The sequence below is a fragment of the Cellulophaga algicola DSM 14237 genome (genome assembly GCF_000186265.1).
GTDB classification, from domain to species: Bacteria; Bacteroidota; Bacteroidia; order Flavobacteriales; family Flavobacteriaceae; genus Cellulophaga; species Cellulophaga algicola.
On sequence record NC_014934.1, the window covers coordinates 2,132,495 to 2,363,180 of the forward strand.

Below are 230,686 nucleotides of genomic sequence, written 5' to 3' on the forward strand. Positions count from 1 at the left end.
TCCCAATCTTTTCCTTCTCTGGCTGCCCATTCTTTGGTAGAAGAAATATAGCCAATAGGAGCATCAAACCAAACATATAATACTTTGCCTTCACCGCCTGGTACGGGAACAGGAATTCCCCAATCCAAATCGCGTGTTACCGCTCTAGGTTTAAGTCCGTCATCAATCCAAGATTTACATTGTCCGTATACATTTGGTTTCCAATCATTTTTATGGCCCTCTAAGATCCATTCTTTTAAAAATGCTTCATGACGATCTAAAGGTAAAAACCAGTGTTTGGTTTCTTTTACGGTGGGTGCAGCACCGGAAATAGTTGATTTAGGATTAATTAAATCGGTTGCATTTAGCGTAGAACCGCAGTTTTCACATTGGTCACCATAAGCTTCCTCATATCCACATTTAGGACATGTGCCTACCACAAAGCGGTCTGCTAAAAATTGTTTTGCTTCTGGATCATATAATTGTTCTGTTGTTTCTTCAATGAAATCGCCTTGATCATACATCGTTTTAAAAAACTCAGATGCGGTTTCATGATGTATTTCTGCTGATGTTCTAGAATAATTGTCAAAAGTAATTCCGAAGTCAGCGAAAGATTTTTTAATAATTGCATGGTATTTATCAATCACTTCTTTAGGGGTAATACCTTCTTTCTTTGCCTTCATGGAAATTGCAACACCATGTTCATCACTTCCAGATATAAAAGCAACATCTTTACCTATAAGGCGTAAATATCTACTATAAATATCTGCAGGAACATACACTCCTGCCAAATGTCCAATATGTATTGGGCCATTGGTATAAGGTAAGGCTGCGGTAATTGTATATCTAGAAGGATTTTTCTGATTCTCGGACATTATTTCTGTAATTAGCTCACAAAAATAAAGATTTTAAATGGAGAGGTATGCCTTGTTTTTAAAAACTACTAGAGTTTATAGCTACAAATAGACTTATCATCACAATTATAGGTTTTTTCTTACGTTACTTTACTAAAGACATTCTTATGAGTAATCAAAAACCTTTAAAAAAAATGACATTAGACACTTCTAATGTTGAAAAACCAAAAGCAACGACAACAGATGAAGTTACTCGCGTTTACAAAGACCAAAACTATGAAACCAAAAAAGCTTTGGCTTTTAAAACAGATGCGGATAAGCCTAAACTTGCTTAATTAAAATAAAAAAATCCATTTCACCTGTTATAAACGGATGAAATGGATGCCATAGTAAGTAGGTGTTAATGGGGTGTGTAATATGACATTAAGCAACCATTACGGATTTGCTCATTTTTTTATTTTGCACTCTAATTCTGTAGATGTATTTTCCGGAGGCAATGAAATTACTCATACGCTCACGTATATTAATTTCTAAAGAACCTTGGGTCATAATTTCATTGTAAACGGTACCTACATTTTGTCCCATAATATTATATAATTGAATATCTACGTGGGCAGTAAATGGCATCTCTAAATAGATGTGTGGTGTTTTATCTGTTGGATAATATGGTTTATGTATAATAGCGTCTAATAATTCTGGGGTAGGAGCTTCTGCAACAGGATCTTCAGGTCTCGGATCAAGTGGCGTTGGTGGTATTGGTTCTCCATCATTATAGACAATATCTTCAAAAACTTCGCCACTACAGTTAAAGCCTAAATTAATGGCTTTGTAAGGGTGTCCTAATAAGTGTTGTTCTACCAATGTTCTATCTACACACAGCCATTCTGCCAGAACAGTACCGTATAGATCTCTAAAGTCCATGGTGTACTCTAAGTTACCTCTTTCGTTAGGATCTTCTAATGAAGGGTGTTCACCAACAAAAGCACTACCATTTAAACCAGAACCAAAGAATAAGGTTGGAGCTGCCTTACCATGATCTGTACCATTAGAACCATTTTCAAAAATACGTCTACCAAATTCTGAGTAGGTCATACTCAAAACTTTATCATCTTGATTGGTACACTTTAAATCTTCGTAAAAATCATTAATAGCTACAGATAAATTAGACATTAGACGTTCATGAACTAAAGGCTGATTTCCGTGTGTGTCAAAACCACCCATGGAGATCATGTATACTTTCGTGCCTAAATTTCCTTTGATTAATCGTGCTAATATCTCTAATTGTTTGGCAAAACTATTGTCTTGGTATTCTACGCATTGTAAATCTTTTCCACGTTCGTGTGCTTCGTGAATAGCACCTGAATATTCATAGGTAGTATTGGCAACACCTCTTAAAAAACGCAATTGATCTCCATACATACAATCACCAAAAATGGTGTTCGTAGGATCTGCTATAGCATATTGTTCTCCTGTTTCTGCAATTTCTTCTAACTGATTTATATTGCTGGTTACAAAAGCATAGTTTGTCTCATTACCTTGAAAAACTAAACTACCATATTGTCCAATCTGAATGGCAGCAGGAGATGCAGGGGGACTTATTAAATAATCTTCATAAATTTCTTCAAAATGTCTTCCCATCCAACCCGTACGTTCACCTGAAAATCCAGAAGTGGTTAAATCGGTATTAGAAAAAATATCATCTCCGGTAAAATGAGATAAACTTTGGTTTCCGTAGCCTACACCATGTACCGCTTTAAACTGGCCTTCTCCCCACATAGGTTCTAAGGACTTCATGTAAGTAGGTACACCAAAATCATCTGTTAAACGTAAAATTTTACTTTCGGGAATATATATATTTGGTCTTGCATTAGCATACAAATCATATTGCTCTATGGGAATAACAGTACTTAAACCATCGTTACCACCAGCCAATCGTATTAAAATTACAATTTTATCAGTCTCCGTGTCGGCTATAGCATTGGCTAATGGCGAAGGAGCCGAGGCACTTACAAGATTACTTCCTAGTAAGATAGAACCAGAACCAGCTAATCCCATAGCTTGTAAAAATGAACGTCTGCTCCAAGCTTTATGCTCTAGATCATGACCTTCATGCTCTAGTCCTTTATGGGGAGTTTTATTATGAGTATCACACATAGTGGTAGGTTTTTATTTTAATTGAAATTCTGGTTGTCTAATGATGTGGAGTAATAAAAAGTACAATTGTTGTTTTGCGGAGTCTGCGTAGTTGTAAATCGTCCAGCTTCCATCTCCATCAGGAGCATAATACTGTTCTAGTGATGCATCTCTAAATACATCCAACGCATTTTGTAATTGATCATCTGCAATACCTTTTGGGAAAAATTTTTCTAAAAGAGCATTTGTAATATCATCTGGATTATTTACTGTGGCTGCATTTGGCACCAGTGAATTTGCTAAATCAAAAAACTGCTCTGTGTTAGCGGTATAAAACAGCTCTAAAAACATTTCACAAGATAGCCAACGGCCAATCATGAAGTTGTTATTTATCCATTGTCTATTTCTATACCAACCTTCTACGCCTGGTTGGTTAAAAACCTCTTGTCCTAATAGCTTGCTGGTACTATACATGTTCGCTATAATACTATCCGTATAAGCAAAACCAGTTTCGTTTAATAAGTTTAAGTATAGATCAAAAGGGCTTTTGATAATTACACCAATGGCTTCATCATCAAAAAAGTGCTGACTTTTAAATAACTGTGATAGTACCGGAGCAATTTCAAAGTCATTAGCTCTAAAAGTGGTCGCCATTCCTAATATAATAGCTTCTGCATTTCCAGCATCGTCTGTAGAATCTGGATGTACAAAAAACTCATACAATTTTTTACAGATAAAGTAACTTATTTCATTTGGTCGCTGTGTAAATAGGTTGTCTATGACACCATCATAATCAAAGTTAGCCGTCTGTCCAAATATCGTTTTGGGAGTATCATCAAATTTTGTAGGATCAAAATTTACTGGAGACCATCCTATATCAGGTCTATCTACGTAACCCGTAAGTGCACGGGCTGTTTCTATAATATCATCTTCCGTATAGTTATTGCCTTCTCCTAAGGTAAATAACTCATAAAGTTCACGACCATAATTTTCATTAGGGTTGTTTCCATTATTATACACACCATCTAAATAATACAACATGGCATTATCAATTCCAATTTCACTTGTAAATGTTCTAAAGTTACCAATAGAATTACGTTGTAAACAGTTGGTGTAATGGTATAAATAGGTAGGAGCATCGTATTTTCTTAATTCGGTAACAAAATGATTGCTCCAAAAAAAGCTTAATCGATCTCTTAAATTATTAGATAAAATAGCAGTAGTATACGTTAATCGCCATTCCTCATACTGTGCATTAACAATAGGACTACGGGTTTCACTATCTTCTGGATAATCTGCTCGTGTCCAATCTGCCCAAACGGGAGCGGCACTTGCAGGCTTAGCAATAGCTTCATTAATAATGCTATTTACTAAAGATTCTGCTGTTTGTCCTACTGCACTTTCAATAGTTGCTACAGAGGCACTAAGGCCTATTCTTCGGTAAAAATGTTCTGCTCTTTGCTTATCCAATGGCGTTGTGTAAGGAGTAAGCGGGGAGGTATTACAATTTATAAAGTATTCCATACTGAAGTTCTAAAATTGGTTATTTTGGGGGAATTCATATATGTAAAATGTTATGTATATTACATATAACTCAACATTAGCAATAAAATTACGTAGCAGTAGTGGTTTTGGACGCCGAAGTACCCATATTTTCGATGAAGTGCGTATTTAATAAGAAAAATTTATAAAATTTATGGCAGATCATAATGATTTTGGAAAATTAGGAGAGCAATATGCGATAAATTACCTAAAAAAAAGGGGGTATGAGATTCGTGAAAAAAACTACCGGTATTTAAAAGCTGAAGTTGATATTATTGCTCAGTTAAAAGATACATTGGTAATTGTAGAGGTTAAATCAAGAAGTTCAGGTTTTATTGCGGATTTATCAGATTTAATACATCAAAAAAAAATTAATCTTCTTGTAGCTGCAGCACATCAATATGTGACTGTAAATAATCTAGATGTTGAGGTTCGTTTTGATATTATAACAATTATAAAATTAAAAGAAGGCTTCAAAATCAACCACATAGAGGATGCTTTTTATCATTTCTAAATATTTGTTTTATTTATAACAAATTGTTATATTTGCATTTCACAACCGGAATTATGAAAACAATATCGTCTGTCGTAGAACATTACATTAAGAAAAAGCCTTTTTTACAAAGCGCATTAGCACAGGGAATTATTAATCTTACATCTCTGTCTAGAATTGTTAAACCAGAAATCGAAGCCGAGCTAGGCAAAGACATTCGCAATGGTGCAATTGTAATGGCATTAAAAAGATTATCTGATGATTTAGAGTTTAGGGCGACTCACAAAATTATTAAAGTGCTTAAAAATATTGGAGAGATTACTGTACGTTCTTCATTAACAGATTTTACTTTTTTACTTTCTGATAGTCTTTTAGAAAATCAACGCCTGTTATTAAAAGAAGTAAATAAAGACAAAGATGTTTTTTATACCTCTTCTAGAGGCGTAAATGAGTCTAACATTGTAGTAAGCAACAGCTTAGATAAAACTGTTGAGACATTATTTGAAGGGGAGCGTTGCACTCAAAAAGCAGAAAATTTATCTTCTATTACCGTTAAATTACCTTCGGAAAATGTAACAGTACCTGGGATCTATTATTTTATATTTCAGCGTTTAGCATGGGAAGGTATTGTACTTTATGAAGTTATTTCTACAACCAACGAGTTCACCATCTTAGTAGATGATGAACATGTAGATATAGCTTTTAAAACTATTAAAGATTTAAAAACACTTTAAAATATATTTTTATAGAAAGCAGTTAGTAGATTTTATTTAAAAATTCTACAGCTGCTTTATCACCTTCTGGTTTAGCAATAATTCTTTTTTCGCTATCTAAAATATAATAGGTAGGTGTAGCGTGAATGTCATATAATTTTGAATATTCACTATCCCACTTTCCTAAAGAGATAGCATGTTGGAAATTAGGTAACTTTGCCGATTCTATTTCCCAATTTTCTACTTCGTCTTCTAACCCTACTGCTATAACGGTAATATCAGACTTATCTCTAAGCTCTTTGTGTAAAGCAGGTAATTCATTTAAACAATGTCCACATGTACTACTCCAGAAAATTAACAAATAATTTTTTGCAGGCGCTAATTCACTAAGCTTTTTTACATCTTTCTCTACCTTCCAAGTAATTTCTGGTGCTATTTCGCCTAAACGCAATCTATTATGAGCCTCAATTGTTTTTATAATTTCTAGGTTTTCTGTTGCAGTAGCTAGGTTTTTAAGGTAGCTACTGTATATATAATCAGCTACTTTATTATAGTTGTAGGCTACCGCCGTATTCCACAACTCATTGTATAGGTTAAATCTAAAATCTGGACCTAAATCACTAATTTGAGCAGAAACATCATCAACATTTTTTATAACTTCTTTTTCTAATGCTTCGGTACCTGAAAGGTTTAACGGTACTGCAGTAAAAACATAGTTTGCTACTTTATCCGTTAGAAAAACAGAGCTTTGTAGAATAGGATCTTTAAAATCAATAGCTTTAAAGTAATTTTCTTTTTTACAAGCAACATATTGTGCTACTGTCTTGTAACTTTTTGGAATATATGGCGCATTTCCCAAAATAAAATGATAGGCAAGCAATCCTTCTGATTTAGCTTCATAGGTTTTTTGAATATCTGAAAGAATTTTTGTTAATGCTTTGAATTTTTTTTGATTTGTACTTTGTTCTGTATAAAAGTTTATTAGTTCTTTTTCTGCAGCATTAATTTCGTGCAAATAGGAATTTAAAATACTGTTTTCTTCTGATGTCTTGTACTTTACACCTTCATCTGTATTAAAGTCTAAAACAATATCTTCTTTACCATTGTAGATAACGTCAAAATTATACTCGTCTTGTGGTACAGCATATACCAACCGATACATTCCTGGTGCCGCATTTTTAGGCATATTTAGCGTGAATTTGCCAAATTTAATTGCAGTATCTGCAGTGTAAGCTTGGGTGCCAGGTTTTAAACGGTAGGCTATAAGGTAGGTATAATCTTTGGCAGGCGTAAAGGTGCCTGATATGGTGTGTTGCGCGTTAACACTTAATGCAAATAACGCGAGTATTGACAAGAGTATTTTTTTCATATTTCTAAATTTACAAAAACCACTCCAAAAATTAATTTGTAGCTAGTTTCTTTTCTTTTTCAAAGTGTTGTATGGCTAGATAAGCTTTATCTAGAGAATTAATAGTTTCAAAAACTAAGAGTAATCGCAATCCGTTTCTCGTTTGTTTCTCTTTAATCTTACACAATTTAGGATGCGCTTGTACAAACTGTAATACTTTTGTAAAGTTAGCACTCTGGTAAAAAGCAGATTGTTGATCAGCGATAAAATATCCTATCATTTTACCTTGTTTCATCACTATTTTTTCTAAACCAATAGCATTAGCGATCCATTTTATACGAACAGAATTTAATAGATCTTCTGCTTCTATAGGTAGTTCTCCAAAACGATCGATTAGGTCTAATTCAAATTTCTTTAAACCTTCTTCATCCGTAATTAGATTTAGTGCAGTATACAGATTTAATCGTTCTGTAATATTATTGATATAATCATCAGGGAAAAGCAACTCAAAATCGGCATCAATCTGGGTTTCTTTTACAAACACTTTCTCATGTGTATGCCCTTCAATTTCTTCGTAAAGGTCTTTAAATTCATTTTCTTTAAGCTCCTCAACAGCTTCCGCTAAGATTTTTTGATAGGCATCAAAACCAATATCATTTATAAATCCGCTTTGTTCGCCACCAAGAATATCACCAGCGCCACGAATTTCTAAATCTTTCATGGCAATATTAAATCCACTACCTAATTCTGTAAATTGCTCTAAAGCTTCAATTCGTTTGCGAGCATCAGAGGTCATTACTTCATATGGCGGTGTAATAAAATAACAAAATGCCTTTTTGTTACTTCGTCCTACACGTCCACGCATCTGGTGCAAATCACTCAAACCAAAATTATTGGCATTATTGATGAATATGGTATTTGCATTAGAAACATCTAGTCCGCTTTCAATAATGGTCGTAGAGACCAATACATCAAACTCTCCATTGATAAAAGCGAGCATTAAAATTTCTAGCTTTTTGCCTTCCATTTGTCCGTGTCCAATTCCAATTTTAGCATCGGGTACTAAGCGTTGTATTAAACCCGCAACTTCTTTGATGTTTTCTACACGATTATGGATAAAAAATACTTGTCCGCCTCGTTGAATTTCATAACTCACCGCATCACGGATGGTTTCTTCTGAAAAGCGAATGACATCACTCTGAATAGGATACCTGTTTGGTGGTGCTGTATTTATTACCGATAAATCACGAGCAGCCATCAAACTAAATTGTAATGTTCTCGGGATAGGAGTTGCTGTTAATGTCAAGACATCTACATTCTCTTTAATAGATTTTAATTTGTCTTTTACGGCTACACCAAATTTCTGTTCTTCATCAACAATTAATAATCCTAAGTCTTTAAATTTTACATTTTTGTTTACTAATTGGTGTGTGCCAATAATAATATCAACTTTACCTGCTTCTAAGCGTTCTAAGGTGTCTTTTTTCTCCTTAGTAGTTCTAAATCTATTTAAATAATCTACCGTAACCGGCATATCTTTTAGTCGCTCTTTAAATGTTCTGTTATGCTGAAAAGCTAAAATTGTAGTGGGTACTAAAACAGCCACTTGTTTTCCGTTAGCAACCGCTTTAAATGCAGCACGGATCGCAACTTCAGTTTTTCCAAAACCTACATCACCACAAATTAAACGATCCATTGGTCGCTCACTTTCCATATCGCGTTTAATATCTTCTGTAGCTTTACTTTGGTCTGGCGTATCTTCATAGATAAAAGAGGCCTCTAGTTCGTGTTGCAAATACCCATCAGGAGCATATTGAAATCCTTTTAGCGTTCTTCTTTTTGCATAGATTTGAATAAGATCAAAGGCAATTTTCTTAACTCTAGATTTCGCTTTTTCTTTTACTTTTTTCCAAGCACCAGAGCCAAGCTTGTATATTTTTGGAGGCGTACCATCTTTGCCAGTGAATTTAGAAATTTTATGAAGGGAATGGATGCTTACATATAGGATATCGCGCTCGCCATACACTAATTTAATAGCTTCTTGCTTCTTGCCTTCCACATCAATTTTTTGTAAACCACCAAATTTTCCAACACCGTGGTCCATATGGGTCACATAATCGCCAATATCTAAACGGGTTAATTCCTTTAGCGTAATGGCTTGTTTCTTAGAATACCCGTTTTTTAAATGGAATTTATGGTATCGTTCAAAAATTTGATGATCTGTAAAACAGGTTATTTTTAAATCGATATCTATAAAGCCTTGAAAAAGTGGAAATACTACTGTTTTGTAATGTACTTTTTTTCCAACTTCATCAAAAATATCATGAAAGCGTTGTGCTTGTTGTTCTGATGAACAAAAGATATAATTGGTGAACCCAGCCTTTTCTTGTTCGTTTAAGCTATCAATTAATAAATCGAATTTTTTATTGAAAGAAGGTTGAGGTCTTGTATTAAACTGAATTTCGTGCGCTATTTCCTTTAAGTTAGGATTTCCGCCTACAATTAGACTAAATGCATCAAGCTCTTTTTTGAATAATTCAGAATCTACAAATAGCGCTTTGGGTTCTGCATGCTTTATATCACTAGAAAGTTTGCTAAAAGCTTCCTTTGCCTTCTCAAAAAAAGAATCTAAACGATCTAAAAGAACTTCTAGATCACTGTTAAAAATTAGGGTGTTTGATGCAATGTATTGAAGAAAACTCTCTCTAGACTCATCTAAAAATTTGTTTTCTACGTTAGGGATAATCGTAATCTTATTTAATTTCTCAAGGGATAGTTGGGTTTCTACATCAAAAGTTCTGATACTTTCTACCTCATCACCAAAAAATTCTAAACGGTAGGGCTCATCATTTGAGAAAGAGAAAACATCTACAATACCACCGCGAACAGAAAACTCTCCAGGTTCTGTAACAAAATCTACCCGTTTAAATTTGTATTCAAAGAGTACTTCGTTTAAAAAATCTAGCGATAAAGAATCTTCAATCTTTATTTTTAATGTGTTTTTATCCAGTTCTTTTCGGGTCACTACTTTCTCAAAAAGAGCATCAGGATAGGTAACAATTACAGCAGGTTTTTTACGCGAATTAATCCGGTTTAAAACTTCTGCACGCAATAGTACATTAGCATTGTCTGTTTCTTCAATTTGATACGGTCTACGGTAACTTCCAGGATAAAAGAGCACGTCTTTTTCCCCTATCATTTGTTCTAAATCATTCAAATGATAAGCGGCTTCTTCTTTATCATTAAAGATTAGGAGAAAAGGTGTATTAGCGTTCTTAAAAGCATCTGTCAATACAAAAGATAAAGACGATCCTATAAGACCTTTTATGTTAATAATACCTTTCTCTTTTTCAAAATTGGAAATGGCAGTGTGCAGTTTCTGCAATTGCGGAGACTGTTCGTAGAGTTGTTGAATGATTTTTTGGCTCAACTTAAAACTTTTGTGCAAATATAAACATACCTCGTAAATGCATTGCGTTCATTTTTAATCAATATGAATCACTTTTTGTCTTAAAAAGTAAAGAACTTAGTGTTTCAATAAAAAATAAGAAGATGGCGAACAAAAAATTTGATGTATTTGTAATAGGAGGTGGTAGTGCAGGGCAAGCTGTAGCGAAAACGTGTGCAAAAGCAGGTTTACATGTTGCAATTACGGAACGTAGAGATTATGGAGGTACTTGCCCCTTAAGAGGTTGTGATCCTAAAAAAGCACTTTTAGCAGCTACAGAAGTTTTAGAATTCGCTAAAAATATGAATGGAAACGGAATTGTAAAATTACCCAGACTGCTTTGGAGCGATATGCAAAAATTTAAAAAGAAGTTTACCAAACCAATTCCGAAAGCAGCAGAAGAAAGTTTAGTAGCGTTGGGGGTTGTTACTTTTTCTGGCGAGGCTTCTTTCTTATCAGAAGATACCATGGTTGTCGGCGATGAAATCATTGAAGCCGATAAATTTGTGATTGCTACAGGCCTTATGCCTTTAGAATTGCCTATTGAAGGCGCTGAATACTTAAAAATGAGTGATGATTTTCTAAACTTAAAAAAACTCCCAGAGCAGTTGGTTTTTGTTGGTGGTGGGTATATAGGAATGGAGTTTGCGCATATGGCGGCAAGAGCTGGCGCTAAGGTAACGGTTATACATTCTCATGAAAGACCTTTAAATGAATTTGATCCTGACTTAGTAGACGTACTAACCGATTATTCGAAAAAAATCGGTATTAAGTTCATACTAAATGCGAAAGTAAATAAAGTTAAAAAAGGGAAAAAGAAGTTTAAAGTACATTTTGAACAAAATGGCCATACCAACCATATTAAAGCGAATATGGTTTTTAATACTGCAGGTCGTGTGCCAGCAATAGCTATGCTTGAACTTGAGAAAGCCAATGTTGCTTATAGTGCAAAAGGAATTGAAGTAAATGAATACCTTCAGAACACGAAAAACAAAAATGTTTATGCTTGTGGTGATGTTTCCGAGCATGGATTGCCATTAACGTCAATGACAGGTCCAGAGGCTAATACGGTTTCAGCTAATATTTTAGAAGGTAATAAAGCCAAGATTAATACGCCTGTGATTCCATCGGTTGTTTATACGCTACCCAACATTGCTTCTGTAGGTTATAGTGAGGAAGAAGCTAAAAAGAGGTATAAAAATGTTACTGTCAACCATGAGTCGGCAACCGATTGGTTTAATGCTAGGCGCATAAATGCTCCAGTATATGCTTATAAGGTTTTAGTAAATGAACGTACGAAAGCAATTGTTGGTGCGCATATTATTGGGCCACATGCGGGAGAAACAATTAATCTATTCTCAATGGCTATTCGTAAAGAAATGACTATTGACGATATGAAAGAAATTATATTTGCCTACCCATCTTGGGGTTATGATGTAAATAGGATGCTATAAATAACAAGCCATTCTATTTTGCCAATCGTTCTTTTAATTTAATAGCAGGGCCGGTGGCTCTATTTTTATAGGCGTGATAAAAAGTGGATGTAAATAATAGAGCACTTGCTGCCGCTGCTGCGTAGGCAATTACTGGAAACGTATCTATCTGACGGAAATAAATAGCCACAAAAGCCCAAACGGCAACTAAAGCAAATTCCCGCATGTTCCGTTTATAGGTAATCAAAAGGTTGATGATAGTTGCAATACCAATCATAAGTATGGTCCACGTAGTTTCAGATAGAAAACCACCTGTCCAACCAAGTTTTGCTAAATAAGCGGTGACATTTGCAATGGTAGCTACCGTAATCCATCCGCTATACAAACAGACTGGCCACCAAACGAAGCCAATAATTTCTATGGGAGCATCCCAACGTTCCATATTAGTATTTAGAATTATTTTAATCAAAGAACATAAGATTCCAAACATAATGAGCACGGATAATCCCGTATAGTCGTAAACAAAGGCCAGTACCCAAAGACCGTTTAAAAAATTTGCTATGGCAAACCAATAACCAGTTTGAAGGATGAAATCGGTGGTTTTAGTGCTAAAAAAAGCTCTTCGGACCTGAAAAACAGCATAACCAACTAATGAAAGAAAGATAAGCCCCCATATAGCGAAGGCATAGCCTGCTGGTGTAAACAGGTTGTCATATTGTTTACTGATTTCTCCAATAGTAGTATTGTTAAATTTAAGTGCTTGAGATATATAATTTATGACAATCACAAAGAGAACAGAGGCTGCGTTTAAAAGTGCTAATTTCTTTTCCATAAGATAAAATTAAGTGCCTTTTTATATTGTTATTAATGGTATCACTTTAAAGATGAACTTAGATCAATTATGATTCTATTTTAATCTTAAATATTTCTTCTTTAGCAATTGCATATACTTCATTTTCTTTGGTAGGCTGCAGTACAAATGTACCCGTAAATTCTCCAAAGGCAGGTAATATCATTTGGTTATTCGATTTAAAAAAGCAAGCCAGTTTTAAAAACTGTTTTCCAATACCTTTTAATTTAATAGCGGGATGAATATGTCCTGCGAAATTAAAAAGTCCTTCGCGTTCTTCGGGATGATGCGTCAATAGAAACCCTTGAGTTACTATTTCAGATACTACCTGAATATTTAATGCTTCATATCTTAAGGGAGAAATAATATCGTGATTTCCTGCCACCAGGTATAACTGAGCATTGGTTGTAGCTACCCAATTTTCAAATAAAATCCACTCTGCGTTTAGAGAGGAGTGAAACAAATCTCCTAAAAAACAAATATTTTTTGGAGTGAATTGGGTGACGATAGTCTCTAAAAGTGTAAAATTTTTCTGAATAGCCTTTTGGGGAACCGCAGCACCATGTTTTCTAAAATGTGATATTTTTCCGAAATGAATATCACTAACAATAAGAGTGCTTTTTTCTTCCCAAAAAAGAGCACCTGAACAATGTAGGGTAAATGTTTGACCATTTAAAACTATAGATTCTGTCATTCGTGACAAAAATAAGAAAAAGCCATGTGTTAACTACTTTTTAGTAAGTAGGGCGGTCATACGTTTGATGCGATCTGCTAATTTTTCGCTAGATAATTTCTCACGTAAGCGATCGGTAATTATAGGGAACGAAAATGGTGTTGGTTTCTGGCATGCTTTCCAAACAATCTCTTGTTGTGCAATACGCTCTAGGGCCAACCGTAAACGCCCTTCTTCTAGTTGGTGTTCAAAAGTCTCTGTAAATGCTTGTTGGAAAAGTAAATTATCAGCTTCGTAATCTCTAAAAACGTCAAAAAGAAGTTGAGAACTACTTTGTAGGTGTTTCATTTTTACTCCTTTATTAGGGTAGCCAGTAAATACCATGCCACTAATTACCGCAATATCACGGAATTTTCTGCGTGCCATCTCGGTAGCATTTAAACTTTTTTGTAAATCACTCAACATAAAATCTGTGGAAAACAAATTATTATCTAAAACCTGTTGTAGGTCTATCTCTTGGTCAGAAAGTAATTCAAAACCATAGTCATTAAAGGCTAAAGAAAATGTAATTGGTGAAAGTAAACTTATGCGATAGCCAAGTAAACTACCCATTGCTTCATGAACAAACCTACCCTCAAACGGATAAAAGATATGATGATATCCATCACGTGTTTTAAAAGTTTCAATCAAAAATTCACTTGGTTTTGGAACTATACTCTCTTCCTTCTGCTTATCAAAAATGTGTTTTAAAGAAATGAGTTCAGCGCTAAGCTTCCCTTTTTTGGAGGAGTTAGGGGAGGAGGCTTTATATAATTCTTCACGCAGTAATTCTGACATTTGTGCGGAAAAAGTGAGGCGCCCACCCATCCAACTAGGGATTTTATTGGTTTTTTTACTGGAATTACGCACATGAACTTGCATTTCTTTTATTCTGATGAATTCTAAATTTCTACCTGCAAAAGTAAAAATGTCTCCAGGAGATAATTTAGAAACAAAAAACTCTTCAATAGATCCAATATAACCTCCTTTTTGGTAGCGTACAGTTAAATTAGCATCGCTAACTATAGTACCAATTTGAAAACGGTGTCGCATGGCAATACCACGATTATTGACTTTAAATTTGCCATCTTCTTCTATCTCTATCTTTTTATACTCATCATAGGTTTGTAAACTCTGGCTTCCCAGTACTAAAAAGTTGAGTAACCATTGCCACTGCTCCTTAGAGAGTGCTTGGTAGCAAAAGGTGTTAATTACTTCAGCATAAATTTCATCAGGATAAAAACCATCTGAAATAGCGAGTGTGGTTAAGTATTGTAGCAGCACATCATAGCTATTAAGGTACGGTATTCTATCTTCTACAACGGTATGTTTAACAGCTTCTTGCAGTGCAGAAGCTTCTATGAGTTCCATAGCATGCGTAGGTAAAAAATAAATAACACTTTCTTTTCCAGGTTGATGACCGCTTCGTCCTGCACGTTGTAAAAACCGAGCTACACCTTTTGGCCCGCCAATTTGAATGACCGTTTCTACAGGGGCAAAATCTACCCCTAAATCCAAACTAGACGTGCAGACTACCGCTTTAAGATTGGCATTGCGGATAGCCTGTTCTACCCATGCGCGAGTTTCTTTATTAATACTTCCATGATGCATGGCAATCTCACCCGCAAATTCGGGGTGATTCTCTAATATTTTCTGAAACCAAATTTCACACTGACTACGGGTATTTGTAAATAATAGGGTTGTTTTACTAGCGCTTAGTATCGGGATGATATCTTCTAATAAATGTAATCCTAAATGCCCACGCCAAGGAAAGGTTTCCATTTTTTTTGGGATGATACTTTTTACGGTAATTTTCTTATTTAGTTTAGCTTTTATCAAGACGGAATTCTCTAGTACTTCCGGATCCGTACCTAGTAAGACTTCTCTTGCTTGCTCTAAATTTCCTATGGTTGCTGATATTCCCCAAATTCGGAGTGCTGTAGAAATTGTTTTTAATCGAGAGAGTGCAAGCTCCATTTGTACGCCTCTTTTTGTTCCTAAAAGTTCGTGCCATTCATCTACTACAATGGCGGTGCAGTCTTTAAATATTTTTTCATAGCCTTTTGATGCTAAAAGTAATTGCAAACTTTCGGGTGTCGTAATTAAGAGATCGGGCATTTGTTTTTTCTGAGATGTACGCTCTTTTGTAGTGGTGTCTCCCGTTCTAATGCCCACCGTCATCTGAGTGCCTAAATCTGCAGCTACCCGTTCAGCAGATTGTCTAATTTCTTCAGACAATGCACGTAATGGCGTAATCCATACCGCTTTTAACCCTTTTTTATGGTTGGTTTTATACCTTGGGTTGGCCTTTATATAATTCAGAATTATAGGAAACCATAGTGCATAGGTTTTACCGCTACCTGTGGGAGCGTTTAATAACCCATTTTTACCTTGTAAGAAAGCCTTCCAGGTATCTTTTTGAAATGTAAAAGGTTTCCAATTATTCTCTTGAAACCAATTTTCGGCAATGGTATATAATTCGTCTCTATTCATGATGCAAGCATAGCGCAGTAGTCTGTGTATTTCTAATTTTTCGTTTCTTGGATTGCGACAGGAATTAATCCCTTTAAATCTTCTAGCGTATTGGCATCTTCAATTTTTTTGTCATGTCGCCAGCGTATAATTCTAGGAAACCGCGTAGCGATACCACTCTTGTGTCTTTTAGATATTGCAATACCTTCAAAAGCAATTTCAAAAACATGGTGGGGAGTTACACTCCTCACAGGGCCAAAACGTTCAAGAGTATTCTTTTTGATCCAAGCATCTACTTTGCGGAACTCGGCATCAGTAAGTCCGGAGTACGCTTTCGCAAACGTGACCAATTCCTTTTCTCCATCCTCTTTAGTGTTCCATAAGGCAAAGGTATAATCTGTAAATAAATTACTTCTTCTTCCATGTCCGCGCATGGCATAGGTTAATACCGCATCAATAGTTAAGGGGGCTACCTTCCATTTCCACCAATCGCCTTTTTTTCTTCCAACGAGGTACGGAGAGTCTTTTCTCTTGAGCATTAAACCCTCGCTACGCATTTCGCGAGCACGTGTTCTTTCTTTAGTTACTTCTTCCCAAGAATTAAAATGTATGGTTGCTGAAAGTTGAAGTGGTACATCTAGACCTGAAGAAGAAATAGTAGTAATTAACTTTTCTAGTATCTCTCTTCGCTCGATAAATGGAAGCTGCCGAATATCTTTACCTCGCCATTCTAAAATATCGTAAGCTTTGAGTATTACGGGAGTTTTATTTAAAAGGCTTTTTGTTATATTTTTTCTTCCAATTCTGGTTTGCAAATCGTTAAAAGTGCCTATGGTGTTATTTGCATACGGAAGAATCTCCGCATCAATCACAGTGCCATTTGGGATATTACCCACAAGAGCTTCAAACTCTGGGTATTTGTCCGTAACTAATTCTTCACCACGACTCCAAACAAAAAGTTCATCATTTCTAAAAATGGTTTGTGAACGTATACCATCCCATTTATGTTCTGCAGACCACTGCTGAACATCGCCTAAATCGCTTACGTCATTTTCAATAGCATAGGCTAAATAAAAAGGATACGGTTTGGAGAGGTAGTCATTTTCATTTTCCTCTAAAATTAACTCTTGAAAAGTAATGCTGTTCGGGTCCCAGTTCCCCATTAATTTATAGGCTAAAATATCTTCATTAATCTCCGTGGCCTTTGATAAGGCTTTCGTCATTAATTTCTGACTTACGCCAATTCTGAACCCTCCTGTAATTAATTTGGTAAAAACAAACCGTTCGTAATAGTCTAGAACTTTCCAGTTTTCATAGAGGTATGCTTTTTTATCTTCCTCTGTCTTCTTTTTTAAGAGAATCATTTCTTCTAAAAACTGTGTAAGTGTCTTATCGGTTTGCTTGGGAGGTTCTGGCAATACTAAAGCAATAGTTTCTGCTAGATCACCTACAATGTGGTAACTCTCTTCAAAAAGCCATAGGGGAATATTAGAGAGCTCTGAGGCCCAGAGTCTAAGTAATGTCGTGTTCACAGGTCTTGGTGGTCTTCTATGGGATAGAATAGCAATAGTCCATACTTTATCTGTATCGCTCGCTTTTGCAAAATACGCGGCTAAAGCAGCAACCTTAGTGTTTGTTTTGGTTGTGCTGTCTAGCGTTTTTATAAGTGATGCAAAATTCTTCATAAAGTCTAGTTCTATCTTTTCTATTAACGAATGGTTATTTTCTCTTCTGATTCTGTGGTTTCCTCCTCCCCATATTGTGTTTCTTCTGTACGCGCATCATACCCTTGTTCTCTCAAGTATTTTGAGAAAATATCAGAATAGCCATGGGTACAAATTACTTTTTCTGCTCCCGTAGCATTTATGCTTTCCAGCAGTCCGTCCCAGTCACAATGGTCGCTTAAAACAAAACCTTTATCAATAGCACGTCTTCGTCTAGCACCTCTAAAAGTCATCCATCCACTGGCAGAACCTGTAACATAAGGCACCATTTTCTTAATCCAACTGCTGCCGTGCGCACTAGGTGGGGCAAGTACCATATTACCTAGTAATTCTAGCTTTTTAGTTTCTTTAGTGATTAGGTTAGTTTCAGGAAAATCTACTAGAGGTCGTAGTACTTGCGTCATATTCTCGATAGCTCCATGCGTGTATATTTTTCCAATCTCGGGATTTAAGTATTTAAGTAAACGTTGCGCTTTTCCTAGGCTATACCCAAATAAAATTGATGTTTTTCCTTCTGCTTGGTTTTCTAGCCACCAGTTATTAATGGAATCCATCACTTCATTCTGTGGGGTCCATTTAAATGCGGGTAGCCCAAAGGTACATTCTGTAATAAACGTATCACATTTTACAACGTCATAAGGCGTAGAAATACCATCATTTTCGGTTTTATAGTCGCCAGTAAATACCCATACTTCTCCTTTATGCTCCACTCTTATTTGTGAAGATCCAATAATATGTCCTGCGGGATGCAAGCTAAATTTTACATTGTTAATTGTAAAATTTTCATTCCAATTTACTCCTGTTACATTGATGTCACCAAGGCGGTGTTTAATGATAGGGACATTTCTATGATGGGTAATATAATTTTTATGGCCGTAACGGCTATGGTCGGCATGACCATGAGTAATAATAGCTTTGTCAACAGGTTTCCATGGGTCAAGGTATACTTTAGCAACACTGCAATAAATACCTTTATCCGTAAATTCTAGTAGTGGATTTTTCATGGTCTTGTTAAATTACAAAATTATTTTAAGATCAATTTAATTGTTAAACGTACATAGGGTTTGTAATTGCCGTTTTTTGAAACAATTTGCCTTGTAGCGTATTAACAGCCAAAATAATCAGTTTAATTGTAAAAAATGACTCCTAAAAAATTATATTTGTGCTCAAATAAAAAATAGATTATGTCTTTTGTAGATTTATACAGCAGTGGCGAGCATAGAAGAAATTTAGCTCATTTTTCCTCAATTGCCTCTTTAGCAGCAATCGATGGTGAAGTTAATCCTCAGGAAAAAGTTTTATTAGATCGTTTTGCTCGAAAATTAGATATTACCGATACAGAATATGCTGAGGTTTTAAGTTCTGATAATAAATACCCAATTAACCCTCCAACGACTTCAGAAGAGCGTTTAGAGCGTTTGTATGATTTGTTTAGAATTGTTTTTGCAGATCATGGAATTGATGAAGAAGAAATGATATTAATTAATAAATATGCTATTGGATTAGGTTATTCTTCGGAGACTGCAGCTAAATTAATTAAGCGTTCTGTGGAAATTTTTGGCGGACGATTGGATTTTGAAGATTATCTTTATTTAGTCAAGAAATAAAAAAGTTAGAAAAAAAAAAGGGGCTTTTAGCCCCTTTTTTTTATACCATTTTTAAATTAAGCATTTGCTTTTTTTATAAACTCCTCCGCTTTTTCCACCATTTTTCGGCTGCCACAAAAGAAAGGTACGCGTTGGTGCAATTCTTTTGGATCTATTTCCATAATTCTATTTTTTCCATCGCTAGCTAAGCCGTTTGCTTGTTCTGCAACAAAAGCCATAGGGTTACATTCATATAACAAACGTAATTTACCCTCAGTCGCAACACTACTCTTTGGGTACATATAAATACCTCCTTTTATCATGTTTCTATGGAAGTCAGATACTAAAGATCCAATGTAACGTGAAGTGTAAGGTCTATCGTCCTCTTCTTTCTGACAGTATTTTATATAATCTTTTACGCCTTGCGAAAAATGAACATAATTACCTTCATTTATAGAATAAATATTTCCTGTGTCAGGGTATCTCATATTTGGGTGTGATAGATAGAATGTACCTAAAGCTGGGTTTAAGGTAAACCCGTTTACCCCATCACCAGTTGTATATACTAACATGGTTGATGTTCCATAGATAATATATCCTGCAGCAATTTGGTTAACACCTGGTTGAAGAAAATCATCAATAGTAACTGGGGTGCCTACTGGAGTAACACGTCTGTAGATAGAAAATATAGTTCCAACAGAAACATTTACATCAATATTAGAAGAACCATCAAGTGGATCTATTAAAACCACATATTTATTTTGATGCTGATTGTCAAAACTATTGATACTTATAAAGTCATCTTCTTCTTCAGAGGCTATTCCACAAACAATTTCTCTTTTTTTTAAGGTTTGTATAAACTTCTCATTTGCAAGCACGTCTAATTTTTGTTGGTTTTCACCTTGGATGTTTTGATCTCCAGCTTCTCCAAGAATATCTACTAATCCGGCTTTGTTAACTTCATGATTTACAACTTTTGCTGCTAGCCGTAATCCGTTTAATAATCTAGATAATTCTCCAGAAGAATATTTAAAAGAGTCTTGATTTTCAATAATAAACTCTCCCAGAGTTTTGTATTGTTTAGTCATGATTATAGTGTTTATTTACGTACAAATATCGTCTTTTTTGTGATACTATAACGTTTTCGTTAAATTAATGTTTTTTAAATTTGTAACTTCATGTTATATTTGTAACAATAAAAAACGAGTTAGGCTTCATATTGAGAATTGATAAAAAAACCTAACTAATGATTATTAAAATCTAAAAAAAAGAGTGATGAAATTTTCAATAAGAGAAGCAAAAAAAGAAGACATGAGTCAAGTTTTATCCTTGATTAAAGAACTTGCCATCTTTGAAAAGGAGGAAAATGCCGTTGAAGTGACCTTAGAAGATTTAATTCGGGATGGTTTTGGGACAAAAATACTGTTTCATTGTTTTGTTGCAGAGGTTGGTGCTAAAATTAAAGGAATGGCTTTAGTCTATAATAGATATTCTACATGGAAAGGACCTATTATTCATTTAGAAGATTTAATAGTTACGGAGGAGATGCGTGGAACAGGAATGGGTACTGCCTTATTAAATGAGGTAGTTAAGTATGGCCATGGTTTAGGTGTTAAAAGAATAAACTGGGAAGTTATAGATTGGAATGAACCTGCGGTAAAATTTTATGAAAGTAAAGGTGCAAATGTTATGCGCGATTGGGACGTGGTTCAATTAGATGAAAATGGTATTAAAAATTATATTGCTAATATATGAGAATTTTTAAGTTTGGAGGCGCATCTGTTAAAGATGCAGATGGAGTAAAAAATTTAGTGAGTGTTTTAGAGCAAGTAGGGTATGACCATACTTTAGTTGTAGTTTCTGCAATGGGGAAAACAACCAATGCAATGGAAACTGTTGTGACTAATTACTTTAAAGATAAATCAGAAGTTGCTTCTGCAATACAAGATGTCCTTAAGTATCATAATGATATTTTAATGGACTTGTTTGAAAATGATAAGCATCCAATATTTAAACAAATAAAAGATTTGTTTGATGAAGTTCAAGGTTTTTTAGCTTGGAATAAATCTCCAAAACATAGCTTTGTATACGATCAAGTAATCGGATATGGAGAATTAGTTTCTACTACTATTTTAAGTGCTTATTTAAATGAAGTAGGTATTATAAATACATGGTTAGATGTTCGTGATTATATTAAAACGAATGATAATTATAGAGATGCAGCCATTAATTGGGAGAAGACGCAAGAAAATATTACAAAAGGAATAGATAAAAGTAAATTATACATTACACAAGGGTTTATAGGTAGTGATGATAATAATTTTACGACAACATTAGGGAGAGAAGGGTCCGATTATTCTGCTGCAATTTTAGCCTATTGTTTAAACGCTACTGCAGTAACTATTTGGAAAGATGTTCCTGGGGTGCTAAATGCAGATCCAAGGTATTTTGATAATGCTCAATTGTTAAATCAAATTTCATATAGAGAAGCTATTGAGTTGGCTTTTTATGGAGCGTCTGTAATTCACCCTAAAACATTACAGCCTTTACAGCGCAAAGAAATTCCATTACTTGTAAAGTCGTTTTTAGAACCTAAGAATGCTGGAACTACAGTTGGTAAAGGCGTAGGTATAGAACCTAAAGTGCCTTGTTTTATCGTGAAAAAGAATCAAGTTTTAATGAAATTATCTTCCTTAGATTTTTCATTTATTGTAGAAGATAGTATTAGTGAACTTTTTAAACTTTTACACGATCATAAAATGAAGGTTGATCTAATTCAAAATTCTGCAATTAGTTTTTCAGTTTGCGTAGAAAATAAATACGGTAGATTGAATGAATTACTTGAAATTTTGAAAAGAAAGTTTAAAGTAAATCATCAAGAAGATGTTTCCCTGTATACGATTCGCCATTTTGATACAGAAGCAATAACATCACTGCAAAATGGAAAAGAAATTTTATTAGAACAGCGTGGTAAAGAAACAGTACAGTTAGTTGTTAAGTAATCTTTTGATAGTCCTTACTAAACTTCAGTAAAAGGGTTCTTTTTTTTAAAAAAGAAATTAAAAGGTAAAAGCCAAGTAACGATTTTCCTATATTAGCATGCAGGAAAAATGGGTAAGACAATATGGGTTTAGTAACCGCGAAGGAAGTTGCGAAAGCAATAAAGATTGATAAATATGGATTTTTAGGTACTTTTATAGGATGGGTTCTTATGAAAGTCACTAGAATATCAAGTATTAATCGTGTTTATGATAGTATTAAGCATTTAGAAGGCAAAGCTTATGCAGAGGCTATTATAAAACATTTTGAAATAGATTTTCAAATTCCTGAGGAGGACTTTAAAAGGTTGCCAAAAGAGGGAGCCTTTGTAACGGTATCTAATCATCCGCTTGGAGCTATAGATGGCATTATATTAATAAAACTGATGGCAGAATACCGTCCTGATTTTAAAATCATGACTAATTTTCTGTTACAACGTATGGAGCCAATTGTTCCATTTATAATTCCTGTAAATCCTTTTGAAACTAGGAAAGATGTTAAAAGTAGCTTGTCTGGATTTAAAACTGCATTGCAACATTTAAAAGACGGGCATCCGCTAAGTATCTTTCCTGCTGGAGAGGTATCAACTTTAAAAGATGACAAACTTCTTGTTGATAAACCCTGGGAAGGGGCAGCTTTAAAACTTATTCGCAAAGCAGAAGTGCCTGTTGTTCCCATATATTTCCATGCAAGAAATAGCCGCTTGTTTTATCGTTTAGCGAAGTTAAACGGTGTATTTAGAACTGCAAAAATACCTTCGGAAGTTTTTACTCAAAGAAACCGACCTATAAAAATTAGAATAGGACAGCCCATATCTGTCAAAACTCAGAAAGAACAAATTACCCTAGAAGAGTATACGGATTTGCTTCGTAGAAAAACATATATGCTTTCAAATGCCTATGAAAAAGAAGGGTTTACAGAACGAATTAGAGAGCAAATACCAACTTCTTTAAAATTACCAAAAGCACCTCGTAAAATTGCTTCAGCGATTAGTCCTGAAATAATAGAAGAAGAGATCTTAAAACTTAGAGAAAAGGGCTGTAGATTATTGCAGAGTAAAAATTATGAAGTTTTCTTGGCAGTGGAAAATGATATGCCAAATATCTTACAAGAAATTGGAAGACAGCGAGAAGTTACTTTTAGAGCCATAGGAGAGGGGACAAACAATTCTATTGACCTTGATCAATTTGATGCGTATTATCATCATTTATTTTTATGGGATGAACAAGAGAAAGCTATAGTTGGTGCCTATAGAATGGGCTTAGGGTCTGAGATTTTTAAAGCGTATGGTATTGATGGGTTTTACCTTCAGGATTTGTTTAGGGTAGAGCCAGAGCTTTATCCTATGATGAGTGAATCTATTGAAATGGGTAGGGCATATATCGTAAAAGAATACCAGCAAAAACCTATGCCATTATTTTTACTTTGGAAAGGTATTGTTCATACGACATTACGTTTTCCAGAACATAAGTATTTAATAGGAGGTGTAAGTATAAGCAATCAGTTCTCTAACTTTTCAAAATCCTTGATGATTGAGTTCATGAAGTCTAATTATTGGGATCCGTATGTAGCGCAATATATTAGGCCTAAAAAAGAATTTAAAGTAAAACTTAAAGATGCAGATAAAGAGTTTGTTTTTGATGAAACTCAAGCAGATTTAAATAAGTTCGATAAATTAATTGATGAGGTAGAGCCAGGAAGTTTACGTCTCCCCGTTTTGATAAAAAAATACATAAAGCAGAATGCTAAAGTGGTTGCTTTTAATGTAGACCCACTGTTTAATAATTCAGTAGATGGGTTAATGTATATAAAAATAGCGGACTTGCCAGAAGATACGGTTAAACCAGTAATGGAAGAGTTTCAGGCAGAATTAGAGCGTAAAATGGCTGCAGGACAGGATGCTACTGCTACAGATTCAGAATAATAAAACCTTACTATTTGTAAATAAAAAAAGCCAAATATTATGATTTGGCTTTTTGCTTTTTAATTATCAATGGTTGCTTAGAACCAAGGCTTTCTACCTACTTGGTATGTATTGTAAAATTCTTCATCAGATTTTGTTAAGTAGATGATTCCTTCAACAAAACCAACAAGACCTGCAAATCCGCAAGTTACTATGGTTGCGATAATTTGAATGATACCTTCTTTTTGGTATCCCAATATAAATTTATGTACGCCTAAGTATCCTAATAATAAGGCCAATACTCCGGCAAGTACCTTTTTGTTCTCTTCTCCTGCAGAAACTCCAGATAGCGCTTCTTGTGCTCCATTGGCAAATTCATTTGCAGTTTTGTTTGCATTATCTGCAAAGTCATTTGTATTGTCTCCTAAATCTTTTTGTTCTTCTGACATTGGTTGAATTGTTATTTGTTGTTAAACTGGTCTAAATGTAGCAATAATTTCTAAATCAAAGAAATGCAGCGTCTATTGGTTCCCAGAGTTCTATTTTATTTCCGTCTGGATCAAGAATCCATCCAAATTTTCCATACTCAAATTCTTGAATTTCACCTACAATTGTTACGCCTTCTTCTTTCAAAACTGCAATCAATTCTACTAAATTTTCTACCCTGAAATTCATCATGAAAGATGATTTACTAGGTTCGTAATAGTCCGTGTCTTGATTCATTGGGCTCCATTGCGTACTGCAATCTTTGCCTTCTTTATCTTTCCACCAAAAAGTGCAGCCGTATTGATCTGTGTTTAATCCCAAATGGTTGTTGTACCATTTTTTAATGGCATCTGGGTTTTTTGTTTTGAAAAAAAATCCACCTAAACCTGTAACTCTATTTTTCATTCTTGATTGTTTTTTAGAGCTTCACTCTAGAATGCTCTTTTGCTAATAGTATATATAGGTCTAGAAATTTTGTTTCTAAAACAATCTAAACGCTAAATTTGGCCTTAATTTTATCTACTACCGTTTGTGCTAGTTTTATTTTGCTTTCTACTGTCCACCCACCAACATGTGGTGTTAAAATAACATTCTGTGCTTCGATTAAGTATTTAAAAGCTTCAGGTAATTCTTTTTCTGTAAACATATTTTCAAAAGATGTTTTTTCATATTCTAAAACATCGAGTCCAGCACCTAAAATTTTACCGCTTTTTAATCCATCAACCAAATCTTGTGTTACTATACATTTGCCTCTTGCGGTGTTCAATATCCAAATGTTTTTACTAAAGCCATCGATAAATTCTTTGTTTATCATATTTATGGTACTTGGTGTTTGGGGTACGTGAAGACTAATGACATCACATTTTTGTTTAATTTCCATAATACCAACTTGGCGTGCGTTTTCATCATCGATACCGCCTTTAATATCGTAGCAAAGTACTTCTACATCAAAACCTCTGAGTTTTTTAGCAAAAGCTTTTCCCATATTTCCGTACCCAATAATGCCAACAGTTTTACCGTCTAGTTCTATTCCACGGTTTCCTTCTCTATCCCATTTACCGTGTCTTACCTCTTGGTCTGCTTTATTTAAATTGTTGAAAAGAGATAAAAGCATTCCTAGAGTATGTTCTCCTACAGCATTCCTATTGCCTTCTGGAGCTGCAGCTAAGAAGATTCCCCTATCCTTTGCATAATCGGTGTCTATATTTTCTAATCCAGCACCTAGTCTTCCTATAAATTTTAAATTGGTAGCTTTTTCTAAAAATTTGTGATCAAGACTAAATCTACTTCGGATAATAATACCGTCATAGGTATGAATCTTAGCTTCTATTTGCTCTTTGCTTGAGGTGTAATCTTCATCATTTATAAAACCTAATTCATTAAACTGTTCAATAATTAAAGGATGATTCACATCTAAATGTAATACGCGCATTTTTAATTTGGTTATAATTTTTAGTAATCAGTTTGGAATATTGTCTCTAGCTATATTTGGCAATTGCTGTCTCACTAGAATTTTATGACCTCAAAGTTGTATCATTTAAAATTGAGTATACTTTTATCTAACGATAATTTAGTACATTTTATTTGGATTTGCAGATGTTTTAGGAATTTGCTGAATAGCATCCCAATGTTCGCAGATTTTACCTTGTTTGTCAAATCTAAAAAAATCCATGGTAACATATTCGTCATTATCAGGCCAAACCTGATGAGAATGTAGTGCTACTAAATCGTCTTGAGCAATCGCTCTAACAAATTCTATAGACTTTTCGGGGTATTCATTTTGCATTCTTTCAAAATAGCTTATGAAACCATTTAATCCGTTTGCTACCGCAGGGTTGTGTTGTGTGTATTCTTTCCCTACATATTTTTCTATAGCAGCCTTGGGGTTTCCTTCATAAGCCATTTTGTAAAAGGCGATAGCATTTTTTTTATTATCCTCTATTGTGGTCATTGCTCCTCTGGATTTATTGCTATTAAAAATAGCACATAGCGTTACAATATACGATAGTTTTAGCGTTGTTAAAAGTCTTGTTTACTAGTTGTTTATAATACTAATAGCCGAATCAAATCTGAATGGACAGACCTAATTCGGCTATTTATGCTATTAATTTTAAGAGACTTCTATTGATCTCTTTAAGGTGTCTTAATTAATGCTTTTATAAGATGATTTAAAAATTTATTTTTTCTTCAACTCAAATAAATCTTTTCTGCGGTCTTTTAAGTTCTTTACACTACCAAATTGGTTAAGCTCTCTCAATAAATCAATATCTACATCACAGATCAATATCATTTCTGTATTAGGTGTAGCCTCTGCCTTTATACCGTTCGCAGGAAAAGAAAAATCGCAAGGTGTAAACACCATAGATTGTGCATATTGAATATCCATATTATTTACACGTGGTAAATTCCCAACACTACCGGCTATAGCTACATAACATTCATTTTCTATGGCTCTCGCTTGTGCGCAATGACGGACTCTAGAATATCCATTTTGTGTATCGGTTAAAAATGGAACGAACAAAATATCCATACCGTCATCTGCAAGCAATCTACTTAGCTCAGGAAATTCAGAGTCATAGCAAATCAATATTCCTATTTTACCACAATCTGTATCAAATGTGCGTAATTCAGAGCCACCTTGCATACCCCATACTTTTGCTTCATCTGGAGTAACATGTAATTTTTCATAGCGTTCTGTAGTTCCATCTCTTTTACATAAATAACCCACATTATACAAGCGGTCATCTTTAATTTCAGGCATACTACCTGTAATGATATTGATGTTGTAGGAGATGGCCAATTCTGAGAATTTCTTAACTATTTCTGACGTATGTTTTGCCAGCTCTCTAATGGCATCAGATTCCTTTAGGTGGTTATTCTCCGCCATTAAAGGCGCATTGAAAAACTCGGGAAATAAAGCAAAATCTGAACGGTAACCGGAAACAGAATCAATAAAAAATTCTGCCTGTTGCATTAAATCTTCTAGGTTTTTATAGCTCCGCATTTGCCATTGAATAAGGCCTAAACGCACTACTTTTTTCTTAGTAGCTGCTTTTGTATTCGTTTTTTGGTAATAGATATTGTCCCATTCTAAAAGAACAGCATATTCATTAGACTGCGCATCTCCTTCAAGATAACCCTTCATGATTTTTGAGGGGTGAAAATCATTAGAAATTTGAAAGTTTAAAACCGGATCATGAATTTCTTTACGCCTAACGCTTTCTATGTATTGTTTAGGAGATAAATCATCTGAATATTTGTGGTAATTAGGAATACGACCTCCAAAGATTATACCTCTTAAATTTTCTCTTTCGCAAAGTTCTTTACGATAGTCATATAAACGTCTTCCTAAACGTAAACCTCTAAATTCAGACTTAATAAATACTTCAATGCCATATAGCACATCACCATCTTTTTTTAAGGTGTTGAAGGTATAGTTACCAGTGACTTCTCTATACGTGTGTGGTCTATCAAATTCTGCATAGTCTACTCGTAATGATAACGCGCAACCAGCTAAATTTCCATTAACTTTTATAACGACTTGACCTTGTGGGAAATCGTTTATTAATTTTTGAATTAATTCTTCTTTCCAATATGCATTCTCCATATTAGGATATGTTTCAATCATTGCAGATTTCAAGGCTTGATAATCGTCAATGGTTAAAAACTCTAATTCAATATTTTCTATATTTCTTATCATAAGGCAAGCAATTATTGCGCAAAGATTACAACTTTTTTTAATAGTAATTATTAAAGATCTAAAAAATAATTTTATTTAAATAATTTCACTATAAAATTAGTTGATGGTCTGACGCTTAAAGAGTTAATTGGTGTTAAAACCCTAGAAAAACTTTGGCTATAGAAAAGTAGATGAGAATACCTAGGACATCATTACTTGTAGTTATAAATGGACCTGTGGCAATGGCAGGATCTATTCCTCGTTTGTTTAAGAAAATAGGGATAAATGTTCCGATTACTGCAGCGTTTACAACCACAGTGACAAGAGCTATACCAATGGCAATAGATTCTAGGTATGTAGTTTTAAAACCAAAATGACTTATTATTAAAAATACAAAAGCTAGGGCTAAACCATTTACAAGACCTAAAAGTAATTCTTTACCAAGCCTGCCCCAAATAGCTCCTTTTATGGTGTCGTTGGCTAGACCTTGCACTACAATAGCTGATGATTGGACACCAACATTACCTGCAGTAGCTTGCATTAAAGGAATAAAGATTAATAAAACAGGAAACTTAGTTAATGCTTCTTGAAAGCCACTAATGATACTTGCGGCTCCAAGTCCGCCCATCATACCAATTAATAACCAAGGCCAACGTGCTTTAGTTAATTCCCAAATACTATCATCTGCTTCTACATCTTTAGAAATACCCGCAGCCATTTGGTAATCTTTCTCTGCTTCTTCTCTTATAACATCTACAATATCATCAATAGTAATACGGCCAACTAAACGGCCTATTTCATCGATAACTGGAATAGCTTCTAAATCATACTTAGACATTATTCTAGCTACTTCTTCGGGCTTTTCATTGACATTAACATGGTCTACTTTTGAGATGTAAACGTCTTTAATGTGCGTTTTTGTAGAGGTAGTTAATAAATCTTTTAAAGATAACCTGCCTTTTAATTTACCTTCATCATCCACTACGTAAATAGAATGAACACGGGTAACATTTTCTGCTTGTACACGCATTTCTTTAACGCAGGTAAGTACATTCCAGTTTTCATTTACTTTTACCAACTCTTTTGCCATTAAACCCCCAGCAGAATTTTCATCGAAACGGAGAAGGTCTACAATGTCTTTAGCATGCTCTCTATCTTCTAACTTAGAGATAACTTGCTGAACCATCTCTTTTGGAAGCTCGCCAACAATATCTGCAGCATCATCGGTATCTAACTCATCTAATTCTTTAGCAATTTCTTTGGCAGATAAATTTCCTAAAATACTTTCACGGACATCATCGTCTAATTCCGTAAGAATATCTGAAGTCTTATCACTATTTAGAAGCTTAATAATATATGTTGCTTCATCTTCATTTAACTCATTAATGATCTCAGCAATATCTGCATAGTGAATGTCTTCTAAAAGCGATAGTAATGCACTATTGTTCTTAGTTTCGATAAAGTTCTCTATGTCGGTGATTAGCTCTTCAGTGAGTTTAAACGGTATCATTGTCAATCTTGTTTGTAAGTGAAATAAAGTCAGTAACAGATAGCTGTTCTGGTCTCTTGTCAAAGATAGTATCTTCTCTAAGACTATCAGAAAGGTTAAATGTTTTTAAACTGTTACGAATTGTTTTTCTACGCTGGCCAAAAGCCGCTTTTACGACTCTGTAGAGTGATTTTTCATTACAATCTAGCGTTTGGTTTTCTTTTCTCGTTAATCGTAAGACACCAGATTCTACTTTTGGTGGAGGATTAAAAACAGTAGGAGGAACCGTAAATAAATATTCAGCATCAAAAAATGCCTGTACTAAAACAGATAAGATTCCGTAGGTTTTACTGCCTTCTTTTTCACAAATACGCTGTGCTACTTCTTTCTGAAACATCCCTGAAAATTCTGGGACTAAATTTCGTATTTCTAGTAGTTTAAATACAATTTGGGTAGAAATATTGTAAGGAAAATTACCCGTTATCGCAAATTGTTCATCACCGAACAAAGTGCTAACATCATATTTTAAAAAATCGGCTTCAATGACTTTAAACTCTTTTTTTCTGCCGATAAATTTTGGGTGTTCTAAAAGAAAGCTATCATTAAGATATACGATGGATTCTGAATCTAGATCCATGGCTACCAAGTTGATATCTTGCTCTAGTATATATTTGGTTAATACCCCAGTTCCAGGACCTATTTCAATAGCATTTTCATACCCTTTAAAAGTTAGTGTTTCTGCAATTTGTTTTGCAATGTCTTCGTCTTTTAAAAAGTGTTGTCCTAAATGTTTTTTGGCTTTTACCGGACTATTCTGTTTAGACCCTTTTTGGGCATTAAACATTGCTTTGTTTTTCTTATATTCTTTCTGAGCCATTTTTTAGACTTTTATTTGGGCTTTACCTAGCATCAAGCTTATTTGCGAGAGCTTAGTGTTACCCATATTCTTTGGTGTTTATAACCTTTGTAGTCATCAGATTGGGATAATTCTTCAGTTGTAGTTTCGAAAAGAATTCCTTCAACCAGAGTTTTTTTTAAAACTACTTTTTCTTCAGATAGGATATACCCGTTTAAACAATCTGTACTCCCTTTTAATTTTCGTCCGTATATAGAATATTAAATTTTCTTAACACTTCCAATGGGGAAAATATAGATTTTAGTGTTCACTTATAACTTCTAGTTCCGTTCTGAAGGCTAATATTTTATCAGCAAAAAGCTTCATTGCTTCTTGCCTTAATCGTGGAGCATCTTCTTTGTAATACTTTTCAAGTTCATCCTTGGAGGTGGTGGTGTATTGAACGGAATAGGTAACGCCTCCCATTTCTTCTTCGATTAAAACACGGCATAACTTTGCTGCACTAAATTTTCCGGTAGCTAGCATATCAGGAATATGACTTTCTTTCATCCAACTTAACCATTGTTCGTGGATGGATTCGTCTATGTTTGAAGTAACGTTGTATATGTACATTAGGATTTAAATATTAAGTGTAAAGTATAGGGAACAAAGGTAGAAGTTAAATAGTACACCCACAAATACAAGTAGAGGGGCATTTTTAATTTATACTTGCTTTTAATAGCGTTAAAAATTATTAGCGCTTTTAACTTGATGAAAAGTTAGTTTTAGCCATTTTTTCAACCATTAAACATCATTCAATAGCATCGCCGCGTAAACGCCTAAAGTTTTTTCGAGCTTGCGGAAAGTAGTAACTGTCTTGATAGTTGTAAATGATTTTTTCGTAGCTTTCTTTGGCTTTCTCTATGTTGTTAAATTGATTTTCATACAATTGTGCAATAGCAAAATAGGCGTCATCGGCTAAAATATCATTCCCGTAAAACTCAATTATTTTTTGGTAGTTGAATTTTGCTCTATCAAAATCATTTAGTTTTTCTAAAAGTTGCCCTTGTTTTAATAAGGCTTCATCTTCAATCTTTTCTCCTTTATGATCTTTTAATATAAGTTCTAGCGTGGCTATAGCCTCTTTATTTTTTTTCTGATACGCTAATAAATCTGCCTTTGCATAAATTTTTAAAGCCGTTTGCGTTGAGTCTTCCAAAGAGTTATCAGAAATTAATAAACTCAGTTGCATGGCGTCGTTAGCGATAAGTTGTGATGTAGAACTCCGGAGCACTTTTAGTTGCGTTAGTGCCCATTCAAAATCTCCTTTATAAAAACTAGTTTGAGCAACTTTAAAACGTGCATTTTGTGCTACTACATCATTCTTTAATTCTTGCTGAATTTGAGAAAAATAGATTAGTGCTTGGTTAAATTTTTGATCATACACTAAAATATCTCCTAAAGCCATTTTTAAATAGGCTTTACCATAAGTATTCAAGGGTAATTCTAAACTTTTTTTAAGAATAACGATAGCCTTTTCAGGATTGTTTTTCTGAAAGGTTAGAAAGTTAGCATAAGCAATTTGTAATTGGAGGGTAGTGTTTTTATACCCATATTCCTCTAGCATACTTTCAAATAATGACTCCAATTGCGTTAGCTTCTGTTCGTTAGCATCTAGAAGCTGAATATCAATTCTGTTTAGTTCTGCATTTAATTTATATGCATCATTAGTACTATTAGAAATAATAAATTCAAAAATGGCATCTGCAGTTTCATAATCTTTATGTGTCAATGCAAGTTTTCCTAAATCTTGGATTCTAGTTAATGAACTTGCTTCTGATCGTTTATAAATAGCTTTTTCTTGTGTAAAGGCACTTTTGTATTGTAGTTGCCGAACAAAAAGCCAGCTCAATAGCTCATTCCATAAAGTGTCAGGATCTCTTTGTGCATTTTTTAATAGAAGTTTCTTAAAAATGATATTATTTTCGGCCTGTGCATCTTCGGTTACAAAATCATCGATACTTCTAAGCACACTAGCCATAGAAGTACTTCCGTTCTTTAATAAATTGATGAATGCCAAGTACATTTCTTCTATTTTCCCTTGTTCGCCATAAATTTTAGCTAAAGGAAAATTAAAATCTAATTCGGGATTAGTTTCCATTCCGCTTAAAAAAGCTTTCTCGGAATAGTCTAGCAGGGTGTATTTCTGAAACCTAGAGCCAATGCTAAAGGCAAAGTTTGGATTTTTAGGAATTACTGCTAGTGCTTGTTCGTACATTTCTGTGGCCTTACTATCTTCCTTTTGTAGAGTATAATTGTATCCTAGATCTACAATTAAAACAGGGTGTGATTTTTTGCTTTCTAATTTGCTGATAAGAATCTTTTCTGCATCCTCATAACGTTCTAACTGTTGGTAGCAGGCAATTAAATCTTCAGAATAATCACTTCTGTAGGGGTTCTGTTTGACAAGCTTTTCAAAGTAAACTACTGCTTTTTCAAATTCGCCATCATTTAGGTACTGCTTCGCTAAGTTATACTCTTGTGCGTGAGATAGCTGTAGGCAAAGAAAAATAAATAAGGATAGAAAAATTTTCAAGACTGCTTTTTACTCAAAGATACGCAGAAACTTATTTCTTTTAATGAGGATAAAAATTAAGAATAAAGCACAAAAAAAACGCTATAGGAAAACTATAGCGCTTAAATAGGAATGTTAATCTATTTTATCAAACCCACAATAAGGGATAAGTACTTCTGGAATAGTAATGCCATCTGGTGTTTGGTAATTTTCTAATATCCCTGCCAATACCCGTGGCAAGGCTAAAGCACTTCCGTTTAAGGTATGTGCCAATTGGCTTTTGCCATCTTCATCTTTAAAACGAAGCTTTAATCTGTTTGCTTGGTACGTTTCAAAATTAGAAACAGAGCTTATTTCTAACCAACGGTCTTGTGCGGTAGAGAACACTTCAAAGTCAAACGTTAGTGCAGAAGTGAAGCCTAAATCCCCAGCACAAAGTCGCAATATTCTATACGGTAATTTTAATTCACGTAAAATGCCTTTTACGTGCTCAACCATGCCGTCTAATGCCTCGTATGATTTACTCGGGTGTTCTACACGAACAATTTCTACTTTATCAAACTGATGTAATCTATTTAGGCCGCGAACATGCGCTCCATAACTACCTGCTTCCCTTCTAAAGCATGGCGTATAGGCGGTATGTGTAATTGGAAAATCTTTTTCAGTAACAATTACATCACGGAACACATTAGTAACAGGGATTTCTGCAGTAGGAATTAGGTATAAATCATCTGCAGGCATATAATACATTTGCCCTTCTTTATCTGGCAATTGCCCGGTTCCGTAGCCAGAAGCTTCGTTTACTACATGGGGAACCTGAATTTCATTATACCCAGCTGCTGTATTTTTATCTAAAAAGTAATTGATAAGTGCACGTTGTAAGCGCGCTCCTTTACCTTTATACACAGGGAAACCTGCTCCAGCAATTTTAACACCCAATTCAAAATCTATAATATCATATTTTTTGGCTAGCTCCCAATGCGGTAACGCACCATCTGCTAATACAGGAATAGCACCTTCTTTAAATATTTCTTCATTGTCTTCTTCAGACTTACCTGTAGGAACAGAGTCATGAGGAACATTCGGAATTAGATACAATGCATTTTGAAGCTCTGTAGCAATCGTATTTAATTCTTCTGATAATTCTTTAGAGGTCTCTTTTAAGTTGGCGGTTTCTTCTTTTAAAGCATTAGCTTCTGGAGCTTTTCCGCTTTTATAAAGGATACCAATCTCTTTAGAGAGTTTGTTTGAGTCTGCTAAAGTGTTATCTAATTGAGTTTGTGTAGCTCTTCTTTTTTCATCAAGATCTAATACAGAATTAATAAGGGAAGCTGCATCAGAATTCCGCTTTTTTAAAGCTTCAATAATAGCATCCTTATTTTCTCTAATAACATTTAACTGTAGCATCTACTTAAATTTTGATTTCAAATTTAATGGTAATTAAGGATAGCGCAAAAGAGAAAGTGTAAAACTTGTTGCGTTCAGGCAATACTTCTATTTAGAGCTGGGTAGAATAAAGGCATTGTGTTTAAAATGATGCCATTTTTCTTGTGCTAAATCTACCTTGGGATCTATTAGTTGCTGTTTAGGCTTTCCGTTAATGCTGACTCTAGCATTGGCAAAAACTGCAATTTCTTTATTATTCTTTTTAGCTTCTTTTTTCAAATGTTGAGCAAATTGCCAAATAAAATCGGGGTAAGCGCCAATTTTCCTGATTTGCTTTTTAGTTAAATAATGAGTTAGATTTACTCTTGTAGTGGTGTTGGTCTGTTTATCAACAATATTGAAATGAACAGTGCCACTTCGTTTGCGTAGCATCATTCTCCAACTTAATCTATGGCCTTCTTCTGTCCAAAGAACATCATCTTTAAAAAAATGATGACGTAGTGGCAAACCAATTTGGAAAATGAAATAGAGCATCCAAATTCCTAGTATTAGGGTTTTAAATTTAGGGGTTATGATTTTGGCAGGGGTATAGGCCAATGTGTTTTTAAAAAATAAGGCTCTAATTTTTTTTGGATCAAAAAAGAATACCGTAAACGCCAATGCTAAATAGGGGAAAATTCCTATTTGAAAGATTATAGAGTTAGCTAAATGAAAGAAAACAGCAAAAATAAAAGCATATTTTCTACTTGGTTTCCAGAGTAGGGCAGGAATAATAAGTAAATCAAATAAAATTCCGAAAATGGCAATGATTTGATGAACCCATGGAAGTTGCAAGAGATCGCCTATTAAAAAATAGTTTGCTTTGCCTTGCATGAGTACCTGTATATATTCAAAATTTAACCAATCAGCATATACTTTTGCAATAGCAGCATACGTATAAACAATAAATAACTGAAGTATAATTATGTACTTAAAATACGCATGCATTTTATTAGTGCGAATCTCTGGGTTTAACTTAGCATCTATGGAGTAATCTTTATGGGCAGGGAAGAAGACCATGATGCTAGAGATTAACATCAACAAATAGTAATGGTTGTTGTACGATGTTTTTTGCATAAGATATACACCAGACCACATAAGTGCAAATGCAAGCATACTGTAGGTGTATTTGTAGCCAATAGAAATTAAAATTCCTAGGGAGCCCATAACTATAAAGTAGACATACATTCCTGGTCCGGCTATAGTGGTAAGCCATTCAAAGCCTATAAAAGAGAAATTAAATTTTGGTGCTACAAGATTACTTTTGACCCAACCCGTGAGGATGGCGCCGTAGCATTCTAAGCTTATTAAAATACCAAAAAACATTCTAAAAAGAATTAAACCTGTGTTGTCTATCTTTTTAAGAAGAAAAGAATTCATGGTTTAGCAATTAGGCTTAGCGAAGTTTTTTTATCTTGCTCTAGCTGCTTTTTTAATTCTTCTACAGAGTTAAATTTATGTTCATCACGAAGACGCTCTAAAATATCAATCTGTATTTTTTTGCCATATAAGTCTTGGTCAAAATCAAAAAAGTGGACTTCTATGCTTTTTTCTTTTCCAGAAACTGTTGGGTTAAAGCCAATATTCATCATGCCATAAACAGTAGCATTATCAATTTCACTTTTAACTACATACACCCCGTTTAGTGGAATTAGTTTAAAATTTTCTTCAATATGAATGTTTGCCGTAGGGAAACTTAACTGTTTTCCTAAGCCTTTACCGTGAATAACGGTACCGGTTAACATGTAATTATAGCCTAAGTATGCATTTGCAGTAGTAATATCACCTTCTTCTAAAGCTTTTCTAATTTTGGTAGAGCTTACAGAAACTTCATCTATTTCTTGTGCTGGAATTTCTTCTACTTCAAAACTGTAGATTTTACCAAATGAAATTAAATCTTTAATATCTGCATTTCTATTTCTTCCAAACCTATGATCGTAACCAATAATAATTTTTTTACTAGCTAGGCCTTTTACCAAAATAGATTCTACAAAATCGGTAGCAGAAAGTCTTGAAAATTCTTTTGAAAAAGGATAGATCATGAGATAATCTAATCCTATGTTTTCTAGAATTTTTATTTTTTCATCAATAGTATTTAATAGCTTAATGTTTGCATCTTGCTGTAAAATCATTCTAGGATGAGGAAAAAAAGTAAGTACAGTGGCTTTTAAATTTAAAAGCTTGGCATCATTTATGAGTCTATCTAATAACTTTCGATGACCTATATGAACACCGTCAAAAGTGCCTATAGTTACAGCCGTAGGTTGTTGGTTGTCGAATTTACTTATGTTTTGAATAGTTATCACAAAAATTAAATAATAAAAAGCCTTACTTTTATACTCTGTTAATTCGTTTTAATGAAAGCAAACTTACGTCTACTTTTTGCAATTTCCATATTTTTTCTCTCGTTTTCTGGGTTTGGTCAAGATGTTTTTTGGCAAGAAACAGCTGCCAATACCTCAGATGTTTCTGGTAAATTAAAAAAACTGTCTATTCTGAAGGCTAAAACGTTTAGATTAAACGATGCGGACTTTAAAGCAAATCTTGAAAATAAAATTAGTTCTAAAGGAAGTCATGTTCTTTATTTTCCTGATGAAAATGGAGTTTTGATCCCATTTAATGTTCAGGAATCTTCCGTAATGGCACCTGAGTTAGCTAAGAAGTATCCTGATATTAAATCGTATAGAGGCGTAGGTAGTTCTGATACATCTAAAAATATTAGGTTTAGTGTGTCTCCAAAAGGCGTGCAAAGTATGATGGTGGATAAAAAATCTTCCGAAGCTACTTTTATGCAAAAAACAGACGGCGATGATTATATTTTATATACAAGAAAGTCTGATGATGTAGTAGATGCTAATTTTATTTGTGAGACCAAAGAGCTTAGTTTAAGTAGTAAAAATATTTCTACAGCTCGTTTGGTAGATGATCAAGTGTTGCGAAAATATAGAGTTGCTATTTCTGCAACAGGAGAATATACCGCATACCATGGGGGTACAAAGGCAGATGCATTAGCGGCCATAAATGCTACATTGACCCGAATAAACATGGTGTTTGAAACAGATTTAGGAGTTACTCTTGAGTTAATAGCAACTACAGATTTGGTAATTTATACCTCGGCAACTACGGACCCTTACAATGGAAATTTAAATACGCAAACTCAAAGTACTTTAACGAGTGTTATTGGTGCCGCAAACTATGATATAGGGCATTTGTTAAATGAAGACTCTAATGGAGGTGATGCTGGTTTTATAGGATCTGTCTGTAAAGATGCTCAAAAAGGAAGTGCTTATTCTTCAGGAACTACACCAGAAGGAGATATGTTCGATTTAGATTTTGTTGCTCATGAAATGGGACATCAACTAGGTGCTAATCACACCTGGTCTTTTGAATCTGAAGGAACCCAAGTACAAGCAGAACCTGGTAGTGGTACTACAATTATGGGGTATGCAGGTATTTCTGGGGTGAACAATGTTGCTTCTAACGGACAAGACTATTTTCATTATTATAGTATCAAACAAATTTCAGAAAATTTAGCAACGACAAGTTGCGCTACAGAAATCCCTATTGTTAACGTTCCGCCTGTACTTGTTGCGCTTCCAGATTACACTATTCCGAAAGGGACCCCCTTTGTTCTTACTGGTAATGCTTCAGATTCAGATGCTTCAGATGTATTAACCTATGCGTGGGAACAAGTAGACGACGGGGTAGTCACTAGTGCTACTTTTGGACCTACGAATCCTTCTGGTGCTTTATTTAGGTCACAGAAACCATCGACAGATTCAAGTCGTTATTTCCCAAAATTATCGAGTGTAATTAGTGGTAACCTTACGCAAACTAATCCAGTAGTTAATTCCGCTTGGGAAACATTACCAACAATAGAAAGAGATTTAAATTTTGCATTAACTGTTCGTGATAATGCCTCTGGAGGAGGGCAAGTAGTTTCAGATTTAATGAAAGTAAACGTTGTTGAAAATGCGGGTCCTTTTCAAGTGCTTTCACAAAATGCCTCGTTAAGCTATGAAGCAGGGAGTTCTCAAGAAGTTTTGTGGGACGTTGCTCAAACAACTAATTCAAGTGTAAATGCACAATATGTAGATATATTTTTGTCTACGGATGGTGGAGTTACTTTTTCGACAACCTTAGCTGACGATGTGGCTAATGACGGCGCTTATACTGTTTTGTTACCCAATGTGGTAACTGCGCAAGCCAGGATAATGGTTAAAGCAAGTGATAACGTTTTCTTTGCAGTAAACAACACTAATTTTTCAATTACGAGCAGTACGATCGTTTTAAGCTTCCCTGCTTTAGATTATTTCATTTGTCAGCCTCTGGACTTAATGATTCCTTTTGTATACGAAGCGAATACTGGATTTACAGAAACAGCTACTTTTAGTGTGTCTGGATTGCCTACTGGCTTAGCGGCAAGCTTTTCTCCAACCACAGCAACAACAGATGGTACTTTAGTAGATTTAACTTTTACGAATAGTGGTGCTGTAGCTGCTGGAGAATATCAAATAGACGTTATAGCAACTACCGCAAGTGTTACAAAACAGGTTACTTTAACTATTTCTATAGAGGATACGAGTTTTACGCCTGTGGTATTAACGTTACCGACAGATGGGCAGGTAGGTGCGGGTATTAATCAAGTTTTTGAATGGTTAGAAGAGCCTTCTAGTAGTTCTTATGCTATTGAAATTGCTACAGATAATGCATTTGCAAGTGTGGTAGAATCAGCTAGTGTATTAACGACTACCTATACTTCTTTAGGATTAGCTCCGAATACAACATATTACTGGCGTATAAAACCAAAGAATAATTGTGGAGAAGGGGTTTTTGGATCGGCATTTAGTTTTACTACTACAAATATTGATTGTAAAGTTATTTCAGCAAAAAGTTTGCCTATCACCATATCATCATCTGGTTCTCCTACGATATTTTCGACTATTTCATTTATTGAAGATTTACCACTTTCTGATGTGAATGTTATTTTAGATATTACACATACCTATTTAGCAGACCTTACAGTTAAACTGACTTCTCCAGAAGGAACAACGGTTATTTTAATGGCAAATTCTTGTGGAGAAAATAGAAATGTAAATGCCACATTTGATCAAAGTGCGGGTAGTTTTGTTTGTGGTACTAATCCTGCTATAAACGGGCTGGTAAAACCTTTAGGTTCTTTAAATTCTTTTAATGGAGAATCTTCTAAAGGCGATTGGATTTTAGAAATTAGTGATGGTGCAGGAGGTGATGGAGGGTCATTGAATGGTTTCTCTTTAGAATTATGTGTTGAAGGAGAATTGAGGCCAGATGCAGATAATGATGGGGTTTTTGATGATGGTGATGATATGTGTTTGGGGACGCCGGAAGGTCAGGAAGTAGATACACAAGGATGTCCGCTGTATTATTTTGATGCTTCTAATTTTGAAGTTAGTTTGAGAAGTGAGTCTTGTAGGGCAAATAATGATGGTGCAATTTCAATCTCTGCGAGTACATCATTAGCATATTCGGTTAGTATTTCTGGAAATGGGATTAATGAGGTTGCTAATTTTACAACAACGTATAGGTTGGATAGTTTACAATCAGGGAGCTATCAAGTCTGTATATCGGGAACAGACGGTTCTATAACGTATGAACAATATTGTTTTGATGCGGTTATTACACAACCCGACGAACTAGATGTTTCTGCTGTGGTTTCTAGTGATGGGAGTACGGTTGATTTAGGCTTAAATGGTGCAGACGAATATGTCGTTAGCCTTAATGGTGTGGAGTTAATCGTGACTGATTCTACTTATAAATTATCTTTAGAGAATGGTATTAATACGTTAAAAGTAATCACCAATTTACCATGTCAAGGGTCTTTTGAGATGGAATACATTCTGCTTGATAAACCATTTATTTACCCAAATCCTGCACGTGAAGAAGTGCGCATTTTTACAGGAGTAGAAACGAATAATAATGTGATTCAAATCTTTGCCCTAAATGGCAGATTAGTTAAAACGGTAACAATAGACCGTGGTACAACAGAATTAATAATTTTAGTAACAGACATTCCATCAGGAGTATATGTTTTAAAATTACAGAGTGATCGTTTAAAAGAGACCTTTAAATTAATTAAGCAATGAGAAGAATAATTGGACTGGGTGTTTTTCTATTCATATTTGGGTGCTCAAAAGATGAGGTTAAGGTGCCTAGCAGTGCTTTGCTTGTTTTTCCGCTTCAGGATTCAGAGTGTACTACTGGGGTTGATATTAATGAAACGACAAGATTGATCACTTTTGAATGGGAGGCATCAAATAACACGCAAAGTTATAAATTAACCGTAGAGAATTTGTTGACTGCTTCTCCGCAAGTGGTAAGTACAAACCAGACGTCTGCACAGGTGCAGGTAACTAAAGGAACTCCTTATTCGTGGCATGTTGTCTCTGAAAGTTCAACCGTAGCTTCTTCGGCTACAAGTAAAACTTGGAATTTTTACAATGCAGGCACTATATTGTCGCATATTCCTTTTCCTGCAAGGCTTACATCACCTCTATCAGGAGAAACGGTGTTAAGAGATGTAAATAATGAGGTGGCATTAGCTTGGTCTGGATCTGATTTAGATTCAGATATAGAAACATACGAAGTGTACTTTTCTACGAGTAATCCTCCAACGGAATTAGTTGGTACGGTGGGAAATAATGTAAGTGAATTAGAAGTTTCTGTATTAGAAAATACAGTATATTATTGGCGTGTAAAAACTATTGATTCTGCTAGTAACACTTCAATTACTGGAATATATAGCTTTAAAATTTTATAATATATTAGGAATTATTGTATTGATTCATAGTAATAGTAATACCTGCAAGCACAAAAGATTTTATTAATTCGGCAGATCGCTCTAAGCGTTCAGGCATTGCTGCTTTTTCATCATCATTCCATTTTCCAAGAACATAATCTACTTGTTTTCCTTTTCCAAAATCTGCTCCAACTCCGAATCTAAATCGGTTGTAATTAGCAGAGTTTAATACATTTTGAATGTCTTTTAATCCATTATGACCCCCATTGCTGCCTTTGGTTTTTACTCTTATTACACCGTAATCTAAGTTGATGTCATCTGTAATAACAAGCACGTTCTCAAGAGGAATGTTCTCTTTCTCCATCCAGTACTGAAGTGCCTTGCCACTTAAATTCATATAGGTTGATGGTTTTAAGAGTAAAACGCTTCTCCCTTTTAATTTTAAGGTAGTAACAGCACCAAGTTTAGCTGTTTCAAAGTTTAGATCTTCTAGTTCAGCAAGTTTGTCAAGTACTTTAAATCCTATATTATGTCTTGTTTGGGCATATTCTGGGCCTATATTTCCTAAGCCAATGATCAAATATTTTTTCATAGTATTTTGCTCTTCTAGATAGCTTTTAGGTTTATTAGAAAGGAACTTTATAAAATTAAACATCTAAGATAGAATAGATTGTTAATGGGTATAAATATAAAAGCATCTCAACAATTACGCTGAGATGCTTTTTAAGATTATTGGTCAAAAGTTTATTCAGCAGCAGCTTCTGTTGCTCCTTCTTCGCCTTCAGCACCTTCTTCACCTTCTTCTTCGTCAGTAAGAACTGCATTACGAGCAGATTTAACTTGAACAACAACAGTGTTTTCTGGGTGTAAAATTGTGAATTCGTCTTTTAACAACGTTTCAACAGTAATGTTATTACCAATTTTTAATTTAGAAATATCAATATCAAAGAAATCTGGCAATTTAGCTGGTAATGCTTTGATAGTTAATTTACGTTTTCTAAATAATAAACGACCACCGTTCATTACCCCTGGAGAATTACCTTTTAATTGTACAGGAATATCCATAGTAACTTCTTTATCAGCAAATAACTGATAGAAATCAATATGTAAGATCGCATCTGTAACTGGGTGAAATTGAATGTCTTGTAAAACAGCGTCAAACTTATCGCCACCTTCGATTTCAATCACTGCGGTGTGAGCGTTCGGGGTGTACACTAAGGTTTTGAATGCTGGTTCATCCGCTGAAAAGTGTAATGGTGTTTCCCCTCCGTACAGTACGCAAGGAACCTTTCCAGCATTACGTAAGGCTTTTGTTGCTTTCTTGCCTACGCTTTCTCTTTTAGATCCTGAGATTGTAATTGACTTCATTATATATATTTAACTATTAATTATTCTACTTTAATTTGTGACCCTAGCTTTCTTTAGTCAAGATGCTTTATTGTTATAAGCTATTGCCTTAGGCGCTTAGCGGAAGCTACATTAAAAATTTAGAGCTAATTGAGGTGTTGTTATGAACTCTCTCCATAACATCAGCAAATAATTCTGCACAACTTAATACACGTACTTTATTGCTATCCTTTCTTGAAGGAATAGAATCAGTAATGATTAATTCAGATAGTTGTGATTTTTCTATTTTCTCATAAGCGTCTCCAGATAAAAGACCGTGAGTGGTAATTGCACGTACGCTAAGTGCACCGCGTTCTATCATTAAGTCAGCTGCTTTTGTTAATGTTCCGGCAGTATCTACCATATCATCAACTAAAACAACATTTTTACCTTTTACATCTCCAATCAATTCCATATGAGAAATTATATTGGCTTTCTCTCTTTGCTTATAGCAAATAACAACATCACATTGCAATGCTTTAGAATACGCATAAGCTCTTTTAGATCCTCCCATATCAGGAGAAGCTATTGTAAGATTGTCTAAGTTTAAATTCTTTAAATAAGGTAAAAATAAGGTAGATGCAAATAAGTGATCAACAGGTTTTTCAAAAAATCCTTGAATTTGATCTGCATGCAAATCCATCGTGATAATACGAGTTGCACCAGCTGCCTCGAGCATCTTTGCTACTAATTTTGCGGCAATGGGCACTCTAGGTTTGTCTTTTCTGTCTTGTCTTGCCCAACCAAAATAAGGCATAACTGCGGTAATATGTCTGGCAGATGCGCGTTTTGCAGCATCAAGCATTAACAACATTTCCATTAAATTTTCAGAACTAGGGTTGGTAGAGCCAATAATAAAAACTCGCGTGCCTCTAACTGATTCTTCAAAGGAAGGTTGGAACTCTCCATCACTATATCTGGAAAAGATAACTTTTCCTAACTCCGTACCGTAAGATTTAGCAATTTTCTCTGCTAATGCAGTACTTTGAGTACATGCAAAAATTTTAGGTTCTGGTACTTGATAAGACATTGTTAATCTCTTGTTTTTAAGTTTATTGGACTTCAAATTCTTTAAGGAGTGCAAATTTAAAGATTTATTTGTCGTGATAAAGGATTATTATCAGATTTTTTGTCAAAAACAGAAATATATTTTATAGTTTTGCACTCCTTAAGAGCTCGAGTGGCGGAATTGGTAGACGCGCTGGATTCAAAATCCAGTTCCTCTGGAGTGCGGGTTCGATTCCCGCCTCGAGTACGAAAGTAAAAAACCCCTGTATGTACAGGGGTTTTTTGTGTTTATAATGTTTTTAGATTACTTTAATTTCCCGAAGATTCTAATTTTTATTTTAAAGTTTTTTAGTCGATTTATATTATTTTTAAAGGTGTAACTCTTAATCAACTGATTGAATTACTTGGGAACACTATTCTTTTTCATCTTGTTAATCCTTATAATTCTACCTATTATCGATAATGCTATTGCAATAAGGCAGCTTAAAAAGTCTACAATCATAGTTGATACTCCTGTAAATGACATCAAACTAGCGAATAATTATTTTTAGATTTATTTTTTAATACGTATTCTTTTTGCTCAGAAGATGAACGAAACCACGCTTGCTAAAACTTTTTTGAAAAATAGAGTCCGACGTTTCCTTCGGAATATCTTGGAATAAGGGACATATCCTTTGAGTTGATGAAGGGATTCCATTTAAATAAGTAGTCAAAATGATAGACTAATTTGGTGACTAGAATACCTAAACCGGCACCAGCCAAGACATCGGAAATCCAATGTTTATTATTTGCCAATCGTAACCCACCCGTAAGCGTAGCAAAACCGTATCCCGAATACGCTAAGAGCGGACTGGCATCTTTAAATTCTTCATAAACGACAGCGCCAGAGGCGAAAGTGATAGAAGTGTGCCCAGAAGGGAAAGCATTTTCATTAGCGCCATCAGGTCTAAGTTTGTAAATGTTTTTTTTTAGCGCTCGCGTCAATACATCTGTCAAAATCATGGAAAGGGCAAGATTTTTAGTCTGATCAAACCAATGGTTTTTTGCTTTAATGCCTGCTATGTCAGCAATATATAGGGTGGCCACAGGTGCATATCGTGTATAATCATCTAAACTTGTTTCAAAATCGTTTCCTATCCAATGTCTAGAGCTTGTATTAAATGATTTCTCAAAGCCACTATCAGATAATAAGATACCTGTACCAATAAGCGATAGCGGTACTATAGTTTTCTTTAATAGATTAGTCTTTGGTGCGACGGTAGTGCTGTCTACTTGTGCAGCAGCCTTGCCCAATATAAAAATAACTAGAATGGTAAGTATTTTTCTTTTCATAAAAAGCGGGGTTCTATTGTTTCTTTGCTATTGCATTTCTTTTAAATTAAAGTATGGTCTTTCTAGCACCAAACAATGAATTTAGAATAGTGAACACTCTTTTGGTTGTTATGCTTAGTCTGTTGAACATTCAAAATATAAAGAAAATACCAGTTAAAGGAATTTCATGCACACTATTGTTGTGACAAAGAGTATTTAGGTGGTTTTAAGCTAGCGTAATTTTGTGTTTTAAAGGATTGATTTTCAAATGTAAAATGAAATTCTAAAGAGAAATTAAAGTTATTTCAGTTTTATGAAAAGTCTATAGATTTTGCCTAATAGTCTAAAAAAAACGGATACTATATCGCAAAAAAAAGAGCTCAGAGTCAATTAAGACCGAGCTCTTTTACGAGAACACTATATGAAAATGAAAATTTACTAACTAACTCGTGTCAAATATAGTATGTTTACTCACTTTTGTAAAACTATTGATGTGTAAGTAGCAAAACATGTGGTTTATCTGTTACATTTTGTTGTAAGACCTATTTAAAACTTTGATTTATACTTTTAAATTTCATGAAGCTTCCGGTAACACAATAGTAAATGTGCTACCACTCCCAATCTCACTTTCAATTTTAAGGCGCCCATTATTTTTTTTCAAATAATAAAAACAGCTGCGTAATCCAAAACCAGAACCATTTTCTTCAGAAGTTCCTTTTGTAGTGTACCAGTTGGTGCCATTTAATATTTTATGTGTTTCTTTTTCAGAGATACCAACACCATTGTCTTTAATGGTAATGTGTATTTCTCCGTTAAGTGAACTTGTTTCTACATGTATTTTTCCTTCTTTACCCGTGAACTTTATAGCATTATGCAATACATTTCTAAAGACGAAAGAGAAACTTTCTTTATCGGCATAGAGCTGTGTTCCTCTACTTTTTAATGTAGTAACAATGTCTTTGTTTTCAATGGCATGCTCTAGTAATTTAAGTGTAGGCTTAATTACTTCTAATGCATCAAAATTTGTAAAATCTAAGGGTTTGTTTTGTGTTTGTTTTTGTGACCATTCTAAAAGTCCATTTAAAAAAACATCCAAATGTTCCAATTTATCAGAGAGTTGGTTAAGATACATTTTACTTTCCTGTTCCTCTAGTTGGTTATTGACTATCAAATTTAGAATCCCTTTTAAACTGGCTAGAGGAGACCTAACATCATGCGAAATTAATAGGAATAATTTTTTATTAATAGCGTCTAGTCGTTCTAGTTCAATATTTTGAGATCTTATTTTTTTAAAATAACGATCTATAATTATAGCAATAGGCGTAGCTATAAATATAGGAAGGAATATACTTAAATAGAGGCCTTCCCAGAATTTACCCCAGTTAGCAATAAAATCTGTGATAAGGTATCCAAGGATTGATAAACTAACACACATCAATACGATGATAATAGGGTGGTGTAACTTATTTTTTAAGGGAAACATGATTTGGGTTTTTAAATAAATTTAATATAGGTTAAGCTGATTTTATTCATTTATGAAGTACAAAATTACACCAATAAAGAAAGAAAAAACCTACAATAAAGTTGAATTGTTACAAGGGCTCGATGAATGTCTTTTTTGTAACGATGAACTGTAACCCAGTCATTTCATGGCTATAAATAGGATATTTTACTTAAGTTTCTAAACAAAAAAAGAGCCCGAATCTACTAAGATTGGGCTCTTTTACGAGAACACTATATGAAAATGAAAATTTTACTAGTAACTAACTAACTAACTAACTCATTTCAAATATATAACCGTTAGGTATTTTTTTAAAATTATTGATGTGTACTAAGAGAAAATTGTTGTGAAATGAATTAAAAGTGTAATCATAGCTTTAAAAATCATGAAACCACCAATGGTTTTTCAAATAAATTTATAAATCAACCCTGCGGTAGAACAATTATCATTTTTGTTCCTGCATTTAATTTACTCTCTATTAAAAGTGTTCCATTATTTTTTTTCAGGTAGTAAAGACATGTTCTTAATCCAAATCCGGATCCATTTTCGTTTGAGGTACCTTTGGTAGTATGCCAATTTTCACCGTCTAGTATTTTTATTATCTCCTTGTTCGTGATGCCAATGCCAGAATCTTGGATTGTGGTATAGATCTGTTTATTTTTTACAAAAGTTTTAATGATAATCTCTCCATCAATAGGCGTAAATTTAATGGCATTGTGTAAAATATTTCTTAGTACAAAAGAGTAGCTCTCTTTATCAGAATATATTTTATAAGCTCCAATATCCATCGTAATTCTAATTTTTTTAAGCTTGGCAGTAGGCTCCAGTAAATCATGAGTAAGCTTTATGATATCACTACTGTCATACAATGCAAATTCTAAAGGTTTGTTTTGGGTTTGTCTTCTGGCCCAATTAAGCAAACCATCTAAAAAGGAATTTACATTTTTAATTTTGCTAGAAAGCTCTGAAAAGTAATGTCTAGCTTCTTCAGGGTCTAAATCGTTATCCGCTACTAAATCAATAGTGCCGATCAAACTCGCTAGAGGAGATCTAACATCATGTGAAATTAACAGGAATAGCTTCTTATTGATCGTGTCTAAATGCTCTAATTCTTTTTGTTGAGACTGAAATTTTTTGAAATAGCGATCCATGATTAAAGCAAGGGGCAATGATATTATAATAGGTAGCAGTACCGCTAAATACATGCCGAGCCAGAATTTCTGCCAGTGTACAAATAAATCACTCATTACATATCCAGACACCGATAAAAAAAGTGACAATGGAACCACAAATATGGGATGATGTATTCTTTTCTTTAGCGGGAGCATGATCTGTTGGTAAAGGTGATTAATTCAAATTACATCGATAAATTGAAATAATAACGGTAAAAATAGCAGTATTATTGGGTGTAAGAAACAGAACCGTCGTTTATTTTTTATAAGTTAAAAAATAGATAATCTAGATAGCTTTGAATAGAAAAGAGCCCAAATCTATAAAGATTGGGCTCTTTTACGAGAACACTATATGAAAATGAAAAATTATTATTACTAAATAATTAACTAACTAACTCGTGTCAAATGTATAACTGTTCATTGCTTTTTTAAAACAATTGATGCGTAAGTAGTAAAACTTGTGGTGAACTGCTTAAAATTTGTTTTAATCTTTTTCGTACTGATTTTTTAAGGCTAGATAAACACCATTACTCCAGCCAAATCCGTCTTGAACTGGATACTCTCCGCCACCAGCATCTAAGGTCATGTCTTCTACATTGTATTTCTCTACAAACTTGCCGGTGTTTGCATATACCTTTTCATTTAAGGCTATCCACCGCGTAGCTATAATTTTTGCTAACTCATGATGTCCGTAGTTTTCTAGCCCTACAATAGTCATCCACTGCAAGGGTGCCCAGCCATTTGGCGCATCCCATTGTTGACCCGTGTTGTTATTGGAAGTAACAACGCCTCCTGGTTTTAATAAATTATGGGTTATATAGGTGGCTACTCTATCTGCCTGTTCTTGGGTTGTCATTTTAAAAAATAAAGGATAAACGGTTGCTAAAGAAATTACACCAGTAGGCTCACTAGTAACCCAATTATAATCCTCAAAGACCCCCAAGGTTTCATTATAGCTATACCTATTTAAAAATTCTTTACGGTTTTCCATGCTCTTTTTTAACGTTGTGGTGAACTCAGAATCATCCTTAAAGGCAGTAAGAAGAACATCTTCTAGACCGTACATAAGTGCATTTAAATCTACGGGAAGAATATCGGTGGTTTCAATAGTCTCTATTGTTTTTCCGTCAGCAAACCATCTAGAAGAATAATCCCATCCAGATTCTGCTCCAGAACGTAAATCGCGATACATTTTTGTTCCTCCAGATGTTTTTTCTACTTGAGTATAATCTTCTCTGTATGATTCTTGTCTAGGAGTATCTCCTTTGTCATAATACCTATTCAAAACTCCAACAGGTGTGAGTACAACATGATTAATAGCATAGGAGGTAGATTCAGCACCATCCATCCAGAATTCATATTCTTTTTTAAGAGGTTCTTTATATTTTTGATAAACACTATCGCCTTTAAACGCTGCTAATAATTTCACCATTTGAGAAAAGAACGGAGGCTGAGACCTAGTGATGTAATACGTTCTATTTCCATTTGGGATATGACCAACGGTATTGATAAGGTGGGTAAAATTATCTAACATATTTTCAACCAGTTCAAATTCACCACTTTCTACTAAACCTAACATGGTAAAATAGCTATCCCAATAGTACACTTCTCTAAAACGCCCACCAGGAACTATGTAAGATTTTGGTAAAGGAATTAAAGAGCTTAGTTCATTTTCTTGATCAGAATCTCTTTTTAAAACGGGCCATAGTGCAGTTACATGTTCCGCTGCGGTTTTAGTAGCATCCGATTTAAAATCGGAAGATATAGCTTTTGGGATTTCAAAATTAGTATAGACAAACGTTTTCAAATTGAAAGTAGAATCCTTTTTTTGTTGCTCGTAGTTGCGTTTAATTTCATCGTAAGGAAATTTTGGGATACAATCCACAAATGTTTTTCCATCATCAAAAACCTGTTCTAATTGAATTTTAGCAAATAATTCTCCCAATAACTCATCTGGAGTAGTAATTATATTAAGTTCGGTAGGCGGGGTTTCTATAATAGGTTTTTCGGGAACTTTCTTAACCTCATTTTTGCAGCCTAGAATAAGGAGCGCAAGCAGCAATACATAATATTTCATAAACGTAACATTAAATCAATAGGGATAAAATTACTATAATTTTTAATGGAGTCAATTTTTTGGATGGTATATCCTGCACAAATAGTTGATAAAACCTTAAATTTAACTACTTGTTTAGAAGTATAAGTATTCTGGATAAACTAATTGGTCAAAATAGGGAAACATGGGTGAGGTTAAGGTGCAAAGAAAAGTATCGCTAACAGGAAGTTTAAAATTTAATAACATAAAAGTAGAGGCTCCAGTTACTGTTGCAGCAGGGGCATTAGGGGTAAAAGAAGCGTTGAAGCATACGTTTAAAGAAATGGGTGTAGTGCGCGCTATGGGCACTTTGCTGAAAATGAATCAGGTAGACGGATTTGAATGTCCAAGCTGTGCTTGGCCTGACCCAGAAAAATCCTCGAAGTTTGCAGAATACTGTGAGAATGGCGCAAAAGCACTAGCAGATGAGGCAACAACGAATAAGATTGATGCTTCTTTTTTTGCAAAAAATTCTATAGTAGCGTTATCACAACTTACAGATTATGAATTAAATAAATTTGGCCGACTCACAGAACCGCTATTGTTGGAACCTGGAAGCTTGCATTACCAGCCTATCTCTTGGGAGAATGCATATCAATTAGTGGCAGAAGAACTTGCTGCGATGAAAGATCCTAATGAAGCTATTTTTTATACCTCAGGTCGTTCTAGTAATGAAGCGGCTTTTTTATACGGTATGTTTGCTAGGGCTTTAGGAACTAATAATATGCCAGATTGTTCTAATATGTGCCATGAGTCTAGTGGTGTTGCTTTAGGAGAAACTTTAGGTATTGGTAAGGGGTCTATTAAATTAGAAGATTTGTATGAAGCAGAGGTCGTTATTGTTGCAGGGCAAAACCCAGGAACAAACCATCCTAGAATGCTTTCTGCTTTAGAAAAATGTAAAGCAAATGGTGGTAAAATTATCAGTATAAATCCATTGGAAGAGTCTGGACTTGTTAATTTTAAAAATCCACAACATATAGAAGGGTGGATTGGTAAGCCTATAGATATTGCAGATTTACATTTGCCGGTACGCATTAACCAAGATATTCCTTTACTAAAAGCAATAATCAAAAAATTAGCCGCTTTAGATCAACTTGATGCAGCTGTCTTTGATCATGATTTTATCAATCAATATACAGATGGGTACGAAGCTTTACTTGCAGATATTCAAAATTTTGATCTTGAAGATTTAATACAACAAACCGGAGTTAATGAAAAACTAATAGATGTAGCGGTAGAATTTCTTGCTAAGAAATCTAAAATTGTAGTTTGCTGGGCAATGGGGCTTACCCAACATAAAAATGGGGTAGAAACCATACGAGAATTTATAAATTTATTATTATTGAAAGGGGCAATTGGGAAACCAAATGCAGGTACTTGTCCGGTTCGCGGGCACTCTAATGTGCAAGGTGATAGGAGTGTAGGGATTATGCATTTTGTAGATGAAGGACTTAATCAGCGTATTCAAGAACATTTAGGCTTTACGGCCCCTGATCAACCAGGTTATGATGTGGTTAAAGCAATGAAAGCCATGCATGATGGTAAGGCTAAAGTATTTATGTGTCTTGGTGGTAATTTTTTAATGGCGGCTTCAGATACAACATATACAGCAGAAGCCATTGAAGCTTGTAGTCTAACAGTGCAGGTGAGTACTAAATTAAACAGAAGTCATTTAGTCACAGGTAAAACAGCATTAATTTTACCAACATACGGCCGTTCTGAAAAGGATGTTAAAGATGGGAAAGAACGCTTTATAACGGTTGAAAATAGTATGGGACGTGTGCGCCAATCTAAAGGTGTGCTAAAACCAACTTCGGGGAATTTACAAAGTGAGCCAGATATAATAGCAGGTATTGCGAATGCTTATTTTAAAGGGAATCATGCGGTTGATTGGTTAGCATTAGGAACCGATTATGATTTGATGCGTGAAACTATGGATAAAGTAGTGAAAGGTTTTAGTAATACTAATGAGCAATCTAAGGGCGTGGGGTACTATTTACCTAATAATGTACGTAATTTAGACTTTAGCATGCTTCCTAATGGCAAAGCACAAATTACCCTGAATAAATTACCAGAGCATCAGTTAACATCAGACGAATTTATGTTGATGACCATCCGCTCTCATGATCAATTTAATACCACAATTTATGGTTTAGACGATCGGTACAGAGGAGTGTATAATGAGCGCCGCGTGGTTTTTATGAATGCGGAAGACATGAAAGAAAAAGGTTTACAAAAGCTAGATGTTGTTAACTTAAAAAGTAATTATGACGCTACAGCTCGTATCGCTTTTAATTTTAAAGTTTTGCCGTATGCTATTCCTAAAGGAGATATTGCAGCCTATTATCCAGAAACAAATGTATTGGTGCCTTACAATCATTTTGCAGATAGGAGTTTCACTCCCATTAGTAAATCAGTAGTGGTCACGGTAGAAAAAGTAAAAAAATAAAAAAGGGAGCCAAATGGCTCCCTTTTTTATTTACTATTTTTTGACGATTTATTCAAAAGAAGTAAACTTAAATTTTTGTCCGCCTACAGAGGCATCAGCCATTAATCCTGCTTTTGGTAAAGCAAACACGGCTACACCGTCTTTGTATTTCGCATTAAAAGCAATTCCTGAACGTACTGCTACAGCAGAAGCTTCGGCAGCGAAAGAAAATTTGCCTTCTTTAAAGTCATTCAAAGCTTCTTTAGTTTCAAAAAAGATAACCTCAATAATGGATTGGCCACCTGCTTGAAATCCGATGTTTAATTTTTTAAGATCGGCCATTCCTACTAATCTACCATCCTCATATACCGCACCATTCCCAGAAGCAGCACCAATAATAAATCCGCCTTTACCTACATTAGGGAAAAGAACATATCCTGCAGAATCTTTAAAGAAATCTGCTAAACCATCATCAGCATTAATTAAAAGCCCTTGAGCTTCTTTTGCATCATCAATTATTCTTTGATCTTTTACCGTTTGTGCTTGTCCAGCAAAAACAAAAAGAAGTGAAAAAAGTATACTGTATTTTAAAGTTTTCATTTTCTAAGTTTTTAGTTAACCTATATACGCACAAAGTTAGTTTACTTGCTTTTTCAAGTGTACTAAGTTTTTGTTAAAGATATGCGGGTCTATTGAAAAGCAGAGAGGCCTGTTATATCTGCTCCGGTAATTAAAAGATGAATATCATGGGTGCCTTCATAGGTAATTACGCTCTCTAAATTCATCATATGACGCATAATGCTATATTCTCCTGAGATTCCCATAGCGCCTAAAACTTGTCTAGCTTCTCTAGCAATTTTCAGTGCCATTTCTACATTATTACGTTTTGCCATAGAAATCTGAGCAGTGGTCGCTTTTCCTTCATTTTTAAGTTGCCCTAAGCGTAGTGCCATTAATTGCGCTTTAGTAATTTCGGTAATCATTTCTGCTAATTTTTTCTGTTGTAATTGTGTTGCAGCAATTGGCTTCCCGAACTGTATGCGCTCTTTGGCATACCGCAAGGCGGTATCGTAACAATCCATAGCAGCTCCAATAGCACCCCAAGCTATGCCATATCGGGCAGAATCTAGGCATCCAAGTGGAGCACCTAATCCTGTTTTTCCTAAAAGAATATTCTCTTTAGGAACCTTAACATTATCAAATATGAGTTCGCCAGTAGCACTTGCCCGTAAAGACCATTTATTATGGGTTTCTGGCGTAGAAAACCCTTCCATACCGCGTTCTACAATTAGTCCGTGAATACGTCCTTCTTCATTTTTTGCCCATACGACAGCAATATCCGCGAAGGGGGAATTTGAAATCCAAAGCTTTGCACCGTTTAGGAGGTAATGATCTCCCATATCTTTGTATTTGGTTTCCATGCCACTTGGGTTAGAACCATGATTGGGTTCTGTTAACCCAAAGCAACCCATAAATTCTCCGGAAGCTAATTTTGGTAAATATTTTTTACGTTGTGCTTCATTCCCATAGGCGTAAATAGGATACATTACTAATGAAGATTGTACCGAAGCTGTAGAACGCACACCACTATCGCCGCGTTCTATCTCTTGCATAATAAGGCCGTAACTAATTTGGTCTAATCCTGCGCCACCATATTCTTGCGGAATATAAGGGCCAAAAGCACCAATTTCTGCCAGACCGCCAATAATTTCTTTAGGGAATTCTGCTTTCTGAGCATATTCTTCTATAATAGGAGAAACAGAACGTTTTACCCATTGTCTGGCAGCATCACGAACCAGTTTGTGTTCTTCTGATAAAAGATCATCAATGTTGTAGTAATCAGGAGCTTCAAATAAATCTGGTCGCATAGCTATGGGTTTTTACCAAAGATAATTAAAGATTTATAACATGACAATGCTTAAAAGTTACATTTTTAAATAAAAATCCTTAGTAAGGGCTATGTATTCTTGGGTGTATATATTTCGTTCTAATTCTATGACAAGTTCATTTGGTGTATATGTACATTCTGTAAATGAAAACTCTAATAGACTTCTTTTAATTTCGGTATTTTTTGTTCCTCTAACCTGTGTAATTCTGTTGGGGAATAAATTATTTTGTGCAGCTAAAGCAATAAAATTTTCTTCTTCTTTATAAGGGATAATCGTAGCAAATATCCCTTTGGGAGAAAGTAGTTTGGAAACTCCGGAAACTAACTCATCAAAAGGTAAGGAAGAGTTTTGACGTGCTTGATCACGAGCGTCATCACCACTAGAAACTTCTTCACTATAAAAAGGTGGGTTAGACACTATTACATCATACAACTCTGCTTCCTCAGGGTCTTCCTCGGTATATTCATCTACAAACTCATCAAAACCAGCATGAAAGCAAAATAGGCGATCTCCCCACTCTGAAGCTTCAAAGTTTTCGGTACACTGTTCAAAGGCATCACCGTCAAGTTCTATAGCTTCAATGTTTTCGGCGTAGCTTCGTTGCGCTAGCATTAAGGAGATGACACCAGTTCCTGCGCCAATATCTAGTATACTGTAACTTGTATCCTTTACGGTAGTCCATGCCCCTAAAAGCACCCCGTCTGTGCCTATTTTCATAGCGCATTTATCTTGATTAACGGTAAACTGTTTGAAGCGGAAAGGTTTCATAAAAGGAATTTAATTTCAAAATTAAGACTTATTTGTTGAGCATAAAAAAATCCCTTAACAATTACGCTAAGGGATCTAAAATTATAATACACTAATTTTAGGACATCTGGATGTCTATTGAAGTAGGCTATAAATAAATTCAGGGTTACCTCTTTCGCCTGCCTCATTGGTAAGCGCTAAAAATTTTATTTTATAGTAATTGTCATCCGTATCTCTAAGAACAAAAAATACGTCTTCTTTTAAAGAGGGTAATGTGCTTGGTCCTCCACCATTTCTCCAAGTGCTACCTATTCCACGTTGGTCATTTAAAAAATTAGCAGGATTAATAGCTGTCAATGTAAAATTATCATAGGTCAAAGTACCTTCTGTTGTATCTACGATATATGCGCTAACGTTTGCTTTTATATTGTTCGTCACATAATCAGCATAACCATAAGAACCAAAACCTTCTATAATGTCGGTAAATACAGTAAAGTTTAAATCCCACTTTGTTGCCTCTGGTTCAACGGATACTATCGTTTCTGTGGTAAAACTAAAGTAGGAGAAATTATATGCAGAATCTTTAGTAATGGTAACTTCTTGGTGTGTGGTATCTTCTAAATTGGCGAATTGTAAAATATAATCCGCCCCTGATTTTAAAATTCTTATTTTTTTCCAACCCCTATTATCTCCAGATACATTTGCACTACCCGTAGTGGCAGGCGTAGTGCCTATTTCTTTTCCTAAGTTAAGTAAGTATACTGGGTTATTTTCATCCGTATCTTCTATCGTGGCTATTGCAGTACTGGTAATTTGCCCGTTTGGGTTGTCTATAAAGACGGCGTTTGAAGCCTCATACGTGCCAACGGCAACTTGTGGTTGTAAATTTACTACCTCTTCGGTAGTGCTATTTACGGCATCAATATCCGTCGTAGTTAAAGCAGCTACTGCCATGTAAAGAGCGCCGTTAATAATAACTTGAAATTCTGATCCGGCATAAAAGCCTAAGTCCCAAGAATCTCTCTTTGCGGTAGTGGTAGTTTCTGTACTTAAGTCTATGTAGACTTGGTTAGGTTCATTAGATCCTCCAACCTCTGGGGAAATTGCGGCACCCTCTATGACAATTTCTATAGGAGCTGCTGGAGTATCATCATCAGAGCAACTAGAAAATAGTAATACGGCTAATGCGGCAATAAAAGGAAGTGCATGGTGTTTCATAAGTGTAATTGTTAAAAGTTTAGATTGTATAATAGTTTTAAATAAAAAGACCTACCGTAACCAAGTAAAAGTCCGTTGTTATTCGTAGAATGCGTGCCCCCAGAAGTGGTACTACTGATGGCTACGCTGGTTACATCTAATAAGTTTCTAGCGCCTATGGTTGCTTGAATTTTTTTCTCCAAAAAAGATTTCTTGATGGAAGCATCCATCCAGCTATAGGCATTGGTTTTAGATTTTGAGAAAATAGAATTGCCTTCTTCGTCTGCATCAGAAGCGGTGTAATCATATTGTGCACCGTTGTATTTAAATAGGAGACTAAAAGCGGTGTCCCATTTTTTAGAAATATAGGTGCTGCTTGTATTTATTTGAAAAGAGTATAAGAAATCATTGGAAGCATTTGCTTCGTTTGCTGCTATTCTAGAGATGCCTTGTATGGTGGCTCCAAAATTAAAATTCCACTGTTCTTTTTTCAAGCTGTTATCGGTGGTCAATCCCCAAAGTTTATAAGCATTTATATTGATGTACTCATACTGCAAAGGGGTGCTGTTGATAATGGCAAGATCTATTTTATCATTAATGTCTATATAACTTGCTTTTAGCGTGCTTGTCACTATTCCATTAGGTATTGTAGCTGTTTTTTTTAGGTTGATAAAGGCGGTGTATCCTTTTTCTGGATTTAAATTTTCATTCCCCTGCACATCATGGTTAGAATCTACAAAATAGTAATAGAGTTCTTGAAAGTTTGGTGTGCGGTATGAGGTGCCTATATTTCCTCTTAGCTCAACGCCATTTTTTAATTGTTGCCTAAGACTCAGGGAAGCTAAAAGTTTCGTGTTAAATTTTGAATTGTACTCGTATCTAAATCCAGGTCTTGCAGATAAGGCATCTGTTATTTTCCATTCAGAAGAGGTAAATAGTGCAAAGTTGCTTTGGGTGTATTCTTTGTCTTCTTGAGTGACGTCGCCAGAGGCTTGCGTATCAAATCCTTTATTATATCGTGCTTCATAGCCTAATTGAAAATTATAAAGATCGTTCTGAAGAAGATTATTTATAGTTCCTTTAGAGAACAATACTTTGCTAGATTGATAGGTCTCGTTTGTCACATCACTTTTTTGCTGCGTGACGATGTAATAGTTAAATTGATTTAAGTCTCTTTTCTGTTCTTGATACGAAAGAGAAGCATCATACCTAGCACCAGAATTAAAAGTTCCATTAATGCTTAAATTATTTACAAGCCTATTTGTTTTGAAGATTTTGTCTGTAGAGGAGGGGTTGCTTGTTTGGTTTTCAACATTTATATTGGACCGTACCGTTTCATCATAATAGTTCAAAATCTCATTAAAGTATTCGAACTTATAAAGTAGCGTAAATTTATCTCCTTTGTAATTAAGAAATGCATTGGTATTGTATTGTGTTTTAGGAAGCCATTCATAGCCTCTTAAGCCATCATTTTGATAATAACTCTGCCCTTGTTTGTTATCAAAAAAACCAGCAAAGTCATTTCTATTAAAACCTATCCGTGCGTATAGTTGATCACTTAAGTTATGTGATATGTTTAGACCCTGAATATGTCTTCCTTTATCAAACCAAGCATATTCATTACTTACTGTTTCTTCCTGCGTAAGAAATTGGATCTTCCAAGGTTCCTCGGAAGATTTTTTGGTAATAATATTGATAACTCCAGAAACCGCATTGGCTCCATATTCTACCCCCATGGCACCTTCTACAATTTCTATTCGTTCAATATCATCAAGATTTATTTGGGTGAGATCTATGTTGTTTCCCATTCCACTATCACTTACTAAAGGAATGTTGTCTATTAGTATATTAAAATACTGACCATCTAGGCCAAAGAAAGAAATGGTAGATTTTCCAGTCTGCGAACTTGGTAAAATGGTAAGGTTTAAATTAAAGTTTAGAACGTCTGCAAGGGTATTAGCTGCTTGGTTTTCTATTTGTGTTTTAGTAATGACAATTACATTATTTATAGCTTTATTTATCGTCGTTGGGTTGTATTGTCCTGTAATGACAACCTCGTTTAAGGTTTCTATATGCGTAGTATCAGTCGCTGTAGTTTGAGAAAAAAGAAATCCGGTCAAAACTAGGGTAAAAAAAAGGCAGTAATAATTTTTATTTAGACTCATTCTTGATTAGATTTGTGGCAAATATAATATCTTATTTTAATTGAGTCTAAATAAGGTTAATGTTTTTTAAAAGAAATCAATTTAAATTTTAATGAAATGAAAAAATCTATCTCTTTTGTCTTATTAAGTTTCGTCTTTGCTGGGGTGTTACATGCTCAGTCTAAAAAAAAACAAGACCAGAAGGCTATCAAAAGTATGTGTGGGTGTTATGAAGTGGCTTTTAATTTTGCAGAAACCTTTGAATATTCAAACGATTCTACCTATGTGCCTTCGAAGACAAAACATGATAAAGGCTTAGAATGGGTTCAGTTAGTAGAAGATTCTGATGATAAGATTATGTTACAACATTTGCTTATCGTGGGTTCTCCAGAGCAACCTTATATTGTAAAACACTGGAGACAAGATTGGGAATATCAGAACACTAATTTGTATGAGTTTGATCATGATAATAAATGGAAATTTATTAGTTTGCCAAAAAAGGTAGTAGAAGGGCAGTGGTCTCAAAAAGTATTTCAAGTAGATGATAGTCCGCGGTATGAAGGTACGGCAACCTGGATTCATGCAGACGGTAAAAGCTATTGGGAAAATACAACAGATGCACCCTTACCTAGAAGAGAATATACAACACGTAGTGACTATAATGTAACGACCAGAACAAACAGACAGGAAATTGTTGCTCAAGGTTGGATTCATGACCAAGATAATAATAAAGTAATTCGTGAGGAGGGTAAAGAAGATGTCTTATTAGCGCAAGAGAAAGGACATAATGATTATGTTAAAGTAGCTGATAGTAACTGTAAAGCGGCACAGGAGTACTGGGCGAGTCATGAAGCGAAGTGGCAAATAGTGCGTTTAAAATGGGATGAGGTTTTTGCACGAAATAAAGATTTGTCTTTAGAAGAAAAAGTGGACAATAAAGTGTTATTTAAATATTTGTTTGACGACGAAAATTATAACTCAGCAGAACAAATAAATCCAGTTATAGAATCATTTGTAAAATAAAATAAAGATGAAAAAACAATTACTACTAAGTTTAGTGCTTTTAGTTGGACTTCAATTAAGTGCGCAAGAGAATGTTTTTCTAGAGCGAGATTTTTGGAATAGTAAGCCTACTGTTGAAAGTATCGATTTAAAAATTAAAGAAGGGAATGATATTACAGCAAAAACATCAAATAATTTTGATGCTGTTGTGTATGCTATTTTACAAGAAAATGATAACGCTGTTATCAAATACGTGCAGTCTAAAGACGGCAATGATGTAAATAAACTAACTCATGATGGTAGAACTTATATGTTCTGGGCAGCTTATAAAGGCAATACAGAAATTATGGAGTATCTAATCGCTAAAGGGGCAAAAACTACCATTACCGATGATAAAGGAAGTACCATTTTAAATTTTGCAGCAGCATCAGGACAGCAAAATACGAAGGTGTATGATATTTGTTTGGCTAATGGAGCAGATCTAAAAAAAGACCTTAATCCTCACGGTGCAAATGCATTATTACTTTCAGCAGCAAATGATCCAGAATTTAAGTTAATGGATTATTTTACGAGTAAAGGTTTGGCGCTAACTAGTGTAGATCGTGATGGTAATGACGCTTTTAATTATGTGGCTAAAACAGGCGATATAGCCCATTTAAAAAAATTACATCAGAAAGGTATAAAAGGAAACGATATTGCTTTTATTTTTGCGACCCAAGCGGGGCGTAACGCTAAAGCTAAGCCATTGAGTTTTTACAAGTTTTTAGAATCCTTAGATTTAAACCCTAAAGTCATAGATTCTGAAGGTAATACGCCTTTGCATAATCTTGCATCTTACGAACAGAACAAGGAGGTGCTAGACTATTTTATGGCAAAAGGGCTGGCTATGAACCTAGAGGATGCTGATGGGAATACAGCCTTTTTAAATGCTGCAGGGAGAAATAAATTGGAGGTTATATCTTATTTGTTGCCTATGGTGGACGATGTAAATCACGTAAATAAAAAAGGGGAATCTGCATTAGCAATTGCAGTTGCATACAATTCTCCTGAGGTTGTTTCTTATTTACTTAAAAATAAAGCAGCTATATCTAGTATTGATAAGGACGGAAATACCTTGGCGTATTACCTTTTAAAAGCTCATAAGAAACCAGATTTTGAAGAAAAATTAAAGGTGTTGAAAGCGGCAGGTTTTGATCTTGCTAAAACACAAGAAAATGGAAATACCTTGTTTCATATAGCTTTGGAATATGATGATATTGCTCTGTTAAAACGTATAAATGAATATGGTATTGATGTAAACGCGAAAAACAAAGAAGGTATAGCTCCTTTGCATTTAGCAGCTATGAAGGCTAAAGATGATACGGTTTTAAAATATTTATTAAGTATAGGAGCAAAGAAAGCTGCGGTAACAGATTTTGATGAATCTGTCTATGATTTAGCTGCTGAGAACGAATTGTTACAAGAAAATAATATATCAATTGAATTTTTAAAATAATATGAAAAACGTATTTAAAATAACGGGAGCGGCATTTGTAATGCTAGTAGTCTTTTCCATTTATTCTTTTAGTGCTAAACCTGCTGCCACAAAATACAAGTGTATGATGCAGATGGTAAATTATACAGGTGAAGGCGCTTATGTGGTAGTATCATTAATTAACCCAAAAGGAGATTATGAGAAGACGCTTTATGTGCAGGGAGATGATAGTGAATGGTACCATGACCTAACGGAATGGTGGAAATTTTACGGAAAAAAACGCTCTGGGATAGACGCGATTACTGGAGCTACTATAGCAGGTGGAGGACGAATTGTAAGTGTTATTGAAATTGAGGATTCAAAAATAAATAGTGGTTATAGTATTCGGTTTGAAACTGCTGTAGAAGATCAAGAATACTATACAAAAGATGTGCAGTTTGAATTGACAACGGCATCTGTAAAAAGTAAAGTAGAAGGCACGGGTTTTTTACGTTATGTGCGTTTATTGCCTAATTAAATAGTTTCTATGACAATTTCGATCTGGAGATATAGCCACCTTACCTTGGCTATATCTTCTTTTGTTTTTATATTATTAGCATCGGTTACCGGAATTATACTGGCATTTGAACCTATCTTGGAGCAAATACAGCCTTATAAAATGGCCGACCTTGATACTCTCTCTCTTTCAGAAACCATCACCGTATTTAAGGATACCTATCCAGAAGTTATAGCACTAGAGGTAGATGCGAATGAGTTTGTGTTGGCAAGTGTTATTACAGAGGAAGGCGAATCTTTGTCGGGTTATTTTAATCCCCAAACAGCAGTTTTCTTAGGAGAAAAGCCCGAGGCTTCAACCTTTTTTCAATTTGTAACCAATTTGCATCGTTCCCTTTTTTTGAAAAGTACAGGGCGATTTTTAGTAGGTTTCTGTTCTTTTTTATTATTCTTAATTTCTATTTCAGGAGCTGTTCTGGTGCTGCAAAGGCAACGTGGATTTAAAAAGTTCTTTGCTAAAATAGTAAACGAAAATTTCTCTCAATACTGGCATGTGGTTTTAGGAAGGTGGTCTTTAATACCCATTATAATCATTACCGTTACAGGGGTTTATTTGTCTTTAGAAAAGTTTGATGTATTCCCGAATATTAAGAGTTCTCATGAAGTAGCTTATGAGACTATTGCTGCTACGCCAGTGGTATTAATAAATAATTTTCCTGCTCTTCAAGAGGTTAAGCTTTCTGAACTCAGCTCCGTAGAATTTCCTTTTTCTGACGATGTAGAAGATTATTATACCGTAGAATTAGAAGATAGAGCGCTTCTTGTTAATCAGTTTACTGGAGAAATTCTTAGCGAGGTTCAGAGTCCGCTTACCAGCGTATTGTCACGCCTTAGTATTCAATTGCATACCGGTAAAGGCAGTATTGTATGGTCCTTAATTTTGGCGGTCGCTACTATTAATATTTTGTTTTTTATCTATTCAGGATTTGTCATGACTTTTAAAAGAAGACAATCACGGATTAAAAATAAATTCACTAAAAATTCTAGTACGTTTGTAATCTTGGTAGGTTCTGAAAATGGAAGCACTTTGGTTTTTGCTAATGCGCTAAAAGAACAGCTTATGGCATCTGGTCATAGTGTGTTTTTATCGGAACTTAATGCGTATGCAACGTATAAAAATGTGGAGCATGTAATTGTCATGACTTCTACGTATGGAGAAGGAGAAGCGCCTGTAAATGCTACTAATTTTTTAAACCTATTAAACACAGTTCCGCAAGATAAGAGTTATAGTTTTTCTGTAGTTGGTTTTGGATCTTTAGCATATCCTGAGTTCTGTAAATTTGCATTTGATATTGATGTGAGTTTACAACAACAAGGAAAACAGCAGTTGTTACCTGTATGTACTATCAATGACAAATCTTTTAGCAGTTTTGAACAATGGGTAGGGCTGTGGTCTAAAGCAGTAGGATTAACAATTGTAGTTCCTTCCAGTAGTCTAGATGTAAAACCGAAACATTTAAAAGAATTTAAAGTTATTTCTGTTACCGCCTCAAAGGATAATCCTGATGATACTTTCAAAATTGTTTTAAAGCCAAATAAGAGGCTACAATTTACGTCGGGTGATTTGTTAGCTATTTACCCTAAAAACGATTACCATGAGCGTTTGTATTCTATAGGGAAGCTTCATGGTGCGCTTCATTTAAGTGTGAAACTCCATGCTCAAGGTTTAGGATCTGGTTATTTAAATGCTTTGAAAAAGGATGCTATTTTTTCTGCTCGAATTATAGAAAACAAAAATTTTCATTTCCCTAAAAAATCAAGTCGTGTGGTCTTGATTGGTAATGGTACGGGGGTACTCCCATTTCTAGGAATGTTGGATCAGAACACAAAAAATATTCCAACGTATTTGTATTGTGGCTTACGCAACCAGCAATCCTATGCCTTATATGAGAACGAGTTGAATGCTAGTTTGGCTAATGGACATTTAGCAAAACTACATCTAGCGCTCTCGCAAGAACAAGGAAAGGTATATGTTCAGGATCTTTTGTTGCGTGATGTTGTATTTATTTTTGAAACCTTATCGATGGGTGGAACCCTTATGATATGTGGGTCTTTAGCCATGTATCAAGGAGTACAAAGTGTTTTAAGGCAATTGTGTGAAGCTAATAAAACTGATTTTGAATCGTTTAGGCACTTAATTAAATCAGATTGCTATTAATTCTTATTATTCTGAAAATAATAGGGAATACATTTTTTATTTAGAATGATTCTACATAATTTAGTTATTTAGAATGTATATAAATAAAAACGACCCCATGAACGATATCGATACTATTTATTATAATGATTTTGGAATAGCTTTTCAATGGAAGAAAAACCTAGGAAAGGATTTCAAAAAAGTACAGTTAGTATTTAAAGATACTGGAATGTATTTGACTCCGAATGAACTGGTGTGTTTTTCTTCAAAAGTAAATGACACTTTAGATGATTTGTGTGTTTGCTATGATTGTCAGAATAAGGAAAACTGCAGATCTTACTTATTGCAAACACCTTTAGGACAATTGAGTTTTGCGATGACGTATCCTGAATTAGAGAAAATCAAGGATTTAATCAGTGGCACAATTTTTCAATTGCGATTGGATAATTTCTTGGAAAATGAGGCTATAGATCTAAGCTAAGCAAATAGTTATTTAGCGTAACGGATTATTCTAAATACAAGTCAACCAAACCAATGGGTGTGGTTACGTGAATTGTTTTATTTTCACGGTCTACTTTAGTAATAATTTCATCATTGATAGGTATCAACAATTGTTTACCATCTTTTAAAGCTTCGAAAAGTGCTTGAGAAGTACTGTCGTTGATACTTTCAATGATTCCGATGTCACCATGAACACTGTCTAAAAGGGTAAAACCAATGACTTCATGGAAATAAAATTTGTCACCCGTAAGTTTTGGTAACATGGTCAAAGGAAGGTAAATTTCTGAGCCCATGACGCGGTCTGCATCAGATTCGTCAGCTATTTCTTCAAAACGAACACGTAGAAGTGTCGATTTATGAAGTCTAGATTTTTTAATAAAAAATGGAACCAGGTTATTTCCTAAAGAAATAAACACTGATTCCAAGTTTTCGTATTCTTCGGGTTCGTCGGTATCTAATTTAATAAGTACCTCGCCCTTAAAGCTATATTTTGAAACGATTTTACCTAAGTAGAAACAATCTGACTTTTGCATATCGTTTGTAAATAATTACTCTTTTGTTTCTGTATCAGCAGCAGGAGCTTCTTCTGTTGCAGCTTCAGCAACAACCTCTTCAGGTAATGCAGCAGCGGCAGCTTCAGCAGCACGTTTTTCGTTAACTACTTTTTCAGCTTCTAAAGCTTTAGCTCTAGCTTCTGCTTTCGCTTTGTCTAAACCATCTAATTTAGTTCCAACGATTTTTCCTTTTTCTTCTAACCAAGTATTGAATTTTTCTTCAGCTTGCTCTTCAGTTAAAGCACCTTTACGAACACCACCTAATAAATGGTGCTTCATTAAAATACCTTTGTATGATAATAAACGCTTTGCAGTTTCAGTAGGTTGTGCACCATTCTGTAACCAAGTTACTGCGTTATCAATGTTAATATCAATTGTTGCAGGGTTTGTGTTAGGATTGTAGATACCTAATTTTTCTAAGAATTTACCATCTCTTTTAGCTCTTGCATCTGCTGCAACTACCCAATAGAATGGTTTTCCTTTTTTACCGTGTCTTTGTAATCTAATTTTTACTGGCATATCACATTAATTTGTAGGGTGCCCGACCCTTGATTATTAATTCTTTAGTTTGCTTATACTTAAGCGGGTGCAAATATACCTTTTTTTGGTAAATGTGCAATAGTTTTTTTTGATTTTGAATTTTGTTGCACTACGTTAATAACTCTTCTTTATTTAAGGTCTACAAAACGCCTCTTTTTTGTATTTTTACAAACTGCTTTTTTAGAAAGAAAAACTCCTATTTATGTACCTAATTTTTGACACTGAAACTACTGGATTACCGAAACGTTGGGATGTTCCTTTTACGGACACCGATAATTGGCCTCGATGTATACAGATTGCTTGGCAGTTGCATGATGACATGGGGAACCTTATAGAACATCAAGATTATTTGGTGCAACCAGACGGGTTTAATATCCCTTATGATGCAGAACAAATCCATGGTATTTCTACTGCATTAGCGGAGCAAAAAGGGGTGCCTCTTGCTGTAGTTTTAGAGAAATTTAATGAAGCCATGGCAAAGACAAAGTTCGTTGTTGGGCAGAATGTTGGGTTTGATTTAAATATTATGGGAGCGGAGTTTCATAGAATGGGGGTAGAAAACCCATTACAAGAACTTCCTGTTTTAGATACGTGTACAGAGCATACCGCAACATTATGCCAGATTCCTGGTGGGCGTGGGGGTAAATTTAAGCTTCCTACATTAACAGAATTACATCACTATCTATTCGGGGTTGGCTTTGGAGAAGCGCATAATGCAACAGCCGATGTTGAGGCAACTACGCGTTGTTTCTTAGAACTTGTTCGTAAACAGCAATACACGATTGAGAAATTAGATGTTCAGCCAGATTATTTTAAGAATTTCTCGGAGGCCAACCCTCAAGAAATCCAATTAATTGGTTTAAAACATATCAACCTTAAAAAAGCATCTAAAAAAATAGCAGATGCACTTTGGGATAAAGATACAGGTGGTGTTTCTCAAGAAGAAATAAAAGAAAACTTAGCAACCTTAGAAACTGCTAATTTCTCACACCTTCATAACCATACGCAATTTTCAATATTGCAATCTACAATTAGTATTCCTGCCTTAATTTCGGCAGCAGCTAAAGCAAAAATGCCTGCTGTAGCAATGACAGATCATGCCAATATGATGGGGGCATTCCATTTTGTAAGTGGTGTTATCAATCATAATAAAGGGGTGGTTTCTCGTAATGAAGAAAACCTTATCCGTTTTGAAGCTACTAAAAATGGCACTTTAAAAGAAGGAGAAGAGGCTTTAGAAGAATTACCAGAACCAGAAATAGAAATTACGCCAATCATCGGTTGTGAGTTTCAGGTTTGTGAGGATCATACCAATAAGTCTCAGAAAGATAATGGCTATCAAATAGTCATGCTTGCAAAAACTAAAAAAGGGTATTTAAATTTGGCAAAAATGTCCTCTATCGCCTTTGTGAGCGGTAAGTATTATGTGCCTAGAATTGATAGAAAAGTAGTTGAGCAATACAAAGAAGATATTATTGTTTTAACTGGGAATTTATATGGAGAGGTGCCAAGTAAGGTGTTAAATGTGGGAGAGAACCAAGCGGAGGAAGCTTTACTTTGGTGGAAAGAAACTTTTGGTGCGGACTTGTATATAGAGATTATGCGTCACGGTCAAGAAGATGAAGATCGTGCAAATCAGGTGTTGATCCAGTTTGCAAAGAAACATGATGTAAAATTGTTAGCAACCAACAATACCTATTATGTAGATAAAGAAAACGCACATGCGCATGATATTCTTTTATGTGTAAAAGATGGTGAAAAACAAGCGACGCCAATAGGTCGTGGTCGTGGCTATAGATACGGATTACCGAACCAAGAATACTACTTTAAGTCTTCAGACCAGATGAAGGAGCTATTCAAGGACATTCCTGAGGCGATCATTAATATTCAGGAAGTTGTTGATAAGGTGGAGACCTTTACATTGGCACGTGATGTATTATTGCCTGCTTTTGATATTCCTGAAGAATTTCAGTTTGCAGAAGATAAATTGGATAAAGGCAAACGTGGGGAAAACAAGTTCCTACGTCACATTACCTATGAAGGTGCTAAGAAAAGATATGGTGAAATAACACCCGCAATTGATGAGCGATTAGATTTTGAGCTTAAAGTAATTGAGAAAACGGGATATCCAGGGTATTTCTTAATTGTAGAAGATTTTATAAGGGCCGCAAGAGCAATGGATGTTTCCGTAGGCCCTGGTCGTGGATCTGCAGCAGGATCTGCTGTTGCGTACTGTTTGTGGATTACAAATTTAGATCCTATTAAGTACGATTTACTTTTTGAGCGTTTCCTAAATCCGGATCGTGTAAGTATGCCCGATATTGATATTGACTTTGATGATGAAGGTCGGGGCCGTGTAATGGATTATGTAATTAATAAGTACGGGGCAAACCAAGTGGCTCAGATTATTACGTATGGTACCATGGCGGCCAAATCTGCGATTCGAGATACGGCTCGTGCTTTAGATTTGCCGTTGCAAGATTCAGATCGCATGGCGAAGCTGATACCTGATATGTCTAAGCTGAAAAAGATTATAGGGGTTGATGAAAAAATCTTAAAGTCAAAATTTAGGGCAGAAGATTTAATCAAGATAAATGAGCTTTTAGCGATTTCTGAAGGCGATGGTCTTGAAGCAGAAACCTTAAACCAAGCTTATATTCTCGAAGGATCTGTTCGTAATACAGGTATACATGCCTGTGGAGTTATTATTACTCCTGATGATATTACAAAGTTCGTTCCCGTGGCACTTGCCAAGGATTCCGAAATGTACTGTACTCAGTTTGATAACTCGGTCGTAGAAGATGCCGGTCTACTAAAAATGGATTTCTTGGGGTTAAAGACGCTAACCTTAATTAAAGATACCGTAAAAATTGTAAAAGCAAAACACGGAGTTACATTAGACCCAGAGAATTTTCCCTTAGATGATGTAAAAACATACGAGCTCTTTCAGCGAGGAGAGACTGTTGGGGTGTTTCAATATGAATCTCCAGGTATGCAGAAACACATGAGGGCATTAAAACCCACCGTTTTTGCAGATTTAATTGCCATGAACGCCTTGTATCGTCCTGGCCCAATGGAATACATACCAAGTTTTATTGCGCGTAAACACGGTACCGAAGAAATTGTATATGACCTTGATGCTAACGAAGAATACTTAGCGGAAACTTATGGTATTACCGTATACCAAGAGCAAGTGATGTTGTTATCGCAGAAGTTGGCGGACTTTACAAAAGGTGAAGCCGATGTCTTGCGTAAGGCAATGGGTAAAAAACAAAAGTATGTTCTTGATAAAATGAAGCCTAAGTTCATTGAACAGGCTTCGGCAAAAGGGCATGCAGCAGATAAGTTAGAAAAGATTTGGAAGGATTGGGAAGCATTTGCAGCCTATGCCTTTAATAAATCCCACTCTACTTGCTACGCTTGGATAGCCTACCAAACTGCTTATTGCAAAGCGCATTACCCTGCAGAATATATGGCTGCCGTTCTATCTAATAATATGAATGATATTAAGCAGGTAACCTTCTTTATGGAGGAATGTAAGCGTATGGGGTTAGATGTGCTTGGGCCAGATGTAAACGAATCTTATTACAAATTTGCAGTAAATGATGCCGGAGCTGTCCGTTTTGGGATGGGTGCGGTTAAAGGTGTAGGGCGTGGTGCTGTAGAAACCATAGTTGAACATAGAAAAGATGAAGAAGGCCCTTTTAAATCTGTTTTTGATTTCGCAAAGCGAATAGATTTACGCGCCGCCAATAAAAAAGCATTTGAAAGTTTAGCCGTTGCTGGCGGATTCGATTCTTTTGGAGATACACACAGAGCACAATACTTTCATGCCGAGGGAGATGGTGTTACTTTTTTAGAAAAAACCATAAAATACGGTGCCAAATTCCAAGAAAGCGAAAATTCTAGTCAAGTAAGTCTTTTTGGCGAAGCTAGTGATGTACAGATACCAGAGCCCGAAGTGCCACCTTGCGAAGAATGGGGTACCATGGAAAAACTACGTCGTGAAAAAGAAGTGGTGGGTATTTATATTTCAGGGCATCCTTTAGATGATTTTAAGTCAGAAGTAAAATCTTTCTGCAATGCTAGTCTTTCTAATTTAAATGATTTGGAAAGTATTGTAAATAGGGAAGTTTCGTTTGCTGGGGTAATTGCAGATGTGCAACATCGAGTTTCTAAGAATGGAAAAGGTTGGGCAATGTTTACCATGGAAGATTATACAGATACTTTTGAGTTTAGAATATTTGGAGAAGAGTATTTAAAATTTCGCCATTTCTTAATGATTAACTCTTTTGCTTACGTAAAATTATTTATTAGAGAAGGATGGGTCAATAGGGATACCGGTAAAAAAGGAGATCCGCGTATGCAATTCAACAGTTTTATGTTATTGCAAGAGGTGATGGAGACGTATGCGAAAAAACTGACGATCAATTTAAATATAGATTTATTAAAAGAAGAAACAATTCGCGAGCTTAAGCAAACTATAGATGCCCATAGAGGAGAACATTCTTTGAATTTTATGGTGTATGAAATGCAAGAAGAGATTAAGGTGAGTCTGGTGAGTAGAAAACAAAAGGTGCAGATTTCTAGTGAATTGCTGTTGCATCTTGAAAAACAGGATATTTTATTTAAATTAAATTAATAAAGTTTATCGATAGGGCAATAGCTAAAACGAATGTAACGTTAGTAAGGAAAAAGAATAATATTTGACTAAATTTGCATAACAATAAAAAGAAACAAAATGGCATTAGAAATAACAGACGCAACTTTTGACGAAGTAGTCTTAAAAAGTGATAAACCAGTAGTAGTTGATTTTTGGGCAGCATGGTGTGGACCATGTAGAATGGTAGGTCCAATCATTGACGAAGTAAGTACTGAATATGATGGTAAAGCTGTAGTTGGTAAAGTAGATGTTGATGCGAATCAAGAATTTGCGGCTAAATACGGTGTACGTAACATCCCTACAGTATTGGTTTTTAAAAATGGTGAAATTGTAAGTAGACAAGTAGGAGTTTCTCCTAAGAAAGTGTACACAGATGCAATTGATGCTGCATTATAGTAGATAATATAATGTCCATTATTGGGCATAAAGAATAAAAAATCCTGCTCATAGCAGGATTTTTTTTTGCCTATACGTAAGTATATTTTAGCTAGCTAAACTGTTTTAATTATCTTTAGTGGTATGAATGTACAATCTGAATTACATAAATCTTTATTGTTTCAAAATCTTGAGCTTTTAGCCAATCAAGTGGTAGAAGGGTTTATTAGTGGAATTCATAAAAGTCCGTTTCATGGCTTCTCTGCGGAATTTGCAGAGCATAAAATTTATAATAACGGGGAAAGTACAAAGCATATTGATTGGAAGTTATTCGCGAAAACAGATAAATTATATACCAAGCGCTACGAAGAAGAGACCAATCTGCGTTGCCATATGGTGTTAGATAACTCAGCCTCTATGTTTTACCCTAAAGTTAAAAATTTGGCACTAGATAATCTTAATAAAATTGGTTTTAGTGTTTTGGCTATTGCGGCATTGATGGCTATTTTAAAGAAGCAAAGAGACGCTGTTGGTTTAAGTGTGTATTCGGACCAGTACGAGTATTACGCTTCGGAAAAAGGCAGTGAGCGGCACCATCAGATGTTATTGGCGAAGCTAAATGAGATTAGCGCTACTTCAGCTCCGGAGAACAGGACAGAAACCTATACCTATTTGCATCTGATTGCAGAAAAAATGAAGCGTAGGAGTTTAATTTTTCTATTTACAGATATGTTTCAGAGCGAAACAGAAGATGAGAAATTGTTTGATGCTTTGCGTCATTTAAAATATAATAAACATGAAGTAGTTTTATTTCATGTGCTAGATGCAGAACATGAAGTCGATTTTAATTTTGACAATACCCCTAAACGTTTTATTGATGTAGAGACAGGGGAAAAAATAGACCTCTATGCAGATACAGTTAAAGAAGGCTACCAGAGAAGCGTTAATTTGTATAAAGAAGATTTAAAACTGAAATGCGCACAGTATAAAATTAAATATATTCCGGTTGATGTAAGGGAGGATTTTTCTAAAATATTAAATACCTACATGACCGAGCGACAAAAATTTCTATAATCAAAATGGATACTCCGTTGTTTTTAGCAGATCGTCATGCGCTCCCTCAGGTTTTAGCGTTAAAACAAAAGATAGAAAGGCTTTCTGAAAAGGGATATGCTTTTGGACATCAAGACACCACATCTTATGGCGTAGGGTGGAGGCATGATCAGGATAAATATACTAGTGATGTTTTTAAAGTGGTTGGAGATTTTCCTTTGGTCTATGGTTTTGATATTGGCCAAATAGAGCATCAAAAAGATAAAAATTTAGATAATGTGCCTTTTAATGATATGCGTGCTTTAATACAAAAAGCGCATGCTGATGGCGGAATTATTACGATAAGTTGGCATGCAGATAATCCAGTTTCTAAAGGAGATAGTTGGGAAGTGACTCCTGCAGTACAACATATTTTAAAAGGAGGAAGTCATTTCAGAATTTATAAAGAGTGGTTAAAAAGAGTAGCCAATTTTTTGTTGAGTCTAAAAGATAAAAACGGAGTATTAATCCCAGTAGCCTTTCGTCCGTTTCATGAAATGAATGGCGCTTGGTTTTGGTGGGGCAATCCACATTGCAGTTCAGCGGCTTATAAAGCTTTATGGGGGCAGACGTTATTAATATTGACAGATGAGTTTGGAGTTCATAACTTATTGTATGTATACGCTCCTAATTTGGTTTTTACAGAAGCAGAATATCTTATGAATTATCCTGGAGATCATGGTGTAGATATGTTGGGGTTAGATTTGTATCAGCATGGAACAGCTAAAGCATTTAAAAAAATATTGAAAACAAATGTTGAGGTGTTAAAAGCGATAGCTGAAAATTTAAATAAACCTTATGCGTTAACCGAAATTGGCTTAGATAAGCTTAATGAAGCACAATGGTGGAGTGAAATTTTGGACCATACTGTGGTGGGAACAGGTATAGCTTGGGTGTTATTATGGAGAAATGACTCCGAAAAACATTTTTTTGTGCCGTATCCTGATCAATTAAGTGCTAGAGATTTTAAGATATTTAGCCAAATGCCCCATATTTTGTTTTTAAGTGATAAAAAAGTTTAAAATTTAATTTCTTGTAAGTGTCTGATAATTAAGTTCAATGAAATTTTTTGTAATTTATTTTAAAATAAAGTGAATTTTTTAGTCAAAAAAGTTTGCATAATTAAATATGCGGCGTATATTTGCAACCGCTAAAAGCAACGGTTCGGTAGTTCAGTTGGTTAGAATACCTGCCTGTCACGCAGGGGGTCGCGGGTTCGAGTCCCGTCCGGACCGCCAACAAATCCTCAACGAAAGTTGAGGATTTTTTTTTGTTTTATAGTTATGTGATTCGGCTGAGATTTTAACAAGTTTAGCTCTAATACTAATTGTTAATAGCAAAAATTTTTAACCTAGTTGATACCTCAAATTTTTAAAAGGGAATATTTTATTCTGCTTTTGGAAGTGTAAAATAAAAAATGGTGCCCACATTGATGGTGCTTTCTGGGATCAAGGAATATTCTTGGGGAGTGAGATAAATTAGGCATATAATTTTGTTAGTCTAAACAAGAAAAACTTAACATCTCTTACGCCTCTAAACATCGTCCTGAACTCTTTAATTTTAGCATTAAAGGATTCCGCGGAAGCATTGGTGCTCCTGTTATTAAAATAGTTCAAAATTGGTTTGTAATGCATTTGTATAGACCTTGCAATGGTGTTGAACGACTTAAAATTTGAGTTTTCTACTTCGTTATACCACTGTGCCAATTTTAGTCTTGCTACATCCTTATTCGTATTATTTTCATAGATATAGCTTAATGCTTGGGCCAACTTATAGGCTTTTTCAATAGTTGGGTAAAGTCGAAACAATATTTCCGCTCTTTCTATTTGTCCTGCAGTCCATTTGGTCTTTGGTTTAAATAATACATATCGACTTCTGGCCAGCAACTGTCTATGGGTATCTCCGTTAGCGAGAATTTCTGGTCTATGTGTTTTTTCTGTTTTTCGAGCTTCTTCAATGGCTTTGTTTTCTATTTCTATAACTTCCCATCTTAATCGGATACGTTCTTCTTGGACTGCTTCTGAGGCTAATTTTTGAACATGGAATCTATCGGTCACGATCTCTGTTCTGGGGAAACATTTTTTAGCGATCAAATTCATATTTCCAGCCATATCGACAGTAACTTCTTTGACTATATTTCGTCTTTCCACAGGGATTTTATTAAGCACACTGATGACGTCATCCGCTTTGGTTCCCTTGACAATGGCCACTATGCTACCTTTCTTTCCGTTAGCGCCTTTATTGGTTAGAATCGTGTAGAGTTCACCGTTGGACAAAGAGGTTTCATCTAAACTTAAATAGTAACCTAAATTTTTTCCAAAGAGCAACCACTTTTGTGAATGTTCCTTTTGGGGCCAATCCTTGAAGTCGCTAAGATGGTTTTTGTAGTGATACTGTAGGGCTTTGCCATTAATTTTATAATAGTCGCCAAACCGTTTAGCGCTTACGGCATGATTGTCAAGCGATACCTTTTAAAAAAGAGGCAAATTCGCTGGTTATCCGAGTGCCTTTAGCTATTAAACCCCAATCTCTTTTTATAATTTTTCCCGTATCCATAAGAGTCCAGCGCCTACGCTTTATATGGAGCAGTACCGATTTACCTCTTAGAGGGAAGTCCTCAACTGTTATCTCCGGTAAGAAGCCTTTGGAATGGGCTAATTCTGTTTGGTGCTCTTTGGGTAGCACGTTCTTTTCTTCTAAGTAAAAATGAACCTTACCTTCTGATGATTGATGGCTTACAATTTCAAAGTAATCCAATACGCCTTCCGGCAACAAATACCGCACTAATTCTATATCCAAAATCTAAACACTTTTTTGTCAAAGATAAAGTTTCTCCCCAAGTTTTACGTTTGACCCGCTTTCTGCCCAAATGCTTCCATTATTTTTTTCTATCATTTCTTTACATAATACAAGTCCTAAGCCTGTTCCTTTTTCATTATTTGTGCCGTAGGTAGAAAATGTCTCTTTGGTGCTGAAAATCTTATGTAAAGCCTCTTCAGTTAGTCCTACGCCGGTATCTTTTATGTAGAACTCCCAGTGATTTTGTTTGTCTGTGGCGCCAAATGTAATTTTCCCATGCTCTGGCGTAAATTTTAAGGCATTACTCGTTAAGTTTCGAATCACGATACTGATTTGGTTTTTCCCAGACCAAGTCAATGTACTTTCGGTAACGTTGTTTTCAAATGAAATCGATTTTTTTTCTGCCATTTTTGATAATAGCGCATTATTTTGATTGACTAAATCGCTTATGTTCGTATGCTCTGGCTCCGTAATAATGTCATTCATTTGAGTTTGACCCCAGGAGAGCAAATTATTTAACGTAAAAGCAATACTATCTATGCTCTCTCCCATAGTAGGGGCGAGTTCAATAAATTCTGCATCGTTAATTTGCTTGTTGGTAAACAAATCAAACATAGATTTGAAAGAATTTATAGGACCTCGTAAATCATGAGCGATTATGGCAAATAATTTTGTTTTTGTGTGATTAGAGTTCACTAAATGTTTTTCCTTATCTTGAAGTTGCCTTGTCTTTACCGTTAACTTTTTATTTAAAATATTTTGAGTCCTGTTGTTTCTTTTTAGAATATAAATAATGATAGAAAAAGTGATGATGATTAAAAGTGCTCCATAAAAATACAAACGTTGTTTTGCCGCTTCTTTTTCATTTTCTAGGATATAGCGCTCTTTTTCTTGATCAAAGGCAAGATTGGATTTTAAGATATTCAATTCTTTTTGATTGTTCTTTTTATTTATGGTGTCAGAAATGGCTTTAAACGCTTCTAAATACCCAAGTGCTGCCGCAGCTTGGTTCGTTTCTTTTTTTAATTCATAGAGTGTATTTAGAATATCATCGCGCTCATCTAGCAAATTTAATTCGTCACTCAAGGCTAATGCTTTTAAACCGTAGACTTCGGTATGATCATAATCCTTGAGCTTCAAATAAGTTTCTGCCATACCGCTGTATAATGATATTTTATACCTTTTCTGTTCAATATTCTCATGTATTTTTTCACTCTTTTTGTACCAAAGTAAGGCTTCAGAAGCATTCTCCTGTTTGTAAAAAATAGTAGCTTTTAGTTCATAGGCATAGGTGATCCAATCTTGTAATTCTAATTTTTCTAAAATGGGTAGCCCTGCGTCTACCTTTTCTGTAGCTTTATCTAATTTGTTATAACCAATATAGCTCGAGGCCATGTTAATTTGGGTGACTGCAGTTAATCTTTCATTACCCGTCTTTTTATTATACTCCATCGCTTTGCTCAGAAAATAGATGCATTCCTCATAGTCATTCTGTAGGCTGTATATAACGGAGATGTTTATATTTAAAATAGCTAAGGAATCATTGTCCTTATTTTGTGTCGCAATTTCTATAGCACTTAAATATTCTTGAAGCGCTTTGGTGTATTCTTCCTTATAAATATATGCTGTAGCCAGACTACTTTTAGAGAGTAAGATCACATCAATGTACGTATTTGCCTCAGCAATATTTTTTGCTTTACTGTAGTTTTCTATTGCAAGTTCTTTTTCACCTGTTTCAGAATAATAATTACCTAAGATAATATGCCCTTTCGCCTCTCCTATGGTAAAGTTAATTGCTTTACTAAGTTCAATAGTTTCATTTGCTAGAAAATTTAAACTATCTAAATTGTAAAAACCATATGCCTTGCCGTAGGTATACAACGAATTGATATAAAGGGTGTCTTTTTGGTAGTCAGGTCTTAATTTGAAAGATTCTATTTTTTGATATAGACTGTCTTTTATGGTTTTTTGACCATAAGCGGTATATAGGTTAAAAAATAGAACAAAGCATAGAGCAAGAACACTATCCCGTATTTTTATAGGTTTTATTTTTAGCATAAAAGTAGGTCTTTAGGCGAGTTGGGCTCACATTAAAGGACAAAGGTATCATAGGCTTTATTAGTATCTAAAGACTTGTAGCTCAATGATACGTAACAAACGTTGAGTGCACTATTAGTATCGATGGACAAGCTGATTTTTTGATGCTTTCATCGATGACGGCATCAAGTATGGATGTTTTTGTGTCTGATTATTAGGTGCTTATGTTTTTTTTGCGGTCATGTTTAAAGTAAAGGTGTTTTTAGGTTTTACCTATGAGCTATGTAAGTACTAGAGAACTAGAACGCCCATTGTAGGATGTGGTGCTGTACATTTAGAATAGGAGTGATGCATTCTTAATTCTTTTCATTTTTTTGCTAACTGTAATAAAGGCCGCTATGTAAATTATGGTGGGAATACATTAAATTTATACAGCACTAGTAATTAACTAATTAACAACAATTGCAATGAAGGAGTATAGCTTAGCATATTTTTTAACAAGAATAGCAGTAGGAGTTAGTATGTTTGGTCATGGTTTGGTTCGTTTGCCTAAACTAGAAGGCTTTAAAAATCATATAGTACAAAGTTTTGAAAAATCTATGATTCCAGAGGTTTTAGTGACGCCTTTTGCATATACATTACCAATCTTAGAATTTGTGGTAGGAGTATTACTTATCATTGGATTATTTACAAAACAGGCTTTGGTGTTAGGTTGCGCTTTAATGATCACTTTAGTGTTTGGGAGTACAATGATAGAGAATTGGGGAATAATTGATTCTCAGCTTATACACGCTCTTATATTCACCGGTTTATTGGTTACCTTAAAATACAATTACCTTGCTGTAGATGCTAAAATGAAAAAATAAAGGCCATACTTAAGAATGTAGAAAGTTCCCCCCGGATCCTCATATAAATAAGTAGGCCAATATTAGTTGTCCTATTTTAGTCTCTTCTGTACATAGAAAGAGATGCTATTATAGTTCAAGAGCAAAGTTAATTCTATAGAAATTTCTTTCCTTGCGGAAAACCGCAGTGGGGTAAGTTTTTTTTAGTTTAGGCTCTAATCATCGCCTATTTTGTCGCTAAAGAATTCATATTTAATATATTCTTATTCGTTTTTTGAAGCTATTTAATTCTTCTACAACCAATTTACAGGGTTTTACAACATAAATAATAGATAATGGCATATCAGGATTAGTTTTGTGTGAATAATCAACCATACTAAATTAAGATGAAAAATTTATTTTTATTAGCAGCCTTTGTGTGCTTTGGAACAATGTACAGTCAACAAGGTTTAAAATTCGGAATACAAGGAGGTTTGGCAGTTAATGAATTTGCAGATGCTACTAGCGTAATTCTTGGAGCAGATTTTGGCCATATGTGGGCCGTGAATGAAACTATTGATTTAGGGGTAATGACGGGTTATATTCATGGTTTTGCCGAAAAATATGGCACGGAAGATGTTTTAATTGATTTACCTACTATTCAATTTTTACCAATTGCAGCATCCTTACGTATTTGGGGGTCTAATTCTTTTTCTTTTGGCGCCGATATAGGAACTGCTTTAGGATTAAATGAAGGAAATGATGGTGGGTTTTATTACAGACCTCAAATAGGTTTTCTCATGGGGCCGTATACAGAGTTTAATATATCGTATACGGGTATACAATTAGATGATGCTTCTTGGAATACAGTAACTATTGGTATCGTTTATACCTTAGAATTAAAACAACCTTATTAATCAATAAGTTCTAAAACTTAATTAAAGGGACTGAAAAACTTAAATCAGCATTGCTAACGGCATTAGATGCTAAATTCTTACTTTTAAAAGCTTATTATAGGTATTCTAACTTGTAACACTTAAATTTACTTTGTAAGAGTATTCTTTAGTGCGATTGTCGCACGATCTTATTGGTATGATAACGAAATACGTGCGCCATTTTTAAAACTTTAATACGGTTAAAAATACGTGCTATTTTTATTTTAAATTAAAATCAGTAACCGTGAGCTTTAATTTTCAGAATCCTGATACAGAATTGCTAGATTTTGCACTAATTGCAGCGTCGCTGTCAAACTGTTCTGCTGCGGTAATTACTCTTACTGATGGTAAAATTATTTATGTAAAATCAAACCATGGTAAAGCAGGTTTTGATACTTCCTTCTATTATAATATCCTATTAAATACTACAGATGAAGTCCTTTTAAAATCAAATTTAAGAATAGCAGATACTGCGAATGTTTTCGATTTCTATTTGGGAATTTCACTAAAAACAAAAGACCAAAATTCTTTCGGAGTGTTGAGTTTGTGGAATGAGACGAATGTAGAAATTAAAGAATCGCAACTAACTGCGCTAAAGGCTTTAGCGCGGCAAATTGAACAGAAGTTAATTCCAGAAAACCAATTGCAATCTTTAATAGTTACGGATCATATCTTCTATGAAAGTTGTTTAAAGAAGAGTAAAGTAGGCCTCTGGGAGCTAAATGTGAATACTTCTGAGTTTAAACTAAATGACGTAGCCATGACTATTTTAGGGTACGGTAAGAACGATTTTAAGGATTTTAGCTTTAAGACATTTCTAAAAATCATCTATAAAGATTACGTTCAAGAATCTATTTCCTTCCTAAGTCAAATTAAAAATAAAGAAATAGACGCGTATTCACATGATTTGCGCGTACGCCATAAAAAAGGATATTGGAGTTGGACGACAATTACTGGGCAAGTTACCAAGTGGAGTGCTAATGGCGCTCCAGAGATTGTTGCGGGTACTATGTTAGATATCCATGACCTTAAAACAATGGAGTTTCAACTTAACTCAATTATTGATAATATTAGTTGTGTAGCTTTCCGACATATATTTTTCTCAGATGGGACTCAAGAAATTGTTCATATAACCAAAGGAACCGAGAAATTATGGGGTTTAACAACTCAAGAAGTGTATGCTGATTTTGATTCAGTTTGGAATTTACTGCTGGAAGAAGAGAAAGCACGTATGAAAGCTATTTTGGATAATTCTATTGCAACTCTGGAAAAATGGGAGGGCGAATGGAGAATTCAACATCCTGACGGTAGTATCCGTTGGCATAAAGGCCAAGGTATACCTGTCAAAAATAAAAATGGAAGTGTTAGTATTGATACGGTAATTATAGATATTACGGATCAAGTAGCTAAAAAAGAGGAGCTTAAAGTCTTAAATAAAAAATTAAATCAGGCCCAAGAAATTGCTGGACTTGGATATTGGGAATTTGACTTAATTAAAGGAACTTCTTATTGGTCAGACAAGGTATATGATATTTTGGGCTTAGGTAAAGATTCCATACTGGAATCTTTTGAGTCTTTAAAAACTTTATTGTTTGAGGAAGATATTCCTTTATTAGAAGGAAAAAGAAAAAATTCTATTGCTACAGGGGAGGAATATATATTAGAAAATAGAGTAAAAAAACCAGATGGATCTATTATTTGGATACGACAAAAAGGACATTATATTAAGGATACTCTAGGTACACCTATTTTTTATGAAGGGACAATTCAGGATATTACAGCTACTAAATTAATTTCTTTAAGCTTAGAGGATACTTTAAATCGGTATCATTTAGTGACAGAAGCAACGTCTGATGCTATTTGGGATTTAGACTTTGTAAAGGGTGAAATTTATTTGGGAGAGAATTATAAAAAAATGTTTGGGTATCCAACTATTGGAAATTCAAAGGACGATTTAGCTTTTTGGGAATCTAAGATACACCCAGATGACCGCAAAAGAGTAGTACAAAGTTTTGACTCTTCTGTAAAACTGGGGGCGATAAATTGGCAGGAAGATTATAAGTTTCTAAATTCTAATAAAGAATATAGTGATGTTTCAGATAAGGCTTTTATTGTAAGGGATGAGAAAGGTATGGCATTGAGAATGGTAGGTGCTATGCAAGATGTTACAGATAGTAAGAAAGCAAAATTGGATCTTGAAGATACCATTCAGCGGTATGATTTGGTAACCAAGGCAACTTCTGATGCTATTTGGGATTTAGATTTTGTTACAGGAGAAATTTTTCGAGGAGAAAATTACAAGAAACTCTTTGGTTATTCTTCTTTTGATATGATAAATAATAGCCTCGATTATTGGAAATCTAAGATACACCCGGAGGATCATAAACGTGTTTTAGAAAGTTTTAATTTATGTATTGAAAGTGGTGACGATAACTGGTATGAAGAATATCGTTTTGGGAATAAAGATAATAAGTATTTATCTATAATAGATAAAGCTTTTATTGTAAGAAATAGCAGTGGTAATGCCTTGAGAATGGTTGGTGCTATACAAGATGTTACTGAAAAGTTACAAGCCATTGAAGATATTAAAAGAGCCAATGAACGTTTTGAAAAAGTAGCGGAAGCTACTAATGATGGTATTTGGGATTGGGATTTAAAAAATAATGTGGTTTTTCATGGAGCGGGCTATTTTGAATTATTTGGTTATTCTAAAAGTGAGGAGAATAGCAATCCAGAAATTTGGATAGGCCGTATTCATCCAGAAGATAAGCCTAAGATTTTAGAATTAATAACTGGATTAATAGAATTAAAAACGCAAGAATATTTTAATTGTGAATACCGCTATTTAAAAAGTAATGGCGATTATGCTTTTGTTATAGATAGAGGTAGTGTAATGAAGAATGATCGTGGAGAAGTTATTCGTATTGTTGGTGCAGTACAAGATATTACAGATCAAAAAGACTATGAAGCTTCACTGCAAAAATTAAACAACCATTTAGAAAACCAAGCCGTAGAGCTTCTACGGTATAATGAAGAGTTAGAACAATTTGCGTATGTAGTATCTCATGACCTACAAGAGCCTTTACGTATGATCTCTAGCTTTTTAATATTGCTCGAGAAAAAATACAATCATGTTATTGAAGAGGAAGGGCAGAAATACATTCATTTTGCGGTAGATGGTGCGAAAAGAATGCGTCAAATAATTTTAGATCTATTAGATTTCTCAAGAGTAGGGAAATCTGAAGAAGAATTGATACCAGTAGATTTAAATGTGCTGCTAGAAGAGGTCTCTCAAATTTTTCAGCAAGAAACCCTAGAAAAAGAAGCTACCATAATTATTCCTACGCTTCCTACAATTAATAGTTATAGTTTACTTGTACAGCAACTTTTTCAAAATCTAATAGGAAATGCTTTAAAATACCAAAAAGAAGGTGCTAAACCTGTTGTTGAAGTTACTTATGAGGAGTTAGCTAGCCATCATAAATTTTCCGTATCAGATAACGGAATAGGGATAGATTCTGAGTATTTTGATAAAATATTCGTTATATTTCAGCGTTTACATGGTAGGAACCAATACAATGGTACTGGTATTGGTTTGGCATTAGTAAAAAAAATTATTGAAAACTTAAAAGGTAAAATTTGGTTGGAGAGTGAAAAAGGCACTGGGACAACATTTTATTTTACTATTAGTAAAGAAGAAAATTAACCAAACCTCTATATGAAAAGTATTACCATATTGTTAGTAGAAGATAATGAAGGCGACGTTTTATTAACTACGGAAGCACTAGAGAGTTGTAAAATAACCAACACCTTAAAAGTAGTTAACGACGGGGAAGAGGCCATAAATTTTGTTTTCAAAAAAGGAAATTTTGTAAATGAAAAAACACCAGACCTGATTTTATTAGATGTAAATCTTCCTAAGAAAAATGGACATGAAGTACTTCAAATTTTAAAATCAGATAGTACCTATAAGCATATTCCTATTATAATGTTGACGACATCATCTTCAGCATTAGATATTAAAAAGGCGTATTCACATTATGTAAACTGTTACATTACTAAGCCAGTAGAGCCAACAGATTTTATGTCTGCAGTTTCGCAAATAGAAAATTTTTGGATCAATATTGTAAAATTGCCTTAATAGTTTTTCATGATTAAAGATAAATTTACATACTCCATACTAATTATTGAGGATAACCCTGGGGATCTTTATATTTTTCAAGAATATTTAAGAGACCAGATTTTAAATCCTAACATTATCTCCGCTACCAGTTTTAAAGAGGCAGCTGAGGTTTTGCTAGATGATACTCAAAAATTAGACATTATATTTTTAGATTTATCATTGCCAGATAAAAATGGGATAGCGCTAATTCATGAAATAGTTAAAATAGGAAAAAAGAGGCCCATTGTAGTGCTTACAGGATATTCAGATATCCAATTTAGTATAGATTCATTACACTTAGGGGTATCAGATTATTTAATTAAAGATGAGCTTACAGCGCTGACTCTTTATAAAAGTGTGCGATATAATATTGAGCGGGGTAAATACCTGCTGCAGTTAGAACAATCAGAAAAAAGGTATATAGATTTATTTCATTTAAGTCCGCAACCTATGTGGATTTATGATTTAGATACGTTACTGTTTTTAGATGTGAACGATGCTGCAACAGATCATTATGGCTATTCTTATGAGGAGTTTTTAAAAATGACGATTAAAGATATTAGGCCAAAGGAAGAAGTTTCTAATCTCATGAAGATTTTAAATGATAATCCAGGAGATAAAGAAGGTAAGATAAAAGGTTTTTTTAGACACCAGAAAAAGGATGGAACTGTAATAGAAGTTGAAATCACGAGTAATCTTATCTCGCGAATTGGCAAAACAGTTCGTATTATTCTAGCGAATGATGTTACAGATCGTGTAAATTATATAAAAGCGATTATAGACCAAAATGATAAGTTAAAAGAAATTGCATGGGTACAGTCTCATGTGGTTAGAGCGCCATTAGCTAGATTAATGGGGTTAATTAAGATTTTGGAGCGAGACACTAAGCTGGCGGATGAGGATAAAAGTTTTATTTACAAAGAGCTGCTAAATTCTGCAGATGAATTAGATGAAATTATTAGAGATATCTCTGATAAAGCTTCTAAAATAGAAATTAATAATACTAGTTATGATTTTGGAGATATTACTCGTTGATGATGATCCTATAGGACAGTATCTACATAACAACATACTAACTAAGTGTAACTTTCCAGAACAACTAATGTTCGAAAATGGCGCTTTAGCATTAGATTATATTCTTGAAAAGAAAGATGAAGACATCTTATTCTTAATTTTTCTAGATATAAATATGCCTGTAATGAATGGGTGGGAGCTTCTAGAAGCATTGAGTGAAAATTGTATTAAACCAGCAATTAAAGTTGTCATTCTTACGTCATCAATTGATTCTTCTGATCGTGAAAAAGCTAATGGATACCCGCAGGTAGTTAAGTTTCTAGAAAAACCTTTAACCGAATCATGCGTAAGTCAAATTAAATCAAATACAGATTTATCATCCTACTTTTAATAGTATTAAAAGTAGACTCAAAAATTAGTTTAGAATGACCGAAGCAATAAAGAAAAAAATAATAGCAGTTTGTGATGATAAGATTGAAAAAAAGGGTTCAAATGTCGGACTTTCTTTTTACGCCTTTTTTGCAAATAAAAACGACAATCCAAAACTTTTACTAGAGGTCGCTCAATGGTGGATCATGGAGCATAAATTAGATCATTTTGAAAAAGCCTTGAAAATTAAAGCATTGGCGCAAGAAATAGATTCTTTAGGCTAAGCGTGGATCATTTTATTTTGCATCCTTTTTGTTTACGAGACCTTTTGTAAACTCATTTAAAGTTTCTACTTTCTCTTCAAAATCTCCTTTTATAGTTTTCCTAAATTCATTCAAGTTTTTAACTAAGTCATCAATATTATCAGGAATAACATCCTCAAAAAATTGACGTAATCGCTTTGCTGTGGTTGGCGATTTTCCGTTGGTAGAGATGGCAACTTTTACATTACCCTTGGTGACGATACCTCCCATATAAAAATCGCAAAAGGGTGGGTTATCAGCAACATTAACAAGTATGTTTTGTGCTCTACAATCGTGGTACACTTGCTCGTTTACTGGAATATTATCCGTCGTAGCTACCACCATATGCTTGTTTTCTAGGAAGCTCTTATCATACGGGGTAACATTCATTTTAATTGCAAACTTCTCTGCTAAGGCTATAGTTTCTTCTCTAAACATAGGAGAAACCATTTCTACATTCGCATCAGGACTAGACTTTAATAAAAAAGTGAGTTTTTCTAAGGCTACATTTCCTCCACCTACAATAAGGATCTCTAAATTAGAGACTTTTAAAAAAATGGGATATAGGTTGTTGCGTTCCATGATGGTCTACTGTTTGTAAAGTGGTTAAGGATAATGTTCTGGTAAAGGTAAAGCTTAAATTTATTTTGTAGCGACCAGATTGAATTCTATAACATCAATATTGCAATTGTTGATAATTATTTTATTTGCGTTCTAATTTTTACTGCTGTGAGCTTTTAAGTACTGAAAATGAGCTGGGGTCTTTAAAACTAGGTAATACTATAAAGTTTAACCTGACAATTATCATATTTTTTCTTTTAATACAACAGTAGGTTTGTATTAAATACAATACCAATGTGCACATTAGTTCAAAAATATAACGTTCCAGGTCCTAGATATACAAGTTACCCAACGGTTCCATATTGGGATATTTATGAATTTTCAGGAAAAAAATGGCAATCCACTTTAATTCAAAGTTTTGAAGAGAGTAACAGCTCTGAGGGGATTAGCTTGTATATTCATTTGCCTTTTTGCGAAAGTATGTGTACTTTTTGTGGGTGTCATAAACGTATTACTAAGCGTCATGAAGTAGAAGTGCCTTACTTACAAACGGTGCTTAAGGAATGGCAATTGTATTGCAATTTGTTTTCTGAAAAACCTAAGATAAAAGAACTTCACTTAGGAGGCGGTACGCCAACTTTTTTTTCTGCGGAGAATTTAGAATACTTGATTAAAGGAATTTTTAAAATAGCAGATAAAGCCGCTAATTATGAATTTAGTTTTGAAGGTCATCCTAATAATACCACAAGAGAACATTTGCAAGCTTTATATAATGTAGGCTTTAGACGAGTAAGTTTTGGTGTTCAGGATTATAATGAAAAAGTACAAAAGGCTATCCATAGAGAGCAACCTTTTATAAACGTAAAGAATGTTACAGATGCAGCTCGCGATATAGGGTATACTTCTATAGGTCATGACATTATTTTTGGTCTTCCGCACCAAACCATTGCAGATGTAGAACAAACCATTTTAAAAACAAAAGAGTTAATGCCAGATCGTTTGGCATTCTACAGCTATGCCCATGTGCCGTGGTTAAAAGGGAATGGTCAGCGAGGTTATAATGATCATGATTTGCCTACGGCAGAAGAAAAACGTATGCAGTATGAATCGGGAAAAAAACTATTGGCCCAAGTGGGGTATGAAGAAATAGGAATGGATCATTTTGCGTTAAAAACTGACACGTTGTTTAAAGCGATGGAAAATGGAGCATTACACCGGAATTTTATGGGATATACGAGTTCTAAAACACAATTAATGATAGGTTTGGGAGCTTCTAGTATTAGTGATAGCTGGTATAGTTTTGCTCAAAATGTTAAAGGCTTAGAAGAATATGAGCATCTTGTCGGGAATGCTATCATTCCTATTTATAGAGGTCATATTTTAACGGATGAAGACTCTATAATTAGAAAACATATTCTAAATTTAATGTGCAGATTCGAAACCGAATTTACTACAGAAGAAATTGGGCTTTTAGATTTAAATTCTTCTTTTGATAAATTAATGGAGATGCAAGCTGATGATTTGCTTCAGATTGATTCTTATAAGATTAAGGTATTAGAAAAGGGAAGGCCATTTATTAGGAATATCTGTATGGCTTTTGATATGCATTTACAACGGAAAGCACCTGAAACTAGGTTGTTTTCTATGACCATATAAATTTAACCTCTTAATTATAAACTATGAAAAACATTATTGTACCAATAGATTTTTCGATACAATCGGAGAATGCTTTAAAAGTTGCGGCTTCATTAGCAAAAAAGCACAACTCTAAAATTTTTGCGCTGCATATGCTAGAATTAAATCAAGCATATATTACATCTACAGAAGGTGCACATCCAGAACAAACTGTTTTTTTAATAAAAATGGCAGAAAAACGTTTTGCAGAATTTTTAAACAAACCTTTTTTGAAAGGTGTTGAAGTAAAACCAATTATTAAACATTTTAAAGTTTTTAGTGAGGTAAATGAAGTTGCTGAGGCAAACAATGCAGACATGATTGTTATGGGCTCTCATGGTACGGATGGAGTAATGGAAATTTTTGTAGGTTCTAATACGGAGAAAGTTGTTCGTAATTCAGACATACCAGTTCTAGTAATTAAGCATAGGTTAGATGAGTTTACACCTAAAACTATGGTTTTCGCATGCGATTTAAAGGAAGAAAATGTAAATGCATATCAACGTGCTAAGTATATCGCAGATCAGTTTTCTGTAGACCTTCATATTGTATATATCAATACTCCAGGAGATAATTTCTTGAGTACAGAAGATATCACAGTTAAAATAGAGAAATTTTCAGCAGTTATTGGTAAAGAAACTATAGACGTAAAAATATATAATGATTACACTGTTGAAATGGGCGTGATTAATTATGCAGAAACTCAAGGAGTAGATTTAATAGGGATTCCCACTCACGGTAGAAAAGGAATAGCTCACTTCTTTATGGGAAGCATAGGAGAAGATGTAGCAAACCACTCAACAATACCAGTGGTAACGTTTAAAATTTAATACAGTTGATTTGTTTGTCAATTCTAAAAGGAGCACTTTAAGTAGTGCTCCTTTTTATTTAGGTCTATTCTCAAACATTTTCATATAAAGCATGGTATTCATTTGTCTAGCTCTATTTTTGGCAATGAAAGCCGTGTCTCCTGTAAATAATTCGTCAATAGTTTCAAACCATAGATTAAGCCATAAACCAAAATGTTCAGGAGTAACTCCATAGTTCATTTTTTTGTCAACCTCATTATGTGCCTTTATCGGATTACCGTGGTACTTGCGTTTTAGAAACAACTGTGTCTCCCAGAAATCTGTTAATAGCTCTAGATGGGTTTCCCAGTCGGTAATAATGCCATTAAATATGGGGCCAAGTACTTTGTCTACTCGTACTTTTGCGTAAAAGCTTCGGACCAATACGCTAACATCAGCTCTATTTTCTATTTCTTTCTGTAGCATTATTTTTATTCTTTAAGTAAGATGGTGTTTAATTGTGGCATTCAAGATTGGAAGATACTACCTCGGTTACTGGCTTTGGTGATACGTAAGGAATACCGAGCCCTAATCCTCTTAAAATGAATAAAGCGCCTATTAGAACCACAAAAACAGGAATTAATTTTTGTACTTTTTGCTTTGCAGCCCCTTTTAAAAGACTACTAAAATAGATGGCCGTAGTCATCAAAGGGATAGTGCCAGCCCCAAACAATACCATGTATAGTGCCCCTTTTAAAGGACTTCCCATGGCAATGGCCCCAAAAAGACCCATATAAACTAAGCCACAAGGAAGAAAACCATTGAGAAAACCAATAGTGATAAATGTATCAGCTGTTTTTTTCTGTAGCTCTTTACCTAACCTACTTTTCACCTTTCCGATAAGCTTATACATAGGCTTAGAGAAATTGTATGTACTAATGAATTTGTGAGGCAATAGTACTACAATAATCATGAGTACACCAATAGCAATAGATAGTTTTTGTTGCATTCCAAAGACAAATAAGCCTTTGCCTAGTAAGCCAAAAACTAATCCTAAAGTTCCATACGCTAATAGCCGCCCAAGGTGATAGATGAATATTTGTGAGAATTTTTTAATGTTGCTTGTTCTATCAACAGGGAGCATAAAAGCAATGGGTCCGCACATGCCTACGCAGTGAAAACTACCCATAAGGCCTAATATGATTGCTGATATAAACATTTAATAGGTTATTTTTTCTTTATGTAGGTATGCTTTGTCTTGGTATTTCCAAGAAATTTTAATGTCCCAGCGACCTTCTAACAAACGTTTGTCAGGTACGAGCAAATGTGAGTCGGATAGACTTATTGGAAAGTCAAAATCCAGGTGTTTATTAGAAGGTCTGTATAGGGACACTATGCCTTTAACGGCTTTATTATCTATATTTTTAGGAAAGGTAATGACTAAGCCTTCTGGTGTTTTTTTAACTTCAATATTTTTAGCATCATCGTTCGCATTGTTTTCAGCATCAATTTCTTTTTGAAAGCCAAGTTCTGCTTGGTAATATTCTTCCGTCACTAAATCATGACCAGCTTTATGATCTATATTCATGCGAATTACAAAAAAAAGAATAAAGCTTATAAAGCAAGCAAAAGCAATTACGATACCTGTTCCCCAATTTATTTTCATGATATTTTTTATTTGCGTTACGTACTACTTAGTTTTTAGTATTAGTTCTTGAGGCTATTTATGTTTTGTTGCAGGCCATAAAAGAACTTGTAATTTATTTTTTAATTCTTGTTTTTTAAGGTCGATTTTTTGAAATTACCATCAACCATCAACCATCAACCATCAACCATCAACCATCAACCATCAACCATCAACCATCAACCATCAACCATCAACCATCAACCATCAACCATCAACCATCAACCATCAACCATCAACCATCAACCCCTTACTTATAACTCCTAGGAGCTAAGAAAGCAGTCGTTGTTGTTTCAATTAATTCATCACCGCTATACACGCCAATTTTTAATTTTTCTTTATCGGTTTTTACGGCACTATTATTAATCTCTATAAACAAGGTTCCTTCCGCTAATTTCTGTGCATAAACGGCAAAATCTTCATGACGCACTAATTTAATAGTACCTTTATGAGATAGCAATTCAAAATGCACATCATTAATATCTTCATTGGTTTTGTTTAGTAACTTATAGGTATACACATTACTAATGATATTTCCTTCTTTATGTTCATAGAGTTGCCCTGGTAATCTAAAAATATTGGCTTCTAAATCGTTTCTTAAAAATAACATCCCGATTAAAACTCCAGTAAGGATTACAAGGATTGCGGAATATCCTTTTAGTCTAGGGGTAAATTTAAATTTTTCTTTTTTAACAATTTCATCTTCACTGGCATACCGTATTAATCCTTTTGGTAGGTCTACTTTTTCCATTATGGAATCACACTCGTCAATACAAGCGGTACAGTTTACACATTCTAACTGCGTACCATTTCTAATATCAATTCCTGTTGGGCACACATTTACACATTGAAAACAATCAATACAATCGCCATTTCCTAAGGCTTCTCGATCTTCATTTTTACGCCATTTTTTACGTCCATTTTCACTTTCACCTCTTTTATGGTCGTAGGCTACAACAATAGATTTGTTGTCTAATAAAACACCTTGCATTCTACCATAAGGACAAGCAATGATACATACTTGCTCTCTAAACCAAGCAAAAATAAAATAAAACACAGCCGTGAATATCAATAAAGAAATCATGGTACTTATGTGTTGGCTAGGACCATCAGTAACATATTCTATTAAGCGGTCGCTACCAATTAAATAAGCTAAGAATACATTAGCGATTAAGAATGAAATAATAAAAAAGATGATCCATTTTAACACCCGTTTTTTTATTTTGTCAGCATTCCATTCTTGGCGTTCTAATTTTATTTGTGCTCCACGATCTCCATCAATCCAAAATTCAATTCTACGGAAAACCATTTCTAAAAAAATGGTTTGAGGACACATCCATCCGCAGAAAATACGACCAAAAGCAACAGTGAACAAAGCAATAAAGATGACACCAATAATCATTGAAACAACGAAGAGATGAAAATCTTGTGGCCAGAACGGAAATCCGAAAATATTAAAGCGTCTTTCCAGAACGTTAAACATTAAAAACTGATTTCCATTTATTTTCACAAATGGAGCAGCAACTAGAAATATCAAAAGGATATAACTTACATATTTACGATACTGATAAAATTTACCGCTTGGTTTTTTAGGAAAAATCCAAGCTCTTTTACCGTCTTCGTTAATAGTACCTATTGAATCTCTAAAATTTTCAGTGTCTTGAGCCATTTTTTAGTATTTAAACTGTTTTAACCAATAAATTAATTCATTACTACGCTGGTTGAATCAGTAACTTGCTCTTGAATTTCTGTAGCAGGAGCAGCTGCATTTGGGTCTACCCAAATATCTCCATCGGGAGCTTTTGGGTTAGCAGGCGTTTTCCCATTTATTTCTTGTAAAACATAACTGGCTACCTGTGCAATTTCGGCTGGTTTCAGCGTTTGCTTCCAAGCAATCATTCCTTTACCATCTCTACCACCTTCAGATATGGTGTGGAAAACATTTTTAATACCACCCCCTAGAATCCAGTACTGATCTGTTAGATTGGGGCCAATACCACCACCACCATCTGCCATATGGCAAGCAACACAGTTAGATTCAAATATTTTCTTACCAGCACTAAGATCTCCAGCATCTGCTAATAATACTACGGTACTCTCGTCTACAAGATCTTTAGCCGTTTTTTTGTATTCTTCAATTGCCATATTTGCTTCAGCTACTTCCTGTTCATATTCTGTGATTTGGTTATAATCATTAAAAACGTGAAAACGAAGCATATAAATAATTGCGAAAACAATACTTGCATAGAACATATACACCCACCATGGTGGTAATTTGTTATCTAGTTCTCTAATTCCGTCATAATTATGATCTAGAACAATTTCGCTTTCTGCTTCCATTGGTTTAGAACCTAACATTTTCTTATAGACTTTTTTACCCCATTGCCATTCCCATTTCTCAGTTTTCGTAACTAAGTAACGCTCTTTTGCTTCTTCTGATAAGGTTTGAAACATAACGTTTTCAATAGCACTTAAAATGAGCTCTATCGCAATTAGAATAATTAGCACCATTGCCATAAAAAACTGCGTAATAGGGTAGGCTATAATTGCGGGTTGTTTTCCAGAATCAATAAAATATTCCATTAACCCGAAGATGAGGAAGAATAGCACTGGGACTCTTATCCACCAAAGTGATTTATTTTTCATAATACGTAATTTTATTGGTTGTCATTTTCAATTGGTAATTCACTAACTTCACTTATGTATTCCTTTGAGGCGGTAAAAACCCACGCAAAAAGCACTACAAAAAAGATAAAGAAAATCAATAAGGATATGATAGGATAGATAGCTACACCATCAATAGTTTCCATGTAACCTTTTACAAATTTAAACATGATTTCTTGTGATTTAGAAGAATATTAAGAGGTGTTTATTAGCGTAAACGACCTCTTCATATTCAGTTTTTTAGTTATTTTTCCGGAATTAATTCTCCTGTTTCTTTTATTTTAATATCGGTACCTAAGCGTTGTAAATAGGCGATCATAGCAACAATTTCACGATCTTTCATTTCAGTGAAATCCGCTCCGTTTTCTTTTGCATATTTCTTATCCGCTTCATACGTTTTTGCAAAGTCAGGATCAGCATATAAATTCTGTTCTATTTTGCTTGCTTGCTCGTCCATATTCTTTTCGGCATTCGCAATTTCATCTTCGGTATAAGGAACCCCTAGGGTGACCATAGTTTCCATTTTACCTTGAATATTACTTCGGTCATGTTTATCTCTTATTAACCAAGAATAGGATGGCATAATAGAACCTGATGAGGTGCTTTGTGGATCATACATATGGTTTAAGTGCCAGTTATCTGAGTACTTGCCACCTACACGTAATAAATCTGGACCCGTACGTTTACTCCCCCATAAGAATGGATGATCATAGACAAACTCTCCTGCTTTAGCATATTCGCCATAACGTTCTACCTCACTTCTAAAGGGTCTTACCATTTGTGAGTGACACCCAACACAACCTTCTCTAATGTATAAATCGCGACCCTCTAATTCTAGAGGCGTATATGGTTTTACACTTGTTATTGTTGGTATGTTAGATTTTACTAAAATGGTCGGAATAATTTGTACAGCCCCTCCAATTAAGATAGCTACTGTTGCTAAAATGGTTAATTGTATAGGCTTACGTTCTAACCAAGTGTGGAAACCTTCGCCAGATGTTCTTTTCTTAGAAACTTTAGTTAATGCAGGAGCTTCGGCTAATTCATCCTCAACTTTAGTACCTGCTTTTATGGTAAGCACCACGTTGTAAATCATAACACATGCACCAATAATATACATGGTACCACCAATAGCACGCATCCAATACATGGGCATTATCTCTGTTACCGTTTCTAGGAAATTACCGTATACTAATGTGCCGTCTGGATTAAATTCTTTCCACATTAAAGCTTGTGTAAAACCAGCTACATACATTGGTAAGGTGTAAAGAATAATACCTAGTGTACCTATCCAAAAGTGAAAATTAGCTAAACTAATAGAGGCTAATTTTGTTTTGAACATTTTAGGAACCATCCAATAGATCATACCAAATGTTAAGAACCCATTCCAAGCTAATGCACCAACATGCACGTGGGCAATAATCCAATCACTAAAGTGAGCAATAGCATTTACATTTTTTAGAGAAAGTAGTGGTCCTTCAAAAGTAGCCATACCGTAACCGGTAATTGCAACCACCATAAATTTAAGGGTAGGATCTGTTCTAACTTTATCCCAAGCTCCTCTTAAAGTTAATAGACCGTTGATCATACCACCCCAAGATGGTGCTAATAACATAATAGAAAAGGCTACTCCTAAATTTTGTGCCCATTCTGGCAATGCGGTATATAATAAATGGTGTGGTCCTGCCCAGATATATATAAATATTAAAGACCAAAAGTGAACTATAGAAAGTTTATAAGAATATATAGGTCTGTTCGCAGCTTTAGGAACAAAATAATACATCAATCCTAAAAACGGTGTTGTCAAGAAAAACGCTACGGCATTGTGTCCGTACCACCATTGTACCAAAGCATCTTGTACACCTGCATAAACAGAGTAACTTTTAAATGCACTTACGGGTAAGGCTAAACTATTAAAAATATGAAGTACGGCAACCGTTACAAAGGTTGCTAAATAAAACCAGATAGCAACATACAAGTGACGTTGTCTTCTTTTAATCATGGTTCCGATGAGGTTAGCTCCAAAAGCAACCCAAACTACAGCAATAGCAATATCTATAGGCCATTCTAATTCTGCGTATTCTTTTGATGAGCTATACCCTAAAGGTAATGTTATGGCTGCAGCGACAATAATTAGTTGCCACCCCCAGAAATTAAAATTACTCAAAAAATCACTATACATACGCGCTTTCAGCAATCGTTGCGTAGAGTAGTAAACCCCCGCAAAAATGGCGTTTCCTACGAAAGCAAAAATTACGGCATTGGTGTGTAGTGGTCTTAAACGGCCAAAACTTAACCATGAAATACCATCCGTTAAATTTGGAAATAGAAACATGAGCGCCAAGAGTAGCCCTACTGACATACCTACAATTCCCCAGAACATGGTTGCGTAGAGGAATTTTTTAACGACTTTATTGTCGTAATAAAACTGCTGTAATTCCATAATTAATTGTTTAAACTTTTATTTAGTTGGATTGATTCTTCGGTTTCTTTAGGAGTCTTTTTAACTAACTCATCTTCAAAAAGCATACGTACTGATGGCGTATAGGAATCGTCATACTGACCGCTTTTTACCGAAACGATAAAAGCGATAAAAAAGACAACAGCAATACTGATACTAATTGCTAATAAAATATAAATAACACTCATACCTACCTGAATTCTTATGCAAAACTACGGGGATGACAAAATCTAAAATATGACTTTTGTCAGGTTATTGACTTTATTTTAATTTTTTGCCTAAAATATTGGTGGCAATTGTTGTAAAGGCTACGATGCTAATAGAACTTAAGGGCATTAATATGGCCGCAATGACGGGTTCTAATTGTCCTGTAATCGCAAAATAAAGTCCTACGGCATTGTAGGCTAATGAGAGTACAAAACTCCATTTTATAATTTTCATCGCTTTTTTAGAAGCGAGTATATAGCTGTATAATTCTTCAAATTTTGTGGCATCTAAAATACCATCACAAGCAGGAGAAAATATCGTTACATTTTCAGAGATCGCAATACCTACATTACTTTGTGCTAAGGCACCAGCATCATTTAGACCATCGCCTACCATCATTACTTTTTTACCCTGCTCTTGTAATGATTTTATGAATTGTAATTTATGTTCGGGTTTTTGATTAAAGTATAATGGCGTTAATTTAGGAAGTAAGGCTTCCAATCGCTTTTTCTCTCCTTCATTATCACCAGAAAGGATAGCCACTTGTATGGTTTCACTCATGGCTTTAAAGAGTTCTGAAATACCTGCTCTATATTGATTTTTAAAAATATAGCAGCCCTTGTAGGCTGAATTGCTGCTGATATGTACAGCGGTATGTTCTATTTTATTTTGGTTCTCTTTACCTACAAAACTAGCGGAGCCCACCTTTATTTCACTATTATTGCTTGCACCAAAAATTCCTTTACCTACATGTTCCTCAAATTCGTCCAGAGTAACGATATTTTGAGCAGAAAGCAGGTCATATAAACTACGGCTCAAAGGATGGTTAGATGCTCTTAAGGTATTTTTTAATAAGGATTCTTCTTCTTCCGTAAGTTCTAGGCCTTCATAGGTTGCCGTGCTTTTTTTCGCAGTTGTAATGGTTCCTGTTTTATCAAAAATAGCCGTATCAATTTGTGCTAACTGTTCAATAGTTTGCGTATCCTTTAAGTAAAATTTATTTCGGCCAAAAATGCGTAGCATGTTTCCTAGGGTAAAAGGTGATGCTAGAGCAATAGCGCATGGGCAGGCAATTATAAGCACAGCCGTAAATACATTTAGCGCTTTGCTGCTATCATAAAATAACCAAAAAGCAGTAGCGGTAAATGCAATGCTTAGCACAAAAATGGTAAAGCGCTTTCCAATGCTATCTGTAATGGTTTGAAATTTACTGGTTTTGTCTTCTTGAAAAACAGCATTACTCCATAATTGTGTAAGGTAACTTTGTGAAACAGTTTTTAAGGCTTCCATTTCAATAGCGCCATGTAATTGTTTTCCGCCTGCAAAAATCTTATCTCCAGAATTCTTATAGACAGGTTCAGATTCACCAGTAACAAAACTATAGTCAATCTTACCATTTCCAGTAATGAGAATACCATCTACCGGAATTAGTTCTTCATTTCTAAGCAGCAAGCGATCTCCTTTTTTAATGGTATGGATCTGGGTAGTTTCTTCTGTACCATTAGGCAAAATTTTAGTGACCGCAATGGGAAAATAAGATTTATAATCGCGTTCAAAAGAAAGAAAAGAATAGGTTTTTTGCTGAAAAAATTTACCCAGAAGTAAGAAGAAAACGAGGCCTGTTAAGCTATCAAAAAATCCAGGTCCCCAATCAAAAATAATTTCTAGGGTACTGCGTATAAATAGCACCAAAATACCCAGAGCAATGGGAACGTCAATATTTAATAATTTAGAACGTAAGCCTTTATAAGCAGAGATAAAATAATCTCTTCCAGCATAAAATACTACAGGTAACGAAAAGCTAAACATCAGCCATCTAAAAAGGCCTTCATATTGGTTCAACCAAAAATCGCCGCCGTTAGTTTTATTACTCGATAAATCAAAATATTCTGGAAAGGATAAAAACATAACGTTTCCAAAGGCAAAACCTGCAATGCCTAGCTTGTAAAGTAAACTCCGGTCTATAGATTTCTTTTTATTGTCATAATCATCTAAGGAAATATAAGGTTCATATCCAATATGTGCTAAGAGTAAAACAATAGCTTTTAAGGACGACTTTTCTGTGGAATAGGTAATCCGAAGCATTTTTTTAGGAAAATCTACTTGAGAACTGCTAATGTTAGGGTTTAGTTTGTTTAAATTTTCTAGGATCCAAATACACGAACTACAATGAATATTCGGGATGTATAAGTTTACAATTTGAAGGTGATTATCGGTAAATTCGGCGAGTCTTTCTACAATACTCTCTGTATCTAGAAAATCATATTTTCCTTCAATTACTTTTGGCGTACTACCGGCAGCAGACTGTAAGTCATAATAATAGGATAGATCATTACTAGAGAAAATTTCATAAACAGTTTTGCACCCATTACAGCAAAATGTTTTTTCGTCAAAAAACAGTGGCGTTGCAGTGCAATCATCACCACAGTGATAGCAATCATTTGTACTCATAATCATTTGCTTTATACCCAATGCAAAGATGAATTATAAGGGGTATTAAATATATGACTTTTGTCATGTTTAAAAATCTTGTTTAGCGCTAATTTTGTAGCATCAGGTAATTTTATAATTATGGTTGAGGAAATAGAAGTACGGTGTGAACAATGTGCTATTAGGAAGTTTAATGCCTTAAGAGCAATGAGTAAAGAAGAATTGAAACGAGTTTCTGATTCTAAAAGCACTAAGATTGTTAAAAAAGGAGAATCTATTTTTAAAGAGGGCGAAAAGCTAAACGGAGTTTTTTGTATTCGTGATGGTGTTGCTAAATTATCGAAGCTTAGTTCAAACGGAAAAGATCAAATTGTAAAATTAGCAACCAAAGGACACCTCCTTGGACAACGTTCTGTCATATCAGAAGAGTCTGCCAATTTAAGTGCTACGGCAGTAAGTACTACTCAGGTGTGTTTTATTCCAAAAGAAGGAATTATGAATACCTTACATACAAATCCTAATTTTGCGGTAGAGGTACTTCGGCATATGGCGCATGATTTAAAAGAAGCCGATGACGTTATTATCAACATGTCTCATAAATCTGTAAAACAACGTGTAGCAGAAGCTTTTTTATACATGAAAAATAGTTTTGGAGTAGATAATGAAGGTTTCCTCAACGTATCACTTTCTCGCGAAGAAATTGCAAATATTGTAGGAACAGCTACGGAGTCTTGCATCAGAATCATATCAGAATTTAAAAAGGAGAAGTTCATTAAAACAGCGGGCAAGAAAATTGCGATTATTGATGAAATAGCACTCTTAGATTTAATGAATAAGTAAATAGTTCCTGCTCAATTGCTTAGGAAATTAACCTGATAATTATCATAGTTTTACTTTTCTTCTTCTTCTATTTTTACCTCAAGATTAAAACCAATCAAATGAAAAATATTCTTCTTCCTACAGATTTTTCCAGCAATGCGTGGAATGCTATAACGTATGCTATTGAGTTGTATAAAGAGGAAGCTTGTACTTTTTATTTGTTGAATACGTATACACCAGCTATTTCTAATAGTCGGTTTATGGCAAGTACTTTACAAGGAGAAAGTTTTCTTGCAGAAAGTTATTCTAAGGAAGGGTTAACTGTTGTTTTAAATAAAATCCATACGAATTACACAAATTCGTTACATAAGTTTGTAACGGTTTCCTCGTTTAGTTTGTTAACCGACCAAGTTAAACAGATGGTAGACGAATATGATATGGATGTTGTTATTCTTGGTACTAAAGGTACTTCTAGGGTGTCAGAAGTATTTATGGGAAGTAGTGCGGTAAAAGTAATTAAAACTGTTAGAAATTGTCCTGTATTGGCTATTCCTGAATATTTTGAATTTGAAACGCCAACGGAGATTGCTTTTGCAACAGATTTTAATAGATTCTACTCACAGTCAGAATTAGAACCCATCATAAGTCTTGCTAAAACATTCAATTCTGTATTAAGAATCGTACATGTGCAACATGAGATAAAAGCGCTTACAGAGTTACAGCAATTTAACCTAAATATGCTGCGTAAATACTTTCATGAAGTAGCGCATTATGTACATACCGTATCAGAAGTAAACTCAGTATCAAAAACCTTAGAAATATTTGCTAATGAACTAGATATTCATCTACTAGCAATGTTGAATTATCAACATAGTTATATGGAGAAATTAACAAGAGAATCTGTAGTGAAACAATTAGCTTTTCATGCACAAATTCCGCTTTTAGTTATTCCAGAATTAGGGATGAGTGCCCCATCTAGGCATAAACAACAAAGTAAAAAAAACGATTTTTCTTTAACATAATCTGTTTTTTAGTTAAAGAACATCCTAAAAAGGAAATGAGCCTTAATGCAAAAAAAAAGGTTTTTTAGTGTCGTCATAAAATTATGTTACAGGAACTCAATTAACGCATCAAACAAATAGGAATCCTTAATTTTGATAAAAATTAAGATTATGAATCTTCCGAATACCAATCAGAAAAGAATTGTTGTTATTGGTGGTGGCTTTGCAGGAATTTCTTTGGTAAAAAAACTTAAAGATTTAGACGCACAAATTGTAATGATAGACCGTCATAATTACCATACATTTCAGCCTTTATTATATCAAGTTTCTACAAGTGGACTAGAGCCCGATTCTATAGCGTACCCCATTCGAAAAATTTTAAAAGAATTAAATAATTTTTATTTCCGTTTGGCAGAAGTACAGCATATAGACCCTGTCAAAAAGGAAATTACAACAGCTATAGGTATTTTATCTTTTGATTATCTTGTGATCGCTACAGGGACAAAAACTAATTACTTTAATAATGAAAATATAGCTAAAAATGCGATGCCGATGAAAACGGTACCTCAAGCTTTGAATATTCGGAGTTTAATCTTGCAGAATTTTGAAAAAGCAGATGATACTTTAGAGGTGTCGGAGCGTAAAGCTTTGCTTAATTTTTGTATTGTAGGAGCCGGTCCAACAGGAGTAGAATTGGCAGGCGCTTTAGCAGAATTAAAGCAGAATGTATTCCCTAAAGATTATAAGCATTTAGATATTCAAGAAATGCAAATTCATCTGTTCGAAGGTGGCCCAAGAGTACTCCCGCCGATGAGTGAAACTGCATCTAAAAAAGCAACTGAATTTTTAGATAAATTAGGGGTTCAAATACACTTAAATACTATTGTGTCAGATTTTGATGGTAAAACAGTAACCTTGAAGGATGGGAAGACCTTAGAAACTAAAAATTTTATTTGGAGTGCAGGCGTAACAGGAGCGTCTATAAAAGGGTTGACTGAAGATAGTTTGGTGGCACGTTTAAATAGGTACAAAGTAAATACTTTTAACCAAGTAGCAGGTTTTGAAGATATATTTGCTATTGGAGATATTGCGTATATGGAGACAGTAGATTTTCCTAAAGGGCATCCTCAAGTAGCACAACCCGCTATTCAGCAAGGAGAAAATTTAGCTAAAAACTTAAAGAATCTCTTAGCAAACAAACCCTTAAAGGCTTTTATATATAGTGATAAAGGCACTATGGCTACGGTAGGCAGAAATAAAGCAGTCGTAGATTTAAAAAAGCTGAAATTTGGAGGCTTTCTAGCTTGGTTTATTTGGATGTTTGTACACCTTATGGCATTAGTAGGTTTTAGAAACCGAGTGATTGTCTTTTTTAATTGGGCTTACAATTATATAAACTATGATAAAGCGGCTCGTTTAATCGTACGCCCGTATACCACTAAGGACTAAAAAAGGAAAACAAGTTACAATATTTAGAAAACCTTTTCTATATTTGCATTGTTGTGTTGTGCTTTGTGAAAAGCACAAGTTGTGGTTAATTATTCTTTGCAAAAAGAATATGAAAACCGATGAAAGGCTTTCCTAATTTGGGAGGCTTTTTTTGTTTCTACTCTTAAAGGTTGCCTTAATTTTCTTTCCTTTTGATACTCTAACTTAAGCTGTATAGAAAATTTACGTGTATTTCAACGTAAAAGACAAATAAAATACAGAAGGTATGTTAAATTATTTTATTTTTAGCTTGCTGCATAATTTTGTACGCAACAAATAGTTCTATTTGTGGGTGCACAGCAAAATTCTAAGAAATAGATTATGGCTTTTCTAGCAAAACTTTTTATCAATGGAGAACAGCGTAATGTTCTCAATAGTAATTATGTATACCACCAACTTCTTGATGCTAGGGGAATGCCTAAAGCAAAGGTAGAAGGCGGTCAAATAAGCTTTGTAATAGAAGCTACCGGTGACGATGCCTTATTTCATTTATGGATGTTGAATGATTATCAAATCTATGACGGGTATATCCGTTTCTTTAAAAGAGATGGGTTGAGTAAATTGTTCGATTTTGAATTCGCCAATTGCTATTGTGTAGGATTACGAGAACAATTTAGCGCTACGGGTCACGATCCGCTTAAAATGGAACTCACGATTACTCCAGGGATACAACGTGTACGCGATGTAATTTTTGAGAAAGTTTGGAACCCTAGTAATCCGTTTGCAGAGGCTCCGGTTCCAGAAGTGCAAGAAGGAAATCCAATTATTGAAGATTTATTTTTTACAGATTTGGATGGAGAAAGAATACCAAATAATGAATTAGAATTTGGCGAGTCCGTGTACCTTGTGTTGAAAAGTATAAATGGAGTAGGCAAAACCGTTGATATTGAATTAGATGATAATGCTAATGATTTTAAATATAAAGGAGGAGTATTACCTGATGATGTTCTGAAAAATTTTAGAATTACATCCAATACTCAAAAAATAGAACTTGAAATAGTATCCCAAAAGAAATAGATTATGCCTACAATTACTTTTAACGATTATTCAAGTGTTACTAAAACGACTAATTCATTAACCATTATTCGTCCAGAGGTAACCAAAGCATACTTTGCAGAAGCAAAGATTGAAGAAGTGGAGGTGGAAAACACTTCAGGAGTACAAGAAAATGAAATATATACTGTAATATCGGGAGACACCTTAAGTAAAATAGCCAATAAAAAAGGCACAACCGTTTCTGCAATTATTGAAAGTGATGCTTCACTTACTGATGATAATAAGGGAGACCTTACCGTAGGGCAAAAAATAACATTGCCAAATACTGTGGCAACAACTGAAAAAAAGAAGAAAATTACTTTTGAAAAAATCAGTAAAGGTACTATTGGAAAAGATATTTATGTTGTTGTAGAAACTAAGAGATTAAATGGCTACATGATGTCGCTTAATATAAGGCAAGGGGTTTCAAAATGTGTTGGTGAGCTTGATGAAAATGTTATGTTGAAGGATGATCAAGATGATTATCATACGTTACTAAAAACAAAAATAGGCGGTATGTGCGAAACTGATTTTGTTAATAAAGATGATTATGTAGATCACGCCATATTTAAACTTGCTATTGATACTAATGACACTAAGAGAAAAGAGGATTGGATTAAAGCCCTTGAAAAGGAAACAGACAAAAAAACGTTTTTATATATACTTACAGACGCACATACGATAAATGGTCAAGAAAAACTGAATATAACATATTTAGGAGACACAGAAGAAGGAGAAATCAGAGGTGAAAAAGTGACCAACAGGTGGTTGGATGTTGATGGGCAGTGGTTTGAATTGAAAAATGGATGTAAATTTCCTATCACCCCAGAACAGCTTCTAGAAATATTTCCAAAATCTATAAAAGACAGAAGAGAAGAAGTTTCTAAAGCAATTAATAGTTACAGTGATGAATTTGAGATTCATAATTTAAATCGGATGTCTCATTTCTTGGGACAGATAGGTACGGAAACAGGACAATTAAAAGATTTAAAAGAGAGTTATAATTACTCTGCAAAAAATATTTATAATACCTTTCTTAGAAAAGTATTAATTGAACACCCTACTATTGAAGATAAGTTTACCTTTAAATATCATGACCTGATAGATGGTTACAATGCTACATTGGAATGTGAATACAGTAACCCTTCAACTAATTCTCAAAAAGGGTATGGTCATAAACGTGATGTTGAAAATCCTATTGAGGTTACAAGAGTTTTGTTAAATGGTAAATATGTTGCCTCTTGGGACTATACCGCTTTTAAAGAATTATACACAGTAAAGTCATCGTATACGCAAAGTAAAACTCTATTTGATTATGTATATGGGTGTAGAATGGAGAATGGTAAAAAATCAACAGAAGATGGCTCTGATTATTTTGGTGTAGGTTTTATTCATTTAACAGGGAAAAATAAATATAAAGCCTTAGACAAAAAATGGAAAGAGCTATATCCTGATGACCCTAAGGATTTTATGGGCGATGATATTTCATTATTGAAAACCAATGTCGATGTAGCAATAAAAGCCTCTATGATTATTTGGACTCACGTGCAGAATGGAACAAATATGGAAGCCGATAATGGCAATAATAATGCAACAATAAAAGCAGTTACTAAAGATGTAAATGGAGGTGACAATGGTTTAGAAATGCGAAAAGGATTTACTAAAAAAGCTTTTGAGGTTTTATCATAAAAAATAAGATGAAAAAAATCATATATTTAAATACAATCTATTTCTTGCTGATGGGAATATTATTCTCCTGTAAACAGAATAATACTGTTGAAGAGAAAAATAGCCAACTAATTACGGAATCTGTAAAAAACACAGTTAACCAGCCAGAAGAAAACCAAGAAGAAGGCAATATTAAGGACTTTCAAGGTATTTGGGAAAGTTTTTCTTATTATTTGGAGCATGAATCTGAATTCAAAGATTTTAATAAAAACAAGTATTATAAAGTAATTAATGGAAAAAGAACTTTGGATATTATTCTCATTAATCACAAAGAAGATAGTATAAATATTAATTTAGGGTATTTGGGCTTTTTAAATTCATTTGAACCGCATTCAATATCAAGTGAGGAGAAATTAAAAAATAGTTTAAATGATTCAGGATCGCTATTAGTTCGGTATATTAATACTTCAAAAAAATACACCACTGATGATGTAGAGGTAAGTGCTAATTTTAGTAGATATTTTGAAATTACTGAATTATTCGATGACAATTTTCATTACCAAGGTGAACCCGAAAAATTTAGTTTTATGGTCGATTTTGCATTACCTGAAAGTGTATTTAAAACTTTAAAATCATTAGCGATAGTTAATAAATTTGATTATATAGAACAATTTAATATCAGGAATTTATCAAAAAAAATTAAAGTTAAAGAGTCAAAAACTTTTTTTTATTCAGAGATGTTTGAAGCAACAAAAAGGAAGGCGTTTTTAGTTAAAGGAGATATTGCATACTTAGAAAGTATTAGTGACAATTGGGTTAAAGTTTATTATGACGGTAAAATGGTGACTGGCGGTTATTTAAAACGTTCTGATGTGGAATTTTTATAATAAGCAATTAGCAAAAAGCGTGTTTTTTAATTCTATTAGTGATTACAGCCTGCAATTGGTTAAAGTTAGTTTATACAAAGGCTAATTGGAAGTAGTAACTAGGCTTTACAATTTCATTTTATGAATTACATTAGCTACAAATATTTAATGTTGGGAAAGATTATTTTGATACTTCTTTTTCTTGGCTGTAAGGATGTCAAATCGACAAATTCTAGTAATGGTATAGTATCCTCAAAAACAGTTAAGAAGGAAGGCGAAATTAGCTTCGAAAAGCAATTTTTTAAGTATGATTCGTGCAACATTTCCGAGGGAAAGTTCCAAGTGTTTTTGTTTAAAAAAAAGGATGAAATTAATGAAGTAATAGTTGAAATATTTAATAAAAACAATTCCTTAATTGATAGTACTCGTCTGAGCTTAGTTGATAATCCTTCAATTAAATTGCATTGTGAAGAAGGTAATTTTGCACTAGAATATGAAAATAATATTGGCAATAATTATAATTCCGTCATTCATAAATTTGATTGGAACAATGTTACAGAAAGTTTTGTAGCTACCAAAGTAAGAGTTATTAAAGATACTAGTACTTTGGCAGGAATTAATGCTGTTAAAAAACAAATATTTTATGAGCAAATAGATTTAAGTACGAACAAGTCTAAAGTTTTAAAGTATGAAGTTGTTGAGTCTACCAATTTTAAAGTTAAAAGTGATATTAGGTATATAGATTGGAGTGAAGGAGTAGCTAAAAATAAAAAAGCATTTTCTCAATATTTTAACTCTAGAGATATTGGCAATATTTTAAAACAAGGAGTTACAGTTGCTCGTTCTTTATTGAAAATTTTAGACTTTGTAAATATGACTGAAACCATATTTAGTGTGATGCCTAAAGATGGTGATTCTAAATTATCTATACCAAACCCCAATAGTGTAATTGGCGCTGTTTCTTCATTTGCTATGCCTGCTGCGTTTCCTTTGTCGGCAGTTTTTTTGCTGCAGATATAGTTGTGAAATCGATAGCCAAAAAATTAGCGAAAGATATTAAAGAAGATGGAAAGCTTTTTTTAGCACAAGCAAAACTAAAAGGGTTGAATGCGGTTAGAGCCTATGTAAATAGCCCTAGTGGTGGAGCATGTGGATATCAATTGTCGAGTCCAATACTGCCCTCAATTCATTGTAAAGTAATGAGTGGTGAAATAAAAACGGTTTATGATTTAGAAAATTTGGACCCAGATTATTCTGATCTCGATGATGGAGTTTACTTCACATATATTTTTCAGATAATCAAGCATAATGGCCGAAATATAACTATAATTGATTCAATTATTTCAGAATAAACTTTTTTATGAAAAATATATTCCTAGTATTAAGTGTATTAACACTACTCTGCTGTAAAGCACAAACAGAAAACGTAGAATTAAGTTTTGAGAAAACCGATGCGCCCCTTAAAGTTATGGAGTCTTTTACCATGGCTGATAGTGTATATGTAACTTTATTAAAACCTTATAGAATTAAGGTGAAAAGTAATTATTCTAACACTATAGAAACAAACTGGATTGGTATGAATTCCGGAGGTGGTTCTGGATCTCATAATCCCAGTAAGTATTTGATTTATACAGATAAGCATAAATTAGCACCTCCTCCGAGAGGTGTAAAATTCTCGAGTTATGAAACAAAGATTTTCGATATTTACATTGGATATAGAATGTTTATTAAAAGTAAAGAAAAAAATAGCCTCTTAGAAAATGCCGTGTATTTAGAAGAAAATAGAGAGCGGAAAGTCTATGATCTTAGTAAAAGCGAAATAGCACCTCTTTTTTTTGAACATAAGATTACTGATGATATAAGAGGGTATCTCTCCTTTGGTTTTTATAATTATGAAAATGAATTAGGTTTAAGAGAAACTATCGCCATAGATTAATGGTGTACAATAGTGTTTACTATTATATAACTAAATTTAAAATTTGAGTTTTGCACACTTTATTTATGACAATTCTTATTTCTATTTTTTTATCTATTTGGTATAAAATAGTTGAGAATAAAAGGGGAAAAGAAAATTTAAGAAACGATAGAAGGTTGTTTGGGTTATTGAAGGAGTCTTTTTCATTTGCAATACCTATTAAAAATAAGTATTGATGGCTTCAAAAACGTTGAATATGTTGATACACATTTGACTTCTAATTCTGAAATTTTAGAGCAACGCAGAGTAAAAGAAAGTAGTAGGCTAAAAGGGAAAAGTTTTATAGAACGCTTTTTTTGAAGAAGATACTAATGACCGTGACTCAGTGATGCGGAACGTTACATTTTTTAGCACTCAGTTAACATTATCCTTTAGCCATAAAAATATAGCTTATAAATTTTATCCACGTCTTCCCATTAACGAGACAAAGATTAGTTATTTATTATCTAAACGAGAAAATTTAGTAGTTTACGTAGTAAAATTTGACCCCAATAAAAAAAGTGATATTCCGGATGTTAATTTATTAAAACAATATTTCTTTTTTTTAGATGTTAGATTTTTAAATATTGTCGGGGAGAAATTTATATATTTAGGGAGAGAGATTTTGGAGAAAAAGACTTGCTAGCGAGAGTATCACGTCCGGTCCTGCATTACTTTCCTGTTTTGCGCTCAGTGTAGCTTTTTTGACTTTGTTCGTTGTGCTAAGTCGGTAGATTTTGCGGAGCGCTACAATATTTACTCATACAATTCAAAAATTTTGTCCCCTAAAAAGGGCTTATTTCTAATTGTAAAAACTGATTTATTTTTATGACTGGTATCGGAATTATTTTTAGTGTAGTATTATTTATTTGTGTCTACTTTTTTAGAAAACACAAAACTAATACTATAAAAAGTGGAGGTCAATTAAAATCTATACGATTAGAAGAGCTTTCAACAATTCAGTTAGATAATTTAGTGGTAGATGGTTTTAATAGAAAAGAGGAGCAATTTGTAGACGAGTATGGTGCCGTTTATACTCCTAAAAGTACCAAGAACATTTGCAATCGGAAAATATTTTTACCATGGGAAAGGAGTTTAGACAGGAGTCTGTTGAAAACTTTTTTTCAGTAGTTAATATTCCATTGTCCTATAATGGAAAAGAGTATGAATTTAAGATGAAAATCCCTTTAGATGAAATTACATTACGGATGAGGTTTTATAATAAAAAGAGTACAAAAATTTATTTAAGTGAAAAGCAATATCCAGATGGTAGCATTCCACAAATGTCGGTTGAAGGTGTTATTCATAACTCCTTCAAAGAGAATAAAGATAAAGAAGGCTATTTTATTATTGATTTGAGCTTTTTAGGATTACCTACAATAGGTTTAGAGTGTTTGGGTGCTATTGCTATGGATTAAATTTGAAAATTACTTCGCGTTGATAGCGCGATCATCATGCTTCTGTCTGTGTTATTCTCTAGTTATCTAATAACTTGTGCTTATTTAATGCTTTTGAGTTGAGTTTAGGATTCGATTTTATTTATTTTGCTAAAACGACTAATTCATTAACCATTATTCGTCCAGAGGTAACCAAAGTATACTTTGCAGAAGCAAAGATTGAAGAAGTGGAGATGGAAAACACTTCAGGAGTACAAGGAAATGAAATATATACGGTAATTTCAGGAGATAATATTAGTAAAATAGCAAATAAGAAAGGTACTACAGTTTCCGCAATTATAGAAAGTGATACTGCACTTACAGATGCTAATAAGGGAGACCTTATCATAGGGCAAAAAATAACATTACCAAATACTGTGGCTACAGCCGGAAAAAAGAAGAAAATAACATTTGAAAAAATCAATAAAGGTACTATTGGAAAAGCGATTTATGTTATTGTAGAAACTAAGCGATTAAATGGCTATATGATGTCAATTAGTGTAAGACAAGGTATAGAGGACTGTATTGTAGAAAAGGATGCAGAAATAATGTTGAAGGATGATCAAGAAAAATATCATACTTGGATTAAAACAAAAGTTGGAGGAATATGCGATACAGATTATATTAATAAAGATGATTTCATTGATAAGGCTATATTTAAAATAGCCATTGACACCTATGATAAAGATATAAAAGCAAAATGGATAAAGGCAATTGGGGATACTCAAGATAAAAAAACTTCACTTTATATAATTGCTGATGCTACTTTTATTAATGATCAGGAAAAATTGAATATAAATTACTTAGGAGATACAGAAGAAGGAGAAGTTCGAGGTGAAAAAATCAAAAATAGATGGTTAGATGTTGATGGACAGTGGTTTGAATTGAAAAAGTTAGAAAAGAAAATTTGTCCTATTGACCCTAAAAATAGAAGTCATTTTGTTATTCATTGTACCGCAGGAGCTATGACGGAAAGTTCAATAAAATTTAAAACAAAGTTTGATATTCCTGGAAAAAAGAAAAGAAGTGCAGCTCATATCTACGTTAATCTAGATGGAACGAAGTTTGAAGTTTGGCCTTTAACTGAAAAGAATGTTTGGGCTACAAAAATAGAAAGTAAGAAAGGATTAAATGGTCAAATGTTTCATATTGAATTAAATTATGGCTCACCAACTAAACCAAGTGAAGCTCAATATATTACTTTAGCTGATTTATATATTGAATCAAGTGAGATAGAAAAATGTTGGCCGATTATAGTTCCTCATATTGAAGTGGATCGAGGAATTGCTGATGGTCATCAAGACCCTACGGATTTCGATTATAATCATTTTTATTCAATATTAAAACTAAAAGGTGTGCCAATTGATGAAATCTCTAAATTTGATCATGATAGATATTGGGGCGATAAAACATACAAAGTACCTTGGGGTTCGGATAAAACAGAATGGCCTCCAATATTAAGCGGAAACCCACATAAATAATTAAAAAAATGAAATATAAAATCTCAATATTATTATTATTAACTATAAATTTAATTAGTTGTCAAGAACGTTACAAAAATGAGTCCATTTTTTTAGGAGAATATAATGAAAACGAAGCTAAAATATTTAAGATTGATACTGATTCCATTGTTTTTTTAGATAAGCAATCACTTACACAAGAAAATCAACTTAACCCCGTAGATTTTTTTAAATTTTTAACTGATAAAAATCTTTACTTTATTGCAGAAGGAGATGAGCCTTTCTGGAAGTTTAAGTTAAATTCCTCAAATCTATATTTTGTAAAGTTTGACTCTATAAAGGAAGAGCACATTTCCTGTGAAATCTACTATGACAACCAATCGGGGTTTAACATTATGTTTAAATCAATTGATAATAGAGTTTTTGGGTTAATTAGAAGGGTTGATTCTAGATTAGAACCTAATAGAGCTTGCTCAATTGCAGTTACAGAGAATTATTTAGTTTATGAAGCTTTTATCACCATCGAAAATGTACTTTACAAAGGATGCGCAACTATTGATAAAGAATGAAGTATTAAATGAACTTAGTTAACAGCGGAAGTTTAAATTTTATGAAATATATAATACTGACGATTTTTTTTTAATTTTTTGCTCGTGCAATCTTCAAGAGAAAAATAATCAAACTAAAAATCAATTGAATAACAGGGTATTAGATTCTGTTCAATTTGAAAATAATACAAGCGTAATCTTTTTAAAGAAATTCACTAATGATAAATTAAAAGATATTTTAATACGTGAATTAAAGTTAGCTGTAAAAAATTATAAATATCCCCATTCAAACATTTTTTCTACAGATATTAAATCTAAACTTATTGAAGATCAAAATGCAAATAGTAAACCTTTAGATGGCGGAGTAATATCAGGCACATTTCCAAACTTGGTTTCCAAAGTTTCAGATCAACGACTTATAGAGACGTATTTTAAGCACACTAAAAACTTTATTTTTGGTGAAGTTCCTGGTATTAGTGAAAAAGACTTTAAAATATTTTATATAGATACTCTTGTAAACCCTATTTTAAGCGATGGAGAAGGTAATTTAAATGTTCAAAAAGAGGGTAGAGTTGTAGCTAACCGAACTGTAGGCTTAAATGTATATGAAAGTGTAAAGAAAAGGGAACCCCAAGATGTTACTATTAAGTTGGGGCATGGGCGTTTTCATGTAGAAGGTAGTGTGAGTGGTTTTGTAGGTGCCTCACTTAATTTATCAGGTGGTTTTGAAGTCAACACCTATAAAGGAGTTGCGCAATTAACAGGTAAAAAAGATCCTACAGAAGAAAAAGCTACGGCTTATAAGGGTAAATTATTAGCAGCTACCGAAAAAGGAAAAAATAATCCATCGGCAGATGTAAGCCTTTTTGGTGCTGATGCTGGTGGTAAGGCTTCTGCTTTTGCAGGGGCTAAAGCGGAAGCTTCTTTAAGTATAGCACTAGAGTGGACAAACCCTGACAAAATCACTAAAGGCTGGGGAATTTTAGCTAGTGTGGGCGGTGCAGTAACAGGTACAGCGGGTGCAGGGCTAGAGGGAGAATTTAAAATAGGCTTTGATCAAAAAACGGGAACTTTTCAAATAAAAGTAAAAGCAAATGCCACTTGGGGCTTAGGCGGTGGTGGTGCCATGAGTTTTAGCGTTGGTATTGAGCAGTTATATGATTTTGTAGTATTAGTGTACCATAAACTAGAAGAAAATGACTTTAATATTCTTAAAGTTTTTGAACAAAAATTATATTCTGATAATTTGACAGAGTCCGAGTCGGATATTGATGTTTTTGAAGTATATACAGGTTGGATACTAAAACTTTGGCAACAAAAAGATTATTTTAAAGCTGCGGGAGCTTTAATGGGAAGCTCTGCTGTTTTTGGTTTTTCAATTTTACAAGATTTTAATGACTTTGTTGATGAATTTAAAAACTACGAAGAGAATAGAACTGAAACTGAATATATGGCTGCAAATGTTATAGCGAATTCGAATATGCTTACCTACGTACCACCTAAAGTTAAAGGTCGTATGTTGTACCAATTGGCGGAATATAAATACATTCAAATTATTAGAAAAGATAGGCAAAAAGAAATTGATGTCATAGCTAATTTAGTTTCTGGTGATTTATATGCTGATTTTGAAGAGGCTGCGTTGATAATTATCGAATCTATTACTCATGGGCGCGAATGGCAAGAAACTATGGAGCATATGGCTGTTAAAGCCTTAGATGGCACATACCAAGTACATGATGAGACTACCAAAGGAACCTCTGGGCGGTTTATAGCTGTACAAGAAAGTAAACAGTTTTTGCAAAACGAATTATTAACGGACACTGATGATTGGAAACGTTTTGAAAACCATATAAATACTATTAAAAATTTGGATAAAGCATGGATAAAAGAATTTTAAAATTTCATAAACTATTATTACTTTTTTTTTTACTGGTTCAAAGCTGTAATTCACAAAAAAAAGCAACCCCAGAACAGGAACAAATTTTAGAAGCGGCAAAAACTAATTTTGTTTTTGTAGAAGGGGGCACATTTATGATGGGTAAAAATGGTATTAGATTTGCGAATGAACATGAGGTTACATTAGACAGTTACTCGATAAGTAAGTACGAAACAACTTGGGAGGAATTTGATGTATATTCGGAATTAAATGATTTAGAACTTGTTTATCCTAATTACCGAAATCAAGATGATATGGGACCAAATTTTGGAGCTATTGGTATGAATTGGTACCAAGCTAAATCGTATTGTGAATGGTTAGGAGAACAACTTAATTTACCGATAGATTTGCGAACAGAAGCCCAATGGGAATATGCAGCACGTAGCCGTGGGTTAAATGTTGAGCATGCTACAGATAGTGGAAAAATAGAAGGGAGTTTTACTGAAAAAAGAAATTACGATGGGTCAAAAGTAGCAGTAGGAACTTTTCCACCCAATCCTTTAGGAATATATGATATGTCTGGTGGAAGACCTGAATGGACAAATGATTGGAGTGTAATGTATCCAGAAGAACCTATTACTAACCCTAGGTATGATACTATCGTTAATAGAAAAGACAAAGTAATCCGTGGTTTTCATAAATTAAGTAATTCAGTATATGTGCGTAGCTCTAGAGAACCTGAGCAAGATGGTTTTGGCGGAGGTTTCCGTTGTGTTTGTAATCAGAAAACTAAAATAGAGTAATGTGTGTAAAATTATCTTTAATCTTATTTTGTGTACTGGTTCAAAGTTGTAATTCACAAAAATGCGCAACATCAGAACAGGAACAAATTTTAGAAACTGCAAAAATTAATTTTGTGTTTGTAGAAGGGGGTGCGTTTACGATGGGTAAAAATGGAGTTTCAATTGCTTATGAGCACGAGGTTACGTTAGATAGTTATGCTATAAGTAAATACGAAACAACTTGGGAAGAGTTTGATTTGTATTTTTTATTAAATGAAAAAGAAATAATCAATCCACAATACCGAAATGGTATAAAAGATTATGGGCCTAAATATGCAGCTAAAAAAAACACATGGTTCTTAGCAAAATCATATTGTCAATGGTTAGGGGAACAACTTAATTTACCGATAGATTTGCCAACAGAAGCCCAATGGGAATATGCAGCACGTAGTCGTGGGTTAAATGTAGAGCATGCCACGGATAGTGGTATTATTGAAGTAGGTGAAGATGATAATTACGGGACGGATACACCTGTTGGCACCTATCTTCCAAATCCTTTAGGAATATATGATATGTCTGGAGGTAGAGCAGAATGGACAAATGATTGGTTGGCGTTATATTCAAAAGAACCTGTTGTAAACCCTAGGTTTGATAGCATAGTTTCTGGTACTGTAAAAATAATTCGTGGGTTCCACTCTTTAAGTAATTCTGTGTACATACGTAGCTCTAGAGAGCCTGAACAAGATGGTTTTGGCGGAGGTTTTCGTTGTGTTTGCAACCAAAAAACTCCTATAGAGTAATGCGTGTAAAATTCTCTTTAATCTTATGTTGCATACTTTTTCAAAGTTGCAATTCACAAAAAAAAGCAACCCCAGAACAAGAGCAAATTTTAGAAGCGGCAAAAGCTAATTTTGGAGCGTGTAGAGAGAATGTACTTGAAGCTAATTTAAAAGAAATAAGATGAGGTATTTAATAATGATTTTTATAATTATAAATATTCTACTAAGTTGTAAAGAGAATATAAAGCAACAAATAATTAGCGATAATTTAGAAATTAAACAAGAGGTTGTATCAAACGATATGATGAGCACGTGTATTTCTGAAAGGCAATGTTGTGAACCCTGTGAAAATCTACCAAGAGACGGTAAAACGACTATAACTTGCCTTAAGCGTAATATAAGCGAATTACACGAAATTTCAGGACAAAACGAAATAAAGGCACGCTTTCATTATAATGAAAACTGTAAGTTAGATTCATTAAGCTTGGAGTTTAAATTAGATGATCGCTCTTTTGGTAATGAAGAAGATTTTAATTTAGATTTTATTGTAGCAGATATTGGATACATTCATAAAGATTCAACTTATTTTATGAAACAGTTCAATACAAAAGAGTTTCAAAAGAGTGGAATTAATGGGAATGTAATGGTTTCATTTCCATTAGAAGGCGTTGCATTAGATACTATTAATTTTATAGCAGTAAGCACTATAGGCAATGAAAGAGAAAAGACTTTAGTTTCAAATTTATATTGTTATAATAATACACTGTTTCTAGTGGACAAACAAAAAACATATTTAGATCACAAAGCTTTTTTAAATACGAATGTTGTTTATAGTATAGTATCGACTAAAAATAATATTATTGATAAAATTTCACTCACTGTTAAGACTACAAATATAGATGCATTAACTGCTTATAACATTGTTGTCAATGGCACAGAATTAAATTTTAAACATAGTATCAATATTTCTTTTCGTGACTCTAAAAAAGAAGATAAAGGATGTCTTTTAGAAAATGTTCTTAAAATGAATGACAACTATCTAGAATTGAAATTAGATGTAAGTAAATTAAATATTAAAAAAATTGATAAAGTTGAGGCTAATTTACGCTAGAGGATAGTCAAAAATTTTTATTAAAAACAATACAACAGTAGTTATCCTTTATTTCGTTTTAATATTAATGAATTAATTTAAAAGTGAACTTATCTTATTGAAGTAACGAAATTTTATAATTTAGACATGATATGTATAAAATAATCATAAGATTTCATAAACTATTAGTCCTTCTATGTTGCGTATTAACGCAAAGTTGTAATTCACAAAAAAGCGCAACCCCAGAACAAGAGCAAATATTAAAAGATGCAAAAGCTAATTTTGTATTTGTAGAAGGGGGTGCGTTTACGATGGGTAAAAATGGAGTTTCAATTGCTTATGAGCACGAGGTTACGTTAGATAGTTATGCTATAAGTAAGTACGAAACAACTTGGGAAGAATTTGATTTGTATTTTTTATTAAATGAAAAAGAAATAATCAATCCACAATACCGAAATGGTATAAAAGATTATGGGCCTAAATATGCAGCTAAAAAAAACACATGGTTCTTAGCAAAATCATATTGTCAATGGTTAGGGGAACAACTTAATTTACCTATAGATTTACCAACAGAAGCCCAGTGGGAATATGCAGCACGTAGTCGTGGGCTAGATGTAGAGCATGCCACCAATAGCGGAAAAATTGAAGGAGGTGTAAATGATAATTATGGAGTAGACACTAAAGTTGGAATTTATCCTCCAAACTCCTTAGGCATTTACGATATGTCTGGAGGAAGACCTGAATGGACAAATGATTGGAGTGTAATGTATCCAGAAGAACCTATTACAAACCCTAGGTATGATACTATCGTTAATAGAAAAGACAAAGTAATCCGTGGTTTTCATAAATTAAGTAATTCAGTATATGTGCGTAGCTCAAGAGAACCTGAGCAAGATGGTTTTGGCGGAGGTTTTCGTTGTGTTTGCAACCAAAAAACTCCTATAGAGTAATGCGTTTAAAATTATTTTTAATCTTATGTTGCGTACTGGTTCAAGGCTGTAATTCACAAAAAAGTGCAACACCAGAACAGGAGCAAATTTTAGAAACAGCAAAAATTAATTTTGGAGTGTGTAGAGAGAATGTACTTTAAACTAATTTAAAAGAAATAAGATGAGGTATTTAATAATGATTTTTGTAATTATAAATATTTTACTAAGTTGTAAAGAGAATATAAGGATCAAGGAATATTCTTGGGGAGTGAGATAAATTAGGCATATAATTTTGTTAGTCTAAACAAGAAAAACTTAACATCTCTTACGCCTCTAAACATCGTCCTGAACTCTTTAATTTTAGCATTAAAGGATTCCGCGGAAGCATTGGTGCTCCTGTTATTAAAATAGTTCAAAATTGGTTTGTAATGCATTTGTATAGACCTTGCAATGGTGTTGAACGACTTAAAATTTGAGTTTTCTACTTCGTTATACCACTGTGCCAATTTTAGTCTTGCTACATCCTTATTCGTATTATTTTCATAGATATAGCTTAATGCTTGGGCCAACTTATAGGCTTTTTCAATAGTTGGGTAAAGTCGAAACAATATTTCCGCTCTTTCTATTTGTCCTGCAGTCCATTTGGTCTTTGGTTTAAATAATACATATCGACTTCTGGCCAGCAACTGTCTATGGGTATCTCCGTTTTCGAGAAGTTCTGGTCTATGTGTTTTTTCTGTTTTTCGAGCTTCTTCAATGGCTTTGTTTTCTATTTCTATAACTTCCCATCTTAATCGGATACGTTCTTCTTGGACTGCTTCTGAGGCTAGTTTTTGAACATGGAATCTATCGGTCACGATCTCTGTTCTGGGGAAACATTTTTTAGCGATCAAATTCATATTTCCAGCCATATCGACAGTAACTTCTTTGACTATATTTCGTCTTTCCACAGGGATTTTATTAAGCACACTGATGACGTTATCCGCTTTGGTTCCCTTGATAATGGCCACTATGCTACCTTTCTTTCCGTTAGCGCCTTTATTGGTTAGAATCGTGTAGAGTTCACCGTTGGACAAAGAGGTTTCATCTAAACTTAAATAGTAACCTAAATTTTTTCCAAAGAGCAACCACTTTTGTGAATGTTCCTTTTGGGGCCAATCCTTGAAGTCGCTAAGATGGTTTTTGTAGTGATACTGTAGGGCTTTGCCATTAATTTTATAATAGTCGCCAAACCGTTTAGCGCTTACGGCATGATTGTCAAGCGATACCTTTTAAAAAAGAGGCAAATTCGCTGGTTATCCGAGTGCCTTTAGCTATTAAACCCCAATCTCTTTTTATAATTTTTCCCGTATCCATAAGAGTCCAGCGCCTACGCTTTATATGGAGCAGTACCGATTTACCTCTTAGAGGGAAGTCCTCAACTGTTATCTCCGGTAAGAAGCCTTTGGAATGGGCTAATTCTGTTTGGTGCTCTTTGGGTAGCACGTTCTTTTCTTCTAAGTAAAAATGAACCTTACCTTCTGATGATTGATGGCTTACAATTTCAAAGTAATCCAATACGCCTTCCGGCAACAAATACCGCACTAATTCTATATCCAAAATCTAAACACTTTTTTGTCAAAGATAAAGTTTCTCCCCAAGTTTTACGTTTGACCCGAATATAAAGCAACAAATAATTAGCGATAATTTAGAAATTAAACAAGAGGTTGTATCAAACGATATGATGAGCACGTGTATTTCTGAAAGGCAATGTTGTGAACCCTGTGAAAATCTACCAACAGACGGTAAAACGACTATAGCTTGTCTTAAGCGTAATGTAAGCGAATTACACGAAATTTCCGAACAAAACGAAATAAAGGCAGGCTTTCATTATAATGAAAACTGTAAGTTAGATTCATTAAGCTTGGAGTTTAAATTAGATGATCGTTCTTTCACTAATTCTAAAAACTTTAAATTAGAAAATTTATTAATACAATTGGGTTATATTGGAGAGGATACAAGCCATTTCTCAGAGCAAATTGTTTTAGATAAATTTATTTTTTCGAAAAAAAAATTAAATGTAATTGCAAAGTTTCCCTTAACAGATACAAGATTGGATTCCATTAATTATTTAGTTGTTGAGACTATTGGTTATGAGAATGGAAAAACCTTAGTTTCAAATTTATACACTTATAATAATTCACTGTTTCTAGTAGATAAACAAAACACATATTTAGATCACAAAGCATTCTTAAAAACTAACGTTGTTTATAATATAATTTCGACTAAAAATAATATTATTAATAAAATTTCGCTCACTGTTAAGACTACAAACATAGATGCGTTAACTGCTTATAATGTTATTGTCAATGGCATAGAATTACATTTTAAATATAGTGTCAATGCTTCATTCAATGACTTTAAAATAGAAGCTAAGGGATGTATTTTAGAAAATGTTCTTAAAATGAATGGCAACTATCTGGAATTGAAATTAGATGTAAGTAAATTAAATATTAAAAAAATAGATAAAATTGAGGCTAATTTACACTAGAGGATAGTCAAAATTTTTTATTAAAAACAATACAACAGTAGCTATCCTTTATTAAGTTTTAATACTAATAAAGTAATTTAAAAGTGAACTTATCTTATTGAAGTAACGAAATTTTATAATTTGGACATGACATGGATAAAATAATCATAAGATTTCATAAACTATTAGTCCTTTATGTTGCGTATTAACGCAAAGTTGTAATTCACAATAACAGCCTACAAAAGAGCAAAAACTAATTTTGGAGTGTGTAGAGAGAATGTACTTGAAACTAATTCAAAAAAAATAAGATGAAGTATTTAATAATAATTTTTATAGATGAATAAAATATTTAAACTAATAATTTTTGTATCAATAGGTATACTATTTATTAGTTGTGGAAGTGTAAGTAATGACATTAAATTTAAACAGGGTGCTACAAATTATAATGTCATTTTAAGGAAAACAAAGGATACAGAAAATTTAATTATAAGGATACAATTTCCTAATAAAATTACTATAACGAATAATTCTTTTTCAAGCGAAACTTTTATAACATTAGATTATAAGTATGATAATGTTCCAACAGGTAGAGATCTTCATATTGGCTTATTTAGTCAAGAAGGTAATGTATTAATGAAAACGACCAATAATAGTAGAAAAACTATTCCTAGTAACAAAAGTCTTGAATATGTTTATTATACTAGGCATTTCGTAGAATCAACAGAAGCAATTCAACAGCAGTTTGAGCCTTATGTGCAAGAAATGTTAGAAGAAAACAAAGATACCTTACATATAGGTACAGTTTCAGATTTCAAGAAAAACCACAAAGAACTATTTGAAAGACTTACTAAAAACGATAGTATTTCTGTGCAATTTTTAGATGGTAACAAATTTGGTGAACGTATCTCTGTGCCAGTAGAGTGGTAATGTAAATTATTAAGTTTAAAATTAAATATGAAAACAATAATACAATTTCTATGCATACTTTACATTATAAATTGCTCTGGGCAAACAGTTCAAAACAAAATAATGATTACTCAATTTACTGATAAAGAAATAATTGAGCAGGGCTATCAAAGAAAAAAAGAAGATACTGTTTTTATTAAAAATAGTAAATTGGATATTGATAGATTGAGTAAAAAAGCTACCAGAATATCTTTAGAAAAAGGGTTAGAAAATTATGTAGAATATGGTTATGAGAAAAATCTTAGTAACGGAATGTACTTATATATAAGAGGTGATAATTTATCAGGATATCAAAAAACAATAAGACAAAAAGATGCTGTTTTTGAAGATATTTACCAATATTATCCATCTGGTCATCTAAAAATGCACCTAAATTATTACAGCAACCGGTTTGTCAATGGTATTCAATATTGGTATGACGAGCAAGGTATTCTTGAAAGCTATAAGAATCATGATAAACCCTATAAATTTAGTTGGGTAGATGTTTTATTATTTATAAAAGAGCAAGAAATAAAAAAAGAAGAGATTGTAGAAATACACAGATCAAACGGATCTGGAGATTATATATGGGCTATAGTGTATAAACCACAAGAATTAATAAACACCTCTAATGTAAAAGTTTTTCATTTAGATGCTAAAACGGGTAAAATAATAAAAGAACTTATGTTTAGTACAACTAGGTATTTAGATTAAGTAATCTCTTGGTGAAAGGGTCTTTCAGTGTTATTTACTTGCGCTCGTTTCTATGATGTTTTTTGACCTTTTGAAAGTTTCTACTTAGCTTCGCCATGTGGGGAGATTTTGCAGAGCAGGGGTGGTTTGCCATTACGTTGACAATTAGAAATTTGCAATGGAATAATGCATTTGATCTTTTTTGTTTTATTCTCCATGCCTCTTCAGTTTTGCAATTTTAAAAACAACTTTTCTTAATCAGGAATATTAAAATTAACTTTAAATGAATGGAATACAATGCATTTATCACGCCCAGCAGCAGACGATTTAGATTTACTAGAGTAATATTATTAATTGTTTTAAGTGTAATCTTTAATTCTTGTTTGTCAGGAAGCCATATTGATAAAGAGTTATTCTATATTCCTGATGGGATGGAAGGTAAGATATTTGTGTTATTTGATTGTGAAGATGGCAAACCTAAAAAATGGAAGGACGGGAAAAGGTTATATGAAATACCATTTTCAGGAGTGTTAAAAACCAAATTTAAAGAAAATACAGGGTATATTACATTTAAGGAAGAAAGTATTGCCTATGAGGTTGATAAATATAGAGAATGGGTTGAATTTCACTATGTAGATGATGAGTATAACCCTGTAAGGAAGATAAATTATGTTCCTTATTATGCATCTGATTATAAGTCATATTTAGAAAAAAGTGGAATTAATGCAACGGGGACAAACGCGGTTTCCGTGTCAAGTAATGGAGAAGATGAATATACTAATACACATTATTACATATTTTCGGGTGATTCATTAACATATGAGACTAAGTTTTCTCCAAAAAAGAGAAAAGAAGAATGGTATAGAATAGAAAAATGGGACACTTATGATTATCGCAATAAATGGAAAAATTAAAGAACAGCTTTAGATTTACGAGAGTAATATTATTAATTGTTTTAAGTATAATCTTTAATTCTTGTTTGTCAGGAAGCCATATTGATAAAGAGTTATTCTATATTCCTAATGGAATAAAAGGAAACATATCAATATTATTTAATTGTAAAGATGGTAAACCTAAAAAATGGAAAGATGGAAAAAGACTTTATGAAATACCTATTTCAGGTGTTTTGAAAACTCAATTTAAAGAAAATACAGGCTACCTTTTATTTAAAGAAAAAGGTGGGATTTCTCATGAAGTAAGTAGGTATCGAGAATATGCACAGTTCTTCTACGTAGATGATAACTATAAACCAGTTAAAAAAATAAACTATGTGCCTTATTTTGGACCATACTATGTATCGTATTTAATTAAAAATCAAATCAATGTAACAGGAACTAATAATGTTATTGGTTTTGGAAATGGTAAGGAAAAATATACATCATCTGATTATTTGTTATTTTTTGGAGATACACTTGATTACAAAAAAGTAGACTTAACCAATAAAACAAAACAGGATTGGTTAAGAATTGAAAATTGGGATACTTACGATTATCGCAATAGATAGAAAAAGTAAAATTGCTCTATTAAGGTTATATCATACGCATTTGGTGTAAAACTAAGACAGGTAGCTTTTAAGAGTAATGTAAGTTGTTGTATTTACCCAATCAGAAAGACCATTTTTAAACTCCCATTTTTCTCCATCTTGTAATATTTGGGTAGAACTTATTTCATTTGTGTTTTCTTTAGGTTAATCAAAACCAAATCTATTAAAAATGCGAATGCTTTTCATAGCTTTAATGATATTATGATGTTTTTCATAGTGTTATGATAAATAATACAGAGATAAAAATATAATATATTTGATCAGCATGGTTCAGTTCTTAAAAATACGGATAGATGCTATTCTCATTTTGAAACAAACCTGTGGCTCTTAGAATATGCTCCTTGTAGATCTCCTATGCATCAGGAGAACAAGGAAAAACGACGACGACAATCACTCAAATAAAAATAAGGATGAAATTTAAAAAATATATAGGGGTATTAATGGGGTTATTATTTTTGGTAACTATGCCCGCTTCGGGAAAAGGTTTAGAATCTGGGCTAGAGCGTTGTATTTCTGATATAATGAAATCAGCAGGGTATTGTTCAGAAACAGAATCTTTTGTTAAACTAGATAAAAGAAGTCTCATTTTTTTTAAAAAACTCAAACAGAAAGAGATTGATTTAAATGGTATCACAACGATATATTCAAAAAAAATGAAAGTATCTAAAGAGTCTAAATATCCCGATTTTGAAATTCAAATTTGGTCTTTTGAGGATGAAGAACAGGCGGAAGAGGCTTGTACTTTAGTTAAAGATTCTGCTCTAGAATCTTCCTTTTTTGAAAAGCCACCTAAAGTTATTTCTTACCACAAAAATCATTGCATATTTATAACTACACCAGTTTTTTTAAATAGAAAACTTATAGAAAACGCTTTAAATATTTTAGATCTCAATATCAACAATTGTCTTGAATAGGATATTTAATTTTTTTCTAATTTAAAAGACAGATTTTAAAATATAAAATCCTAAGAGTCCTACTTTTCCATGTTTCAGTCTAAAAAAGTTGTAAAAAATTCCGATGCTAATGTTTGTGAATGAGTCGTAAACCATATCAAAACAATACTTTGCCTATATAAAGAATAGATAAAAGGATAATAAAATACAATAAACTATTTTTACTCCTGTTTTATACCCTTAGCCAAGGCTGAAATTTACAATAAAAATGTATGTATGAGGAATTATAAATTCGATTTTAAATGAAAGGAGACGCTGTAGCTACTAGTGTATTCAGCTTAGTTCTACTTGCTGGGTGTATATTTCTTTATTTCTCTATAAGTCGTACTATAGAAACGGTACATTTTATTCAAAATTCAGAACTTACAACAGGATACATAAGCGGGTTTGAGGTAGCCTATAACAACAATACTAGTGCTAGTACTTCTGATACCAAATACACGCAAGTGTTGTTCGTTGATAACAGAGGGGCAAATGTTTATATTCGCTCTTCAAGTTCAAGTTCTTTTACTACTGATAGAATAGGAGACGAAGTTGAAGTCCGCTATATTACAGGAAGCAGCAGAGAAGCTCGGATTGCTAGCTTTTTCTTAGATATGTGGGGCTTAACACTTTTATTTGGTTTGTTTGGGATAGTTTTTACTGCGCCGGGAATAATTTTTGTTTGGAACGTACTTTATGATGCAATTATCAATTTAACCACTAAGTGATGGAAGCATAATTTCCTGCGAGTGTCACACGCGTACCCACATTGCTTGATGATTTGAGCTTAGTATAGCTCTTTTGACTTTGTTTGTTTCGCTAAGTTGGGAAATTTGTGGGGTGTAGCTAAAACTAAAAAGATCTTTTTTGTAAAAGTAAACGGGTATTCATACGCTAAGGCATGCCATAAAGATGAATGCTTTAGCGTATGTTAACTAGCTCAATTAAATAGTTATTGCTGCTATTTCCTAGATTTATCTAAGTTAGCGCGTTCAGGCTCTTCAAGATTGTCTTTACTATCTCCGCCCTGACTATAAAGGCTGTTTTCCTCGTCTTTTAAGCCTAAATTAGGAGTTAAGTTTACTTCATGTCTTCCTGGCACATCTAGGTCTTCGCCAGAAAAATCAATTTGTTCTTCTCTATCTTGTAATAGCGAATCATCACCTGTATCCATGCTTAGTCCCTTTTTTCCTAAAGCTTGTAAATCATCTTCCGTTACATTAGAATTATATTTTCTTGTTTCAACGATGTCTTTATTTTTATTCTTTTCCATAATATCAAGTTTAAATTCACAAGCAAGTTCTATTTTCTTCTTTGCATGCATTAACGCAGTTCAATTAATTATTGCTTCGTAAGCCAATAAAGTGGTTTGCTGTTATGAAATGAAAGTAAATAGCCTTCTTTTGTTTTAAAAATGTCGTAATTTTATAGAGATAAATAAAAGATATTCTAAGATGCCGCTGTATCATAAACAAGGAAAAATACCTCAAAAGAGACATACTATTTTTAAAAAACCTGATGGGACTTTGCATTACGAGCAATTGTTTGGCACTATTGGTTTTGACGGCATGTCTTCTTTAATGTATCATTTACACAGACCTACTCAGATAAAAGAAGTAGGAGCGTCTATTGATATTTCTCCTAAAGCCGCGGTAGAACACAATATTAAGTCGCGCTTATTAAAAGGCTTTCAAGTACAACCTGTAGATGATTATTTGGAGAGTAGAGTTACGGTGCTATTTAATAGTGATGTACATGTAGGTTTGGCAGCACCTAAAAAATCTATGACAACGTATTTTTACAAGAATACGGATGCTGATGAATTATTGTTTATTCATAAAGGTACAGGTACACTAAAAACTATACTTGGTGAAATTCCGTTTGAATATGGCGATTATTTGGTGATACCTCGTGGAATGATTTATCAAATACATTTTGATACCGAAGAAAATAGACTTTTGGTGACCGAAAGTTACCACCCTATTTATACGCCGAAAAGATACCGCAATTATTTTGGTCAACATTTAGAACATTCTCCTTTTTGTGAGCGAGATTTTAAACTGCCAGAAAACCTGCAATCTTATGATGAAAAGGGCGAATTTTTAATGAAAGTGAAAAAGCAAGGGCAATTGCACCATTTAACCTATGCAACACATCCTTTTGATGTAGTAGGTTGGGATGGTTATAATTTTCCGTACGGATTTTCCATCCACAATTTTGAGCCCATTACAGGAAGAGTACACCAACCGCCACCAGTACATCAAACTTTTGAAACGAGTGCTTTCGTGGTATGTTCTTTTGTGCCGAGAATGTATGATTACCACCCACAATCAATACCAGCGCCGTATAACCATTCTAATATAGATTCTGATGAGGTGCTATATTATGTTGATGGTGATTTTATGAGTCGTAAAAGTATAGATCAAGGCTATATTTCATTGCATCCTGCGGGAATTCCTCACGGTCCGCACCCAGGAACTTACGAAGCGAGCATAGGAAAAACTAAAACCGAAGAACTAGCGGTAATGATTGATACCTTTAAGCCACTTAAATTAACACAAGCAGCTTTAGATATTGATGATGGTACATACTATAAGTCTTGGCTAGAGTAATTTAAATAGCATGCATTACATAGTGCACCAATGAGGCTGCTAATTTTGCTGTTCGCCCATCTATATCATAGGTAGGGTTCATTTCAGCTATATCAAGACTAATTAGTTTTTTACTATCGATTATTACTCTTAGACTTTCTAAAACAATATCTGGAGAGAATCCCATTGGCGAAGGTGCGCTTACTCCTGGAGCATAGGCAGATGAAAATCCGTCTAAATCTATAGTAGTATAGACATAATCTACATCTTCTATAAATTGCATTAAGATGAGTTGTACATGCTCTAGATAGTGCATATTAAAATGTGTTGTTTCTAGATATTTTACATTTAAAGAATCGGCTGTTTCAAATAAATTCTTATCATTTGCATCCTTTCGGATGCCTAGGCACATATAATTAAATACGGAACCTTCTTTTTGGCATTCTTTAGCGATCTGATAAAACGGAGTGCCAGAAGTATTACCGGCGGTATTCAATCTTAAATCAAAATGAGCATCAAAGTTTATAATTCCAATTTTTTTAGCGCCAAGATATTTTCTTAGGCCTTTAAAATGTCCATATGCCACATCATGGCCGCCACCTATGACAATTGGGAATATATTTGTAGAAAGCAATGCCGCTATTTTTTTAGACAAATCAACTTGAGCCTGCTCCATATCATTGTTGGTACAATAGAGGGTTCCATAGTCTAATAATTGAGTCTCGTCTGCTAAATGATTTGGAAATTTGCCTAAGGATCTTCTGATAACTTCAGGACCATTTACAGCACCAATTCTACCTTGATTTCTTTTTACACCTTCATCACAGGCATAGCCTAGTAGGGCAATCGTCTTAGAGTTTTTGTGGGTTTTTAATGCTTTAAACGATGTACAGTCTACTTTTTCGTGTAGGTAAAGTTTTTGATCAGAGGTTCTACCAGACCATAATTCGGGGGGTGTTTTTTTGTATGCCAACATGTATATTAAAATAAATTCTTAAGTAGGTTATCATCTACTAAGTTAGGCATTGTGACTCTTAATTCAGGATTTCTATCCATTTCTCGTTGAATTGCAAATAAGGCTTCTTTATTTCTAGCCCATCCTCTTCTAGCAATACCGTTGGTAACATCATAGAAAAGCATGCTTTTTAAGCGCTTAGCAGCTTCTTTAGAGCCATCTATGACCATTCCGAATCCTCCATTGATAACTTCACCCCAACCGACACCACCACCATTATGAATAGAAACCCAAGTAGCACCTCTGAAACTATCGCCAATAACGTTTTGTATTGCCATATCTGCTGTGAATTTGCTGCCGTCATAAATATTACTGGTTTCTCTAAAAGGAGAATCGGTACCACTCACATCATGGTGGTCTCTTCCTAAAACTATAGGAGCAGAAATTTCACCAGATGAAATAGCAGTATTAAAGGCATCGGCAATTTTTGATCTTCCCTCTGCATCTGCATATAAAATTCGCGCTTGGGAGCCTACTACAAGGTTGTTGCTGTTAGCTTCTTTTATCCAAGTGATGTTGTCTTGCAACTGCTGTTGGATTTCTGCAGGAGCTGTTTTTTTTATTTCTTCTAAAATACGCTGAGCGATAGCGTCTGTTTTTTGTAGATCTATGGGCTTTCCAGAAGTACAGACCCATCTAAAAGGTCCAAAGCCATAATCAAAACACATGGGTCCTAAAATATCTTGCACATACGAAGGATACCTAAAATCAATTCCGTTTTTGGCCATAACCGCTGCTTCTGCTCTAGAGGCTTCCAGTAGAAAAGCATTACCGTAGTCAAAAAAATAAGTTCCTTTTGCCGTGTGTTTATTAATGGCGTTAATTTGTCTTCGCAAAGATTCTTGAACCTTTTCTTTAAAAAGTTTAGGATTAACCACCATGAGTTCATTAGCCTCTTCAAAAGATATCGCTACGGGATAATACCCTCCTGCCCAAGGATTATGTAATGAGGTTTGATCAGATCCTAAATGGATAAAAATATTTTCATCATAAAATCGTTCCCAAACAGCAACAATATTTCCTATAAATGCGATGGAAACTACTTCTTTTTTTTCTTGTGCTTCTTTAGTTCTAGCCACCAAATCATGTAAGTTGGTAACGAGAACATCTACCCAGCCTTGTTCATGTCTTTTTTTTGCGGCCGCAGCATTTACTTCGGCACAAATGGTAATACAACCAGCAATATTCCCCGCCTTTGGTTGTGCGCCACTCATGCCTCCTAATCCTGCTGTTAAAAATATTTTCCCAGCAGGGTTTTCATCAGACTTTAACACCTTTCTAAAAGCGTTCATTACGGTAATGGTCGTGCCATGAACAATACCTTGTGGTCCAATATACATATAAGAGCCGGCAGTCATTTGACCATATTGGGTAACACCTAAGGCATTATATTTCTCCCAATCATCGGGTTTGGAATAATTAGGAATCATCATACCATTGGTAGCCACGACTCTTGGTGCTTCTGTAGAAGACGGGAAAAGCCCCATCGGGTGACCAGAATACATATGAAGTGTTTGTTCATTAGTCATGGTCGCCAAATACTGCATGGTTAAAATATATTGAGCCCAATTTTGAAAAACAGCGCCATTACCACCGTAGGTAATTAGTTCTTCAGGATGCTGGGCTACGGCAGGATCTAAATTGTTTTGAATCATTAACATGATTCCTGCAGCTTGTGTAGTGGTATAGGGATATTCATCAATGGGCCTCGCATACATGATATATTCGGGCTTAAACCGATGCATGTAGATTCTTCCGTATGTAGACAATTCAAAAGCAAATTCTTGGGCCAGCTCTTTGTGCCAAGCTTTTGGAAAATAACGTAAAGCATTTTTTATGGCTAATTGCTTCTCATCAGAAGAAAGAATGTCTTTCCTTTTTGGAGCGTGACTAAGGGCCGAATCATATTCTTTTTTAGAAGGTAACTCCTTCGGAAGGCCTTGAAGAATTTGTTCTTTAAATGTCATCTTAAGAGGTTTTGTGTTTATCGAATATTAATGCGCCATTTTTGAACACCATGCAAGGTTTAAAAGCGCCTTGATTGTATAAAATTTCATGGTAATCACTGGTATGAAACAATACAAAATCTGCCAATAATCCTTCTTTTAATTGTCCTCTGTCTGATACATTTAAGGCTGCTGCTGCACGGTAGGTGATTCCTGCAAGTACTTCGGCATTGCTTAATTTTTCAAACGTTTGTAAAATAGCAGCCTGAGTAAGCAAATCGCCCATAGGAGCAGATCCTGGGTTATGATCACTGGCAATGGCTACGGCGCAACCTGCATCTAATAATTTTCGGGCAGGCGTAAAAGCACAGCCTAAACCTAAAGAAGCTCCGGGTAGGGCAGTAGCAATTACATTACTTTTTGAAAGTAGTTCTATTTCTTTATCGGTAGAGGCTTCCAAGTGATCCGCGCTTATGGCTCCAAATTCTACCGCAATGGCACTACCGCCTGTAGAAAATTGATCCGCGTGCACGGTAATGTCAAAATCCATCGCTATGGCTTTCTCAAAATAGGGCCTAATCTCTTCTTTAGAAAAAGCACTTTCTTCTATAAAAGCATCTATTCTATTGCTTAAATTTTCTTCTTTTAAAATGGGGAAAAGGGTATTGCTTATTTCTTTTAGATATGCTGTATTTGTACCCATGAAATCTTTTGGTTTCATATGAGCGGCTAAACAAGTAGGTATCAAATCTAGCGGAGTTTGTGCATTGCTACTTTTTATAGCACGGAGCATTTTCAATTCTTCAGTTACAGACAGGCCATAACCACTTTTTACTTCTAGCGTGGTAACTCCGTTTTTTAAATGTTGCTTGGTTCTTTTGATAATTTTTTTTATCAATTCTTCGGTTGAAGCCTTACGAGTTTGCGTTACGGTGTCCCATATGCCGCCCCCTGCTTTAGCAATTTCTAAATAGGTCTTGCCTGCATTACGCATGGCATAATCTTTAGCTCTAGAACCACCAAAGCATATATGTGTATGCGCATCTATAAAACCAGGCAGGCACACATGATCTCCTTCTAGTCTTGTAATTTCTGTTGTTGTATGATCAACATTTAATACCATGTTTTTGAATAATCCTATGGCTTTTATGTTACCTTCTTCTATTAAAATACCGGCATCTTCAACAATGGTAAGTTGCTCGTCAGACAAAGCACCTTTTAGCGGTAAGCCCGTCATAGTTACCAACTGCTTAAAGGGACCTATAAGTTTCAATTTTTTCATGAGTATCATTTTATTAAATTTCTTGGAGTATGAAAAGCTATTTTAATATACTTCAAATTCATCCGTGAATTTTGTTTTCAAAGAGATTCCTTCTTTTTCACTGATGTTATCAATAACGTGAATGATGGTTTGGTCTTTAATCATTTCAATTCCTTTTTCGATATCATCAGAAAAAACACGATCCTTATCTGCAAAAGCTACCTTTTTACGAATAGCGGTGTGTATGGCCTCTAAAAAGATCCCCGATTTCATCGGTTTTCTAAATTCAAAAGCTTGTGCTGCAGTTAATAATTCTATCGCTAATATTTTTTCTACATTTTCTAAAACTTGCAATGCTTTTCTACCTCCAATAGACCCCATGCTTACGTGATCTTCTTGCCCTAATGATGTAGGAATGCTATCTGCGCTAGAAGGAAAACAAAGGCCTTTGTTCTCACTAGCTAAAGCGGCAGTGGTATATTGTAGAATCATATAACCAGAATTGATTCCGGTTTCTTTCATTAATAATTTAGGTACACCAGGACTATTACCTTCTAGGGCTAAATAAATTCTTCGATCAGAAATGTTCCCTAGTTCAGAAGCCGCTAAACAAGCGTAATCTAAGGCCATAGCCAAAGGTTGTCCGTGAAAATTACCACCGCTAATGGTTAATTCTTCATCTATAATTATAGGGTTATCCGTGACAGAATTTAATTCGACTTCTACCAGTTCTTTTAAATGTAACCAAGCATTTCTTGAAGCGCCATGTACCTGAGGCATACAACGTAAAGAATAGGGGTCTTGAACCCGATCACAATCAATATGATCCTCCATAATCTCAGAGCCTTTTAGCAATCTTTTGATACGTTTTGCCACGTGAATGTTTCCTTTAAAAGGGCGTAAGGCATGCAATTCATTAAAAAATGGTTTCACAGAACCTTGCAAACCTTCAACCATCATAGCACCAATAATATCTGCTTGAGAAAGACAACTGTGTAGCTTCTCTACTACTTTTACGGCATGTGCTAAAATAAATTGAGTGCCATTAATAAGCGCTAAGCCTTCTTTGGGTCCTAGATCTATAGCCGTTAAACCTGTTTGCTTAAAGAGCTCACCGGTGGTAATTTCAGTGCCTTTATAGTTTACTTTTCCTAAACCAATTAAGGGTAAAAATAAATGAGATAAAGGGGCTAAATCTCCAGATGCACCTACAGAACCTTGTGATGGCACAATAGGAATGGCATCATGATCTATATGCCAAAGGATGCGGTCTAAGGTAGTTTCTGAAATACCAGAATACCCTTTGGCTAAAGATTGTGCTTTTAAAATCAACATCAACTTTGCAATATCTGTGGCAATAGGGCTGCCAACTCCTACACTATGACTTTTTAAAATGTTGGATTGCAAGACTTTAGTTTCTTCTTTAGAAATTTTGGTAGTACAAAGTGGGCCAAATCCTGTGTTTATACCATATACTGCCTTGCCTTTTGCTACAATATTAGCTACGATTTGAGCACTTGCGTTTATTTTTTCTCTGGTATTCGTAGAAAGCTTAACCTTGGTTTCTCCTTTTGCAATAGCAAGTGTTATGCCTGCGGTAAGCCAATCTTCGCCAAGTTTAAACGTCTTTTTAGGTGTCATAGTTTTAAATCAGAAATTCAATCTTATAAATTTATTGATTAAGTTTGATAATTACCAATATCATATATATCACTATTCAATAACTATGGGTTATCAATTAGAGTTGCGTCATTTTCATTATTTTTTGGCAGTAGCCGATGAATTGCATTATAGAAAAGCGGCAGAAAAGTTGTGTATTTCGCAACCAGGATTAAGTAGGCAAATCAAACAGATGGAAGAAATTTTGGAGACCTCCTTGTTTGTTCGGAATAAGAAAAAAGTAACGCTGACGCCCGCAGGGGAATTCCTTAAAGCAGAAGTAGAGTTTATTGTGAACCATTTAGATGTTACCAAAAAACAATTAAAATTGATCTCTGAGGGCGATTTTGGAGAAATTCGGATTGGATTTTTGGGTTCGGCCATGCAAACCGTAGTTCCGGATTTGTTGGTAAAGTTACGCGACAGTTTTCCGCAGATAAAGACCACTCTAGAAGAACTTTCAAATACCGCTCAAGTAAATGCTATTTTAAAAGATACTTTAGATATTGGTTTTGTAAGACTGCCAAGAGTGCCAGATGGTTTAGGTATTGAAACAGTTATGCAAGACACTTTTTCTCTCGTGCTTCCAAAAGCACACCCTATAGATGCAAATAGTTTCAAAAAGATGAATCAGTTTGCTAAGGAAGAGTTTATACTGTTTTCACAGGATTATAGTGCCTTGTATTTTGATACGGTAATGAGTATTTGCGAAGATGCTGGTTTTACCCCTAGCGTTTCTCATAAATCGGTACATGCACAAACCATTTTTAAATTGGTAGAGAATAATTTGGGTATTGCTATTGTACCTACATCACTTCAATATGGTTTTGATATGGGGGTAAAATTTATCGAATTAAAAAAAATAAAACAACGTGCTGAGCTGTCTGTTATTTGGAAAAAAGACAACCGAAATCCTACTCTTAAACATTGTTTAAATTTAGTGTTAAGGGAGTCTTTGAAGTAATGAATAAGAATTAACTTTGTTAGAATTAAAAAATTGACGCTATGCTATTTGATGTGATACGAAAGAGAAGATCGGTTTTTCCGGCTCAATATAATGAAACTCCTATTGCTAAGGAAGATATTTTAAAAGTGTTAGAGGCTGCTAATTGGGCGCCTAGTCACCGAAAAACGGAACCTTGGCGCTTCAAAGTAATGCAAGGAGAAACATTGGAAAAATTAGGCTTGTTCCTTTCTTTAAAATATTTAGAGACAGATCCGAGTCCTAAAGAATTTAAAGCAAAGAAGATCATAGAAAACCCTAAAAAAGCTTCTGCTATAATAGCCATTTGTATGCAACGCGATCCTATGAAAAGTGTTCCTGAATGGGAAGAGGTGGCTGCAGTAGCCATGGCCGTTCAAAACATGTGGTTGGCGTGCACCGAATTAGGTGTTGGAGCCTATTGGAGTTCTCCAGCCTTAGTAAAGCATATGGGAGATTTTTTTGAAATGAACCATGAAGAAGCTTGTTTAGGTTTTTTCTACATGGGGAATTATGATCAAGAAATACCAGATGCTGCTAGAGGTTCTATTGAAGACAAAACCGTTTGGTTGTAGTACTATTTAAAGTACGGGAAAAGTACCTCTTTGTATTCCCAAGCCTTAGCGATAAAGAGTCCTAGAAATACAATAGACACCATAAACTTTAAAAAGGTTCCTGTGATGAACCCTAAAAAAGATCCAAAAGCCGCTTTAAGAGCGGTTTTTTTGTCGGCTTTATTTAGTAACTCTCCAACAAAAGCACCCACAAAAGGCCAAATTATAATTCCGAACACACCTAATATCGGGAATAGTAAGGCGACAAGAAGCCCTAAGGTGGTACCAATCATCCCCGCTTTACTACCGCCAAATTTCTTTGTTCCCATGGCTGGGATAATATAATCTAAAGCAAAAACAAATAGTGCAATAGCCAGAGTGATGCCTAAAAACCACCAGTCTTGCGGAATAACGCTTGTTAAAAATAGGAGTAGAAGCCCTAGCCAACTTATAGGTGGGCCAGGTAGCACAGGTAAAAAGCTTCCGATGATACCTGCTAACATAAAAATGAAACCAAAGAGTAGTAACGCAATATCCATTTAAGGGTGTTTGTTTAGTAAGACGAAAATTACGATGCTTTGTTACATCAACATAATTTTTTTTAAGTTTTTCAACTAATTCATTAGTTTGAACTAATTATTTAGTTATATTTGAACTAATAAGTTAGTTGAAAGCTATTTTTAGTACGATAGTCGGATACTAATTTAAGTGTTTAACCAGTGTCAATAGATACTGAAACAAGTTTAAGATACATGAAACAATTGACAAAGGCAGAAGAAGAGGTAATGCAGGTATTGTGGCAATTAGAAAAGTGCAATGTTGCGGCTATAATCGAAGAATTGCCAGAACCAAAACCTGCTTACAATACAGTATCTACTATTGTACGCATCTTAGAAAGTAAAGGTTTTGTAAATCACGAACAGGAAGGGAAAGGCTATTTATATTTTCCATTATTGAAGAAAGCAGACTATAGCAATCAATCTATCAACAAACTAGTAGATGGTTATTTCCAAGGTTCTTTTAAGAGTATGGTGTCTTTCTTCATGAAAAAGAATGATATGAATTTATCGGAACTAGAATCGATATTAAAAGAAATTAAAAAGGAAGAAAAATGATACAGTATATTTTAGAAAGTATAGCTTTTCAGCTTTTGTTTTTAATCGTTTATGATCTTTTTCTGAAAAAAGAAACCTTTTTTCAATGGAACAGAGTGTATCTCATTGGTACCTATGTCTTGTCTTTAGTTTTGCCTTGGGTAAAAATTGAAGCCTTAAAAACGAAAGTATCAGAAACTACTTTTAGCTATCCAGAGTTTTTATGGAATACAAATAACGTAGAAGTTACTGGTATTTCAGAGGGTAATACGCTTATGGATTGGTTGCGTATTGTAGCCATTGCTGGAATGTTAATAGCAGGTTTAATTTTTGTATTTAAATTATATCAGATAAAACAATTAAAGGATAAAGGCACAATTCAGTATTTAAGTCATTTTACACAAATCGTAATCAATAATAGTGAAATTGCATTCTCATTTTTTAAGTCGGTTTTCTTAGGAGATAAAGTATTGGAAAAAGATTATGAAAGCATTGTAGCACATGAATTGGTTCATATACGTCAAGGACATTCGTATGATTTGGTCTTTTTTGAACTCCTCCGTGTTATCAATTGGTTTAATCCCTTAGTGTATGTATACCAAAATAGAATATCAGAATTGCATGAGTTTATAGCGGATGCTCACGTATCTAAAACCCATAAAAAAGAACAATACCAACTGTTGTTATCTCAAGTTTTTCAAACAGAAAATATTTCATTTATCAATCCATTTTTTAAATCATCATTAATCAAAAAACGAATCGTTATGTTACAAAAATCAAAATCAAAGCGTGTATTTCAGTTAAAGTATTTAGTATTAGTACCATTAGTTATTGGAATGCTATTTTATTCTTCATGTGAAAATGAATTAAAAACGAATGAATTGGAACAGGGGGCAACCTTAAAAACATCTTCTAATGAACAACAAATCTTGGAAGTATCAGATTATGAAAAATTCATATTAGAAGTATCAGATTTAGACACTTTAACCGAAAAAGAAAGTATTCAAAGAGCTGAGTTTTTTTCTAAAGTAGAAGCTTATAAAGAAGAAGGTAATTTTGTTATAAGTGATGAAAAAGGTAATTCAATAAAAATTAAAACAAATACGGAAGGAATTGAGTCTGTAAATGTTATCAAAGGAGATTCTGCGATCTCTAAAGAAGAGATAGATTATGATAACGCTACAGATGTGCCATTTATGGTTGTAAATGAAGCCCCAGTTTTTCCTGGTTGTGAAGATGCTGAAAACCAAAGAGCTTGTTTTAAAGAAAAATTATTTCAGCATATTAATAAGAATTTCAAATATCCTCAAGAAGCTCAGGATAAAGGAATACAAGGAAAAGTAAATATCTTATTTACAATAGATGAAACTGGAGCTATAGCAGGTTTAAAAATGCGAGGTCCTGATAAGTCATTAGAAGCAGAGGCCGGGCGTATCATTTCTTTATTGCCAAAAATGACACCCGGTAAGCAAAACGGGAAAGTAGTTCGTGTACCATTTTCTATTCCTATTTCTTTTAAGTTACAGTAAAATTTGCACCTAAATTTGAAGATATGATTAAGGCCAAAGTAAATTCTTTGGCTTTTTTGTTGCTCAAAAACAAGGAATGATCAGAACTAAAAGAGGAAATCCTCATAACAACCAATTAAATAACTCAAAAAATCGTAATTTTCCACAAACTTTATAGCGCACATGCGTATAGTATTAATTTTATGTGGATTTTTTCTAGTTGTTTCTTGTGATCTCTTCACGTCAAAAGAAGAGAAAACACAGCAATTGGTAACACGCGAATTGCAAGAAATAAATTTCAATGAAGTAGATCAATTTCCGCTTTTTGAAAATTGTGATGAGGCGGATTCTAAAGAAGAAAATATGGAATGTTTTCAAGAAACATTACTTAGGCATTTTTCTACTTCTTTAGACGGATTTGAATTTGTATTAAGGGAGGAAGTTTTAGACACATTATACGTCGATTTTTTAATGGATAAAATGGGGGCGGTTTCTGTTCTAGATATTGAACATAATGCTATCGTCGAAGAACAAATACCAGAGTTTGATGCGGTGATTACCCGTTGCTTACTTACCTTGCCACAAGCATCACCGGCACTAAAAAGAGGTATTCCAATACGAGCAAAATTTAGAATTCCGATTGTACTTAATACCAAATAAATTAACTCTTGGCTAACGAAAAAATTATTTTAGGGATAGATCCTGGTACTACTATTATGGGTTTCGGACTCATAAAAGTGGTGAATAAAAAGATGGAGTTTCTTCAAATGAACGAGTTGTTATTGCAAAAATACAATGACCCCTACGTAAAACTTAAACTTATTTTTGAACGCACCATTGAGCTAATAGACACTTATCACCCAGATGAAATAGCAATTGAAGCGCCTTTTTTTGGTAAAAATGTACAGTCTATGCTAAAACTAGGGCGAGCGCAAGGTGTGGCCATGGCAGCAGGATTGTCTCGTGAAATTCCTATTACAGAATACCTTCCTAAAAAAATTAAAATGGCTATTACGGGTAACGGTAATGCTAGTAAAGAACAGGTAGCGAAAATGCTTCAAAGCATGTTGGGACTTAAAACATTGCCTAAAAATCTAGATAGCACAGATGGCTTAGCGGCAGCAGTTTGTCATTTTTATAATGAAGGTAGAATAGAAGTAGGTAAAAACTACACTGGTTGGGATGCTTTTGTAAAACAAAACGAAAAAAGAGTAAAAAAATAAACGCTTCTAGTAAGCCCTAGAAAGATCATTGTATATTAAATTATGTCCGGAATTTATATTCACATTCCTTTTTGCAAGCAAGCTTGTCATTATTGCGATTTTCATTTTTCGACCAGTATGGGGAAAAAGGAAGCCATGTTGTCTGCGATAAAGCGAGAACTAGTACTCCGAAAAAGTGAGTTTAAAAATGAAGTAGTAGCGACTATTTATTTTGGAGGAGGAACACCATCTGTATTATCTACAGAAGAAATACAAGGAATTATCAACTCGGTGTACGCTAATTATTCTGTGGTAGAAGGTCCTGAAATTACTTTAGAAGCTAATCCTGATGATCTTTCAGAAGATAAAATTAGAGTGCTTTCTAAAAGTCCTATTAACCGGTTAAGTATTGGTGTTCAATCGTTCTTTGAAGAAGACTTAAAAATGATGAACCGTGCACATAACTCTAAGGAAGCAAAAAAATCATTAGAAATTGCTACGCACTATTTTTCTAATATTTCTATTGATTTAATTTATGGATTGCCAGGTATGAGCAATCAACGTTGGGAAGAAAATATAGCATTAGCCTTATCATTTGGTGTGCCGCATATATCTAGTTATGCGCTTACAGTAGAGCCGAAAACAGCCTTGGCAAATTTTATAAAAAAAGGGATTATTAAACCTGTTGATGATGAAGTAGCTTCTGCCCATTTTAATATTCTTTTGCGAGAAATGGAAGCCAATGGCTTGGACGCTTATGAAACTTCAAATTTTGGGAAGCCTGGTTTTTATTCAGAAAATAATACGGCCTATTGGTTGGGTAAAAAGTATATTGGCGTAGGCCCATCTGCACATTCTTATGACGGCATTCGTAGAGGATGGAATATCAATAATAATGCAAAATATATAAATGCTTTGGCAAATGATCAACTTCCTATGGAGGTTGAGGTGCTTTCTGAAACTGATCGTTACAATGAATATGTAATGACCGGTTTACGTACTATTTGGGGCGTTTCATTGACTAGAATATATTCAGATTTTGGTGCTAATTTTCATAAATACCTTTTGCAACAAGCAGAAAAACACATAAAACAAGAACTATTGGTTGTTGAGAATGATACGCTAATAACAACAAAAAAAGGGAAATTTTTGGCAGATGGAATTGCCTCTGACCTTTTTATGATTAACTTGTCAGAGTAAATACAACCATTTTTGAAAGCTATAATCACACATAAAAAAGAATCTTATTCTATAGATCTCTCTAAACCGTTAGATATCTCAATTCCACTTCGGGGAGATACCACTAATGTAAATGCATGGTATACAGAGCCGCCAAAAATAACCCCACATACGGAGGGCGAATTTGTGGGTAAAGTAACGGAAGGTGCCTCTACCAATTTTAATGATATTTGGTTTAATCCTCACGCACACGGAACACATACAGAATGTGTTGGGCATATTACAGAGGAGTTTCATTCCGTAAATAAAAATTTAAAAAAATATTTTTTTTTGGCTTCGGTCATAACGATAGCACCAGAAAAAAAGCAGGAAGATTTTGTGATTTCTAAAAAGCAATTGCAATATGCATTAAAGAACTTTGTGGGAGATGCTCTAGTCATCAGAACCTTGCCTAATTTGAAAGATAAAATGAGTCGGAAATATTCTAATTCTAATCCGCCATATTTGTTAGAAGATGCAGTTAATTATCTTGTTGAGCTTGGTGTTGAACATTTGTTAGTAGATTTGCCTTCTATAGACAAAGAAAAAGACGGCGGCGAGCTATTAGGTCATAATGCTTTTTGGAATACAACTGGGACGCTACGGAAACAAGCAACGATAACGGAATTTATTTTTGTTGGCAATGTCATTAAAGATGGATTGTATTTTCTGAATTTACAAGTAGCACCATTTGAAAATGATGCGAGTCCGAGTAGACCAGTCTTATATAAAATTAAAGAGTAATGGATAATATTTTTGATACTTTTTTAGGTTTAATTCTAGGTGCAATTGTAACCTATTGGTTGTTTAATTTATTCCGAAAAAAGAAAAGTAGAGAGCTTACCGAGGTACAGTCACTTGTATTATTAGAAAAAATAAAAAGTGTTTGTAAACTTGTTACAGTAGAAGGAGATTTTGCAGAAATTTACCGATATGAGAATACTAAAGAGCGTTTTTTAAGCTTAGTTTCTAGTAAGAAAAAGGCTTTAATTGTTATTAATGCAAAAGCCCAAATTGGGTATGATTTAAAGAAGTTGATCTTGAATGCTGATAATGATCGCAAAATAATACTTCTCAAAAGCTTTCCAGAACCCGAGATACTTTCTATTGAACCTGAATTGGATTTTTACGATATTAAAAACGGAATGTTCAACGCGTTTACTCCAGATGACTTAACGGTTTTAAACCAAGAGGCTAAGCAGCATATACGGGATAAGATTCCTGAAAGCGGACTGATGGATACCGCACGAAGCGAAGCTTTAGAAGCCATTTTATTAATTGAGTCTATTGTGGAAACTATAGGGTGGAAGTTGGATTACTCTGCGTTAAAGATTGATGCAAAAGAGCAATTATCAGAACGGAAAAGTAAATTAACTAGATTTTTAGAATCATGAAATTAAGAAACCTCTTTGCAATAAGTTTATTTTTAGTATTTTCATTTTATACCTTCGGACAAACAGAAAAATCAATGAATACATTCGATCCTAACTATGCACACACCGTTTTCTTCTGGTTGCATCATCCAGATAGTAAAGAAGACTGTAAGGCTTTTGAAACCTCATTACGTAAGTTTTTAGACCATTCAGCGTATGCTAAAACAAAATTCATAGGAAAACCACCAAGAGCAAGTAGAGAAGTTGTAGATGGTTCTTTTACCTATTCTTTAGTGGTGACATTTGAATCTGCAGAAGCTCAAGAGGCGTATCAAAAAGAAGCGCCACATTTATTATTTATAGAAGAATCTAGTAAATTGTGGGATAAAGTTATTGTTTACGATTCTAAAGATATAGCTCTTTAAAAACAGGTATCTATTGTGACTAGATTTTAAGGGTATATTATAAATGTTGGCAATAGTTTAAATTAAACCTTATAAAGATGATGATCCCGAAAGTAACTCAAGGAAGTACAAAAAAAATACATACCTTTTTGGACATAATTCTTATTTGATGGTTATTTGATAGTTGTGGAATAGAAATTTTTAACTAGCAGATAAACAGTTGTGTTTTATTTGACGACATAATTAATCATAGCCGTATACACATGAATATAGAAGTATTTAGAGCATATTGCATCGCTAAAAAGGGAGTTACAGAAGAATTTCCTTTTGATGAAGATACTTTAGTTTTCAAAGTTATGGGTAAAATGTTTGCCTTATCCTCACTAAAAAGATTACCTACTCAAGCCAACTTAAAATGCAATCCAGATAGAGCACTTACTCTTCGCGAGGAGCATGATGGTGTGATTATTCCTGGATATCATATGAGTAAAATACATTGGAATACGCTGTTTCTTGAACGTGTTCCTCCAGAATTGTTGAAAGAGCTAATCGATCATTCTTATGATCTAGTTGTTTCTAAACTTACCAAAAAAGTAAAAGAGGCACTAAATTCTCTTGATTAAAAGCTTTCTTAAAAAACGTTTGTCTACAGATATTTGCTGTTCGTCTACACTTCATAAGGTAATGGTCGGTTTTCTAAAATTTTGTGTGTAGTGCTGTACTACCTTTACACCAGTAATGAAGCAAAACACTAAAAATATATAAGAAATCTCAAATCTTACTTGTAGCTAGTTCCCCCCGAGCCCTATAGGTAATTAGACCAGCGAAAGCTGGTCTTTTTTATTTTTTAATATAACCTATCTTTGCCTTTCATTTTATATATGTTTCAATGCAAGGTTTAAAGTCATTCTATTCTGAAAAGATCACAGAATTAAACAAGCAGCTTTCTGGTGTTAAATCGCAATTATTGCGATCTAGTATGGTGAGGTTGGTTGTTTTTATTCTTATGATTGTGGGTGTCGCTCTTTTTTATGATACTCCACAAGCAGTAATAGGGATTGTTTTATTTTCCATAATATTATTTCTTATACTCGTTTCTAGACATACTAGTTTACAGTATAAACGTGATAAAATTTTAGCGCTTTTACATATTAACGAAACAGAGATTAAGATATTAGATCGTGATTTTCATGAACAACCAGATGGGAGTGAGTTTAAAGATCCGTTGCATTATTTTAGTCAAGATATTGACTTATTTGGCAAGGGCTCTTTCTACCAATATTTAAATAGAACTGTATTGCCTCAAGGTAGTGAGCGCTTAGCTTCTTTATTTGTAGCAAATGAAATTACGGGGATCGAGGAAAAGCAGGAAGCAATCAAAGAGCTTTCTCAATTACCAGATTGGCGCCAGGAGTTCACGGCAGTAGCATCATTAGTAAAAACAGAAACCCCTTACCAAGCAATTATAACTTGGATCAATGAATACCAGCGTTTTCTTCCAAAATTTATGAAAACGTTACCCTACATTTTTTGGGGTATATCTGTTTTAGCAATCCTTGGTTATTTTATCATTCCATTATCAATTTTTGCTTTATTGGTTGTTTTTGTGGTAGGACTTATTGGTACTAGTTTTTATATAAAGCATATCAATAAATTGTCTAATGATACGGGTAAAATTCAAACCACATTTCATCAATATCAAAAATTAATTCTAGAAATAGAGAAGGTAGAATTTAACACGAAACTTTTAAAAGAAAAACGTGCGGCTATTTTAAATGAATCCGAAAAAACGTCAGATGTATTGCATGAATTTTCAAAAATATTAGATGCTTTAGATCAACGTAATAATATGTTATTCGGAATTTTTGCTAATGGTTTTATGCTTTGGGATATCTATCAATCCTATAAAATTGAAGATTGGATTTCTAAGCATGGTGAAAAGATAGAAGGCTGGTTTGACACCATTGCTTTCTTTGATGCTTATAATAGTCTAGCCAATTTTGCATACAACCATCCAGTCTATGTGTATCCTAAATTAGTTGCATCTAATGTGGTCTTAAAATCTATAGGGGCTGGACATCCACTTTTAAATCCAGAAAAAAGTGTTTTAAATGATATTCAGATAGACAGTGAGCAGTTTTTTATTATTACAGGGGCTAATATGGCAGGAAAGAGTACTTTTTTACGAACAGTTTCTCTGCAAATTGTAATGGCAAATGTAGGTTTGCCTTTGTGCGCAAAGTCCGCAGAATACACTCCTATTAAGTTAATTACCAGTATGCGTACTACAGATTCTCTTACAGATGATGAATCGTATTTCTTTTCTGAATTAAAAAGGCTTCGCTTTATCGTCGATGAAATTAAAACAGACCGCTATTTCATTGTCTTAGATGAAATTTTAAAAGGCACCAATAGTACGGATAAAGCCATAGGATCTCGAAAATTTGTTGAAAAACTTATCGGAGGAAAAGCTACAGGTATTATTGCAACACATGATTTAAGTTTATGTGAAGCGGCAAATGATTTACTACAAGTGAAGAATCATTATTTTGATGCAGAAATTATAGCTGATGAATTGCACTTTGATTATAAATTTAAAGATGGAATTTGCCAAAACATGAATGCATCATTTTTGTTGAAAAAGATGCAGATTGTAGATTAATAGTTTATTAATAAATCAAAGACATAAAATTTTATAAATGGATTCATTAACACAAATAGTACTTGGTGCAGCCGTTGGCGAAGCTGTATTAGGAAAAAAAGTGGGGAATAAAGCCATGCTTTTTGGTGCCATTGCAGGAACGATACCGGACTTAGATGTTTTTGCACGGTTTCTTACTGATCCTGTTTCTGCTATAGAATGGCATCGTGGCTTTAGCCATTCTATTTTATTTTCAATATTATTTGCTCCTATTTTTGGATGGATAGTTTTTAAACTACTACCCAAGAAAGAGGCCAGTTGGAAAGATTGGTCTTGGTTAATGTTTTGGGGGCTTTTTACGCATCCCATTTTAGATTCTTTTACAACATGGGGCACACAACTTTTTTGGCCTTTTAAAACCCGCTTAGCCTTTCAAAATATTTTTGTTATAGATCCATTATACACCCTCCCCTTTTTAGTACTCTTGGTGCTGGCTATGTTTCAAAAGCGGACTTCAATAAAGCGAAGAAGGTACAACAACTGGGGATTAATCATTAGTTCTGCATATTTGTTGTTATCGCTGGTATTAAAAGCTATTACCTATCATAAGTTTACACAAGCATTAACAGAACAAGGTATTGAATATATTGAAATAGATACAAGACCAAGTCCGTTTAATACCATTCTCTGGACCGCAAATGTGGATACTAAAGATGCATATTTAATTGCGAATTATTCTTTTTTTGATACCAAGCCAATCACTTTTGAATCCTATCCTAAAAATCATGAACTTTTAGGAGATTTAAAGAATAATGATAAAGTAAATCGCTTAGAGCGTATCGCAGAAGGGTGGTATATCATAACAAAAGATAACGGACAATTGTTTTTCAATGACCTTAGGTTTGGTTTGATGAGCATGGATCCAAAAGAGAAAAATTTTGCATTTAAGTACCAATTGACCAACACGCAAGGTAAATTAGATATTGTGGAAACTCCCAAAAATGTGGGGGATGCTAAGAAGTTAATGCGAGAACTTTGGAACCGAATCTTAGGAAACTAATACTGATGTGTTTATTACACAAAGCGTCTCGCTTCTAAAGGTTTTTCATTTGCAGTTTATGAAATGAATCTGCTTGTAGCTTTAGCAATTCTTCTACTTTTTGTTTTTTATAATCGTAGATTGCTTTTTCTTCAGCGATGTCTGCATAAATCTTATTGTTTAAAGATTCATCCGTAGCTACAAGTAAATCGCGCTGCTTTACTTTTTGAGTCACCCAAGATTTAACTACACTTTCTTCTTCTTCCAATTTGTAATCATACGTGCCTTTAGGCGATAAAAGTTTCGCAATGATTGGCGAAGTTTCTATAGCAAGAAAAAGTAAGAAAATAAAGAATGAGGGTAACCATGGCAATTTATTTAATGCGGTGATTCTAGCCATAAGTCCATCAAAACCATCTATGATGGGTTGGGAGTCTGTTACAGATGTTGTGTACTGATTATTAAGAAGAGTAATTTGAGATATTAGGGCTGTAATTTTTTGAGCATTAGTTTCTTTCAAAGTGTTCAATTCTTTTAGTGCAGCATCATGTTTATCTCGTTTTTCTTTATACACAGGTCCTTTTCCTAATAGTTTGGTGCCAGCGGTGCCTTCTGCCTCAGATATGTAGGTATCATAAAGTGCATTTGTTGCTGCTTCTTGAGTTGTTATTTCTGTTTTTAATGCAGTAATGTCATTATTTAATTCTTCAATTGCAGGAGTGTATTGTAAGGCAATTTGATCCTTATTTGCTAAGGTTAGTTCATTCTTTTGTTCTAATAAAACTTGATTGATTTCTTTCTCAAATATTTTCATTTCTAAAGGCTTAGAGATTACAATGGCAATAATTACGGCTAGAATAATTCGTGGTGTGGCTTGTAGTAATTCGCTGCCAAATTTATCTCTCTTTCTAATGGTAGAAACAATGAAACGATCTAAATTAAAAATTAGTAATCCCCAAACGAGTCCGAAGAAAGAGGCCGTATAGGCATTGTCAAAAACAGTGTATAAAGCATAACTACTGGCAATGAAAGCTATAACAGCAGTAAAGAATACCGTAGCGCCTATTCCTGCATATTTGTTGCGCTCCCCTTGCGAACATTCGGCGAGTATTTCAGAATCGGCTCCTGAGCACAGGATAAAAAAAAGTTGTAACATAATTGATTTGATTAATGATTGATGAGTATCTAAAGTACAAATTCTATTTGAAAAATTATGTTAAACTAGTACTATGGTGCTACAGGCATTTCATTAAGGAGTTTTTTAATATAAAAAAAGCCTTCGTTTAGAAGACTTTTTTAGAATCAATGTTTTAGTTTTTAATGACGATTGGGTTTTTTGAAATTTTAACGGTAGGGTTTTTACTTCCCGTATTTCTAGTATCTATGTTTAACTTATTATTGTTTTTGATTAAATCAATGGCTTTGTCTGAGCTTATTGCCTTTCCTTCATAATAGAAGTTGGCATTTTTTTTAGCCATTTCCATAACGTGGTCTAAGGGACTCTTTGGTGGTGCTGGGGTAGCGGCGGTAAAATAGGATTAGTTTCTTCTTTTTTTACCAAAGCAGTGTATTTCTCATAAAGATTCATTATTTTTTTATAGCGTGCATTTAGTTCCTCTAAAGTTCCAGTTCCTTGTTTGGTATATGCACTAACCGCATTCCCATATCTATTTGCATTCTCAAGAAACAGTTGTTTTGCTTTAGCTAGTTCTGTTGAATTACTCTCGCTAATAGGCAATGGAGGTGGAGGTGGTGGAGGTAATAGTTTTTTGTCTTCGGCTGTTAATTCGCTAGTTTTTTTATATTCCTTTTGTCCGTTTTTAATTAGTGTAGTATAAGGTTTAATTGGGGGTGTTGCCGCCGTAACTTTAGCTCTGTTTGTATTTGATAGATTATAGTACATGGTTACTAAATTGGAAAAGATATCGTCCATTTTTCTCTTTTCTGATTCCGGCTTGTGAATGTAATGTGGTTTTTCCTTTGTCAAAACTACGTATGCGTTATACTCTTTTTTGTAACTTTCAATTTCATCTTGTAAGTGGTTTGTGCTGACTTTGTTCAAATCTGATGGCGAACTTAGTTCACTGTTTTCTTGAGAAGGCTTTTCCATTTTTAAGATCTTTTTCTCGCTAAAGCCATATAAGGCAAATACGAAAATAGGTAGGGCTAGTAAACTGCGTAACCAAACGGCTTTTTTTGATGTTGTTTTTTTCATGATGGTAAAACGTTTTTTGATTGATGAATAATTGATGGCATTTGCCAATTGGGTTTCTGTAGCATTTGATGAGAATGCTAATAATATTTGTTGATAATTTGGTAATTGGGTTCCTTTTTTTAGAACGGCTTGATCTGCTAAGAATTCATGATTTAGTTTAATGGCTCCTTTGAACAAATAGACCAAAGGGTTAAACCATAATAAAACTTGTATTAATTCTATGAAGAGCACATCTATACTGTGCTTTTGTGCCGCATGTGTTTGCTCATGCAAAAGCACCGCTTCAGGAATTTCATGGGCTTCAAATTTTTGTTTGTTCAAAAAAATAAAATTGAAGAAGGTGTGCGGTGACAGTCTTTCTTCTAATAACACATGAATGCTACGGTCATATTTAATTTTTGGGTTTCTTTTTATTCGTGTGCTTAATTTAAATAAATTATTGCAAAATTTATAACCAAATACCAAGACTCCAATTCCATATATAACCCAAAGGGAAGGTGTTATAAGGTCATTTTTTTGAGTAGGCAAAGGCATTTCTTTTATAGTAAACTCTGATACAGCGATATCCACGATGGGTTCAGGGCTTATATAGATGTATTCAGTAAATAATATAGTAGGTATTACTGCTGCAACTATTAGTGCCGTAAGGAGATAAAATCGTTTAAAGGTATGCATGCTTTCATTTTCTAACATTACTTTGTAGAAAACAAAAAAGATAGCTAGGCATGCTGTTACTTTTATAAGATATAGCCCCATAATTATTTCTTTTTAAGTTCACTATCTATTAATGCTTTTAGATCTTCCAATTCTTCTTTAGTTAGTTGTGTCTCTTGTGTAAAGAAGGATGCAAACTGACTAGCGCTATCATTAAAAAAGTTTTTTATGAGTCCGTTTACATGCTTAGAAAAATAATCTTTCTTTTTTACTAAGGGGTAATATTCTCTTGATCTCCCTAGCGTTTTATACGCTACGAACCCTTTGTCTGTCATCCTTTTTAGTAATGTTGCTATTGTAGTGGTGGCGGGTTTGGGGTCCTCGTAAGTTGCTAACAAATCTTTCATGAGAGCAGTTTTCTGCTTCCATAGTATATTCATTAATTCTTCTTCGGATTTTGATAGCTGCATATATCTTCTATTTAATATAGTGTTCTACAAACATGGAATAAATATTTTAATTCTACATGTGTAGAGGTGTTTTTTTAGAACAAAAAAAAATCCATTCGTTTAAGAATGGATTTTATAAATAGCGTGTTATATTTTATATTGACTACTCTGTATCTTTTTTAAAGTAAGAAGCATATATTCCATAAAGAACTACAAGAGCAAGCAAGCCTAGTACTATTTTTCCACCGATGCGGTCAAAAAATGATGCCGACGCGGTTTCTGGAATTTCAACTTTTGCAAGAGCTGCAATTTCAATTAATTGTTCAGGAGTTAATTCTACATAAGTGTCATCATCTACATATCCTGTAATAACAACTTCTGTATTACTATAAGGCAACCAAACAATATGGCTAATGGTGTACATTTTTCCAATATCAAAATACGTACCGTCTTCTAGTTGAAATTCTTCGGTATCCGGTAAGTCGAGGATTTTGATTATTTTGTCCTCATCACCGTAAGGAATAGGAATTCCTACTCTGGCAATAGCTGCATTTATTCCTAAAAATAGAAGTCCGACTGTAAATAATGTGCTTAATTTCATTGGTTTGTTATTTATATTAGAGCTGTAAATTTATAACTAATAATCGCAAAATTTTGGTTTATAGTATAAATCATTATGTATTTCGTCGAATATATGCTGTTATTTTTTTTGTAAATACTATTCAAAAATAGTATTTGTAGTATTAGATAGGTATAAAGTACGCCTACTCTCGTCAATTTTTTTAAGTTTGCAGGGATAAAAATTTAAAAAACATGAGCATACTAGAAGAATTGATAGAAAGAAGCGGAAATAAATGTGAGTTATGTACGTCAACAGCTGATTTGCAGGTATATGAAGTTCCGCCAGTTTCTATAAGCGGTGTAGATAGTAGTCTTTTAGCCTGTGGTGTTTGTGTAGATCAGATAGAAAACCCAGAAAATACAGACCCTAATCATTGGAGATGTTTAAACGATAGCATGTGGAGTGAATATGACACAGTTAAGGTAGTAGCATGGAGAATGCTATCTCGTTTAAAAGGAGAGGGCTGGCCTAAAGATTTGCTTGAAATGATTTATTTAGAAGATGAAACACTAAAGTTTGCCAAAGCTACCGGCGAAGGATTGGCGGAAGCGGATAAAATTATCCATAGAGATGTGAATGGGGTGATTTTGGAAAATGGGGATAGTGTTGTTTTGATAAAAGATTTGAAAATCAAAGGTTCTAGCCAGGTTGCAAAACAGGGAACAGCTGTTCGTAAAATATCTTTAGATCGTGAGAATGCAGAATTTATAGAAGGTAAAGTTGGCCCTACAATGACCGTAATTATTACAAAATTCGTAAAGAAACTATAAGTATTTGCGTTAGGGATAGCAGTGTAAAGCCCACAACCGTTTTTACGGTGAGGACTTGAAACGTATAGCCCGGACCTTTAGGTAACGTCATAAAAAAAGTCCGTTTTCATAAGAGAACGGACTTTTTTATTTTAATTATTTTTTCTTAGGATTGTGCTTTTGCTTAATCCGAACAAAAATTAATTTATTTTTGCTCTTTGAATTTTCACGTTGTTCCAATTCAAAAATATCAATAGACTTAATTAAAGGGGTAAGCTTATCAAAGCCATAATTCCTGGAATCGAAATTAGGCTGTTTCTTTTGTAATAAACTCCCGACATCGCCTAGAAAAGCCCAACCATCATCATCTGAAACATCTGCGATTGTAGTTTTTATAAGCTGTATATCTTTTCTCGTAATTTTATCTACGGTGTCTTTGGTGCCATCTTTTTCACTATCATTTTCTGGGCTCTCTATTTTTGATTTCAGAATTTCAATATAGATAAATTTATCACAAGCAACAATAAACGGATTTGGTGTTTTTTTCTCTCCGATTCCGATAACTTTCATACCTGCTTCTCGTAAACGAGTTGCAAGTCTGGTAAAATCACTATCACTGGAAACCAAACAAAAGCCGTTTACTTTTTCTGAATATAAAATATCCATGGCATCAATAATCATGGCAGAATCTGTAGCATTTTTACCTGTGGTATAGCCATATTGCTGAATGGGAGTTATAGCATTCTCCAACAATAGATTTTTCCATTTGGTTAAATTAGGCTTGGTCCAATCGCCATAGATTCTTTTAATGGTTGGGTTGCCATACTTTGCAATTTCTTCCATCATTTCTTTTACTTGAGCAGAAGGAATGTTGTCGCCATCAATAAGCACTGCTAAATTTATATTTGAATCCATTGTATAGTTTTTTACGGTATTAGTTACTAGTTCTACGTTTTATTTTTTAAATAACTCGGTATAATACTTATAAAAATAAGGAATAGTTTCTATTCCTTTTAAATAATTCCATACTCCAAAATGCTCATTAGGGGAGTGGATGGCATCACTATCTAAACCGAAGCCCATAAGGATAGTTTTACTATTTAATTCTTTTTCAAAAAGCGCTACAATAGGAATACTACCGCCACTACGTTGTGGGATGGGTTTTTTTCCAAAAGTTGTTTCGTAAGCTTTTGATGCTGCTTGATAGCCAATTGTATTTATAGGTGTTACGTACCCTTGACCGCCATGGTGTGGTTTTACAAGGACTTTTGCACCTTCGGGAGCAATGCTCTCAAAATGTTTTTTAAATAACTCGGTAATTTCTTTCCAATCTTGGTTGGGTACTAAGCGCATAGATATTTTTGCGAAAGCTTTACTTGCAATAACCGTTTTAGCACCTTCGCCAGTATAACCGCCCCAGATTCCGTTTACATCAAGTGTTGGTCTTATAGAGTTGCGTTCGTTAGTAGTATACCCATTTTCGCCATAAACAGCATCAATATCCAATGCGTCTTTATAATTCTCTAGACTAAAAGGAGCCTTTGCCATTTCTGCACGTTCTTCTTTAGAGAGTTCTTCTACCTTATCATAAAACCCAGGAATAGTAATATGGTTGTTTTCATCGTGTAAACTAGCAATCATCTTCGTAAGAATATTGATAGGGTTGGCAACAGCGCCACCATATAAACCAGAATGCAAATCGCGGTTTGGTCCGGTAACTTCTACCTCTACATAACTTAAGCCACGTAAACCTGTGGTTATAGAAGGTACGTCATTAGCGATCATGCCTGTATCTGATATTAATATAATATCATTGGCAAGTTTCTCTTTATTGTTTGCTACGAAAATTGCTAAGTTGCTACTACCAACTTCTTCTTCGCCTTCAATCATGAATTTTACATTACAAGGAAGTTGGTTTGTTTTTACCATATATTCCATTGCTTTTACATGCATATACATTTGACCTTTATCATCACAAGCACCACGAGCAAAAATTGCTCCTTCAGGATGTTTGTCTGTTTTTTTGATGACAGGTTCGAACGGAGGAGAGGTCCATAAATTGATTGGATCTGCCGGTTGAACGTCATAATGACCGTAAACAAGTACGGTTGGAAGGTCAGAATTTATGATTTTTTCACCATAAACGATCGGATAGCCATCTGTTTCGCAAATTTCTACAGCATCACATCCAGCTTCTGTTAATGCTTTTTTAACGGCATCTGCTGTATCTAAGACATCTTGCGTAAATGCAGTGTCTGCACTAACTGACGGCATTTTTAGGAGGTCTATAAGTTCTGAAATAAAGCGTTCTTTGTGTTCGGAAATGTAATTTTTTATTGCTTCCATTTGTTGTTTTTAGTCGACTATAAAGCTACAAAAAAGAAGTTTTTTCAAGTAAGTATTTCTAAATTGAATTTTTACTTTATATTTGCACTCCTTTAGCGAAACAAATAGAAATATTTTAAGAGCCAAAAGGAAGTTTTTTGAAAGTATGGAGTTCTCAAAATATCGAGATATACACCTAATGAAGTGAAAAAAATGCAGGCGTGGTGGAATTGGTAGACACGCTAGACTTAGGATCTAGTGCCGCGAGGTGTGAGAGTTCGAGTCTCTCCGCCTGTACAGAGTAAAAAGCCTTTCGAGAAATCGAGAGGCTTTTTTTATTTCTTCTGTTTAATTTTTGATTTTTCTTCTACAATAATTGATTTTAAACAACATTATTTTCTATTCTGAAGCGTAATTATCCTTTATAGAAGAGCAGAAATGCCGCTTTTTTAAAATTTAACTATTTAGTTTTAATTGCTGCGTCCTCAATAATCATAGGTCTTTACTGTTGATTTGGGAATATTAGATTGCGAAAATTAAATAGCTGATAATGTTTTTTAAAAATTAAGAATAAAATAACATATATTTGGAACACCAGTTTGGTTCACCAGTTTGGTGCACCAATAAGGAGGACTCAACTTCTTTTATTAATTAAAATGAAATTTTAGATGAAATTAAAAATTAAACTAATGGCAATGATCGTATTGGTCTTCAATATGTCATTATTTGCACAAGATGGATACGTGTTATCCGGAACAGTATTAGATGGGGCAAATATGCCAATCCCAGGTGTAAATGTACTAGTTGCAAATTCTACAACGGGTACGGCTACAGATTTTGATGGTATCTTTCAATTGAAAGTTAAACGTGGAGACGTACTTAAGTTTTCTTACATAGGCTACGTTACGCAATCGATTTCGATTACAGATCAACAAACGATCTCTGTTGTTATGGCAGAAGATGCTAGTCAACTTGAAGAAGTGGTCGTTGTAGGATATGGCTCTCAGAAAAAAAGTGACATTACTGGAGCAGTTTCTTCAGTAAAGTCTGAAGACCTAAATGCATTTCCTTTAGCAAATGCAGAACAGGCATTACAAGGGCGTGCTGCCGGTGTAGTAGTGCAATCTAATAATGGTGGTGAGCCTGGAGCTCCTATATCAATAAAGGTGAGAGGTAATACTTCTATTGGAGCAAACAGTGGCCCTCTCATTGTTGTAGATGGTTTTGTGGGCGCAACAATGCCACAGGCTAATGACATTGAGTCTATGGAGGTGTTAAAAGATGCTTCAGCAACAGCTATTTATGGTTCTAGAGGTTCTGGAGGAGTTGTTTTGGTAACTACAAAAAAAGGCAAGAATGGTAGGTTGTCCGTAGAGGTAAATACGAGTTACTCTTCTCAAAGTACTGCAAATAGATTAGATTTATTGAATGCAGACGAGTTTGCAGCGTATCAGCAATCTTTCCGTACATATGAACAAGGAACAGCAAATACGGATTGGCAGGATGAAATTTATCAAACAGGAAGTACTGCTAATCATCAGTTTTCTTTTTCGGGTGGTAGTGAAAATATAAATTTTTATGCTTCTGCAAATTATTTTAAACAAGATGGAATTATAGTTAATTCTGATTTTGAAAAATTAACGTTCCTATCTAATGTAGACGCACAAGTAACTGAAAAGTTAAAATTAGGTATGAATATTTATGGTAGTAGAGGAACTAAAAATGGAGTGCTTACGCAGTCAACAGGTGATACCGCAAATGGAGGAGGAGATGATGTTATTTCATTAGCATTTAGATTTACTCCAGATAGAGGCATCTACAATACAGATGGTACTTTTACTCAGAATTCTGTGGGTGACGGTATTGAAAATCCATGGGCTGTTGCTAATGAATTAATAAATGAAACTAAATCAGATAACTTCAGAACTAATTTGTATGCAAATTATGATATTTTAAAGAACCTTAGCTTTAAAACTACATTTGGTTATAGTACGCTTAATGAGACTGTAGGGCAATTTAAGCCGCAAACTTTTAAACTCTCAATTGGATATGCAAGCTTGGATAATAAAAGAACTACAAATCTTTTAAGTGAGAACTACTTAACATACAATGCTGAAATAGGAAAAGGTAATTTAACTTTATTAGCAGGTTATTCTTATCAAAAGCAAAATACAGTTTATTTTGGTGCACTTACTCAGGAGCTTCTTTCTGATGATTTTCTTTTCTATAATTTAGCGGCAGGTCAACTTCAAACTCGTAGAGTTGAATCGTATTTTTCTGAATGGGAAATTCAATCGCAATTCGGGAGATTAAACTACGATTTTGATGATAAATATTTATTAACTGCAACAGTGAGACGTGACGGAGCTTCTAACTTTGCAGAAAATGAGAAATATGCAATTTTCCCATCTGGGGCATTGGGTTGGAAAATATCTAATGAAGAGTTTTTAAAGGGTAGTAAAACGGTTTCTAACTTAAAATTAAGAGCTAGTTATGGGGTAACAGGTAATCAGGCAATTTCGCCATACCAATCTTTGTCACAACTATCTATAACACCTTCAACAGACGTAAATACAGATCCGTCAGTTTCAGTTGCTCAGGAGGCTAATCCTGATTTAAAATGGGAATCATCGTATCAAACTAATTTAGGTTTAGATTTAGGTTTGTTTAGTAATAGAATTTCACTTTCACTTGATTATTATAATATCGATACAAAAGATCTTTTATTAGAAACAGCGGTTTTACCGGCATATAGTGGCGCTGTAGATTTAGAAGTTTATTCTAACGTTGGAGAAATTAATAATAAAGGTTTTGAAATTTCTTTAAGTACAAAAAATATTTACACGGATAATTTTAGTTGGACGACAGATTTCAATTGGGCTGCAAATAGAAATAAGGCAGTTAAGTTGAATAATGGAGATATCATCGATGGGGCGGCACCAAGTTATTTTTCTTCAGGAAAAGATACATATATTCTTAGAGAAGGTGAAGCGATTGGATTATTCTGGGGTCATGATTACCAAGGAGTTTATCAAGGTGGGAGTGTGCCAGAAGGTACTGCTCTTAAAGAATCGTATAACCAGGCAGGAGATCCTTTGTTTGTTGATGTTAATTCTGACGGCGTAATTAATGCAGATGATTTAAAAACAATAGGTGATCCTAATCAAGATTTTACTTTTGGGGTTACTAATAATTTTAGTTATAAGAATTTAGATTTAAATATCTTTTTTCAAGGTGCTGTAGGGGGCGAAATTTTAAACCTTACCAATGTACAATTGTATAACGGTGATTCAAATGCTCTTACAGATATTCAAAATGCATGGACACCAACAAATACAGAAACAAATATACCTTCTGCAAAAATTAGAGATAGAGAAATTTCTTCACGTTTTGTAGAGGATGGTAGTTATGTAAGATTAAAAAATATAGCATTAGGATATAATTTTCCTTCAGATGTAGTTGAAAAGTTAGGATTAGACAATCTTAGGTTAACACTAAGTGGTCAGAATTTATTGACATTTACAAAGTACTCTGGTTTAGATCCTGAAGTTAGCTACTTCGGTGGTGGAGGTGGAAGTACAGGATCGGGGAACGTAGTTCAAGGACATGACTTTGGGAACTACCCAACTGTTAAGTCTGTGAATTTTAGTCTTAATTTAAAATTTTAATCGATAATTTAAAAAATAATATATAATGAAAACATATAAATATTTATTCTTATTGCTAGGATTATCAATGGTGGGATGTTCAGATTTAGAAGAATCGCCTATTACTGAATTTAGTCCGGAAAGCTATTTTAGCTCTTTGAGTTTAGAGCAAGTAGAAGGATTTACCAGTGGTGCATATGCACACATGGTTCATAGAAATTTTATGTCAAGAGAAATGGCTCAGGTGCTAATGTTTCGTAGTGATATGATAGCTATAGGTAGAACAGGTGATCAAGATAGAATTGAAAATGACAACTTCACTGTGCAAGCTAGTAATGCATTAATAGGAGGAGGTAGTAATTCTTATTGGCCTAAAGTGTATCAAATTATTGGTGCGTCTAATGAGGCGATTAAAGCAGGTAAATTGTTAGAAGGTGAAGATGAAGCTGTTCTAAATGAAGTTATAGCAAGAGCACGTTTTGCAAGAGCGTTTGCATACTTCCATTTAGTTAGACAATTTGGGGATATTCCATATTTAGATGATGATACATTATTGTCAGATGCTGCTCTGGCTCCGAGGACTACAGCAGCGGAAGTATATGTAAATATCATTGCCGATTTAGAGTTTGCAAAGGAGTGGTTACCAAATACACAAGTTTCAAGAGCTATACCAGCAAAATCAGCAGCCAGTGCTTTTTTGGCAGATGTGTATTTAACATTAGGTGATTTTTCATTAGCTTATGCAGAGGCCAAAGAAATAATAAATAATGAGAGTATATATAATTTAGGTTTAGAACCAGATTTTCAAAGTTTATTTAATAGTGACAAAAGTGATATTTCTATAGAGCCAATTTTTTCATTACATTTTACAGGTACAGCTGATGGAGATCAAGGCAAAGATTATCAAGCAGCTTTTACAGGTATTAGAACTGATAAACAATATATTGCGGCTAGCGGAGACTCTGTTGATGGAGGTTGGTCAGGAGAAGTGCCAGCTTTAGCAGTATATACTACATGGGATTCTAATGATTACAGGAGAGCAGTAAGTTTTGATGATAAAGCAATTATCGGAGGTGTTGTAAGAACTTATGAAACCTTTACTATCGGTGATGGATCAGCTGTGAATCGTCCGCATGTAGCAAAATATACACGTATGGGGAATGGAACCTCTACAGATCTCAATCATAGAGCGTCAAAATCTAATTACTATATGATGAGGTATGCTGATGTATTAATGATAGGAGCAGAAGCAGCAAATGAACTAGGGTTCACTGCTGATGCAGAGCTTTGGGTAAATAGGGTTATGGCTAGGTCTAGAGCTGGTGGAATTATTACAGGGGGGATTAATGATGGAGCTGTATTTGCAGAAAGTACAGTTCCTGCAGATCTTTCGGGGCTATCACAAGATGCTTTTAGAACTAGAATTTTAGATGAAAGAAGATTAGAATTTGCATTTGAAATGAAAAGATGGTATGATATTGTTAGAAGAAAATTGGGGGCAACAGCATTTGGTCCTAATGGTTTGGAATCAGAAGTGTCTACGGAATCTGGAGTAGGACCAGGTCCAAAGTCATTCAATCCAAGTCGTGATTACTTGCTTCCAATACCTCTTTCGGAAATACAGATAAACCCAAATTTAACACAAAATGTAGGGTATTAAAATATAACTAAATATAGTTTGAGTTGACTATGTTAGTTTTTTTGAGTTAATTTTAAGAATTTACTGGTCTAAACTTTAGATCAGTAAATTTTTTCAGTTTAAAGAGTAGGGGTAATTATTGTTGGGTTTTATAATTAGGTTTCAATTATTTAAGCATTTCCAGATGAAGTTGAATAGAATAAGAGTAAATGATAGTATTGATGATCAGAATGCAATTATCTCTAAGATTAAAGAGTTTATTCTTTACAAGAATTTAGAGCCTGGTGATAAGTTACCTTCAGAAAGAGAATTGTCTGAAAAGTTTAATGTAAGCCGAAGAAACGTTAGAGAGGCTATTGCTAAACTAGAACGTTATGAGCTGTTAAAATCCATTCCTAAAACAGGAACTTTTATTGCAAATATTGGACAGGTAGCTTTAAAGGGAATCATGGAAGGTGTTGTTGAGTTAAAACAACAAGATTTTAAATCCTTAGTAGAAACAAGATTAATGTTAGAAGCCCAAACTAGTTTTTTGGCAGCTCAAAGAAGAACGGAAGATGATTTAGAAAATATTGAGGCAGCTTTAAATTTGTATAAGGTTAAGATGATAAAAAGAGAGGATGCTTTAGAGGAAGATTTGCTTTTTCATTTAGCCATTGCGAAAGCCTGCGGTAATAGTACACTTAATGCTTTGATGTTGCAAATTACCCCTAAGATTATTTCTGTTTTTGAAAAAATAAGGGTTTGTGATGAAGATGGCTTTATGCGAGAAGTGAATCAACATGAAGTAATTTTTAATGCAATAAAAGATAGCAATTCTCAGCTTGCGGTACGTGCCATGGAAGAGCATTTTAAGATGCTAAAAGACTTTTGTAATGAAATTAGATAGCACTTAGAGTTTTATGTTCTTAAAATTCTCAAAATAGATTGTTCTTAATTCTGAATTAGTACTTTATTATAGTTAAGGGAGAGCATTTTTAATGCATAGCGTTTTCCAAGTTCTCTAACGCCTTCAGAATCAAAATGGGTTCTATCTGATTTTGCGCTGCATCCTTTAGAAGAAATGACGTGGGCCGTAGGAATACTTTTTGGCAAGGTCTGTATGATGGTATTCATTTCGCTTAATAAACCATTTTGTTCCTTATGTACAACTTCACCAGCTAATAAGGGAACTTGGTTTGCTTTTAAAGATAAATCTTTAAGCATGTTTCGGTATATCTTTTTTACGTATTTAGGCCATTTGGTATCACCATTATTTGTTTCGCCTTGGTGTAATAAAATACCTTTAATTATCCCTTTTTTTTGACCTTTTTTAGCTAAATCTATTAGGTGTTGGTAAGGATTTCCTCCATAATCTTTAATTTTATTTTTAAACCAATCCTCAGGGTATGTATCTGTAAATTTTTGATATTTCTTTTTATTAAATAATCTTATGTCAGAGCCACCTACGGCAACATTGATAACAGCAATTGTGATGCTGTCGGGAAGATTTTGTATCATATTTTTTCCAAAATAATCTGCAGGTGATAAGCCGGTATAACATTGAGTAAGTGGTGCAGTGGCGGCGTACCAATTTCCTTTTTTTCGATTTAAATTTTCGCAATCTAACGACTGGAGCATTTGAAAACGAGTATTGGTAATGGTGTCTTGAGGCTCTATAGCCGCAGAACCTTCCATGTTAGATTGGCCAAAACATATGTAAATATGGAAATTAGGGTCAATTTTTTCCACTTGCTTAGTACTATCATTATAGGTAAAGATTGTTCGCTTTAGAATGGTTGTATTGCTATTGCCATAACAGATGGGGGTAGCAAAGAGTATGCTTAAGTAAACAATTGTTTTTTGAAGGTATCGTTTCGGATTCATGTCGGATTGTTTGTGTTGTTATGTGAAGTAGATAAATTCAAATGTATAAGTATTCAAAAACTAATACTTTGTAATTTGTGCTGAATCCTAATAGTATTTTAGTGTTTTGTAATCAGTTTTTGTTGATCTCTAAAATAACTTGGAGTATATCCCATTTTTCGTTTAAAGGTTCTGTTGAAGTTTGAAATGTTGTTAAAGCCACTGTCATAGCAAATTTCATTAATAGAGCGTTCTGTTTCTATTAGAAGTCTAGCGGCATGCCCTAGTCGTAGGTCACTAACGTAATCGGAAAATGAGGAATTAGTGCTTCTTTTGAAGAAATGGCTAAAAGCAGATTCTGACATATTTATTAAGCTTGCTACATCTTTTAGAAGTATTTTTTGATGTAAGTTTTCTTTAATATAAGTATTCACTTTTTCTATTCTGCGACTTTTGTGAATGGTATAGTGGTCCACGTATGAGTGACTTGCTAGTGTTTTAGTATTGCGAGCAATAGATAAGTCATATAAGATAGATAGAAAATTTAGTAAGGAATCAAAATCTTGTGATTCGGATAAACGTAATATTTTTGGCTTTAAAACTGATAGCGTTTCTTTTGAAAATAAAATTCCTCTTTTAGATTTCTCTAAAAGGAGTCTGATAGGTAGCATGAGTTTTCTGTTTAGTGCTAGTTCTGATAAGAATTTCTGATGAAATTGAACGGTAACCACATGGGCTTTTGTGTTTTCGTCTTCTCCGGTCCAAGCATGTGGTGTATTAGAGCCAACCAACACCAAATCACAATCAGTGTATTCTTGTATGGAGTCTCCTATAATTCTTTTGCCTGTAGAGTTTAGGACCAAGTTAAGTTCTAGTTCTGGGTGAAAATGAATCGGAAAATCAAATTTAGCAGAATGATGATTTAATACAATAAAGAAATCATCTTCAGATATAGGTACTAATTCTCTTAAAATACGCGCTTCTTTGTTCATAAAAGTATCATAGGGTGTTTTCTCAAAATAAGATATAAAATATATTAAATTATAAATTTATAGTCTTAATAATTATCAAATTAAATAAAAATAACTGTAAAACATCTTATATTTTTTCATTTAATAGTGTCATTTTGTTTATTTAAGACAGGTTTTTCATATAAGTATCATTAATCAACATGATTTACAAAATTAAGGTTAAGGATATGTTATTCTTTTGTAAACAACTTAATTACTAACTAATTAAACTTATGAACTAATGAAATATGAATTTCAAAAAAGCATAATTTTTATTGTTTTCTTAATTTTTGGCTTCTCTGGGGTTGCACAAATTAAGGTAACCGGAACAGTAAAATCTAACGACGGAATTCCTTTGCTTGGTGTAACCATTATGGAAAATGGTTCTGCTACAAATGGAGTAACAACAGATTTTGATGGGAATTTTTCTATTGAAATGAACAATCTTAATACTGAACTCGTAGTTTCTTATATAGGTTTTGTAACACAGACTATTTCTGTAAACAGTAGTGCTGCAATAACGGTTATTCTTGAAGAAGATCTTGAGCAGCTTTCTGAAGTTGTTGTTGTAGGATATGGTTCTGTTAAGAAGAGCGATTTAACGGGATCTGTAACTTCTGTTGAAATGGCTAACATCCCATCAAAACCATCAAATTCTATAGATGGCTTATTGCAAGGTCAAGTGGCTGGTGTGCAAGTTATCGCAGCTTCAGATACTCCAGGGGCGGGCGCAGTTATTAGAATTAGAGGGGGTAGTTCTTTACGCGGTGGTAATGATCCTCTTGTTGTAGTGGATGGTTTTCCTATTGGGTATGCCGGAGATTTAAAGCAAATATCTCCTCAAGATATTGCCTCAATGGAAGTGTTAAAAGATGCATCTGCTGCCGCTATTTATGGTTCTAGAGGAGCTAATGGTGTCATTATAATAACTACAAAAAAAGGAGCAAAACACAGTACCGAAGTAACCGTTTCCCAACAAAATACATTTACCAGGTTTACGTCCGATTTGAATTTATGGAGGGATCCAGTTTTAATGGCTGAGCTAAGTAACGAGAGCAGAACTAATGGTGGTTTTACACCAGTTTATATTGGTTCTAGAGATGCAAATGGGGTGTATTACCCTTCTGTAGGGGAGCTTAAAAATGGGGATTGGTCTTACAATACACGTTGGGATGATGTCGTTTTTCGTGATCCAGTATCTAATAATACCAATCTAGCTATACGGAGTCAGACAGATAGAACCCAATTTAGTTTAAGTACAACCTATTACACGAATGAAGGGGTTTACATAGAGGATGATTATGAGAAATTGAACATTAACCTTAATGTTACTCATAAAATTTATGATGATAAAGTTACCATTGGAGGAAATGTTATTTACTCTAAAGGAAATAGAAATAATAATGGAGGACTGGCATATTGGCGTAATCCTATTTTTCCAGTTTATTTGGAAGGAAATCCTTCTAATGATTATTTTTTAGCCGGGTCACAAGATTATTCACACCCTACTGCATTAACTGAAAATAGAACGAATAAAAATAAGTTTTTAGATTTTATTGGTTCTGCTTTTGTAGAGATTCAATTTATTCCAACTTTAAAATTAAAAACCCAAGTAAACCATAAATTTGGTCGTTCTATTACAGATTATTATAATCCTAAAAGATATACAGAGGATGGTACTTTTAATAACGGTTCTGGAGGTGTTAATAATTGGGAAAGTAGTGAAACCGTTGCGGAAACGTTCTTAACGTTTAACGATATGTTTAAAGAGAAACATAGCTTTACTGCAATGGCAGGTTTCTCATACCAAGGATATGAGGCTAGAACTTCTGATTTGAGAGCCTATGATTTTTTAAATGAATCTTTAGGGAATGGTAATCTTGCTGCAGGTAATCCTGAAAAGCAATCTGTAGCGAACAGCTTATCTGAAACCGTGATGTACTCTGGTCTTGGTCGTTTAAATTATTCTTATGATGATAAATATTTAGCAACATTTACCGTGCGTACCGATGGTTCTTCAAAATTTGGAGCGAACAATCAGTGGGCGATGTTTCCTTCTGGTGCGTTAGGTTGGAAGTTGCATAAGGAGAGCTTTATTGAAAATTTAAATGTTTTTGATGAGTTTAAACTTCGCGCTAGCTACGGTATTTCTGGTAATCAAGGTATTTCTCCTTATTTAATTAATAGTAGGTACGGACAAGATCAATACTATGTAAACGGTCGTTGGCAAACAACGATTGGCCCTGGTTACGTAGTGGGTCAAGATAGTCAAAGTGGTAAGAAAACCTGGGGTGGTATTCCTAATCCAGACTTAAAATGGGAGACTACAGCACAATTTAATATAGGAGCTGATATTGCCTTTTTAAATAATAGAGTAAAAATCACAGCAGATTACTATAAAAAATCAACCTCAGATTTATTACGCGAGCGTTTACTTTCTCCTTCTTCTTCTTATGATAAAATTTGGGTTAATGATGGTGAAATAGAAAACCAAGGGGTAGAAGTAACTTTAGATGGTACTATGGTTAATAAAGAAGATTGGGGGCTAAACGGAATGTTCATTTTCTCTAGAAACAAAAACAAAGTAGTTAGCCTAGGAGACGCTGTATCATCTGGTTTAAATACCGATGCTTTAACTGGGGTTAAATATGAATTTTCTGGAAATCAAGTTGAAGCTTTTCGTGCTATACCAAACATCTTAGCTATTGGGCAACCTATAAATGTTTTTTATGGTTATAAGGTAGCTGGTATTATACAGTCTGAGGCCGAAGGTTTGGCTGCGGGACTAACGGGTGATTTGGCACAACCGGGAGAATTTAAATATAGAGATTTAAATGAGGATGGAGTTATTGATGAGAATGACCGTGCTATAATTGGTAACCCTAATCCAGATTTTATAGCAAGTTTTAATCTTAATGCGCGCTATAAGAATTTTGACTTCTCGCTTTTCTTTAACAGTAGTATTGGTCAAGATATTTTTAATACGAAAGCATTTAGCGAGCCAAGCAATACACCCTTACGTTGGACGCAAGATAACACAACAAACAATTACCCAAGTTTAAGAGATGGCCGTACTGTTTATATGTCAGATTGGTTTATAGAGAAAGGAAGTTTTTTACGCTTACAAAACCTTTCTGTAGGCTATACTGTAAAAGACCTAAAAACGGCATGGCTTAAAAAAGGTAGAATTTTTATGAACGGAACAAACCTATTCACCATAACAGATTTTAAGGGTTATGATCCTGAATTAGGCGGAGACGGTATTTATTGGGGAGGTTATCCTAAGTTAAGAAACTGGACCTTAGGCGTAGAACTAACCTTTTAAATTCAGTTAAAATGAAAACATTTACAATAATAAACGAATTGAAAATGAAGCACTTTAAAAAATTAATAGTAGCGCTCGCTCTTGTTGCGGGTGTTACTTCTTGCGAAAGCTTAGATGTAGAACCTACCGGTTTTTATTCCGATGAAAATTTCTATAAAACTATAGAAGACGCAGAAGCATCTATTTTATATGCTTATGACGCACTTACACTTGTTAGTTATGCTCCTGTAACATATTACTTTACAGAATTAGCATCAGACAACTGTAATGTAAAGGCAGACGAAGGTGCAGATGCGCAAGCATTTGTAAACTGGGAGGTTACTGCTCAAAACCAATTATTAACACAATATTACAGATCTATTTATATTGCTGTAAATCGTGCCAATGCTGTTATAGAAAATATAGAAGGCAAAGGGTTTAACCCAGAAGACGAAAAACGCATTTTAGGTGAGGCCTTATTCTTAAGAGCTTATAACCATTTTAATGCCGTAAAAGCATTTGGTTTAGCACCATTACAAAAATCTTTAATTGATAAGTTAGATGAAACAACAGCTACATTACCTGCAGATATGCAAGAGGTTTATGCTTTTTTAATTGAAGATTTAACTAGAGCAATAGACAATTTAGAGGTAAACAGAGTTGCAGGTCGCGCAGATAAAGTAGCTGCACAGGCATTACTTTCTAAAGTGTATTTATTTGCTGCTTCTGCAAAAGAAAGTGGGGTTCCTAAGTATAATACCATTACAGAAAGTGTAGATAATTTATATACTAAATCTGCAGAGTATGCTGGTATGGTTTTAAATAATCAAGGTGAATATAGTCACGATATGGATCTTCAAAACATTTACAATGTAGATACTCCTAACGGTCCAGAACATATTTTTATTTTATCATTAGATAGGTCTGGCACACAAGAGGGAGATTATTCTAAATTATCAAAATACTTTATTCCTTATATAGATGGCGCTACAGTATATCTAAAAAATACAGATGATACTTTTTCTCCAACACACGATGGGTGGAGCGTTTTTCAAACTTCAGATAAATTATTTGCGTCTTATGAAGCTGCAGACAAACGTAAAACCGATTTGTTTGTTTCTGAAGTATATGATCAAAGTGGTGCCGCTATTGGCTCTGTTGCAGATGGCACGGTAATTTATCCTTTCACTAGAAAATATATAGATCCTAAGTTCGAGGGTGACAAAACAAGCACAAGACCGTATTTAATTCGCTACTCAGACATACAACTGGTATATGCAGAGGCTACTGCCAATGCAGATGGCTTAGCACAATACAACCAAATTAGAAATAGAGCCAATGCTACAGAATTAGCTAGTATTGGTGGTTTGTCTAAAGCCGATTTTAGAAAACTAATTGTAGCAGAACGCCAAAGAGAACTTGCTTACGAAGGAGACCGCCTATGGGATCTTAGACGTACAAATACGGTACAAAGTAATGTTACAAAAGCAGCTGGCTTATCTCCAGATGCAGTAGCTTTTTACCCTATTCCGCAACGTGAGATAGATTTAAATCCAAACATCAACTAAACTAAAGCATAATGAAAAAATTATATAACATATACTTTATAGTACTGGCATTGTTTTTTGTTGCTTGTACAGAAAACCCTCTTGAAGATGTAGAGGGCACAGATTGGCAAAAAGATCGTAATGTGGTTTCTATTTTAGTCGAAGGCCAAATAGGAACAGCAATTATAGAACGTAATTTTGACGATGCAAAAATTAAAATCTATGCCAAAGTTGAGAACATAGCTGACTTAGCAAATGTGGAAATTAAAAACATCGCGTTTTCATATGGAGCTAGCTCTGCAAATGAGAAAGGCACAACCTTAGATTTAAGCAGCGGTACAGCTACAATTGCTGTTGCATCTGGCGCAGGAGAAAGCTTAAGCTGGGAGGTTTCTTTATTACCTTTTAAATCTGACTTAGAAGGTACTTGGTACATTGGTAATGTTAGTATGTATTGCGATATGTTTACCTGGGAAAGCTGGGGATGGGAAAAATATGTTCAGATTACAGATTATTTACCAGAATTAAACCCTGAGTTAGACAACGAAATTATTTTTACCGTAGAAGGCGCAGATGCCAAAGGAAACCCTTTTGGTAACTACGAGCACAATGCAGGTAGTGATGGCCTTTTTGGCAGCTATACAGATGCTGCTAAAGGATGGGATTTTAATTCTAGATTCCGAAAAATACCAACAGGTAATGGTACTTGGTTACGAGATTTTGAACGTAATAAAGTTATAATTACTGATGCTAATAAAGTTGAATACGAGCTAGATTTAGAATTGCTTACGGAAACTAATGAGGTTACGCTAAAAACAGAAGTTCCTTATTTAGTAGATAACTTTAGTTGGACAGATACCGATTGGAGTTATGAAGAATTAGCACATATGTCCAATTCAACTTGGTATACATTGACTAAAGAACGTGTGTTACAAACAGGTAATAGTATTACTGGCCTAACAGTCAAAGACCAAGATGGTGATACGCAAATAGATGGCGACACTAAAGAAATTACAGTTACTATTTTGGATAATGGCGCAAATTTAGCAGCCATAGAACTTACTGGCTTAGACTTGTCTTACGCTGCAACAGCTGATACTAGTGTTGGTAGCACTTTAGATTTTTCAACAGCAAATACGACTACTATAAATGTTACTTCAGAAACTGGAGAAAGTGCAAGCTGGACCGTAAAAATTCTAGTAAAATCTGACTTAGATGGCACCTATTCTAATCCATCATCTCTAATCTATGTAAACCAAGAGTACGGTAGTGATTACAGCAAAAATATTAGCGATGATTTTACAAGTGCTAATTTAGAATTTGATAACGAAATTGTTGTTGTAAGCGAAGGCTATAATGGTGACAGACCTAACGGAAAAATAACAAATAACGCTGGCGCGGATGGCGTTTACGGAGATTACAACCACGCAGATGCGGATGTAGACTTAAATGCTAAACTTAGACATTTGTTACCTGCTGGCGAATCTTACTTTGAGATAGATTTAGCTACAAATACAATGTACATAGGCACTTCTAAAGACGATCTTACCTCAGAAGCTAAAATGTTGGCTACCGACACGGGAATTACACTTCAGTTTACACTTGCTTACAGAGAGCTAGAGCCTAATTGGAGCTACGGAAACTATGATAATTACATGTGTTGGACGTATCAATACGAGATTAATTTAGACAAACAATAGTTCTTTTATCGAATTAAAAAAAACAAAAAAATGACAGTAAAAAATATATTCGCCGCTGTATTACCAATGTTACTTATTGCCGCAAGTTGTGACGATGAAGAACCAGCATTTACTTCTCTAGAAAAAAATAGAGAAGTAGTAATTACAGAAGAATTGGTTTCTACAGACTTTGTGGGTAACGGTGCGCAATGGGGAGGTTATGAAATGACACCAACTTGGCTAGGAACAGAAACACTTAGCGATGCGGATTGGAACACTTTATTTAATCGTATAGATTTTATGCGCCCTCCGTTTTTAAGAATAGTAACAAATCCTGCGTGGTCTTATGACAATAATGGCACCTATGACGAGACAACAAAAACGGTTTCACTTTTTAAAATGTTAGACTACGCAAAAGACCGAAATATAGAAATTACGTTTGGTGAATGGGGGCATAGTTCTACTGATGATATTAGCACTATAGACATGGGTTGGATTCAAAACTCTGTGAAATTCTTAAATCATTTAGTAAATGAAAAAGGGTATACAAATATTAAGACTATAAATATTATTAATGAGCCAAATGGCGACTGGTCTAGTACAAAAGGGGATTACAATATTTGGAAAAATGTACAACTAGCGTATTTAGAAGAAATAAAAAAATACAGCTTGGCAGATCTAAAAGTTATGGGGCCAGATATTGCAGTTTTTAACACTGCTAGTCAGACAGATTGGTTTACAAAAACGGAAGCAGATTTAGGAGATAATGTTGGTTTGTATGACATTCACGTATACCCACAGCAGCAATTAATTCGTAGTGGAGAATTTGCTCAAATGCTTAGAGCTTATAAAAAAGAAACTCCTGCAGACAAGCGTATTGTTTTAGGTGAAATAGGTTTTAAATACACAGAAGTAGATGCGCAATTAAAACAGGAAAACGAAGAAGCAATTGCGAATGACCCGTATGCTGGTGAAGATTCTAATATGATGATTTACAAAGCATTTTACGGTATAGATATGGCAGATGCTTTAATACAAGCAATGAGAGAAGGGTACTCTGGCTCTTTAGTTTGGAATATGGATGATGCTATGTATAATAGCCCTGATAACGGAGATTACCAGTCTGATAAATTAAAACGTTGGGGGTTCTGGAACATCTTAGGAGAAGAACATACGGGTAATGCTGCGGACGAAGCTATAAGACCATATTTCTACCCTGTATCTTTATTAACACGCTTTTTCCCTGCTGGTAGTGATATTTATAAGGTAAACCTACCAAACAAAAAAGGATTACGTGCTGTAGTAGGTACTTACAATGGCAAACAAACAATAGCAATTGTAAACTCGCACTACACTACATATGAGCTAGAATTAAAGTCGGACTTCCTAGGTGCTATTACAGCAAATAAATACAGTTACAAGTCTAAAGCAGATGGTTCTTTTACAGGTACTGTAGATGCTGATGGATTTGCTGTTCCATCAGAAAATAATATGAATTTAAACTTTGCTGAAGGTGTAAAAATGACATTAGAAGGGGAGTCTTTTATTCTATTCACAAATATGGAATAAGTTCAAGATAGGATTGAAAATATAAATTAAGAATAAGGAAATATAAATTAGAATGAATACTGTAGAAGAAAACAAAACAGGGTTATTACGCCTTAAAAAACACCAAAACAACCCAGTTTTAAGTCCAAATCCAGAAAACGACTGGGAAAGCTTAGTAGTTTGTAATCCTGGAGTTTGGTATGAAGAAGGTACCTTTTATATGCTTTACAGAGCAGCAGGTAATGATAAAGAGCACCAAATACGCTTTGGCTTAGCAACTAGTACAGATGGAGTTAACTTTACACGTACTTCAGATAAACCTGCTTTTAGTCCAAGTATCGATGGTCCAGATATGGGCGCAGTAGAAGATCCTAGAATTGTAAAATTTGGATCAGAATTTTATATTACTTATGCGTACAGGCCCCATCCTCCAGGACAATATTGGAATTTTGATCACGATGAAATTTTAGTACCAGAATGTGATGTAGATGCACCTTTAGTTTTAAAAAATAACATTGCAAACTCTGGTTTGCTTTTAACTAAAGATTTTAAAAACTACAGGCGTTTAGGAAGAATTACACAAAGTAATTTAGACGATAGAGATGTTATACTTTTTCCTGAAAAAATAAACGGGAAATTTGCAATGCTACACAGACCAAAAGAATGGGTAGGCGAAGAATATGGTTGTGATAAGCCTGCTATTTGGCTTCGCTATTCTGATGATTTAATGGTTTGGGAAGAACCAAGCACATTACTGCTAGCAGGAATAAATGGCACTTGGGAAGAGAAAATTGGTGGCAGCACGCCGCCTTTAAAAACTAAAGATGGTTGGTTAATTATTTACCATGGTGTAGAGAATGGCGGATTAGGATATTACCGTGTTGGGGCAGCACTTTTAGATTTAGAAAATCCTACAATTGTAAAGTCTAGGCTAACTAATTGGATTATGGAACCAGAACACGATTATGAAATTGATGGCTTTTATAAAGGCTGTGTTTTTCCAACAGGAAATATGATTATTGATGATACTTTATATGTATATTATGGTGCTGCAGACAGGTATGTTGGCTTGGCAACTTGTCGTATTGATGAATTATTAAATGAATTAAAGAATGCTTAAAAAGCAACTATTTAACTACATAATACTCCTTATCTTTTTACCGTTAGCATCTTGCCAAACGGTAAAAAAGACTGAGTTAGTTAAAATTGAAGCCGATAAAATTATCTCTAGCGAGTTTATTGGCAATGGCATAGAGTGGTCTGCGTACCCGCACGCAGATGCAGATGATGCAGAATGGGGTTTATTAATGACTGATAAAAAATGGGAAACCGTTTTTAAAAGGTTAGACTATATGAAACCTAAAATTGTGCGAGTTTTAGATCAGGCAAATTGGAGGTATTTAGAAGGCATTGATAAAGATGGTTCCCCTATTTTAAATTTTGAAAACCAGGAAATGCACGCTTTATACAAGCTGCTAGATTACTGTGAAAAAAATAATATAAAAGTTATTTTGGGTGAATGGGGGCAGCCCTATAAAGTGCATGATACACACCTAAAAATGCAAAATACGTTTACGGGTGCTACAGATCCAAAATGGTTAAATAGTATTGCACAACATGTAGATTACCTAGTAAATACAAAAGGGTATACCTGTATTAAATATTACAATTTAGTAAACGAACCTAATGGTTATTGGTCTTCTATAGATGGTAATTGGAACGAGTGGAAACTAGGTGTTAAAAAGTTAGATAGTGCTTTTGTATCTAAAAAACTAAAAACACCAGTACACGTAATAGGTCCAGATGCTACGCCATTTAACAACGAAAAATCTAAGTATACAGGTGCAGAATGGGCAAAAGAATCGGTTTTACAATTAAACGATGTTTTAGCTGCCTACGATGTTCACGATTATCCTACTAAAGAATTTGTACGTTCTGGTGATTTTGAAAAACACTACACCGCAATGATTTCTTTTGCTGATAGCGTTGCTAGAAAGCCCTTTATTTTAGGAGAAATAGGGTTTGAAAAATACGTAGAGAGCAATATAAAAAGGTACGAAGCAGATCCGTTTGCAAGTCCAGATAGTCAATTATCAATTTATGATTATGACTATGGTGTAGATATGGCAGATGTTTTAGTGCAATCTATGAATAGTGGTTTTGATGCGGTAATCGCTTGGGGATTAGATGATGCTATGCACACTAATGGCGATACAGGAGAAAAAAATCAGCTTAAGAAATGGGGAATGTGGAATATTCTTGGCAAAGAACTAACTGGCGATGTCAAAGAGGAAGACATAAGACCTTGGTTTTATACGTGGTCTATTTTAACAAGGTATTTTACAAACGATATGAAAATTGTAAAAACTACCGGATTAGACATAAACAAAGTACGTATGGTAGCTGGTTGGTCTGCTAGTAATGATGTTACATTTTCAGTTGTAAATAACAGTGATAAAGAAGCTACATTCTATTTAGAAACTGAAAATCTTAAAAATAAAAGCTTTAAAAAGTACAGCTACAGCGAAAATAACAGACCTGTAGACAGTAATAACTTTCCTAAAGCAGTACAAAATAATCTAAGTTTTACATCGGGAACAGAACAAATAACTATTCCTGCAAAAAGTGTATTACTTTACACAACCTATAACTATTAATTTATGAGTAATTTAAGTTATATAGATCTTACAGTTCTTGTTCTCTATATCATTTTTATAATATGGTGGGCTTTAAAAAATGGAAAGAGCAAAGATTCTGACGCCTACTTTTTGGCTGGTAGAAATTTAACCTGGCCAATGGTTGGACTATCTTTGTTTGCCGCAAGCGTTTCTAGCTCTACCTTAATGGGGCATTCTGGCGAGGGTTTTATTAGCGGTATTGCAGTGTTTAACTACAACTGGATATCTGTTTTAATAATGGTCTTTTTTGCAATGTTCTTTCTTCCGTTTTATATAAAATCTGGAATTTTTACAATGCCAGAATTTTTAGAACGCAGATTTGACGGCAAGTCTAGAACCTATTTTTCTTTTATTACCATTATAGGAAATGTTTTTTTAGATGCAGCCGCAACACTCTACACGGGTGCATTAATCATAAAAATGATTTTCCCGGAAGTAGAAATTATCTGGATTATTATAGGAATGGCCGCCGTTGCTGGTAGTTATACCATTATTGGTGGTTTATCTTCTGCTATTAATGCAGATATGATACAGGCCGCTGTATTAATTATTGGTTCTTCAATTTTATCGTTCTATGCTATTAGTAGTATTGGTGGCTGGGAATCTTTTATAGATAAATTTAACGATGGTGTTTGGTTAAAATTAACCAGACCTTTAGACGACCCTACAGTACCTTGGCTGGGAATGTGGGTTGGTATACCTATTCTTGGATTTTATTTTTGGGCAAATAACCAGGTAATGGTTCAACGTGTATTATCTGCAAAATCTATAGACCATGGTAGAAAAGGTGTACTTCTGGTTGGCTTTTTATACTTGTTTACATTATTCATATTTATTGTTCCTGGATTAATTGCTCGTGGTATAAACCTATTTGGAGTAGAGAATTTACCGCACGAATTAATTAGCGGTATAGACTTAAAAGAGAAATACGGAATTAATACCGATCAAGTTTATCCTAGATTAATTGTTAAGTTATTACCTGTAGGTCTTATTGGCATTATTTTATCTGCAATGATATCTGCGCTTACCTCAACCTTGAGTGCAACACTTAGTTCTGTATCAACCCTTTTTACTATGGATTTTTATAGTAAAATTGATAAAACAGCTAGTAGTTCAAAAAAGGTTAAAGTAGGTCAAATTACAGCTGTTGTTACCTTGGTAATTGCAGTTATTTGGGCACCATATATTCAGCGATTTGATTCGCTTATAGCTTATTATCAAGAAATAGTTTCTTATTTAGCACCACCAATTGTGGGTACATTTTTTATTGGTCTATTCTGGAAAAGAGCTAATGCAAAAGGAGCATTTAGCGGGTTAATGGCTGGTTTAGCTGTTGCTGCTGTCATTATGACGCTTAAGTATGTTTTAGGCGTAAAAATAAATATTCACTTTTTACTATTAGCGCCTGTATTGCTACTTATTAGTTTGGTAGTATCTATAATCGTTAGTTTAGCAACTGCACCGCCACCAGCAGATAAGGTTACCGGAAATACGTGGACAAAGCAAATTTGGATAGACGAAACCATAGAATTAAAAGGCATTGTTTGGTACAAGAATTTTAGAGTACAAGCTATTTTATTAGTTATAGCCTGTTTTGTTATGTATGGATTGTTTTATTAAATTCGTACAGTTGATTAGAGTTAATTTAAAATCCCACACTGTTATGGTGTGGGATTTTTAAATTTAAAATTAGACTTCCTACTTCTTTTTACGCTTCATGATTAAGCTATCTGCAGGATAATTATTTTTTAATTGCTCCATTTGTACTTTTGCCCAATGAATAATTTTTTCACGTTGCTCATCTGTTAAGTTAGCTTCGGAATGTAAGCCAAAATTAGTGTAAGAGGCTAATGGCATTTCTTTTTCTTCTACCATTTCTATAGTTTCTTCTAATTTATGGTTTTGGACGGCTATAGGTAGCTTGGTAAATGTTGAGAAGTTTAAATGTCTTTTTCCATCGGCTACATGATCATTTAACCACCATGCTACCGGTTGAACATTTGCATACCATGGGTATTCGGTATTGTTGGAATGGCAATCATTGCAAGACACTTTTAGTAGGTGATTTACGTCTTCAGGAATTTCATATGCTGTAGAAATATCATGAGTCATGTCATTAGAAATATTCTTTTCTGGGCGAAAAAACTGAAGTACTACAAAGATCAGCCCAAGGCCAATTAGTATTTTTTTTAGCATGAAGTTAGTTTTATTGAGGTGCTATTATATGATTATGTAATCTAAAGATAAACACATTTTATTCAAAACAAAAAAAAGCCCAGAAAAAGGGCTTTTGGTTAATTTTTCAATAGTTTTAAGTAGGTGTATAATTCATATTTGTAGTAGTATTTTTTATAGGATTCCAAGCGCTGTTAAAATTAAGCAAACAACTACTCCTATAAGAATTAATACTAAAACACCAACCATAAGAGTTAGGAATCCGTTGAGTACTCTCGTACTAATGGTAACATCTTCCATAATGATCTTGTTTTAATTAAAAGTAGGGAATAAATATCTAATTTTCAGTATGCTATTGCTATTAATCGACGAACGGTATGTCTCTACTTTAGAGACTCAATTACATTATAGTATCAATATAATCCATTATTAAGTTTGTAGCTCCTTTTCTTTTAGAGATATAACTGGCGTTAATTCTTCCTGTTTCTTGGTAGTGCTTTTGTGAGGTAAGTAGCTTATTCAATTCAAGGGTAAAATGCTCTTGATTGGTAATTGAAATGACTCCTTTTTCTGCTACTAAATCTTCAGCTTCTTTAAATCCGCTATACTTAGGCCCAATCAATACCGGAATTCCGAAAACGGCAGGTTCTAGAGTATTGTGTAATCCTGTTGCAAAACCACCACCTACATAAGCAACATCAGCATAACTATATATTTTGGTAAGTATTCCAATCGTGTCTACAATTAGAACTTCATAATCAGAAGGGTTTTTATCAGACAATTCAGAATACAATACCGTTTTCTTTTGAATAGCATGTGCTAGTTTCTGTATCGCTTCTTTTTTGATGGTATGCGGAGCAAAAACAAATTTTAAACTAGAATTATTTGAGTTGATGTAGTTTACGATAATAGCTTCGTCTTCTGGCCAAGAACTACCAGCAACAAAACAGGACTTGTCTTGTTTAAAATTGCCCATGAAGTCTAACTCATTGTCTTGATCTAGAATTTTTAATACACGGTCAAATCGAGTATCTCCACTAATCGTACTATTGTTGAAGCCAATTGATTTTAATAATTCTTGTGAGTTTTTATCTTGAACAAAAAAATAGGAGAAAGCAGACAGACTCTTTCGCATGAAACTGCCGTAAATTTTGAAAAATATTTGACGTTTATTGAAAATAGCAGAGATTAATAAAGTTGGAATTTTGTTTTTTTCTAGCTCACTTAAATAATTTGGCCAAATTTCGTATTTCACAAATAGTGCAAGGTCCGGATTTACTGCTGCGATGAAACGTTTGGCATTATATCTAGTGTCTAATGGCAAATAAGTAATGACATCTGCTGAGCTTGATTTTTTTTTCACTTCAAATCCCGAAGGAGAAAAGAAAGTTACTAGTATTTGATGTTTTGAATAGTTTTTATTTAAGGCTTCAATTACAGGAAGTCCTTGTTCAAACTCTCCTAATGATGCTGTATGAATCCAGATTACGGGTGCCTCTTTTGATAATTTATCTTCCAAGGTGGTAAAGATATCTTTTCGTCCGTTTACAAATAATTTTAACTTGGGGCTAAATAGCGCCAAAATCCTAAGAAAAAAGCTAACAATATATACGGAGCAATTGTAAATAAAATGCACTTAAAAATAGTTTTCGGCTAAATTACGCTTCTTTATATAAATAGATTGGGTGCTTTACTGACTTTTTGTAATTTTACATTTCTAATGATATAAGATGCGAAAAATTCAAATGGTTGATCTTAACGGTCAATACGAAGCCATCAAAGAACAGGTAAATGCTTCATTTACAACAATTTTAGAAACTTCAGCTTTTATAAATGGACCTGAAGTACATAGTTTTCAAAAAGAATTAGAAGATTATTTAGGCGTTAAACATGTTATTCCTTGTGCCAATGGAACTGATGCTTTACAAATAGCTATGATGGGTCTTGGTTTGCAACCTGGAGATGAGGTAATCACGGCAGACTTTACTTTTGCAGCTACCGTTGAGGTGATTGCATTATTACAATTAACACCAGTTTTGGTAGATGTGTTGCCAGATACTTTTAATATTGACCCTGCTGCAATTGAACGGGCAATTACTTCAAAAACGAAGGCAATAGTTCCTGTACATCTTTTTGGTCAATGTGCAAACATGGATGTGATATTAGAAATTGCAGAAAAACATAATCTATTTGTTATCGAAGATAACGCTCAAGCAATTGGAGCAACGTATACTTCAAAAAATGGAGAGAAACAAAAAGCAGGCGCTATAGGTCATGTGGCAGCGACTTCTTTTTTTCCGTCTAAAAACTTAGGGGCATACGGAGATGGGGGTGCTATTTTTACGAATGATGATAAATTAGCACATACTTTAAGAGGAATAGTAAACCACGGAATGTACGAACGTTATCATCATGATGTGGTAGGGGTAAATTCTAGATTAGATAGTTTGCAAGCTGCAGTTTTGCGAGCTAAACTTCCCTTATTAAATGAGTATAATGCAAAGAGAAGAGATAGTGCTCGTAAGTATAATGCAGCTTTTGAAAATATAGCAGGTATTCTTATTCCTGTAACTGTTAATAATTGTGTAGGTATATGTGATACGTGTGATTGTCATGTTTTTCATCAGTATACTCTAAAAATTACAAATGGTAAGCGAGATGCTTTAGTTAAACATTTAGCAGAAAAAGGAATCCCTTGTGGAGTGTATTATCCAATTCCTTTACACAAACAAAAAGCATATGTAGACGATCGCTATAATGATGCTGACTTCCCTGTTACCAATCAATTGGTTAAAGAAGTTATCTCATTGCCAATGCATACAGAATTAGATGAAGAGCAGATAAACTTTATTACGGAGACTATTATCGGTTTTGTTACAGCATAATTAGTATTCTCTCTAGATTTATCAGGCAGAAATATAACAATTAAATAATAAAAAATGAAAATACTTGTTACCGGAGGATTGGGTTTTATTGGCTCTCATACCGTTGTAGAATTACAAAACAAAGGATTTGAAGTGATTATCATTGATGATTTATCTAATTCATCAGAAAAAGTACTTGATGGTATTGTTGCTATAACAGGTAAAAAACCCTTATTTGAAAAAATAGATTTAAAGGAAAAATCAAAAGTTGAAGATTTTTTTAAGAGGCATGCAGATGTGCAAGGAGTCATTCATTTTGCGGCCTCTAAAGCTGTGGGAGAAAGTGTTGAGAAACCGTTACTATACTACGAGAACAATATAGGTACCTTGGTTTATCTTCTTAAGGAGTTGGCAAAGAAAGATAAAGCTAGTTTTATCTTTAGTTCTTCTTGTACAGTTTATGGGCAAGCAGATAAAATGCCAATAACAGAAGATGCGCCCGTGAAAACAGCAGAATCTCCTTATGGGAATACTAAACAAATGGGTGAAGAAATTATTACAGATACTTGTAAAGTTGTACCCTCGTTAAATGCAATTGCTTTACGATATTTTAATCCTATGGGTGCACACCCAAGTACAGAAATAGGTGAGTTGCCTATAGGAGTGCCTCAGAATTTGGTCCCTTTTATTACACAGACGGGAATGGGTTTACGTGATCAGTTGTCTGTGTTTGGAGATGATTATCCTACGTCAGATGGTACTTGTGTTCGTGATTATATTCATGTGGTAGATTTGGCAAAGGCGCATGTTGTTGCTTTAGAAAGACTTCTTGAAGCTAAAAACAAAGAGAATTACGAAGTTTTTAATTTAGGAACAGGAACGGGAAGTACGGTTCTTGAAGTGATTAAAAGTTTTGAGAAGGTATCAGGAAAGAAATTGAATTATAAAATTGTACCACGCAGAACAGGTGATATTACAGAGGCCTATGCAAATACAGAAAAAGCGAATAATGAATTAGGTTGGAAAGCAGAATCTACTTTAGATGAAGCTATGAAATCTGCTTGGGATTGGGAGCAAAAGGTTAGAGCTTAGACTGAGAGTAAACTATAAATTTTAACAATAGAGCAGAAATATATGTATATTTCTGCTCTGTTTGTTTATAAAAACACCTCGAAATGAAAAAAATAACCACGCTTACGCTTCTTTTAGTTTTGACTTCTTTTTTAAATGCACAAGATACGTACCTACAGTGTGGTAAAATTATAGATATGGAGTCTGGTAAAGTATGGTCAGAAAAGACTGTAGTTATTTCGAGGACTAAAATAAAGGAGATAAAAAAAGGGTTTGTGTCGGGAGGTGCTGCAGATGCTGTCATCGATTTGAGGACAAGTACTGTGATGCCTGGTTTTATAGATATGCATGTACATATTGAAAGTGAATCTAATCCTAGGACATATGTAGAGCGTTTCACTGATAACGAAGCAGATATTGCTTTTAAATCAACCGTTTTTGCCAAGAAAACATTAATGGCTGGTTTTACTACAGTTCGAGATTTAGGAGGGTCCGGAGTTAATATAGCTATTAGGAATGCTATAAATAAAGGAATAGTAGTAGGGCCCAGGGTTTTTACAGCAGGTAAATCTATTGCTACTACTGGTGGTCATGCGGATCCTACAAATGGTAGAAGCCATGAGTTTACAGGAGATCCAGGTCCAAAAGAGGGCGTGGTTAATTCTCCTGAAGAAGGTAGAAAAGCGGTTAGACAACGGTATAAAGATGGTGCAGATGTTATAAAAATTACAGCAACAGGTGGCGTTCTTAGTGTGGCTAAGAATGGTAAAAATCCGCAATTTACAATTGATGAGATAAAAGCTATTACGCAAACTGCGGATGATTATGGTATGTTGACAGCAGCGCATGCACATGGTGATGAGGGAATGCAAAGAGCTATAAAAGGCGGTATTAAGACGATAGAGCATGGCAGTTATATGAGTGAAGAAACAATGGAATTAATGAAGCAGTACAATGCGTATTTGGTGCCCACTATTACCGCAGGGAAACAAGTAGCAGAGTAAGCAGAGATTGAAGGGTATTTTCCGGAAGTAGTTGCTGTTAAGGCAAGAGAAATAGGGCCCTTAATTCAAGGAACATTTTCAAAAGCCTATAAGAAAGGGGTGAAAATTGCCTTTGGAACAGATGCAGGGGTATACCCCCATGGCTTAAATGCTAAAGAATTTGGGTATATGGTAGAGGCTGGGATGCCAGCTATTGAAGCCATGCAATCTGCAACGGTAACAAATGCAAATTTATTGGGTGTGGCAGATGAAGTGGGATTAATTAAGGTTGGATATTTTGCAGATATTGTTGCGGTATCAGGTGATCCTCTTCAGGATATATCGCAATTAGAAAATATTACCTTCGTTATGAAAGAGGGCCAAGTTTATAAAAATGAGTTAAAACCCTAGTCTGCTAGAACCAAAATCTACTTCTGTTTCGTACATAAAGTATGATGCTTAATTTTACAGACAGCAACGCGCTTTTAACGGAATCAGTAGATAGTGGTCTTTATCAAAATCTTGTAGCTCAATTGGTGAAAGATTTTGGTTTAGCAAATGTAGATATTGACCTTCCTTTTCAAGTAAACCCTAAGAACTTAAAAACAATTCTTCATCAAAAAATCTATAGATTGATGATGGAGCGTTTTGCAGATTATCTTAATCTATTATATATTATAGATGTTCCAGAAAAAAAGGTAAAAGAGATTAAAGCTTCAGATGTTGTTGATATTTCCAATCATGTTGCTTTTTTAGTGCTGCAACGAGAATATCAAAAAGTATGGTTTAGGCAGAAATATGCTTAAAAATAAATCCTAACAAAAGGAATCAAAGCGTCTGAGTAGATGCTTTTTTCATCATGCAGCACATTGTATTTTAAGCCAACCGTAAAATTCCTATTTACATATCCAGCTCCTAGATAAAGTGCAGGGCTCCAATAGTTATCTTTAAAATCTCCATCCATAAAAGAAGTGGTTCTGTTTATCCTCAACTGCTCTAATTCACCAGATAATTGAATGGCTGGGATTATGTTATACAGGGAAATTAAACTTCCGCCATAAGCGGTAAGTGTATCATCATCAAAGGTGGCATAACTGAAGTTCAATTGTACGCCAGCGGCAAATTTTTCGGATACTTGGTATATTGCACTTGGGGAAATTGAGCCGTTAAAATAACCGTTGCCAAATCCTAGTCCTATTCCTCCGCCAAAACGAACATTATCCCAAAATTCTCCGGAATTTGTATTTTGCGAAAACGTTAGCGTTGACGAAAACGCAAAAAATAAAATCAATTGCCATCTTTTTAAGAACAAATCAGTCAAAATATTCATAATTGTTATTTTTCTTTAATATTAGTACCTAATATAGGACTAGATTTTTGAAATGTTGTATTTTTGACTAAATTTTATTCACAGGGAAGAGAAAATTATTTATGGATAAATATTCCTTTTTAAACGCTGCGCATACTTCGTTTTTTGCAGAGTTATATGACAAGTATTTAATTAATCCAGATAGTGTTGAGCCTAGTTGGCGCGCATTTTTTCAAGGATTTGATTTTGGCCAAGAGAGTCTTTTAGATGAACTTGACTTGCCAGTAACACCAAATAATGTTGCTGCACCATCTGGCACTTCAGAAATGCCACAATCACTACAAAAAGAATTTCAGGTTATTCGATTAATTGACGGGTATAGATCTCGTGGACATTTGTTTACAAAAACAAACCCTGTTCGTGAGCGAAGAAAATACGAGCCAACGTTAGCTATTGAAAATTTTGGCTTATCCTCAGAAGATTTAAATACGGTGTTTACCGCAGGAGAAATTTTAGGCATAGGTCCAAATACCTTAACGGAGATAATTTCGCACTTAACCAATATCTATTGTGATGCAATAGGGGTTGAGTACATGTATATCAGAAGTCCTGAGCGAATTAAGTGGATTCAAGATTGGCTAAATGTCAATGATAACCATCCTAATTATGATGCAGAACAAAAGAAAAAAATTCTTAGAAAACTAAATCAGGCAGTTTCTTTTGAAAGCTTTTTGCATACAAAATATGTAGGTCAAAAACGTTTTTCTTTAGAAGGTAATGAGTCGCTAATACCTGCTTTAGATGCTATTGTGGAACGCGCTGCAGTAATGGGTGTTGAGCAGTTTGTTATGGGTATGGCGCATAGGGGTAGACTAAATGTGCTTACCAATATTTTTGGTAAAGCCGCTAAAGATATCTTTAGCGAATTTGACGGTAAAGATTACGAGCAAGTAATTTTTGATGGTGATGTTAAATATCACTTGGGTTGGACTTCTGAAAGGATGTCTGATAATGGGAATAAAATAAAAATGAACATTGCGCCTAATCCATCTCACTTAGAGACTGTTGGTGCAGTTGTAGAAGGTATAACAAGAGCAAAACAAGATACACATTACAAAGAGGACTTCTCTAAAGTGTTACCAATTGTTGTGCATGGTGATGCAGCCATTGCAGGGCAAGGTTTGGTGTATGAAGTTATCCAGATGGCTAATCTTGATGGTTATAAAACTGGTGGTACAATCCATATGGTGGTAAATAACCAAATAGGTTTTACAACAAATTACCTGGATGCTCGTAGTTCTACTTATTGTACAGATGTAGGTAAAGTAACTTTGAGTCCAGTTTTACATGTTAATGCTGATGATGCAGAAGCTGTTGTTCATGCTTCTTTATTCGCTTTAGAATACAGAATGCGTTATAAGCGAGATGTTTTTCTTGATTTATTAGGGTACCGAAAATATGGGCATAATGAAGGTGATGAGCCTCGTTTTACGCAACCTAAATTATACAAAGCGATAGCCAAACATGAAAGTCCAAGAGATATTTATGCAGCAAAGCTTATTGCAGAAGGTATTATCGATGAAAATTACATTGGTAAATTAGAGCAAGAATATAAAGATTCTTTAGAAACAGAATTAGAAGATTCTCGTAAAGAAGATAAGACCGTAATCACGCCATTTATGGCAGATGAATGGAAAGGTTTTGTTCGTGTTCAAGAAGATGAGATGGTAAAGCCAATTGATACTTCTTATCCGCAAGATAAACTTACGCAAATAGCTAATTCTCTTACGAGTCTACCAAAAGGTAAAAAGTTTTTACGTAAAGTAGATAAGCTTATTGAGGATCGAAGAAAAATGTTCTTTGAGAATGATAAGTTAGATTGGGCTATGGGAGAACTGTTAGCATACGGATCTTTATTGCAAGAAGGTTTTGGCGTTAGAATGTCTGGTCAAGATGTAGAAAGAGGTACTTTTTCTCACCGTCATGCAGTTGTAAAAGTTGAGGATAGTGAAGAGGAAGTTGTTCCTTTAAATTTAATAGAAGGTAAAAAGGGCGATTTCCATATATTTAATTCACACCTTTCAGAATATGGGGTGGTAGGTTTTGATTATGGTTATGCCATGGCTAGCCCTAATACACTTACTATTTGGGAAGCGCAATTTGGAGATTTCAGCAATGGAGCTCAAATTATGATTGACCAATATATTTCTGCAGCAGAAGACAAGTGGAAATTACAAAACGGTTTGGTAATGTTACTGCCACACGGTTATGAAGGTCAGGGTGCAGAACATTCTTCTGCACGTATGGAGCGTTTTTTACAACTTTGCGCAAGTGATAATATGTTTATAGCAGATGTTACAACGCCAGCAAATATGTTTCACCTATTACGTAGACAGATGAAGGCGAATTTTAGAAAGCCTTTGGTTGTATTTACGCCAAAAAGTTTATTGCGTCATCCAAAAGCAGTATCTACTGTAGATGAGTTTGCTAATGGTGGTTTTCAAGAGGTGATAGATGATAGTGCCGCTGATGTTAAAAAAGTAAAAACTCTCGTATTCTGTACGGGTAAATTTTATTATGATTTATTAGCAGCTCGTGAAGAAAATGCTAGAGAAGATGTCGCTTTAGTTCGTGTAGAGCAATTATTTCCATTACCAGCTAGTAAAATGAAGGCGTTAATGAAGAAATATACGAAGGCAGATGATGTTGTTTGGGCACAAGAAGAGCCTAGGAATATGGGAGCTTGGAGTTTTATTATGATGCACTTTAGTGAGGCTAGTAAAGTAAGAGTAGCTTCAAGGCGTTTTTATGCGTCACCAGCAGCGGGTAGTGCAGTGCGCTCTAAACGTCGTCATCAAGAAGTGATAGATTATGTTTTTGATAAGACAAAAGATAACATGATTCGTAAGTAAGCTATTAAGTAAAGAAAAAAAGATACAGGTTAAAAATTAAAATTATACGATAATGATTTTAGAAATGAAAGTTCCTTCACCAGGGGAATCTATAACAGAAGTTGAAATTGCTGCTTGGTTAGTTCAAGACGGAGATTATGTAGAAAAAGATCAAGCAATTGCAGAAGTAGATTCTGATAAAGCAACCTTAGAATTACCTGCTGAAGAAAGTGGTATTATCACTTTGAAAGCAGAAGAGGGTGATGCTGTTGCAGTAGGTGAAGTGGTTTGTTTAATTGATACGAGTGCAGAAAAACCTTCTGGCGCATCAAAAGCTGCTGCTCCAAAAGAGGAAGTGAAAGAAACTCCTAAAGAGGAAAAGAAAGCACCACAGCCTGTACAAGCAAAAGAAACGTATGTATCTGGAGTAGCATCTCCTGCGGCAAAGAAAATATTAGCAGAAAAAGGAATGGAAGCTGGTGCGGTAAAAGGTACTGGTAAAGATGGTAGAATTACTAAAGAAGATGCAGTTCAAGCAGTACCTTCTATGGGAACACCTACTGGAGGAAAAAGAGGAGAAAGCAGGTCTAAATTGTCAATGTTACGTAGAAAAGTAGCAGAGCGTTTAGTGTCTGTTAAGAATGAAACGGCTATGTTAACTACTTTTAATGAAGTAGATATGTCTCCTATTTTTGAATTGAGAAATCAACATAAAGAATCATTCAAAAGTAAACATGGTGTAGGGCTTGGCTTTATGTCTTTCTTTACGCTTGCAGTGGTTAGGGCTTTAGAGCTTTATCCAACAGTGAACTCTATGATTGATGGAAAAGAAATGATTACCTATGATTTCTGTGATATTAGTATAGCGGTTTCAGGTCCAAAAGGATTAATGGTTCCTGTAATTAGAAATGCAGAAAACTTAACCTTTAGAGGGGTAGAAGCAGAGGTTAAAAGATTAGCGATTCGTGCTAGAGAAGGAGAAATCACAGTTAATGAAATGACAGGTGGTACCTTTACTATTACAAATGGTGGTGTCTTTGGTTCAATGTTATCTACACCAATTATAAATCCTCCGCAAAGTGCTATTTTAGGAATGCACAATATTGTTGAGCGTCCTATTGTTCGTAATGGAGAAATAGTAGCTGCACCAATAATGTATCTTGCATTATCATATGATCACAGAATAATTGATGGTAAAGAATCTGTAGGTTTCTTAGTCGCAATTAAAGAAGCATTAGAAAATCCAGTAGAATTATTAATGGATGGCAATGTAATGAAAGCATTAGAATTGTAATTCAATAGTATTAAGTTTGTAAAAAAAGCCTGAAGATGTTTATGATCTTCAGGCTTTTTTAGTGCTTTTTAGTTTTTTAATTACAATGCATATCTGCTCTAGAGCTTGGGTCTGCATTAGGGAAGCATAATCCTGTAGGCAACGCGCCAGGGGTGTATCTATTTAAATTTTTATCGGATAAACTGGTTTCAATGAATGCTGCAATAAGGTCTACTTCTTCTTCGCTTAAATGTAAAGGGGAAAATTTACCCGATAATTCGGAGGTAGAAACTTCTGTATTTTCATGTGTAGCAATGTTCTTGTATGCTATAACTTCTTTGATAGAAGTGAAGCTTCCTCCGTGTCCAAAAAACTGAACATCTGTTAAGTTATAAAGTTGGGGAACTTTAAATTTATAATTATCAGAGGTTTTGTTAGTGAAACCTCCACGGCCTTTTTTGGTAACGTCATCAATAATACCATGTACATTTGGGCCTTCTAGGTCTTTCATACCCAAGGCGTAAAATTCATCAGAGTTTAGTGCGGGTCCATTGTGGCATTGGTAACACTTTGCTTTTCCAAAAAATAAAAGAGCTCCTTTTTTTTCTGTTGGAGTCATAGCATCAAGGTCGCCTTTAAGCCAGTTTTGAAAATTTGTATCGTTAGATAAGATTGTTCTTTCGTAGGCGGCAATTGCTAAACCCGCATATACAAGGGAGTATCTTTCTGTAATAGCAACATCTGGAAAGGCTTTATCAAAAAGACTACTATACTCATTAGCGTCGCAAAAAGCTTTATCTAAGGCCATTCTATGAACAGATAATCCGGCTATCGCTTGGGTTTCTACGCCTTCAAAGCCCATTTGGTTTACGGCTTTTGGTGTTCCTTCGGTCCAATTAGCTTCGGTTCCTATGTTTTTGCTAGTTGCGCCAAATTGTCCATTCCACAACATTAATTTTTGATAGGCTGAGTTTAATACCGTTGGAGATTTTATAGGTTGTACATCAATCATGTCTTCTGTATATAAAGGATCTATGATTCTAGATTCACCAGCAATTCCAAATCCCATTCCTCCATCTCCTATACCTTGTTGTATTCCACTTTGGAAGCCTGCAGCACTATGGTGGCAGCTAGCGCAAGAATAAGTTTCTTTATTCGTTTCTGTTTTTCCTTCTAAGCCAATTCCGGTTTCATGAAATAATAATTGGCCTAATAATACTTTCTCCTCTGTAATTGGATTTTTAGGGTCTGACGGAATTTTGCTATAATCTGTACTATTAGGAAGTATGTAGTAGTTTAAATTTCCGGAAAGCTTTATTAATGTACTTTGTAATTCAGCATTTGTTAAGTCTTCTGCTAATGTTGTGTATTCGCTTTTTGTAGAACAGCTAATAAATAAGGTAAGTAATATAAGGAAGTAGGTTTTCTTTATAGTGGTATTTGAAAACATATAAATAGTAGGGTTTAGAATTTGGGGTAAATGTATGTAGGATTTTTAGAATATTTTCTGATGTAAGTCAATCTGCGTAAAATTTAGGTATTCTTCATTTTTGCCTTAGGTAAAGTACCTTTTTATCATAATCTATGATCGCTTTTCCCTTTTTCAATAGATCTGCACCTATAATTCCGTCTACTGATTTTGCATTATGATTGGTAAGTGCTTCATTTACATGTGTTAAATCAAAGAGAACAATTTTTAATTTTTTGGATGTCCATTTCCCTATTTCAATAGTGTTTTTTGTAGAAATTAAGGTTTCCATGTTTGTGGCGCCAGCTCCAGCAGCTTTTATATTGGATTCTTTTGATGTTAAATTGAAGGATTCAATTTGATCAAAACCTACACAGGTATTAGAAGCTCCAGTGTCTAATATGAAACTTCCTTCTATGCTATTTATTTTTGCTTTAATTTCAAAATGATTGGTACTAGTTAAAACTAGTGGTATTTTAAGGTATTTTTTTTGTTTTAAAAATTCTTTGAGACTCTTCACGTGTTTTTTTGATAAAGATAAGGCTATTTTTGTACCATGATATTTACAGATACACATACCCATTTATACAGTGAGGCATTTGATGATGACAGAATAGAAATTGTTAAAAAAGCGATTGATGCTGGTGTTCAGCGTTTCTTTTTGCCTGCTATAGATTCCACTTTTACTGAATCAATGATAGCCTTAGAGGAAGAATTTCCAGAACATATGTTTTTAATGACGGGTTTGCACCCTACTCATGTAAAAGATAATTATTTAGATGAAATAGCCCATGTAGAAGAGATGCTTAGTAAGCATAAATATTATGCTATTGGTGAAATTGGGATCGACTTATATTGGGATAAATCATTTGTAAAACAACAACAAGAGGCATTTAGAATGCAAATTAAGATTGCCAAAAGAGAGAAATTACCCATAGTTATTCATTGTCGCGATGCATTTGATGAAGTTTTTGAAATCTTAGAAGAAGAGAAGGCGGATGAATTATTTGGAATTTTTCATTGTTTCACTGGTTCAAAAGAGCAAGCGCTCAGGGCTATTGGGTACAATTTGAAATTAGGCATTGGTGGGGTGGCTACTTTTAAGAATGGTAAGATTGATCAATTTTTAAATGAAATAGCTATAGAGCATATAGTTCTTGAGACCGATGCGCCTTATTTGGCGCCAGTGCCATTTAGAGGAAAAAGAAATGAAAGTGCTTACCTTGTTAATGTGGCCACTAAATTAGCGACTATATATAATAGGTCTCTAGCAGAGATAGCAGAAATTACTACAACTAATTCTAAAGCAGTATTTGGAATATAAAATTGCCTATAATGACCAATAAAACTAAAATATTATTAATCTATACCGGCGGTACTATTGGTATGATTAAAGACTATAAAACTGGGGCATTAAAGGCTTTTGACTTTGGTAAATTGCAAAAGAATATACCTGAATTGGCACAATTAGATTGTGAGATTTCTAGTCATTCTTTTGATTCTCCCATAGATTCCTCAAATATTCATACCAGTCATTGGGTGTGTATATCAGAAACTATTGAGGATAATTATGATGCTTATGATGGTTTTGTTGTGCTTCATGGGAGTGACACAATGAGCTATTCTGCTTCTGCATTGAGTTATATGTTAGAAAATTTAACGAAACCAGTTATTTTTACAGGTTCCCAACTGCCAATAGGAGATTTAAGAACAGATGCTAAAGAGAATCTAATTACTTCGGTTCAAATTGCTGCTTTGCAAGCAAAAGGGGTAGCGGTAATCCAAGAGGTAGGTTTGTATTTTGAGTATAAATTGTATCGAGGAAATAGAACAACCAAGTTTAGCGCAGAACATTTTCAGGCATTTGGTTCGTTAAATTACCCTCCGTTAGCAGAATCTGGAGTACATTTAAAGGTGTTTAATGAATATTTGTTGAAGCCAAAAAGGAAAAAAAAGTTAATAGTTCATAAAATTTTAGATAATAATGTGGCTATTTTAAAATTATTTCCAGGTTTTAATGAACAATTATTGCAATCTGTTTTGCAAACACCAAATTTAAAAGCAGTAATAATTGAAACTTATGGCTCAGGAAATGCCCCAACAGATTTATGGCTGGTAGAAAATTTAAAAAAAGCTATAAAAAAAGGGATACATATTATTAACGTTACACAGTGCTCTGGAGGCAGTGTAATTATGGGGCAATATGAAACAAGTGAGCATTTACAGAAGCTGCAAGTTATTAATGGTAAGGATATTACAACAGAAGCGGCTATTACTAAATTAATGTATTTGTTGGGTTGTAAAATCTCAAATAAACTGTTTAAAACTGTTTTTGAAACTTCTCTTCGCGGAGAGATGGCTTAAAATTAACGTTGGAAATTTTATTTAATACTTTTTTTTTTGTTAATTCGACGCCTTGAAAAATTGATTATTAGAGAGGTGGCCGAGTGGTCGAAGGCGCACGCCTGGAAAGTGTGTATACCTCAAAAGGGTATCGAGGGTTCGAATCCCTTCCTCTCTGCAATTAATTTTTAATTTTTTAATTGTAAAATTTTTTTATCTTTAACCCATTAACTAATCTAATTTAAGTTTGAAAGAAATGAAAAGATTATTCTCTATCCTAGCAGTAGCTGGGTTATTTGTATGTAACACAAATACTGTTAACGCTCAAGTAAATGCAAATGCAATTACTTCTAACCTGTCTGCAACTATTGCAACAGCAGCAACTATGATTCAAGATGCAGCTGCAGCAGAGTCAGAAAGAGGTTTTGTTCAAGTATTAAAAGAAAAATTTATTGAAGGTGGAGCTGGCTTCATGGGTATCGTACTATTATGTTTGATACTTGGTTTAGCAGTTGCTATTGAAAGAATTATTTATTTAAACTTGGCAACAACAAACACTACAAAATTAAAGCAAAGAGTTGAAGATGCACTAGCTTCTGGTGGTATCGAGGCTGCTAAAGAAGTTTGTAGAAATACTAAAGGACCTGTTGCGTCTATCTACTACCAAGGTTTAGATAGAGCTGGCGAAAGTATCGAATCTGCTGAAAAAGCGGTTGTTGCTTACGGTGGTGTTCAAATGGGACAACTTGAGAAGAATGTTTCTTGGTTATCTTTATTTATCGCTATTGCTCCAATGCTTGGTTTCATGGGTACTGTAATTGGTATGATTGCTGCCTTCGAGAAAATTGCAGCAGTTGGTAACTTAAGTGCTTCTCTTATTGCAGGTGATATTCAAGTAGCGTTATTGACAACGGTATTTGGTCTTATTGTGGCTATTATTCTTCAAATTTTTTATAATTACATTATCGCTAAGATCGATAGTATTGTAAATGATATGGAAGATTCGTCAATCTCTTTGATTGATATGTTGGTAGATCACAAAAAATAAGTCGCACTTAATACTTAAGTAAAATGAATAAGATAATTAAAATTATATTAATCGTACTCAGCGTCCTAGGTTTAGTTCTATGGGTGATGATTGCAAGAGAACCTGAAGTTACAGTAGGTAATGGATCAATGAATTTTATGTTCATTATTACATTTATCTTGCTTGCTATAGCAGTACTTGCTAGTTTGTTCTTTGGATTGAAAAACGTATTCTCTACACCAGAAGGTCTTAAAAGAACTGCAATTGGAGTAGGTGGTCTTATCGTTGTTGGAATTTTATCATATGTTTTCGCAAGCGGTACAGATGTTAGCATTGAAGCAATGGAGAGAAAAACTGGAATCCTTACGGATGAAAGTACCATTAAAACTATTGGCACATTCTTAAATATGTTTTTCATATTGACGATTATTGCTGTAGGTTCAATGATATTGCCAGGTGTGAAAAAAATGTTTAACAAATAAAATAGATAACTATGCCAAGAAGAGGAGCACCACCAGAGGTTAACGCCGGTTCTATGGCAGACATAGCTTTCTTACTGTTAATCTTTTTCCTAGTAACTACTACTATTGAAACAGATGCAGGTTTAGATCGTATGTTGCCGCCATTTGAGCCGCCTACGGAAGCACCACCAATTATAAAGGAGAAGAATATTTTTACTGTAAATATCAATAAAAATGGACAACTTTTAGTTGAGGATGAACTGGCAGATATAAAAAGTTTGAGAGAAAAAGCGATGACTTTTCTTGATAACGGAGGAGCTTTAAAAGGTTCTGAAGAGTATTGTAACTATTGTAAAGGTAAAAGAGACGAGTCGTCTTCTGATAACCCTACAAAAGCTATTATTTCTTTAAAGAATGATAGAGAAACACAATACGGAGTTTATATTACGGTTCAGAATGAAATCGTAGCTGCGTATAATGAATTGCGTAATAGAGAGTCTGAAAGACTTTATAAGCGTAAATTCACCGATATGGAAGCTGAATATTTGAATCCAGAAACTTCTCCAGAAGCTAAAGAAGTTTTAAAGGAGAGAGTGAGAAAAATACAGGAATTATTTCCTCAAAAGTTCTCTGAAGCTGAAACATCAAGTGGTAATTAATCGTAAAAGTTAAAAGATATGTCAAAATTTAGCAAGAAAAAAGATGGTGATATACCTGCGGTTTCAACTGCATCTTTACCGGATATTGTTTTTATGCTTCTATTTTTCTTTATGACCGTTACGGTAATGAAAGACACTTCTGTGAATGTTCAGAATGAACTTCCTAAAGCAAGTGAAATTAAGAAGTTAGAGAAGAAAGACCGTGTAATCACTATTTATGTTGGAGCACCAACTCAGGAATACCAAAAACTTTTTGGTACTGAAGCGAAAATTCAACTTAATGATAAGTTTTCTAATCCTTCTGAAGTAGGTCCTTACATACTTCAAGAAAGAGCAAAGAAATCTGAAGATTTGCAAAATGTATTAACTACATCATTAAAAGTTGATAGAAAAGCAAACATGGGTATTATTTCTGATATTAAAGAAGAATTACGTAAAGTAAATGCTTTGAAGGTTAACTACACTACCTATGAGGGTATTGCATTTGATAACCTTAGATAGTAAGATTAGTTTCTTTCAAAATTAGTATACAAGCGCTTCAAATTTATTTGAAGCGCTTTTTTTTTAGTATTGATTTAGTTACTTTTAATTTATGGAAAAACATTTTTTAATAGCCTTGTTTTTTTTGCCTCTTCTTCTTTCTTCGCAAGTAGATACCGAAAGTTCCTCTGCAGACGCTAATTATCTTGAGGATCAATTTTATTTAGGGGTCAATTATAATTTTATGCTAAAAAAGCCTGACGACGTTTTTAAGCGTAATTTCTCCTATGGATTACAGATTGGATTTATAAAGGATTTGCCGTTAAATGACAGCCGCACAATCGCTTTAGGGCTTGGTTTAGGTTATGCTGTAAACTCTTACTATTCAAATCTAATTGTTACTAACGAAAATGATGTGATTTCTTATTATGCAGAAAGTGATGCTTCCTTATATGATCGTAGTAAATTTGAGTTGCATAGTATAGAATTGCCTTTTGAATTGCGTTGGCGTAATTCTAGCCCTACTAAATACAAATTTTTACGTATATATTCGGGCGTAAAATTCGCATATAATTTTAGTGCAAGGTCTAAATTGGTAACAAGTACAGAGCGTTTAGGGTTTTCTAATCCAGATTTAGAACGCTTACAATATGGGCTTACTCTAAATCTAGGCTATAATACGTTTAACCTTCATTTGTATTATTCGTTATCAGACTTTCTGAAAAAAGATACCCAACTAGATACTGGAGAAGCTATAGCTATAAATTCTCTGAGAGTTGGACTCATTTTTTACATTTTATAACCAATAATTCAGGGTCATAAATTGTGTGGTTACTCCCAATAATAAACCACCAACTATTTCTAATTTTGAGTGTGTCCTAAAATATAGGCGTGATGATGCTAACAGTCCTCCTAATAGAATTAGAACGCTAATAGAAAGTGTTAGGTTTATTTCAAAATGTACGCTCAAATTGATCATATACATGATTAAGCTTCCAATACCTACCATATGTATACTATTGCTAAATCTTGCAAAGAGTAACACGAGTACTGTGAACAACGCTATAACAAGCCCTATAAAGTAATAATAAAGTTCTATAGTGTAATTGTTCGGAATTACTTTGTAGATGATCATAAAGAGCAAAATAATGCTAATGTAGATAGGATATTTACGTTCTTTAATAGTAGACATGGCTAGCGAATTAACGATGCCAATATTTCTTAAGATTAGAAAACTTATTATGGGTATAATTACCGATAAAATAAATATAGGGAGTAGGTTGCCTATTTGCATTTCTAAAGACGTATACTTTCTGGTAACCTGAAAATAAATTAAACTTCCATAAAGAGGAATAAATACAGGATGAAGTGCGTAGGCAATGAACTTTAAAAAGGCTTTCATTTATTCGGTTGTATTATGAGAAAAAAAGCTTTCACAGTTAATCTATGTACCATGTTAATTAAGCTTTAAAAAAGGCTTAAATTTCTTTTCTCATTCGTGCTACAGGGATGCTTAATTGTTCTCTGTATTTTGCTACCGTTCTTCTTGCGATAGGGTAGCCTTTCTCTTTTAAAATATCTGCGAGCTTATCATCTGTAAGAGGTTTTCTTTTTTCCTCTTCTCCAATTACATTTTCTAGTATTTTCTTAATCTCTTTGGTAGATACATCCTCTCCTTGATCATTTTTCATGGATTCAGAGAAGTATTCTTTTATTAATCGAGTACCGTAAGGAGTGTCTACATATTTACTATTGGCAACTCTTGAAACTGTAGAAACATCCATTTGTATGGTATCTGCAATATCTTTAAGAATCATAGGGCGTAAATTTCGCTCATCACCAGTCAGAAAATATTCTTCTTGATAATGCATAATTGTATTCATTGTAATGAATAGTGTTTGTTGTCGTTGCTTAATGGCGTCAATGAACCATTTTGCAGCGTCTAATTTTTGCTTTATAAATAGAACCGTATCTTTTTGTGATTTAGATTTTTCTTTGGCATTTTTATACCCTTCGAGCATGTTGTTGTAGCCCCTAGAAACATGAAGTTCTGGAGCGTTTCTGCCATTTAAAGTTAATTCTAGTTCTCCGTCAATAATTTTTATAGAAAAATCAGGGACAATATGTTCAATCATTCGGGTATTACCGGAATAAGATCCTCCTGGTTTGGGGTTTAATTTTTCTATTTCTGAAATAGCTTTTTTTAAATCCTCTTCAGTGATATTATGTTTCTGAATTAATTTTTGATAATGTTTTTTTGTAAACTGATCAAAAGATTTTTCTAAAATAGTAATAGCTAATTCAATACTTGGCGTAATCTCTTTGCGTTTTAACTGTATGGTTAAACACTCTTCTAAAGATGTGGCACCAACACCTGGCGGGTCTAATTCTTGAACTGTTTTAAGAACTTTTTTAATAGTTTCTGCTTCAGTATATACATTCTGAGTAAATGCTAAATCATCTAGGATGTCATTTATTGGCCTACGGATGTAGCCGCTTTCATCTACACTACCTACTAAAAATTCTGCAATTGACCATTCATCGTCACTTAAATAAATGGTGTTTAATTGATTTATTAAATATTGATTAAAAGAAGTTCCAGCAGCATAGGGTACTGTTTTTTCTTCATCATCGGCACTGTAATTATTGGCTTGAGTTCTGTATTCAGGGATTTCATCATCACTTAAATATTCATCAATATTTATATCTTCTGCATTGATGCTTTCGCTATCTGTTTCATCGTTAAACTCATCCTCATATTCATCATCAAAATCATCTGATTCTTCTTTTCCAGTTTCTAATGCTGGGTTTTCCTCTAACTCCTGCTTCAGGCGTTGTTCAAACGCTTGCGTAGGCAGTTGAATCAGTTTCATCAACTGTATTTGTTGAGGAGAAAGTTTCTGCGATAATTTAAAAGATAAATGTTGTTTTAGCATGAAAATAATGTGCTATAAAGCTTATAAGGTTATATTCTAATTTTAGAACTCTGCATTTTGTGGCGTTCTAGGGAAAGGTATAACATCTCTAATATTACCCATTCCTGTAGCGAAAAGAACTAATCTTTCAAAACCTAATCCAAAACCACTATGTACAGCTGTACCAAACTTCCTAAGGTCTAAGTACCACCATAATTCTTCTTCGTCAATGCCTAGTTCTTTTATTTTTTCTAATAAAACATCTAAACGTTCCTCACGTTGAGAACCGCCAACGATTTCTCCAATTCCAGGAAATAGAATATCCATTGCCCTTACGGTTTTACCGTCATCATTTAAACGCATATAAAATGCTTTTATTTTGGCAGGGTAGTCAAACAAAATTACAGGACACTTAAAATGTTTCTCTACAAGGAAACGTTCATGCTCACTTTGTAAGTCTGCTCCCCATTCCTCAATAATATATTTAAATTTCTTTTTCTTATTAGGTGTGCTGCTTTTTAAAATATCTATTGCTTCCGTATATGAAACTCTTTTAAAGTTATTTTCTGCAACAAACTTTAGTTTTTCAATAAGTGGCATATCGCTTCGCTCTGCCTGAGGTTTAGATTTTTCTTCATCTATTAAGCGTTGTTCTAAAAATTTCAAATCTTCAGCACAGTGCTCCAATATATAATTAATAACATCTTTGATAAAATCTTCTGCAAGATCCATATTTGCATCTAAGTCGTTAAATGCAACTTCAGGTTCAATCATCCAGAATTCTGCTAAATGCCTAGAAGTATTAGAGTTTTCAGCTCTAAAAGTGGGTCCAAAAGTGTATACTTTTCCTAATGCCATAGCATACGTTTCGGCCTCTAATTGACCAGAAACAGTTAAGTTTGTTTCTTTACCAAAAAAGTCTTGTTTAAAATCTATCTCTCCTGCGTCATTTAAAGGTGGTTTTTTCTGATCTAAAGTAGATACTCTAAACATTTCACCAGCTCCTTCAGCATCAGACCCTGTAATAATTGGGGTATGTACGTTGTAGAATCCGTTATTTTGGAAATATCTATGAACTGCAAATGACAGCGTGGAGCGTACTCTCATTACGGCTGCAAACGTATTGGTGCGCACTCGTAAATGTGCTTTTTCTCTTAAAAATTCTAAAGAGTGCTTTTTTGGTTGAATAGGGTAGGTATCCGGATCAGAAACACCCAAAACAACCAACTCTTTAACTTGAATTTCTACACTTTGCCCTCTTCCTTGACTCTCTACTAGCGTACCAGAAATTTTAACTGCGGCTCCTGTAGAAACTTTTTTCAGTAACGCTTCATCAAAATTTTCAAAATCAACAACACATTGAATATTGTTAATGGTAGAGCCATCGTTCAAGGCAATAAATCTGTTGCTTCTAAAAGTTTTTACCCATCCATTGATGGTAACTTCTTGTAAGGAAAGGTTTGAAGAAAGTAATTCTTTTATGCTGTGTGATTTCATTTGATAATTTTGTTGCTATTTGTATGCGCGATGGTCTGTGTACTGATAAAGCAATTTATTTGCTTATATCAATTTTAGCCTATCCTAAATTTATTTCTAAATAACAAATATAGCCTTTTTGTCAAAAAAGGTTTTAGTTGTTCAAACGATAAAATTCGTTTTTTTTATATTTAATCTTTAAAATTGTCTTCGTCTTTTGGTAAGATGTCTATCTGTGGTTCTTTTAATACTGTTTTATTTGCAATGTTGCGTTCCAGTGACAATAATAGAGATGGAAGCAATATTAAGTTTGCTAACATCGCAAATAATAATGTTGCGGAAACCAACGCTCCTAAAGCTACAGTGCCTCCAAAGCTTGAAATTGTGAATACGGAAAACCCGAAAAATAAAACAATTGAAGTGTAGAACATACTAACACCAGTTTCTTTTAAAGCAGCATAGACAGACTTTTTGATGCGCCAATTATTGGCCGTCAATTCTTGCCGGTATTTTGCGAGGAAGTGTATAGTGTCATCTACAGAAATACCAAATGCAATACTGAAAACTAATATCGTAGAAGGTTTAATGGGTACGCCCACAAAACCCATTAGACCTGCAGTAATTACTAGCGGTAAAAGATTGGGGATTAATGAGATTATAATCATCTTAAAAGATCGGAACAGATAAGCCATAAATAAGGCTATAAGGCCAATAGCTAACGCTAAAGACATAACTAGGTTGTTTACTAAATATTTTGTTCCTTTTAGAAAAATTAAAGCACTACCTGTCATGTAAACGGTATAGCGATCCGGAGGAAATATTTTATCTATATTCTCCTTTAGTTTACCTTCAATTGCTTCCATTCGGATGGTTTTAACATCCTTCATGTAGGTCGTAATTCGTGCTATTTGCCCAGTAGTGTCCACAAAACTTTTCAATAAATTTCCATTACCAGATGATTTTCGAGCAATATCCATTATAAAAGTATTTTCCTGTGAAGTAGGGAGTTGGTAGTATTTTGGAATTCCGCTATAAAATGCTTGTTTTGAGTATTTTACTAAATTTACGGCAGATATAGGGCGAGATAATTCTGGGATCTCATGAATCACATCGCTTAATTCATCCATCTTTTTTAAGGTAGATGGTTTTAGAACCCCTTTTTTACGTTTTGTGTCTATAATAATTTCTACGGGCATAATGCCATCAAACTCTTGTTCAAAAAAGCGAATGTCTCTAAAAAACTCAGTTTTCTTCGGCATGTCCTCTATGGGACTTCCTGAAATATCAATTTGATAAATACCAATGATACTAAGCACCAAAAGGCAAATGGATACAATGTATACGGAGATTCTTTTTTCGCGGACTATGTATTCCATCCAGTTGACAAACGTATCAATCCAGCGTGTGTTTAAATGCTTTAGGTGCTTTGTTTTGGGTAACGGCATAAAACTATATGCAATTGGAATTATTAAAAGAGAGAGTATAAAAATTCCTATAATATTGATGGAAGCAACAATACCAAATTCTTTGAGAAGCTGACTGTCGGTAACAATAAATGTGGCAAAACCAGAGGCAGTTGTAATGTTTGTCATCAAAGTTGCATTTCCAATTTTGGAAATTACACGCTGTAATGATAAGGCTTGATTGCCATGTTTTTTGACTTCTTGTTGGTATTTATTTATTAAGAAAATACAATTCGGAATCCCGATTACAATTATTAAAGGAGGGATTAATGCAGTAAGAACAGTAATTTCAAATTGTAATAAACCTAATACACCAAAAGACCACATTACGCCAATAATAACAACACACATAGAAATTAACGTGGCTCGGAAACTCCTAAAAAAGAAAAAGAAGATTAGCGAAGTTACCCCTAAAGCTGCAAGTATAAATTTTCCAATCTCTTGAATGATACTCTCGGAATTCATGGTACGGATGTAGGGCATTCCTGAAACATGCACATCTAGATTGGTCTCATCTTCAAAATTTTTCACTAATTGATTCAGGTCTTCTATGATAAAATCTTTCCGTGCAGAAGTATTGACAATGTCTTTGTCTAAATAGACAATAGTTCTAATAGTTCTAGTTTCTTTATTATAAATTAAATCTTCGTAAAACGGGAGATTATTAAATAAGTGAGAAGTTAAAGTGTCTATTTCTGACTTTGTGGTAGGTGTTTTTTTTATAAAAGGTTGCATCACAAAAGCTTGTTTTACCGTGTCTTTTATAAGCTCTTGTAAATTGTCTGTAGATAATACAAAGTCTACTTCTGGGAATGCGGCTAATTGTTTGCTAAACTTGTTCCAGCGGTTAAATTTTGCAGGGGTAAAAAGTGTTGAATCTTTTACACCCAGTACCACAACGTTTCCTTCCTCTCCAAAAGTTTTCAAAAAAGATTGGTACTGTACATTTACAGGGTGATGATCGGGTAATAAATTTGCTTGCGAACTAGAAAATCGCATTTTATCCCACTGTAAGGCTAGAAACACAGTTAGAGCAATGACTAGAAAAAGAATTAGTATTCTATTTCTTAGAATGATATTTGCGGTTTTTGCCCAGAAACCTTTAGTTAATTTAGCAACCATGTTATTTTTTAAAAATTGGGGTAAAGGTAGAAAATGATTACGGGTAATCACAGTATTCTATTAAGGTAATAGCTACTTTTAATACTAATTTTATGAAATTTATGAATTAACATAAAAAAAAGGGCAACTATTTTGTTGCCCTTGTAGAGTTTTGAATTAAAAGTGAAATTATACTTTCATTATTTCGGCTTCTTTAACCGTTAAAACTTCTTCTATTTTTCTTGAAAATTTATTGGTAAGCTCCTGTATATCTGCTTCTGCATTTTTCTTTAAATCTTCAGATGCGTCATCAAGAGCTCTAATTTCTTTATTTGCCTCTTGTCTAGCATTACGGATACCTACCTTAGCATCTTCAGCTTCACCTTTTGCTTGCTTTGCTAAATCTCTTCTGCGTTCTTCTGTTAGAGGTGGTACGCTAATGATAATAAAATCACCATTATTCATCGGGTTAAAACCAAGATTGGCAATCATTATCGCTTTTTCAATAGGTTGTAACATGTTTTTTTCCCAAGGTTGTACGGTTAGCGTACGAGCATCTGGGGTACTCACATTGGCAACTTGTGCTAGAGGAGTTTGAGAGCCGTAATAATCTACCATTACGCTAGATAGCATAATTGGATTCGCTTTTCCTGCTCTAATTTTTGCAAACGCTTTTACTAAATGGTCAATTGACCCATTCATGCTTTCGTTGGTACTGTCTAGTATAAATGTAATTTCTTCGTTCATTTTATTTCTTTTTTAATAGCTGTTGCATGTCATATGCCAATCTCTAATTATCTACAACAGTCCCAATGTTTTCTCCCGAAACTAGTTTTAATAAATTACCTTTTTTATTCATATCAAAAACAACTATAGGTAATTCATTTTCTTGACTTAACGTAAATGCTGTTGTATCCATTACTTTTAAGCCCTTACTTAAAACATCTTTAAAGGTTATGGTATCAAATTTAGTAGCTGTTTTATCTTTTTCTGGGTCAGAGGTATAAATACCATCTACTCTTGTTCCTTTTAATATTACATCAGCTTCAATCTCTATCGCTCTTAAAACTGCAGCAGAGTCTGTAGTAAAATAAGGATTTCCAGTTCCTCCTCCAAATATAACAACTCTTCCTTTTTCTAAATGGCGCATTGCTCTTCTGCGAATAAAAGGTTCTGCTACTTCATTTATTTGAATTGCAGATTGTAACCTTGTTTGAATACCGGCTTCTTCTAAGGCGCTCTGCAAAGCAAGGCCATTGATAACTGTAGCCAACATTCCCATATGATCACCTTGTACGCGATCCATGCCATTACTTGCGCCTGCAAGGCCTCTAAAGATATTTCCTCCGCCAATGACAATAGCGACTTCAATTCCTTTATCAATTACTTCTTTTATTTCTTCAGCATATTCTGCCAACCTTTTTGGGTCAATTCCGTATTGTCGTTCACCCATTAAGGCTTCGCCGCTTAATTTTAAAAGAATTCTTTTATACTGCATGGTTCGGATTTAGTTAAACTAGTGCAAAAATAATCAAAATATTTTACGAGAATAGTCCAATAATAATTAATTACCATCCTAATTATTTCTAAAAACATTCTGTACTGTTATATTATTTTAATAATCTTGTTAAAATAATAACAAATACTCTCAAGGTTTTAATAATTATGAATACAATTTATATGAAAAAAATAGGCTTTTTTATAGCATTATCAATTTTAATGCAAGCTTGTGGTTCCTCTAAAAGTTTAGTAACTGCAGATAAAAGTATAATTAAAGTAAAGTTAGATTTAGTAACTGTTTTAGAAGATAAAGTTTTAGTAGAAGTAGACCCAGGAGCATTTTCAGCTAATGAAGTTTTATTCTTTATCCCCAAAACAGTACCTGGAACCTATAGTACAGATAACTATGGTAAATACATAGAAAATTTTAAAGCTTTTGATTACAAAGGAGCAGAGTTATCCGTTTCTAAAAAAGATGATAATACGTGGGTAATTACCAATGGCGCTAGTTTAGATAAGGTTTCATATTACGTAAATGATACGTATGATTCTGAATCTGAAGTAGAAAGTGCCGTTTTTTCTCCTTCTGGAACCAATATTCTTAAGGATCGTAATTTTATGCTTAACCTTCATGGGTTTGTTGGTTATTTTAAGGGTTTAACGGAGGTTCCGTATGAATTATCAATTTTGCATCCTGCTAATTTGAAGGCCACCACTTCCTTAAAAGAAACCAACTCTAAAAAGGTTGCAGGCTTAGATGTTTTTTATGCAAGTAGGTATTTTGAAGTTACAGATAACCCTATTCTTTACGCTAAAGCGGATGTTGCTTCGTTTGAAGTGAATGGTATTACAGTTAATTTAAGTGTTTATTCGCCTAATGGGTTATATAAAGCTTCTGCTTTAAAAGATAGAATGTTTAAAATGATGTCTGCTCAAAAAACTTTTCTAGGGGATGTTAATAGCACAAAAGAATATAATATTTTATTGTATTTATCTGAATTAGAAAATGACGCAAGTGGTTTCGGTGCTTTAGAGCACCATACATCTACGGTTGTAGTTTTGCCAGAACAAATGGATCAAGTTAGGTTGGAGCAGGCGTTAGTAGATGTCGTTTCTCATGAGTTCTTTCATATTGTTACTCCGCTAAGTGTACATTCTGAAGAAATTCAATATTTTGATTTTAATGATCCTAAAATGTCTAAACACCTTTGGATGTATGAAGGAACAACAGAATATTTTGCTAATTTATTCCAAATACAACAAGGTTTAATCAGTGAAGAGGAGTTTTATGAACGTATTATGGGTAAAATGTTGAACGCTAAGCGTTATGATGATACGATGTCATTTACGGTCATGAGTGAAAATATTTTAGATGATCCTTATAAAGACAATTATGGTAATGTATATGAAAAGGGTACCTTAATTAATATGGCTTTGGATATCACATTACGCGATTTAAGCGAAGGAGAAAAGAGTGTTCTTTGGTTGCTAAAAGAATTATCTAAGAAATATGGTGATGCTATTCCGTTTAAAGATGATGCTCTTATCGGAGAGATTGTGAGTATGACATATCCAGAAATTGCGGACTTTTTTGCGGCTAATGTAGTTGGGACCACTCCAATTGATTATAATGACTATTTGTCAAAGGTGGGTCTTGAACTCGGTACAGTTGAAGAACAAAGTGGTTATTTTTTAAAGGGTGATGTGCCTTTTATAGATGTCGATCAAGCTAATAATAATGCTGTTTTTGTTAGAGAAAATATTGAATTAAATAGTTTTTTTGTTGCTATAGGATTGAAAGGCGGAGATGTCTTTAAGTCTATTGATGGCACAGAAATTACATTAGAAAGTCTAAGACCAATTATAGGACAGAGTTTTGGCTGGCCAACAGATAAGTTGGTAACTATCGTGGTAATGCGTAATGGGGAAGAATTAACATTGACGGGTAAAGCAGGTATTCCTGTTGTAAAGGTTGATAAAATTAAATCTAAGGACAATGTTACCGATGCACAATTGCAATTAAGACAAGTATGGATGAAAGGGTAGTGCGCTTTTATTAAACCGATAAAAAAAAGGAACGCGCGAGCGTTCCTTTTTTTGTATAAATTTTTCAGTAATTTATGGTTTGCTAATTCCTATAGCTTTCTTTTTATGAAATTAAATGTGCTTAAATTTTAATTGATTTTTATTAGCTTTCGTATTAAGGTGCCTGCTTGTGTCAAGCAACTTAATCTTTGCTATTGTTGCAGTAAGAATCTCCTACGTATAGTTAACCGCTATTTTTTTAATGCCACAGATGTGGACTATACTTAGAGTGATAGGGCTTTAATTTGCTACTAAGCTAATTTAATTGTAAAACAAGTTTTTTTAGTAGTAGGGTGTTTAAAGCTATTACCAGGTTTTGAGCTTTACTTCTAAATAAAACTATCCTAATTTATTAATGGGGTATTAAAATAGAAATAAAAAAAAGGCCACAAATTGCTTTGTGGCCTTTTTAAATAGTATAATTTTTTGTAATTACCCTAAAGTAACACGCTTAAATGAAGTTACCGCTAAACCATCTTGTGCAGATGAAACATAAGTAGCAACATTTATTTTTTCATCTTTAATGAAGTTTTGATCTAATAAACATTGTTCTTGATCAAGACTTGTGTTATCAGAAATAAAACGTTCCATTTTCCCTGGAAGAATTTTATCCCAGATTTTTTCTGGTTTACCTTCTGCTTTTAATTCCGCTTTAGCAGCTTCTTCAGCATTTGCTATAACTTCAGGAGTTAATTGTCTCATAGAAATGAATTGAGGGACGTTTTTAAGCGTTTTTCCTAATCTTCCTAACTCTTCATTATCTTTTTCGATAACTGCAATTCTAGCTTCTGTTTCAGCAGAAACAAAAGAAGGATCAAAATCTTTATAAGATAGTGTAGTTGCACCCATAGAAGCAATCTGCATAGCAACATCTTTACCAACTTCTTCGTTTTTAGAAGTTAAACCTACTAAGGCAGCAATTTTGTTGATATGTACATAGCTACCTACATAAGGAGCTTCTAATTTTTCAAATGCAGTAATATCTAATTTCTCACCAATTACACCAGTTTGTTCTACTAGTTTCTCAGCTACAGTCATTCCGCCAAAATCTGATGCTAAAAATTCCTCTTTAGTGTCAAAGTTTATTGCTTTGTCTGCAAGTTCATTAGCTAGTGCTATAAAGTTTTCATTTTTTCCAACGAAATCAGTTTCACAACCTAAAACAATAGCAACACCAACAGTATTGTCTGCATTAAGTTTTGCGATGGCAGCACCTTCAGTATTTTCTCTATCAGCTCTTTTTGCTGCAACTTTTTGACCTTTCTTACGAAGAACGTCAATAGCTTTGTCAAAATCTCCTTCAGCTTCCACTAAAGCATTTTTGCAGTCCATCATTCCAGCTCCAGTAGCTTTTCTTAACTTATTTACTTCTGCGGCGGTAATTTTAGCCATTTTATATATGATTTTAAAAACTAGGCTAAAACTAAAACTTTAAAAGGTTTAGTTCTAGCCGATAGTGTTAATTAGAAATTTTATTTATACTAGGTTAATGTTAAGAAGGTAGCTTACTCGATACCACCTTTAACATTGTCTTGCCATTCTTTTAACTCATCCCATTTACCTTCAGCAGCCATTTTAGCTTGCTTTGGCCATGATGCAGGATTCTTAGAGGCAAACTTAGAGCCAGCGGCTGCTAAGATTGTACTTAATTCCTCTTCAGTTTTTCCAGCTAAATCACTGAAAGAATTAATTCCAGCTGTTTGGAAGATTTCAGAAATTTTTGGACCGATACCTTCAACTTTAGTTAAATCATCAACGCTTATTGTTGCCGCTTCTGTTTTAGTTTCTGTTGGAGCTTCTTCTGTTTTAGTTTCAGCTTTCGCTTCAGTTTCTACAGCTTTCTTTTTCTTTGGCGCAGCTTTTTCAGCATCGTCACCACCTTCTTTTCCAGATTGTTTCTCTGACTTACGCTCAGATAAACCCTCAGCAATAGCATCAGTTACATGAGTTAAGATAGCTTCAATAGATTTAGAAGCATCATCATTAGAAGGGATGATATAATCCAATAATCTTGGGTCAGAATTTGTATCTGCCATAGCGAAAATTGGAATGTTTAATTTTATAGCTTCTTTTACAGCAATGTGCTCACGCATGGTATCTACGATAAATAATGCACCTGGTAAACGTGTCATTTCAGAAATAGAACCTAAGTTTTTCTCTAATTTTGCACGTAAACGATCAACCTGTAAACGTTCTTTTTTAGATAAAGTTAAGAAAGTACCATCTTTCTTCATTCTATCAATAGTAGCCATTTTTTTAACAGCTTTACGGATAGTAACAAAGTTAGTTAACATACCACCTGGCCATCTTTCTGTGATGTAAGGCATGTTCACTTTTGAAACTTTTTCAGAAACGATGTCTTTTGCTTGTTTTTTGGTAGCTACGAAAAGTATTTTTCTACCTGATGCTGCTATTTTTTTAAGAGCTTCATTAGCTTCTTCTAATTTTGCAGCAGTTTTGTAAAGGTTAATTACATGGATACCATTACGTTCCATGTAAATGTATGGAGCCATGTTTGGATTCCATTTTCTTGTTAGGTGACCAAAGTGTACACCTGCTTCTAGTAAGTCTTTTACTACGATTTTGTTTGCCATTTTCTTTGTACTTAGTTTACGTTCTGTTGAATTAGCAATATTGAAGTGGCACGATAATTTGTGGCCTCCTATATTTAGATGCTAAACTAGTTTCCAAAAGCTGTTATACTCTTGGACAACAACAACTTGATTTTAAAATTTAACCCTGAAAAGATGTTTTTCAGGGTTTTCAATGAACTTTTGTATAAACTGAATGAACAGTTTAAAATATAACTCGATACGATTAACGTTTCGAGAATTGGAATTTTTTACGTGCTTTTTTCTGACCGAATTTCTTACGTTCAACCATTCTTGGATCTCTAGTCAATAAACCTTCTGGTTTAAGAACCAATCTGTGTTCTGGATCAATTTCGCACATAGCTCTTGATAGTGCTAAACGAATTGCTTCAGCTTGACCGGTGATACCACCTCCAAATACATTTACAGTTACATCGTAAACATCTTCAACATTTGTCAATGAAAAAGCTTGTTTTACTTTGTATTGTAAAGTAGCTGTTGGAAAATATACTTCTAAATCTTTTTTGTTAACAGTAATTTTACCGCTACCCTCTGAAAGATAAATACGTGCAACTGCAGTCTTTCTTCTCCCTATTTTGTGAATTACGTCCATTATGTAAGGTCGATTAAATTAATTACGGTTGGTTTCTGAGCTTCTTGACCGTGTTTAGTTCCTTCGTAAACTTTAAGATTACGGAAGATTGCAGCTCCTAATTTGTTTTTAGGTAACATTCCTTTTACAGAACGTTCTACAATGCTCACTGGATTTTTAGCCATAGCCTCTTTTGCTGTTTGAAATCTTTGACCACCCGGGTAACCAGTATGGCGTACGTAGGTCTTACTTTCCCACTTGTTACCAGTCAAATTAATCTTTTCAGCATTTATAACAACAACGTTGTCTCCACAATCTACGTGTGGTGTAAAGCTTGGCTTGTATTTTCCTCTTAGTAATTTTGCAACTTTTGAAGCAAAACGACCTAATGTTTCTCCTTCTGCATCAACTAACACCCATTGCTTATCAACAGTTGCTTTGTTCGCGGAAATTGTTTTGTAACTTAATGTGTCCACAGTAATTTTTTATTTATTAAACACTTAAATCCCGTTTAATGGGGTGCAAATGTACAATTATTAACTTGAATAACAAATAGTTGTTTCTAAATATTTCATTTATTTTTTCAACTACCTTGTTTTTCACTCTTATTTTTGTAATGTTTTCTCTCTAAATTAGAGGGCTGTTTTCTTTTTTACTAGTGTGCTTCTAGCCAATTTTCTCCCACACCTACTTCAACATCTAAAGGTACTTCTAGCTTATAAGCGTTTTCCATTTCTGATTTAATTAACGTTTTCATTTCTTCTAATTCTGGTTTATAAACGTCAAAAACTAATTCATCGTGTACTTGAAGTAACATTTTAGTTTTGTATTTACCTTCTTCTAGCTTTTTATGAATATTAATCATGGCAATTTTAATGATATCTGCAGCACTACCTTGTATGGGTGCATTAACCGCATTCCGTTCTGCTGCTCCTCTTACAATAGCATTACTTCCGTTAATATCTTTTAAATACCTGCGTCTGCCTAAAACAGTTTGCACATATCCATTATCTCTCGCGAAATCTACAAGTCCGCCCATGTAACTTTTAAGTTTTGGGTAGGTCTTATAATAAGTGTCTATTAATTCTTTGGCTTCTGCTCTTGATAAATCTGTTTGATTGCTTAATCCGAAGGCAGAAACGCCATAAATAATACCGAAATTAACTGTTTTGGCATTACTACGTTGTTCTCTTGTAACTTCTTCTAGTGGAACATTGAATACTTTTGATGCAGTTGAAGCATGAATATCTTCCCCATTCTTAAAAGCTTCTATCATGGTAGTTTCTTCACTTAAGGCTGCTATGATTCTAAGTTCTATTTGAGAATAATCAGCAGCAACTAATACATATTCTTTATTTCTAGGTACAAAAGCTTTACGTACTTGTCTACCTCTTTCTGTTCTAATAGGTATATTTTGAAGGTTTGGATTGTTACTACTTAAACGTCCTGTGGCGGCTACTGTCTGCATATAATCTGTATGTACTCTGCCTGTGCTTTCTTCTACTTGTGCAGGTAAAGCATCTACATACGTGCTTTTGAGTTTTGCTAGTCCTCTGTATGATAATACGTTCTCAATAATTTTATGATCTTTTGCTAAATAGGAAAGTACATCTTCTGCTGTGGAGTATTGCCCTGTTTTTGTTTTTTTAGGTTTTTTAACTAGTGCTAATTTGTCAAAAAGAATATCGCCTAACTGTTTTGGAGATGCAATGTTAAATTCTTCACCAGCTTCTTCGTAGATGTCTGCTTCTAATTTTTTGATGTCATTATCTAGGTCTTCAGCAAGAGAGTTTAGAAATTTAGTATCTAAATTGATGCCTTCTAGTTCCATGTCTGCAAGAACATGTAAAAGCGGAATTTCAATATCAGTGAATAATTCTTGTGTCTTTGCTTCTTCTAATTCAGGTTTAAACTGCTGTGCTAATTGGTACGTAATATCAGCATCTTCTGCTGCATATTCAGTTTGATTAGGTAAAGGAACATCACGCATGTTCAATTGATTTTTCCCTTTTTTTCCAATCAATTCTGTTATAGATACAGGTGTATAGTTTAAGTATGTTTCCGCTAGCACTTCCATATTGTGGCGCATGTCAGGATTAATTAAATAATGCGCTAGCATGGTGTCAAAACATTTGCCTTTAACTTTTACGTTGTATTTGTCTAGAACCTTAATATCATATTTTAAATTCTGACCTATTTTTTCAATAGCTTCATCTTCAAAAAATGGACGTAGTTGTTCTATAATTTCTTGCGCTTCGGTTTTATCTGCAGGAAATGGAATGTAAAATCCTTTTGATGCTTCCCAAGAAAAAGCAATTCCAACTAGTTCTGCGGTAAGTGGGTTTAATCCTGTGGTCTCTGTATCAAAGCAAACAGAAGTCTGTTTTAAAAGATTTTGAAGAAAAAGTTTCATGGCCATTCCTGGAGCAACACTCTGGTAAACATGAGAAATGTCTTTTATTGTTTTTCTGCTAGAAAAATCCATTACAGTTTCTGATGCGGTACTTGGGTCGCCTCCAAATAAGGAGAACTGACCAACACCAGCCTCTTTGGCTTGTGGTTTTGTTTTAGTGTTACTACTCGTATCCGTAGCTGTAGTATCATCTTCGGTTGAGAATAATTTTAGAAATTGATCTTTTAATCTTCTAAATTCTAATTCTTCAAATAATACCTGTACCTTTTCGGCATCAGGCATGGTTAATTCGTAATCGTTTGCATTGAAAGTTACATCACAATCAATACAGATGGTAGCTAGTTTTTTGGATAAAAGACCTAGTGCTGCATTATCCCTTACTTTTTCTTTCATTTTACCTTTTAGCTTGTCTGTATTAGCTAATAGGTTTTCCATAGAACCAAATTCTTCTATAAATTTCTTTGCTGTTTTATCACCAACACCTGGTAGGCCGGGAATGTTATCACTGGCATCACCCATCATTCCCAAGTAATCTATAACTTGCTCAGGACGCTCTACGCCAAAACGTTTTTGTATTTCCGGGATTCCCCAAATTTCAATGCCATTGCCCATTCTAGCGGGTTTGTACATAAAAATATTCTCAGATACTAATTGGCCGAAATCTTTATCGGGCGTCACCATAAATACCTTGTAATCTTCTTTTTCTGCTTGCTTTGCAAGTGTGCCTATAATATCATCTGCTTCCCAGCCTTCTAGAACTACTACAGGAATATGCATTGCCTTTAAGATATCTTGTATATAAGGTACAGCTATACGTATAGCATCAGGTGTTGCATCGCGATTGGCTTTGTACTCTGGAAATAGTTCTGTGCGTTCTGCACTTCCACCTTTATCAAAACAGACTGCTAAATGATCGGGTTTCTCGCGTCTAATAACGTCGAGTAATGAATTCATGAACCCCATGATAGCAGAGGTATCCATGCCTTTAGAATTTATCCTGGGGTTTTTTATTAAAGCGTAATATCCGCGAAATATTAATGCATATGCATCAAGAAGAAAGAGTCTTTTTTGTTCTGCCATTTTATTTTTTCAATTCAAGAATTTCAAAATTACGAAGATTATCTAATTCTATCTTTGTAATTATACTTTAATATAGGAATCAGGAGTGTTGTTAAGATGGCCTTTTTCTGAGTAGGTGCGATAGGTAAATCCTGGTTGTATGCAGTAAGCTCCAGTTTCCCCTTGTTTGTTTATGGCGATAAAGCCAATTTGAAAATTTAAGTTGCCTTTGTTTTTAGCAATGATTCTGTTTACGCCTTCTTCACAGGCTTCTTGTGGAGATTTGCCTTGTCGCATTAATTCAACAATTAAAAAACTGCCTACAGTTTTGACGACTTCTTCGCCAACTCCCGTTGCAGTTGCTCCGCCTATTTCATTGTCTATAAATAATCCGGCACCAATGATTGGGGAATCACCCACGCGCCCAGAAATTTTATATGCCATGCCGCTAGTGGTACATGCTCCAGAAATATTGCCGATGCTATCAATGGCGAGCATGCCAATAGTATCGTGGTTTTCTATGTTTACAATGGGTTTGTATTGTGAAGTTTTTTTCCACTCAAGCCATTCTTGTTTCGATTTTTCAGTTAATAAATTTTCTTTTTCAAAACCCATTTCATAGGCAAATTGTTCTGCGCCTTTACCTGCCAACATAACATGTGGAGTTTCTTCCATTACTTTTCGTGCTACAGAAACAGGATGAACTATGTTTTGCATGCAAAGTACAGCACCGCAATTTCCTTGGTGATCCATAATGCAAGCGTCTAGTGTAACCTTGCCATCGCGATCCGGTCTTCCTCCTTTGCCTACAGATTGGTTGCTTTCATCAGCTTCCTCTATCATTACCCCTTGTTCAACGGCATCTAGAGAATTGCCTCCATTTTTAAGAACCTCCCATGCTTTGGCACTTGCATTCGCTACGTCCCAAGTGGCAATAACAATGGGTTTAATTCCTTTTGTTGGTGTTATTTTTGTTTTTTCATTAGAGTAAGAGGCTGCTAAGGGGGTTGAAATAATTGCTGTAGCGGTAATTGTAGCGTTTTTTATAAATTTTCTTCTTTGCATGATACGGGTATGTTGATTACTTTAGAGTTTTAAATATAAGCATATGCTAATAGAAATTTGTGCTAATTCTTTAGAATCGGCCGTGAATGCAGAAAAAGCAGGAGCAGATAGGATAGAGTTTTGTTTAGAACTGGGCTTGGGCGGGATAACGCCATCTTTCGGAATGCTAAAAACAATCCGAGAACATATTTCAATTCCTGTACATGTTCTTGTTCGGCCTCGTAGTGGTGATTTTTATTTTTCAGACTTTGAATTTGAGGGGATGTTAAGGGATATTGAGCTTTGTAAAGAGTTGGGTTTTGACGGAATTGTTTCTGGTGTTTTAACTCAAAATTTCAGTTTAGACCTTAGGCGTACCGCATTACTTATCAAAGAAGCTTCGGGTTTGTGTTTTACTTTTCATCGCGCTTTTGATTGGGTGGCTGATCCTTTATTGGTATTAAGGCAATTGGAAGATTTAGGGGTACAGCGTATACTTAGTTCTGGTCAGCAAAGAACGGCATTACAAGGTATTGAGTTGCTTTCTGATTTAAAATCAATGGCGTCAAATTGCGCCATAATGCCTGGAGGTGGAGTGAATTTAGCTAATGTTTTGACTTTTAAAAATGCTGGTTTTGATTGTGTTCATTTATCAGCAGCTACACTTCAAGAAGTCGGTTTAAATAAAGAGAATCTTCCCATGAGTTATTCGCCCTATTTAGAGGAGCGTTGCCGTATAACTTCTAATGCGGCTATAATTTCAGAAATAGTAAACAAGGTTAAATAATAATCAAATGGGTTACTGCTTCGTAGAAATAAAAATACCTTTGTAAAAAAATAGAGTATGTTGCGTTGGGTTATTTTTGTTATCGTCTATATTATTTTAGGTTTTTATTCCTTACAAGCTATTAAAACGGCATCTAGATATCCTGGGGTATATTATAGCTTTATAGTGATAATGCTACTCGTGGTCGGTAATTTTATATATCAATTTACCTTTGGGGAATCGGATGGTAGGGTTTTAAGTAGGCCGAAAAGTTATGCTTTTGGTTTTCTATTGGCTTTATTGTCATTTCAGCTAATAACAGTACTCTTTCTTTTTTCTGAAGATATATTTCGATTTTTGTCAGGATCCTATCAAAAAATTTTTGGTGTTGATCGTGAATTTTCATTTCCGGAACGGAGGCGTTTCTTGAGTTTAGTGGCCTTAGGAATCGCAGCACTTCCTTTTGGATCTTTATTATACGGTATGTATCGAGGTAAGTATAATTTTAAAGTACTAAAGTATACTTTAGAGTTTGATGATCTTCCAGATGCTTTTGATGGCTATACGATATCGCAAATATCTGATGTGCATAGTGGTAGTTTTGATAATGAAGAAAAAGTTTCTTATGCTATTGATCTTGTTAATAAACAGAAAAGTGATGTCTTGTTTTTTACGGGAGACCTTGTAAATAATAAAGCAGAGGAAATGGAACCTTGGAAGGTCTTGTTCTCAAAATTAGAGGCGCCAGATGGTAAGTTTTCTATTTTAGGTAATCATGATTATGGAGATTATGTAGATTGGGATACTGAAGAAGAAAAAGCGGCGAATTTAGAGGAATTAAAAAAAATACAGAAAGAAATAGGGTTTGACCTTATTTTGAATGATAGTAGGTATTTGCAACGGAAAGAGGATAAAATAGCTTTAATTGGTGTGGAGAATTGGGGTAGAGGCGGATTTAAAAAATCGGGTGACCTTAAAAAAGCATCAGAGAAAATTGATAAAAACGATTTTAAAATATTGCTAAGTCATGATCCTAGCCATTGGGAAGATGTAGTTATTCATGATGAGTATCATTATCACTTAACCTTAAGTGGTCATACCCATGGAATGCAATTTGGTATAGAAATACCTGGATGGATAAAATGGAGCCCTATTAAATGGCGTTATAAATATTGGGCGGGTATATATAAAGAACTCGGTCAGTTTATAAACGTTAACCGTGGTTTTGGTTTTTTAGGGTATCCTGGTAGAGTTGGTATATGGCCAGAAATAACAGTGATTACCCTTAAAAAGAAGCCTTTGGCTTAAATAATTAATGCTAAGGAAAACACAAAAATTGATAAGAAATTCTTTTTTTAACATTTTTTCTTACATTTGATTTATGAATCCTAACATTTAAGCATGTCTAAATTTGGTGAACTAATAAATTCTAATGCCCCTGTGTTGTTAGATTTTTATGCGGAGTGGAATGAGCAATCTACTTCAATGCATCCTGTGCTGCGTGATGTAGCGGCAGCTTTAGGGGACAAAGGGAAGGTTATAAAAATTGATGTAGATAAAAATAAAGAACTTTCGCAGGCTTTAAGAGTTAAAGGCTTGCCCACGTTAATGATTTATAAGAATGGTGAAATGGTTTGGCGCCAAAGTGGAGAACAAGATGCGAATACCTTGATAGGTATTTTAAATGAATATCTGTAAACTAAAAAAAAATAATAGAATAAAAAAAACCGAGATGTAAGTCTCGGTTTTTTTTGTAGTTATTCCTCTATAATTGGTGCGACTTCAATTTCAGGTCTGTAGGTGGTGTCTATTTGACTATTATCTATTAAATCAGGGTCATTAGGAGAAGGTGTTTCTTCTCTGAGAATTGGATCTTCACTGCCATTTACAAAGCGACTAAACTTATCAATATATTCATTGAATATAATGGTTTCTTTTTCGGCAAGTTCACGGTCTCCATTTCGTATCAAAATATCCACATTACGGTTGTAGGCTTCCATATCCGAAATAATATCGTTTAATCTTTCGTACTGTTCATTTAATGGAAGTGTGGCATAATATTCCAAGTGTTCTTGGTAGTTTGTTTTAAGTTCTGTGTATAGTTTTCTGGCCTTTTCGGTCTCACCAACCTTATAGTATCCATCAACAAAAGGCTCTACAAAGGCATAATACTCGTAAGAATTAACAGGCATGTTTTCTACCGCAATGTCAATCATTTCTTTGGCTCTGTCTATTTTGTTTTCATTTAGTAATGTTTCTACCAGACGCGCAATATTTCCTCGGAATGACAAACCTTGAATACGAGTTTGTGTATCGTGGTAAATATCAGGACTTCCAGAATTACCCCATTCCCACTTTTTAACGATATCATACATTAAATCGCTATCTATTCTACCCATTTCATAGGATCTCTTGTCATATTCCGTTTTTATAGGAACAAGTTTATAAACTAAGCCATCTAATTGTAGGTAGTCTTTCATCCAAATATATTCGCCATCATCAAAACTACCGCCAGAGAAGTAAATTGGTCTTTTCCAGTCGTTGTTAGCAATAATATCTAACATAAGTAAGCGATTTTTTGGTAGTGCGCTTTTAGGGAGTTCTATGTCAATATAATCAACAATTAGAGCAGAATCTTTTTCTTTTACCAAGCCACTTTCTAAAACATTCTTTTTATTAACAGGTATTCTAATGTGGTTGGTAGGGTAAAATACAATGTCAAGCGTGTTTTCAGGATAAATACTTATATCCTGGTCAGGATTAGCTTCTAGGACACTTCTTAATTTGGTTCTAGGTTCATCGCTAGCTATCCATTCCATGAATGCTTTGATGTCCCATCTAGATTCTGAAATCTTTTTATTGTATAATTGATCTACGTTTTGGTAGTAAACAGCGTCTCTTGAACCAACACGGTACTGCTCGTGGGTTAATTGAGAGGGGATAGCTTCACTCTGGTAAGCTTTACGTTTCATTTGATCAATGTACCAGTCTGTAGCAAATAAACTAGTGTTTATTACACGAACATCAGTACGGAACCCTTCAATTTCTTGTGCGTACCAAAGAGGGAACGTGTCATTATCTCCTATGGTAAATAAAATGGCTCCGGTGCCTTCTTGTGTAGATTGCAAGTATGCTTTTGCAGTTGTTTTAGCGGTAAACTTGTTTGATCTGTCGTGATCATCCCAGTTTTGGTATGCCATTAAAAATGGTGCGGCTAATAAACATATTACGGTTACTGCTGGCGCCAATATTTTTGGCGTAATGAGCTTTTTAAAGGCGTCAAATAATCCATATACGCCAATCCCAATCCATAGGGCAAATATATAAAAGGAACCTACAAGGGAGTAGTCTCGTTCTCTAGGTTGAAAAATATAGGGGTTGGTGTAGAATTGTATGGCTAAACCAGTAAATAGGAAGAACACGAGGAGTACCCAGAACTGTTTTGGATTTTTTCCTATTTGAAATAGAATTCCAATAATACCTAAAATTAAAGGGAGGAAGAAATAGACATTTCTACCTTTGTTATTTAGAATATCACTAGGTAAATTTTCTTGAGAACCAATAGACGGTCTTAAGGAGTCTATAAAGTTTATTCCGCTAATCCAATTTCCGTTATCGTCATATCTACCTTGCTTGTCATTCTGTTTTCCGGTAAAATTCCACATGAAATAACGCCAATACATATATCCAAATTGAAACTCAACCATATATTTAACATTTTGCCAAATAGTTGGGGGTTGTACGTCTATGTATTCGCTAAATCTATTTAAAAATTGTGCGTATTGTGCTTCGTCTATTTCGCCTTTAGCGTACCCTTCTCGAAGTTGTTTAACGGCTTGAGCTAGTTCTGGACTATTGGTCTTTGTTTTAAACTCTAGGGGTCCAAAATAGCGCATGTAGTTGTCAACATGTTGTTCGCTCCACATTCTTGGTAGTAGTCCAACATGTTTTTTATTTGGTCCTTGGGTAGCGTTTTTGTATTTATTTACAATAATATATTTTCCTTGTTTTTCGTCTTTTTCATATTTTGGCTTATCATCTTTGTCTTCGCCTGCGCCAGCAAATGCATTTGAAAAATAGGCACCATAAAAAGGGCTATCAACACCTGGGTATTGTTCTCTGTTATAGTAAGCAAGTAAAGAACGAGCATCAGAAGGGTCGTTTTCGTTAATGACAACTTTTGCATTTGCTCTTATTGGAAGCATTATCCAAGATGAGAATCCTAGAAATAAGAACATTAGACATAGCGTAATGGTGTTTGCCGTTTTAAAATTATTCTTTCGGGTATAATTTAGCGCTAAATAGAAAACAGTTATAAAAATTAACCCCATAATTATAGAGCCAGAGTTAAAAGGCATTCCCATCGTATTAATAAAGAATACTTCGCTCCATCCAAAAGCAACTAATATATAGGTTAATGAAAATTTATAAACCAGCATTAATATAGCAATCACAATGATGTTTGCTAGTAAAAAGTTTTTTATAGTGGTTGTTTTATAAGTTCTGAAATAATAAAGTAGCCCTATTGATGGGATGGCTAAAAATCCCATAAACTGGATTCCGAAAGTTAATCCTACCACATATGAAATTACTAATATCCACTTATCGCCTCTAGGGTTTTCTAAATCATCTACCCATTTTAGGCCTAGCCATAATAAAAGCGACATGATAAAACTAGCCATAGCATAAACCTCTGTTTCTACGGCATTGAACCAAAAACTATCAGAAAAAGCGAATGCTAAAGAACCTACGAGTCCGCTTCCTAAAATTGCAATTGCTTTACTATTGGTAATTATTTCATCTTTAGAAATAATTTTTTTCGTGAGATTGGTGATCGTCCAAAACATGAATAGGATGGTAAATGCGCTAGAAACTCCAGATACATAATTGACCATCAGTGCTATTTTTTCATTATCGCCAAAAGCAAATAAGGAGAAAAATGCGCCTATCATTTGCAATAAGGGTGCTCCAGGAGGGTGACCTACTTGTAGTTTTGCTGATGTGGTGATGTATTCTCCTGCATCCCAGAAACTTCCTGTAGGTTCAACAGTGATCCAATAGGTTAGTAGCGCAATAGAAAAAGCAGCCCATCCTAAAATGGAGTCCCATTTTTCAAAATTTTTAGAAAACATGTATATTTATTTTACCAATTACGGCGAATTTAGTAATTAATATAGATATGTAATTCATTTTTTTATAAAGGTTTAGCCCCTTTCTAAATTTTTTTTTAAAATTTTTTCGAAAAACATTTGTAGATGTCAAACTTTGTTGTAATTTTGCACCGCTTTTAAAGGTAATGGTCCATGGTGTAATTGGCAACACTCCGGTTTTTGGTACCGTCATTCAAGGTTCGAGTCCTTGTGGACCAACAGAAATTTAAAAAATTCCCTGCTTTCTAAAAGAGCAGGGAATTTTTGTTTAAAATCGTTTCAATTGTTAAATCTTATATCGCAAGTATATGTGCTTAATGTTCAAAAAAGTTATATATTTGCAAGACTGTAAGAATCAATAGTATATACGAGGGGACAATTTGTCCCCTCTTTTATTGCTTAAGTTTATGTTTAAAGAGAAAGTTTTAGAATTGTTAGAGGGTGCCTTGAAAGAGAATGAATCAATTTTTTTGATTGATTTTACGATTGGGCCTGCAAATAAGATAAGTATTACCTTAGATGGTGATACTGGAGTTAATTTGAAAGACTGTATCGCTATAAATAGAGCAATTGAGAGTAATTTAGATCGTGAAGAAGAAGATTTTTCTTTAGAAGTGGCCTCTGTTGGAGCAACTACGCCTATGGTTATGCCGAGGCAATATAAAAAGAATATTGGTAGAGAGTTGGAAGTGAAAACTTTAGGTGGTAAATTTGAAGGAATTTTAACGGAAGCAAACGATCAAGGAATTACTTTAGAATGGAAAGCTAGAGAGCCTAAGCCAATTGGTAAGGGAAAGGTTACGGTTCAGAAAAAACAAGAATTTATTTTTTCTGATATTCAAGAAGCAAAAGTTATTATAAAATTTTAATTGTAGGTCAACATGGAAAATATAGCGCTGATCGAATCTTTTTCAGAATTTAAAGACGATAAATTCATTGATAGAGTAACGCTAATGGCGATTTTAGAGGATGTTTTTAGAAACGCTCTGAAAAAGAAATTTGGTTCTGATGATAACTTTGATATCATTATCAATCCTGATAAAGGGGATTTAGAGATTTGGAGAAACCGAATTGTTGTTGAAGATGGTGAAGTTGAAGAGCCTAATGAAGAGATTTCTTTAAGTGAAGCTCGTAAAATTGAACCTGATTTTGAGGTTGGTGAAGATGTTTCTGAAGAAGTTAAGTTAATTCAATTAGGAAGAAGAGCTATTTTAGCACTTCGTCAGAATTTGATTTCAAAAATTCATGAACACGACAACACAACAATATATAAGCATTTCAAGGATTTAGAAGGTGGGTTGTATACTGCTGAAGTACATCATATCAGACATAAGGTTGTTATCTTATTGGATGATGAGGGTAATGAGTTAATTTTACCTAAAGATAAGCAGATACCTTCAGACTTTTTTAGAAAAGGTGATAATGTTCGTGGTATTATAGAGAGTGTTGAGTTAAAAGGTAATAAGCCTGTAATTGTTATGTCAAGAACAGCACCTGCTTTCTTGGAGGCATTATTCTTTCAGGAGATTCCTGAGGTGTTTGATGGTTTAATTACAGTTAAAAAAGTAGTTCGTATTCCAGGTGAAAAAGCAAAAGTAGCCGTAGATTCTTATGATGATCGTATAGATCCTGTAGGAGCTTGTGTGGGTATGAAGGGTTCTCGTATACATGGTATCGTTAGGGAATTAGGAAATGAAAATATTGATGTTATCAACTGGACTAGTAATCCGCAACTTTTAGTGACAAGAGCGTTAAGTCCTGCTCGTGTTTCTTCTGTAAAGTTAGATGACGAGAAAATGACAGCTCAAGTTTATTTAAGACCTGAAGAGGTTTCTAAGGCAATTGGGCGTGGAGGTCATAATATTAGATTAGCAGGTCAGTTGACAGGTTATGAAATAGATGTATTCCGTGAAGGAGTAGAGGAAGATGTTGAGTTAACAGAATTCTCTGACGAAATCGAGGGATGGATTATAGAGGAATTTAAGAAGATAGGAATGGACACTGCTCGTAGCGTTTTGGAGCAAGATGTTGATGACTTGGTGAAGCGTACCGATTTAGAAGAGGAGACAATTGTAGAAGTTGTGCGTATCTTAAAAGAGGAATTAGCAGATTAAGCTATATATTAGCAAGAAATTTATAAGTATAGTAACAAGTATTTATGGCAGATAATGCAACAGTAAGACTTAATAAAGTCCTAAGGGAACTAAACATTTCACTCGACAGGGCGGTAGATTTTTTGGGTTCCAAAGGTCACGATGTGGACGCAAGGCCTACCACTAAAATTTCTAATGAGGTGTATCAAGTTCTTTTGGATGAGTTTCAAACGGACATGAGCAAAAAAGTTGCATCTAAGGAAGTTGGAGAAGAAAAGCGGAAAGAAAAAGAAGCAATTCGTCATCAGCTAGAACAAGAGCAAGAAGAGAGAAGAGTTGAAAGGGAAAAAAGAGCTGCTTCTGAACAAGTAATTAGAGGTAAGGCTGAACTTTCAGGTCCTAAAACTGTTGGTAAGATAGATTTAGAGAACAAAAAGAAAGAGGTAGAGAAGCCTAAAGAGGTTGAGAAGCCTGTTGAAAAACCGGTAGAAAAAGCTCCAGAGGTTCAGCCTAAAAAGGAGCCTGAGGTGGTTAAAGCTTCAGCATCGGATAGGCCTAAATTTAAAGTGGTAGATAAAATTGATCTGGCACCAAAAGTGAAACCGAGACAGGAAGTTAAGACACCTGCTAAGGTTGTTCCTCCTGCTCCGAAGCCTGCTCCAACTCCAGTGGTTAAAACTGAACCTAAGAAAGAGGAAGTTAAACCTAAAGAAGTTGTTGTGCCTAAGGTGGAAGAAAAGCCAGCGGAATCTGAGACGCTTACAACACAATACAAAAAACTTACTGGTCCTAAAATAACAGGTGCAAAAATTGATCTTTCTAAGTTTGAAAAACCTAAGAAGAAAAAAGAAGCTCCTAAAGGAAATGATGCTGCTGATAAAAAGAAGCGTCGTAGAAGAATAGTAAGCAATAATAATACTGGTTCTGGAACAGGAACTGGTAATACAGGACCTCGTCCTAGTAGACCGCCAGGTAGTGGTCCGGGAAATAGAAGAGGCCCTGTACAGCGTTTTGCGCCTGTAGTTAAAGTTGAGCCTACTGAAGAGGATGTTCAAAAGCAAGTTAGAGAAACCTTAGAGAAACTTCAAGGGAAATCTAAAAAAGGTAAAGGAGCTAAATATAGAAGAGATAAAAGAGATCAGCACCGTCAACAGACTGAAAAAGATCTTGAGAAGAAAGAAGCAGATAGTAAAATCTTAAAAGTTACTGAATTTGTTACGGCAAATGAAGTTGCTACGATGATGGACGTTTCTACAACTCAGATTATTTCAGCTTGTATGTCATTAGGTATAATGGTTACAATGAATCAGCGTTTGGATGCTGAAACATTATCTATTGTTGCTGATGAATTTGGATATGAAGTTGAATTTGTTTCAGCTGATATTGAAGAAGCTATCGAAGAGAAGGTAGATGCGCCTGAAGATTTAAAAGAAAGAGCCCCTATTGTTACTGTAATGGGACACGTAGATCATGGTAAAACATCTTTATTGGATTATATCCGTAAGGAAAATGTTATTGCTGGAGAAAGTGGTGGTATTACACAGCATATTGGAGCGTATGGAGTTACTTTAGAAAGTGGTCAAAAAATGGCTTTCTTAGATACGCCAGGTCACGAAGCTTTTACAGCGATGCGTGCACGTGGTGCTCAGGTTACAGATATAGCAATTATTGTAGTTGCGGCTGATGATGATATTATGCCTCAAACGAAAGAAGCAATTAGCCATGCTCAAGCAGCTGGTGTGCCAATCGTATTCGCAATAAATAAAGTAGATAAGCCAACGGCTAATGTTGAAAAAATTAAAGACGGATTAGCTCAAATGAATCTTTTAGTAGAAGATTGGGGTGGTAAAATACAGTCTCATGATATTTCTGCTAAGACAGGTCAAGGGGTTAAAGAGTTATTGGAAAAAGTATTGTTGGAAGCTGAATTGTTAGAGCTTAAGGCAAATCCAGATAAATTAGCTTCGGGTACAGTAGTTGAAGCGTTCTTGGATAAGGGTAGAGGGTATGTTTCTACGGTCTTGGTTCAAGCTGGTTCATTGAAAATTGGTGATTATGTTCTTGCGGGTACATGTAGTGGTAAGATTAAAGCTATGCATGATGAGCGCGGGAATAGTGTTAAAATTGCCCCTCCATCAACTCCAATATCAATATTAGGTTTAGATGGTGCACCTCAGGCAGGTGATAAGTTTAATGTATTAGAAGATGAACGTGAGGCTAAACAAATTGCAGCTAAACGTGGTCAGTTATTACGTGAGCAGTCCGTTAGAACACAACGTCATATTACATTGGACGAAATTGGTAGACGTATTGCTTTAGGAGACTTTAAAGAATTGAATATAATTCTTAAAGGTGATGTTGATGGTTCTGTGGAAGCGTTAACAGATTCATTCCAGAAGTTATCTACCGCTGAAATTCAAGTAAACATTATACATAAAGCTGTAGGTCCTATTACAGAGTCTGATGTATTGTTAGCTTCGGCTTCTGATGCGGTTATTATCGGGTTTAACGTTAGGCCAATGGGTAATGCAAGAACGATAGCAGATAATGAAGAAATAGATATTAGAATGTATTCTATTATTTATGATGCTATTAATGACTTGAAAGATGCAATGGAAGGTATGCTTTCTCCAGTAATGAAGGAAGAAATTACTGGTACTGCTGAGATTAGAGAAACATTCAAGATATCTAAAGTAGGTACTATTGCAGGTTGTATGGTAACTAGTGGTAAGATTCTTAGAAGTTCAGGAATACGCTTAATTCGTGATGGCGTTGTTGTCTTCACAGGTGAGCTTACTTCTCTGAAACGATTTAAGGATGATGTTAAAGAGGTGGCTAAAGGATATGATTGTGGTATTCAGATTAAGAACTACAATGATATTAGAGAGTTAGATATAGTAGAAGGATTCCAGGAAGTTGCAGTGAAGAAAAAACTGAAATAATAGGAATTTATAGTACAGATAAAAAAAAGACCCAATCGGGTCTTTTTTTGTTTATATTCTTTTGTTTTTAAATAGCAATACACTAAATAATGGTGTGATAGAAACAATGATACATGCTAGGGCTTTAGGGCAGTTTCAAATGATTTTTAATTTCTTAACTACAAGTTACTTGTGACGTCTATTTAGGGGTACCCGTTAGGTTACAGGCTTCTATTAAGTTGCTATTCAAGTAAGATCTACCACAATTCAATGGGGAATAAAATAGGGGGTAAGCTATGAAGCAAATCCGGTATAGCTATATTATAGAAAGTAGAAAAAATAATAGTTGAAATTGACGTACAACTTTTTGAAAAAGAAAAGGCTTGAGTGGAACATCTTAGTTAACGTTCAGTTTAAAAGAAGTAAACATCTTCAGTGTCATTGTGGGTTTGGCGTAAAATAAATAAACTATTGAAATTAGAAAAAAATGACAAGTACGAGTTACTGAAAACTTCAAGCGTCTACGCTAAGGGTCGAGAGTTTCTAGTTGTAGAATGATTAGGCTTTGTGAGCCAATATGTTATCACTTATTTACGTTGCGCACCTGTAAACGATCTATAGTTTAAACGAAATTACTTTAAAGGATGAAATCGTTTTAGCGATAGCCGTTTTAAGTGTTATAAAATTATAGTATAAATTTTAATGAGAATTAGTAGGGTTAAATGAGGGATGTCTTTTTCTATATGCTCAAGACAAATTATATATAGATATTAGTTAACCATAGTTAGTGTAGCTTCAGTGTTCTTATCTTAAATTTAGAAAAAAACAGCATAGATGGAGGATTTGTAGCGTTCCTAGACATTAATAGTGAGGTTGGGTAATGAAACCTGTGTTCAATGTAATAAAGATAACTTATCTTATGTACTTGAGTATTTAGGGGTAGTCGTAGGTTACATGTTCTTTGTAGGCATTAGTCATGGGATCTAATGGCGAAAAGTAACATCCGTTTAAAATTTAAACTACCGAAAGAGTGAATGGTGTTTTAAAGTACAACTTCTGAATCTCTAAAAATATTGAAGATAGTATTGTAAAAATGAATTGATTAAACATAAAATTACGACCTATCATAGATTTAATCTAGTATAATCAATACATGCTTATGTTTATAAAATGTAGTAACAAAATCTACTTATAAAGAAAACAGTACAAATAAAAAAAAGCTTAGTGATGTTAAAATCATTAAGCTTTAATTTGTGTATTTATTTCTTTGATAATCTATCGCTTATTAGGGGATAGCTATGCGTGTAAGTAGTACTTTATTTTGGTGTAATGATTATAGCAGAAGGGTATTTCTTTCTTACTTCAAGGTATTTTCTTTCCGCTTCCAATGCTGTTTTAATATCTTTTATTCTTACCCTGTAATCTGTGTCTACGTGGTTAATTTTTGTTTTCCAAGACGGAAAATCAGCATCTAAATTAGATTTTTGGTTATTGGCTCCGGAAAGGGTTCCATTATAGATTTGAATCTGAAAATCGTCAGAGTCTTCTTCGGTGGATTTATATATTTCTAGTAATTTCTGAATTTTAGCATCTTGATGTATGGTGATATTTCCATCTTGAGCATGTATGTAAGATGCGCAGAGGAAGAAAATAGCGCTATAGTATATGTTTTTCATTGTTTCTTTCTGTTTGAATTAGTATTGTTGTCTTGCAAAAGTAATTTTTTAATAAGTAAGGAGTGCACTCTGTTTTTATTTAGAATTAATATAAATTGTAAATTATAAATACCTTAACATTTCGCAAATAAAGTCTATGTCGTATTTTTGCATTCGATTTTGAGGTGTATATTTGTTGCAGTAAATGGTTGTTGTAATAATCATGCCAAAATCTAGTAAGAAATAATTTTAATATGAAAAAGGTTACGTACCGCAATCAATTTTCTAAAGTTTTAGGTGTCAGTTTATTAATTGGGCTTTTGTTTTCGACAAGCCTATTTTCGCAAGACGAAACTGCGTCTGCTGGTGATGCTGCTAAGGGTAAATCTTTATTTAATCAAAACTGTGCTGCATGTCATGCCTTGAATAAGAAGATGACGGGACCAGCATTAGCGAATGTTGAAGAACGTTTGTCTGAAGAAGGTTTAGGTAAAGATTGGATTTATGCTTGGATTAAAAATAGCTCTGGTGTTATAGCTTCGGGTGATGCTTATGCAAATAAGCTTTACAATGAGTATAATAAAGCGGCCATGACTGCTTTTCCTACGTTGTCTAATGCTGATATCGATAATATTTTAGCGTATACTGCTGCACCGCCACCTGCGGCGCCCGTTCAAGCGGCTAATGCTCCGGCAGCTGGTGCTTCTTCTCAATCTGGAGGTTTGTCTAATGAGATTGTGCTTGGTGCGCTTGTCTTAGTTTTCGGGCTCTTGGTTATGATGTTGTTTATGGTAAACAAGACCTTAACGAGAATTGCAGAAGCTAATGGAATTGTTGTTGAAAAAGATAATGCTAAAAAAAGAACGCCAATTTGGAAGGCTTTTGCTAAAAATCAATTTTTAGTTCTTGTTTCTGTGATATTGTTATTACTTGGTGGGGCTTATTTTGTATATGGCTTTTTAATGCAAGTAGGGGTGGATCAAGGGTATGCTCCAGTGCAGCCAATTCATTATTCTCACAAAGTACATGCTGGTGATAATAAGATAGAGTGTAAGTATTGTCACTCTTCTGCAAGGGTGTCTAAGCATTCAGGGATTCCTTCCTTAAATGTATGTATGAATTGTCATAAATCTATTTCAGAGTATACGGGTAATCCAGAAGGTCCTTCTCAAGAAGATCTTGCTAATGGCTATACTAATGAGTTTTATACAGGAGAAATCAAGAAACTGTATAAAGCTGTAGGTTGGGATGAAGAGAATCAAAATTATACAGGTGAAAGTAAACCGGTAGAATGGGTGAGAATTCATAATCTACCTGATTTCGCTTACTTCAATCACTCTCAGCACGTTTCAGTAGCTGGTATTGAGTGTCAGACATGTCATGGACCTGTAGAGGAAATGGAAATTATGCAACAGTTTTCTCCGTTAACAATGGGTTGGTGTATTAATTGCCACAGGGAAACGAATGTGAAGGTAGAAGGAAATGAATATTACGATAAGATTCATGCAGAACTTTCAAAAAAATATGGTGTAGAGTCACTTACGGCTGCTCAAATGGGTGGTTTGGAATGTGGTAAATGTCACTATTAATAGGGTTAACAAACAAGAGATAATTTCAGAGATATACGTATGGCATCAAACAAAAAATATTGGAAAAGCGAAGCGGAGTTAAATCCTAACGATTCCATTGTTGAGACGCTAAGACATAATGAGTTTGTTCAAGATATTCCTGTTGATGAGTTTTTAGGAGATAAAGATAATTTAGCTTCTTCATCAACAAATAGAAGGGATTTCTTGAAATATGTTGGTTTTAGTACCGCTGCTGCTACTTTGGCAGCCTGTGAAGGACCAGTTGTTAAGTCTATTCCTTATGTTGTGCAACCAGAAAGTATTATACCTGGTGTGGCTAATCATTATGCAACAACTATTGCAAATGGATTTGACTTCGCTAGTGTTTTGGTAAGAACTAGAGAAGGTCGTCCTATTTCAATACATAATAATGCAGACGCGGTGGTTAACGGAAGTGCTAATGCACGTGTTAACGCATCTGTTTTGAATTTATATGATAGTACGCGTTTACAAGGTCCTATGGCTAACGGTGCTGCTGTTAGTTGGGCTGATTTAGATGCTGCTGTGAAAAGTAAATTAAATGCATTAAGAAATTCAGGAAAACAAATTGCTTTATTGACGCAAACTTATGCAAGTCCATCTACATCAAAATTAGTTGGAGAATTTAAGGAAGCTTTTGGAAATGTAAATCATGTTACTTATGATGCAATTTCTGAAGAAGCTGCTTTAAATGCTTTTCAAGCCAAATACGGTGAGAGAGCTTTGGCAGATTATGATTTTTCTAAAGCAGAAGTGATTGTTTCTTTCGGTGCCGATATCTTAGGAGATTGGCAAGGTGGTGGCTATGATAGTGGTTATTCAAAAGGAAGAGTTCCTCAGAAAGGAAAAATGTCTAAGCATATTCAGTTTGAGTCAAACATGTCTTTAACTGGTGCAAATGCAGATAAAAGAGTAGCGTTAAAGCCTAGTGAGCAAAAAGTTGCATTAGCTAATCTATATGCTAAGCTTAATAATTCATCAGTGGGTGGAGAGCTTAGTGATAGTGCTCATAAGGCACTTGATTTAGCGGTAGCGCAAATAAGAAAAGCAAAATCTAAAGCAGTTGTAGTAACTGGTTTAGATGATGAAAATGCTCAAGCTGTTGTTTTAGCTATAAATGAAATGTTAGGGAGTGTTGTTTTTGATGCAACTTCGCCTAAGTATATTCGTCAGGGAAATATTACGGCAGTAAATGCTCTTATTTCAGAAATGAAGGCAGGTAGAGTTGGTGCTTTAATTATGGACGGAGTTAATCCTTTATATTCATTGCCAAATGCTTCTGATTTTTCAGAGGGACTTGAAAAGGTAGATTTGTCATTGAGTTTCTCAATTTCTAATAATGAAACTACAGCAAAAGTAAATTATGTTGCTGCAGCTCCTCATTACTTAGAGTCGTGGGGTGATGTTCAAATGAAAAAAGGACATTATGGTTTAGTTCAACCTGCAATAAAAGAATTATTTGATACACGTCAATTTCAGTCTTCGTTATTAACTTGGATGGGAAGCGATACGGCGTATTATGATTATATAAAAGAAACTTGGACTTCTTCTGTCTTAGGTTCTAGTAATTGGAATCAAGCATTACATGATGGATTTTATGTTTCTAAATCTTCCGTTGTTGAAGAGGTAGTGGAAAATGTTATGGCTCCAGTTATGGCTACTGAAGCTTCTGTTGAAGAAGCGCCTCAGGTTGCAGCTATTCCTTTGGCATCTGCGTTGAGAAGCTTGGCTTCTGCAAGTAGTTCAGGAATGGAAATGACTTTGTATCCTAAAACGGGTATGGGTGATGGTCAAATGGCTAATAATCCATGGTTGCAGGAATTTCCGGATCCTATTACACGTGTGTCTTGGGATAATTATGTTACGGTATCTAAGCAGGATGCTGATAGATTAGGATTTGTAAATGAAAATGTTGCAAATGGTGGTCTAGATGGGAGTTATGCTAAGATTACAGTAGATGGTGTTTCTGTTACTAATGTTCCAGTGATAATTCAGCCTGGTCAAGCACTTGGTACAATTGGCTTGTCATTTGGATACGGTAAAAAAGAAGGTTTAAAAGAAGAAATGCAAACAGGTGTTAACGCCTATGCTTTGTATAAAGACTTTTCAAATACACAATCTGTTAGTATTGAGCAGGTAGCTGGGAATCATGAGTTTGCTTGTGTTCAGTTACATAAAACGCTAATGGGTAGAGGAGATATCATTAAAGAAACTACTTTAGAGATATTTAATACTAAGGATGCTGGGGAATGGAATATTCAGCCGGTCGTTTCCTTAGATCACCAAGAAGTTGCTGCTACATCTGTAGATTTATGGGATAGTTTTGACCGTTCAATCGGGCATCACTTTAACTTGTCTATTGATTTAAATGCTTGTACAGGTTGTGGGTCTTGTGTTATTGCATGTCATGCAGAAAATAACGTTCCTGTAGTTGGTAAAAATGAAATTCGATTATCTAGAGATATGCACTGGTTGCGTATTGATAGGTATTATTCTTCAGAAGATACTTTTGAAGGTGATAATGTTAAGAAAGATGAGTTTGATGGTTTAACTGGTGATAAGGGCTCTTTAGGAGGTTTTGGAGAGCTAGAAGATCCTTCTGCTAATCCTCAGGTAGCTTTTCAGCCTGTAATGTGTCAACACTGTAACCATGCTCCTTGTGAGACTGTATGTCCGGTTGCTGCTACATCACATGGTCGTCAAGGTCAGAATCATATGGCTTATAACCGTTGTGTAGGTACTAGATACTGTGCTAATAACTGTCCTTATAAAGTGCGTAGATTTAACTGGTTCTTATATAACAATAATGACGAGTTTGATTATCACATGAATAATGACTTAGGTAAGATGGTGATTAATCCAGATGTTACTGTACGTTCTAGAGGTGTTATGGAAAAATGTTCTATGTGTATGCAAAAAACACAAAAAACGATTCTTGATGCTAAGAGAGATGGTAGAGTTGTTAAGGATGGAGAATTTCAAACGGCTTGTTCTTCTGCGTGTAGTAGTGGAGCTATGGTGTTTGGAGATGTTAATGATAAGGAGAGTAAGATTGCAGAATTAAAAGAAAGCAATCGTATGTATCACTTGTTGGAACATGTAGGTACAAAACCAAATGTTTTCTATCATGTTAAGGTTAGAAATACTGAAGAAGTATAAAAGATAATTTAAGATCAACGTAACTATAATATAAAATATGGCGTCGCATTACGAAGCACCTATTAGAAAACCACTTGTACTTGGAAACAAAAGCTACCATGACATATCTGTGGACATCGCAGCTCCTGTTGAAGGTAGAGCTAATAAGCAATGGTGGATTGTATTTTCTATTGCATTAGTAGCTTTCCTTTGGGGAATTGGTTGTATCCTCTATACCATATCTACGGGTATTGGTACTTGGGGATTAAACAAAACAGTCGGATGGGCTTGGGATATTACTAACTTCGTTTGGTGGGTTGGTATTGGTCACGCAGGAACATTAATTTCGGCAGTACTTTTATTATTCCGTCAAAAATGGAGAATGGCAATTAACCGTTCTGCAGAAGCAATGACTATCTTCTCGGTAGTTCAAGCAGGTCTATTTCCAATTATTCACATGGGTCGTCCATGGTTAGCCTATTGGGTTTTACCTATTCCTAACCAATTTGGTTCATTATGGGTAAACTTTAACTCACCGCTTCTTTGGGATGTATTTGCAATTTCAACATACTTATCTGTTTCCTTAGTATTTTGGTGGACAGGTTTGTTGCCAGATTTTGCTATGATTCGTGATAGGGCAGTTAAGCCATTTCAGGTAAAAATATATAGCTTATTAAGTTTTGGTTGGACGGGTCGTGCTAAAGATTGGCAGCGTTTTGAAGAGGTTTCCTTAGTATTAGCTGGTTTAGCGACTCCATTGGTACTTTCTGTACATACGATTGTATCTTTTGATTTTGCTACTTCTGTTATACCTGGTTGGCATACAACAATTTTCCCTCCATATTTCGTAGCTGGGGCTATCTTCTCAGGATTCGCAATGGTAAACACGCTTCTTATAATTATGAGAAAAGTGTGTAATATGGAAGATTATATTACATTACAACATATTGAGTTAATGAATATCGTTATTATGTTAACGGGTTCAATAGTAGGTTGTGCTTATATCACGGAATTATGGATGGCTTGGTATTCTGGGGTAGAATACGAGCAATATGCTTTCTTGAATAGAGCTACGGGACCTTACGCTTGGGCATATTGGTCAATGATGACTTGTAATGTGTTTTCTCCTCAGTTTATGTGGTCTAAAAAATTGCGTACAAGTATTTTGTTCTCTTTCTTTATCTCTATTGTGGTAAACATAGGAATGTGGTTTGAGCGTTTTGTAATTATTGTAACATCATTGCACCGTGATTACTTACCTTCTTCTTGGACAATGTTCTCACCTACATTTGTAGATATTGGAATATTTATAGGAACTATTGGATTCTTCTTTGTATTATTCTTATTATATGCAAGAACGTTCCCAGTAATTGCGCAAGCAGAGGTGAAGTCTATTATGAAAGCTTCAGGTGAGAAGTATAAATTACTTCGAGATGCAGGGAAACCTTTATATGAAGTAAAGCAAGTAGTTCCATCAAAAAGACCAGTGGTAGAAGATAAGTCTTTGCCTATAGCGGCAGATAAAGAGCAAGTTTCTTCATTATTGAATTCATTGGGAGTATTTGATCCCGCAACGGAAACTCCTGATGACTTAAAAGAAGTAAAAGGAATTGGACCTCAAATGGAAAAAACGTTAAACCAGATTGGTATATTCAAGTTTTCTCAAGTGAGTAAGATGACTGAAAAAGAATATGATTTGTTAGATTCAATTACAGGTTCTTTCCCAGGAAGAGCACAGAGAGATGATTGGGCAGGTCAAGCTAAGATTTTAAATAACAATAAGTAGATATGGCATCTAAAGTTATACATGCACTTTATACAGATGATGACGTGTTAATGCACGCTGTAAAGAAAGTAAAAGAAGCTAAGCATCATATTGAAGAGGTTTATTGTCCTTTCCCCGTTCACGGGCTAGACAAAGCAATGGGTCTTGCGCCAACTAGAATAGCTATTACAGCGTTTATCTATGGGTGTATTGGTCTTGCGGTAGCAACCGTTATGATGAATTTCATCATGATAGAAGATTGGCCACAAGATATTGGAGGTAAGCCTAGCTTTAGCTATTTAGAAAATATGCCGGCTTTCGTTCCTATTATGTTTGAACTTACAGTGTTTTTTGCGGCGCATTTAATGGTAATTACTTTTTACATGAGAAGTAAACTATGGCCTTTTAAAGAAGCAGAGAATCCAGATAAGAGAACCACTGATGATCATTTTTTAATGGAAATTGAAATCCATGATAATGAAGATGAACTATGGCAATTGTTAGCTGAATCGGGAGCTGTTGAAATTAATATTTTAGAAAAGTAGTCTAAGAGTTATGAAGAGTTTTATAAAAATTATAGCAATCGGTTTAATTTTGGTTTCTTTTGCTTCTTGTTCAAACAAGAATAGTAGGAATTATCAATACATGCCGAATATGTATGAGTCAATCGGTTACGAGACTTATCAGAAAGTAGAATTTCTGCCAAATAGTTCTGAAGCAGGTCAGCCTGTAGATCATACTATTCCACGTGGAAAAATGCCTTATGAATTTGCAAACGGTCTTGATGGTAAGGAATTAGCAAGACTTCAAGCGAGTCCATTAGATTCTCTAAAAGTTGAGAAAAATACGGCAGTTGGTTCTGAATTATACGGAATATATTGTGCAATTTGCCATGGTTCTAAAGGTGATGGTAAAGGAACTTTAGTAGATCGCGAAAAAATATTAGGTGTCCCTAATTATTCAGATGTTGGTAGAAATATTACGGTAGGTAGTACGTACCATACCATTTATTACGGATTGAACTCAATGGGTTCTTATGCAAACCAGCTTAACGAGAAAGAGCGTTGGCAAGTTGCTGAGTACGTGATCAAATTAAAACAAGACTTAACAAAATAATACATAGATTTTAGATATGTACACTATTTCAAATAGATTAAAAATTGCTTCAATTGTATTAATGGTTCTGGGTGCTATAGGCATCGGAATTGGCTTTGTTTCAATGCCAGGGACGGTTGCAGAAGCTAAGGCAATGGTAGCTAGTCATGATGATGGACACGGTGGTGGACATGAAGTTGCTGCAGAGCATCATGAAGAAGCTAATGATCATGGAGTTGCTACTGAAGCACACGGTGAATCTCATGACGCTTCACATGATGAACATTTATTACATCAATTACAGAACAGACCTTGGGCGGCTTTATACGTTGCTGCATTCTTTTTCTTTATGATATCCTTAGGTGTTTTAGCCTTTTATGCAATACAAAGAGCAGCGCAAGCAGGTTGGTCTCCATTACTTTTTAGAGTTATGGAAGGTATTACTTCGTACTTGGTACCAGGTGGTATTATCATATTTATAATTTTGGCTTTATCAGTAGCACATATGAATCATCTATTCGTTTGGATGGATGCAGATGTAGTTGCTAATGATAAATTGTTACAAGGGAAATCTGGTTTCTTAAACGGACCTTTCTTTTTAATTAGAGCGGCAATATTTTTAGGGGGATGGATTTTTTACCGTGAGTATTCTCGTAAATTATCTTTAGCGCAAGACGCGGCTACAGATGATACCAACTTTGTGAAAAACTTTAGATTGTCTGCAGGTTTTTTAGTATTCTATTTAGTTACAGAATCTATGATGTCTTGGGATTGGATTATGAGTGTTGATCCACACTGGTTCTCTACCTTATTTGGTTGGTATATTTTTGCAAGTATGTTTGTATCTGGTATTACCGTAATAGCTTTAGTTACTATTTATCTTAAATCTAAAGGGCATTTACAAGATGTGAATAATAGTCATATTCATGATTTAGCTAAATTTATGTTTGGTATCAGTATATTCTGGACGTACTTATGGTTCTCTCAATTCATGTTAATTTGGTATTCAAACATTCCTGAAGAAGTTACTTATTTTATTACTAGAATAGCTGACTTTAAATTACCTTTCTTCGGTATGGTAGCAATGAACTTTTTATTTCCATTGCTTATATTGATGAATAGTGATTTTAAACGTGTAAATTGGTTCGTAGTAATGGCAGGTATTGTTATCTTAGCCGGCCACTATTTAGATATATTTAATGCAATTATGCCTTCAACAGTTGGAGATCAATGGTATATTGGTATTCCTGAAATTGGAGCAGTATTGTTTTTTGCTGGATTATTTATCTTTTGGGTATTTAGAGCGCTTTCAAAAGCACCTTTACAACCAACACGTAATCCATTTATAGAAGAGAGTAAGCATTTTCATTACTAGTATAAAAAATAACATTAAATCATACAATGACTGCATTTTTAATTATAGCTGTTTTAGTATTAGTGGCAATTGCTATATGGCAAATGACCAAAATTTTTGAACTGTCGCAAATTAAGGCGGACAATTCACAAATTGCTAACGATAAAGACAATAAGTATAACGGATATCTTTTATTTGCATTCCTTATATTTATATATGGACTTACTATTTTCTGTTTCTGGAAATATTCTGAAGTTTTACTGCCAGAAGCAGCATCAGAACATGGAGCGGAATATGATAGTCTAATGCTTTGGTCGTTTGTAATAATCTTTATTGTTCAAACATTAACGCAAGGATTATTACATTATTTCGGCTTTAAGTATAGAGGCGTAAAAGGTAATAAGGCACTTTTCTTTGCTGATAATGATCGTTTAGAGTTTATTTGGACTATTATTCCTGTTATCGTTTTATCTGGTTTAATTCTTTGGGGTTTATATACATGGACTAATATCATGGATGTAAATGATGAAGATGATCCATTAATAGTTGAGCTATATGCACAACAGTTTAACTGGACAGCAAGATATGCAGGAGATGATAATGTTCTAGGTGATGCTAATGTTCGGTTGATTGATATTGACCGTGCTAATGTATTAGGTTTAGATGAAGCAGATCCTAATGCTACTGATGATATTATTGTTAAAGAATTGCATCTTCCTGTCGGAAGAAAAGTAAATTTCAAGATGCGTTCTCAGGATGTATTGCACTCGGCTTATATGCCTCACTTTAGAGCTCAAATGAACTGTGTTCCTGGTATGATTACTGAGTTTTCTTATACTCCAATTTATACTACAGAACAAATGCGTCAGAACCCTGATGTGATAGATAAGGTAAAAAGGACTAATGCTATCAGAGCTGCTAGAGCTGCAAAAGGAGAAGATAATTCTGACCCATGGGAGTTTGATTATATTTTGCTATGTAATAAGATTTGTGGAAAATCGCACTATAACATGCAAATGAAAATCATAGTTGAATCGGAAGAAGATTACAACAAATGGATAGCTGAACAACAATCGTTCGGTACAACCATGATGGCTTCGGCAAAATAAATTAGGCTAATTAAGAAAATTAATAAAAAAAATAAGAATTCGATTTATGTCAGCAACAGCACATGCACACGAAGATGATCATGCACACGACGATCATGGACATCATCATAAAGAGACTTTTGTAACAAAGTATATATTTAGTCAAGATCATAAGATGATTTCAAAGCAGTATCTAATTACTGGTTTGATTATGGGGACTATAGGTATTGCAATGTCTATTTTATTTAGAATGCAACTAGCTTGGCCAGGAGAATCTTTTCCTGTTTTTGAAGCTTTACTAGGTAAATGGGCGCCAGATGGTGTTATGGATGCAGATATCTATTTAGCATTAGTAACAATTCACGGTACTATAATGGTATTCTTTGTTTTAACTGCAGGGTTAAGTGGTACATTTAGTAACTTATTGATTCCCCTTCAAATTGGTGCTAGAGATATGGCTTCTGGTTTCCTGAACATGGTTTCCTATTGGTTATTTTTCTTATCCTCAATTATAATGCTTTCTTCTCTTTTTATAGAAGCGGGCCCGGCAGCTGCTGGTTGGACGGTTTACCCACCACTTAGTGCATTGCCAATGGCTCAGCCTGGTTCAGGTTTAGGTATGACATTATGGTTAACATCAATGGCTATATTTATTGCATCTTCATTATTAGGTTCATTGAACTATATTGTTACTGTTATAAATCTTAGAACAAAAGGGATGTCAATGACAAGATTGCCATTATCAATTTGGGCATTTTTTGTTACCGCTATCATAGGTGTCGTTTCTTTCCCTGTTCTATTATCTGCAGCTCTTTTGTTAATTATGGATAGAAGTTTTGGTACTTCGTTCTTTTTGTCAGATATATTTATACAAGGTGAAGTCTTACATTACCAAGGAGGTTCTCCTGTATTATATGAGCATTTGTTTTGGTTCTTAGGTCACCCAGAGGTTTATATTGTAATATTACCTGCAATGGGTATTGTTTCTGAAGTAATGGCAGTTAATGCGCGTAAGCCTATTTTTGGTTACCGTGCCATGATTGCTTCTATTATTGCAATTGCATTTTTATCTACGATCGTATGGGGTCACCATATGTTTGTATCAGGTATGAATCCATTTTTGGGATCTGTGTTTACATTCACAACCTTACTAATTGCAATTCCTTCAGCGGTTAAAGCCTTTAACTGGATAACAACATTGTGGAAAGGAAATCTTCAGCTAAACCCGGGAATGTTATTTTCCATAGGGATGGTTTCTACTTTTATTAGTGGAGGATTAACGGGTATTATCCTTGGAGATAGTACATTGGATATTAATGTGCATGATACGTATTTCGTTATTGCTCACTTTCACTTAGTAATGGGTATTTCTGCCTTATATGGCCTTTTTGCAGGAGTTTATCACTGGTTTCCTAAAATGTTCTATGGTAGATTAATGAATAAAAATTTAGGATATGTACATTTTTGGATTACTGCGATAGGTTCTTATGGAATTTTCTTCCCAATGCATTTTGTGGGTATGGCTGGTGTACCAAGAAGATACTATCAGAATACAGCATTCCCAATGTTTGATGAGTTAACTGATGTTCAAATATTGATCACGATGTTTGCTATTTTAACAGCTTTTACTCAGTTGATATTTATTTATAATTTTATCAGCAGTATTTTCTACGGTAAAAAAGGACCTGAAAATCCTTGGCAGGCAAATACGTTAGAATGGACTACACCAATTGAGCACGTTCATGGTAACTGGCCTGGTGAAATTCCTGAAGTACACCGTTGGGCATACGACTATAGTAAAACTAGAGAAGATGGGGAATATGTGATTCCTGGTCAAGATTTTATACCTCAAACGGTTCCTTTACAGGAAAATGAAGAGGAAATGAATCATTAAAAAAATCTTATATAATATTTAAAGCCCTTTGTTCAAATACAAAGGGCTTTTTTTATAATTTTGAGTCAACTATTAATTGGCTTCGTAGTTCTTATAACTTGTATTATTTTTCTATTAGTTTAAAGTTATAGGTGCTTTGGCTTCAATATTAAACATAACCAAAAATGAAATTTAGATTATTAACATTTGTCATTTGTTTACTTTTTATTAGCGTTTCTTTCGGTCAGCGAAAACCTAAAATAAGAGGTAGTAGAGTCGTTACGGAAGTTACCATGGAACTAGAGCCGTTTACGGCTATAGAATTAAAGGATGACATCGATATTGTTTTACGTAAAGCTTCAGATTGTGGCTATAATTTAACTATTGATGATAATTTGGTTGACGTTTTAAAATTTAGAGTAGAAGATGGTACCTTAACGATTAGTTCTTTTTATACCATAGCTGCTAAAAAGAAAATGGAAATTATTGTTTTTTATACGACACTCAATGCACTGACCATGATGGATGGTAAGATTGAAATGAAAGATTTAATTAATACAGATGTATTAGCTATTAACACCTATGGTTCATCTAAGCTTCAGTTAAATGTAGATGCTGGAAGTGTTGATGTTGTAATGGCAGATAATAGTTTTGCAGAATTAAATGTTACAGCAGATACTTTAAATATGTCATTTAAGGATAGAGTTGATGCTGAAATTTACGCGGTAAGTAAAACACAAAATCTTGAAATGTTTAAAAACGCTCAACTTAAAATTAATGGGAATACCGAGTTTATGAATATTCACCTTTTTGATAATACTAGTTTAAAAGCTGCTGAGTTAGATGCAGGCGATGTTAGTTTATCCTTAGAAGCTTCTTCTAGTGCGTATATTAATGCTTTTAATAATCTTACACTAAGTTCTAAAGGTTCTGCTAAAACATTCTTATATGGGCCTGCAGTTATTACAATTACTGATTTTTTAAATACATCACAACTAAATAAGCGATAGTCTATTTAGCTATAGGAGCAGTTATCAAATGAGGAGGAATTCCAAACCCATCTACAAGTACATTAATGTGTGGGCGTAATTCTGTGCAGATACGTTCTACACGTTGTTTTATTGCTTTTGATTTACTAGCACCCATATATCCTTGTTCTAAATACCAACTGGCATCTGCTTTAATTTCATGTAAAGCAGATAAGGTTCCTAATTGCTCAAAAAGTATTTTGTTTTTCTCATCTGTGATCGTTTCAGTGTATGTGCTGTATATTTCGTAAGATAATTGACAGCTATATGCCTTACCTAACGCTAATAAATGAGTTTGTACTTTTAAAAATGCTTGGTAGGAAGGAACACCATTCTTAATATAATTGCGAATGCGCATGGCTAGTGTGTAGGTTAATCTTCTTGTGCGATATTCAAAAGCATGTTTGTGAAATTTTGGGTTGTACAAATGTTCAGCGTCTGTCTTATTGCTGTAAATTGGATTTATCGTAGTTAATTTGTCATTTAGTTGAGAAGTTAAAAGTTTTAGTACTGATGCAAAACCAGCACTATTAAATTCTGCCTTAAAATCAGATAATACTCCCTTAGCGGCTAATTGAAGTAGTACGTTATTATCTCCTTCAAATGTTGTAAAGATGTCTACGTCGCCCTTTAAATCAGCAATGCGGTTCTCAATTAAATACCCCTTACCACCACAGGCTTCTCTGCATTCCTGAATAGTATCATTGGCAAACCAAGTAATGATAGATTTTAAACCAGCAACCTGTGTTTCAATTTCACGTTTATCTGTTTTAGTGTCGTCACTATACAATTTCATAATATGTTGAAGTGTAACATCGTAGACATATGCTTTAGCTATTGGTGGAGTCAAGCGTAATTGATGACTTGGGTAGTCCATCAATAAATCTTCTTGAATTTTTTTATTATCATTAAATTGTCTTCGCTTTAAGGCATGTTTTACAGCAATTGTAAGTGCTTTTTTAGCACCTCCTAAAC

At 34.3% G+C, this 230,686-nt stretch carries 194 protein-coding genes, 5 tRNA genes and 1 pseudogene (2 of these 200 cut by a window edge); 113 read left to right on the plus strand and 87 right to left on the minus strand.

Features of this window, described 5'->3' with window-relative positions; genetic code table 11:
- Positions 1-854, minus strand: partial view of a methionine--tRNA ligase gene (gene metG, locus CELAL_RS09260; protein WP_013550647.1) — the beginning only. 1,216 nt of this gene lie to the left of the window's left edge; 854 of the gene's 2,070 nt are visible here — the first part of the coding sequence; it begins with the start codon at positions 852-854; its stop codon lies off the left edge, out of view.
- Positions 855-1,000: 146 nt separating this feature from the next.
- Between metG and CELAL_RS22365 the strand changes: the two genes are divergently transcribed.
- A complete protein-coding gene (locus CELAL_RS22365) occupies positions 1,001-1,168 on the plus strand; it encodes a hypothetical protein (RefSeq protein ID WP_013550648.1) in 168 nt (55 codons plus the stop codon).
- An 88-nt stretch (positions 1,169-1,256) separates the two neighbouring features.
- On the opposite strand, the gene CELAL_RS09265 is transcribed toward CELAL_RS22365, so the two are convergent.
- Complete coding sequence (locus CELAL_RS09265) at positions 1,257-2,987, minus strand: DUF1501 domain-containing protein (RefSeq protein WP_013550649.1); 1,731 nt, start codon at positions 2,985-2,987, stop codon at positions 1,257-1,259.
- 12 nt (positions 2,988-2,999) lie between these two features.
- On the minus strand, positions 3,000-4,490 hold the full coding sequence (locus tag CELAL_RS09270; protein ID WP_013550650.1) for a DUF1800 domain-containing protein: 1,491 nt from the start codon (positions 4,488-4,490) through the stop codon (positions 3,000-3,002).
- 172 nt (positions 4,491-4,662) lie between these two features.
- Between CELAL_RS09270 and CELAL_RS09275 the strand changes: the two genes are divergently transcribed.
- Complete coding sequence (locus CELAL_RS09275; protein ID WP_013550651.1) at positions 4,663-5,022, plus strand: YraN family protein; 360 nt, start codon at positions 4,663-4,665, stop codon at positions 5,020-5,022.
- Between the two features lie 53 nt (positions 5,023-5,075).
- Positions 5,076-5,735 carry an aspartate kinase gene (locus CELAL_RS09280; RefSeq protein ID WP_041557675.1) on the plus strand — a complete coding sequence of 220 codons (660 nt, stop codon included), beginning with the start codon at positions 5,076-5,078 and terminating at the stop codon, positions 5,733-5,735.
- A gap of 22 nt (positions 5,736-5,757) precedes the next feature.
- Here CELAL_RS09280 and CELAL_RS09285 read toward each other — a convergent pair whose 3' ends face one another.
- Together CELAL_RS09285 and mfd are read right to left on the minus strand one after the other, a co-directional pair.
- Positions 5,758-7,083, minus strand: a complete 1,326-nt coding sequence (locus CELAL_RS09285; protein WP_013550653.1) for a TlpA family protein disulfide reductase — start codon at positions 7,081-7,083, stop codon at positions 5,758-5,760.
- Between the two features lie 31 nt (positions 7,084-7,114).
- On the minus strand, positions 7,115-10,492 hold the full coding sequence (mfd, locus tag CELAL_RS09290) for a transcription-repair coupling factor (RefSeq protein ID WP_013550654.1): 3,378 nt from the start codon (positions 10,490-10,492) through the stop codon (positions 7,115-7,117).
- 122 nt (positions 10,493-10,614) lie between these two features.
- On the opposite strand from mfd, the gene CELAL_RS09295 reads away from it, so the two are divergent.
- Complete coding sequence (locus tag CELAL_RS09295) at positions 10,615-11,964, plus strand: dihydrolipoyl dehydrogenase family protein (protein WP_013550655.1); 1,350 nt, start codon at positions 10,615-10,617, stop codon at positions 11,962-11,964.
- A 13-nt stretch (positions 11,965-11,977) separates the two neighbouring features.
- On the opposite strand, the gene CELAL_RS09300 is transcribed toward CELAL_RS09295, so the two are convergent.
- The 5 genes from CELAL_RS09300 to CELAL_RS09320 all read right to left on the minus strand — a co-directional run bounded on the left by CELAL_RS09300 (position 11,978) and on the right by CELAL_RS09320 (position 18,705).
- On the minus strand, positions 11,978-12,775 hold the full coding sequence (locus CELAL_RS09300; protein WP_013550656.1) for a hypothetical protein: 798 nt from the start codon (positions 12,773-12,775) through the stop codon (positions 11,978-11,980).
- 67 nt (positions 12,776-12,842) lie between these two features.
- Entirely contained in the window at positions 12,843-13,487 is a 645-nt protein-coding gene (pdeM, locus tag CELAL_RS09305; RefSeq protein WP_013550657.1) for a ligase-associated DNA damage response endonuclease PdeM, read from the minus strand.
- Positions 13,488-13,520: 33 nt separating this feature from the next.
- The gene (locus CELAL_RS09310; protein WP_013550658.1) at positions 13,521-15,998 is read right to left on the minus strand and encodes a ligase-associated DNA damage response DEXH box helicase; all 2,478 of its coding nucleotides are present in this window, start codon (positions 15,996-15,998) and stop codon (positions 13,521-13,523) included.
- A gap of 32 nt (positions 15,999-16,030) precedes the next feature.
- The gene (locus CELAL_RS09315) at positions 16,031-17,662 is read right to left on the minus strand and encodes an ATP-dependent DNA ligase (protein WP_013550659.1); all 1,632 of its coding nucleotides are present in this window, start codon (positions 17,660-17,662) and stop codon (positions 16,031-16,033) included.
- A 23-nt stretch (positions 17,663-17,685) separates the two neighbouring features.
- Positions 17,686-18,705, minus strand: coding sequence for a ligase-associated DNA damage response exonuclease (locus CELAL_RS09320; protein WP_013550660.1), 1,020 nt, complete (start codon positions 18,703-18,705; stop codon positions 17,686-17,688).
- A 180-nt stretch (positions 18,706-18,885) separates the two neighbouring features.
- Here CELAL_RS09320 and CELAL_RS09325 point away from each other — a divergent pair, with 180 nt between their 5' ends.
- Positions 18,886-19,308, plus strand: coding sequence for a tellurite resistance TerB family protein (locus CELAL_RS09325; RefSeq protein WP_013550661.1), 423 nt, complete (start codon positions 18,886-18,888; stop codon positions 19,306-19,308).
- Between the two features lie 56 nt (positions 19,309-19,364).
- Here the strand turns inward: CELAL_RS09325 and fbp are convergent, their stop codons facing one another.
- Entirely contained in the window at positions 19,365-20,375 is a 1,011-nt protein-coding gene (fbp, locus tag CELAL_RS09330; RefSeq protein ID WP_013550662.1) for a class 1 fructose-bisphosphatase, read from the minus strand.
- A gap of 187 nt (positions 20,376-20,562) precedes the next feature.
- Between fbp and CELAL_RS09335 the strand changes: the two genes are divergently transcribed.
- The 3 genes from CELAL_RS09335 (at position 20,563) to CELAL_RS09345 (ending at position 24,250) form a co-directional block, all read left to right on the plus strand.
- Positions 20,563-21,042 carry a GNAT family N-acetyltransferase gene (locus CELAL_RS09335; protein WP_013550663.1) on the plus strand — a complete coding sequence of 160 codons (480 nt, stop codon included), beginning with the start codon at positions 20,563-20,565 and terminating at the stop codon, positions 21,040-21,042.
- Complete coding sequence (locus tag CELAL_RS09340; protein ID WP_013550664.1) at positions 21,039-22,289, plus strand: aspartate kinase; 1,251 nt, start codon at positions 21,039-21,041, stop codon at positions 22,287-22,289. Before CELAL_RS09335 ends, CELAL_RS09340 begins: the two co-directional genes overlap by 4 nt.
- A gap of 122 nt (positions 22,290-22,411) precedes the next feature.
- Positions 22,412-24,250 carry a GNAT family N-acyltransferase gene (locus CELAL_RS09345; protein WP_013550665.1) on the plus strand — a complete coding sequence of 613 codons (1,839 nt, stop codon included), beginning with the start codon at positions 22,412-22,414 and terminating at the stop codon, positions 24,248-24,250.
- A 77-nt stretch (positions 24,251-24,327) separates the two neighbouring features.
- On the opposite strand, the gene CELAL_RS09350 is transcribed toward CELAL_RS09345, so the two are convergent.
- The 12 genes from CELAL_RS09350 to CELAL_RS09405 form a co-directional block, all read right to left on the minus strand.
- Positions 24,328-24,678 carry a TM2 domain-containing protein gene (locus CELAL_RS09350; RefSeq protein WP_013550666.1) on the minus strand — a complete coding sequence of 117 codons (351 nt, stop codon included), beginning with the start codon at positions 24,676-24,678 and terminating at the stop codon, positions 24,328-24,330.
- A gap of 55 nt (positions 24,679-24,733) precedes the next feature.
- Positions 24,734-25,120 (minus strand): VOC family protein, encoded by a 387-nt coding sequence (locus CELAL_RS09355; RefSeq protein WP_013550667.1) that lies wholly within the window; start codon positions 25,118-25,120, stop codon positions 24,734-24,736.
- An 85-nt stretch (positions 25,121-25,205) separates the two neighbouring features.
- Positions 25,206-26,147, minus strand: coding sequence for a 2-hydroxyacid dehydrogenase (locus CELAL_RS09360; RefSeq protein WP_013550668.1), 942 nt, complete (start codon positions 26,145-26,147; stop codon positions 25,206-25,208).
- Positions 26,148-26,285: 138 nt separating this feature from the next.
- Complete coding sequence (locus tag CELAL_RS09365; RefSeq protein ID WP_013550669.1) at positions 26,286-26,666, minus strand: nuclear transport factor 2 family protein; 381 nt, start codon at positions 26,664-26,666, stop codon at positions 26,286-26,288.
- A gap of 225 nt (positions 26,667-26,891) precedes the next feature.
- A complete protein-coding gene (locus tag CELAL_RS09370) occupies positions 26,892-28,415 on the minus strand; it encodes a carbon-nitrogen hydrolase family protein (RefSeq protein ID WP_013550670.1) in 1,524 nt (507 codons plus the stop codon).
- A 133-nt stretch (positions 28,416-28,548) separates the two neighbouring features.
- The gene (gene mgtE / locus CELAL_RS09375) at positions 28,549-29,904 is read right to left on the minus strand and encodes a magnesium transporter (RefSeq protein WP_013550671.1); all 1,356 of its coding nucleotides are present in this window, start codon (positions 29,902-29,904) and stop codon (positions 28,549-28,551) included.
- Positions 29,891-30,760 (minus strand): 16S rRNA (adenine(1518)-N(6)/adenine(1519)-N(6))-dimethyltransferase RsmA, encoded by an 870-nt coding sequence (rsmA, locus tag CELAL_RS09380; RefSeq protein WP_013550672.1) that lies wholly within the window; start codon positions 30,758-30,760, stop codon positions 29,891-29,893. The genes mgtE and rsmA overlap by 14 nt, the downstream gene beginning before the upstream one ends.
- Positions 30,761-31,039: 279 nt before the next feature.
- Positions 31,040-31,351 carry a DUF4286 family protein gene (locus CELAL_RS09385; protein WP_013550673.1) on the minus strand — a complete coding sequence of 104 codons (312 nt, stop codon included), beginning with the start codon at positions 31,349-31,351 and terminating at the stop codon, positions 31,040-31,042.
- A gap of 178 nt (positions 31,352-31,529) precedes the next feature.
- Positions 31,530-33,314, minus strand: a complete 1,785-nt coding sequence (locus CELAL_RS09390; protein ID WP_013550674.1) for a tetratricopeptide repeat protein — start codon at positions 33,312-33,314, stop codon at positions 31,530-31,532.
- A gap of 114 nt (positions 33,315-33,428) precedes the next feature.
- On the minus strand, positions 33,429-34,700 hold the full coding sequence (gene serS / locus CELAL_RS09395) for a serine--tRNA ligase (RefSeq protein WP_013550675.1): 1,272 nt from the start codon (positions 34,698-34,700) through the stop codon (positions 33,429-33,431).
- Positions 34,701-34,787: 87 nt separating this feature from the next.
- The gene (locus tag CELAL_RS09400; RefSeq protein ID WP_013550676.1) at positions 34,788-36,098 is read right to left on the minus strand and encodes an HTTM domain-containing protein; all 1,311 of its coding nucleotides are present in this window, start codon (positions 36,096-36,098) and stop codon (positions 34,788-34,790) included.
- On the minus strand, positions 36,095-37,024 hold the full coding sequence (locus CELAL_RS09405; protein WP_013550677.1) for a bifunctional riboflavin kinase/FAD synthetase: 930 nt from the start codon (positions 37,022-37,024) through the stop codon (positions 36,095-36,097). The genes CELAL_RS09400 and CELAL_RS09405 overlap by 4 nt, the downstream gene beginning before the upstream one ends.
- A gap of 51 nt (positions 37,025-37,075) precedes the next feature.
- Between CELAL_RS09405 and CELAL_RS09410 the strand changes: the two genes are divergently transcribed.
- Entirely contained in the window at positions 37,076-40,843 is a 3,768-nt protein-coding gene (locus CELAL_RS09410; protein WP_013550678.1) for a reprolysin-like metallopeptidase, read from the plus strand.
- Complete coding sequence (locus CELAL_RS09415) at positions 40,840-41,517, plus strand: hypothetical protein (protein ID WP_013550679.1); 678 nt, start codon at positions 40,840-40,842, stop codon at positions 41,515-41,517. The genes CELAL_RS09410 and CELAL_RS09415 overlap by 4 nt, the downstream gene beginning before the upstream one ends.
- Positions 41,518-41,521: 4 nt before the next feature.
- On the opposite strand, the gene pth is transcribed toward CELAL_RS09415, so the two are convergent.
- The 3 genes from pth to CELAL_RS09430 all read right to left on the minus strand — a co-directional run bounded on the left by pth (position 41,522) and on the right by CELAL_RS09430 (position 43,912).
- A complete protein-coding gene (gene pth / locus CELAL_RS09420; protein WP_013550680.1) occupies positions 41,522-42,151 on the minus strand; it encodes an aminoacyl-tRNA hydrolase in 630 nt (209 codons plus the stop codon).
- Positions 42,152-42,240: 89 nt separating this feature from the next.
- On the minus strand, positions 42,241-42,864 hold the full coding sequence (locus CELAL_RS09425) for a 50S ribosomal protein L25/general stress protein Ctc (RefSeq protein WP_013550681.1): 624 nt from the start codon (positions 42,862-42,864) through the stop codon (positions 42,241-42,243).
- A 106-nt stretch (positions 42,865-42,970) separates the two neighbouring features.
- Positions 42,971-43,912 carry a ribose-phosphate pyrophosphokinase gene (locus CELAL_RS09430; RefSeq protein WP_013550682.1) on the minus strand — a complete coding sequence of 314 codons (942 nt, stop codon included), beginning with the start codon at positions 43,910-43,912 and terminating at the stop codon, positions 42,971-42,973.
- Positions 43,913-44,056: 144 nt separating this feature from the next.
- Here CELAL_RS09430 and CELAL_RS09435 point away from each other — a divergent pair.
- Positions 44,057-44,137, plus strand: a tRNA-Leu gene (locus CELAL_RS09435).
- A gap of 359 nt (positions 44,138-44,496) precedes the next feature.
- Here CELAL_RS09435 and CELAL_RS09440 read toward each other — a convergent pair.
- From CELAL_RS09440 to treF, 4 genes are all read right to left on the minus strand, one after another.
- The gene (locus CELAL_RS09440) at positions 44,497-45,222 is read right to left on the minus strand and encodes a phosphatase PAP2 family protein (protein ID WP_013550683.1); all 726 of its coding nucleotides are present in this window, start codon (positions 45,220-45,222) and stop codon (positions 44,497-44,499) included.
- Positions 45,223-45,775: 553 nt separating this feature from the next.
- Positions 45,776-46,684 carry a sensor histidine kinase gene (locus CELAL_RS09445; RefSeq protein WP_013550684.1) on the minus strand — a complete coding sequence of 303 codons (909 nt, stop codon included), beginning with the start codon at positions 46,682-46,684 and terminating at the stop codon, positions 45,776-45,778.
- A 440-nt stretch (positions 46,685-47,124) separates the two neighbouring features.
- Positions 47,125-48,030: a sensor histidine kinase gene (locus CELAL_RS09450; RefSeq protein WP_013550685.1), complete on the minus strand. Its 906-nt coding sequence runs from the start codon at positions 48,028-48,030 to the stop codon at positions 47,125-47,127.
- Positions 48,031-48,358: 328 nt separating this feature from the next.
- The gene (gene treF / locus CELAL_RS09455; RefSeq protein ID WP_013550686.1) at positions 48,359-49,951 is read right to left on the minus strand and encodes an alpha,alpha-trehalase TreF; all 1,593 of its coding nucleotides are present in this window, start codon (positions 49,949-49,951) and stop codon (positions 48,359-48,361) included.
- A gap of 163 nt (positions 49,952-50,114) precedes the next feature.
- On the opposite strand from treF, the gene CELAL_RS09460 reads away from it, so the two are divergent.
- Positions 50,115-52,421: an FdhF/YdeP family oxidoreductase gene (locus CELAL_RS09460; RefSeq protein WP_013550687.1), complete on the plus strand. Its 2,307-nt coding sequence runs from the start codon at positions 50,115-50,117 to the stop codon at positions 52,419-52,421.
- 48 nt (positions 52,422-52,469) lie between these two features.
- Here CELAL_RS09460 and CELAL_RS09465 read toward each other — a convergent pair whose 3' ends face one another.
- From CELAL_RS09465 to CELAL_RS09485, 5 genes are all read right to left on the minus strand, one after another.
- On the minus strand, positions 52,470-53,000 hold the full coding sequence (locus CELAL_RS09465) for a lipid-binding SYLF domain-containing protein (protein ID WP_013550688.1): 531 nt from the start codon (positions 52,998-53,000) through the stop codon (positions 52,470-52,472).
- Between the two features lie 89 nt (positions 53,001-53,089).
- Positions 53,090-54,268 carry an acyl-CoA dehydrogenase family protein gene (locus CELAL_RS09470; RefSeq protein WP_013550689.1) on the minus strand — a complete coding sequence of 393 codons (1,179 nt, stop codon included), beginning with the start codon at positions 54,266-54,268 and terminating at the stop codon, positions 53,090-53,092.
- 57 nt (positions 54,269-54,325) lie between these two features.
- Positions 54,326-55,057: a tRNA1(Val) (adenine(37)-N6)-methyltransferase gene (locus CELAL_RS09475; RefSeq protein ID WP_013550690.1), complete on the minus strand. Its 732-nt coding sequence runs from the start codon at positions 55,055-55,057 to the stop codon at positions 54,326-54,328.
- A gap of 114 nt (positions 55,058-55,171) precedes the next feature.
- Complete coding sequence (locus CELAL_RS09480; RefSeq protein ID WP_013550691.1) at positions 55,172-56,254, minus strand: HmuY family protein; 1,083 nt, start codon at positions 56,252-56,254, stop codon at positions 55,172-55,174.
- Between the two features lie 11 nt (positions 56,255-56,265).
- Positions 56,266-58,398 carry a TonB-dependent receptor plug domain-containing protein gene (locus CELAL_RS09485; RefSeq protein WP_013550692.1) on the minus strand — a complete coding sequence of 711 codons (2,133 nt, stop codon included), beginning with the start codon at positions 58,396-58,398 and terminating at the stop codon, positions 56,266-56,268.
- Positions 58,399-58,494: 96 nt separating this feature from the next.
- Here CELAL_RS09485 and CELAL_RS09490 point away from each other — a divergent pair, with 96 nt between their 5' ends.
- The 5 genes from CELAL_RS09490 (at position 58,495) to CELAL_RS09510 (ending at position 64,026) form a co-directional block, all read left to right on the plus strand.
- Positions 58,495-59,400 (plus strand): DUF6607 family protein, encoded by a 906-nt coding sequence (locus CELAL_RS09490; RefSeq protein WP_013550693.1) that lies wholly within the window; start codon positions 58,495-58,497, stop codon positions 59,398-59,400.
- Between the two features lie 7 nt (positions 59,401-59,407).
- Positions 59,408-60,874: an ankyrin repeat domain-containing protein gene (locus CELAL_RS09495; protein WP_013550694.1), complete on the plus strand. Its 1,467-nt coding sequence runs from the start codon at positions 59,408-59,410 to the stop codon at positions 60,872-60,874.
- A gap of 1 nt (position 60,875) precedes the next feature.
- Entirely contained in the window at positions 60,876-61,370 is a 495-nt protein-coding gene (locus CELAL_RS09500; RefSeq protein ID WP_013550695.1) for a DUF2271 domain-containing protein, read from the plus strand.
- A gap of 9 nt (positions 61,371-61,379) precedes the next feature.
- Complete coding sequence (locus tag CELAL_RS09505; RefSeq protein ID WP_013550696.1) at positions 61,380-63,566, plus strand: PepSY domain-containing protein; 2,187 nt, start codon at positions 61,380-61,382, stop codon at positions 63,564-63,566.
- 97 nt (positions 63,567-63,663) lie between these two features.
- The gene (locus tag CELAL_RS09510) at positions 63,664-64,026 is read left to right on the plus strand and encodes a hypothetical protein (RefSeq protein WP_013550697.1); all 363 of its coding nucleotides are present in this window, start codon (positions 63,664-63,666) and stop codon (positions 64,024-64,026) included.
- A 25-nt stretch (positions 64,027-64,051) separates the two neighbouring features.
- Here the strand turns inward: CELAL_RS09510 and rimM are convergent, their stop codons facing one another.
- Together rimM and CELAL_RS09520 are read right to left on the minus strand one after the other, a co-directional pair.
- A complete protein-coding gene (gene rimM, locus CELAL_RS09515; RefSeq protein ID WP_013550698.1) occupies positions 64,052-64,579 on the minus strand; it encodes a ribosome maturation factor RimM in 528 nt (175 codons plus the stop codon).
- Between the two features lie 15 nt (positions 64,580-64,594).
- A complete protein-coding gene (locus CELAL_RS09520; protein ID WP_013550699.1) occupies positions 64,595-65,119 on the minus strand; it encodes a 30S ribosomal protein S16 in 525 nt (174 codons plus the stop codon).
- Positions 65,120-65,342: 223 nt separating this feature from the next.
- Here CELAL_RS09520 and dnaE point away from each other — a divergent pair, with 223 nt between their 5' ends.
- From dnaE to CELAL_RS09545, 5 genes are all read left to right on the plus strand, one after another.
- Positions 65,343-69,782 (plus strand): DNA polymerase III subunit alpha, encoded by a 4,440-nt coding sequence (dnaE, locus tag CELAL_RS09525; protein ID WP_013550700.1) that lies wholly within the window; start codon positions 65,343-65,345, stop codon positions 69,780-69,782.
- 99 nt (positions 69,783-69,881) lie between these two features.
- Positions 69,882-70,199, plus strand: coding sequence for a thioredoxin (gene trxA / locus CELAL_RS09530; protein ID WP_013550701.1), 318 nt, complete (start codon positions 69,882-69,884; stop codon positions 70,197-70,199).
- Between the two features lie 123 nt (positions 70,200-70,322).
- Positions 70,323-71,252: a DUF58 domain-containing protein gene (locus CELAL_RS09535; RefSeq protein ID WP_013550702.1), complete on the plus strand. Its 930-nt coding sequence runs from the start codon at positions 70,323-70,325 to the stop codon at positions 71,250-71,252.
- Positions 71,253-71,257: 5 nt separating this feature from the next.
- A complete protein-coding gene (locus tag CELAL_RS09540; protein WP_013550703.1) occupies positions 71,258-72,292 on the plus strand; it encodes a glycoside hydrolase family 26 protein in 1,035 nt (344 codons plus the stop codon).
- Positions 72,293-72,431: 139 nt separating this feature from the next.
- Positions 72,432-72,508: transfer RNA gene (locus CELAL_RS09545), tRNA-Asp, on the plus strand.
- A gap of 240 nt (positions 72,509-72,748) precedes the next feature.
- Here the strand turns inward: CELAL_RS09545 and CELAL_RS09550 are convergent.
- The 3 genes from CELAL_RS09550 to CELAL_RS09560 are packed head-to-tail and all read right to left on the minus strand — an operon-like array spanning position 72,749 to position 76,127.
- Positions 72,749-73,684, minus strand: a complete 936-nt coding sequence (locus tag CELAL_RS09550; protein WP_041557501.1) for an ISAon1 family transposase — start codon at positions 73,682-73,684, stop codon at positions 72,749-72,751.
- Between the two features lie 43 nt (positions 73,685-73,727).
- Positions 73,728-74,069 carry an ISAon1 family transposase N-terminal region protein gene (locus tag CELAL_RS09555; protein ID WP_013548878.1) on the minus strand — a complete coding sequence of 114 codons (342 nt, stop codon included), beginning with the start codon at positions 74,067-74,069 and terminating at the stop codon, positions 73,728-73,730.
- 18 nt (positions 74,070-74,087) lie between these two features.
- Entirely contained in the window at positions 74,088-76,127 is a 2,040-nt protein-coding gene (locus tag CELAL_RS09560; protein ID WP_013550704.1) for an ATP-binding protein, read from the minus strand.
- Positions 76,128-76,573: 446 nt separating this feature from the next.
- On the opposite strand from CELAL_RS09560, the gene CELAL_RS09565 reads away from it, so the two are divergent.
- From CELAL_RS09565 to CELAL_RS09595, 7 genes are all read left to right on the plus strand, one after another.
- Complete coding sequence (locus CELAL_RS09565; RefSeq protein WP_013550705.1) at positions 76,574-76,972, plus strand: DoxX family protein; 399 nt, start codon at positions 76,574-76,576, stop codon at positions 76,970-76,972.
- 365 nt (positions 76,973-77,337) lie between these two features.
- Positions 77,338-77,847: a hypothetical protein gene (locus CELAL_RS09570; protein ID WP_013550706.1), complete on the plus strand. Its 510-nt coding sequence runs from the start codon at positions 77,338-77,340 to the stop codon at positions 77,845-77,847.
- 262 nt (positions 77,848-78,109) lie between these two features.
- Positions 78,110-81,571, plus strand: a complete 3,462-nt coding sequence (locus CELAL_RS21470; protein WP_013550707.1) for a PAS domain-containing protein — start codon at positions 78,110-78,112, stop codon at positions 81,569-81,571.
- A gap of 12 nt (positions 81,572-81,583) precedes the next feature.
- Positions 81,584-82,006 carry a response regulator gene (locus CELAL_RS09580; protein WP_013550708.1) on the plus strand — a complete coding sequence of 141 codons (423 nt, stop codon included), beginning with the start codon at positions 81,584-81,586 and terminating at the stop codon, positions 82,004-82,006.
- A 9-nt stretch (positions 82,007-82,015) separates the two neighbouring features.
- Complete coding sequence (locus CELAL_RS09585) at positions 82,016-83,062, plus strand: response regulator (RefSeq protein ID WP_013550709.1); 1,047 nt, start codon at positions 82,016-82,018, stop codon at positions 83,060-83,062.
- Entirely contained in the window at positions 83,037-83,432 is a 396-nt protein-coding gene (locus tag CELAL_RS09590) for a response regulator (RefSeq protein ID WP_013550710.1), read from the plus strand. The genes CELAL_RS09585 and CELAL_RS09590 overlap by 26 nt, the downstream gene beginning before the upstream one ends.
- 34 nt (positions 83,433-83,466) lie before the next feature.
- Positions 83,467-83,694 carry a DUF6500 family protein gene (locus CELAL_RS09595; protein ID WP_013550711.1) on the plus strand — a complete coding sequence of 76 codons (228 nt, stop codon included), beginning with the start codon at positions 83,467-83,469 and terminating at the stop codon, positions 83,692-83,694.
- 12 nt (positions 83,695-83,706) lie between these two features.
- On the opposite strand, the gene CELAL_RS09600 is transcribed toward CELAL_RS09595, so the two are convergent.
- Entirely contained in the window at positions 83,707-84,294 is a 588-nt protein-coding gene (locus CELAL_RS09600) for a precorrin-2 dehydrogenase/sirohydrochlorin ferrochelatase family protein (RefSeq protein WP_013550712.1), read from the minus strand.
- 273 nt (positions 84,295-84,567) lie between these two features.
- Between CELAL_RS09600 and hemN the strand changes: the two genes are divergently transcribed.
- Entirely contained in the window at positions 84,568-85,929 is a 1,362-nt protein-coding gene (gene hemN / locus CELAL_RS09605) for an oxygen-independent coproporphyrinogen III oxidase (RefSeq protein ID WP_013550713.1), read from the plus strand.
- Between the two features lie 23 nt (positions 85,930-85,952).
- Complete coding sequence (locus tag CELAL_RS09610; RefSeq protein ID WP_013550714.1) at positions 85,953-86,777, plus strand: universal stress protein; 825 nt, start codon at positions 85,953-85,955, stop codon at positions 86,775-86,777.
- 54 nt (positions 86,778-86,831) lie between these two features.
- Here CELAL_RS09610 and CELAL_RS09615 read toward each other — a convergent pair whose 3' ends face one another.
- The 9 genes from CELAL_RS09615 to CELAL_RS09655 form a co-directional block, all read right to left on the minus strand.
- Entirely contained in the window at positions 86,832-87,221 is a 390-nt protein-coding gene (locus CELAL_RS09615) for a group III truncated hemoglobin (protein WP_013550715.1), read from the minus strand.
- A gap of 28 nt (positions 87,222-87,249) precedes the next feature.
- Complete coding sequence (locus tag CELAL_RS09620; protein WP_013550716.1) at positions 87,250-87,954, minus strand: sulfite exporter TauE/SafE family protein; 705 nt, start codon at positions 87,952-87,954, stop codon at positions 87,250-87,252.
- Complete coding sequence (locus tag CELAL_RS09625) at positions 87,955-88,401, minus strand: FixH family protein (RefSeq protein WP_013550717.1); 447 nt, start codon at positions 88,399-88,401, stop codon at positions 87,955-87,957.
- A gap of 268 nt (positions 88,402-88,669) precedes the next feature.
- Positions 88,670-90,088, minus strand: a complete 1,419-nt coding sequence (gene ccoG / locus CELAL_RS09630; RefSeq protein ID WP_013550718.1) for a cytochrome c oxidase accessory protein CcoG — start codon at positions 90,086-90,088, stop codon at positions 88,670-88,672.
- A 32-nt stretch (positions 90,089-90,120) separates the two neighbouring features.
- Positions 90,121-91,065, minus strand: a complete 945-nt coding sequence (locus CELAL_RS09635) for a cbb3-type cytochrome c oxidase N-terminal domain-containing protein (protein ID WP_013550719.1) — start codon at positions 91,063-91,065, stop codon at positions 90,121-90,123.
- A gap of 11 nt (positions 91,066-91,076) precedes the next feature.
- Positions 91,077-91,253, minus strand: a complete 177-nt coding sequence (locus CELAL_RS09640; RefSeq protein WP_013550720.1) for a hypothetical protein — start codon at positions 91,251-91,253, stop codon at positions 91,077-91,079.
- A gap of 74 nt (positions 91,254-91,327) precedes the next feature.
- Positions 91,328-93,526 (minus strand): cytochrome-c oxidase, cbb3-type subunit I, encoded by a 2,199-nt coding sequence (gene ccoN / locus CELAL_RS09645; protein WP_013550721.1) that lies wholly within the window; start codon positions 93,524-93,526, stop codon positions 91,328-91,330.
- A 2-nt stretch (positions 93,527-93,528) separates the two neighbouring features.
- Complete coding sequence (ccoS, locus tag CELAL_RS09650; RefSeq protein WP_013550722.1) at positions 93,529-93,732, minus strand: cbb3-type cytochrome oxidase assembly protein CcoS; 204 nt, start codon at positions 93,730-93,732, stop codon at positions 93,529-93,531.
- A gap of 73 nt (positions 93,733-93,805) precedes the next feature.
- Positions 93,806-96,202 carry a heavy metal translocating P-type ATPase gene (locus tag CELAL_RS09655; protein WP_013550723.1) on the minus strand — a complete coding sequence of 799 codons (2,397 nt, stop codon included), beginning with the start codon at positions 96,200-96,202 and terminating at the stop codon, positions 93,806-93,808.
- 120 nt (positions 96,203-96,322) lie between these two features.
- Here CELAL_RS09655 and CELAL_RS09660 point away from each other — a divergent pair, with 120 nt between their 5' ends.
- The 18 genes from CELAL_RS09660 (at position 96,323) to CELAL_RS21480 (ending at position 113,933) form a co-directional block, all read left to right on the plus strand.
- On the plus strand, positions 96,323-97,021 hold the full coding sequence (locus CELAL_RS09660) for a Crp/Fnr family transcriptional regulator (RefSeq protein ID WP_041558060.1): 699 nt from the start codon (positions 96,323-96,325) through the stop codon (positions 97,019-97,021).
- 98 nt (positions 97,022-97,119) lie between these two features.
- A complete protein-coding gene (locus tag CELAL_RS09665; protein ID WP_013550725.1) occupies positions 97,120-98,022 on the plus strand; it encodes a universal stress protein in 903 nt (300 codons plus the stop codon).
- Between the two features lie 150 nt (positions 98,023-98,172).
- On the plus strand, positions 98,173-99,450 hold the full coding sequence (locus CELAL_RS09670) for an NAD(P)/FAD-dependent oxidoreductase (protein WP_013550726.1): 1,278 nt from the start codon (positions 98,173-98,175) through the stop codon (positions 99,448-99,450).
- Between the two features lie 360 nt (positions 99,451-99,810).
- The gene (tssD, locus tag CELAL_RS21475) at positions 99,811-100,506 is read left to right on the plus strand and encodes a type VI secretion system tube protein TssD (protein ID WP_013550727.1); all 696 of its coding nucleotides are present in this window, start codon (positions 99,811-99,813) and stop codon (positions 100,504-100,506) included.
- A gap of 3 nt (positions 100,507-100,509) precedes the next feature.
- Positions 100,510-102,213 carry a LysM peptidoglycan-binding domain-containing protein gene (locus tag CELAL_RS09680; RefSeq protein ID WP_013550728.1) on the plus strand — a complete coding sequence of 568 codons (1,704 nt, stop codon included), beginning with the start codon at positions 100,510-100,512 and terminating at the stop codon, positions 102,211-102,213.
- Between the two features lie 8 nt (positions 102,214-102,221).
- Entirely contained in the window at positions 102,222-103,079 is an 858-nt protein-coding gene (locus CELAL_RS09685) for a hypothetical protein (protein WP_013550729.1), read from the plus strand.
- A 120-nt stretch (positions 103,080-103,199) separates the two neighbouring features.
- Positions 103,200-104,078: a hypothetical protein gene (locus CELAL_RS09690; RefSeq protein ID WP_041557678.1), complete on the plus strand. Its 879-nt coding sequence runs from the start codon at positions 103,200-103,202 to the stop codon at positions 104,076-104,078.
- 2 nt (positions 104,079-104,080) lie between these two features.
- Positions 104,081-104,410, plus strand: a complete 330-nt coding sequence (locus tag CELAL_RS09695; protein ID WP_013550731.1) for a hypothetical protein — start codon at positions 104,081-104,083, stop codon at positions 104,408-104,410.
- An 8-nt stretch (positions 104,411-104,418) separates the two neighbouring features.
- The gene (locus CELAL_RS09700) at positions 104,419-104,994 is read left to right on the plus strand and encodes a hypothetical protein (RefSeq protein WP_013550732.1); all 576 of its coding nucleotides are present in this window, start codon (positions 104,419-104,421) and stop codon (positions 104,992-104,994) included.
- A gap of 846 nt (positions 104,995-105,840) precedes the next feature.
- The gene (locus CELAL_RS09710) at positions 105,841-106,143 is read left to right on the plus strand and encodes a hypothetical protein (RefSeq protein WP_013550734.1); all 303 of its coding nucleotides are present in this window, start codon (positions 105,841-105,843) and stop codon (positions 106,141-106,143) included.
- On the plus strand, positions 106,095-106,430 hold the full coding sequence (locus CELAL_RS09715; protein ID WP_013550735.1) for a hypothetical protein: 336 nt from the start codon (positions 106,095-106,097) through the stop codon (positions 106,428-106,430). Before CELAL_RS09710 ends, CELAL_RS09715 begins: the two co-directional genes overlap by 49 nt.
- 98 nt (positions 106,431-106,528) lie before the next feature.
- On the plus strand, positions 106,529-107,929 hold the full coding sequence (locus CELAL_RS09720) for an N-acetylmuramoyl-L-alanine amidase (protein WP_041557680.1): 1,401 nt from the start codon (positions 106,529-106,531) through the stop codon (positions 107,927-107,929).
- Between the two features lie 8 nt (positions 107,930-107,937).
- Positions 107,938-108,477: a hypothetical protein gene (locus CELAL_RS09725; RefSeq protein WP_013550737.1), complete on the plus strand. Its 540-nt coding sequence runs from the start codon at positions 107,938-107,940 to the stop codon at positions 108,475-108,477.
- Between the two features lie 124 nt (positions 108,478-108,601).
- Positions 108,602-110,353 carry a hypothetical protein gene (locus CELAL_RS09730; protein ID WP_013550738.1) on the plus strand — a complete coding sequence of 584 codons (1,752 nt, stop codon included), beginning with the start codon at positions 108,602-108,604 and terminating at the stop codon, positions 110,351-110,353.
- On the plus strand, positions 110,335-111,135 hold the full coding sequence (locus tag CELAL_RS09735; protein WP_013550739.1) for a formylglycine-generating enzyme family protein: 801 nt from the start codon (positions 110,335-110,337) through the stop codon (positions 111,133-111,135). Before CELAL_RS09730 ends, CELAL_RS09735 begins: the two co-directional genes overlap by 19 nt.
- Positions 111,135-111,914 (plus strand): formylglycine-generating enzyme family protein, encoded by a 780-nt coding sequence (locus tag CELAL_RS09740; protein WP_013550740.1) that lies wholly within the window; start codon positions 111,135-111,137, stop codon positions 111,912-111,914. The genes CELAL_RS09735 and CELAL_RS09740 overlap by 1 nt, the downstream gene beginning before the upstream one ends.
- Before the next feature lie 160 nt (positions 111,915-112,074).
- Complete coding sequence (locus CELAL_RS09745) at positions 112,075-113,004, plus strand: hypothetical protein (protein ID WP_013550742.1); 930 nt, start codon at positions 112,075-112,077, stop codon at positions 113,002-113,004.
- 131 nt (positions 113,005-113,135) lie between these two features.
- The gene (locus tag CELAL_RS21480) at positions 113,136-113,933 is read left to right on the plus strand and encodes a formylglycine-generating enzyme family protein (RefSeq protein WP_013550743.1); all 798 of its coding nucleotides are present in this window, start codon (positions 113,136-113,138) and stop codon (positions 113,931-113,933) included.
- Between the two features lie 257 nt (positions 113,934-114,190).
- On the opposite strand, the gene CELAL_RS09755 is transcribed toward CELAL_RS21480, so the two are convergent.
- Both CELAL_RS09755 and CELAL_RS09760 read right to left on the minus strand, forming a co-directional pair.
- A complete protein-coding gene (locus tag CELAL_RS09755) occupies positions 114,191-115,126 on the minus strand; it encodes an ISAon1 family transposase (protein ID WP_041557682.1) in 936 nt (311 codons plus the stop codon).
- 43 nt (positions 115,127-115,169) lie between these two features.
- Positions 115,170-115,511 (minus strand): ISAon1 family transposase N-terminal region protein, encoded by a 342-nt coding sequence (locus CELAL_RS09760; RefSeq protein WP_013548878.1) that lies wholly within the window; start codon positions 115,509-115,511, stop codon positions 115,170-115,172.
- Between the two features lie 124 nt (positions 115,512-115,635).
- Here CELAL_RS09760 and CELAL_RS09765 point away from each other — a divergent pair, with 124 nt between their 5' ends.
- From CELAL_RS09765 to CELAL_RS09795, 7 genes are all read left to right on the plus strand, one after another.
- Positions 115,636-116,442: a hypothetical protein gene (locus CELAL_RS09765; protein ID WP_013550745.1), complete on the plus strand. Its 807-nt coding sequence runs from the start codon at positions 115,636-115,638 to the stop codon at positions 116,440-116,442.
- A gap of 315 nt (positions 116,443-116,757) precedes the next feature.
- Positions 116,758-117,348, plus strand: coding sequence for a hypothetical protein (locus CELAL_RS09770; RefSeq protein WP_013550746.1), 591 nt, complete (start codon positions 116,758-116,760; stop codon positions 117,346-117,348).
- Positions 117,349-117,375: 27 nt separating this feature from the next.
- Positions 117,376-118,080, plus strand: a complete 705-nt coding sequence (locus CELAL_RS21485; protein WP_013550747.1) for a hypothetical protein — start codon at positions 117,376-117,378, stop codon at positions 118,078-118,080.
- 266 nt (positions 118,081-118,346) lie between these two features.
- On the plus strand, positions 118,347-118,973 hold the full coding sequence (locus CELAL_RS09780; RefSeq protein ID WP_013550748.1) for a DUF6843 domain-containing protein: 627 nt from the start codon (positions 118,347-118,349) through the stop codon (positions 118,971-118,973).
- Positions 118,961-119,563, plus strand: coding sequence for a DUF6843 domain-containing protein (locus tag CELAL_RS09785; protein WP_013550749.1), 603 nt, complete (start codon positions 118,961-118,963; stop codon positions 119,561-119,563). Before CELAL_RS09780 ends, CELAL_RS09785 begins: the two co-directional genes overlap by 13 nt.
- Before the next feature lie 449 nt (positions 119,564-120,012).
- A complete protein-coding gene (locus CELAL_RS09790) occupies positions 120,013-120,516 on the plus strand; it encodes a hypothetical protein (protein WP_013550750.1) in 504 nt (167 codons plus the stop codon).
- A 281-nt stretch (positions 120,517-120,797) separates the two neighbouring features.
- On the plus strand, positions 120,798-121,265 hold the full coding sequence (locus CELAL_RS09795; protein ID WP_013550751.1) for a DUF3592 domain-containing protein: 468 nt from the start codon (positions 120,798-120,800) through the stop codon (positions 121,263-121,265).
- A 233-nt stretch (positions 121,266-121,498) separates the two neighbouring features.
- On the opposite strand, the gene CELAL_RS09800 is transcribed toward CELAL_RS09795, so the two are convergent.
- A complete protein-coding gene (locus CELAL_RS09800; RefSeq protein WP_041558072.1) occupies positions 121,499-121,810 on the minus strand; it encodes a hypothetical protein in 312 nt (103 codons plus the stop codon).
- 181 nt (positions 121,811-121,991) lie between these two features.
- On the opposite strand from CELAL_RS09800, the gene CELAL_RS09805 reads away from it, so the two are divergent.
- Positions 121,992-123,149: a homogentisate 1,2-dioxygenase gene (locus CELAL_RS09805; RefSeq protein ID WP_013550753.1), complete on the plus strand. Its 1,158-nt coding sequence runs from the start codon at positions 121,992-121,994 to the stop codon at positions 123,147-123,149.
- Position 123,150: 1 nt separating this feature from the next.
- On the opposite strand, the gene hutG is transcribed toward CELAL_RS09805, so the two are convergent.
- The 4 genes from hutG to hutH are packed head-to-tail and all read right to left on the minus strand — an operon-like array spanning position 123,151 to position 128,991.
- Entirely contained in the window at positions 123,151-124,104 is a 954-nt protein-coding gene (gene hutG, locus CELAL_RS09810; RefSeq protein ID WP_013550754.1) for a formimidoylglutamase, read from the minus strand.
- Positions 124,105-124,109: 5 nt separating this feature from the next.
- Positions 124,110-126,110, minus strand: a complete 2,001-nt coding sequence (locus tag CELAL_RS09815) for a urocanate hydratase (protein ID WP_013550755.1) — start codon at positions 126,108-126,110, stop codon at positions 124,110-124,112.
- A gap of 1 nt (position 126,111) precedes the next feature.
- Positions 126,112-127,371: an imidazolonepropionase gene (gene hutI, locus CELAL_RS09820; RefSeq protein WP_013550756.1), complete on the minus strand. Its 1,260-nt coding sequence runs from the start codon at positions 127,369-127,371 to the stop codon at positions 126,112-126,114.
- Positions 127,372-127,413: 42 nt separating this feature from the next.
- Positions 127,414-128,991 (minus strand): histidine ammonia-lyase, encoded by a 1,578-nt coding sequence (gene hutH, locus CELAL_RS09825; protein WP_013550757.1) that lies wholly within the window; start codon positions 128,989-128,991, stop codon positions 127,414-127,416.
- A gap of 85 nt (positions 128,992-129,076) precedes the next feature.
- Between hutH and CELAL_RS09830 the strand changes: the two genes are divergently transcribed.
- Entirely contained in the window at positions 129,077-129,973 is an 897-nt protein-coding gene (locus CELAL_RS09830) for a LysR family transcriptional regulator (RefSeq protein ID WP_013550758.1), read from the plus strand.
- A gap of 41 nt (positions 129,974-130,014) precedes the next feature.
- A complete protein-coding gene (locus tag CELAL_RS09835) occupies positions 130,015-130,566 on the plus strand; it encodes a nitroreductase family protein (protein WP_013550759.1) in 552 nt (183 codons plus the stop codon).
- A gap of 2 nt (positions 130,567-130,568) precedes the next feature.
- On the opposite strand, the gene CELAL_RS09840 is transcribed toward CELAL_RS09835, so the two are convergent.
- Complete coding sequence (locus CELAL_RS09840) at positions 130,569-131,084, minus strand: DUF456 domain-containing protein (RefSeq protein WP_013550760.1); 516 nt, start codon at positions 131,082-131,084, stop codon at positions 130,569-130,571.
- Positions 131,085-131,297: 213 nt separating this feature from the next.
- On the opposite strand from CELAL_RS09840, the gene CELAL_RS09845 reads away from it, so the two are divergent.
- From CELAL_RS09845 to CELAL_RS09895, 11 genes are all read left to right on the plus strand, one after another.
- The gene (locus CELAL_RS09845; RefSeq protein ID WP_024481940.1) at positions 131,298-131,660 is read left to right on the plus strand and encodes a BlaI/MecI/CopY family transcriptional regulator; all 363 of its coding nucleotides are present in this window, start codon (positions 131,298-131,300) and stop codon (positions 131,658-131,660) included.
- Positions 131,657-133,168: a M56 family metallopeptidase gene (locus CELAL_RS09850; protein ID WP_013550762.1), complete on the plus strand. Its 1,512-nt coding sequence runs from the start codon at positions 131,657-131,659 to the stop codon at positions 133,166-133,168. The genes CELAL_RS09845 and CELAL_RS09850 overlap by 4 nt, the downstream gene beginning before the upstream one ends.
- 162 nt (positions 133,169-133,330) lie before the next feature.
- Positions 133,331-133,807, plus strand: a complete 477-nt coding sequence (locus tag CELAL_RS09855) for a hypothetical protein (RefSeq protein WP_013550763.1) — start codon at positions 133,331-133,333, stop codon at positions 133,805-133,807.
- Between the two features lie 8 nt (positions 133,808-133,815).
- On the plus strand, positions 133,816-134,370 hold the full coding sequence (ruvC, locus tag CELAL_RS09860) for a crossover junction endodeoxyribonuclease RuvC (RefSeq protein ID WP_013550764.1): 555 nt from the start codon (positions 133,816-133,818) through the stop codon (positions 134,368-134,370).
- A gap of 42 nt (positions 134,371-134,412) precedes the next feature.
- On the plus strand, positions 134,413-135,549 hold the full coding sequence (gene hemW / locus CELAL_RS09865; protein ID WP_013550765.1) for a radical SAM family heme chaperone HemW: 1,137 nt from the start codon (positions 134,413-134,415) through the stop codon (positions 135,547-135,549).
- Positions 135,550-135,561: 12 nt separating this feature from the next.
- Positions 135,562-136,311: a cyclase family protein gene (locus CELAL_RS09870; protein WP_013550766.1), complete on the plus strand. Its 750-nt coding sequence runs from the start codon at positions 135,562-135,564 to the stop codon at positions 136,309-136,311.
- The gene (locus tag CELAL_RS09875) at positions 136,311-136,961 is read left to right on the plus strand and encodes a DUF4230 domain-containing protein (RefSeq protein WP_013550767.1); all 651 of its coding nucleotides are present in this window, start codon (positions 136,311-136,313) and stop codon (positions 136,959-136,961) included. The genes CELAL_RS09870 and CELAL_RS09875 overlap by 1 nt, the downstream gene beginning before the upstream one ends.
- On the plus strand, positions 136,958-137,365 hold the full coding sequence (locus CELAL_RS09880) for a Dabb family protein (protein ID WP_013550768.1): 408 nt from the start codon (positions 136,958-136,960) through the stop codon (positions 137,363-137,365). Before CELAL_RS09875 ends, CELAL_RS09880 begins: the two co-directional genes overlap by 4 nt.
- Before the next feature lie 242 nt (positions 137,366-137,607).
- A complete protein-coding gene (locus CELAL_RS09885) occupies positions 137,608-137,967 on the plus strand; it encodes an MmcQ/YjbR family DNA-binding protein (protein WP_013550769.1) in 360 nt (119 codons plus the stop codon).
- 266 nt (positions 137,968-138,233) lie between these two features.
- Positions 138,234-140,006: a MutS-related protein gene (locus tag CELAL_RS09890; protein WP_013550770.1), complete on the plus strand. Its 1,773-nt coding sequence runs from the start codon at positions 138,234-138,236 to the stop codon at positions 140,004-140,006.
- A 37-nt stretch (positions 140,007-140,043) separates the two neighbouring features.
- Positions 140,044-141,045 carry a metal-dependent hydrolase gene (locus CELAL_RS09895; protein WP_013550771.1) on the plus strand — a complete coding sequence of 334 codons (1,002 nt, stop codon included), beginning with the start codon at positions 140,044-140,046 and terminating at the stop codon, positions 141,043-141,045.
- A gap of 34 nt (positions 141,046-141,079) precedes the next feature.
- Here CELAL_RS09895 and CELAL_RS09900 read toward each other — a convergent pair whose 3' ends face one another.
- The 5 genes from CELAL_RS09900 to CELAL_RS09915 form a co-directional block, all read right to left on the minus strand.
- On the minus strand, positions 141,080-142,180 hold the full coding sequence (locus tag CELAL_RS09900) for a DUF4407 domain-containing protein (RefSeq protein WP_013550772.1): 1,101 nt from the start codon (positions 142,178-142,180) through the stop codon (positions 141,080-141,082).
- 154 nt (positions 142,181-142,334) lie between these two features.
- A complete protein-coding gene (locus tag CELAL_RS22370; RefSeq protein WP_169311403.1) occupies positions 142,335-142,502 on the minus strand; it encodes a hypothetical protein in 168 nt (55 codons plus the stop codon).
- 14 nt (positions 142,503-142,516) lie between these two features.
- The gene (locus CELAL_RS21490; protein ID WP_013550773.1) at positions 142,517-143,995 is read right to left on the minus strand and encodes a M56 family metallopeptidase; all 1,479 of its coding nucleotides are present in this window, start codon (positions 143,993-143,995) and stop codon (positions 142,517-142,519) included.
- 2 nt (positions 143,996-143,997) lie between these two features.
- Positions 143,998-144,363 carry a BlaI/MecI/CopY family transcriptional regulator gene (locus CELAL_RS09910; RefSeq protein ID WP_013550774.1) on the minus strand — a complete coding sequence of 122 codons (366 nt, stop codon included), beginning with the start codon at positions 144,361-144,363 and terminating at the stop codon, positions 143,998-144,000.
- A gap of 142 nt (positions 144,364-144,505) precedes the next feature.
- On the minus strand, positions 144,506-144,943 hold the full coding sequence (locus CELAL_RS09915; RefSeq protein ID WP_013550775.1) for a hypothetical protein: 438 nt from the start codon (positions 144,941-144,943) through the stop codon (positions 144,506-144,508).
- 212 nt (positions 144,944-145,155) lie between these two features.
- On the opposite strand from CELAL_RS09915, the gene CELAL_RS09920 reads away from it, so the two are divergent.
- The gene (locus tag CELAL_RS09920; RefSeq protein WP_013550776.1) at positions 145,156-145,734 is read left to right on the plus strand and encodes a PhnA domain-containing protein; all 579 of its coding nucleotides are present in this window, start codon (positions 145,156-145,158) and stop codon (positions 145,732-145,734) included.
- Between the two features lie 135 nt (positions 145,735-145,869).
- Here CELAL_RS09920 and CELAL_RS09925 read toward each other — a convergent pair whose 3' ends face one another.
- Positions 145,870-146,628, minus strand: a complete 759-nt coding sequence (locus CELAL_RS09925; protein WP_013550777.1) for an NYN domain-containing protein — start codon at positions 146,626-146,628, stop codon at positions 145,870-145,872.
- Between the two features lie 39 nt (positions 146,629-146,667).
- Positions 146,668-148,059, minus strand: a complete 1,392-nt coding sequence (locus tag CELAL_RS09930; protein ID WP_013550778.1) for a dipeptidase — start codon at positions 148,057-148,059, stop codon at positions 146,668-146,670.
- A 194-nt stretch (positions 148,060-148,253) separates the two neighbouring features.
- Between CELAL_RS09930 and CELAL_RS09935 the strand changes: the two genes are divergently transcribed.
- The 4 genes from CELAL_RS09935 to CELAL_RS09950 all read left to right on the plus strand — a co-directional run bounded on the left by CELAL_RS09935 (position 148,254) and on the right by CELAL_RS09950 (position 154,213).
- Positions 148,254-148,335, plus strand: a tRNA-Leu gene (locus CELAL_RS09935).
- A gap of 371 nt (positions 148,336-148,706) precedes the next feature.
- Positions 148,707-151,706 carry a SusC/RagA family TonB-linked outer membrane protein gene (locus CELAL_RS09940; RefSeq protein WP_041557685.1) on the plus strand — a complete coding sequence of 1,000 codons (3,000 nt, stop codon included), beginning with the start codon at positions 148,707-148,709 and terminating at the stop codon, positions 151,704-151,706.
- Positions 151,707-151,731: 25 nt separating this feature from the next.
- Positions 151,732-153,345 (plus strand): RagB/SusD family nutrient uptake outer membrane protein, encoded by a 1,614-nt coding sequence (locus CELAL_RS09945; RefSeq protein ID WP_013550780.1) that lies wholly within the window; start codon positions 151,732-151,734, stop codon positions 153,343-153,345.
- A 163-nt stretch (positions 153,346-153,508) separates the two neighbouring features.
- Positions 153,509-154,213 carry a FadR/GntR family transcriptional regulator gene (locus CELAL_RS09950; RefSeq protein ID WP_013550781.1) on the plus strand — a complete coding sequence of 235 codons (705 nt, stop codon included), beginning with the start codon at positions 153,509-153,511 and terminating at the stop codon, positions 154,211-154,213.
- Between the two features lie 44 nt (positions 154,214-154,257).
- Here the strand turns inward: CELAL_RS09950 and CELAL_RS09955 are convergent, their stop codons facing one another.
- Complete coding sequence (locus tag CELAL_RS09955) at positions 154,258-155,190, minus strand: sialate O-acetylesterase (protein WP_013550782.1); 933 nt, start codon at positions 155,188-155,190, stop codon at positions 154,258-154,260.
- 98 nt (positions 155,191-155,288) lie between these two features.
- The gene (locus CELAL_RS09960; protein WP_013550783.1) at positions 155,289-156,161 is read right to left on the minus strand and encodes an AraC family transcriptional regulator; all 873 of its coding nucleotides are present in this window, start codon (positions 156,159-156,161) and stop codon (positions 155,289-155,291) included.
- Positions 156,162-156,420: 259 nt separating this feature from the next.
- Here CELAL_RS09960 and CELAL_RS09965 point away from each other — a divergent pair, with 259 nt between their 5' ends.
- From CELAL_RS09965 to CELAL_RS09995, 7 genes are read left to right on the plus strand one after another with little or no spacing between them, the layout of a single operon-like run.
- Positions 156,421-159,504, plus strand: a complete 3,084-nt coding sequence (locus tag CELAL_RS09965; protein ID WP_013550784.1) for a SusC/RagA family TonB-linked outer membrane protein — start codon at positions 156,421-156,423, stop codon at positions 159,502-159,504.
- Between the two features lie 11 nt (positions 159,505-159,515).
- A complete protein-coding gene (locus tag CELAL_RS09970; RefSeq protein WP_245529687.1) occupies positions 159,516-161,051 on the plus strand; it encodes a RagB/SusD family nutrient uptake outer membrane protein in 1,536 nt (511 codons plus the stop codon).
- An 11-nt stretch (positions 161,052-161,062) separates the two neighbouring features.
- Positions 161,063-162,730 (plus strand): hypothetical protein, encoded by a 1,668-nt coding sequence (locus tag CELAL_RS09975; RefSeq protein ID WP_013550786.1) that lies wholly within the window; start codon positions 161,063-161,065, stop codon positions 162,728-162,730.
- 30 nt (positions 162,731-162,760) lie between these two features.
- Positions 162,761-164,278, plus strand: a complete 1,518-nt coding sequence (locus CELAL_RS09980) for a hypothetical protein (protein ID WP_013550787.1) — start codon at positions 162,761-162,763, stop codon at positions 164,276-164,278.
- A gap of 52 nt (positions 164,279-164,330) precedes the next feature.
- Complete coding sequence (locus tag CELAL_RS09985; protein WP_013550788.1) at positions 164,331-165,377, plus strand: glycoside hydrolase family 130 protein; 1,047 nt, start codon at positions 164,331-164,333, stop codon at positions 165,375-165,377.
- On the plus strand, positions 165,370-166,914 hold the full coding sequence (locus CELAL_RS09990; protein ID WP_013550789.1) for a hypothetical protein: 1,545 nt from the start codon (positions 165,370-165,372) through the stop codon (positions 166,912-166,914). The genes CELAL_RS09985 and CELAL_RS09990 overlap by 8 nt, the downstream gene beginning before the upstream one ends.
- Before the next feature lie 3 nt (positions 166,915-166,917).
- Positions 166,918-168,555 (plus strand): sodium:solute symporter, encoded by a 1,638-nt coding sequence (locus CELAL_RS09995; protein ID WP_013550790.1) that lies wholly within the window; start codon positions 166,918-166,920, stop codon positions 168,553-168,555.
- A 78-nt stretch (positions 168,556-168,633) separates the two neighbouring features.
- On the opposite strand, the gene CELAL_RS10000 is transcribed toward CELAL_RS09995, so the two are convergent.
- Together CELAL_RS10000 and CELAL_RS10005 are read right to left on the minus strand one after the other, a co-directional pair.
- Complete coding sequence (locus CELAL_RS10000) at positions 168,634-169,131, minus strand: heme-binding domain-containing protein (RefSeq protein WP_013550791.1); 498 nt, start codon at positions 169,129-169,131, stop codon at positions 168,634-168,636.
- Between the two features lie 379 nt (positions 169,132-169,510).
- Positions 169,511-170,746 (minus strand): 3-deoxy-D-manno-octulosonic acid transferase, encoded by a 1,236-nt coding sequence (locus tag CELAL_RS10005; RefSeq protein ID WP_013550793.1) that lies wholly within the window; start codon positions 170,744-170,746, stop codon positions 169,511-169,513.
- Between the two features lie 94 nt (positions 170,747-170,840).
- Here CELAL_RS10005 and CELAL_RS10010 point away from each other — a divergent pair, with 94 nt between their 5' ends.
- The 4 genes and pseudogenes from CELAL_RS10010 to CELAL_RS10025 all read left to right on the plus strand — a co-directional run bounded on the left by CELAL_RS10010 (position 170,841) and on the right by CELAL_RS10025 (position 174,834).
- Positions 170,841-171,995 (plus strand): DegT/DnrJ/EryC1/StrS family aminotransferase, encoded by a 1,155-nt coding sequence (locus CELAL_RS10010; RefSeq protein ID WP_041557686.1) that lies wholly within the window; start codon positions 170,841-170,843, stop codon positions 171,993-171,995.
- 54 nt (positions 171,996-172,049) lie between these two features.
- Positions 172,050-173,066 (plus strand): UDP-glucose 4-epimerase GalE, encoded by a 1,017-nt coding sequence (galE, locus tag CELAL_RS10015; protein ID WP_013550795.1) that lies wholly within the window; start codon positions 172,050-172,052, stop codon positions 173,064-173,066.
- Positions 173,067-173,149: 83 nt separating this feature from the next.
- Positions 173,150-174,439 (plus strand): annotated as a pseudogene (locus tag CELAL_RS10020) (amidohydrolase family protein).
- A 41-nt stretch (positions 174,440-174,480) separates the two neighbouring features.
- On the plus strand, positions 174,481-174,834 hold the full coding sequence (locus tag CELAL_RS10025; RefSeq protein WP_041557687.1) for a hypothetical protein: 354 nt from the start codon (positions 174,481-174,483) through the stop codon (positions 174,832-174,834).
- On the opposite strand, the gene CELAL_RS10030 is transcribed toward CELAL_RS10025, so the two are convergent.
- Positions 174,831-175,358: a hypothetical protein gene (locus CELAL_RS10030; protein WP_013550797.1), complete on the minus strand. Its 528-nt coding sequence runs from the start codon at positions 175,356-175,358 to the stop codon at positions 174,831-174,833. The two genes, CELAL_RS10025 and CELAL_RS10030, sit on opposite strands and share 4 nt — an antisense overlap.
- Positions 175,359-175,459: 101 nt before the next feature.
- Here CELAL_RS10030 and CELAL_RS10035 point away from each other — a divergent pair, with 101 nt between their 5' ends.
- Complete coding sequence (locus CELAL_RS10035) at positions 175,460-178,249, plus strand: 2-oxoglutarate dehydrogenase E1 component (protein WP_013550798.1); 2,790 nt, start codon at positions 175,460-175,462, stop codon at positions 178,247-178,249.
- A 52-nt stretch (positions 178,250-178,301) separates the two neighbouring features.
- The gene (odhB, locus tag CELAL_RS10040; RefSeq protein WP_013550799.1) at positions 178,302-179,522 is read left to right on the plus strand and encodes a 2-oxoglutarate dehydrogenase complex dihydrolipoyllysine-residue succinyltransferase; all 1,221 of its coding nucleotides are present in this window, start codon (positions 178,302-178,304) and stop codon (positions 179,520-179,522) included.
- 76 nt (positions 179,523-179,598) lie between these two features.
- Here the strand turns inward: odhB and CELAL_RS10045 are convergent, their stop codons facing one another.
- Together CELAL_RS10045 and CELAL_RS10050 are read right to left on the minus strand one after the other, a co-directional pair.
- Complete coding sequence (locus tag CELAL_RS10045; RefSeq protein WP_013550800.1) at positions 179,599-180,951, minus strand: cytochrome-c peroxidase; 1,353 nt, start codon at positions 180,949-180,951, stop codon at positions 179,599-179,601.
- Positions 180,952-181,045: 94 nt separating this feature from the next.
- Positions 181,046-181,489, minus strand: coding sequence for a retropepsin-like aspartic protease family protein (locus CELAL_RS10050; RefSeq protein ID WP_013550801.1), 444 nt, complete (start codon positions 181,487-181,489; stop codon positions 181,046-181,048).
- 36 nt (positions 181,490-181,525) lie between these two features.
- Between CELAL_RS10050 and CELAL_RS10055 the strand changes: the two genes are divergently transcribed.
- From CELAL_RS10055 to CELAL_RS10090, 8 genes are all read left to right on the plus strand, one after another.
- The gene (locus tag CELAL_RS10055) at positions 181,526-182,293 is read left to right on the plus strand and encodes a TatD family hydrolase (RefSeq protein ID WP_013550802.1); all 768 of its coding nucleotides are present in this window, start codon (positions 181,526-181,528) and stop codon (positions 182,291-182,293) included.
- An 8-nt stretch (positions 182,294-182,301) separates the two neighbouring features.
- Positions 182,302-183,333: an asparaginase gene (locus tag CELAL_RS10060; RefSeq protein ID WP_041558079.1), complete on the plus strand. Its 1,032-nt coding sequence runs from the start codon at positions 182,302-182,304 to the stop codon at positions 183,331-183,333.
- Between the two features lie 69 nt (positions 183,334-183,402).
- Positions 183,403-183,490: transfer RNA gene (locus CELAL_RS10065), tRNA-Ser, on the plus strand.
- Positions 183,491-183,568: 78 nt separating this feature from the next.
- On the plus strand, positions 183,569-184,360 hold the full coding sequence (locus tag CELAL_RS10070) for a MotA/TolQ/ExbB proton channel family protein (protein WP_013550804.1): 792 nt from the start codon (positions 183,569-183,571) through the stop codon (positions 184,358-184,360).
- A gap of 23 nt (positions 184,361-184,383) precedes the next feature.
- Positions 184,384-184,821, plus strand: a complete 438-nt coding sequence (locus tag CELAL_RS10075; protein WP_013550805.1) for a hypothetical protein — start codon at positions 184,384-184,386, stop codon at positions 184,819-184,821.
- Positions 184,822-184,832: 11 nt separating this feature from the next.
- Positions 184,833-185,459, plus strand: a complete 627-nt coding sequence (locus CELAL_RS10080; protein ID WP_013550806.1) for an ExbD/TolR family protein — start codon at positions 184,833-184,835, stop codon at positions 185,457-185,459.
- Between the two features lie 18 nt (positions 185,460-185,477).
- On the plus strand, positions 185,478-185,960 hold the full coding sequence (locus tag CELAL_RS10085; protein WP_013550807.1) for an ExbD/TolR family protein: 483 nt from the start codon (positions 185,478-185,480) through the stop codon (positions 185,958-185,960).
- 91 nt (positions 185,961-186,051) lie between these two features.
- Positions 186,052-186,741 (plus strand): porin family protein, encoded by a 690-nt coding sequence (locus tag CELAL_RS10090; RefSeq protein WP_013550808.1) that lies wholly within the window; start codon positions 186,052-186,054, stop codon positions 186,739-186,741.
- On the opposite strand, the gene CELAL_RS10095 is transcribed toward CELAL_RS10090, so the two are convergent.
- The 6 genes from CELAL_RS10095 to pyrH form a co-directional block, all read right to left on the minus strand.
- Positions 186,736-187,341, minus strand: a complete 606-nt coding sequence (locus CELAL_RS10095) for a hypothetical protein (RefSeq protein ID WP_013550809.1) — start codon at positions 187,339-187,341, stop codon at positions 186,736-186,738. The genes CELAL_RS10090 and CELAL_RS10095 overlap by 6 nt on opposite strands.
- A gap of 76 nt (positions 187,342-187,417) precedes the next feature.
- Positions 187,418-188,875, minus strand: a complete 1,458-nt coding sequence (gene rpoN / locus CELAL_RS10100; RefSeq protein WP_013550810.1) for an RNA polymerase factor sigma-54 — start codon at positions 188,873-188,875, stop codon at positions 187,418-187,420.
- Between the two features lie 42 nt (positions 188,876-188,917).
- Positions 188,918-190,351: an asparagine--tRNA ligase gene (asnS, locus tag CELAL_RS10105; RefSeq protein WP_013550811.1), complete on the minus strand. Its 1,434-nt coding sequence runs from the start codon at positions 190,349-190,351 to the stop codon at positions 188,918-188,920.
- Between the two features lie 170 nt (positions 190,352-190,521).
- The gene (locus CELAL_RS10110) at positions 190,522-192,915 is read right to left on the minus strand and encodes an efflux RND transporter permease subunit (protein ID WP_013550812.1); all 2,394 of its coding nucleotides are present in this window, start codon (positions 192,913-192,915) and stop codon (positions 190,522-190,524) included.
- Between the two features lie 168 nt (positions 192,916-193,083).
- Entirely contained in the window at positions 193,084-193,641 is a 558-nt protein-coding gene (gene frr, locus CELAL_RS10115; RefSeq protein ID WP_013550813.1) for a ribosome recycling factor, read from the minus strand.
- A 43-nt stretch (positions 193,642-193,684) separates the two neighbouring features.
- The gene (pyrH, locus tag CELAL_RS10120) at positions 193,685-194,392 is read right to left on the minus strand and encodes a UMP kinase (protein ID WP_013550814.1); all 708 of its coding nucleotides are present in this window, start codon (positions 194,390-194,392) and stop codon (positions 193,685-193,687) included.
- Between the two features lie 182 nt (positions 194,393-194,574).
- On the opposite strand from pyrH, the gene CELAL_RS10125 reads away from it, so the two are divergent.
- Positions 194,575-196,440 carry a M61 family metallopeptidase gene (locus CELAL_RS10125; protein ID WP_041557688.1) on the plus strand — a complete coding sequence of 622 codons (1,866 nt, stop codon included), beginning with the start codon at positions 194,575-194,577 and terminating at the stop codon, positions 196,438-196,440.
- Between the two features lie 471 nt (positions 196,441-196,911).
- Here CELAL_RS10125 and tsf read toward each other — a convergent pair whose 3' ends face one another.
- The 6 genes from tsf to CELAL_RS10155 form a co-directional block, all read right to left on the minus strand.
- A complete protein-coding gene (tsf, locus tag CELAL_RS10130; protein WP_013550816.1) occupies positions 196,912-197,871 on the minus strand; it encodes a translation elongation factor Ts in 960 nt (319 codons plus the stop codon).
- Between the two features lie 113 nt (positions 197,872-197,984).
- Entirely contained in the window at positions 197,985-199,073 is a 1,089-nt protein-coding gene (gene rpsB / locus CELAL_RS10135) for a 30S ribosomal protein S2 (protein ID WP_013550817.1), read from the minus strand.
- Between the two features lie 223 nt (positions 199,074-199,296).
- Positions 199,297-199,683, minus strand: a complete 387-nt coding sequence (gene rpsI / locus CELAL_RS10140; RefSeq protein WP_013550818.1) for a 30S ribosomal protein S9 — start codon at positions 199,681-199,683, stop codon at positions 199,297-199,299.
- Entirely contained in the window at positions 199,683-200,138 is a 456-nt protein-coding gene (gene rplM / locus CELAL_RS10145) for a 50S ribosomal protein L13 (protein ID WP_013550819.1), read from the minus strand. Before rplM ends, rpsI begins: the two co-directional genes overlap by 1 nt.
- A 179-nt stretch (positions 200,139-200,317) precedes the next feature.
- Positions 200,318-203,155, minus strand: coding sequence for a DNA polymerase I (polA, locus tag CELAL_RS10150; protein ID WP_013550820.1), 2,838 nt, complete (start codon positions 203,153-203,155; stop codon positions 200,318-200,320).
- A gap of 60 nt (positions 203,156-203,215) precedes the next feature.
- A complete protein-coding gene (locus CELAL_RS10155) occupies positions 203,216-204,199 on the minus strand; it encodes an isoaspartyl peptidase/L-asparaginase family protein (protein WP_013550821.1) in 984 nt (327 codons plus the stop codon).
- 43 nt (positions 204,200-204,242) lie between these two features.
- On the opposite strand from CELAL_RS10155, the gene CELAL_RS10160 reads away from it, so the two are divergent.
- The 3 genes from CELAL_RS10160 (at position 204,243) to CELAL_RS10170 (ending at position 206,642) form a co-directional block, all read left to right on the plus strand.
- Complete coding sequence (locus CELAL_RS10160) at positions 204,243-204,965, plus strand: copper homeostasis protein CutC (RefSeq protein WP_013550822.1); 723 nt, start codon at positions 204,243-204,245, stop codon at positions 204,963-204,965.
- Between the two features lie 57 nt (positions 204,966-205,022).
- Positions 205,023-206,252: a metallophosphoesterase gene (locus CELAL_RS10165; RefSeq protein WP_013550823.1), complete on the plus strand. Its 1,230-nt coding sequence runs from the start codon at positions 205,023-205,025 to the stop codon at positions 206,250-206,252.
- Positions 206,253-206,345: 93 nt separating this feature from the next.
- Complete coding sequence (locus CELAL_RS10170; RefSeq protein WP_013550824.1) at positions 206,346-206,642, plus strand: thioredoxin family protein; 297 nt, start codon at positions 206,346-206,348, stop codon at positions 206,640-206,642.
- 59 nt (positions 206,643-206,701) lie between these two features.
- On the opposite strand, the gene CELAL_RS10175 is transcribed toward CELAL_RS10170, so the two are convergent.
- The gene (locus CELAL_RS10175) at positions 206,702-210,076 is read right to left on the minus strand and encodes a glycosyltransferase family 117 protein (protein WP_013550825.1); all 3,375 of its coding nucleotides are present in this window, start codon (positions 210,074-210,076) and stop codon (positions 206,702-206,704) included.
- Between the two features lie 165 nt (positions 210,077-210,241).
- Between CELAL_RS10175 and CELAL_RS10185 the strand changes: the two genes are divergently transcribed.
- The 4 genes from CELAL_RS10185 to infB all read left to right on the plus strand — a co-directional run bounded on the left by CELAL_RS10185 (position 210,242) and on the right by infB (position 215,129).
- A tRNA-Gln gene (locus CELAL_RS10185) sits at positions 210,242-210,313 on the plus strand.
- Positions 210,314-210,501: 188 nt separating this feature from the next.
- Complete coding sequence (gene rimP, locus CELAL_RS10190; RefSeq protein WP_013550826.1) at positions 210,502-210,963, plus strand: ribosome assembly cofactor RimP; 462 nt, start codon at positions 210,502-210,504, stop codon at positions 210,961-210,963.
- A gap of 12 nt (positions 210,964-210,975) precedes the next feature.
- Positions 210,976-212,208 (plus strand): transcription termination factor NusA, encoded by a 1,233-nt coding sequence (gene nusA, locus CELAL_RS10195; protein WP_013550827.1) that lies wholly within the window; start codon positions 210,976-210,978, stop codon positions 212,206-212,208.
- Positions 212,209-212,252: 44 nt separating this feature from the next.
- Positions 212,253-215,129: a translation initiation factor IF-2 gene (gene infB / locus CELAL_RS10200; RefSeq protein ID WP_013550828.1), complete on the plus strand. Its 2,877-nt coding sequence runs from the start codon at positions 212,253-212,255 to the stop codon at positions 215,127-215,129.
- Between the two features lie 1,295 nt (positions 215,130-216,424).
- On the opposite strand, the gene CELAL_RS10205 is transcribed toward infB, so the two are convergent.
- Positions 216,425-216,784 (minus strand): translation initiation factor IF-2, encoded by a 360-nt coding sequence (locus CELAL_RS10205; RefSeq protein ID WP_013550829.1) that lies wholly within the window; start codon positions 216,782-216,784, stop codon positions 216,425-216,427.
- 233 nt (positions 216,785-217,017) lie between these two features.
- Here CELAL_RS10205 and CELAL_RS10210 point away from each other — a divergent pair, with 233 nt between their 5' ends.
- The 9 genes from CELAL_RS10210 to CELAL_RS10250 all read left to right on the plus strand — a co-directional run bounded on the left by CELAL_RS10210 (position 217,018) and on the right by CELAL_RS10250 (position 229,693).
- Complete coding sequence (locus tag CELAL_RS10210; RefSeq protein ID WP_013550830.1) at positions 217,018-218,352, plus strand: c-type cytochrome; 1,335 nt, start codon at positions 217,018-217,020, stop codon at positions 218,350-218,352.
- A gap of 39 nt (positions 218,353-218,391) precedes the next feature.
- Positions 218,392-221,529, plus strand: a complete 3,138-nt coding sequence (locus CELAL_RS10215; RefSeq protein WP_013550831.1) for a TAT-variant-translocated molybdopterin oxidoreductase — start codon at positions 218,392-218,394, stop codon at positions 221,527-221,529.
- A 37-nt stretch (positions 221,530-221,566) separates the two neighbouring features.
- The gene (nrfD, locus tag CELAL_RS10220) at positions 221,567-223,294 is read left to right on the plus strand and encodes an NrfD/PsrC family molybdoenzyme membrane anchor subunit (RefSeq protein ID WP_013550832.1); all 1,728 of its coding nucleotides are present in this window, start codon (positions 221,567-221,569) and stop codon (positions 223,292-223,294) included.
- 2 nt (positions 223,295-223,296) lie between these two features.
- Positions 223,297-223,818: a DUF3341 domain-containing protein gene (locus tag CELAL_RS10225; RefSeq protein ID WP_013550833.1), complete on the plus strand. Its 522-nt coding sequence runs from the start codon at positions 223,297-223,299 to the stop codon at positions 223,816-223,818.
- A 10-nt stretch (positions 223,819-223,828) separates the two neighbouring features.
- A complete protein-coding gene (locus CELAL_RS10230; protein WP_013550834.1) occupies positions 223,829-224,389 on the plus strand; it encodes a c-type cytochrome in 561 nt (186 codons plus the stop codon).
- 16 nt (positions 224,390-224,405) lie between these two features.
- Positions 224,406-225,743 carry a hypothetical protein gene (locus CELAL_RS10235; protein WP_013550835.1) on the plus strand — a complete coding sequence of 446 codons (1,338 nt, stop codon included), beginning with the start codon at positions 224,406-224,408 and terminating at the stop codon, positions 225,741-225,743.
- Between the two features lie 26 nt (positions 225,744-225,769).
- Positions 225,770-226,831 (plus strand): cytochrome c oxidase subunit II, encoded by a 1,062-nt coding sequence (locus CELAL_RS10240; protein ID WP_013550836.1) that lies wholly within the window; start codon positions 225,770-225,772, stop codon positions 226,829-226,831.
- A 46-nt stretch (positions 226,832-226,877) separates the two neighbouring features.
- Positions 226,878-228,704, plus strand: coding sequence for a cytochrome c oxidase subunit I (locus tag CELAL_RS10245; protein WP_013550837.1), 1,827 nt, complete (start codon positions 226,878-226,880; stop codon positions 228,702-228,704).
- 164 nt (positions 228,705-228,868) lie between these two features.
- Complete coding sequence (locus tag CELAL_RS10250) at positions 228,869-229,693, plus strand: GIN domain-containing protein (RefSeq protein ID WP_013550838.1); 825 nt, start codon at positions 228,869-228,871, stop codon at positions 229,691-229,693.
- 1 nt (position 229,694) lies between these two features.
- Here the strand turns inward: CELAL_RS10250 and CELAL_RS10255 are convergent, their stop codons facing one another.
- Positions 229,695-230,686: the 3' end of an acyl-CoA dehydrogenase family protein gene (locus CELAL_RS10255; RefSeq protein WP_041557690.1), read on the minus strand. It continues 1,273 nt past the right edge of the window; only the last 992 of its 2,265 coding nucleotides appear in the window; its start codon lies off the right edge, out of view; its stop codon occupies positions 229,695-229,697.

Coding starts and splice junctions, on each gene's coding strand:
- CELAL_RS09895 (WP_013550771.1), top strand. CDS start 140,044: ATGGATTCATTAACACAAATAGTACTTGGTGCAGCCGTTGGCGAAGCT.
- CELAL_RS10245 (WP_013550837.1), top strand. CDS start 226,878: ATGTCAGCAACAGCACATGCACACGAAGATGATCATGCACACGACGAT.
- CELAL_RS09805 (WP_013550753.1), top strand. CDS start 121,992: ATGCCGCTGTATCATAAACAAGGAAAAATACCTCAAAAGAGACATACT.
- CELAL_RS09280 (WP_041557675.1), top strand. CDS start 5,076: ATGAAAACAATATCGTCTGTCGTAGAACATTACATTAAGAAAAAGCCT.
- CELAL_RS09505 (WP_013550696.1), top strand. CDS start 61,380: ATGACAATTTCGATCTGGAGATATAGCCACCTTACCTTGGCTATATCT.
- mgtE (WP_013550671.1), bottom strand. CDS start 29,904: ATGATACCGTTTAAACTCACTGAAGAGCTAATCACCGACATAGAGAAC.
- CELAL_RS09625 (WP_013550717.1), bottom strand. CDS start 88,401: ATGAAAATAAATTGGGGAACAGGTATCGTAATTGCTTTTGCTTGCTTT.
- CELAL_RS10025 (WP_041557687.1), top strand. CDS start 174,481: ATGATGCTTAATTTTACAGACAGCAACGCGCTTTTAACGGAATCAGTA.
- CELAL_RS09610 (WP_013550714.1), top strand. CDS start 85,953: ATGAAAAACATTATTGTACCAATAGATTTTTCGATACAATCGGAGAAT.
- CELAL_RS09370 (WP_013550670.1), bottom strand. CDS start 28,415: ATGATAAGAAATATAGAAAATATTGAATTAGAGTTTTTAACCATTGAC.
- nrfD (WP_013550832.1), top strand. CDS start 221,567: ATGGCGTCGCATTACGAAGCACCTATTAGAAAACCACTTGTACTTGGA.
- CELAL_RS10080 (WP_013550806.1), top strand. CDS start 184,833: ATGCCAAGAAGAGGAGCACCACCAGAGGTTAACGCCGGTTCTATGGCA.
- CELAL_RS10175 (WP_013550825.1), bottom strand. CDS start 210,076: ATGTTTTCTAAAAATTTTGAAAAATGGGACTCCATTTTAGGATGGGCT.
- CELAL_RS09880 (WP_013550768.1), top strand. CDS start 136,958: ATGAAATTAAGAAACCTCTTTGCAATAAGTTTATTTTTAGTATTTTCA.
- CELAL_RS10095 (WP_013550809.1), bottom strand. CDS start 187,341: ATGAAAGCCTTTTTAAAGTTCATTGCCTACGCACTTCATCCTGTATTT.
- rpsB (WP_013550817.1), bottom strand. CDS start 199,073: ATGGCAAACAAAATCGTAGTAAAAGACTTACTAGAAGCAGGTGTACAC.
- CELAL_RS09915 (WP_013550775.1), bottom strand. CDS start 144,943: ATGAAATTAAGCACATTATTTACAGTCGGACTTCTATTTTTAGGAATA.
- odhB (WP_013550799.1), top strand. CDS start 178,302: ATGATTTTAGAAATGAAAGTTCCTTCACCAGGGGAATCTATAACAGAA.
- rpsI (WP_013550818.1), bottom strand. CDS start 199,683: ATGGACGTAATTCACAAAATAGGGAGAAGAAAGACTGCAGTTGCACGT.
- CELAL_RS09590 (WP_013550710.1), top strand. CDS start 83,037: ATGATTTTGGAGATATTACTCGTTGATGATGATCCTATAGGACAGTAT.
- galE (WP_013550795.1), top strand. CDS start 172,050: ATGAAAATACTTGTTACCGGAGGATTGGGTTTTATTGGCTCTCATACC.
- CELAL_RS09560 (WP_013550704.1), bottom strand. CDS start 76,127: ATGCTAAAAATAAAACCTATAAAAATACGGGATAGTGTTCTTGCTCTA.
- polA (WP_013550820.1), bottom strand. CDS start 203,155: ATGGCAGAACAAAAAAGACTCTTTCTTCTTGATGCATATGCATTAATA.
- CELAL_RS09850 (WP_013550762.1), top strand. CDS start 131,657: ATGATACAGTATATTTTAGAAAGTATAGCTTTTCAGCTTTTGTTTTTA.
- CELAL_RS09275 (WP_013550651.1), top strand. CDS start 4,663: ATGGCAGATCATAATGATTTTGGAAAATTAGGAGAGCAATATGCGATA.
- trxA (WP_013550701.1), top strand. CDS start 69,882: ATGGCATTAGAAATAACAGACGCAACTTTTGACGAAGTAGTCTTAAAA.
- CELAL_RS09770 (WP_013550746.1), top strand. CDS start 116,758: ATGAATAAAATATTTAAACTAATAATTTTTGTATCAATAGGTATACTA.
- CELAL_RS09640 (WP_013550720.1), bottom strand. CDS start 91,253: ATGTTTAAATTTGTAAAAGGTTACATGGAAACTATTGATGGTGTAGCT.
- CELAL_RS09780 (WP_013550748.1), top strand. CDS start 118,347: ATGGAATACAATGCATTTATCACGCCCAGCAGCAGACGATTTAGATTT.
- CELAL_RS09385 (WP_013550673.1), bottom strand. CDS start 31,351: ATGTACATATACAACGTTACTTCAAACATAGACGAATCCATCCACGAA.
- CELAL_RS09400 (WP_013550676.1), bottom strand. CDS start 36,098: ATGAATTCTTTTCTTCTTAAAAAGATAGACAACACAGGTTTAATTCTT.
- CELAL_RS09985 (WP_013550788.1), top strand. CDS start 164,331: ATGAATACTGTAGAAGAAAACAAAACAGGGTTATTACGCCTTAAAAAA.
- CELAL_RS09910 (WP_013550774.1), bottom strand. CDS start 144,363: ATGCAGCTATCAAAATCCGAAGAAGAATTAATGAATATACTATGGAAG.
- CELAL_RS09490 (WP_013550693.1), top strand. CDS start 58,495: ATGAAAAAATCTATCTCTTTTGTCTTATTAAGTTTCGTCTTTGCTGGG.
- CELAL_RS09785 (WP_013550749.1), top strand. CDS start 118,961: ATGGAAAAATTAAAGAACAGCTTTAGATTTACGAGAGTAATATTATTA.
- CELAL_RS10030 (WP_013550797.1), bottom strand. CDS start 175,358: ATGAATATTTTGACTGATTTGTTCTTAAAAAGATGGCAATTGATTTTA.
- CELAL_RS09710 (WP_013550734.1), top strand. CDS start 105,841: ATGACTGGTATCGGAATTATTTTTAGTGTAGTATTATTTATTTGTGTC.
- CELAL_RS09670 (WP_013550726.1), top strand. CDS start 98,173: ATGAATCTTCCGAATACCAATCAGAAAAGAATTGTTGTTATTGGTGGT.
- CELAL_RS09470 (WP_013550689.1), bottom strand. CDS start 54,268: ATGCGACCAGATTTATTTGAAGCTCCTGATTACTACAACATTGATGAT.
- CELAL_RS10240 (WP_013550836.1), top strand. CDS start 225,770: ATGACTGCATTTTTAATTATAGCTGTTTTAGTATTAGTGGCAATTGCT.
- CELAL_RS09960 (WP_013550783.1), bottom strand. CDS start 156,161: ATGAACAAAGAAGCGCGTATTTTAAGAGAATTAGTACCTATATCTGAA.
- CELAL_RS09925 (WP_013550777.1), bottom strand. CDS start 146,628: ATGGATTCAAATATAAATTTAGCAGTGCTTATTGATGGCGACAACATT.
- infB (WP_013550828.1), top strand. CDS start 212,253: ATGGCAGATAATGCAACAGTAAGACTTAATAAAGTCCTAAGGGAACTA.
- CELAL_RS09510 (WP_013550697.1), top strand. CDS start 63,664: ATGAACGATATCGATACTATTTATTATAATGATTTTGGAATAGCTTTT.
- CELAL_RS09970 (WP_245529687.1), top strand. CDS start 159,516: ATGAAAACATTTACAATAATAAACGAATTGAAAATGAAGCACTTTAAA.
- CELAL_RS09270 (WP_013550650.1), bottom strand. CDS start 4,490: ATGGAATACTTTATAAATTGTAATACCTCCCCGCTTACTCCTTACACA.
- CELAL_RS10000 (WP_013550791.1), bottom strand. CDS start 169,131: ATGCTAAAAAAAATACTAATTGGCCTTGGGCTGATCTTTGTAGTACTT.
- rsmA (WP_013550672.1), bottom strand. CDS start 30,760: ATGGCTCAGAAAGAATATAAGAAAAACAAAGCAATGTTTAATGCCCAA.
- CELAL_RS09570 (WP_013550706.1), top strand. CDS start 77,338: ATGAAAAATTTATTTTTATTAGCAGCCTTTGTGTGCTTTGGAACAATG.
- CELAL_RS09440 (WP_013550683.1), bottom strand. CDS start 45,222: ATGAAAAGAAAAATACTTACCATTCTAGTTATTTTTATATTGGGCAAG.
- rpoN (WP_013550810.1), bottom strand. CDS start 188,875: ATGCTAAAACAACATTTATCTTTTAAATTATCGCAGAAACTTTCTCCT.
- CELAL_RS09920 (WP_013550776.1), top strand. CDS start 145,156: ATGAGCATACTAGAAGAATTGATAGAAAGAAGCGGAAATAAATGTGAG.
- CELAL_RS09320 (WP_013550660.1), bottom strand. CDS start 18,705: ATGAAAAATCCACTACTAGAATTTACGGATAAAGGTATTTATTGCAGT.
- CELAL_RS09950 (WP_013550781.1), top strand. CDS start 153,509: ATGAAGTTGAATAGAATAAGAGTAAATGATAGTATTGATGATCAGAAT.
- CELAL_RS09965 (WP_013550784.1), top strand. CDS start 156,421: ATGAAATATGAATTTCAAAAAAGCATAATTTTTATTGTTTTCTTAATT.
- CELAL_RS09335 (WP_013550663.1), top strand. CDS start 20,563: ATGAAATTTTCAATAAGAGAAGCAAAAAAAGAAGACATGAGTCAAGTT.
- frr (WP_013550813.1), bottom strand. CDS start 193,641: ATGAACGAAGAAATTACATTTATACTAGACAGTACCAACGAAAGCATG.
- CELAL_RS10230 (WP_013550834.1), top strand. CDS start 223,829: ATGAAGAGTTTTATAAAAATTATAGCAATCGGTTTAATTTTGGTTTCT.
- CELAL_RS09580 (WP_013550708.1), top strand. CDS start 81,584: ATGAAAAGTATTACCATATTGTTAGTAGAAGATAATGAAGGCGACGTT.
- ccoN (WP_013550721.1), bottom strand. CDS start 93,526: ATGGAATTACAGCAGTTTTATTACGACAATAAAGTCGTTAAAAAATTC.
- fbp (WP_013550662.1), bottom strand. CDS start 20,375: ATGACTAAACAATACAAAACTCTGGGAGAGTTTATTATTGAAAATCAA.
- CELAL_RS09465 (WP_013550688.1), bottom strand. CDS start 53,000: ATGAAAACTTTAAAATACAGTATACTTTTTTCACTTCTTTTTGTTTTT.
- CELAL_RS09715 (WP_013550735.1), top strand. CDS start 106,095: ATGGGAAAGGAGTTTAGACAGGAGTCTGTTGAAAACTTTTTTTCAGTA.
- CELAL_RS09565 (WP_013550705.1), top strand. CDS start 76,574: ATGAAGGAGTATAGCTTAGCATATTTTTTAACAAGAATAGCAGTAGGA.
- nusA (WP_013550827.1), top strand. CDS start 210,976: ATGGAAAATATAGCGCTGATCGAATCTTTTTCAGAATTTAAAGACGAT.
- CELAL_RS09885 (WP_013550769.1), top strand. CDS start 137,608: ATGAATATAGAAGTATTTAGAGCATATTGCATCGCTAAAAAGGGAGTT.
- rimM (WP_013550698.1), bottom strand. CDS start 64,579: ATGCAAAAGTCAGATTGTTTCTACTTAGGTAAAATCGTTTCAAAATAT.
- CELAL_RS09680 (WP_013550728.1), top strand. CDS start 100,510: ATGCCTACAATTACTTTTAACGATTATTCAAGTGTTACTAAAACGACT.
- CELAL_RS10250 (WP_013550838.1), top strand. CDS start 228,869: ATGAAATTTAGATTATTAACATTTGTCATTTGTTTACTTTTTATTAGC.
- CELAL_RS09535 (WP_013550702.1), top strand. CDS start 70,323: ATGAATGTACAATCTGAATTACATAAATCTTTATTGTTTCAAAATCTT.
- CELAL_RS21480 (WP_013550743.1), top strand. CDS start 113,136: ATGTATAAAATAATCATAAGATTTCATAAACTATTAGTCCTTCTATGT.
- CELAL_RS22365 (WP_013550648.1), top strand. CDS start 1,001: ATGAGTAATCAAAAACCTTTAAAAAAAATGACATTAGACACTTCTAAT.
- CELAL_RS09595 (WP_013550711.1), top strand. CDS start 83,467: ATGACCGAAGCAATAAAGAAAAAAATAATAGCAGTTTGTGATGATAAG.
- CELAL_RS10205 (WP_013550829.1), bottom strand. CDS start 216,784: ATGAAAAACATATACTATAGCGCTATTTTCTTCCTCTGCGCATCTTAC.
- CELAL_RS09685 (WP_013550729.1), top strand. CDS start 102,222: ATGAAAAAAATCATATATTTAAATACAATCTATTTCTTGCTGATGGGA.
- CELAL_RS09660 (WP_041558060.1), top strand. CDS start 96,323: ATGGTTGAGGAAATAGAAGTACGGTGTGAACAATGTGCTATTAGGAAG.
- CELAL_RS09355 (WP_013550667.1), bottom strand. CDS start 25,120: ATGAAAAATAGAGTTACAGGTTTAGGTGGATTTTTTTTCAAAACAAAA.
- CELAL_RS09955 (WP_013550782.1), bottom strand. CDS start 155,190: ATGAATCCGAAACGATACCTTCAAAAAACAATTGTTTACTTAAGCATA.
- hutH (WP_013550757.1), bottom strand. CDS start 128,991: ATGACACCTAAAAAGACGTTTAAACTTGGCGAAGATTGGCTTACCGCA.
- serS (WP_013550675.1), bottom strand. CDS start 34,700: ATGCTACAGTTAAATGTTATTAGAGAAAATAAGGATGCTATTATTGAA.
- hemN (WP_013550713.1), top strand. CDS start 84,568: ATGTGCACATTAGTTCAAAAATATAACGTTCCAGGTCCTAGATATACA.
- hutI (WP_013550756.1), bottom strand. CDS start 127,371: ATGAAAAAATTGAAACTTATAGGTCCCTTTAAGCAGTTGGTAACTATG.
- rimP (WP_013550826.1), top strand. CDS start 210,502: ATGTTTAAAGAGAAAGTTTTAGAATTGTTAGAGGGTGCCTTGAAAGAG.
- CELAL_RS09350 (WP_013550666.1), bottom strand. CDS start 24,678: ATGTCAGAAGAACAAAAAGATTTAGGAGACAATACAAATGACTTTGCA.
- CELAL_RS10210 (WP_013550830.1), top strand. CDS start 217,018: ATGAAAAAGGTTACGTACCGCAATCAATTTTCTAAAGTTTTAGGTGTC.
- CELAL_RS10075 (WP_013550805.1), top strand. CDS start 184,384: ATGAATAAGATAATTAAAATTATATTAATCGTACTCAGCGTCCTAGGT.
- CELAL_RS10125 (WP_041557688.1), top strand. CDS start 194,575: ATGAAAAAAATAGGCTTTTTTATAGCATTATCAATTTTAATGCAAGCT.
- CELAL_RS09265 (WP_013550649.1), bottom strand. CDS start 2,987: ATGTGTGATACTCATAATAAAACTCCCCATAAAGGACTAGAGCATGAA.
- CELAL_RS09540 (WP_013550703.1), top strand. CDS start 71,258: ATGGATACTCCGTTGTTTTTAGCAGATCGTCATGCGCTCCCTCAGGTT.
- CELAL_RS09700 (WP_013550732.1), top strand. CDS start 104,419: ATGAAAAATATATTCCTAGTATTAAGTGTATTAACACTACTCTGCTGT.
- CELAL_RS09500 (WP_013550695.1), top strand. CDS start 60,876: ATGAAAAACGTATTTAAAATAACGGGAGCGGCATTTGTAATGCTAGTA.
- CELAL_RS09840 (WP_013550760.1), bottom strand. CDS start 131,084: ATGGATATTGCGTTACTACTCTTTGGTTTCATTTTTATGTTAGCAGGT.
- CELAL_RS10055 (WP_013550802.1), top strand. CDS start 181,526: ATGATATTTACAGATACACATACCCATTTATACAGTGAGGCATTTGAT.
- CELAL_RS09655 (WP_013550723.1), bottom strand. CDS start 96,202: ATGAGTACAAATGATTGCTATCACTGTGGTGATGATTGCACTGCAACG.
- CELAL_RS09295 (WP_013550655.1), top strand. CDS start 10,615: ATGGCGAACAAAAAATTTGATGTATTTGTAATAGGAGGTGGTAGTGCA.
- CELAL_RS09340 (WP_013550664.1), top strand. CDS start 21,039: ATGAGAATTTTTAAGTTTGGAGGCGCATCTGTTAAAGATGCAGATGGA.
- CELAL_RS09485 (WP_013550692.1), bottom strand. CDS start 58,398: ATGAGTCTAAATAAAAATTATTACTGCCTTTTTTTTACCCTAGTTTTG.
- CELAL_RS09745 (WP_013550742.1), top strand. CDS start 112,075: ATGAGGTATTTAATAATGATTTTTATAATTATAAATATTCTACTAAGT.
- CELAL_RS09430 (WP_013550682.1), bottom strand. CDS start 43,912: ATGTCTTATCAAGTACCAGAACCTAAAATTTTTGCATGTACTCAAAGT.
- CELAL_RS09615 (WP_013550715.1), bottom strand. CDS start 87,221: ATGCTACAGAAAGAAATAGAAAATAGAGCTGATGTTAGCGTATTGGTC.
- ccoS (WP_013550722.1), bottom strand. CDS start 93,732: ATGAGTGTTATTTATATTTTATTAGCAATTAGTATCAGTATTGCTGTT.
- hutG (WP_013550754.1), bottom strand. CDS start 124,104: ATGTTGGCATACAAAAAAACACCCCCCGAATTATGGTCTGGTAGAACC.
- dnaE (WP_013550700.1), top strand. CDS start 65,343: ATGTACCTAATTTTTGACACTGAAACTACTGGATTACCGAAACGTTGG.
- hemW (WP_013550765.1), top strand. CDS start 134,413: ATGTCCGGAATTTATATTCACATTCCTTTTTGCAAGCAAGCTTGTCAT.
- CELAL_RS09495 (WP_013550694.1), top strand. CDS start 59,408: ATGAAAAAACAATTACTACTAAGTTTAGTGCTTTTAGTTGGACTTCAA.
- CELAL_RS09980 (WP_013550787.1), top strand. CDS start 162,761: ATGACAGTAAAAAATATATTCGCCGCTGTATTACCAATGTTACTTATT.
- CELAL_RS09790 (WP_013550750.1), top strand. CDS start 120,013: ATGAAATTTAAAAAATATATAGGGGTATTAATGGGGTTATTATTTTTG.
- CELAL_RS09665 (WP_013550725.1), top strand. CDS start 97,120: ATGAAAAATATTCTTCTTCCTACAGATTTTTCCAGCAATGCGTGGAAT.
- CELAL_RS10010 (WP_041557686.1), top strand. CDS start 170,841: ATGCGAAAAATTCAAATGGTTGATCTTAACGGTCAATACGAAGCCATC.
- CELAL_RS09835 (WP_013550759.1), top strand. CDS start 130,015: ATGCTATTTGATGTGATACGAAAGAGAAGATCGGTTTTTCCGGCTCAA.
- CELAL_RS09855 (WP_013550763.1), top strand. CDS start 133,331: ATGCGTATAGTATTAATTTTATGTGGATTTTTTCTAGTTGTTTCTTGT.
- CELAL_RS09815 (WP_013550755.1), bottom strand. CDS start 126,110: ATGACATTTAAAGAACAAATTCTTCAAGGCCTTCCGAAGGAGTTACCT.
- CELAL_RS09425 (WP_013550681.1), bottom strand. CDS start 42,864: ATGAAGTCAATTACAATCTCAGGATCTAAAAGAGAAAGCGTAGGCAAG.
- ccoG (WP_013550718.1), bottom strand. CDS start 90,088: ATGGCTCAAGACACTGAAAATTTTAGAGATTCAATAGGTACTATTAAC.
- CELAL_RS09990 (WP_013550789.1), top strand. CDS start 165,370: ATGCTTAAAAAGCAACTATTTAACTACATAATACTCCTTATCTTTTTA.
- CELAL_RS09975 (WP_013550786.1), top strand. CDS start 161,063: ATGAAAAAATTATATAACATATACTTTATAGTACTGGCATTGTTTTTT.
- CELAL_RS09740 (WP_013550740.1), top strand. CDS start 111,135: ATGTGTGTAAAATTATCTTTAATCTTATTTTGTGTACTGGTTCAAAGT.
- CELAL_RS09445 (WP_013550684.1), bottom strand. CDS start 46,684: ATGTTTCCCTTAAAAAATAAGTTACACCACCCTATTATCATCGTATTG.
- CELAL_RS10035 (WP_013550798.1), top strand. CDS start 175,460: ATGGATAAATATTCCTTTTTAAACGCTGCGCATACTTCGTTTTTTGCA.
- CELAL_RS09940 (WP_041557685.1), top strand. CDS start 148,707: ATGAAATTAAAAATTAAACTAATGGCAATGATCGTATTGGTCTTCAAT.
- CELAL_RS10070 (WP_013550804.1), top strand. CDS start 183,569: ATGAAAAGATTATTCTCTATCCTAGCAGTAGCTGGGTTATTTGTATGT.
- CELAL_RS09795 (WP_013550751.1), top strand. CDS start 120,798: ATGAAAGGAGACGCTGTAGCTACTAGTGTATTCAGCTTAGTTCTACTT.
- CELAL_RS09475 (WP_013550690.1), bottom strand. CDS start 55,057: ATGAAACCTTTCCGCTTCAAACAGTTTACCGTTAATCAAGATAAATGC.
- treF (WP_013550686.1), bottom strand. CDS start 49,951: ATGAAATATTATGTATTGCTGCTTGCGCTCCTTATTCTAGGCTGCAAA.
- CELAL_RS10085 (WP_013550807.1), top strand. CDS start 185,478: ATGTCAAAATTTAGCAAGAAAAAAGATGGTGATATACCTGCGGTTTCA.
- CELAL_RS09600 (WP_013550712.1), bottom strand. CDS start 84,294: ATGGAACGCAACAACCTATATCCCATTTTTTTAAAAGTCTCTAATTTA.
- CELAL_RS09690 (WP_041557678.1), top strand. CDS start 103,200: ATGAATTACATTAGCTACAAATATTTAATGTTGGGAAAGATTATTTTG.
- CELAL_RS09365 (WP_013550669.1), bottom strand. CDS start 26,666: ATGACCACAATAGAGGATAATAAAAAAAATGCTATCGCCTTTTACAAA.
- CELAL_RS09315 (WP_013550659.1), bottom strand. CDS start 17,662: ATGAAGAATTTTGCATCACTTATAAAAACGCTAGACAGCACAACCAAA.
- pth (WP_013550680.1), bottom strand. CDS start 42,151: ATGTTTAATTTTATAAAGTTCCTTTCTAATAAACCTAAAAGCTATCTA.
- CELAL_RS10160 (WP_013550822.1), top strand. CDS start 204,243: ATGCTAATAGAAATTTGTGCTAATTCTTTAGAATCGGCCGTGAATGCA.
- CELAL_RS10090 (WP_013550808.1), top strand. CDS start 186,052: ATGGAAAAACATTTTTTAATAGCCTTGTTTTTTTTGCCTCTTCTTCTT.
- CELAL_RS10235 (WP_013550835.1), top strand. CDS start 224,406: ATGTACACTATTTCAAATAGATTAAAAATTGCTTCAATTGTATTAATG.
- asnS (WP_013550811.1), bottom strand. CDS start 190,351: ATGAAATCACACAGCATAAAAGAATTACTTTCTTCAAACCTTTCCTTA.
- CELAL_RS10215 (WP_013550831.1), top strand. CDS start 218,392: ATGGCATCAAACAAAAAATATTGGAAAAGCGAAGCGGAGTTAAATCCT.
- CELAL_RS09875 (WP_013550767.1), top strand. CDS start 136,311: ATGGATAATATTTTTGATACTTTTTTAGGTTTAATTCTAGGTGCAATT.
- CELAL_RS10155 (WP_013550821.1), bottom strand. CDS start 204,199: ATGCAAAGAAGAAAATTTATAAAAAACGCTACAATTACCGCTACAGCA.
- CELAL_RS09450 (WP_013550685.1), bottom strand. CDS start 48,030: ATGCTCCCGCTAAAGAAAAGAATACATCATCCCATATTTGTGGTTCCA.
- pdeM (WP_013550657.1), bottom strand. CDS start 13,487: ATGACAGAATCTATAGTTTTAAATGGTCAAACATTTACCCTACATTGT.
- tsf (WP_013550816.1), bottom strand. CDS start 197,871: ATGGCTAAAATTACCGCCGCAGAAGTAAATAAGTTAAGAAAAGCTACT.
- CELAL_RS09620 (WP_013550716.1), bottom strand. CDS start 87,954: ATGTTTATATCAGCAATCATATTAGGCCTTATGGGTAGTTTTCACTGC.
- CELAL_RS09300 (WP_013550656.1), bottom strand. CDS start 12,775: ATGGAAAAGAAATTAGCACTTTTAAACGCAGCCTCTGTTCTCTTTGTG.
- CELAL_RS09725 (WP_013550737.1), top strand. CDS start 107,938: ATGAAATATAAAATCTCAATATTATTATTATTAACTATAAATTTAATT.
- pyrH (WP_013550814.1), bottom strand. CDS start 194,392: ATGCAGTATAAAAGAATTCTTTTAAAATTAAGCGGCGAAGCCTTAATG.
- CELAL_RS09735 (WP_013550739.1), top strand. CDS start 110,335: ATGGATAAAAGAATTTTAAAATTTCATAAACTATTATTACTTTTTTTT.
- CELAL_RS09800 (WP_041558072.1), bottom strand. CDS start 121,810: ATGGAAAAGAATAAAAATAAAGACATCGTTGAAACAAGAAAATATAAT.
- CELAL_RS21485 (WP_013550747.1), top strand. CDS start 117,376: ATGAAAACAATAATACAATTTCTATGCATACTTTACATTATAAATTGC.
- CELAL_RS10170 (WP_013550824.1), top strand. CDS start 206,346: ATGTCTAAATTTGGTGAACTAATAAATTCTAATGCCCCTGTGTTGTTA.
- CELAL_RS09415 (WP_013550679.1), top strand. CDS start 40,840: ATGAGAAGAATAATTGGACTGGGTGTTTTTCTATTCATATTTGGGTGC.
- CELAL_RS09635 (WP_013550719.1), bottom strand. CDS start 91,065: ATGAAAAATAAATCACTTTGGTGGATAAGAGTCCCAGTGCTATTCTTC.
- CELAL_RS09310 (WP_013550658.1), bottom strand. CDS start 15,998: ATGAATAGAGACGAATTATATACCATTGCCGAAAATTGGTTTCAAGAG.
- CELAL_RS09930 (WP_013550778.1), bottom strand. CDS start 148,059: ATGGAAGCAATAAAAAATTACATTTCCGAACACAAAGAACGCTTTATT.
- CELAL_RS09945 (WP_013550780.1), top strand. CDS start 151,732: ATGAAAACATATAAATATTTATTCTTATTGCTAGGATTATCAATGGTG.
- CELAL_RS10225 (WP_013550833.1), top strand. CDS start 223,297: ATGGCATCTAAAGTTATACATGCACTTTATACAGATGATGACGTGTTA.
- CELAL_RS09845 (WP_024481940.1), top strand. CDS start 131,298: ATGAAACAATTGACAAAGGCAGAAGAAGAGGTAATGCAGGTATTGTGG.
- CELAL_RS10045 (WP_013550800.1), bottom strand. CDS start 180,951: ATGTTTTCAAATACCACTATAAAGAAAACCTACTTCCTTATATTACTT.
- CELAL_RS09410 (WP_013550678.1), top strand. CDS start 37,076: ATGAAAGCAAACTTACGTCTACTTTTTGCAATTTCCATATTTTTTCTC.
- CELAL_RS09520 (WP_013550699.1), bottom strand. CDS start 65,119: ATGCCAGTAAAAATTAGATTACAAAGACACGGTAAAAAAGGAAAACCA.
- CELAL_RS09900 (WP_013550772.1), bottom strand. CDS start 142,180: ATGTTACAACTTTTTTTTATCCTGTGCTCAGGAGCCGATTCTGAAATA.
- CELAL_RS09830 (WP_013550758.1), top strand. CDS start 129,077: ATGGGTTATCAATTAGAGTTGCGTCATTTTCATTATTTTTTGGCAGTA.
- CELAL_RS09345 (WP_013550665.1), top strand. CDS start 22,412: ATGGGTTTAGTAACCGCGAAGGAAGTTGCGAAAGCAATAAAGATTGAT.
- CELAL_RS21490 (WP_013550773.1), bottom strand. CDS start 143,995: ATGGGGCTATATCTTATAAAAGTAACAGCATGCCTAGCTATCTTTTTT.
- CELAL_RS10110 (WP_013550812.1), bottom strand. CDS start 192,915: ATGGTTGCTAAATTAACTAAAGGTTTCTGGGCAAAAACCGCAAATATC.
- CELAL_RS09285 (WP_013550653.1), bottom strand. CDS start 7,083: ATGAAAAAAATACTCTTGTCAATACTCGCGTTATTTGCATTAAGTGTT.
- tssD (WP_013550727.1), top strand. CDS start 99,811: ATGGCTTTTCTAGCAAAACTTTTTATCAATGGAGAACAGCGTAATGTT.
- CELAL_RS09995 (WP_013550790.1), top strand. CDS start 166,918: ATGAGTAATTTAAGTTATATAGATCTTACAGTTCTTGTTCTCTATATC.
- CELAL_RS09765 (WP_013550745.1), top strand. CDS start 115,636: ATGAGCACGTGTATTTCTGAAAGGCAATGTTGTGAACCCTGTGAAAAT.
- CELAL_RS09360 (WP_013550668.1), bottom strand. CDS start 26,147: ATGCGCGTATTACATTTAGATGTGAATCATCCTTTAATTATTGAACAG.
- CELAL_RS09480 (WP_013550691.1), bottom strand. CDS start 56,254: ATGAAACACCATGCACTTCCTTTTATTGCCGCATTAGCCGTATTACTA.
- CELAL_RS09325 (WP_013550661.1), top strand. CDS start 18,886: ATGTCTTTTGTAGATTTATACAGCAGTGGCGAGCATAGAAGAAATTTA.
- CELAL_RS22370 (WP_169311403.1), bottom strand. CDS start 142,502: ATGGCTAAAAAAAATGCCAACTTCTATTATGAAGGAAAGGCAATAAGC.
- CELAL_RS10165 (WP_013550823.1), top strand. CDS start 205,023: ATGTTGCGTTGGGTTATTTTTGTTATCGTCTATATTATTTTAGGTTTT.
- CELAL_RS09585 (WP_013550709.1), top strand. CDS start 82,016: ATGATTAAAGATAAATTTACATACTCCATACTAATTATTGAGGATAAC.
- CELAL_RS09890 (WP_013550770.1), top strand. CDS start 138,234: ATGCAAGGTTTAAAGTCATTCTATTCTGAAAAGATCACAGAATTAAAC.
- CELAL_RS09460 (WP_013550687.1), top strand. CDS start 50,115: ATGGGTGAGGTTAAGGTGCAAAGAAAAGTATCGCTAACAGGAAGTTTA.